Raw genomic sequence first — 167,451 nt, forward strand, 5'->3', positions numbered from 1 at the left:
CTTTTGATTTGATTTATTTATTTTAGAAGTAATGTTTACACGCAGATTGAGTGTGTGTATTTATCCCGAAATTGCTTGAATCGTCTATTTCTTTGCGATCTATCAAACTGCGCTGAATAAGTTTTAATTTCTCGCTGCAGCTATTTTCTTACAATCCTCTGCCCATTCTTACAATATAGCTATACATCTACAGCACGGCATGGCATAAGTTCAAATGATAAGAAAATAAATATTCAGTGGAGGAACGCATATGCAAAAACTGCTTACAGTGATTTCATGGAAATATAATCCCTCAAGCCGCCACCTGAAAATCGTTTATAGTAATGGCCATACGGAACTCTATCATCCTGTACCCGAATTTATTTATGACAACCTGCTCAGACGTGAAGATAAAGCTGCTTTCGTACATAAATATCTTGAATATAATTTACATTTCAATAAAGTCTGTATGGATTAAAACTAATGCGATTCACGATATCCGACCATCAGCAGACCCGCACCGATCGGTACAATGCTGATGATAAAACGCTGATCTTGCTGAATCAGCTGAATAAACTCTTCCACTTCTGCTGCATGTGAAATGACATTATCCACCACAAGCATCCCACATTTTGGCTTGAGTAATCGAGCCAAATGCTTCCAATAGCCTAGATAGGCATCGCGCTCAGCATCCATTAAAATAAAATCAAACTGTTGCTGTGAAGCTTCTAGATATTGCTGCGCATCCCATCACTTGAAAATCAATAAGATGTTCAAAACCCAATGTATTTGCATAGTGTTTCGCTTGAGTGACACGTGCTTTATCTATTTCCAGTGTGGTTATCACTGCTTGGGTATGCTGAGCAGCTTCAGCTAGCCATAAAGTCGAATAGCCTGTGGATGTACCAATTTCCAAAATATCTTTGGCTTGCTGGGCACGAATCAACGTGGATAAAAATCGACCTGATTCTGGTTCTATATTGCGATATCGTTGCAGTCGATCTGTCTGCTTGAGATCATGCATATGAAATTTTTCATATAATTCATGCATGAATTTTTCAAATTCATCTGGATTTAGCATAGCCCCTCCCTGAGCCTTTTAGCTTAAAGCGCCTGAATTAATTTAAAGCGTTCCACTTCACGATCATCGTTGGTGGTAATGGTTTCAGTGAACATTGTTAAAGGGCGCACCCAAATCGAATAATCCCCATAGAGACATTGATAAACCACCAGCTTTTCTTCAGTTTCACTGTGCGTGGCGACATGTAATACCTGATAAAGCTGCCCTTTATAATGCTGATAAATTCCGCGCTGTAATTCCATGATTCAGCCCTCCTGTTATAGATGCCTAATACTAACTGAATTAAGCAAATATCAAGTTAAATTACTTGAAAATTCTTATTCTAACGCCATATAAAAATCTGAAATTAATGATGCATTTTTCAATAAATCAGTAATTCCGATCGATACTATAAAAACAAACTGTTTCACCTATTTTGATTTATGCACTAATATCGCTTTATCAAATAAATATTTATTCCTTTGGAGACGTTAGCCATGTTAGACCAAAATACTTCAGCTCAATTAAAAACACTACTCGAACGTCTGGAAAGCCCGATTGAACTGGTGGCGACTTTAAATGATTCCGACAAATCTGCAAAAATCAAAGAACTGGTTGAGGAAGTGGCTGCATTATCTGATTTAGTCACTGCACGTTTTGATGGCCAGAACCAACGTGTACCAAGTTTCGGTATTGCCAAAGCAGGTGAAGAACCACGGGTCTACTTCGCAGGTCTGCCAATGGGGCATGAATTCACCTCACTGATTCTGGCTTTACTACAAAGCTCTGGTTATGCACCGAAAGTATCTGCTGAAGTTTTAGAGTCGATTAAAGGCTTAGGAATCAAATCTGATTTTGATGTATTTGTATCACTCAGCTGCCATAACTGTCCGGATGTGGTTCAAGCCTTAAACCTGATTGCAATTTACAACCCGGGCACAACAGCCACCATGATTGATGGGGCATTCTTCCAGGATGAAGTGGAAGAACGCAAAATCATGGCAGTTCCAATGGTGTTCCAGGACAACCAGCATATCGGTCAAGGTCGTATGACTTTGGAAGAAATCGTGGCGAAACTGGACACCAACTCTGCAGCAAAAGAGGCTGAAAAGCTCAATGCTAAAGATGCCTTTGATGTACTGGTGATTGGTGGTGGCCCTGCGGGCAATACCTCTGCCATCTATGCTGCACGTAAAGGCATTAAAACAGGTATCGTGGCTGAACGCATGGGTGGTCAGGTCATGGACACCATGGACATCGAAAACTATACATCGATTCAAAAAACTCAAGGTCCCAAGTTTGCTGCTGAAATGGAAGCACATGTACGTGAATACGGTGTCGACATCATGAACCTGCAACGTGTATCCAACATCAAAGGTGCTTCTGAGACTGCAAATGGCTTGGTTGAAGTCACTTTAGAGAATGGTGCCAAACTGGAATCGAAAACGGTCATCCTGTCTACAGGTGCACGCTGGAGAGAAATGAACGTTCCGGGTGAGCAGGAATACAAAACCCGTGGTGTGGCCTACTGCCCACACTGTGATGGTCCATTGTTTAAAGGCAAACGTGTTGCGGTAATCGGTGGGGGTAACTCAGGTGTTGAAGCTGCGATTGATCTTGCAGGGATTGTAGAGCATGTGACTTTGGTCGAATTTGATACTAAACTGCGTGCGGATCAGGTGTTGCAAGACAAATTAACAAGCCTGCCAAACACCACGGTGATTAAAAATGCCTTGTCGACTGAAGTGGTGGGTGACGGTTCACAAGTGACTGCACTGAAATACAAAGACCGTGCTACGGATGAAGAGCATACAGTTGAACTTGCAGGGATCTTCGTGCAGATCGGTTTGTTGCCAAATACGGACTTCCTGAAAGAAACCCCAGTTGAGCTGACCAACCGTGGTGAGATCCTGATTAACGAACGCAACGAAACCAATGTGAAAGGTGTATTTGCAGCAGGTGACTGTACTACTGTTCCGTATAAGCAGATCATCATTGCCACAGGTGAAGGCGCGAAAGCATCACTGTCTGCATTTGATTACATCATCCGTTCAGGTCAGTAATCCTTAACAAAACCCTAATAAAGCCCGCTTGAAGCGGGCTTTATTTTTCAATAACTACCTGTTTAGATTAAGTATATTTTATAAGCACTGCGTCCATTCATCTTCTTGCTAATCTTGTCATAAGCATGTCATTAATTTTGATTCTGTATAGATGGTCTGTAACTGTCGATAATCTCGTATTGCAAGCCTGCGAAAGCTCTCCTATGATAGGGTGATAAATCATCTTTCATGATCGAAGAATAAAAAAGGATAACATCCTGGGAGAAGAACAATGCACTACCAATATCAATGTGCCTGCTGCGAAAAAGTAGTGAAATCTACAGAAAAATCATGTCCAGATTGCGGTTCGCATCATATTCGCAGTCCTTTTGGCTTCTGGATTTTGTGTCTGGTGGCCTGTCTTGCTACAGCGATCGTATTTAAAGTGGTACACGTCTATGTGCAATCACAACAACAAGAAGTTCCCGTACAACACTCTATACTCGATGTTTTACAAGAAGAAAATAAAGGCCTTCGTTAATTTTATTTAGCTCTGATTGAGAGACCTGTTCCGAAAAACAGGTCTTTTTTTATGGTGCTTTAATACCAGTATCGCTATACAGAAAAACCGATTCATAGCTGCCAGATTTGATTTACAATAGCAGATCTTGGAATGGGAGATATGCAATGGTTCAGTTAATTAAAAAAGGTGGATTACGCGAGCGTGCCAACCGTAGCCGCAGCTATCAGGGTTCTGAAAATACCGAAACCAGCTTAAGACCCAATCGCTATCAAACAGCGGTTAAAACACAAGAAAATTTAGTGTCTTCTTCACTTATATCCACCGAATCCACTTTGGATGATCATCCAGTTAATTCATCAAAATAAGCGCGTCATACCATAACCATAACGCAAAGAGTAAAAATAGCCCGCCTGAAACGATATCAATATAACTCCCTGAACGCTGATACAGAGCTTTAATTTTCGGCTGTGAAATCAGCAACATGAGTAAAGCGAAAGTGATAAAAGTCTGCAAGGGAATAATCACCGCGAGTTGTGCTTTCAGATATTCCGAGGCTGACGAACTCAGTGCCAGTGAAAATACGCTGCTAAAATAGATCAGCGTTTTAGGATTAGAGAGGTTGGTCCATAGACCCAACATAAAGTAATTTTTGGGTTGTGCCAGTTCATTGGAATCATCTTCGGGCTGATGTTTATTCCTAAAACTGCGCACACCACCTTTGAGCATTGCCCAGCCCATTTTTGCCAGGAATATTCCACCGAGCAGCATCAAGACCTGCTGGACCCATGGAAACTGCTCGATTAAAACGGTAAATCCGGCCAGTGTCAGTACCACCCACACGACAATACCGGCCGAAATACCTGCAATAATTTTCAGGGCATTTTGGCGTGTGGTAGATGCAGCACTTTTGGCGATCAGTAGAACATCAGGGCCAGGACTTAGTTGAGCAACAAAATGCAGAAGGCAGATGGTAAAAAGCAGAGACATTAAAATAGCGTTAAATTATAAAAAATGATTATAACGTTTGTTCAAACTAATGAGAATATTCCAATAAAAAACCGAATCATCAGATTCGGCTTAAATATAACCTTTTGAACTTTGCAGATGAATATCTTATTTTGGATTGATATCTTTCATTTCAATTTTTTTCGCTTCAGGCTTCACTTCACGCGCTTCACCATCAATGATGGTTGAATCACCACGACCTGCTTGCTGGTTTTGCATATCCTGCATTTGACGCATTATCTCGGCAAAGGGGTTCTGGCCTTGCGCACCCCCCATATCGCCCATCATTTTTTCCATCATGGCCTGCTGACGTTTCATCATCGCCTTCATCATGGCAGCTTTAAATACCTGCTGCACGGCTGGAATCAGCATTAATACCGCCAGTACATCGCTAATTAAGCCAGGAAGAAGCAGGAAAAAGCCTGCTAAAATTTTAGGTAAATTTCCTGTTAATGCAGGATCTGCATTCATCTGCCCCATTTGCATTTGCTGCATCTGTGGCATCACACCGGCCGAATATTTACGGATCAGGTTCATACCAATAAAAAATGCAGCGATAAACCAGAAAAATACGTACCACATGCTCCCGACGAGGTCACCCACGCCAATCCAGACAAATACTTCTAGGATTAAGCCTGCAAGGATAATAAGAAATAATTTCATGAAAATTAATCTAATCTCAGTAAAATAAATAATAGGATGATGTAATCAACTGCTTCATCAGGATCAAGCTTTTTTGATACGCTTATGTAACAATATGGGCATTATTCTATTTTTAAAGTGCAGGCATGTCATTAATTATTGGGATTGACCCCGGTTCTCGTTTAACCGGTTACGGAATTATCGAAAAAGACGGCTCCAAACTGACTTTTGTCGATGCCGGTACGATCCGCACAGAAACCACGGAAATGCCTGAACGTTTAAAACGAATTTTTGCCGGTGTAGAGCGGATTGTAAAATTTTATGGCCCGACAGAAGCCGCAGTAGAACAGGTCTTTATGGCACAAAATCCGGATTCTGCCTTGAAACTGGGTCAGGCCCGTGGTGCTGCTGTTGCCGCGCTGGTCAATCTGGATTTAAAAGTTGCTGAATATACGGCGCGCCAGATCAAGCAGTCTGTAGTGGGTTATGGCGCTGCCGATAAAGAGCAGGTACAGATGATGGTGATGAATATTTTAAAACTCAGCATCAAACCGCAACAGGATGCTGCCGATGCACTGGCGGCTGCCATTTGTCATGCACATGCCTCGGGCAGTATGAGTAAAATGGCGGTACTCAATGCTTTGGGCGGCATGGCACGTGGCCGCAGTCGGGTCAGCAGCCGTCGTCGTTAATGTTTAGCGCCGTATTTTAAAGCCTTGAATACCTAAATCGGATTGCAGAGGCTCCGGAATAATTGCTTGTCCGATTGCACAAGCAGGCCCTTGTCAACTTTGTGCAATGATTTCCTGAAGCGGTGAATCTGCGCCAACAATAACAGCCTCCACTTCGCCACTACTTAAATTTTTCACCTAGCCTTTTAAATCGAGTGCCACAGCCTGCTCAGCAAACCAGTAGCGCTAATCCACACCTCGCACTTGGCCTGAAATTTTCAGCTTGATTGCAGACAGATTAGCCGCCTTCACGATTAACCACCTGATAAATTGCATGTTTCATGTCCTGCGCCTGCAAACCACGTTCGCCGTTTTTGGCCAGTTCATCCCCTGCCAGTGCATGCAGCGTCACAATTTCATGCAAATGAATGGATTGAGCAAATTGTGCCTTTAGACTGGCAATCATCCCGGCCAGCACATCCCCCATGCCGCCTGTTCCCATACCCGCATTCCCGGCAGTGCAAATATACAGCTGTTGTTCCAGAATCAGGCTACCTGAGCCTTTCAGCACCCATTGCCCACCATACTTCTGCCTTAAGGCATGAATCGCTTGAATCCGATCTGTTTCAATGTCCAAGGTTTTACAATCAAGTAAAGTTGCCGCTTCACCCGGATGCGGTGTACTGTAAGTTTTAGAATTTAATTGTTGCGGCTGTTTGGCTAAAAACCACAATGCATCTGCATCTAAAACAATGTCTAAGTCTGAATTTCGAATTAAATCAAACCATGCCTGATATTGCTCTTTTGCCCATTGATCACGTCCCATGCCCATACCAAAACAGACTGCATCGACCTGCTGAATTAAGGCTGTGCGCTGCTCTATGTTGAGAGCATTAATATCACGCAGCATAATATTCGGCGCACGAGACAAAATGGCGGTATGGTGTTTCGCATCACAGACAATGGTGACCTTACCTGCTCCGGCAGCAAATGCCGCTTCTGCTGCCATAATCACTGCTCCGCCCATTTCAGCATGCCCCCCCACCACCAGCACATGACCATAACTGCCTTTATGACCAAAGGCTTCACGTTTCGGTAATTTAATCTGCTGTGAGGAAAGTTTGGCAACTGGTTGCAGTTCGGCATCAACTGGAATGGCAGAAATCAGTTCAACCTTAGCGGCATATTCCTTAGCTTGTCCGGTAAACAGTCCTGCCTTTAAGCCCAAAACCGTATACGTAAAATCCGCTTTAACCGCAATAGGCAAAGGCTGACCGGTATTGGCATGCAGTCCACTCGGTATATCAACCGCGATTTTGAGACCTTTCTGGTCATTGATCAATTGGATGATGGATTGCCAGTTCGCATCCAGCTCACGATTTAAACCAATGCCAAATAAGGCATCGATATAAGCGTCATATTCATGCTTAAACTGAAAATGCGGCCCTACTTTCAATCCAGCATCCAGCGCTTCTTGCCAAGCTTTGGCCAAGTCCACTGATTGACCTTTTTCAGCCGCATAAATATCTACATCGAAACCGGCCTGTTTTAAATATTTTGCAATCAGATAACCATCACCAGCATTATTGCCCTGACCACAACACACCGCTATTTTCTGTATATTTTTTTCTTTAAATAGCACACTCAGACGCTGTGTGACTGACCAAGCCACCTGCTGCATCAAACCATAGGAACTATTTTGCTGCTGAAACCAACGCTGCTCCCATGCTTGAATACTTTGGCTATGATAAACAGGGCTATGGTAAACTTGTTGCTGCATTTTTTATTCCCTGTCTTTGGTTTATGACAACTCCCGATTCTTACGCACAAATTCAAGTCTATCAACAAGATCCAGCCGAGCTAAAAGCCTGGATTAAAGCGCAGGCGCTAGAATTGGGGTTTTCTGATTGTGTCATTGCCAAACCAGATGCTCAAGCAGAATTAGCGCGCTTACAGGAATATCTGGATCGTGGCTATCATGGCGACATGAAATTTCTGGAAGATAATCTGGAAAAACGTGCCAATCCTGCCTTACTTGTCCCCGGCACGCGCAGCATTATCTGCGTGCGTATGGATTATCTGGTCGAGACTCCAAAGCCACGTTACGTTCCGTATGCACCCAATTCCGCGATTATTGCGCGTTATGCCCGTGGCCGGGATTATCACAAGATCATGCGCGGTCGGCTAAAAACCTTGGCGACAAAAATCCGAGAAAAAGTTGGCGATTTTGAATCACGCCCTTTTGCCGATTCTGCACCCATTTTTGAAAAATCACTGGCTGAAAGTGCTGGCATGGGCTGGACAGGTAAACATACCCTGCTGATTCATAAAAAGTCTGGTTCTTTCTTTGTGCTTGGAGAGCTATTTACTTCTCTGGACCTCCCTTTTGATGCGCCTGCCAGTAAACATTGTGGTTCCTGTACGGCCTGTATCGACATCTGTCCAACTCAGGCCATTGTCGAGCCCTATATGCTGGATGCACGGCGATGTATTGCTTACTTAACCATCGAGTATAAAGGCATTATTCCAGAAGATTTGCGCCGCGGAATTGGTAACCGGGTTTTTGGTTGTGACGATTGCCAGCTAATTTGTCCTTGGAACAGTTTTGCCCAAATCACCCCGGTAGAAGATTTTCATCCACGACATGGTCTGGATCAGGTCAGCTTGCTAGATTTATGGCAATGGGATGAAACCACCTTCTTAAGTGCGACCGAAGGCAGTCCAATGCGTCGTACAGGTTATCAAAGCTTCATGCGCAATATCGCAATTGGTCTGGGCAATGCACCTTTTGATGAAAAGATTGTTTACGCTTTACAACATCAACGGGCATTACATGACGAAATTGTGCAGGTGCATATTGATTGGGCGATTCAGGAACAGTTGACCAAAACAGCATAAATTTTCAATTTATTACTTCGGCTCACTCGATCTCTTATAAGGCTTACACAATATTTGATCACTTTATGTCATAAAGAAAGAGATGAAAAAATGACGAGAGGGACTGAAGATGCAAGAGCAAGATAAAAAACAGCAACAGCACGAACAGCTAGATCAGCTTAAACAGCAGAAGCAACAACAGCAGCAGCCCCAACATGGGCCAATCGATTCTCCTAAGAACAATCAGCATGAGCAGGATGAACGAGTGCTGAACAAGCAGCATCGTGACGATCTGCAAAATCAGAATATTCATGGGGGTCATCGTGAATAAAAAATTTCAGGATTAAATATAATGACAAAGTCCACCCCGTGTGGGCTTTGTTGGTTATAGAAGGTCATATTTTGCTAGTGAGGCAGACACACATTTTTATTAAGATGAGGTGAATGATAAATAAGCACAAACAAGGACAGATATATGAACACGAGTAATGCAGTACGCAATGATTGGTCACGTGAAGAAATACAGGCACTGTATCAGCAGCCTTTAATGGATTTATTGTTTCAGGCGCAACAGGTTCATCGTGAGCACTTCACTGCCAATACAGTTCAGGTCAGCACCCTCCTCTCGATCAAAACAGGCAAATGCCCAGAAGACTGCAAATACTGTTCACAATCTGCGCATTATGATTCCAAGCTAGAAGCTGAAAAACGTATCGCGGTCGATAAAGTCATTCAGGAGGCTAAACAGGCACTGGCTTCTGGAAGCTCTCGTTTCTGTATGGGCGCTGCATGGCGTAACCCGCATGAGCGCGATATGCCTTATGTTCTGGAAATGGTGCAGGAAGTTAAAGCACTCGGTCTGGAAACCTGTATGACACTGGGCATGTTGAATGCATCCCAAGCAGAACGTTTGAAAGATGCCGGTCTGGATTATTACAACCACAATCTGGATACTTCTCGTGAATATTATTCACATATCATCAGTACCCGAAGCTTTGATGACCGTCTCGATACTTTGGATTATGTGCGTCAAGCCGGTTTAAAAGTATGTAGTGGCGGTATTGTCGGACTGGGCGAAAGCCGTAATGACCGGATTGGTTTATTATATGAACTTGCCACGCTGGTCATTCACCCTGAATCTGTCCCGATCAATATGCTGGTTCCAATTGAAGGCACACCAATGGCAGATGTAGAAAAACTGGATGTTATTGAATGGATTCGTACCATTGCAGTGGCGCGCCTCTTGATGCCAAAAAGCTACATCCGCCTCTCTGCGGGCCGTGAATCGTTAACCGATTCAGATCAGGCTCTGGCATTTATGGCCGGTGCCAATTCCATTTTCTCGGGTGAAAAACTTTTGACCACCCCAAATACTGCCCAAGGTCGTGACCAAAAGCTATTTGAGAAATTAGGTCTGGTTGCAGAGCAGCCTAAACCAAGTGTACGTGCATTGGCGACCGATGCGATGGCAGGCTAAGCAATATAGGAGTGAATTAAGTCGCTGAAAAGTTATGTGCAGTAATCAGTATGCCATAGCGGGCATTCAGATAATCTCCAACTCTGATTTGATCCATTCCATTGGCATGATGCACCACCAACTCCTGAGTGATTGCATCATAGCTAAAAGACTCATAACTGTCTTGATGCAGACTAAGCCAATGCAGCGTATCTGCCAGATTGCTGTCTACGATATAGGTATCTGCATGAAAATTTTTGCTCATATGCCCGATCATCAGCTTGGAATTTCACTCTAATTTTAACGGAAATTAGCCAAGTATAAGCATAAAAAAAGTGAGCCCTCGCTCACTTTTTTTTGTAAAACATCAGTCCTTATTGATCCCACACTTACGACACTCCCTGTGTTCCCCGATTTCCTGCATTTGCTCGTACTCATAGATATGCAAGCAAAATAATTTTCTTAATAGCTGAAGCATCTTGAAACTCCTGTTTAATCATTTTTTTAATACGCTTCTTAAGATATTCCTTCCTGAAACATCATGATTTCTGACTAAAAAATCATCTCTTATTTATTAGCATAATTTTCTCAGTTGTAAAATGCATTTCATCTACTTTTCATCTTATTTCCTGATATTTTTTGAAGTGCATCACAGTCCATTCATAAATATAAACTTTTTTCCTGAGGTAAAATTCTTCTAGATAAAAAATCCTCAAGAATGGCTCATAAAACTCATCTATTGAAGCCAGACCTCTTTTTTATAAGTTGATGCAAATATTGCCTAATTTTTATTTAAGTGTAATAGTTAAATTATCGTCAATGGTAAAATCATAAGCATTACGACAATACGAAATTAGTTTTTCAAATCGATTGAATATCTGCTCATTTAATTGTTTTTATTGGAAAAATCCTTTCCACTCCGAAGCAGGTATGTCTTTGAATAGACGATAACAAAATACTGGCAATATATGCTTTTCTATCGACTGATACTCTTTCTTATAAGTTTTATCAGTTCATACAGCTTGCTTTGTCTTCATCCATTTAATCAGTAAATTACCAAACAATAGGTTCTCTTTTTGTTGAGCTTCCAATAACTTCTCATTTTTAGTTTTTAAAATGAGTTCACCATTTTAATACTTAATGGCCATTGAACATGCTTCTCTGACTGAGATTACTGGATAAGTCCCAAGCTATGTCCATTTACCAAGTGTATTCTTAAACCGCAACTGCCATGATTTTTACCTGTTACAACGACTTTTAAATACAGACCTGAAATATCGGAAACTCTGTACTCAGATTCTTGTGCTTTTAACGCTGCATATTGGGTATCTGTGAGTAATTTAGATTTAGCCATAAAATTTTGATTTTCCTAGATTAAACTAGGCTCCTGTATCCTGAGTTATATTTTAAATTTATGATACAAACAAGGATACGAATAGGGTGTTTTTATACGAGTACACCTGAGTATTCTTAAGACATTAAAAAACCCTTAACTCTTTTAGAATCAAGGGTTTAAGTATGTATTTTACTATATAAACACATGAATTTGGTGGGCCCAGACAGACTTGAACTGTCGACCAACGGATTATGAGTCCGCTGCTCTAACCAACTGAGCTATAGGCCCTACATGCTGAAAACTTTATTTATCAATAAGTTCAAGCGTCATGAATACTAGCTAAGATTTTTTTGAAAGACAAGTACTTTTATAACCACTTGAACACTTAGGCAGCAATCATCATGACTTAATTCGAAAGAAATTCTAGTTCTTTAATACTTCAGTCTAAAGACATGCAGAAAAATGGGTATATACAGATCAATTTAAGGCAGCCTAGCCTGAAATATTGACGTCAACCTCATAGAATAAAGCATACATTTGATAGATTTGACGTCTCAGTATATTTATAAAGTATCAAAAAATATTTGATAAAATATTAAAAATGATGGAAAAGTATATGAGCTGCAGAATAAAGAAAAATTAGAATTGAGATTTCATTTCTTTTTCTTTACGCAAATCCTGCTTAATTTCGATGAAAGACCATACAATTATAAGCACTAAAATCAATAAAGAGACTACAAAGGCTGTAATGTATGTCATAGTTTTCAATCTCAGAGTAGAAAGAACAACAAAATAGAAAGGATTAATACCCCTTCTCTTCTTCGACAAAAGTCTAATAACTAAATCTTGCTCTGGATAGTCATTTTTTCACCATTTTAAGACTTTTTTTATATCTAATAGTACTTTTTTAATATCAAAATTTTTTATTTATACATTTTAGCTCTTAATATTTCAGTTTAAAAAGATCAAGAAATTATAGATTTCTACATTATTTACACGTTTTATTTGCCAGCCTATTGACTGAATGGCCGAACAAGAAGAAATTATGCAATTCTCCACATATGGCTTTTACTTAATCTGTGCTTATGCTAAATAAATTCATTGGCGAATCTGCATTTAAACTTGCGGGTTGGCAATATCATGTCGAACCAGATGTACTCGAAAACAAACAGGTCATTATTGGCTTTGAACATACTTCAATGATGGATGCGGTGCTGTCGATTGCCCTCTTCCAGATTTATGATCTTAAAGTTCATACCTTGATCAAAAAAGAACTATTTAAAGGACCTTTCAAACCGCTATTAAAAGCTGTCGGTGGTATTCCTGTTGACCGCAAGGCCAATAAAGATATCGTGACCCAGATGGTGGAGCATTTTCAGAATAATGAAAAGTTTAATCTGGTGATTGCACCAGAAGCTACACGTGCCAAGCAAGGTGAAGCACGTAAACCGATCCGTACCGGCTTCTGGCATATTGCCAAAGCTGCCAATGTGCCGATTGTGTTGCTATATGCCAATTCCAGAACCAAACAAGGTGGCATTTTAGGCAAGATTTATCCAACAGATCTGGCTCAAGATCTGGCCTTAATCAAACAGCTCTATAAAGATAAAGTGGATCTGGATATTGTCATTCCGGAATAAGCTCAGTAACAGTGCTCGACATGAACAGATCCTTTGCTGTTCATGTCCTCCTAAAGCATTTGTATAAATTTGAAAAATAAAATCAAAAACTGCACTATAGCATTCCCCTTTTCTATCAATTTAATACAATTTTTTTGTTTTATCCTGAAATCTCAAATCCAGACACTTTTTTTTAAAAAAAAGCTTATGGTAGAATTTCGGCATTCTGATAGGCATACAGCCAATCTACAAGGAGCAAAGTTCGCATGGCGGGTCATTCCAAGTGGGCCAATATTAAGCATCGTAAAGCAAAACAAGATGCGAGTCGTGGTAAGCTTTTTACCAAATATATTCGTGAATTAACCACTGCGGCAAAACTCGGTGGTCCAGATGCAGGTAGCAACCCTCGTCTGCGTGCGGTGGTTGAAAAAGCATTATCTGTAAATATGACACGTGATGTGATCAACCGTGCCATTCAACGTGGTGCGGGTGGCGAAGATAACGACGACCTGAAAGAAGTGACCTATGAAGGTTATGGTGTAGGTGGTGTTGCTGTTCTGGTAGAGACCATGACAGACAACCTGAATCGTACTGTTCCTGATGTTCGCCATTGCTTCTCAAAAACCAATGGTAACTTAGGTACTGCCGGTTCAGTGGCTTATCTGTTTACCAAACGTGGCGAGATCACTTTTGAAGATGTTTCTTTAGAAGATCAAATCATGGAAGTAGCTTTGGAAGCAGGCGCGGAAGATATTGAAATTGCTGAAGATGAAATTCTGGTAATTACCACGCCTGAAAGCTTTGGTGATGTACAGGATGCGCTCACTGCAGCAGGTCTGAAGTCTGACAATGCTGAAGTGGTGATGAGCCCTTCAACCAAAGCTGAAATTACAGATGTTGATCAAGCCAAAATGATTTTGAAAATGATCGATATGTTTGAAGATTTAGATGATGTTCAAAACGTATATACCAACGTAGAGTTTACTGATGAAGTGATGGCGCAATTAGACGCTTAAGCTTGATCAAAACTAAAAACGCACCCTTGGGTGCGTTTTTTATAGTTGTCTACTACTCTCGCCTAGGATCAAACTTTATTGAGTAATCCGCTACAGTTAAAGACATTATATTCTTTAATGACAAAGCTCGAATGCAGTGCAACCACATGCTCAATTTTCCCGATACGCTTGAGTAAAATTTCACTATAATTTTCCATATCTCGCGCCACTACTTCGACAATAAAATCCGCAGACTGGCCGGTGACCAAAAAGGCATTAATCACTTCGGGAATACTTTCCAGTTCTTCCAGAAATTTAGCAAAAGTATCACTATCATGTTTACTTAGCGACACCTGTAACAGTACATGCAGCGTGAAACCTAATTTCTGATAATTAATTTCACGCTTTAAGCCACTGATAATATTGTGATCGATCAAGTGTTTGATCCGGCGATGGACTGAACTCACAGATAAATTTACCCGCTCTGACAGTTCATTCAGATTGACATCCTCATGGGTCAATATTTCTAGAATATGTTTATCGAAACGATCCAGTTCCATTTTTATACTCTTTCTTAATAATCAATAAAAATAGCAAAATATTGCGCTCTCCCTGTTATACAATATTTATTTATTTTTCACAAAGTTTTCATATTCTGAAAATATTTTCCAAATCTTCTGCCATTTTATAAAGTAACTTTCAATCCTGAACCAGATAACCGTTAATCATATAATTCTAAAAAATGACCAATGGTAATTTCTATTAATTATTTATTTTTTAATAGTTTAAGTTTAATTAGTCCAGCAAAATACAAGCCAGACCTTCAAGTACCCGCACAGTTCAGCCACTTATCTTTTACAAGTGTATAGAAATAGATTAAAACAAAGCCGCACTAAAAATAAAAATAAAAATAGCATTTTTCAAAAATATTAAATAAGGAATGCTCATGGCTTCTAAAATTTTAAGTTTGATTAAAACCAAGGTGAGTCCTGTCTTAACGGCTGAAACACAAACTAAAAGCCTGTTAGGTGGCTTATTCGCTGGAACAGCCTCAGGTACGCTTAGCAATCTCATTGGCAGTCTAAACAGCTCTAATTCACAACCTTCCGTGAGCTCATTATTAAACAGCCTTCTCTCTGGACATAGTCTGAACAGCGCAAATCTGAGCAATTTATTAACTCAGTTGTCTGGTTCAAATGCTTCGAAGTTAGATATTCAGAGTCTGATCAGCAGCTTAACCCAATCCAATGGGGGCAGTTTTAATATTGGCCAGATCACCAATTTGTTGAATGGCCTAATGGCGAACAATAGCAGCAATCTGGATATTGGTGCTATTTCCAAACTCGTCGGCGGTCTCATCGGCGGTAATGGCGAGATTGATATTGCTCAAATTGTCCAACTGGTGAGTGGTCTCATCGGTGGTTCAAGCAACATCGACATTGCTGCGATTGCAGATCTGGTCATCAACCTGATCAGTGGTAATGGCGAGATTGATATTGCACAAATCGTTCAGCTGGTTGGTGGTCTGATTGGTGGGTCTGGTGCACTGGGTGATATCGACATCGGCGCGATTGCAGATCTGATCGGCGGTTTAATCGGCGGCAATACAGGCAATGATTTTGATATCGGTGCTATCACAGATTTAATTAGCGGTTTTGTCGGTGAGAATGCAGCGGGGGATTTTGATCTCGATGGCTTTACCGATTTACTCAGCGGCCTGATCGCGAATGGCTCAAATGGCATAGATTTAGGAGGATTATTGGGTAATCTCAATCTAGATAGTGATCTGGATCTGGGTACTCTGATCGAAGGAATTTCCTCTGCTTCAAACGGGTTTGATCTAGGTAGCATTGCCGGAGGCATTGGGCAATTGATTGATAATAGCTCTTCGATTGAATTACCTGATCTAGGTGATCTGGTCCAAGATGTGGGTGCCACAGATTCCAATATTGACTTGTCTGCTATTCTGCCTGACACTCAAGATACGATTCAGAATATTGGCAGTGGTGGTGGTTCATCCAGCTTTGATTTTGGTTCACTTCTCAATAATTTTACTAAAAATATTGATATCGACCAGACTAATCCTTGGGGTTAGTCATCATCTCATTAAAAACGCGCAAATGCGCGTTTTTAATTTTAGGATTTGCCTTGAAGCTTATACACCACGCCAGTCTACCCGTGCATTACGCTCAGTCCGATAAATACGACAAATATATTCACCCAAAGGCAACGCATTTAAATGTTGCTGATAATCACGATATTCTTCGGACAAGGTTTCAAAATTTTCTTTTTCCCACGGCGTCCCCGGAATCGCCAATAATGGAGCAAGCATAGAGCAGACAGCAATATCCGCCAGACCTAAACGATTTCCGACAAAATAATATCCACCTTGACTAACCAGCATCTGATTGAGTTGCTGTACAGTGACATCAATATGCTGTTTGGATTCCGCCACAGTTTCCTCATTCAATGCATAACCCTTGGCGACCATCGCTTTTAATAAAGGTTTAGAAAATTTTTCAAACTGGCGCAAATAGCCCTGCTCACCAATTAAAATATCGAGAGATTCATGATCGGAAGTCAGCGCTTGAGAGAGCATCCAGCGGCGGACATGACGACCCAGCTCCAGAGTAATTTCATTAATTTCTAAGGCTTTATTTCGAAAATGTCCTTCAGCATACAATAAACGATGTTCTGGATAAGTATCATCCAGATAAAGCGCAATCTGGGTTGAATCTGCAATCCATTTGTCCTGATCGCGCAAAATAGGCAGACGATTCTGTCCTGTTTTCAGTCGGGCAAAAGCCCGATGTACGCCGGGAATCAGGTTGTGAGCAACATAGTACAGCTCTTTATGGTCCAGCATCCAACGTGCTTTTTCGCAAAAGTGAGATAAAGGAAACTGGTATAAAGTTCGCATGCATGCTCCATGTTTATCGTTATTGGATCAGGGCGTATAGGCCGCTGTTTTATTCAGATACTTTAGTCACTCAATTTTAGAAAAACAATGTGATTTTTATCCAAAAGTACAATACTGGCTGATTATTCCTCTATATTCGGCGGACTCATAATAAATCCGGGAAAGCTCAGCGGAGCTTTTAAGTTATAAGAAGCATTTGATTGCAATAAACCACAAGTGCATGACCTGACTTTAGCCGTGCTTTCATGTAAAATCGGGGGCAATTTTTATATAACGCTTTTGTGAGTTATTTCATGGGTTTTAATTGCGGTATTGTCGGCTTGCCGAACGTTGGCAAATCTACACTTTTCAATGCTTTAACCAAAGCTGCTATTGCTGCAGAAAACTTCCCGTTCTGTACCATTGAACCAAATACCGGCATCGTGCCTGTTCCTGACCCACGTTTAGACAAATTGACAGCAATTGTTAAACCGCAGCGCGTGATTCCAACGTCTATGGAATTTGTGGACATCGCAGGTCTGGTCGCTGGTGCTTCTAAAGGTGAAGGCTTAGGTAACCAGTTCCTGGCCAACATCCGCGAAACTGATGCAATCGCTCACGTGGTACGTTGTTTTGAAGATGAAAACGTCATTCATGTGAATGGTCGTATTGATCCACTGGATGATATCGCCACGATTAATACAGAACTCGCGCTTGCAGATCTCGACGCGGTGGCGAAAGCGATTACCCGTTTGACTAAATCTGCCAAAGGTGGTGACAAAGAAGCAATTGCTACTAAAGCAGTATTAGAAAAAATCCAGCCTTTACTCGATGAAGGCAAACCGGCTCGCGCAGCGGATCTGGATGATGACGAACGTAAACTGGTACGTGGCTTTGGCTTAATGACGCTTAAACCAACCATGTATATTGCCAACGTTGCTGAAGACGGTTTTGAAAACAACCCGCATTTAGATGCAGTCAGAAAATTAGCCGCTGAAGAAAATGCGATTGTGGTTCCACTTTGCAACCAGATTGAAGCTGAAATTTCATTGCTTGAAGATGAAGACCGTGCTGAATTCCTTGAAGCAATGGGCATGGAAGAACCGGGTTTAAACGTTGTAATTCGTGCAGGTTATTCATTACTGGGCCTACAAACTTACTTCACCGCGGGCGTGCAAGAAGTTCGTGCCTGGACCGTAAAAGTTGGCGCAACTGCACCACAGGCAGCGGGCGTGATTCATACCGACTTTGAAAAAGGCTTTATCCGTGCAGAATGTATCGCTTATGATGATTTCGTGCAGTACAACGGCGAAGCTGGTGCGAAAGAAGCAGGTAAATGGCGTCTAGAAGGTAAAACTTACATCGTTCAGGATGGCGATGTTTTACACTTCCGCTTTAACGTTTAAGTCGTTGCTGTTTGAAAAGCCCCTTTTAGGGGCTTTTTTTATTGCTTTTGAAAAGAGGATTCATACGTATAACAAGCTTTCTGAAAGTGCATAAGATCAACACATATTAACAGTAATGATAACTATTCTCATATATAAATATTAAATTAGAGCGTATCTTAAATCTAATGAAAAATAACCTAACTCCATTCTTCCCAAGGAATCCTGCCAATGAGCTACACCTTGCCTGCACTACCTTATGCTTATGATGCGCTAGAGCCTCATATCGATAGCAAGACTATGGAAATTCATCATAGCAAGCATCATCAAACCTATATCAATAATATCAATGCAGGAATAGCGGGCACAGAATGGGAAGATTTATCGGTCGAAGCCTTAATTAGCAAATTCAATGAAGTGCCCGAGCAACTCAGACAGAACGTGATCAACAATGCTGGTGGACATGCCAATCATTCCCTGTTCTGGACAGTGATGAGTCCAGACTGCGGTGGTCATCCCGAAGCTGAAATTGCCAAGGCAATCGAACATGAATTAGGAGGATTCGAGGCATTTAAAGAAGCGTTTACCCAAGCAGCGCTTAGCCGTTTTGGTAGTGGGTGGGCCTGGTTAAGTATGGCGCCAGATCAAACGCTTATTGTGGAAAGCAGTGCCAATCAGGATTCTCCGCTGATGCATGGCAATATTCCCCTTTTAGGTCTGGATGTCTGGGAACATGCTTATTATTTACAATATCAAAACCGTCGTCCGGAATACATCTCGGCTTTTTTCAATGTCGTGAACTGGCAAGAAGTGAATCGTCGTTATCTGGAAGCATTGAACACGCTTTAGCTTTAAATATTTAAGGAGATCGACCATGTCTACACCTATTCTGATTAAGCGCATAATTGGCAGCACACTCCTGATCTGTGGTGTATTTGTGATTTTATTAGAACATGTGTGGATACCCTCTTTTTAGAGTCTTGCTGTTGTCTCATCCTAAAAAAGCCAGTCTGAATGACTGGCTTTTATGCTTATAACTAAATGGCTAAAGGTTTATTGCATATTAGCAATCGCGGTGCCTTTTTGTTTGGGATCAGTATTTCCCAATTCAGGATTATCAATCGCATTCTGACATTGCAGTTTATCCCGCTCATAATCCGCCTGCTTTTGTTCCAGACTGCTGCCATTGTCGATCACGGTACGCGCCCAGATTTCCAGACTGGTTAAGGCTTTACGACACAGAGCATATTTACCTTCAGTCACCGAATCGGTCATTTTGACATTAATACGCCAGTCTGTGCTCAGCTTACGTGCCGGTTGACGCACCTGGGTTTCCAGCTGATCCACTTCTTTATTATAAACCAGTGGATCGACTTTATTGATCAGTTGCCATGCCGCATTGGCATAGGTGGTCGCATCATTAGTCAGTTTAGGTGCCGGTTTAATTTCTGGCTTATCAGTCGATTGACTGTCATTCCCACACGCTTGTAACAACAATGCAGTGCTCATTAAAGCAGCTGTCAGCATCGTACGTGTCTTGAACATCCACATATCAGGCTCGCCAATTTAAACATTTCGGCACTATGCTATTAAATTCACGTAGAATACACAATCTTCATTTGACCCATCGTTCAACTCTCCTTCAAGGTGTGTCGTGTCTGAACAGAATCAACTCGCTACGCAACCTGCTGGCTTCTGGCAAGGTGCAAAAGATAGCCAAGCGATCATCTTCACTTATTTACCAGTGTCGTTTGCTTTTGGCGTTTCAGCCACTCAGTTTGGCTTTACGGCTTGGGAAGCGCTGTTTCTTTCCTGCTCGATGTATGCAGGTGCCAGCCAGTTCCTTGTGGTCGCACTTTTAGGCAGTGGCACATCTATCTGGATGACGGCATTAACGGTGATTGCCCTAGACATTCGGCATTTGCTCTATGGCCCTGCGCTGCAAAACCTGATTCAAGACCGGCTGAATTTAAAGAAAACTGCGATCTGGTCTTGGGGTCTGACCGATGAGGTTTTTGCTTCCGGCATGATCAAGCTCTCGCAACGGCGTCAGGAATGGTCTGAATCCTGGATGCTGGGTTTAAGCCTGTTTAGCTGGATGTCCTGGGCATTGGGATCTTTTCTCGGTGGTTTATTTGCCGATCAGGTCAGCAATCTGCCGCAATTCTTGCAAGCGGCTCTAGACTTCCTGTTACCTGCGCTGTTCCTGAGTTTCCTATTGGCTGCTTTTGAGAAGAAATATACTTTTGTTGTGACTGTCACCATTCTGGTTTCTGCTGTGGCCTGTTACTTTATTGATCTGTCTGCCGCGATTTTCATTGGTATCAGTTCCGGTATTTTTGCCGGCCTGTTCAAGCACTATATCTTAAAACAGCCAGATCCTGAACATGCAGGAGATCAAGCATGAATCTAGAGATTATTCTGGTCGGCATTGTCGTCGGGATCGCCAATTTCGTCTCACGCTTCGGGCCTTTTTTTGTGATTCAGAAATTTCAGCAAGGCTCACAAAAACGCGGAGCATTGTGGCTAAAAATTGCCTTGGGTTCAATCGGCATTGCGGCAATCAGCTCCATGCTGGTAGTTGCTACCTTACCGCCATTATTAGAAACACCGAATAAAAGTATTGCGATGCTGGTCGGATTTATCGTACTCACTGCGTTGTACTTTAAATTCAAACGCATCGTGATGGCGACCCTGACCGCAGCACTGACCTATGGTCTGGTTTATACCTATGTGCCGATGACGTTTTAAGCTTGAACTGACTGATCAATCAAGATAAAGACCTATGCTTATGGAATAAGCATAGGTCTTTATTATATAAAAATAATTAGCTGATCCCTATCATTTTTCCTGAAAGAAAAAGCTCAAATAAAATCATTTCCGTATTCTTTTATACTTTTTTAATACTCGACCAGTTGTAGATAGAAAAAAGCTATTGCCAAAACAGGATATACCGTCTTCAAATCAGTCTGACAGATCAGTGACATGACAATTACGCCTTACTTACATCCAGAAAAACTTTATAAATAAAACTGTTGGACAATATCACAATTTTGTATGAATCTTGGCTTAACTGCCGGCTCAGTTCTGCTATGCTAAAAGTCCATAAAATCAAGCATGGATGACACACATGAGCGTGACTATTGGTACTCCCCTGCAAGCTTCTGCCTATAAAGTTCTATTATTGGGTTCTGGTGAACTGGGCAAGGAAGTGGTGATTTCACTACAACGTCTTGGGGTCGAAGTTCATGCTGCTGACCGTTATGAGCATGCACCTGCCATGCAAGTCGCGCATTATTCCTATACCTTGAATATGGCCGATGCTGAAGAATTAAAACAATTGATCCATCAAATCCAGCCACATTTAATCGTTCCTGAAATTGAAGCCATTGCCACACAAGTACTGGTTGACGTTGAAGAACAAAATATTGCGACCGTCATTCCTTCGGCTAAAGCGGTCAATCTGACCATGAACCGCGAAGGCATTCGCCGTCTGGCCGCAGAAGAACTGGGGCTGCCAACTTCAGCGTACCGATTTGCTGACAGTTTAGAGTCCTTCCGTGCTGCCTGCGACGATGTCGGCTATCCAAACTTTGTTAAACCAGTGATGTCATCTTCAGGCAAAGGCCAGTCTCGTGTCACCTGCTTTGATGAAGTCGATGCGGCTTGGGAATATGCACAAACTGGAGGTCGGGTCAATCAGGGTACCGTCATTGTAGAATCACAGATTGACTTTGATTTTGAAATTACCTTATTGACTGTTCGTGCAAAAAATCCGGCAACCGGCGAGATCGAAACCTCTTATTGCGATCCGATCGGACATCGTCAGGACTCGGGCGATTATGTCGAAAGCTGGCAACCTCAGCCGATGACTCCAGCAGCGCTAGAGGAATCTAAACGCATTGCCCACAAAGTCACCACAGCACTGGGGGGTTGCGGAATCTTTGGTGTAGAACTCTTTATCAAAGGCGACCAAGTATGGTTTAGTGAGGTTTCTCCTCGTCCACACGATACCGGACTGGTAACACTTGCCTCTCAATTCCAAAGCGAATTTGAATTGCATGCACGTGCGATTTTAGGCCTGCCGGTCAATACCACACGGCATAGTGTGGCTGCCAGCGCGGTGATTTATGCCGGGGTAGATGATCGTAATCTTTCATTTTCTGGCCTGAATCTTGCTTTAGCAGACGGCAATACTGATTTGCGCCTGTTTGGCAAACCTGAAGGCTTCGAACGGCGTCGCATGGGTGTTGCGACTGCACGTGCTGAAAGCATTGAACAGGCACGCGAACTGGCACTTCAGGTCGCAAATCAAGTTAGCATTAATCAAAACTAAGCTGAAATACCAACGGACCACTGTTCATGATCAATACCTTACCTCTGCTGAATTACATTAAAAGTAACCATGACATTAAAGCCATCAATCAATGGCGTAGTGATGTCGAAAATCAGCTACAGGAGAGTTTTGAAAATGGACAGTCGATTCGGGATATTATTCTGGCACGTTCCAATCTGATTGATGAAGCACTGCAATTTCTCTGGAAATATGCCGAACTGGATCAAAGCGATTTGGCCCTGTTTGCTGTTGGAGGTTATGGTCGCCGTGAAATGCTGCCTTATTCTGATGTCGACCTCATGATCCTGTCAGAAGACGAGATTAGTCCAGAGCAGGAACAGCTGATTTCTACCTTCATTTCATTACTCTGGGATGTCGGTAATTTCAAACCGGGGATCAGCGTGCGTACCATCAATGACTGTGTCAGTCAGGCCAGTAGTGATCTCACCGTTGCCACTACGCTAATCGAAGCACGCCTGATTATTGGCAATGAGAACCTGTGCAAATGGCCACGGCGCATCGTGTCACGCACCTGGACCGATAAAACCTTCTTTGATGCCAAAATGGATGAGCAGCATAAACGCTATGCTCAGCACAACAATACCGAAAGCAATCTGGAACCGGATATTAAAAATGCACCGGGCGGTATCCGCGACATCAACCAGATCGGCTGGATTGCCAAACGACATTTCCGCGTCAACCGGATTTATGATCTGGTACATCTGGGTTTTATTTCAGAATTTGAACTCGGTGTGCTCGAAGAAGCTGAAAGTTTTCTTTGGGAGATTCGTCATCATCTGCACCGCCTGACCAAGCGCGATGAAAACCGCTTATTGTTTGATTATCAGCGTGATATTGCGGCTAAATTCGGCTATGTGCGTGATGAGGCGCATCATCCAAATTATCCGATCGAACAGTTCATGAAGCGCTATTATCGCAGCGCACAGCAAGTCTCTACGCTCAATGAAATGCTGCTGGCCTACTTCAATGAATCTGTGATTACCCCACGTTTACCGCAATATGAACGCCAGATTGAGGAAATTAATGAAAATTTCAAACTGGTCGATGGCAAGTTAGCAGTTCAGCATCACAAGATTTTCTCGGAAAATCCAAGCGCGATTCTGGAAATTTTCTACCTGTTGGCCAATCGTCCTGAAATTCAGGGCATTCGTGCGCGTACCTTACGCCTGCTGACCTTGGCAGGAAAACGCATTGATCAGGATTTTCGTGATAATCCGGTGCATCAGGCGCTGTTTATGGCGATTATCCGTTCACCGCATCGACTCTACGATACTATGGTCGCGATGAAGCGTTATGGTGTGCTTGGAAATTACATCCCGGCCTTTGGACAGATTCTGGGACTGATGCAATATGACCTGTTCCATATCTATACGGTCGATGCACATACCTTATTGCTGTTGCGTAATTTAAACCGCTTTAAAGAACCTGAATTTGCCAAGGAATTTCCTGTGGTCAGTTCAGTGTTTCAGCGTCTGACCCGTCGTGACATCGTCTATCTGGCAGCAATTTTCCATGATATTGCTAAAGGTCGTGGCGGTGACCACAGTGAACTCGGTGCCAGCGACGCGATTAAATTCTGCCGTAGCCATGGCTTTACTGAACGCGAAAGTAATCTGGTGGCCTGGCTGATCCAAAATCATCTGGTGATGTCGGTGACTGCCCAGAAAAAAGATATTTCCGATCCGGATGTGGTCAAAGAATTCGCCGAAAAAATGGGTGACATGGAACATCTGGACTATCTGTACACCCTGACAGTCGCCGATATTAACGCCACCAATCCGAAGCTGTGGAATACCTGGCGCGCTTCGCTGATGCGTCAACTGTATACTCAGGCGCGCGATGTGATCCGCTCCGGCCTCGGCCGTCCGGTTGATTACCAAATGCTAATTGAAGATACCAAATTTGCGGCCAGCGAACTTCTGGTTCAAGATTTTTCACTGGATGAAGTAGAAAAAGTCTGGCAGGAACTTGGTGATGACTATTTTCTGAAAGAAACAGCAGATGAAATTGCCTGGCATACTCGTGCCATTTTACAACACGGGGATAATCCTGCGCCTTTGGTGCTGATGCGGGCGCACCGTAAATATGCCCAAGATGCGGTACAGATCTTTATTTATACGCAGGATAAACCGAATCTGTTTGCTACCACGGTGGCTATTCTGGATCGTATGAATCTGGATGTACAAGACGCACGGATTATTACTGCCACCAAAGCTTTTAGTCTGGATACCTATGTGGTGCTGGATCGCTTTGGTACCTTACTCACCGACCCTGAACGGGAAGCCACAGTGATTGAAGCTCTGAAAGATGCCTTGAGTCATTCAGATGAATATCCGGGCCTGATGCAGCGCCGGATTCCACGTCAATTACGTCATTTCGATATTGAAAATACAGTCGATATCAGTATCAATCCTGCCTTGAATCAGAATATGGTTGAAATTGCCACTCTCGATCATCCCGGTTTACTTGCCAAAATCGGTGGTTTATTTATGATGCAAGGGCTGGATATACACTCTGCCAAAATTGCCACACTTGGCGAACGTGCCGAAGATATATTCTTTGTCACCAAAAAAGATGGCAACCCTATGACACCTGGAGAATCTGCCGAATTTGCAGCTGCACTTAAAACTGCGCTGGATGAAGCCTCTCATCAGGTTTGTAGTCAACACTCACATTAAAACGCGGTTACTTATTCATGAACTCTAGCTTGTCTCTACTGCATCCTTATCCGTTTGAAAAGTTAAATCAGCTTTTTGCGGATATCCAGCCTGCAAATATGCCTTTAATTCCCCTGTCGATTGGTGAACCGAAGCATCCTGCACCGGAGTTTGTGAAACAAGCGATTATCGATAACTTCAAACATTTGTCGACATATCCAAACAGTAAAGGCCTGCCTGAGCTACGCGAAAGTATTGCCCAATGGCTGACGCGCCGTTTTAAGCTAAATAGCATCAGTGCAGACAGCAATATCCTGCCTGTTTCCGGTACGCGTGAAGCGATTTTCTCGTTTGTACAGGCTTTGGTGAATCGTGAAGAGGCACCTTACGTGGTGATGCCAAATCCGTTCTACCAGATTTATGAAGGCGCAACACTGCTCGCAGGTGCAAAACCTTATTTCATCAACTGTACTGAAGAAAATAACTACCTTGGTGATTTTGATGCGGTTCCGGCAGAAGTCTGGGAAAAAACGGCATTGCTATTTGTCTGTACCCCGGGCAATCCAACCGGTGCAGTGCTATCCAAAGAACAGTTTAAAAAACTGATTGCGCTGTCGGATCAATACAACTTTGTGATTGCTTCAGATGAATGCTATTCGGAACTGTGGTTTGATCAAGCACCTGTAGGTTTACTGGAAGTTTGTGCTGAAATCGGTCGTGATGACTATAAAAACTGTGTGGTATTTCACTCGCTGTCTAAACGCTCCAATCTGCCGGGCATGCGTTCAGGTTTTGTCGCCGGTGACGCAACTTTGCTAAAACCGTATTTGCAGTATCGTACTTATCACGGTGCAGCGATGCCGGTACAGCACCAACTGGCTTCTATTGCTGCCTGGAACGATGAAGCCCATGTGGAAGACAACCGGGTGCAATACCGCGCCAAATTTGATTTGTTCCAGCAAGAACTCGGTCACCTGCTGCTACTGAAAAAACCGGATGCCGGTTTCTACTACTGGCTCAAAGTCGACAATGATGAAGCCTTTGCCAAAATGCTGATGGAAAAAGCCCATATTAAAGTTCTGCCGGGCCGTTATCTGTCTCGTGATACTGAACAAGGTAATCCGGGTGAAAATCATGTACGTTTAGCTCTGGTTGCTGATCTGGCACAATGTGAACAAGTCATTCAACGTCTAAAAGCGATTCTCTAGACTTAAGTCATAATCAAAAAAACCACTGTAAATACAGTGGTTTTTTATAAAAATGCAATACGATCAATTTTAATCCAGCACTCAAAAATTCTTTCATGTCTCAAAATAAAGTTTAGAGTACTTTTTCGATTTCAACTTCAAGATCTTCAGGCTTGGTCGTCGGTGCAAAACGGTTCAAAACCTTACCATCACGTCCAATCAGAAACTTGGTAAAGTTCCATTTAATCCCATTTCCTAAAATACCTTTGGAATTATTGGTCAAATAACGGAAGATGGCATGCGCTTCAGGGCCTTTAACATCCACTTTGGAAAACATCGGGAAAGATACCCCGTAATTTTTCTGGCAAAACTCACCAATCTGTTCATTGGAACCTGGATCCTGACCGCCAAACTGGTTGCATGGAAATCCTAAGACCTCCAGACCTTGATCTTTATATTTCTCGTAAAGCTTCTCTAATCCTGAGAATTGTGGGGTAAAGCCACATTTACTTGCTGTATTCACGATTAAAAGTACCTTGCCTTCATAATCTGCAAGCTGTTTGCTTTTACCATCTAACAATTCAGCTTCAAACTGATAAATGCTGGTCATGGATAGGTTTCCTCATCATTTTTTTCTTGTGTTTCTAATTCTAAAGAAGCCGAGTTTACACAATAACGTAAGCCCGTCGGTTCTGGACCATCAGGGAAAACATGCCCTAAATGTGCGTCACAATGATGACAAACAATTTCAGTTCTGACCATCCCGTGTGAAGTATCAGGTAATTCTTCTATGACTGAACTGCTCAGGGGACGGTAAAAGCTTGGCCAGCCACAACCACTGTCAAATTTGGTTTCTGAAGTAAATAAAGGTTCACCACAACAGCGACATACGTAAACACCATCTTGTTTGGTATTCCAGTATTTCCCGGTAAATGCGGGTTCGGTTCCCTTTTGGCGTGTAATACGGAACTCTTCAGGTGATAACTCTCTTTGCCATTCTCTGTCTGTTTTATTGAGTTTTCCCATGATTGCGTACCTTTTTATCTTGCTATTTAAAATAGGATAATCCTATATTTACGTGATTCAATTTAAAAATTCTAGTGTTTATTTAACAATTTACAAAAGACCTATAATAGCCAAAAAAGCAAAAAGTAAGCAAATATTCGGAAACAAAGTAAGCAACTTATGTACTAAATGCTTTTTTGTGAGCAAATTTAGTGTTAAGCTTAGTCATATTCTTGCTCAGGATTAAAAAATGTCGCAAAAAAAGAGCGTGATTTTTAAAAATCTGTTACCTGTGATTAAACAGTATCAACAGCTAGGATTTACCCATGAAAGAATTGTTGCTTTACTCAGAGATGAACATCATCTCGATCTGGTAACAACTGAGACATTTAAAAGTTATTTATACCGTTATGCAAAAGTGACCTCCACTCTTTCCGAGAACATCAAAATGCCGAACACTCTCCCAACCCCTCGCGAAATTAAGAAATCGTCTAAGCTCGAGCATGTTTGCTACGACATTCGCGGGCCTGTGTTACGAGCGGCCATCGAGATGGAAGAAGCGGGTCATAAGATTATCAAACTGAATATCGGCAACCCCGCCCCATTCGGTTTTGAAGCACCACAAGAAATCATCAATGATGTGGCTTTAAATCTGCCAAATGCCATTGGCTATACAGATTCTAAAGGGATTTTCCCGGCACGTAAGGCGATCTGCCAGTATTACCAGCAAAAAGGCATTCTGGATATGCACGTCAATGACGTCTATATCGGTAATGGTGTGTCTGAACTGATTGTCATGGCCATGCAGGGTCTATTGGATGATGGCGATGAAATGCTGATTCCAATGCCAGATTATCCACTCTGGACTGCGGCAGTCAATCTGTCTGGCGGTACGGCGATTCATTATAAATGTGATGAAGAAAATCACTGGTATCCAGACATTGTCGATATGGAAAGTAAAATCACGCCAAATACCCGTGGTATTGTGATTATTAATCCAAACAACCCGACCGGTTCGGTTTATCCGCGTCATGTCTTGCAACAGATCGTGGACTTGGCCAAGAAGTATGACCTGATTTTATTTGCTGACGAAATCTATGACAAAATCATCTATGACGGTATCGAGCATGTCGCTGTAGCTGCCTTGGCAGGTGATCAGATTTGTGTATCATTTAACGGTTTATCAAAGGCTTATCGTATTGCTGGCTTCCGTTCTGGCTGGATGGCCATTACCGGCAATAAAACACGTGCAGCAGACTATATCGAAGGTCTGGACATGCTGGCATCTATGCGCCTGTGTGCCAACCATCAGGCGCAATATGCAATTCAGACTGCACTGGGCGGCTATCAGTCCATTAATGACCTGATTCGTCCGGGTGGCCGTTTGTATGAACAGCGTAATATTGCCTGGGAAATGCTGAACGAGATTCCTGGGGTGTCCTGTGTCAAGCCTGAGGGGGCGATGTACTGCTTCCCGAAACTGGATCCGAACGTTTATCCAATTCAGGACGATGAAAAGCTGATGCTGGACTTGTTACGTGCCGAGAAAGTACTTCTGGTTCAAGGTACAGGCTTTAACTGGCCGACACCGGATCATTTTCGTGTGGTGTTCCTGCCGGCTGAAAATGAACTGCGTGAAGCGCTTACCCGTGTTGGCCGTTTCCTGGCCAAGATGCGTTAACTCCTGAAATAGACAACATAAAAAAACCGCATTTCTGAATGCGGTTTTTTTATTTCTCTCCATATTCAAAGTTTCGACTTATAACATTTTAAAAAGTACAAAGACTTCCTGAAGCACAAATTCCTGCACTCAACGGTTTCTTATCAAGTGATTTCTCCTTAATCACGAAGATTCATGTTATTTTTTAACCAAATATAAAACTTTATGAGTACACGGATGTCCTCACACACAATTAAACTCAGCCTGTTTCTCTGCCTTAGTATGTGCTTGGGGATTGGCATTCTTCGTTTCTCTTATACTGCGCTGTTACCCGGCACACGAGAAGCCTTTGGCTGGAGTACAGATTTTGCCGGGCTTTTGGGCAGTGCCAATTTACTGGGTTATTTAATCGGTGCCTATACCGCCATGCGTCTGCCTCAAGACCGCAGTATGAGCAGGTATATTCAAATTTCAGCTTTTGCCGGTATGTTCAGTCTGATGTGCTGTGCATTTTCTGGTTTCTCTGAAGTTTGGTATATCTTTTGGCGCGTGATTTCAGGAATCAGCGGCGGGCTGATGATGATCTTATCGCCGAGTGTAGTTGCGCAGTGCTGTGAGCTTCAGGATCGTCTTAAAATCAACTTTATCGGTTTTAGCGGAATCGGATTAGGTGTATTAATTGCAACCCTGTTTCTGCCTTATCTGGATCAGATTTCCATACAGACTGCCTGGCTGATCTTATGTGGCTTTGCCCTGCTCATTTGTCTATGTTTAAGTGGACTTATCCAAAAATTTAAGCCTTATTTGTCCGTACAAGCACCTTCGACTACCTCCAAGATATCTTTGAATAGCGTCTTTTATAGCTTACTGGCTGTCTACGCGTGTAGCGCCTTTGCCTATATACCGCATTCGCTCTTCTGGATTGATTATTTAAGCCAGCAGTTGGAATTGAGCTTGTTCTGGATTAACTTCAATTGGATTCTTTATGGATTTGGTAGTGCTTTAGGCGCCTTCAGTGCTTATGCACTGGCCAGAAAATTCGGTAATTTTGCTGCCCTGAAAATTCTTTATAGTCTTTATATTGTGGCTATTTTTATTGCGACTCTAGAGGGCCAAGCATTGCTCACGTTGAGCTCTTCCTTTTTGACCGGCATGCTAAACCCTGCTGTGGTCTTCCTGACCTCTTATACCATTTTGCAACTGTATGGGCTGGCGTATAAAAAACTCTGGAGCATTGCCACCTTGTGTTTCGCCTCTGTTCAGCTGATTGGCGGACTCAGTTTTAGTGCGCTGCAATATTTTGGCTTGAGCTATCATCAACAGTTCATATTAGCTGCATTTGTTCTTTTATTAGGAACATTGCAATTATTCTGGTGTACCCGTCCTGCCAGATTCACTCCTGAAACACACTCCCATCCAGTTTCTGCTCAAGGAGAAGGCACTAAATAAGGATATGGATTGGTCGCCCCTTGCCCACTCAGATAAATCCCGTAATGTAGATGTGGCGGAGTATTTTTGGCATTTCCAGTATTGCCGACATAGGCAATCACTTCGCCCGCTTCAACCCAGTCGCCTTCCTGAATATGCTCAGCATAATCATCCAGATGCGCATAGTAATGCTGACTCATATCAGGCCCTGTCACCCAAATAATTTTCCCGCCCAGATTATTGGTGCCAATTTTACGTACAATCCCTTGGGTGGCACTTAAGACAGGTGTGCCACGCTGAGCAAAAATATCTGTCCCTTCATGTTTACGGCCTGCACTGCGCGCGGCACCCCACGTATCATTAATTTGGCGGACTGTAATACCTTCGACCGGAATCTGTAACGGTGCTTCTAATTGAGTCTTTTTCAGTTGCCAATAAAGATAAGGACTTTTCCATCCTGCTGCTTCACCTGAAGGTGGTGGCTGACAGGCGGTCAAGACAAAGCATACAGATAAAATTAAGCTTAAAATCCGAAAAAATTTCACCAATATTATTCGCATTTATTTTAGAAAGATGGTTTTTATCTTAAGCAGAACAGCACAATTTAAAGTCGTAATCTTGTAATTTTTTGAATGATATTTTTATAAAATCAATGATATAACAACGCCCTTATGTAAGGGGGTTGTTATGGAAGGTAGCTAGGAATTACTTACGTTTTTTTGCACGGGAGGGTTTGGCTGGTTGTTGCTGTTGCTGTTGTTGCTCTTCATTCTGAGCGCTGTCCTGCTTGTCCTTTTGTTGGACCTGCTTATGTTTCGCTTTAGATTTGGCCATATTATGTACTCCTTCGGAGAAACGTCTCTATCACTGGAAGTTCCATTGATCACTCTAACGTTTTTGGAAAATATGCCAATCATCGAGCTGTATCCAAATACGTCAATGTAATAATAGGTTGGCTAAGTGATTCAACTCAGAACAAATCCTGTTCTGGCTCACTACAATCTTTACGCAAAGTTGCAGCTTGATACTCATTTTAACTTTTGGGCGTTTATCAATCAGAATTTAAGAAAATTTAATCCCCCTGAGAAACCTGCGATTAATATAGGTTTTAATTAGGAGAATCAGGCTTTAATGAGTTAAGTATATCTGCAATAGTAGGATGATCAAATTCAAAAAAAGCTCGCAGTCTTGCGCTTGACCTCCAGCGCAAGACTGCGTGAATGTTCGCTCTTTGGCTGTTTTTATAGCTAAAATCTTCTTTATGATCAGGTCAGGACTTCTTTCTAGTAGTTCATGTTTAACGCACAATTTAGTTCAAGGTGATTCTAGTCATGTCCATTTTTTCTCTTTGATTAACTTAATAACCTTTTTTTACTTCTGACAGATTCGATATCTATCTGATCCAAGCATTTGAGGGCTTACTACTCTATACTTTTAAACTGTAACATCTACCACAGCCTGTATTGTTGGTGTAATATCAGCACCAATTTCATTCCCTTTGATACATGGGACAATTGGATTATTTGCTAGGTTGAGTGACAGGTCTGCATTAACGGTAATTTGGCACCATCCGCAGGTACTACGATCTTTTGATATTCTATTCTTCATATTTTTCCGAATGCTACTGACAAACCTAAAAATAATTGCCAATTAGGCAATACTTTCAACTGTTCTTAACGCATAATATTCTAATCCAGATTCGTTGTTTTTGAGATTTATACGGGAAATAACCAAATTTCCCTTTAAAATAAGCCTCTACATTTTTTAAGTTTATGTAATTATAGAAGTTATTTACTATGAAAATCGTCATTTTAAACAAACCCTATGACGTCCTCTCCCAATTCCGCCCAGATGAAAAACACCCAACCATGGCTGATTTCATCGACGATAAAGATTTACGTCTTGCTGGTCGTCTGGACATGGACTCAGAAGGTCTGGTTTTTTTAACAGATCACGGTGGTCTGAACCAGTACATCACCAATCCTGCCAATAAAAAGTTTAAAACCTATATGGTGCAGGTTGATGGTGATGTCACCGAAGAAGCACTTGAGCAGCTTCGTAAAGGTGTGGAACTTAAAGATGGCATGACCCTTCCAGCCAAAGCTGAAAAAGTATCTGAACCGGAATGGTTGTGGGAGCGTAATCCTCCTGTACGTTTCCGTGCATCTGTCCCAACGTCTTGGGTTGAGATTTCAATTTGTGAAGGCCGTAACCGTCAGGTTCGTCGTATGACCTCTGCGGTGGGCTTCCCTACACTGCGTTTAATCCGTACTAAAATTGGTGATATTGACCTTGTACGTATGGATATTAAACCGGGTGAAACCAAAGAAATTGAACCTTTACTTTATCCAGATTTCCAGAATGTTCCTGCTGAAGAGCCATACCGTTCACGTTCTTATGTGAAAAAACCGGGTGGTACGGGTGGTAAGCCAATGGTTCGCAAGAACAAAGATGGTTCAGTGAAAAAATCAGGTACCAAACGTATCTGGCAAATGGACGAAAGCGAAAAGCCGAAACGTCGTACCAATGGTACAACTCGTCCAAATACCAAAGCACCTCGTGGTCGCGGACGCGGTCGTGGTTAAAACCCAGTCTGCTCATCAGGTAGGGACAGGCTAAAGATCACGCCAGACGGTGTATTTTCTACAGTTGTCTGCCCCTGATGGAGCTGCATGATCGACTGTACAATGGCAAGGCCCAGACCACCCGTCTGGGCTTTTTCGTGCCGGCTGTCATCGATCTGATAAAAACGCTCAAATAAATGCGGATGGTGCTGCTCTGCAATCCAGACTTCTGGCGTCAACACTGATATTTTAATCCTGTGGTTGAGTCGCTGTGCAGACACAATAATCTCACTCCCAGGCTGACCATAAGTAATGGCATTGCTGATCAGATTGGCGACTGCGCGCTGTAACAATACGGTGCTGGCTGTCAGACTTAAATCTGGCGGAACATCCACTTTTAAATGCATCTGCTTCTCTTCGGCCAGAAAGCTGAAGTACTCAAGCAATTCTTGCAGCATGTCATTTAGATTGAAACGCTGTTTTTCAATCGCATATCCGCCATGTTCTACCCGGGCGATAAACAGCATACTTTCAATCATCTGGCTCAGGCGTTCGTATTCTTCCAAGTTGGAATAGAGCAGATTTTCCAGCTCAGCAGGTTCGCGCGACCGCGATAACAGAATCTGTGTCTGCCCGATTAAATTGTTTAATGGGGTGCGAAGTTCGTGTGAAATATCCTCAGAAAAACGTGCCAGCTGCTGATACGCAGCCTGAATATTAGCGAGCATATCGTTCATGGCCTGACGCAGCTCTTGAACCTCAAGCGTATTACTCTGAACATCGATGTGCTGATTGGGCTGCTGAATATTGACCTGTGCTGTAGCCAGCATCAACTGGCGCATGGACTTGAGAATATAGCGTCCTGCCAGCCAGGCCATCAAGGTCGAGAGCAGTATGCCAAGCAGACTATAGAGCACCAGTTTTGATAAATAGCTTGCCAGTATCCTTTGTCCCTCTGCCAGCTGCTTACCAGCCACCAGTTGATAACTGCGACCATCAAACTGCACCTGTTTAAAAGCCAGTCGTGTCGAAGGCTGTTCAGCCTGATTATTCTGAAACTGTAAGGCAGAGGTATAGTGCAATGCCGGAATATGAATCTGCAAAGGATTGATTTCAATCAAGCGATTATTCTGATGTTGCAGCAGCAGTAGATTATCTTCTTGCCCCAGCATGTTTTCATATAATTTGGGATGCTGAACCAAAAGCTCGAAACTCTGGGCATCTTCAAGAAATATTTCAATTCGGGAAATACGTGCAGCCAGTGCCTGATCCTGCTGAGCCTGAATCATCTGTTGCATATTTTGATAAGACAGTAACGCCACACTCAAAAAAACCACGCAGGACACCAATGCAAACGCAATACTCAAGCGTGTTGCCAGCGGTAATAAGATAGGATTGTTCATGGGTATTCATCAAGTTTATAACCCATACCGCGTACGGTATGAATCAGTTTTGGCGTGTAATGATCATCAATTTTGCTCCGCAGCCTGCGAATGGCCACATCCACCACATTGGTATCGGTATTAAAATTGATATTCCAGACCATGGAGGCAATCTGGCTCCGGGTCATCACCTGCCCCTGATGCTCCATCAACAGTTGCAACAGCGCAAATTCTTTCTGGCTTAATTCGATCTTTTGTTCATTACGATATACTTCATGCTTTAGGCGGTTCAATACCAGACCTGCAACCTGATAGGCCTCCTGCTCCAGTCGCGGCACACGGCGCAACAGACTTTTGATCCGGGCCAGTAACTCAATATAGGAAAAAGGTTTGGTCAGATAATCATCGGCGCCAAGCTCCAGGCCTTTCACCCGATCCAGCACATGATCGCGTGCAGTGAGCATCAATACCGGAATCTGGCTAAAAGTTCGCAAGGTTTTCAGCACCTGCCAGCCGTCCAGATCTGGCAGCATTACATCCAGCAGTACCAGATCAAATGACTGTTGCTGCAAACAGGCCAATGCCAACACGCCATTTTCAGCAATGGCCGTGCTATAACCTGACTCACTCAGTCCTTTTGCCAGATATTCAGCAATCTTGACTTCATCTTCTACAATTAAAATATGCATGTCAGTAGTTTAGCTGTTTTTAGCTATGCCTAGATTACAAATTGGTAATCTGATTGTCATGCTGCACTGGCGTATTTCTTTCTACAATAGCAACAGTATTCAATTGCATGAATGACAAGTATGAAAAATTCAATCGCCAAAACAACCTTAGCCTTGCTCAGCAGCTCATTACTACTCAGCTCACTGGCACATGCAGAATTAAAAACAGCACCAGTCATGTCGCTAGAAGCAGCAAAGCTTATGGCCAGCAATGTCATGTTGGCCTGCCAGAAACAGGCCAAGCCCGCAGCAGTCGTGGTTCTGGATCAGGGTGGTAATCTGCTGGCTAGTCAACGCCATGAATCTGTCGGCATTCACAACCTGATCGCAGCAGAACGCAAGGCCTTTACCGCGTATTCAACGAAAACCAGTACGCTGGATTTTATGCGCAATGCCCAGAACAATCCGGACGCACAGAACCTGAATAGCCTACCTGAACTGCTGTTACTGGGCGGCGGTGTACCTGTTATGTACCAGAATCATATTTTAGGTGCTGTAGGTGTTGCGGGTGCAGGCGGTTCGGAACAAGATCATCAATGCGCCAATAGCGGCATTCAAAGCACTTTAAAACAGCTTTACTCTATTTAAATAAGTCTTATTGGTTTCTTTTATTCAATATTGCTTCATCCATCTACTGAGGAATACAACATGAAAAAAATCCTGCTAGCAACCCTTGCGAGCACCGCAGCCACGCTTTCCTTTGCACAGAATCCACTTAGTGTGCATATTTTGAATCAGGAAACAGGTTTACCTTCTGCAAATATTGCAGTTATTTTGGAAGCACAGCAAGGTGAGAAATGGGTCAAGCTCAATGAAGCTAAAACAGATCAGAATGGCCGTATTAAAGAGCTATATCCAAAAGATACCAATCTGCAAAAGGGTATTTATAAAGTGACCTTTAAAACGGGTGACTGGTTTAAGGCCAATAATCAGCGGACATTCTTCCCTGAAGTACCGGTGGTCTTTATGATTGATGGCGCTTTAGAACATTATCATATTCCACTGTTATTGAGCTCTTATGGTTATTCGACTTATCGCGGTAACTAAGCTCTTTCACTTAAGGCCCATCTTATTGGGCCTTATTCTTTTACTTGTTATTCTTGTGCTGGAATGCTATTCATGACTCATATTAAATGAATTTAAGAAATAAAACGTATCTCAAACAAGGAGCTTTGCAATGGATCAGCAAGTCAACCAGATGTTTAATCAGGATCGATTAATCCAGCATCTTGGTGCACACCTTGTTGCTTATAGTCACAATCACGCAAAAATTTCGCTGAAAGTCACTGAACAACATTTACAGGGTCACCAGACCTGTAACGGCGCAGTGATTTTCGCGCTTGCAGATGCGGCATTTGCCATTGCCTGTAATACAGGTGAACATCCGGCTGTTGGTCAGCATTGTGGAATTCATTACTTAAAACCGGCAGTTCTTGGCAATACATTGACTGCTGTAGCAGAACATAGGGCCAGCAGTGGCCGTAGTGGAATTTACGATATTCAGGTGATAAATCAGCATGATCAAATTGTGGCAGAGTTCCGCGGTACGTCTCGACTGATCATCAGATAATTTTCAAAACTTGATGCAATTAAAAACCGATGCCTAAGCATCGGTTTTTAAAGTTTGAAATTTAATTAAGCTTTCAACCATTGTTCAGCTTTGGCTTGATCTTCAATTTTCAGTTCAACTTCGGTCAGTTCAGAACCACCTGCCTGAACGTCAAAACTCATTAGCTCATCGCGACGGAAAGCATGCATGGTATAAACACCTTCCTGTTTTGCATAACTTTCCATTAACTTCGTCATTGCTTTTAAACCATCAACGGCAATAATCACATCATTGGCAGAAAGGCCAGCTACTACAGCAGTACTATCACGACGCGCCGACTGAACCAGTACACCTTCCGGCTTATCTACCAGTTTTAAACCAAAAGGCAATGACTTGTCATTTTTCAGGTTATAACAGATACCAAACTCAGGCAATAACTGATCCAGTGGCAATTCATCTGTGGTATTAATCAAGTGATTAATCTGCTCTGACCAATCATCACCGGTCAGCTCTTTGCACAATTCAAAGATGGTACGTTCATGTACCTGAATACCATTCTGGGCATTTTCATACAAACGGCGCATCAAGGCATCCAGACTTGAACCACGTAAACGCAAACCTAAGTCTAGGCACAATGCAACCAAACAACCTTTGTTGTAATAGCTGGTGCCGGCATTATTCGAGTTTTCATCCTGACGGTAGAATTTCACCCAGGCATCAAAACTGGATTCAGACACCGACTGAATCGCACGACCCGGATTCTGCAAGTAACGATCAATCTGCGCTTTTAACAAGCTGATATATGATTCTTGATTAATCACGCCACTGCGTAGCAAAATCAAATCATCATAATAAGAAGTGAAGCCTTCAAAGATCCACAGCAAAGACGTATAGCCTTCACGGTTTAAATCATAATTGACAAAATTTTCCGGACGAATAAATTTTACCAGCCAGGAATGGAAGTATTCGTGGCTACATAGGCCGAGGAAACGTTGATAATCTTTGGAAGGTTCTTCAGGTTCATTGGCTTTCGGCAAGTCATCGCGCGGTGAAATCAGGCTGGTCGAGTTTGGATGTTCCAGACCACCATAACTATTTCCGGTTGCCATGGTCATAAAAGTATAGTCAGCAAATGGCGCTGAACCGAACATGGAGATTTCTGTGCTACAGATTTTCTCAATGTCCTGCTGCATACGTGCTGCATTCATCGCATGCTTGCCGGACACCACAAACTCATGCGGAATACCATTCGCTTCAAAACTGAAACGGGTTTGCTCTGCCAGTTCAAACGGTGCATCAATCAATTCAGCATAGTTTTTGGCTTTCAGGGTGAAACGGCCCTTGACCAGACTTTTGGATTGCATGCCGGTTGCCAGTTGGAAATGCTTTAACTCATCTGGCAGGAAGATTTCTAATTCAATCTCTTTATTTTCCTGACCTTCTAGCCCCAAGCATGCACAGGCCGGGTTGACATAGAGACGGTTTTGATCCACATATGCACCACGAACAGACAGGTCGTAGGCATAGACATCATATTCAACCGTAATCAGCTCATGATCGGTATTGAATAAACGCCATTTGTTCTTTTCAAATTTCTGGATTTGCAGTTGACGTCCATCTTCATCATAAGCTTTGACCGCCTCAATGTGTTTGGAAAACTCTCGAATCAAATAACTTCCCGGAATCCAGGTCGGTAATGATAAGATCTGCGTCGGGTCTGCCAGAAAGCGAACAGTCACGTGAATAAGGTGCTGACGATAATCGTCAAATTCGATTTGATAATGCAACATAATGGGCGATATAAAATGAAAATAAATGAGGTATAGCTTAGCTTAGCATTTTTTAAGCCAAGATGGTTTAGCTGTCTTATTTGTCTACATTTACGACTAGCTATCTGTATAAAAAAGGCATAGCATGCCTGAAAATTTAATCGTTCAACGCCCGACGGGTTATTAAGGAACATCCTTGAAATACATCATCTCACTGATTGCGGTATTCAGCTTATTTATTTCTGCATTTTCACATGCTGCCTTACTCAATATTCTGCCTGAAAGCGTTGAAGCTGAAGCCTGGACTATTCTGGATTCACAGTCTGGTCAAGTCATTGCAGAACACAATGCCGATGTGCAACGTGCGCCGGCTTCGCTGACCAAAATGATGGTGGCTTATATTGCCTTAAAGGAAATTGAGGCCGGAAAATTAGATAAAAATGAAGTTTTAACTGCCACATCTGTGGTTAAAAATGTCATGTGGGATGAGTCACAGATGTATCTGAAAGAAGGTGATCTGATTACAGTCGATCAGCTTCTGGCGGGTTTGATTATCATGTCTGCCAATGATGCAGCGTTGACGCTGGCTGAGAAAATCTCGGGGAGTGTTCCCCAGTTTGTAGAGCGGATGAATCAGGAAGCCAAAGCACTGGGCATGCAGCATAGCAATTTCCAGAATCCGGCCGGCATTACCATGCCCGAGCATTATTCGACTGCTGCCGATTTGGCCCGACTCTCTATGGCGGTGGTGAATGAAACCCCGGATTATCTGTATTATTCCAAACAGCCAAGTTTCACTTATAACCAGCATTTCCATCGTGCCACCAACCGTGTACTTCAGGTCGACCCAAGCGTAGATGGTTTAAAAACCGGTTTTACCCGTGCGGCCGGTTATAACCTGGCGCTGACAGCCAATCGTGTTACAGCAGACTTTGAAATGCCGAAGCGCCGTCTGATTGTGGTAGTGCTAGGCACTAAAAGCGCCACAAAGCGCGCTGAGATATCGCATAAACTGATGAATCTGGCTTATACCTATACCCGCAATGAAGTCGCGATCAAAGATCAGCAACTGTTGGCTGAATTACCTGTAATTAAATCCACCTTAAAAATGTTTAAGGTACAAACCAAGCAGCCGCAGATTATTACTACCTCGCTTTATGATCAGAGCTATAGCATTGACCTGAATCAGTTTGATCAGGCCCATCAGCGCGTCATGCTAAATACAGGTGATGGCGCTTTAAAAAGTATCGAGCCACTTCAGGAAACCCAGACCCATATCAATGTTGAAATGAAGGCATCTGAACTCATTGCGCCCTTAGCCAGCATGATGCCTTTGGCCACGATTCAGATTTATCAAAATAATCAGTTAATTCGCACCATTCAAATTGAAGATCATGTCGAAATTGAAGAAGCCAACCCATTGCAGAAGTTCTTTAGCTGGCTGCAAGGTTTATTCAGTTTCTTTTCAGACTCAACACCCGGCGTAAAACTGTATCCTCTAGATCAATAATCCTCTCAATATCAAGTAATTCTTCAAGCTAGAAGCGCTGATGTAGCCTTCTAGCTGATTCATGATCTATCCCAAATGAGGCACCCCGCCCGAAACGCAGCAATTATTACCCGCTCTCACAGAATTGCTACGTTTTGTAATGTGTATAACAATTTTAATCAAGACGCGATTTAGCACATGCCATAGTATATTTTCTCTCTATTTCTCTTATTTTTATTAAAAAAATAAACAGGTTAAGAACGCATGACAGTACATAAAATCGTGATTGTGGGTGGTGGCGCTGGTGGTCTGGAACTGGCGACACAACTGGGTGATAGCCTGGGTAAAAACGGCAAAGCCCAGATTATTTTGATTGATCAAAAACTGACACATCTCTGGAAACCGCTGCTACATGAAGTCGCCGCAGGTACCTTAAATCCACATCAGCAAGAAACCAATTATTTTGCCCATTCTGCCGCGCATCATTATGAATTTGTTTTGGGGACATTCACCAGTCTGGATCGCGAAGCGAAACAGATCATCGTCGAAACAGAATATTTCTCTAAAAAGAGTGAGCCCAAGAAAAATCAGCGCATTGGCTATGACACACTGGTACTGGCTTTAGGTTCAACCTCAAATGACTTTAATACCGAAGGGGTCAAACAGTTCTGTCATTTTCTCGACAGCCGGCAGCAGGCAGATATCTTTCAGCAGGATCTGCTGCACCTGTATTTAAATGCTCAACATGAGACTTCAAGCCGTGAGCTGAATATTGCTATTATTGGTGCCGGTGCGACTGGGGTAGAACTGGCAGCGGAGCTGGTAGAAGCCAAACAGAATTTCTTTCAATATGGCTTAAACAAGGTCGATCCCAACAAAGTCAAAATCACCTTGATTGAAGCCGCGGATCGTATTCTGACTGCACTCTCGCCTAAAGTTGCTGCAAATACCATGAAACAGTTAGAACAGTTCGGTATTGAAGTCTTGACCAGTCATCGAGTGGCCAAGGTCGATGAAGACAAGATTTATTTTGCCGATGGTTCCAGTCTGGATGCTGAAATCAAAGTCTGGGCTGCAGGGATCAAAGCACCGGAAGTCTTGGCACAACTCGACGACATGGAAAAAGACCATATTCATCGGCTCAAAGTTTATGCCACGCTGCAAACCAAATCTGATCCAAGTATTTTTGCATTTGGTGATTGTGCGCATTGCCAGCCTGCGGCAGATCAACCGGTATTAGGGCCGCGTGCTCAAGTGGCCAGCCAGCAAGCCAGCTTTCTGGCCAATGCTTTAAAAGCCCATGTCAATGGAGATAGCTATTTGCCGATGTTTAAATTTTCTGACAAGGGCTCACTGATTTCCTTAAGTCAGAATAAAGCTGTGGGGGAGTTGCTGGGTCAGGTCAATGTGCAAGGCTTTGTCGCCAAAACCATGTATGTCTCTTTATACCGGATTCATCAGGCGACCATTCATGGTTATGTACATGCCGGTATTCTGACTGCAAAAGATTTAGTTACACGAAAAATCTCTCCAAAGCTGAAATTGCATTGAAATTCCAGAATTTGGCCCAATCAATGAAAAAATCGTCAATAAAATTGTCAAATTGCGTTTTTTTGCTAATTTTAGTCTACAAAAATGCAATTTCACTTTATGATGTACCCTTAAAAAATTGAATGGATCAATTCACATGACTGCTATTGCAAATAACCTCGTGGTTTCTTTCCACTACACATTGACTAACGCAGAGGGTGAAACTCTCGACCAATCTCAAGGTGAACCACTTGCCTATTTGCACGGTGCAGGTAACATCATCCCAGGTTTAGAAAACGCGTTAGAAGGCAAAACTGTGGGTGAAAAATTCACTGTTAATGTTCCTGCTGCTGAAGGTTATGGCGAATATAACCCTGACCTCGTACAAGAAGTTCCTGCGCAAATGTTCCAAGGCGTAGACAACATTCAAGCAGGTATGCAGTTCCAAGCTCAAACTGATGACGGCGTGCAAATCGTAACTGTTAAAGCAGTTGAAGGCGACAATGTTGTTGTAGATGCGAACTTCCCGCTTGCTGGTCAAGACCTGACTTTCGAAGTTGAAATTGTATCGATTCGTGAAGCTTCTCAAGAAGAATTAGATCACGGTCATGTACACGGTGCAGGTGGTCACCAGCACTAAGATCTTCTGATCGAGTGTAAAAAAGGCAAAGTGAAAACTTTGCCTTTTTTATTGTCGCCAAAATATTCATTTTAAAATGGGAAATAAAACAGCAGGACCATGGCCCTGCTGTTTCAATCCAATCAAGAGATTCTTTTAGAGAATAATCGCTGGATTATTTGCGTTGATTATAAATCTGCATGGCTGCTGGTAACTGTTGACGCATTTGTCCAATACGCTGGCTGTTCGATGGATGCGTAGACAGGAAGGTTGCGCCATTACTGCCACCAAGTTTGTTCATTTTTTCCCACAAGGTAATCGCTGCATTCGGGTTATAACCTGCGCGTGCCATCAGCATCAAGCCACCCTGGTCAGCACGGCTTTCCAGATTACGCGAGTATGGCAGGCCAATCCCGATCTGACTTCCTAATTGCGCTGCTGCTGCGCCACCCTGGCCCACACCAGCTGCATTCAGACCAATGCCTAAAGCCAGGTCAGTGAGCGCCTGAGCACCAATTTTCTGCTTAGAATGCTCTTCTAAGGCATGTACCATTTCATGACCCATAATTGCTGCAATTTCAGCATCGGTCAGATTCAGCTTATTCACAATACCGGTATAAAATACCACTTTACCACCCGGTGCAACAAAGGCATTAACCTGATCGGACTTGAGCACAGCCAATTGCCACTGGAATGCTGTACCAGTCTGGTTCATTTGGTTCGCAATCGGCTTTAAACGGTTAAATACGGTATTAATACGTTTATAGGTCGCTGAACTGGTGTCCAGTTGACCTTTATTTCTGGCATCAGTGACCATGGCATTATAGCTTTGTGTCGCAGATGCATTTAAGGTCGCAGAATCAGCCCCGGCAATATCCGCAATAGTGGTACAACCCGACAATGTCACGGCTGCCGCAGCCGCCATACCCAATAAAAATTTATTCTTCATTATAATCAACTCTACCTTAGCCCAAGCTTAATTTACATTGTAAAAATTATAAGTGAAAGCATACAGGAGCTAAACGCTTAATTACTCCATCTTCTTATAAATTCTGTAATTTTTAAGCCAAGTACTGTATCGCCAACCAATAAATCAGACAGATAATGTTCAAGCCCAGATAAACCTGGCTTAAGGGTTTTATTTTTTGTTCCAGAATTTCATCTTTACGTTTAAAAAATAAATAGGCGTTTTGCAATAAAATAACAGGCACCAGCACACAGGCAATAATGACACTCAGGCCGACCAGTGCATTATAAATAATCTCAGGATTTTGAGTTTGTGCGCGAATAATCATCATAGCGATGGTGGGTGCCCCGCCCATGGCGAACAACAATGAATAAAACATGGTCGCCGATATATTTTTTTGCATCCTTTCGCTCATTTTTCTTTCTTTATATACGGCTATGTTAAAGCACATTTTGTCACAGCACCGATGCAACTTTAGTCTTGAGCCAAATTTATAGTTTTTGGATATAAAAAACCCATCCGGAGATGGGTTTTATCATTCAAGCTTTAACCAAATGAAGATCAAGCATCGAACGGGTGGCGAAGAACGATAGTTTCTTCACGGTCTGGACCGGTTGAAATGATGTCGATTGGACATTCAATCAGTTGCTCAAGACGTTTTACATAGTTCAATGCAGCTTGTGGCAACTGATCCAGCGATTTTGCACCGAAAGTTGACTCAGACCAGCCTGGCATTGTTTCGTAAATTGGTTTTAAAGTTTCGAATGCAAGCGCATCAGAAGAACCGACACAACCAGAATCTGCAGCTTCATAACCGACACAGATTTTCACTTCTTCTAAACCATCAAGAACATCAAGTTTAGTCAGGCAAATACCAGACAGTGAGTTTACATCTACTGAACGACGTAGAATTTCAGCATCGAACCACCCACAACGACGTTGACGGCCAGTAGACGCACCAAATTCATTACCAATGGTACCAAGGTGTTTACCAACCGCATCACCCACATCGTTTGCAGCGTCATAAACCAATTCCGTTGGGAATGGGCCTGCACCGACACGAGTGGTATAGGCTTTGGTGATACCCAGTACATAATCAAGGTGCAAAGGACCCAGACCTGAACCTGAGCTTACGCCACCAGCAGTGGTGTTTGAAGATGTCACATACGGGTATGTACCATGGTCAACGTCAAGAAGTGAACCTTGCGCGCCTTCAAACATGATGTTGTCACCGTTTTTACGGTAGTTATGCAGTTCAGTTGTTACGTCTACAACCAACGGCGCAACAACCTTACGCCATTCGTCGCAAAGTGCCAGTACGTCTTCTAGCTTAACTGTTTCAACACCATAGTATTGAGTAAGCTGGAAGTTATGGTAATCCAGAAGCTCAGTTAACTGGGCAGTAAGATGTTCACCGCCACGTACCAGATCAGCAACACGAACTGCACGACGCGCCACTTTGTCTTCGTATGCAGGACCGATACCACGACCTGTTGTACCAATCTTCGCATTACCACGTTTTTTCTCACGTGCTTGGTCCAGTGCGATGTGGTTTGGAAGGATCAGTGGACAGTTTGGAGAAATACGTAAACGCTCTTTAACAGGAACGCCTTCTTTTTCAAGAATGTCCATCTCTTTGATGAGCGCTTCAGGAGAAAGAACAACACCGTTACCAATTAAGCACAATACGTTTTCACGTAAAATACCAGATGGAATGAGGTGTAAGACAGTTTTCTTACCACCCACCACCAGAGTGTGACCTGCGTTATGTCCGCCTTGATAACGAACGACCGCTGCCGCTTGATCTGTGAGCAGGTCGACGATTTTACCTTTACCTTCGTCGCCCCATTGGGTACCAAGTACCACAACATTCTTGCCCATAATAGCCTCATTGCATCATGCTGTTAAAGTTGAAAGCCCCGCTCAGTGACATGAACACTGAGCCAAGCAATTTAAATCGTTTTGACTGTCCACTCACCATCTACGTTCACCAGCTGGTGCGTCGCATATGGAATTGAGTTTAAATCATCATTACCGAGTAACTGAATTACACTTAAGCCTTGTGCTCGAATACTCTGAATCGCATTCAGAAGTTCTGCATCGACACCTTTAGGTGCAACTACCACGTGTACAGCGTCAAACTGACCTGCGCTTAACGCATATAAGTCACAAGAGAAACCTGTGGCAGGACGCGCACGACCGAAATGTTCACCAATGCCATCATAACGACCGCCTTGTGCCAGTGCTGCTGCACGATTCGGTGCATAGACTGCATACATCAGACCAGTATGATAATGGTATGAACGCAATTCAACCACATCAATCCCAATACTCAAGTTTGGCCAACGGGCTTGAACCTGATCTTTGGTAATTTGTAAGGCATCAAAAGCTTGCTTGAAGGCTGGATTCGCCAACACTTCAGCACTTAAATTTGCCTGTAATGCGTCCAGATCGCTGGCATAGCGGCCCAGTGCATAAAAGTCCTGACCAAATTTCAGTTCTGCCGTAAATTCTTCCAACTCTGGCAAGGCCTTACGTTGGTATAAATCAGACAGTTTACGTTCAGCAACTTTGTTCAAACCTGCTTGAGCCACCAGACTGCGGAATAAGCCGACATGACCCAAGTCCAGATGGATTCCGTCTGCCAGACCTGTTTCCTGAATCAGACTGATCATTAAATCGACCATTTCTACATCGGCATCGATGCTGTCTGAACCAAACAGTTCGGCGCCTAACTGCAAAGGCGCACGCGAGGTATTAAAACCGCGTGGTTTGGTATGCAGAACGGTACCTGCATAGCAGTAACGCGCCACACCTTCCACTGGATGTACATGTGCATCAATACGCGCCACTTGTGGTGTCATATCGGCACGCACACCAAGCAAACGACCAGAAAGCTGATCGATGACTTTAAAAGTGGCTAAGTCTAAATCTTGATTCGATTCTGAGAGAGAAGAGAGAGATTCGATGTACTCAATGAATGGCGTGTACACCAACTGATAACCTCGAGATGCAAGGAAATCCAGTGATTTACGGCGCAAACTTTCAATGACTTGCGCTTGTTCTGGTAATACATCAGCTACACCATCAGGTAATAACCATGTCTCTGAAATGGGCATGTTGTAAACCTAAATTCTTGTCAGCGCGGAACGAATCCGCATAAAAAAATCGGGAGCACACCCGATTTCTCCTAGTCTAGCACGATAGTTTTGGCTGTGCATCGCAAAATTTTATAATTTTTACTCTCTTATGCAATGAGCCACAATTGCGTCAACTATCAGCGTTTTATCGTGTATGACCGACACGCGCTATAAACAAAAAATCATTTTAGACCAATGGCAATGCGGTGGTACTTTTTACCGTTTGCAATGGAATTTCGGTTTTTACACTTTGGATGCAGGGAATTTGAGTCAAATGATGAATCTGAAATTTACGATAGGCATCCAGATCGGCCACCACAATTCTTAAAAAGAAATCACAATCTCCCGCCATTAACTGGCATTCCACCACTTCCGGCATCTCCTTGATGGCTTCAACAAATTGATCGACCACGGCGGCTTCTTGAGATTTAAGCCAAACCCGTGCAAATACACTCATTGCCAGATTGACTTTTTGCGGATTGAGTAAGGCGACATACTGTTCAATGACCCCATCATCTTCTAGTTGCTTGACTCTTCTTAAACAGGGGGACGGCGACAAGCCAATTAATTGAGCCAGTTCATTATTTTGCAATTTTCCGTTCTTTTGCAGTTCATGCAAAATGCGTTTATCAATTTGATCCATCTTGTTACTTTAGTATTTAAAACTCCTTGAAGCCAATTTAGCGCAATTTAATTCCAAATCAAATTTAAATTGCATGCACTACAACAGCAAATAGCCTGATTATCGCTATAAAATACGGCTCAATATTAAAGTCCTCAGGTCACTGACATGCTTTTGCTCAGACAAAGCACCGCAGCGGTGGTTTTCTCTACCGATTTCAACGAATTTCAACGTGGCATGAAAGATTCTATTCCAATGCTTTTAGGGATTATCCCCTTTGCGCTGGTGTTGGGTGCGACGGCGGTACAGAAGAATTTCAGCTTGCTCGAAGTGCCTTTACTGACAGGTCTGAACTTTGCCGGTGGTTCTGAATTTGCCATTCTGAAGGTCTGGAGCAGTCCGCCAAATTTACTTATGCTGATGTTTATTACCTTTCTGGTAAATAGCCGGCATCTGTTGATGGGCGCCAGTTTGGTACCGTATTTAAAGCATCTTCCGAATCGTAAAGTTTTTCCGGCGCTGTTTTTTATGGTCGATGAAAGCTGGGCACTCGGTCTGGCTGATGCACAGAGGAAACAGGCGCAACTGGGTTATCGTGCTGCGTTTAGCATGCCTTATTATGCTGGTCTGTGTTTTTGCCTGTACTTGATGTGGGTCGGATTTACCACACTCGGCGCCATGCTTGGACCTGTATTAGGCGACATCAAACGTTTTGGTTTCGATATGGCCTTTCCTGCTGTATTTCTGGTGTTACTGAGAACTATGTGGAAAGGTTTTGAGGCTGCCCGGCCATGGCTGGTCAGTTTAGTCTGTGCGGCTTTGGCTTATTTATATTTACCTGCGGGCTGGTATGTGCCGATTGGCGCATTGTCTGGAATTGCTTCGGCATTTTTCCTGATTCAAGAGGATCAAACATGATCCAGATGAGTACCTTGGTGGCCATTATCCTGATTGCTGCGACCACTTATTTAACCCGGATCTTGGGCTATGTCTTATTAAAAAACAAAACACTGACACAGCGCCAGCGAAAAATTCTGGAAGTAGTGCCCGGCTGTGTCCTGATTTCAGTCATCGCACCGTATTTTGTACGCGACAACCCTGCAGATCTGATCGCTTTGGCTTTAACCCTGTTTGCCGCTACGCGTTTTGGCTTGCTCCCCACAGTTGCCATCAGCATGGTGTCTGCAGCCGTCTTAAGAACTTTTCTTGTCTAGCCCTCAAACAGAATCCTTTATATGATTTCTAAAGGGATTCTGTTTATTTCTGTGGGTCTACGACCTTGGTGAGCAGGCTGACCAGCTCTGCATTTTGCAACTCGACCTGCTGCAGTTTGGTTGTGGTCTGATCCAGCACTTCCTGCTGTACATGCATTTTTTTAGCCAAGTCCTGCATGATTTCCAGGGTCTTTTTTAAATTTTCTTCCAGATGCGCGACTTTCTCTTCTACCGGCACGCCCTCCACGACACCTGAACCATCATTCTGATTGAACTGCAGCCAGATTAGAAAAATCACTGCCAATGTGAGCAGTATAATAAATCCCCAAACCAACATCATATGCTTGCTCTTATTTCATTTTATTGGCTTTATCTTAACGAAAAATCATGCAGATGATGCAAATAATTCAAGCACTCACGCTGCTTTTCGATCAATTACGCGCAAATTCTATTAAAACAACGCATATCAAGAATGTTTAAAGCAAAAAAAGCACCGTATATCGGCACTTTTTAGGCTTAGCAAAGTCAAACTTAATGAAAAGATTCACATAAATCCAGCAAGCGGTTGGCATAACCCCATTCATTGTCATACCAGGCAAAGACCTTGGCCTGTTGTCCCACCACTAGGGTTTGGGTCAGGTCAACGATCAAGGAATAAGGAGAATGATTAAAATCACTCGACACCAAAGGTTCATCCGTCACTGACATGATTTCGGCAAAATCCTGTCGCGCCGCCTTAATTAACACTTCATTCAGTTTATGATCGGTAATCGGTGACTGGGAAACAAAGGTCAGGTCAATTGCTGCGACATTAATGGTCGGCACCCGAATTGAATAACCGTCAATCCGATCTTCCATTTTTGGCATAACCCGCTTTAATGCACCCAGCGCACTGGATGTGGTGGGAATAATATTGTGTCCTGCTGCCCGTGCACGACGCAGATCGCGATGCGCCTGATCCAGCACAGATTGATCTGCGGTCACCGCATGGATTTCGGTCATTAACGCACTGCTGATGCCAAAAGCATCATCGAGGATTTTGACCAGCGGTACTAGGGCCTGAGTGGTACAGGACACACTGGAAATGATCTGGTCGGTGGCTTTAACTTCGTGATGATTGATACCATACACAATCGCAGCATCGACAGTATCAAAGGGTGCTGCTCCAATAATCACCCGTTTCGCCCCTGCCTCAATATGCTGGGTCGCAGCTGCACGGGAACGGAACAGCCCGGTACATTCCAGCACTACATCTACTTCAAGTTTTTGCCAGGGAAGCTGCGCCGGGTTGGCTTCACACAAAACCTGAACTTTTAAGCTGGCATCCTGATAGCTGAGATGCAGATAAATATGTTCGGCATCATAGCTGACGTCTACCTGTCCCGGAAAACGGCCATGAGTTGAGTCATATTTAAACAGATGAATTAAGGTTTCAACATCAGCAATATCGTTAATGGCAACGATTTCAAATTTAAAATCTTTCGGATTTTCAAACCAGGCACGCAATACATTACGTCCAATACGCCCAAATCCATTGATTGCCACTCGTTGCATGACTCAACCTTTTATATGCCTATTTTAAAACTCCTCTATGTTAAAGGATTTCTTGCGCAGTACATGAAAAACTTCAGTGAAAATATTGATTTTCGATTATTTTATTTCTGATACATCGCCCAGTATTCAGATCTTTTAAAATTCTGATGCTGTGTAAATAGATGGATATAACCGAATTGTTCTGAATAGAAAATTCATTTTATGAATTCAGCACTAAACCCGAGTCAATAATTCCTTGGCAATTGGTTTTAAAATGATTGGTGCATACCGCTTTTTCCGTTATAATTTGGCGTTTTAAATTTTTAAGCCCCGCATTGCAGCAGAGCTCTCATGTGCTTGTCAGACTGTGGTGTTTTAGCCAAATCGGAAATTATGGAGTGACTTGGTTGTGAGTACTCGTTTTATGACATCAGCTGAAATTCGTGAAGCATTTTTGCGTTACTTTGAATCGCAAGGGCATACACGTGTCGCGTCGAGTTCACTAGTACCCGCCAATGATCCAACTTTACTGTTCACCAATGCGGGTATGAACCAGTTTAAAGATTGCTTCTTAGGTCTAGAAAAACGCGATTATGTCCGTGCCGTATCATCACAAAAATGCGTACGTGCAGGTGGTAAACACAACGACTTGGATAATGTCGGTTATACCGCGCGTCACCATACCTTCTTTGAAATGTTAGGTAACTTCTCGTTTGGTGATTACTTCAAACGTGATGCGATCAAATTTGCCTGGGATTTTTTGACGGGCGATGACTGGCTAGCGCTACCTAAAGATAAGCTTTATGCCACTGTTTATCATACCGATGACGAAGCATTCGACATCTGGAACAAAGAAATCGGCCTAGATGTATCTCGCATTATCCGTATTGGTGACAACAAAGGTGGTCAATACGCATCAGATAACTTCTGGGCGATGGGCGACACCGGTCCTTGCGGTCCATGTTCTGAAATTTTCTTTGACCATGGCGATCACATCTGGGGTGGCCTGCCGGGCACACCTGAAGAAGATGGCGACCGTTTCATTGAAATCTGGAACAACGTTTTCATGCAGTTTAACCGCACGAGTGATGGAGTACTTCATCCGCTTCCAGCGCCTTCTGTAGATACTGGTATGGGCCTTGAGCGTATTTCTGCAGTTTTACAGCATGTCAACTCAAACTACGAAATTGATTTGTTCCAGCACTTACTCAAATCTGCGGCTGAGATTATTGGTCTAGACACTACTGCACTTGAAGCTGAAGCGGCTGAAAAAGGCACACCTGTACAATACCCTGCTTCACTTAAAGTGGTTGCTGACCATGCACGTTCATGTTCATTTTTAATCGCTGATGGTGTTAATCCTTCAAATGAAGGTCGTGGTTATGTACTGCGTCGTATCATCCGCCGTGCAGTGCGTCACGGTAACAAACTGGGTGCGACCGGTTCATTCTTCCATAAAATGTTGCAGCCGCTTATTGAAGTGATGGGCGAAGCATATCCAGAACTTGCAGCACAACAAGCACGTATCGAAGCTCAACTGCTCAAAGAAGAAGAACAATTTGCCAAAACACTTGAGCAAGGTTTGAAATTGCTTGAAGGCGAATTGGCACAGTTAAAAGGCTCTGTGATTCCGGGCGAAGTGGTTTTCAAACTTTACGACACTTACGGTTTCCCGACGGACTTAACTGCGGACATCGCACGTGAACGTGACTTAAGCATTGACGAAGCTGGCTTTGAAGTTGAAATGGCAGCACAGCGTCAACGTGCGCGTGATGCAGGTAAATTCGCGATCGATTACAACAGTGTTGTCAAAGTTGAAGGCGAAACTCAATTTGATGGTTATGATGCAACTGCAGGCGAAGGCCAAATCATCGCAATCTATAAAGATGGCGAGCAAGTAGATGAAGTCGTTGAAGGCGACGAAGCTTTAATCGTACTCAACCAGACCCCTTTCTATGCAGAAAGCGGTGGTCAAATCGGTGATACAGGTATTTTCAAAAACGATACCGGGATTTTCGAAGTTCAGGACACGAAAAAATCTGGTGGTGCATTTGTACACCAAGGCATCGTGACCATGGGTAGCTTAAAAGCAACCCAATCTGTTGAAGCGACTGTGAAAGCAGACATCCGTGCAGCAACTGCGCGCAACCACTCTGCGACTCACTTGTTACATGCTGCGCTGCGTCAAATTCTGGGCTCACATGTACAACAAAAGGGTTCATTGGTCGCATCTGATGTGTTACGTTTTGACTTTGCCAATGATCAACCGGTTAGCTTTGAACAGCTGCAAGAAATTGAACGTCTGGTCAATGCTGAGGTGATTGCTAATACGGCTGTTTCTACTGAACTTCTCGACATCGAATCTGCCAAAGCCAAAGGCGCGATGATGCTGTTCGGCGAAAAATACGGTGACGAAGTACGTGTATTGTCGATGGGTTCAGTGATTGAAGAGAAAAATTTCTCCATCGAGCTTTGCGGTGGTATTCACGTAAAACGTACCGGTGACATCGGTCTGTTCAAGATCACTTCTGAAGGTGGTGTTGCAGCAGGTATACGTCGTATTGAAGCAGTGACAGGCACTAAAGCAGTTGAAGTTGCACAAAAAGCCGATCGTGACATCAATACGATTAACGGTTTGCTCAAAGCGCAAAAAGACCAGACTTTAGAAAAAGTTGAAGCGTTAGTTGATACTGCATCGAGCTTGCAAAAACAGATCGAACAACTGAATCAGAAACTTGCTAGCCTGCAAGCCGGTGAACTTCTAAGCCAAGTTCAAACCATTGCAGGTCGTGCAACCTTGATTACAACCGTTGAAAATATGGATGCGAAAGCACTACGCAACCTGCATGACGGTGTGAAATCAAAATTAGAAAATGCAGTCATTGTGCTTGCAGGTGTAGAGGGTGACAAGGTGAGCTTGATCGCATCTGTAGCAAAAGACTTTACTGCATCTATAAAAGCGGGTGACATCATCAAACATCTGGCAACTGAGCTGGGTGGTAAAGGTGGTGGTAAACCTGACTTGGCACAAGGTGGCGCGCCACTTAACGAGAAGTTTGCTCCGGTGATGGCAGATTTAACTGCCTGGCTGGCAGCAAAATAAAACTTCAATTTTGTGTAACTGACCCTGATAGGACTATCAGGGTCATGGCTTATATGGAACAACTATGGCACTAATCGTTCAAAAATATGGCGGTACCTCTATGGGTACTCCCGAGCGCATTTTAAATGTTGCTCGTCGTGTGAAACGCTGGCATGACCATGGCCACAAGGTGGTTGTGGTTGTATCAGCGATGAGTGGCGAAACCAATCGTCTGCTTGCTCTCGCGAAAGCCATTACCGAAACCCCTGACCCACGTGAACTAGACCAGATGGTCTCTACGGGTGAGCAGGTTACGATTTCTATGTTAGCGATGGCGCTCAACTCTATTGGCGTTGAAGCAAAATCACTGACAGGTCGCCAGGTTGGCATGAAAACCGACAGCTCATTCAATAAGGCACGTATCGAATCAATTGATACTGAAGTCCTGAACTCGAATCTGGATGCTGGCCGTGTACTTGTAGTTGCAGGTTTTCAGGGTTTTGACGAGCATGGCAATACCACCACTTTAGGCCGCGGCGGTTCTGATACTTCAGGTGTCGCGATTGCTGCTGCACTAAAAGCCGATGAATGCCAGATTTATACAGACGTTGATGGCGTGTATACCACTGATCCACGTGTTGCACCCAAAGCCAAGAAAGTTGATCGTATTTCCTTTGAAGAAATGCTTGAAATGGCGTCACTGGGTTCAAAAGTCCTGCAAATTCGTGCAGTTGAATTTGCCGGTAAATATCAAGTACCTTTACGCGTATTATCCAGCTTCGACAATGACAATGATGGCGCATTCGACGAAGAATTTAAGCAAAACGTGGGTACACTTATTACGACTGAATTGGAAGACAATATGGAACAGCCAATTATCTCCGGTATCGCATTTAACCGTGACGAAGCAAAATTAACGATTTTAGGTGTACCTGATGAACCGGGCATCGCCTCTAAAATTTTGTGCCCGATTGGTGATGCCAATGTTGAAGTGGATATGATTATCCAGAACGTTGAAGAAGATGGTACGACTGATTTTACTTTTACAGTCAACCGCAGCGAATTGAACAAGGCCAAAGCCATTCTCGAAGCAACCGCTCAGGAAATTGGTGCACGTGAAGTCGCTACCCGTTCAGATATCGTCAAAGTTTCTATCGTCGGTGTAGGCATGCGTTCACATGCAGGTGTTGCAAGCAAAATGTTTACCGCACTGGCAGCTGAAGGTATTAACATCCTGATGATCTCTACTTCTGAAATCAAAATTTCAGTGATTATTGAAGAAAACTATCTGGAACTTGCAGTTCGTTCACTGCATACCGCCTTCGGTCTAGACCGCGAACAAGGTGAATCAAGCGTACGCGCTTAAGAGGAATGACAAAATATTGTCATTGTTTGACAGTATTCTATAAATCTCTACAAAAATTCAGAGCCACTATAGTTTTTTTTATAGTGGCTCTGTTATATTAAGCCTGAGGATTTTTAAAAAACTGAGATAGATTAAAATCTTTCACCCAGATGACAGAATTTCTATCCAGATTTTATTTTTTAATTTTTGGTTGTGTTTTTGTTTTATATTCAATAGATTGCAGGTTTTGCATTTTGCAAGGAGAGAAACATGCTGATTTTGACTCGACGTGTCGGGGAAACTTTAATGATTGGAGACCAAGTCAGCGTGACTGTGCTTGGTGTAAAAGGTAATCAGGTTCGTATTGGGGTCAATGCTCCGAAAGAAGTCTCTGTGCACCGTGAAGAGATTTACCAGCGTATCCAGCATGAACGTGCAATGCATGAACATCTTCAGCATATCGATCAGGATTTCCAACCTTCGTATGAAGATGAAAACCAAACACAAAATAACTTTAACCGTTAATTTTTGTGTAAATCATAAAGCGGCTTTGAAGCCGCTTTTAATTGATCTATACTTTAATGAATACACATTTCAATATTCAGAACCTTTAAATTAAATAAGAATTAAAGTTCTGCGCCCTGCTGTTCCAGCAATGCTGCAACTACCTTTTTTACCGGCCCAAAACTACGACGGTGCTCATCAATCACCCCATGCAAGGCAATCGCTTCAAAATGTGCTTTGGTTGGATAGCCCTTGTGCTTGGCAAAACCAAATTGTGGATGCTTTAGATCCATCTCAATCATTTGATGATCACGGGTAACTTTGGCCAGAATACTAGCAGCAGAAATTTCTGCATGCAAAGCATCGCCACCAATGATCGCGTCACAGCTCATCGTTAGCCCCTGAGGGACTTTATTGCCATCGACCAGCACATGCTCAGGTTGAATCGCTAAAGCTTCTACAGCACGGCGCATTGCCAGTAAGGATGCCTGCAGAATATTATGCTCATCAATTTCTGCTGCTGACGCCTCAGCAATTGCCCAAGCCAGCGCTTTTTCCTGAATTTCGATAAAAAGTTTTTCACGTTTCTTTTCAGTCAGTTTTTTAGAGTCATTTAAACCTTCAATCGGGTTATTTGGATCTAAAATTACCGCGGCCGCCACCACTGAACCGACCAGCGGTCCACGCCCTGCTTCATCTACACCAGCAATTTTCATGTCATTTCCCATAAAAAATAGGCTGAACCTGTCAGCCTATTTCAATTTAATCTTGGCTTAGTTTACAGCTTCAGCCACACAAGCGTTAATGGTTTTTGCAACCACATTGCCCACGATTGTGGTACGTGCCACCGGATCAATCGCAGCAGTCGCCAAATCAACCGCTGTCACATTTTGCGGTGCTTTTTCGCTGACACAGCCACAAATTTCAGACTGGATATTTTGCTTTTGTGTTGTGGTCATTAGACGTGTTGCCGTTTGCCACGCTGGAATATTATTCAGTTCAGTGGTGCATTTTGCATTGATCGCGATTTTAAGCGCAGTGCCGCCCAGTTGTTGAGTGGTACTTGGCGCATCAGAAGTGCCTGTCGCTGTACACGCTGATAAAACCAGAGTCAGTGGCGCAAGTACAGCCAATAATTTTTTCACAGATATATTCCTTATTCATTCATAGATGAAGACTGTCGCTATTGTGCCGAAATTCACCTGAATAAGAAATCTAAAAATCACTAAGCATGTTTAATCTACAGCCAACCAATTTAATAGATGTTGCATGAAAGCCACCATAGCGTTGCAGATTTGGAATTGCTGAATTGATTCATCCTTTGCTAAGGTTCGGCCTTATTAAAGAGCAACGGAATATCTAGATGAATAAATCACTGTATTACACACGAACAGCGCAATGGCTGCATTGGATCATGGCGGTTATTTTTATTGCGGCCTGGCTCATCGGTTTTTATAGTGGTAATTTTTTAAGTTATGACGTTGATGGCAGCTTTAAGGGTGATGTGATTTCACTGCATAAAAACATTGCAACCACCATTATTTTCCTGCTCGTTGTTCGGATTTTCTGGCGCTATACCCATCCTGCACCGTCACTGCCTGAGAGTATGTCACCGCGGATGAAAACGTTGGCACATGCTGGTCATCTGGCGCTGTATTTCATGCTGATTGCCCTACCTCTTACAGGTTGTTTGTATAGCTGGAGTTTGGGTTATCCAGCACCGGTGCTGTATTTATTTAACCTGCCACCCCTCATTGCCGAAAACTCGGCTGTGACCGCTATTGTTAAGCCCTTGCATATCTGGCTTTCCTGGGCAGTCGGCATTCTACTGGTTGGCCATATTGCCGCAGCCTTTAAACATCATTTTATCGATAAAGATCATGTATTAAAAAGTATGACCCAGCAGGATAAATAATTAGACCATTAATATGGGCTAAATAATGTTCCCAGTCTGTGCTTGCAGGCTGTTTCATTAAATAAATTCCTTGAGACAACTTCTGAGACTGTTTGCAATCGCTTTTTGCGTCAGTTCTTTTTTGGCTGCTTCATCAACTGTGGCTTTTAACAAAGTTTTGGCAGGCACATCTTTTAACGCATGCTCACCTACACATGAACACACATTTTTCTCAAGTTCAACTTTACTGGTGTCCTGCATTAAGTAGGTCGAAACTTTCCAAACTTTGGAATTTTGCAGCTCTTTACTGCATTGATATTCAATCAAAGGTTTTAAAGTACGTTGTGTCAATGTCATATCCGCACTAGAACAGGCAGAAATCAACAATATGCTGAGGAGCAGAATTAAACTTTTCAATTTCATATTGGCCTATAAAAATGATAAAGGCAGAGCGAACTCTGCCTTTTGTAAAAACTTAAATCAAGGCACGGATCTGGTTGATCCATTTCTCTTTTTCAGCCTCTGGAATAAACGACGCTTCAAAGGAGTGCGTTGCCAACTGCTTTAATTCCTCGTTACTCAAGTCTAGCGCTTCAGCAATGGCAATAAAGTTGTCATTCATATAGCCACCAAAATAGGATGGATCATCTGAGTTGACTGTAACATGGACACCCTGCTGCAAGAGACGACGGATATTATGCTGCTGCATATCCTCGACCACACAAAGCTTCAGATTTGACAGCGGGCACACCGTTAAGGGCATTTTTTCGCGAATCAACCGTTGCATTAACTCAGAATCTTCTTCTGAACGCACCCCATGATCAATACGATTAACTTTCAGTAAATCCAGAGCTTCCCAGACATATTCTGCCGGGCCTTCTTCGCCCGCATGTGCTACGACCAAGAACCCTGCTTCACGCGCTTTGGCAAAGACACGTTCAAATTTAGAAGGTGGATGCCCGACTTCACTTGAATCCAGACCAATCGCAATAATCTGGTCTTTATAGGGCAATGCCTGCTCCAGCGTTTCAAAGGCCGCCTCTTCACTTAAATGACGCAGGAAACACATGATCAAATGTGAGCTGATTCCAAGCTTGGCCTTGGCATCATCGCAGGCTTTTTGCAGGCCATTGATGACGGTCGCAAAAGCAATTCCACGGTCGGTATGCGTTTGCGGATCGAAGAACATTTCTGTATGCACCACATTGTCTTCGGCACATTTTTCAAAATAGGCCCAAGCCAGGTCATAAAAGTCCTGTTCATGGATCAGTACATTGGCCCCGGCATAATAAATATCCAGGAAGGACTGAAGATTATGGAAATTATAAGCCTGCTTAACTTCCTCGACAGATTTATACGGGATGGCAATCTGATTACGCTGAGCGATTGCAAACATTAGCTCAGGCTCAAAAGTGCCTTCAATATGAACATGAAGCTCGGCTTTTGGCAAAGCGCGAATCAACTCAAGACGGTTCATCACTTCTCCTCGTGAAACCTTTAAATAATAAAAAAGGGCGCAAACTCAGTTTACACCCTTTCTGAATGTAGAAAAATTAGCCACCAAACAGTGCGAATTTAAGCGTCCATAGAACAGCAATAATCCAGACCATATACGGTACAGTCGCAGCCTTACCAGTCAACAACTTGATCAGTGCATAGCTGATAAAGCCCATCGCAATACCATCCGCAATCGAATAGGTAAATGGCATAAATACGATGGTTAAAAATGCCGGTACTGCCTCAGTAATATCTTCCCAGTCAATATGGACGATACCCTGAATCATCAACACACCAACAAATAACAATGCTGGCGCAGTGGCAAAACTCGGAACTGATTGTGCAAGCGGTGCCAGGAATAAACAGGCAATAAATAGTAATCCAACCACCACGGCGGTTAGACCGGTACGACCACCTGCTGCCACACCCGCAGAAGATTCAATATAAGGCGTAGTTGAAGAAGTACCCAGTGCCGCACCAGCAACAATCGCTGATGAGTCAGCAAATAAGGCTTTCTTCAAACGTGGTAATTTCCCGTCTTTTAACAGACCTGCACGATGCGAAACACCGACCAACGTCCCGGTAGAGTCAAACAGATCGACCAGGAAGAAAACAAAAATCACTCCAATTAAACTGGCAGTAAAGAGGCCTTCAAAATCCATTTGCATGAATGTTGGAGCCAGCGATGGAATATGACCCACTACACCTTGGAATTCGTTATAACCTAGTGCCGTTGCAATGGCAGTCACCACCAGAATACTGATGATAATCGCACCACGGACTTTAAACTGGTGCATTACCACAACCAACAAAAAGCCAAAAAGTGCTAATAATACAGAAGGTTGTTTCAGATCACCCAAGCCCACCAGTGTGGCTGGATTATCCACAATAATTCCGGCATTTTTCAGTGCCACCAATGCCAGGAACAAGCCAATACCACCACCAATCGCGAGCTTGAGCGACATTGGAATTGCATTGACAATGGCTTCACGTATTTTAAACAGGCTAATGGCAATAAAGACCAGACCTGAAACAAAAACTGCACCCAAGGCGGTTTGCCAAGGCACCCCCATTCCCAGACATACAGAATAGGTAAAGAAGGCATTTAAGCCCATGCCTGGCGCCAGCGCAATTGGATAATTCGCAATCAGGCCCATGACTAAACAGCCAATCGCAGCTGCAAGACAGGTTGCTACAAAGACAGCCCCATGATCCATCCCTGTTTCGGACAAGATCATTGGATTGACAATAATGATGTAACACATGGTTAAGAATGTAGTTACACCAGCCAGAACTTCTGTACGGAAACTGGTTTTGTTTTCACTCAGTTTAAACAGACGTTCAAGCATATTTTCTGAAGATGGATTAGGAGTCGTCATGACCTAGCCCCTATTGAGTAAACTTTATGCTTCAAGCACGCCGTCAAATAAATGAAATTTCACAAAAAATTCATTTATTTTGAGGATGTGTTAGCAACGAATATGCCAGTATAGCCATTTGACGGGTTCAAATGTTTGAACAGCTTACAGCCCCAGGGCTATGCTATAAAAACCCCAAAAAATCTAAACAAAAAAGCTGCATAACTTTTATGCAGCTCTATTTAATGATATAAATCAAATGCTTAGAAAGATGAAGTTTGCTTCATCTTTATAGGTGGCAAATTATAACACATTGATTTCTGATTGCTTCTTTGATTTTATACTTTATTTAAAATCAATCTATTTAATTCGAATATTTTTAATATTTTATTATATTTATTATTGAGTTAATTTTATTAATTACGCTAAATTGAAAAAAAGAAAATTGATGCATGTGTTAATGTCGATGCCGATTAGAGTCTAACAATTTGCTGGAGTCACGCGCTTCATTCAAGACATGACGGATTTTTTCGTATTTTCTGATTTCTGCCTGTTTATGCACGCAGAATCCTAATACGCTGACCATTAACACAAAAACAGGAATAGCATGTATTTTCATTTTTATTATTCTGCTTTGTAACACTGTGCAATTATGCTAACAAAAAACCTAATAAACTTGTGACTTACTTTACATTTAACCCGATAGAATGCACTTCTTGAACCGTTTAGCGATATTTTTCTATCGCTTTATTTATTATTACTTAATTAATTTTTCATTCTTTCTCAAAAATCTCTTGCGCTAAATACTCCCCAAAGTTAATAAATTAAATATTTGAATATTAAATACTTATTTGTTTAAATAAAAATTTCTATTGGAAAGAAAAATATATAAATTAATGAAAATCCCCTGATTTAAAATCTATTAACTTGAGCTATTTTATTCAGCCTTTCCCAGAAATATCAGTTTCAATTTTCTGTAAAAAACAACTCGATAAATGAGATTTTACGCATTATTTCAATGAGTTCAGCGATAATTCTAATTTTTTATCTAACTTAAAATTTGCGAAAGACGCTAAAAACCACATTTGTACCGAAGTGCAGCCAATCAACTCCCCCGTGACACTCAATATTTAAAAAACGATTAAAGCTGGATAAATAACATTTCAATACTCATAGCTCCCAATACCGCCTAGAAACCAATTATTCTATGCGGTAGCGGAATAACGTTATTTATGCACTGATTTGTTCATCACGTTTAAATACCAATTCACCTTTAAGTGAACTATCGGCATCAAAATAATAGCCATCGGTATTGAATGCTTTGAGTTCTTCGGCACGTTCAATTCTATTTTCAACAATAAAACGTGCCATCAAACCACGTGCTTTTTTAGCATAGAAACTAATCACTTTATATTTGCCATTTTTCTGATCCAGAAATACTGGCTTGATAATCTCTGCCTGAATTTTGCGCTCGTTCACCGATTTATAATATTCATCAGAAGCAATATTCACCAAGATCTCAGACTGGGCTGCGGCTAAATCTTGATTGATCAGATCAGTGATGTGATGTGCCCAGAAGTCGTATAAGTTATGCCCGCGAGAATTGGCCAATTTGGTTCCCATTTCCAGACGATAGGGCATCATCAGATCCAAGGGACGCAAAAGCCCATATAAACCAGACAACATACGCAAATGCTGTTGTGCAAAGTGCAGATCTTCCTGCTTTAAGCTATAAGCATCCAGACCGGTATAGACATCTCCTTTAAAGGCAAAAATAGCCTGACGTGCATTGGCTAAATTAAAATCTGGTTGCCAGTCCTGGAAACGTGCTATATTTAAATTGGCAATTTTTTCACTGACACTCATCAAACTGGAAATTTCTGTTGCAGAAAGTGTGCGACAAGCTTTGATCAAATCCTGCGAATGTTCTAATAATCTGGCTTGAGTAAATTGATCAGTGGGTAATGGGGTATCGTAATCGAGCGTTTTGGCTGGAGAAATTAAAGCGAGCATGGCAACCTGGTCAAAAAATGATTAATCAAACTATATCAGTCTGCTTATTTTAATTCCAATTCATGTTTTTATTCACCATAATCGTTAAAATGCGCGATTCTCCTGTTAATCATCGGTATTTATATGTCCGAGCAAATTTTCCTTCAAGGACCTGCGGGTCAGATTGAAGTTTTTGTGGATTATCCTCAGGGTGAAGTGAAAGGATTCGCGGTAGTTTGTCACCCCCATCCCTTGCAAGGTGGTACGCCCCAACACAAGGTTCCCGTTCTATTGGCACAAATGTATATGGAACGTGGCTGTGTTGTGTATCGTCCGAGTTTTCGCGGTTCTGGTCAAAGTGAAGGTATACACGACGAGGGCTTCGGTGAGACGGATGATGTATTAGAAATCATTCGGTTTGCTCGCAGTCAGCATATTGGGCTGTCTTTTTATGCGGGCGGTTTTAGTTTTGGTGCGCATGTCATGGCAAAGAGCTATGCAGCCTTACCTGTAGAACTGCAACCCAAACAAACTATTTTATGTGGACTGCCAACTGCAACAGTTGCCGGTATTCGCCATTATGTTACGCCAGCAATTAAAGGTGATATTCTGTTCATTCATGGTGAGGGTGATGAAGTAACCCTGCTGTCGGATATGATTGAATGGGCAAAACCACAACGTCATTTAGTGACCGTATTGCCTGGTGCCAATCATTTCTTTACTGGCTATTTAAAGCAATTGCGGATTGCAATGACCCGCTACTTAGCGCTTGGCTAAATAATAAAACCCGTCAGATGATGGGTTTTTTTATGCTTCTCACAGCAGTTTTTCAGCTAAGTGATAAATCATTGCCCGACATTTAGCTTGTTGTACTATATCAACATCAACAATCTTTCCACCCAAACGTTCAATGACTTTTCGGCTCGCTCAATTTTCTTCGACTACAGGATAAATCAATCGCTGACGATTTAAGTCATCAAGGGCATAACCAACCAGAGCATCAACCGTTTCACAACCATATTTATGACCATGCTGGCTTTCCTTGATCCAAATTCCAAGCTGTGGCACTTCACCCATTAAACGATCTAAACCACAAAGCCCCATAAATTCCAGACTTTCCGCATGGCTGTCAAAAACACATATTCTTCATGAGCTGCCATATTCTCTAGCCATTTTTGCCATCCTGTTGCAAATGCTTGTTCAGATTCTAGCAGCCCCCATGTCATAAAGGGCATCAGACTTGGGATAATCGCGGCATAAGCTTCTCATGCATCTGATGCACGAAAATAGCTGAGTATCAGACACTCACTTTGGCGTTGAGATCAAATTATAGTGGAGTTATGAATTAGTTCTTCCATTCAAACTCGCTAAAGCTTTCCTGCTCTTTGAGCGAGCTTTCTACTGCTTGTGCTAGCTGATTGAGCAGACTTCGTTCGGTAATACGATCGAGCCAATCTTGTTCTTCTTCAGGATATGAGGCAATTTCACAGACCAGATGCCCCTGCTCATCTCTGGTTTCACAACTCACAGATAAGGGCAAAGCATGTTCATCCACGCTCACGGCAACCTGAGCACCACTTTGACTTAAGGTCTGAAAGCCATGTTTACCTAATGTTTCGGCAAGAAAATGCGCTACATATTCCTGGGTTTCCTGACCATCCCGGGGTTGCTGGCTTCGTGTATTGGCCATGAATTTTAATTTTCGCATCGCTACATCCTAATGGCTTTTTTCTTGTATGGGTTTAGCATAAGCAATATAAACAAAACAGCCAAGCAAAAGCTTGGCTGTTTCACATAATTTTAAAAATTATTCTGAAACTTGAATAGGCAAACCTGCAATTGAGGTCAGTTCTGTAAAGGTCGGGAAACTGGTGGCTACCGTTTCCGTACCGATAATCTTGATCTGCTCCGAATTACGTAAACCGGCAATCGAAAAACTCATTGCAATGCGATGATCATGATGTGATTCAATTTCACCACCGGTGAAGATTGGCGACCAGTCACCTGATTTGCCCTTCCCTTCGATAATAATGCCATCTTCAGTTGGGGTACAGTCAATGCCCATGGTTTGCAGGCCATCTGCCATCACCTGAATACGGTCCGATTCTTTTACGCGAAGCTCGGCAGCACCGGTCAAAATCGTCTGACCTTCGGCACAGGCAGCAGCAATAAACAGCGCCGGGAATTCATCAATCGCCAATGGCACCTGATCTTCAGGCATATGAATGCCTTTAAGCGTACGCGTACCACGAATACGGATATCTGCAATCGGTTCACCGCCAGCAATGCGTTCATTTTCAACGGTAATGTCCGCACCCATCTGTTTCAGGATTTCGATCACGCCAGTACGGGTCGGGTTGATACCAACAGCCTCTAAGGTCACATCCGAATTTTCAGTAATCGCAGCGCCGACCATAAAGAAGGCCGCAGAAGAAATATCAGATGGCACCTGGATATTGGTTCCGACCAGCTTTCCGCCACCTTGTAATGAAATACGATTGCCTTCGGTTTTCACCTCATAACCAAATGCACGCAGCATACGCTCAGTATGGTCGCGGGTTGGTTCAGGTTCAGTCACTGCGGTTTCGCCATTTGCCCATAGGCCCGCCAGCAAAATACCTGATTTTACCTGCGCTGATGCCATTGGCAAATCGTACTGAATGCCTTGTAGTTGCTGGTTGCCTGTAATCGAGACAGGCGGAGTTCCACGTTCACCCGTGGTCTGAATCAGTGCACCCATTTCACGTAAAGGCTTGGCAATACGTTCCATTGGGCGTTTAGATAGGGATGCATCACCGGTCATCACTGAATCAAATTTCTGCGCTGCCAGCATACCGGATAGCAAACGCATTGAAGTGCCTGAGTTGCCCATATAAATGGCAGACTGTGGCGCTTTAAGACCATGCATACCGACGCCATGAATGGTGACTTCACCATTTTTAGGGCCTTCGATGCTGACGCCCATATCACGAAAAGCCTGCAAAGTTGCCAGTGCATCTTCACCTTCAAGGAAACCAGTCACATGTGTTGTACCTTCAGCGATGGCACCAAACATGATCGAGCGATGTGACACAGATTTGTCACCTGGCACGGTAAATTTACCTTGAAATGTCTTGGCACCCGGCTGAATGGTAAATTGTTGTGTCACTTTATTTTTCTCCATGAAAGGTTTCTTGGCGAGCATATGGTTGAAATGCTGGCGAGCTGCCTGCGCATGACCCAATAAGCCCATCAATGCTTGGGAATCTTCATCTTCGATCAATTTGCGAATAATCGCGAGCTGCTGTTCAAAGCCATCTACGGCATTCAGAACTGCTTTTTTGTTGGCAAAAAAGATGTCATGCCACATTTGTGGATCACTGGCGGCAATCCGCGAGAAATCGCGGAAGCCACCGGCAGCATAACGAAATATGTCTAAGTTGTCTTCACGTTTGGCCAGCTGTTCAACCAAGTTGAATGCCATGAGATGCGGAAGATGACTGGTATGTGCCAGCACTTCATCGTGCTTGTCCACATCCATGCAAATCACTTCGGCTTTGGCCGCTTGCCACAGTTGAATCAGCTTCTCCACGGCCCAATCGCTACTGCTTGGCAGTGGCGTCAAAATTACCTTGTGATTGGCAAATAGATCGACTTTTCCTGCATGTACACCGGTATGCTCTGCACCTGCAATCGGATGACCCGGCACAAAACCTGCTGGAAGCTGGTCACCAAAGACCGCTTTAGCCGCATCGACCACATTACCTTTGGTACTTCCCACATCAGTAATAATGACATTTTCCGTCAAATACGGCTGAATCAGCTCAAGTACTTTTTGTGTGGCACGTACCGGCAAAGCCAGAACAATCAGATCTGCACCTTTGACTGCATCTACAGGATCGGCATAGCCTGCAGAAATCAGACCAAGTGCCTTGGCATCTTCCAAAGTCTTGGACGAACGTGTCGATGCCACAATGTCATTGGCCAAGTGCTCGGCTTGAATGACACGCGCCAGACTTGAACCAATCAGTCCAAGCCCGATAAATGCAACTTTTTCAAACAATGGCTGCGACATGAATTAAGCTTTTGCCTCTAAACCCAATACTGTAGCAAGCGCGCTTAAGAATTTCGCGTTTTCTGCTTCAGTACCAATCGATACACGAATGTGGCTGGAAATACCGACCGGACGTACAATGACCCCTTGTTTCAGCAAACCGTTAAAGGTTGCTGCGGGGTCTGCCTGTACATCAACCAGAATAAAGTTAGCACGAGAAGGCACATAGTTCAGACCCAAAGCCTTAAAACCTGCTTCAAGTTGCGCCATACCGGCTTTATTTACTTCGCGAGAACGCGCGATAAAGTCTTCATCTTTCAGTGCAGCCACCGCAGCGACCATGGCCAAATGATTGACGTTAAATGGCTGACGAATACGGTTTAAATAATCGGTCACTTCAACCGATGCCAAGGCAAAACCGACACGCAGTGCAGCCAGACCATAGCACTTCGATAAAGTACGGCTGACAATCAGATTTGGATATTGTTGCAGGAATTTCAAGCTGTTGAAGTTTTCCGGGAAATATTCCACATACGCTTCGTCTAGCACCACAATTACATTTGCAGGGACTTTTTGCATGAAAGCTTCAAATTCGGCTTCTTCGAACCAGGTTCCGGTCGGATTGTTCGGATTGGCAATGAAGACAAGTTTGGTATTGTTCTGAATTGCTGCTGCCATAGCTTCAAGGTCATGTGAAAAACCTTTGGCAGGTACTTCAATCGCTTGTGCATTAATGGCTTGAGTGACCAGTGCATAAACTGCAAATGCGTGCTGGCTATATACCACAGAATCGCTTGAAGAAACGAAGGCACGGGCAAACATTTCTAGCAAGTCGTTTGAACCATTGCCAAGCGTAATCTGATCATGATTAAAACCAAACTGAGTTTTAATCTGATCTTTCAGGATAAAGCCACCTCCATCTGGATAACGGCCAATTTCAGCAATTTCCGCAGCGACTGCTTCTTTGACTTTATCTGAACAACCCAGTGGATTTTCATTGGATGCCAGCTTGACGATATCGGTAAGACCCAACTCACGCTCAAGTTCACTGATCGGTTTACCTGGCTGATATGGCTTTAATTTTGAGATGCCTGAATTGGCTGGAACAAACGACATTTTAGACTTCCAATTTTAGGTATAAAACAGTGGTCAGCACCCTCGCCCTGACCACGCATAGCTGACTTAAAGTACAGCGGCAGGATATGAACCAAGCACACGAACTTCTTTCACCAAAGGACGAATTTCTGCAATTGCAGCTTTGACATGTTCCTGTTCAATATGACCTTCAAGATCAATAAAGAACACATAAGCCCATTTTTCCGGAAGTGCTGGACGCGTTTCAATACTGGTCAAGCTGATATTGTGCTTGGCAAATGGCGCCAGAATTTCCAGCAATGCACCAGCACGGTCATGTGCAGAAATCAGTAATGAGGTTTTATCATTGCCACTTTGAGGCACTTTTTCACGGCCAATCACCAAGAAACGTGTGGTATTTTCCGGATTGTCCTCAATATTGCCATGCATAATTTCAAGATTATAAATACTCGATGCAATTTCAGAAGCAATCGCAGCAGAATGCCATTCATTTTGAATACGGCGCGCAGCCTCAGCATTAGAACTTAAAGCCACACGTTCTACACCCGGATAATGCGCGTCTAGCCATTTACGACATTGCGCCAAAGTCTGCTGATGTGCATAAATCTGTTTAATACTGTCTTTACGGGTATTTTCAGAAATCAGAAATTGATGATGAATCGGCAATTCAACTTCGCCAATCACATTCAGGTTCGAGGTTTTAAAACAGTCCAAGGTATGATTGACTACACCTTCAGAGGAATTTTCCACCGGCACCAAACCATAATGGGCACTGCCCGCCTCGACTTCACGGAAGACTTCATCAATTGTCGGTAAAGGTCGAACCACCGCATCATGACCAAAGTGCTTGAGTACCGCAGAATGGGTATAGGTTCCGACTGGCCCTAGAAACGCAATACTTTGCGGAGCTTCAAGCGCAAGACAAGCGGACATAATTTCACGGAACAGACGCGCCATGGTGGTATCCGACAATGGCCCTTCATTACGCTCCATGACATTGCGCAACACCTGTGCTTCACGTTCTGGGCGGTAAAACAGCGGACTTTCTTCTGAAGCAAACTTTGCTTTTGCAACTGCTTCAGCCAAACGTGCCCGGCGGTTAATCAATTGCTGGATTTGCTGATCAACAGAATCGATATCCTCACGAATTTTTGCCAAATCAAGAGAAGTCGTGGTGTTTTGATCGTCGTTGATCATTGTTATGTCGCCCTTCATAAACCTTATCTGTTCAGTATAACAATAGTGAGCTTTAAAATGTTACGCAATATGACATTGCTAGATTAAGTCTTAAAAACAGACAGTTGGTTTTAACCACTCATCGCTTTTAGTCATATCTGGTAACATTTAGTTCAGCATTTTGGCTTGATTTACATTATCAAATTGTAAACTTAGCCTCTCCATCTTAACTGATTTTAATGAATATGAAATATCACTATTTCTTAATCTATATAGCGGTTTTAAGCATAAGAAAATTAAAATAATAGCTTTGTACATGTCTTTTTTGACCTATTAAAATCTGAGATATCTTTCACAATAAAATGCACGCTCCTCAAGCTCATTTCTCTTATTTAATATTGATTTTCCTAGATTTTTTACATGAAATTACTACTCTGTTACAAAGCAGAGACGTTTTTTCAACCTTTAACAGCTAGTCTAATTTAAATCATGAGTTGGGGGGATCAATCATGCCAAAAAGAATAGCAGTACTTATAACAAATAATTTTGAAGACCAAGAATACCTAGAGCCAGTGGCTGCCTTGCTGGCTGCCCATCATAGCGTCTGCAATATCGAACTTAACGCCGGCAAAGTGGTCTATGGGCTGCATGGCTGTTCTGCCGTGACCATCGACCGTGGCATCGAACAAATCAGTATTGATGACTTTGATGCCTTGCTGATTCCAGGGGGCGAATCTGCGGTTTCTCTCTCTACCGATGTTCGGGTGCTACAGTTCATCCATGCCTTCAATCAGGCCAAAAAAGCTATTTTCAGTTTATGTGATGCATCCTTATTACTGTGTGAAGCAGATGTGCTGAAAAATCGGATTATTACCAGTATCCGGGCGCATGCGAGTCGCGTACAGCATGCGGGTGGAACCTATTATGATGTAGAACTGGTGAATGATAATAACCAGTTGATCTCATCGCGCCTGCCCAATGATCTGCCCATTTTTATTCATGAATGTTTGAATGTCTTGAAATCATAAAATTTAAAACAGAGTCACGGCTCTTTGCTATAGCTTGCCTGTAAAAAAAGAGTCCTTAAAAAGGACTCTTTTTTTCATTCATAAATTAACGTCCTAACAGACCACGCGCTACAATTTCTTTCATGATTTCATTGGTACCGCCATAAATCCGTTGAATACGGGCATCGACAAAGAAGCGTGAAATTGGATATTCAGTCATGTAGCCATAACCACCAAAGAGCTGAAGCAGATTGTCAGCAATCTTCATCTGCATATCGGTAGAAAAACTTTTCAATGCCGCTGCAGTTTCGACATCCAGTTTCCCTTGCATATAAAGCTCAAGATTCTGGTTATAAAAAGCTGCGGTCGCCAATTCATCAATTTTCGCTTGTGCCAAAACAAAACGAGTATTCTGGAATTGACCGATGGCCTGACCAAAAGCCTGACGCTCTTTCACATATTGCGTGGTCACATCAATAGAACCACGAATTGCACCCAAGGCTGTTGCTGCGATGGCGGTACGCTCACGCGGTAATTCCTGCATCAAATAAGCAAAACCCTGCCCCGGTTGACCGAGTAACTGGTCTTTCGGCACCTTGACATTGTCAAAGAACAGTTCCGAAGTATCTTGCGCATGCAGGCCAATCTTGTCCAGATTAGTGCCTTTTTTAAAGCCTTCCAGATGCGTGTCGGCCAGTAACAAAGAAACGCCTTTGGCACGCGCTTGCGGATCAGTTTTGACTGCCAGTACCACCAGGTCGGCATGCTGACCATTGGAAATAAAGGTTTTTGAGCCATTTAATACATAGTAATCATCCTGCAAGATGGCACTGGTACGCATGGCTTGCAAGTCTGAGCCGGCACCTGGCTCGGTCATACCAATCGCACCGACCACTTCACCGCTCACCATTTTCGGCAACCAGTGTTTCTTCTGCTCTTCAGTTCCAATATGCAAGATATAGGGTGCAGCAATATCCGAATGACAGGACAACCCTGTAGAAATGGCACTGTATCCGGCACGTGCAGACTCTTCAATCAGCATCAATGAATAATCGGTTGGCACCCCATAGCCGCCATATTCCTCCGGAACATCGACACACAAGAAACCATTTTCACCAAGTGCATTCCAGACTGAACGTGGCATCAGGCCTTCGTGCTCCCATTGTTGATAATACGGTGCGACATGTTCATTCATAAAGCGTTTAAAATTGTCGCGGAATAATTCTAGATCGGCATCGTAGGCAAGCATTCGGTTGTCCTTATACTGTTTATCGTTTTATTTCCTGTTTTACAGACTATCTACTTTCAGCTTTACTGTCATGTACTGGCATCTATCTTTTACTAACTTTGCAGTCAATAAAAAAGGAAGCCGAAGCTTCCTTTTTCTTTCAAACATTAGAATTAATGGGCGTTATTGCCTTCTTGCGCCATTTTTTCATCAATTTCTGATGGATTTGCCAATGCATAGTTCAGCTTGTCCATATCGAGCTGGCCTACCCATTTTGCAACAACCAAAGTCGCCAAAGAGTTACCCACCAGATTGGTCAAGGCACGCGCTTCAGACATGAAACGGTCAATACCGAGAATCAAGGCCAGACCTGCAACAGGAATATTACCCACAGCAGCCAAGGTTGCTGCCATCACAATAAAGCCAGAACCCGTGACACCTGCCGCACCTTTAGATGAAATCAACAGTACCAGAAGAAGGGTAATCTGATGAGACAAATCAAGTTGTGTATTGGTCGCCTGCGCAATAAAGATCGCAGCCATGGTCAAATAGATTGAAGTTCCATCTAGGTTAAATGAATAACCGGTTGGAATCACCAGACCTACCACTGATTTTTCAGCACCAGCAAGTTCCAGTTTTTTCAACATACGTGGCAATACTGATTCTGAAGAAGAAGTACCCAGTACAATCAGCAGTTCTTCACGGATCAGGCGAATCATCTTCATGATACTGAAACCCGCAAAACGCGCAATTGAACCCAGTACGATGAAAATAAACAGTACGCAGGTGATATAGAAACAAATGATCAACTGTGCCAGCTGAGCAAGCGAACCAATACCATATTTACCAATGGTAAAGGCCATCGCACCAAATGCACCGATTGGCGCCAGTTTCATTATCATGTTCACAATATTGAAGAATACATGTGAAATCTGGTCGATGAGTTTCAGGACTGGCTTGCCTTGATCACCCAGCTTATGCAGCGCGAAACCAAAAATGATCGCGAACAACAGAACCTGTAGAATTTCGCCTTCCGCAAATGCGCCTACCACCGTATTTGGAATGATATTCATCAGGAAGTCGATCGTCGACTGTGACTCACCTGTAGCGACATATTTGCTGATGCCCGTGGTATCCAGTGATGCAGGATCAACGTTCATGCCTACACCTGGCTTGACGATGTTAATCACCACCAGACCGATGACCAACGCAATCGTGGAGACGATTTCGAAGTAAAGTAAAGCAACACCACCAGTTTTACCCACTGATTTCATGCTTTCCATACCCGCAATACCGCTGACCACGGTACAGAAAATCACCGGTGCGATGATCATTTTGATCAGGCGGATAAATGCATCACCCAGCGGTTTAAGCTGTTCACCCAAGCCAGGAACATACTGTTCTACACCATTGATAATTTGCGTACCACTCGGCGAGAAATGCCCGACCAGAATACCTGCAATAATAGCCACAATCACCTGAAAATACAGTGACTTATAAATCGGTTTTTTCGCCATAATAAATCTACTTGAACGATATCTGAAAATAAAAAGACCATTTTGAGAAATGCACTGATCTGTTCATCTGCTCTGAAGATGAACTGGATCAAATCTCAATAGGCTCAAGAGAATGTTCAAAATGAAAATCAGCCACGCATTCAATCTGACGCGCAGCATCAGACCAAAGTATTAAATGGGAGAAAGAGATTAAGAAAACTTAAACAAACTCTAAAAATTGTCTGAATTTTACTGAAAAATCCCATTAAATGTGCATAAAGTCTTATGCAATTGCCTGCTTTTTGCTCGCATTGAATTAGACATTAGTCGATAATCAGATTTAAATGCCTGTTTTCCGTATACTGAAAGCTTTGTTAATTTTAGACCCTCCTCATTGACCCCAATATTTGCTGCAAGCTGTATAAGTTATGAATACCAAAAGAAATATTTATAAAGATTTCGAACATCCCTTTGCCCAATATGTACGCATCGTGGGGAAAGGAAAAAATGGCGCCCGCTCCCTCAGCTATGATGAAGCCTATCAAGCCTTTAGCATGATTCTGAAAGATGAAGTGCTCGATGTGCAGCTAGGGGCGTTCTTGATGTTATTGCGGGTCAAAGAAGAGTCTGTAGATGAGTTAGCCGGTTTTGTTCAGGCCACACGCGACCAGCTTGACTTTAAGCAGCTGGATGTCGATCTGGACTGGTCCTCTTATGCAGGCAAGCGCAAGCATTATCCATGGTTTATTCTGGCAGCACTGACGTTGGCCAAGCATGGTTATACTATTGTGATGCATGGTGCCGCTGGTCATACCATGAACCGGGTTTATACCGAACAAGTGTTAACTTGCTTAGGCTATCCAATCTGTCAAAATGATGATGAAGTGGAGCAGCAATTACAGCAACGACATTTTGCCTATATCCCATTAGAGGTGATTTCTCCGATTCTGGCAGATCTGATTGGCCTACGAAATGTAATGGGACTGCGCTCCCCGATTCATACGCTGGCTCGTTTAATTAACCCGTTTAATGCCAAAGCAACGCTGCAAGCAATTTTCCATCCGGCGTATCGGGGTTCGCACCAACAGGCGGCTTTCCGCTTAGGTTATAAAAATAGTGCGGTGATTAAAGGTGAAGGGGGCGAATTTGAGCGTAATCCGGATGCCAAAACTTTGATCTGCGGTATTAAAGATGGCGAACTGTACGAATATGAACTACCGAAACTGACTGACAATCGTAGTCCGGTTGAGGAAGAACTGGATCTGGCCTTATTTAAAGCAGTATGGGATGGTCAGCAAAGCCATGAATATGGCGAGATTGCGGTTACGGAAACCATGGGCATTGCGTTGTATAGCATGGGTGCATGTAAAAGCTATGAAGTTGCGATGCAAAAAGCCAAAGAATTATGGGTGAATCGTCACACCGTTTAAACTTTGAAATGTGTAGAAAAAAAGCATTGTTCCTTCATTGAACAATGCTTTTTTAAATATCTTTCGACTGACTCGACCTCAGTGCTTAGACAAAACGAATTGGCTTGAATTCCGGTTCATTCTTGTGATGATCATCATCACATTCTTCGCCTTCTTCTTTAGTACCGCGATCGATAAAACCGCTGCGCTCATTTTCAGGCAAGTTTTTCATTTCCCAGGCATAGACTGCCTGCATACAAGTCTGGCGTTGTTCCTGAGTTAGGGCTACACCATTTGGCCACTTTCCAATTTCAATTGCTGTTCTTAGGCGTTCAACAATCTCAGGATTGAGTACGGCAAGCATTTGTTCAATATTCATGATTTAATCCTGCTTAAAATAATCAAAGTCCTGATTCCACCCCAGTTTGGTTCGACAGGCATTATAAAAGTCATAGCCCGGTGGATGCAGAAGATTCAGTTTAAAGGGATGCTTGCGAATATGGACGCTATCGCCAACATTCAAAGACACACTGTGTTGTCCATCCGCACTGACCATCGGCAGTACGCGATTTTCACGAATCAGTAATTTAATTTCGCTGTGTCCACCGACCACAATCGGGCGTGAAGACAAGGTATGCGGATGCATCGGCACCAGCGCAATCGCATCCATACTCGGATGGACAATTGGCCCGCCCCCAGAAAGTGCATAAGCCGTAGAGCCGGTCGGCGTCGATACAATCAGGCCATCACTGTGCTGACGATAGACATACTGTCCGTCAATATTCAGTTCAAAATCGATCATATGCACCGATTTTCCTGAATGCAGTACCACATCGTTCAGTGCAATCGCATCGTAAATCACTTCGCCTTTGGAGCGAATTTCGACTTCGAGTAAAAAACGTCGCTCAGTCTGAAAATCACCTTTTAACACCTGATCCAACTTAAAGATGACTTCGGTTGGCTTAATGTCGGTTAAGAATCCCAGACGCCCCCGGTTAACGCCGATCACAGGAGTATTGTACTTGACCAGTGCGCGTGCTGCATGCAAAAGCGAACCATCCCCTCCTACCACAATGACCAGATCAACGACTTCACCAAGTAAAGCACGACTGACAGTTTGGGTATTGTTATATGGAACGAGTTCAGCTGTCGCTGCATCAAAAACAGGATGTAAGCCTAAATTCAGAAGATGATCATGAATAAGACATAAGGTTTCAACCACCGATGATTTATCAGGACGTCCTATTAACCCGATATTTCGAAAGGTTTTATGGGAAATTTGCACCAGTGTCGTCGCTCCGCTACGGATCTTGCATATCATAGCATTAAGCTATACCTGGATGATAATTTATAACAGGATGCTAGCTCGTCGCAAATTATTTGAAATATATTTGAATTAAGGAGAAATTGTGGGCTTTGATTTTAATTTTAAGCGCATTTATTGATTAAATATTGCAAAATGATTAAAAGCTTCGCATGATTAGCACAATTTCACAGGATCTTATAAGTATTTATGAAATCTGAACGTGGCATGGGGTTTTTTGCCTTAATTTTCTCGATTTTAGTCATTTCCATCTTTGTCGTATTTAGTATTTACCTGATTAAATTAGATAATATTGTACGCGAAAAATTTGAAGGTCAACGCTGGGATATTCCGGCGAAAGTTTTCGCACGTCCAATGGAAGTGTACGTCAATGCCCCAGTCAGTCAGCAGGATTTCCAACAAGAATTAAAATTACTCGGTTATAAAAACTCGGATAGTTATGCCAAGTCGGGCAATTTTGTCACTACGGGAAATACTTTATATGTACATACCCGTGGCTTTGATTTTGGTGATCGGGTTGAACCGGAACAAGTTCTGAAAGTGAGTTTTAATGCTAACCAAGTGACTGAGGTCAGCGCCACCAAGCCATCTTCTAGCGGTATTGCCCGACTGGAACCCTTATTGATTGGTGGAATTTATCCACAGCATAACGAAGACCGGGTACTGATCAAACTGAATAAAGTGCCTAAACCATTGATCGAAGCGCTCATCGCAACTGAAGACCGTAAATTCTATGAACACCATGGCGTATCTCCACGCGGTATTGCACGTGCTGTTGTCAGTAATATTACCGGTGGCAAACGTCAGGGTGGCTCGACTTTAACCCAGCAACTGGTGAAAAATTTCTATTTAACGCCTGAGCGTACCTTAAAGCGTAAAGTCAATGAAGCCTTTATGGCCATGCTGGTTGAATTACATTATGACAAGAATGAAATTCTGGAAGCTTATCTAAATGAAGTGAATCTCGGCCAAAATGGTAACTATTCAATTAATGGTTATGGCTTGGCTTCTCAGTTTTATTTTGGTCTGCCACTGCGTGAACTGAATATTTCCCAGCAGGCTTTTTTAGTCGGTCTGGTACAAGGCCCGAGTCTATATAACCCATGGCGTAATCCTGAAAGTGCGAAAAAACGTCGTGATATCGTCCTGAATAATATGCTGGTGATGGGCTATCTAAGCCAAGAACAATATGAAAAAGAAACCGCACGTCCATTGAACGTGATTTCAAAACCAACCTTGGGCCCTGCACGTTTCCCGGACTTCCTGGATATTGTGCGTCGTCAATTACGCACTGACTATCAGGAAACTGACCTGACCAATCAGGGTCTGCGTATTTTCACCACGCTGGATCCTTTGGCTCAAACCCGAATTCAGGACAGTTTTAAGCAGACAGTCGCACGTTTAACCAAATCTAATCCGGGCCGTTTAAAAGACTTGCAGGGTGCAGTTTTGGTATCGCATCCGGAAAATGGTGAACTGGTTGCAGCAGTCGGCTCGACTCAAGACTTTACCGGTTTTAACCGTACAGTAGATGCCAAACGTCAGGTGGGTTCATTATTAAAGCCTGTGATTTACCTGAGTGCACTGGAATCAAATCGTTACCATTGGGCCAGTCCGATTGAAGACAGTGAAATTAGTGTACAAAGTGATGGTAAGACCTGGACGCCGAAAAACTACAGTGGCCGTGGACATGGTGTCGTACCGATGTCACAAGCGCTGTCACAATCCTATAACCTGTCTACTGTACGTTTAGGACAAGAATTTGGTCTGTCTACCTTTATTAATCATCTGAAAAAATTTGGCGTCACTTCCGATATTCCATCCTATCCGTCTATTTATTTAGGTGCGGTGGATATGTCGCCAATGGAGGTGATGAATATTTATGGTAACTTCGCCACAGGTGGCTTTAAATATCCAACCAAGTCAATTCGTTCTGTGGTCGATGCCAATGGACGGATACTCGACCGTTATAGCTTAAGCGTACAACCGACCATTGACCCGGCTTCAGCCTATGCCCTGAATTATGGCCTGCAACAGGTCATGTCGAGTGGTACAGGCCGCGCAGCTTATAACAGTCTGCCGAGTAATCTGAATCTTGCAGGTAAATCAGGCACCACCAATGATAGCCGTGATTCATGGTTTGCCGGTTATTCAGGTAACTATATGACGGTGGTCTGGCTCGGTCTGGATGACAATAAAGTCACTGGCCTAACCGGTTCCTCGGGTGCTCTTCCGGTCTGGATCAATGTCATGAAACAGCTCCGCCAGAAACCTGTCAATCTGCCACAACCCAATGAAATTCAATGGCATTGGCTGGATCGTTATACCGGTCATTTATCTGCCCAAGGTTGTGAAGGTGCCATGTATATTCCGATTTCACGTCATGCCTTGCCAAATCAGGCCACCGCCTGCGGTATCTCCCAATATGTGACTGAACCTTACGATATCGATTCAGAACCTCAGTCATCTGATGCCGAACAGGACGATATCAGTCGTTATATACAAGAAAGTGAAACAGAAATAGAACGAGATCTCGCGAATGAAACCCGTATTATCTCGAGTGGAAGTTATAGCCATTAATTGAGTCTATGTTTATGTTACAAAAAATCATCCCTGGCCTGCTCATCCTCAGTTTGGTGGGCTGCCAAAGCTTTCCTGAGCCAGAGCCAGCTGCTCCAGCCAAACCTGCAACAGAAAAGCCTAAACCACAGACCCCAGACGGCGTCGTGATTACGCCTTATGACCGTCCTGAAATCAAACGCCAGAAAATTGTAATTCCTGAGCAAAAGCCTAAAAACCAGAAATTTGATGATGGCCGTAATCTGCCTGCTTTCAAGCGTCTTATGCAGCAAACCCAGCAGGCCTATGCCAAACAGCAATTTTCTCAAGCTGAAACCGCAGCTGTACAAGCCCAACGCCTAGCACCTCAAGCGCCTGAAACTTACCTGTATTTAGGCATGATTGCGAACCGCAAAAACCAGCCTGCACGTGCAGATGCTTTTGCATTACGTGGTCTGAGCTATGCGCAATCGAATGCGATGAAGAAACAGCTCTGGCAGGTTCGTTTAAAGGCTGCACAACAGCAAAAAGACACCAAAGCAATTCAAAACGCCCAGCAGGCTTTAAAAGGACTTTAGTCTCTGTCTAAATGCTTACTAATGGAAAGCAGCTTACCTAGATATTGCGTATACCGGCAATACCGTAAGCATGCTGGCTCTGTGCATAGCTCAGATCTTCTGTTTTCAGCCCGCCCAAAGCGAAAACCGGAATCTGTACCTGTGCTGCCATCTGTTTAAATTGTTCCCAGCCTAGTGGCGAAGTATCCGGGTGCGTTTGTGTTGCAAGTACAGGACTGAGCAAAGCCGCTTCACAGCCCACCTGCTCAGCCTGCTGTAATGCCGCCAGATCATGACAGGCTGCAATATAACGATAACCTCGCATCAACTGGCCGGGTTGCACAGCCATTAATTGCGATTGTTTCAAGTGAATGCTTCGAATCGTTTGCTGCTGTAATTCATTGAGCTGTGACCAGAGTTCCTGATTAATCATGAGCTTGGAAAGCTGTTCAATCGGAAGCTGTTGTAATTGTATGACCCGTTCAGGTGTGATTTCAACGCGCCAATATAGCATCTGATCTGGATCAAGTTGATGTAAAATCGCCAGATCATCTGCGATCTTGATACGTTGTGGCCATTGCAGCTTTTGCAGCATGGACTGGTTGGCTTTGGGAAAATTCAGACTGCTCAGCTGTTCACGCGCATACCAGCTCCAGGGTGGTTGAATTCCTGACAATTGTGACTCAGACACTGACGCATGAAATATATGTAGGTTGACAATGACATCTTCATATTCATGACAGATAAAATCGAATGCATGCCACTGATCCAGATCAATCCCGACCTCTTCCAGCACTTCACGTCGACAGGCTTCAACCGGTTGCTCACCCGATTCTACTTTTCCACCTGGAAATTCATATTTGTTGCCTTGATGCTGACTGGCTTCTCGCCACCCCACAAGCACTTGATTTTTATGAAATAAGATTGAAATCGCAACATGAATATTGGGTTTAGACATCATTTTACTGCACTCGAAGTTTTACAGATTGTAAGCAAATTGCTCTATTTTATAAATTACAGAATTATTCATTGACAGACCTATTCGATAATGATTATCATTTAAATCAATCCAGAACAGATACCACGGAGTCGATGGAATGAACGCACCTTTTAGCTTGTTTAGCCGTAATAACGATAGCCATCATGCACTACCCATGCTGCACTCAAATAATCTTTTCGCACTTGGGCGTGAAATTAGAATTATGCATGCTGGTGAAGAATACCGTTTACGCCTGACCCGTAATAATCGCCTGATCCTCACAAAATAACGATAACACTCTAATCATAATAAACGTGGGAACCAGCAGTATGAATCAGCGCATACTGCTTTTTTAGCGAACTGAATTAAGATTTGGCAAAACTGAGTATAACTTTCAGTCCACCCAAATCAGAGGCCGCAATCTCAATTTCTGCTGCGTGTAATTGCATAATTTTACGGCAAATCGACAACCCCAAACCCGACCCTGAGGTACGTGTGCCTAAAGCACGATAAAACCGTTCTCCCAGATGTACCAATACTTCCCGTGCTATGCCTGTTCCCGAATTTTCAATCACTAAGCGCAAACGCCCTGCGGCATCAACATCTGTTTTTATCTCAATCCTACCTCGTTCTGGGGTATAGCGAATTGCATTATCCACCAAGTTACGAATGCAGCTAAAAATTAATTCTGCATTTGCCATGATCTGGCCGTCGTCTATGCTCAGCTGCCATTTGATCTGTTTCTCTGCGGCAAAAGGCTGCAAGGCCTGTAATACCTCCTGAACAATCATTTTCAGATTTACGGCCTGTTGCGGCAACTGCTCTGCTTTTTCAGGATCCAGACGTGCCAATAAGAGTAAATTCTCCAGCACTTGCGTACCACGATTGACATCATTTTGAATCAGTTGCAGGGCTTGCGGCAACTGGGCATCATGCTGATATTGACGTTTCAATACCTGCAAACGCATCTGAATGGCAGAAAGCGGCGAGCGTAATTCATGCGATGCATCGGCAGTAAAGCGCTGTTCGGCCAGCAGTGATTTTTCCAGCCGGTTCAGCATGGCATTTAACTGCTGCACAATCGGTTGCAATTCCGTGATTTCAGGATCTGGACTGTTGACCGGACTTAAATCTTCGGCCGACTTGGAACCTATGGCGCGGGAAATATTGTTTAAAGGCCGTAATTGACGTTTCACCCCCACATGCAAAATCAGCCATTGCAATAACCAGAGCAGGAGTAAAATTCCGGCAAAGCTTAAGGTGGTTTGCCATAATTCATTAAAACGTACCGATAAAGGCTGCAGCACTTTGACCTGCAATCCTTCATCTTCCGCAATCAAAATCCGGATAAAACGGCCATTTTCATAGGCGAACTGAAAGCCACTTGGTTCATCTGCCTGTAGGCTGTTGAGCAAGTCATCCTCGATAGAGGTGGTCAAAACATCCTGATTGAGCAACAGCGCATATTGAATATCGAATTGCTCACTGATTTCATCGACCTGATCGCCTTCGGCCTGTCTGACATCCCCAAGTAATAACTCGGCAATCTGTTCCATCAAATCGTCATGCAGCTGAATCGCCTGATAACTGGAAATCCCGAGCAGCAGCAACCATGCCAATACTCCTGCCAGTATGGAGCTGAGCATGGCATTCTTGATCAGGCGGGTTTGCAGGGAGACGGGTGCAGACATATTTATGCCTCAGGTTTATGCATGCGATAACCCAGGCCACGAATGGTTTTAATCATCTGGCTGCCAATTTTTTTACGCAGTTGATAAATAAACACTTCAATGGCATTACTTTCAATTTCATCACCCCAGGCATATAGCGATTCTTCCAGTTGCTCGCGGGTAATGATATGTTCCGGCTGCTGCATCAGTTTATATAAAATCTGAAATTCTTTCGCGGTCAGACCAATTGCCTGACCAGCCTTATTCAGAGCCTTGGCCTGGGTGTCCAGACTTAAATCCTGCCATTTCAGAATATGATTTGGCGTTTTCTGTTTCAGTCTTAACTGCGCACGCACCCGGGCGGAAAGCTCTTCCAGGCTAAAAGGTTTGACCAGATAATCATTGGCACCAAGATCCAGTCCCTCAACCCGATCATCAATACTGTCCCGGGCGGTAATAAAAATTACCGGTGTATCTTTCTGTATGCTGCGCAGGCTTTTTAGAATATCGTCTCCCGTTGCATTGGGAAGTCCACGATCCAGTAACACGCAGTCATAGTGATGTTGTTCGATGGCCAAAATGGCATGATCGCCACGCTCGACCCAGTCAATCACATAGCCGTCCATTTCCAGCCAGGTCTGAATACTTTCTGCCTGAGACTGATCATCTTCTGCCAAAAGAATACGCATGCTGTGCTCCGCTTTGCCAATCTCTCTATCTTGCCCTGAAAAATCTCCAGACTCAAAAAAACCACATGCTTTTTTGTATGATTTGCATGTGGTTTTTTACAACCCTCGAATCCAGAGCAAGCTTCAGATTCAATTCAGCTGTTCATATTAAAATTAGAAACGAAGCTGCTCGACATCAATTTCAACGCGTTTTGCCGGTTTGTAATCAATATCCACTTCACCAATAATGGTCACTGGGGTTTTGGCGGAAATCGGTTTGCCCTGCCAAAGTTCATCATCAATTTCTACGGTGATGCTGCCGGTGCTGTCACGGAACTGATATTTTTCATCACCGACCGCTTTAACCACATAGCCTTTAAGCTGAACATTGCTATCATCTTTCATGCCCAAAGCCTGTTTAACGGTAGTGACTTGAGCAAAAGCGGCCTGATTTACCACGGGCTGATTCACAGTTTCGTTACTCGCTACAGCTGCTGTCGCGATTGAACCCATCAGGGTGGCTGCTAAAACGGTATTCATCATCATTTTCATTACATATACCTCTATGTGTATCTGTGCTTGGTTTCGATAATGCAATTAAAACAGCCGAAGATGAGCTGAATCTTAAGAAACCCTCATTTTCAAAAATTAATTTAAGGGCACCACTCTCAAGACTTCTTCCAGTGTGGTCATTCCTTCCATGACTTTACGTGCGCCGGCAATACGCAATGGTTCTACCCCTTCTTTTTTGGCCTGCTGGCGTAACTGGTTCAAATTGGCATCGGCCCCAATCAACTGCTTGGTTTCCAGACTCAGGGGCATAAATTCATAAATCCCGACACGACCTTTATAACCGGTATGACGGCATTCCTCACAACCTACGGCTTTAAAAACAAATTCCGGACGCGGTAAAGGATAGTCTGCCGCCAGATGCTGCCATTCCTGTTCATTCAGGAAGCTTTCCTGCTTGCAGTGTGGGCAGAGTTTACGCACCAGACGCTGCGCCAATACCCCGAGAATGGTGGCTGCGGTCAGAAAAGGTTGCACGCCCAGATCATGCAAACGGGTCAGACTCGACGGCGCATCATTGGTATGTAGGGTAGATAACACCAGATGCCCGGTGAGTGCCGCCTGGATCGCCATATTGGCCGTATCCTGATCACGAATCTCACCGACCATGATAATGTCCGGATCCTGACGCATCAGCGCGCGCACGCCATCGGCGAAGCCCAGTTCAATACCATTATTGACCTGCATCTGGTTGAAACTCGGTTCCAGCATCTCGATCGGATCTTCAATAGTACAGACGTTGACCTGTTCCGTCGCCAGCTGCTTCAAGGTCGAATACAGTGTTGTGGTTTTACCAGAACCAGTTGGCCCGGTGACCAGAATGATGCCGTGACTGTGACTGGTCAGATTATTCCAGTCATTGAGTAAATGCCCTTCAAAACCGAGTTGCTGAAAACTTCTGACCAGAACTTCCGGATCGAAAATACGCATCACCAGTTTTTCGCCAAATGCGGTCGGCAAGGTCGACAGACGCAATTCGGTTTCCTGTCCTTTCGGCGTTCGGGTTTTCAGACGGCCATCTTGTGGCTTGCGCTTTTCTGCCACATTCATCCGGCCCAGAATCTTGATCCTGGAAATCACCGCTGTCAGCGTATTGGCCGGCATGTTATAAATGGTATGCAACACCCCATCGATTCGAAAGCGAATCTTGCCCGTACCTTTGCGCGGTTCCATATGAATATCACTGGCACCCTGCTCAAAGGCAAATTGCAGCACCCAGTCCACCAGTTTGACAATATGCTGGTCATTGGCATCCGGATTTTGCGAATCACCCAGTTGCAGCAAGGCTTCGACGCCTTTGTTTTCCCGGTCATAGGCCGAGGATTTTTGTGAGCCACTGACTGCACGGCTGACCTGATAATATTCGACAATATATCGTTGTAACTGTTCTGGATTCAGCAGCACCCGTTGGATTTTTTTCGGGGAAATATTCTGTTCGAGATTAGAGACCCATTCAGTCTTATACGGCTGATCGGTCGCGATCAGGACTTTATCGGCCTGAATCTCAACGGCCAGAATATGGTTGCGTAGTGCATATTCCTGTGACATGACATGGGTCAATGCCTGTACGTCCGCTTTTAAAGGATCGATGATATAGAACATTAATCCGGTTTTTTCGGCCAGCCACTGACATAAGCGGTTCAAGGTCAATGTGGTTTGCGGATGGGATTGATCAATAAGATTGAAGTTGGCCAGCCACTGTAAAGGATGCCATTTTAATTGTTCACGTTGACGATGGGTGGTCTGTACCAGCATCCGGTCACGTTCACTGATTTTGCCATCTTTAAACAGTTGGTCTAAACACCAGGCAGTATCAATTTCAAAGTCAAATTTCATTGTTATCAATCCCCAAATCTGCCTTCACTATAACAAGTTTTTGTTATTTTTCGCATTAGCCAGTTAGCAATGTCAGTCACTTTTGCTGAATGGATTTAAAAATACTGGGATGCCTCGACCGTTATTCAATCTTTACTGTATTTCCAGCTTGCCGCGCTCTAGAAGAATCGCCTATATTTCAAACAGCATGTTTTGTTAGGTGGCTGAGGTGAAACTTGGATTTTAGCGCGATACCCCTGAATAGCAGTAGCTCTTTTCAGGAGTTTCTGTCCATCCTGACGGCGGCTTTGGGCTGTGGTTTGTTAATTGGCCTGGAACGAGAGCGTCATAAACAACGTGAACAGCAACCCAGTTTTGCCGGTTTACGCTCTTTTGCCATCTGTGCCTTATTGGGTGCGCTATGCTTCCTGTTCAGTATAAGTATTGGACTTGCTGGTGCGCTAATTGTTGGGGGAATGGTGATTTTTTCAATCCGAAATCAGCCTGAAGATCCTGGAATTACCACAGAACTGGCGTTCATCATGACATATTTCATTGGGGCAATCTGCCTGTGGAACATTCCGCTGGCTGCCGGGCTCGCGGTCATATTGACGATTATTCTGATGGCCAAACATTCCATGCATCATCTTGCCGGGCAATGGATCACTGAAGCAGAATTTAGAGATGGACTGTTATTACTGGCACTGATTCTGATCGGTCTGCCTCTGACACCTGATACGCCTTTATGGGGAGAAGTCCTCAATCCGCACCTGATCTTGAGATTACTGACTTTAATTCTGGTGGTACAGGCACTTGCTCACGTGGCCAAGCGGCTTCTTTCCACTAAAAATGCCCTCATGCTCTCCTCCCTTGCTTCGGGCTTTGTCTCGAGTACCGCGACTATTGCCCATTTGGGTCTACAGGTACGTAAAGGTGAAGTCGATGCCAAATCCAATGCTGGTGCAGCCCTCATGTCCTGTATTTCGACACTGGTATTGCTCTTTATTGTTGTGGGAGGCGTTTCATGGAGCTGGCTTAAAATTCTGCTTGTCCCCTCTTTGGTTGCGATGGTGTTATTGGCGGCCTGTGCATTTCTGCTGTTACGCAAAGCCAGGTCACCGGAACAACCTGAAAAGGAACAAGATAGCCAGATATTTAGCCTTAAAGAGGCCGTCATTATTGCGGTTACGCTGACCCTGATTCAGGCTGGAGTATACGGTCTTGAACTTTGGCTTGGAAATGCTGGCTTGCTGGCCGGGACTTTGCTTGCTTCTTTGTTCGAGATTCATGCAGCTATGGCCAGTGTGGTCATTCAAGGTGATCCGTCCAATACCCGCCTGATTTATGCCCTACTTTTGGGGCTAGGTGCTCATGCTTTAGCCAAATCAGTCAATGCAGCGATAACCGGTGGCTTTAAATTTGCCCTGTACTTTGTTCCAGTACAGATTCTGCATATGGCAGTGTTGATTGGTCTGTTGTGGTGGATGGTTTTTTGATTATTAAGTATATTTAAATATTTAATTTTTATATATTTTGCAAGTTTAATTTTGATGTTTACTGATTATAATCAGTTCGCTTTACTTTTAAAAAACAATTTTATTACTATAATTTTTATAGGGACTTTTTATGAAATTTAAGAATTTATCACTCGCAATTTTTAGTGCATTCATGCTAAGTGCTTGTGGTGGGGGCTCATCTTCGTCTGATTCAAATTTTGGAACTGGAACTGGAACTGGAACTGGAACTGGAACTGGAAATACTACAACAAATGATTCTGAATGGTCTGCCTATTCTCCTTCATATTTTACTGGGTCCGATTATTTATTCGACAAAATCACTTTTACAAGTAAAGGTGATACGCAGTATGTTCGGGTAGACTATTTAAGCAACCGAAAAGATATGGAAAATCTTGATATAAATGAATTGTATATTTTTGGGGATTACTTAACCAATGAAGGTCTGTACGAATTAGAGTTAAATAAAGATCCCGAATTAGGCTACAAAATTGGATCACTTCTAAAAAACTCGATGACTGAGAAAACTTATATTCCATCCTCTAAAATTGGACATACAGGCCTTCAATTAACTGAAAAATATGATTTAGTCGATTTATCCGGTAAACCATTGAGTGAATATATAGATACTTATCTGTATCTAGTCTCTTCCGAACCTAAGCTGAATAATTATGGTGATTTCGGAACCCGTTACCTTTCAAAACTTAAAGGCAAGACATTTCCAAGTGGCTCAAAATGCTTAAGAGGATTAAGTTTATCTTCGAGTAAAGACTTCATTCTGATGTATAAAAATCCCTATGAGACTTCTGATAGTTTCCAAGACATATTCTCTGAGGGATATAAAACTGTAAACTTAGGCGGTTATAAGGCTTTCATCTCGAATTCAATTTACCCAAATGAATATATGAGTGCTCTTGTACAAGTTGATAATAAATATCGCATGGGTGAATACAATAAAGCAGGCACTTATTACTCTTTAAATAAAGAAATCGAACTTGAAACACAAATTTTAAAAGAACTTAAGTCTGATAAAATTACGGATGCAGAGGAAATTTTAGAAAGAGAGTTATATATTCAATCATTACAAAAAGAATGTACTGTTTTCAACTCCACTGCAAGTAAAGAGATTGATAAATACAGTGTAATGTAATTCATCTAGATCAATTTTTTGGGGGAATATTTCCCCCTAAAAATTTTAAACCTCAATGATCTGGACATAGTTCAGATTAACTTTAAACTTCACATCTAAATCCGCAAATTTCATTCCATAAATCCGCCCCTCATCATCCTGATAAGCCGGTCTTGGATCTAAAGACAAAACCTGTTCAAGTTCTTGAACAAGCTGTACAGAAATTTTCCCATTTAACAGTAACTGCTGTTTCTGCTGCTCTGCCTGTTCGGTCCAGATGACGCTCTTACGATCAGGCTCATCCTGCGCATAGGCACTCTGTGCATCAATTATGGCATCTGAATATTGAATATAAGGCTTGATATCTACAATCGGCGTTCCATCCAACAAATCACTTCCATTCAGATAAACCCGTACGTTCTTGCCGACCTTTTTAACTTCTTTAAGTTGCACCACGGAGAGACCTATGGGCGACGGGCGATACATGCTTCGGGTGGCAAATACGCCGATCTTCTGGTTACCGCCTAAACGTGGTGGACGTACCTGAGGACGGAATTTATTGGTATCCTGATGTTTATTTTCATGAAATTGCCAGATCAACCAGAGATGACTAAAGGCCTCAATTCCTTCAAATGCCAACAGGTCATTATAGGGACCGACCATTTCAATATAGCTTTCAACCTGAACCAGATTGGGCTGACGAGGAATGCCAAATTTTTCTTGGTAGGGAGAATGCATATAGCCAATTATCGGCAGTGTGAGTTCATTCATCATCACTTTTTTTGATAAGCTCAATTAAATATATTCAGTTTATAGAGAATGGATTTAGTTTAGAATAGCAAGCTGTTCTAATTTGATAATTTATTGAGACCTTTAATGGCTGCTTTTAACGTCGAAAAGATTACTCACGTCCACCACTGGAATGATACTTTATTCTCTTTTAAAACGACTCGCGACACTGCTTTACGTTTTAAAAACGGTCAGTTTGTAATGATCGGCCTTGAAGTCAATGGCAAGCCCTTAATGCGTGCATATTCAATTGCAAGTGCCAACTACGAAGAAGAGTTAGAGTTTTTCTCAATTAAAGTGCCGGATGGCCCACTGACTTCCATTCTACAAAAAGTAAAAGTCGGCGATGACATCCTGATTTCTAAAAAACCGACAGGTACTTTGGTGCTAGATGACCTGAACCCAGGCAAAAACTTGTATCTTCTGTCTTCAGGCACTGGCCTTGCACCATTCTTAGCGACCATCCGTGATCCTGAAACTTATGAACGTTTTGAAAAAATCATTATCGTGCATGGTACCCGTTTCATTTCTGAACTGGCTTATCAAGATTTGATTTTGAATGAAGTACCAAATCACGAATTCTTCTCTGAACTCGGCGCGAAAGAAAAATTAGTGTACTACCCGACTGTGACGCGTGAAGAATATCCGAACCAAGGTCGCGTTACGACTGCAATTGAAACCGGCGAACTGTTTGAAAAAATTGGTCTGCCACGTTTTAACCCGGAAACGGATCGCGCTATGCTGTGTGGTAGCCCAGCCTTCCTCGACGATGTGGCTGCACTTCTTGACCAACACGGTCTAAAAGAGTCACCTAAAATGGGTGTTCTAGGCGATTACGTGATTGAACGTGCATTTGTGGAAAAATAAAATCTGATTTTAGATGATCAGAATTAAAAAAACCGAAGCTTGAAGCTTCGGTTTTTTGATTTGAATCGGAGTTAAAAAATTAACGATCACGACCTTCCTGATTGGCAGAACCAGAACAGCCTGCGCCACCACCAATGATAAAACCACTCTCTGCCTTACATGAACCGATCATACGGCCATGCGAGTCAAATGTAGTCACTGTCGATGCACAGCCTGTTAATACCAGTGCCAGTGCAATAAGTGCTGATAATTTCATGATATTCCCCTGTATTCTTTATGGCTTTAAATTAATCTGGTTTTGACTTGGCAGTGCTGGCAACAAACCCGTCTTGGCATCCACGCTATTGTAATTCACACCCATCGCATTACCTGAACCACCACAATGGGCACTTGCAGTTGAAAGCAGACCGCGTGTTGCTTTACATGATCCAATCACCTGACCGGTGGCATCATAAGTGATGACCATAGAGCTACAGCCCGTCATCAGCACCATGGCCGCAAGTGAAAGTAGTTTTATGAAGTTCATTGTCCCCCCTCAAAAACAATAAAAATTAAATGGTTAAGTTATATTGCTATTCTATAAATTTCGCGGATGATTCTTTCTAAAATTAGTGGATTTGTAAAGCTTTATTTTTCATCTATTTAAAATATACAGGCCATAAAAAAGCTGCCCGTTAAGCAGCTTTTTTAGGATTAAAACTTAAATATTCAGAATCAGGCTGACTCATGTCCTAATGCCCGTTCTGCCAGTGCCTGCTTCACAATCTGATAACCCGCAGTTAAACCAAGACTCGCCATAATCATCGCCACTATTATATCTGGCCACAGACTGCCTGTACCAAAAACCCCGACTGCTGCCAGAATCACGGCAGCATTGCCAATGGCATCATTTCGGCTACACAGCCAGACTGACCGCATATTGGAATCACCTTCGCGAAAGGCATAGAGAATGACTGCCGTAAATACATTTGCCAGCAATGCCAGTACGCCAATCAAGCCCATGGTCAGTGCCTCTGGCGGAATGCCTTGCAGATAGGCATAAATGACTTTTCCCATGATCACCAGGCCAAATAAGGCCATGGTCATTCCCTTGAGTAAAGCGACTGTTGCGCGCCAGTACAGACTTGCACCGATGACCGCCAAAGAGACGCCATAATTGACGGCATCACCAAAGAAGTCCAAGGCATCTGCCCACAAAGCCGATGAATGTGCATAGGCCCCACCAATCAGTTCTACCACAAATAAAGTCAGGTTCACCACCAAGGCAATCCATAACGCCGTTCTAAACTTACTGTCAGGTTTGGGTGGAGCAGGTTCATGACTACAGCTACAGGCCATGTTGATCTTCCATACTTTCGTGCAAAAAATGAGTTAAAATAATTAGAAACTATGGACTAACTCCAAGGTCAAGCAGGAGCGAGCAATGTCAGTTTATTTAATTTCAGAAATAGCCAAAAAGACTGCTTTAAGCACAGATAGCATTCGCTTTTATGAGAAGAAAGGCTTGATACAGCCGAATTTTCGAGCAAGTAATCGCTATCGTTATTATGGTGAAGAAGCCCTGAAAAGGCTGCTTTTTATCAAACGCTGTCGTGCTTTGGACATGTCCTTAAAAGAGATTGAAGCCCTGATTAAACTCGAACAGAATCCGCAGCAGGAATGTAGTGCAGTGAATCAGCTGATTGACCGGCACTTAGAAGATATATCCAGAAAAATTAAGGAATTACAGTTGTTTCAACAACAACTCAGTACACTTCGTCAAAGTTGCAATATTCCGACCACCATTGATCATTGCCAGATTTTAAAAACACTCGAGCAGACCGAAACTCATTGAATATTGAGCCATTGTTATTGCTATATTTCACTCAAAATAAAACACTCATTTTCACCCAAACAGCCTATTTCCGAGTGATTTACTAGGTTGAATCCAAATTTTAGATGACTAAAATAAAGCCGTACTTTTTATATGTCTTTCGATTTGATCATGAGCATCACAACCGTTACTGAACTTCTATCTCCTGCCGGTTCACTGAAAAATATGCGCTATGCTTTCGCTTATGGTGCAGATGCAGTCTATGCAGGTCAGCCGCGTTATAGTTTGCGCGTTCGTAACAATGAGTTTGATCATGACAATCTGGCGATTGGCATTCAGGAAGCCCATGATCTGGGTAAAAAATTCTATGTCGTGGTCAATATCCAGCCGCATAATTCCAAACTGAAAAATTTTATTCGTGACCTGGAACCGGTGGTCGCGATGCAACCCGATGCCCTGATCATGTCCGATCCGGGTCTGATCATGATGGTGCGCGAGCATTTTCCAGAAATGGATATTCATCTGTCTGTGCAAGCCAATGCAGTGAATTGGGCAACGGTAAAATTCTGGAAAAATATGGGACTCACGCGCGTGATTCTGTCACGTGAATTATCGATTGAAGAAATTGCTGAGATTAAACAGCAAGTACCGGAGATGGAGATTGAGGTTTTCGTACATGGTGCGCTGTGCATGGCTTATTCTGGCCGTTGCATGCTATCTGGCTACATGAACAAGCGTGATGCCAATCAGGGTGCATGTACCAACGCCTGTCGCTGGGAATACAAAGTTCTGGAAGCTCAGGAAGATGAAACTGGTGATGTCATTCCGCTAAAAAATCTTGATTCTGGCTGCTGTTCTCACAATGCGGATGAACAGCACATGCAAGCGCAGCATCAATTTAATGAACCGGTATTATTGCAACGCAACGATGAAGATATGTTTGCTGCCGAAGAAGATGAACACGGCACTTATTTCATGAATTCCAAAGACCTGCGTGCGGTACAGCATGTTGAACGCTTGATCAAGGTTGGGGTGCATTCGCTCAAGATTGAAGGTCGGACCAAATCTTATTTCTATTGTGCCCGTACCGCCCAGATTTATCGTAAAGCGATTGATGATGCGCTTGTCGGAAAATCTTTTGATTCATCTTTAATGACACAACTCGAAGGTCTGGCAAATCGTGGCTATACCGAAGGTTTCTTGCGCCGGCATGTACATAGTGAATATCACAACTATGAAAATGGTTCATCCAGTTTCGATCATCAGCAGTTCTGTGGCGAAGTACTGGAACGCAATGCGGATTACATCAAAATTGATGTGAAAAACCGCTTTGTCGTTGGTGATTCACTGGAGCTGATGACCACTCAAGGCAACATCAGCTTCACTTTAACTGAAATAAAAGATAAAAAAGGTAACCTGATTAAAGATGCCAAAGGCTCAGGTCACATTGTCGAAATTCCGGTTCCGGCAGATGTCGATATGACCTATGCCCTACTGATTCGCAACTTGCCCACATCAACCGCAGATATTTCGGCATCTTCACTGGCTTATCAGGCGAGTTAAACATGGCATTGCTGATTACTGACAAATGCATCAATTGTGATATGTGTTTGCCCGAATGTCCCAATGATGCGATTTATGAGGGCGCAAAAATCTATGAAATTGATATCAATCGCTGTACAGAATGTGTCGGTTTCTATGAGCATCAGACCTGTGTGGATGTCTGTCCAATTGAGTGCATTATTCCACATCCGCAACACCGGGAAACAAAGAACCAATTGATGGAAAAATTTAAAGCTTTGAATTTATTCCAATCTTAAACTGTGAATGCAGTATTGGAACAAATATTGCAATGAGTAAAAATAACCTTGGGGAAGGCTGAATAAGAAGAATCAAAACAAAAACAGTACAGAGGAAAGAAACAGTCAGAAGCATTTGGGGAGGCTTCTGGCTGATCTATAAAGAAGAAAAACAAGGATAAAAACAAAAAAAGGAACTCTGGTGTTAGCGTCCGGAGTTCCTATAAAAAGGTATAACAAAGATAATCGGAATAGAGCATCCAGGTTTTGGGGAACCTGGATGCTATTTTTTTACTGACCTGAACGGATGATGTAATCAAAGGCAGACAGTGATGCTTTAGCACCTTCGCCGGTGGCAATGATGATCTGCTTGTATGGCACTGTGGTACAGTCACCCGCCGCAAATACACCTTTGACATTGGTTTCATTGCGATCATTAATCATAATCTCACCACGGTTGCTCAGTGCAACTGGCGTTTCTTTCAGGAAATCGGTGTTTGGCAACAAGCCGATCTGTACAAAGATACCCGCCAGTTCCACCGTATGCTCTTCATCTGTAGCACGGTCTTTGTATTTCAGCGCCGTCACCTGTGCACCGTCACCGACCACTTCAGTCGACAAGGCATTTTTGATCACTGTGGTGTTCGGCAAGCTGTTCAATTTGTCTTGCAGTACCTGATCGGCACGTAACTTGGTATCAAACTCTACCAGGGTGACATGCTCCACAATACCTGCCAGGTCAATCGCCGCTTCTACACCCGAGTTACCACCACCAATTACTGCAACACGTTTGCCTTTGAATAAAGGACCGTCACAGTGTGGGCAGTAGGCTACACCACGAGTTTTGTATTCCTGCTCACCCGGAACATTCATCTCTCTCCAGCGCGCACCAGTCGACAGGATCACGGTTTTTGATTCAAGTTTGGCACCATTTTCAAGAGTCACTTCAACCAGACCATTGGCTGTTTCATCTGCACCTTTGATGTCAGAGACACGTTGCAGGTTCATGATGTCTACGCCATATTCACGTACATGTGCTTCCATCTCGGCTGCAAACTTCGGACCCTGGGTCTTTTGAACGGAGGTGAAGTTTTCAATGTCCATGGTATCCATGACCTGACCGCCCATGCGCTCAGCCACGATCCCTGTACGGATGCCTTTACGCGCTGCATAGATCGCAGAAGTATTCCCTGCAGGGCCACCACCAATCACCAGTACATCAAAGGCTTCTTTGGCATTGAGCTTTTCCGCATCTTTGGCAGCAGAGTTGGTATCCAGTTTCGCTACGATTTCTTCCAGCGTCATACGGCCTTGACCGATATGTTCATTGTCCTGGAAGACCATCGGTACGGCCATGATTTTGCGTTCTTCCACTTCATCCTGGAAAAATGCCCCATCAATCATGGTGGCTGTCGTACCCGGGTTGTAGATTGCAATCAGGTTTAATGCCTGAACCACATCCGGACAGTTATGACAGCTTAAGGATACGAATACATCAAAGTTTGATTGCACGCCTAGGCCTTTAATCGACTCCAGAACTTCATCTGATACTTTTGGTGCATAACCAGAGGTTTGCAGCAAGGCCAGAATCAGTGAGGTGAACTCGTGACCCATTGGCAGGCCTGCGAAGTAGACGCGTGGTTCTTCACCTGCTTTGGCAATACCGAAGCTTGGGGCACGTTGGTTTTTGCCATCAAAACGTGCAGTGACCAGATCGGATAATGCTGCGATTTCCTCAACCAGTTCTTTGATTTTTGCAGATTTGTCGGAATCGTTTAAGGTTGCAACCAGTTCGATTGGGCCTTCAAGGCGTTCCAAAAGTGTTTTTAATTGAGCTGAAGTATTTTGGTCTAACATTGCTAACGTCTCCAAAGGAGTAAATGTTTATTCGATGAAGCTATAGTAATACATGGATCAAAATAGTTAAAACAGTTTGTTTTTATACTATTGATCGATTTTATAGATTATTAATCTGATTAATAGATGTATCGCCATTTGTACTCAGGTTTAGGCTCTGCCCAATAAATTGCGTAGACTCACTTAAAAAATCATATACAAGTTTCAAGTGAAAATTGCCCCCTATTTAGGGGCAATTCTGATCATTAATGAATCCGTTGCTCGATACGCAAGGATCGGCCTTTGATTGAATTGGCCAGTAAAAATAGAATCAAACTCAGAAATGCCGATAAAATCGCAATACCAATAATCACCAGATTGGTGACCTGACTTAACTGATCTGCCTGTTGTACCTGCGTATTGACACTCTTAGCAACCGGTGTCATGGCTTGACCATAAACCTGTTGTTGCATGGTCCAGATTTGTTCCGGCTTAAAGCCATATTGCTCAAATTTTGCATCCTGTTTTTCAGTTTCCACCAGATTCAAGACATAGGGTCTTGCTGCAGATAAATCTTGAGGTTTATGCAATAGTGCGGTTTGCGCCAGCAAATAAGACTTCACCGGTACAGCAATCTCTGAATCGGCCAGGTATCGGGCAATTTCACTATCATTGATATTGCTCTCGTAATACACCACCCGCTGATAAGCGTCATCCCGATCATTGCTTAGGTCATGTTGCCAATAGGTCAATCCCGACCAGATCAGGATAAAAGCAATTAGCCAGGCCACAAATTTCAATACAAAAGACTGAAAACGCACATAAAAGAAGCGCAGCTTTTTTAATATGCCAATAATAAAAAACGCACCAATAAAAGCAGCAAAAATTTTAATAATCAGCCAGCCAAACCAGCTCAGCAAACTAAAAAAATAATCTGGGCTATCACCAATACTGGCCAAGGTAGCATCTACACTGACCGGCAAATGTAACTGCTGCACTTCAGTACTCAGACCAAAAAAGCCATAGACCAGTTCCTGTTGAAAAAACAGACCAATGATGGACGCAATCAATACTGTAGAACTGGTGATACCCAATAACATCAAATTGCGTTGACGTTTCTTGAGCGCGACCACGCCTTGCTTGATCTCACCAGGAGATACCGCATATTCATCTAGGGGAGGCAATCTTTACTCCTTTTAGATCTTCAACCACAATATTTAGTTGGGCTTTGATCCGCTCGTACTTGATTCAATCACCAAGTGATTCAGATTATCCTGTAAAGCCTTTAAACGCACGGTTGCTTCTGTGCGTTTTTGTACACCTTCTTTCTGAATCTGTATCACATCATTGACTGTTTTAATGAGGGTGTTTTGCACATGTTCAAGCGTTTCGATATCAATTACGGAGCGCTGATTGGCTTTTGCGGTATCGACAGAGTTCTGATGCAATAGATCTGCATTACGGCGCAGCAGTTCATTGGTGGCATCATCAATGGTATTGGCCAGCTGGACACTGTTCTTTTGTTCACTCAGAGAAATGGCCAGACTGATCTGGTTTTTCCATGCCGGTAAAGTAATATTTTTAATCGCATAAAACTTGTCGACCAGCATCAGGTTGTTGGACTGAATAATCCGGATCATCGGCAAGGTTTGCATGGCAGATTGCTGTAAAACCTGCAAATCGCTGACCCGTTTTTCCAGATTATTGGCCAGATGGTTCAGATCATAAATTTTCTGTGTTGTGGTTTGATCTTGTGGCAAAGCGGTTAAAGCGGAGATTTCCTGCTGTAGCTCCTGCTCACGTAAACGGCCGGCAGCAATATGTACCCCGAGCTGTTTATATTCATCCTGTACCCCGTCAAACATTTTATCCAGGGTATCTACACGCGCTTTCAAACCGGACTGCGAGGTTTCAATTTCTTTAACCAGCACATCGAGCTGCTCTTTGGTGGTATTGAAATGTGCATCAAAGTTACCTTTTGCACCTTTGAACTTACTAAGGAGATTGCCAAAAAAACCTGAACTTTTCTTTTGACTTAAAATGCTGCTGGTATTCAGTTGCTGGGCCACCTGCACCACCTGATTCAGTTTCTGCCCTGTCGCATCCAGATCTCTATTTTGGACCAGATTCAGTAATTCATCAGTATAGGTCGAGGTTTTGGTCGCAATATTTTTACCATACTCAGCCACGCTGTTATGACTCATATCCTGCAATTCTTTACGTGCTGCCAGTACTTCCTGAAAGTCAGCAGGTTGCAAGCCCAGTTCTTTCAGATCCATTTGCTGAAATTTTTGTTCGACCAGTTCATTCGAGCTTTCAACAGGTAAATTTACTAAATCAGACTTGGTCATGGTTCACCTTATATTGTTATGTTTTCGAGGGTTTCTCGAGGGATTTTTTTAACGTTTTAATCAGACTTTCACGGCTATTATCAAGTTTTTCCAGATCACTTGTCGAGTGCTTGCTCTGGCTTTGTTGGACATGATATTGCCAGGCCGGAATCAAGACCTGTTGCGCTTCTTTAAAACGGTCCAATAAGCTAAAGGACAGCTGCTGTGAAAGCTGCATCTGGGTAATGGCAATATCATTACTGCTTTGCAAGGTACGCAGTGTATTGATTTTCTTGGAAAGCCGCTCAGAAAAATTATCCAGTGGATGCTGGTTTTTGATGAACAGCGGATATTCTGATAAAAACTCGTCTACCGCGACAATATGCTTGGCCATCTGCTCGCGTAGACCCAAAAGCTGCTGAAAACGGGCCTGAGATTTCTGGATTTCAATCTGTAACTTACGACTTAAGTGATCGGCTTGATCGAGTAAACGGTCCAGTCGCTGATAATATTCAACCTGACTCGAACCATAATCCAGATCGATCCCAAGCCATTTTTGTAGTGCATTAAATTTACGTTTTTTCAGATATTTTTTAGATTCTGCCAAAGCCTGAATCAATTGCTCAATGGTCTGGCTCAGCTGTTGGGTCAAATGCGGATCGACCCCATTTAATAACACCGATTGTGCCTGAATCAGAGAATCCGCATAATGATTCAGTCCATATTGATGGCTCAGTACAGGCACAAGTTCATTACGTTTGATCGCCAGTATTTCTTCACGATCAAAAGACATGTCAGTCAAGGCGGGTAAAGCTTCAAATCGCGACATGACGAAGACTGTATCCTTTTAGAGAGATTAAATAAAAATCTTGAATATCCTCGAATGTAGCAAAAAAACAGACCACGTTGTGTATATTTATCCAGAAATTCGTTACATCACTTTAACTAAATCCATGTTTTATCTTTATTTTAATTATATTTTTTGCAATGAAAGCAAATGTGTTTGATAAATTTTGCTGTACTACTAGCTTAGTCTGATGAAACTCTTGAACATCAATCATAAATCATAGATGAAAAAAGCCATATTACTATGGCTTTTGAGCATGCGTTCAAGACAATATCAGAGATAATCCCCGGTACTCTCTGGCTGATAAAGCACTTTTTCAATAGTCACTTTCATGGTGTGGCCATCTGGTTGTGGCCATTCAATGGTTTGACCTTCGGCTAAGCCCAGAATGGCTGCGCCTATCGGTGCAATCACATTTACCTGACCTTTATCACCTTTAAACTCATGTGGGTAAACCAGTGTGACTTCCACAGGCTCTGGAGACGGTGCAATAGTCAGTAACACACGCGAATGCATGGTGACAATATTACTTGCGATCTCCGCGGGGCCAACTATTTCAGCACGTGCCAGTTCATCTTCCAGACGAATCATGGTTTCGCTCAGCTTGGTCTGATGCTCAAGCATGGTTTCCAGACGATCTAAATCCTGCTGAGATAAAATAATAGTGGTTTTATTCATCCTGATTACCTTTGTTAGATACCTAAATAAAAAATTAATGAATCAACAGCCAACAGGAACACCAAATACAGGTTGTGCCCATATTTGAATGATTCCTATAAATACAATGTTCAGATTTAAAGAAAATGATCTCACTCACAGCGCTTATTGCACCAACACCTGAGCTCGTCTGAAATTTGCATAAAAATTTTCAGGTACTAAGCAGAATGTACAGGGTGGATCTAAAAAGCTGGCAATGAATAAATCAGTTCTTTTAAATATTTAAAAATGAGATTGGTCTATAAAAGACTTTAAGCCAGATTCAGAAAAACGCAATATGATTTTGTTGATGACTCATTTTCTTGTCCTATCAACATCAGCTATTAAATATTAGGCCTGAATCATGGTGCGATATAGATATAGTTTAACTCGAATTGCGCTAAACCAAATCCTGATTTTTTCTCGTCATTTTAACAGCTATAAAAAAAGCTCCCGGTTGGGAGCTCCTTTCCGATTAAAACCGATTATGCATAAACTGGGAATTTAGCACATACAGTTTCAACCTTCGCTTTCACCGCGTTAATGACCGTTTCATCACCTTTCGCATCCAGAATGTCAGCAATCCAGCCTGCAAGGTCACGTACTTCAGCTTCACCGAAACCACGGGTTGTTACTGCAGGTGTGCCGATACGGATACCTGAAGTTACGAACGGAGAACGTGGATCGTTTGGTACAGAGTTTTTGTTCACAGTAATGTGCGCAGCACCTAACCAGGCATCCGCTTCTTTACCTGTGATATCTTGTTTGATTAACGACAACAAGAACAAGTGGTTCTCAGTACCGCCAGACACAATATCATAACCACGAGCGATTAGCACTTCAGCCATGGCTTTTGCATTCACCACAACTTGCTTTTGATATTCTTTGTATTCAGGCGCCATCGCTTCTTTAAAGCAGATCGCTTTCGCTGCAATCGCGTGAACCAAAGGACCACCTTGGTTACCCGGGAATACAGCAGACTGTAATTTTTTCTCGATTTCTTCGTTTGCTTTCGCAAGGATTAAACCAGAACGTGGACCACGAAGTGTTTTGTGAGTCGTTGTCGTTGTTACGTCAGCAATTTGCACTGGGCTTGGGTAAACGCCAGCAGCAACCAGACCTGCAACGTGCGCCATATCAACAAACAGGTAAGCACCCACTTTGTCCGCGATGTCACGGAAACGCTGCCAGTCTACGATTTGGCTGTATGCAGAAAAACCTGCAACGATCATACGTGGCTTGTGTTCCACCGCTAAACGTTCAACTTCTTCATAGTCGATTTCGCCAGTTTCTGGGTTTAAACCATATTGAATCGCGTTATATGTTTTACCAGAGAAGCTTACTTTTGCACCGTGAGTCAAGTGACCACCGTGAGCAAGGCTCATACCCAAAACTGTATCGCCAGGGTTAAGAAGCGCTAAGTAAACCGCTGAGTTTGCTTGTGAACCAGCATGTGGCTGAACGTTAGCATAATCAGCACCAAAGAGTTCTTTAGCACGGTCAATCGCCAATTGTTCGATCACGTCTACGTATTCGCAACCGCCATAGTAGCGTTTACCTGGGTAGCCTTCCGCATATTTGTTAGTGAGTTTTGAACCTTGAGCTTCCATGACTGCTGGTGAGCAGTAGTTTTCAGAAGCGATTAGCTCAATATGAGCTTCTTGACGAGCATCTTCATTCGAGATTGCTTGAGCTAATTCTGGATCAAATTCAGCAATAGAGATATTGGCAAACATTAGCGAGGTCCTATTGATTTAGGGCTTTTAAGCCGTGCTAAGATTGGCGCGTATTGTAGCATGAAGTTTTGCATTTTCGATCATGAACTTTCTGCAGTTTTTTATAAATATTGCTCTAGCCTTTAGAAATCATGACCAATTTAAGTAAAATCAAATTATTGAATTGGCGTTAAAGTTTTTAACTTTTAAAATTTTGAGCATTTTTTATTCCTTCACCATCTAGTCTTGCTTGAAATGTGAAAAGACTGGTTTTCTCGAGCGCTTTGCAAGCATTTTAAAATGAGATTCAAGCTAAGTTCCGCTTACCTTTTTATCCCCTATAAACCTAGAGCAGCGACTTCGTGTTAACCCTTAGAATATTTCAGGTGTACCACTAAATCTTTTCCTGCATGAGAGTTCTGAACCTTAACCTGCAGCAAGATTGGATTTATTGACAGCATTCTTTGCGCTAAAAAGTATATTTTTTAATATTCAGCCTAATCTTTTTCCCAATTTATCGTTAATATGAGTCTGTCTCTTCTTTTATGGTGCTCAACGCATGCAGGCCATTATTCTTGATACCGAAACGCATACTTTAAATGGTCAACCCATTGAAATTGCCTATGCGCCTGTCGCAATTGTAGACCATAAAATCAGTATGGATAAAAGCCGCCTGTTTGATCAGCTCTATTCATGTGACGAACCCATTTCTTTTGCCGCCATGGCGGTGCATCATATTCTGGAATCTGATCTGGAAGGTCAGCCACATTACAGTACCTTTCGCCTGCCAGATGAAACGATTTATATGATTGGTCATAATATTGATTATGACGTTCGTGCTGTCGAAAAATGTGGGGTAGATACCTCGAAAATTAAAGCGATTTGTACACTGGCTTTAGCACGTCGGGTCTGGCCCGATGCAGAAGCACATAATATTTCTGCACTGATTTATATGATTACCAAAGGCAGTGAACGAGCACGTGAAATGATCCGTAAAGCGCATCGTGCCGATATGGATATTATTTTAACTGCCAACATCCTGATGCATATCGTACATCACCTGAAAATTAACAGTATGCAGGAACTGTTCGATGCTTCTGAAGATGCCCGAATTCCACGTACGATTAACTTTGGTAAACATCGTGGTAGCGCAATTGCAGAGCTTCCTGCCGACTATGTGCAATGGCTATTGCGGCAAGATGAACTGGATCCTTATTTGCGCAAGGCTCTCGAAAATACCGCGATTAGCACGCTTTAAAATCCTTAAAACAAGTATCTGTTTTTTAATATATTCTTCATATTATTGTAATTATCCCAGACTATGCTCTAGCTGAATTTAGGGAACAACTCATTCAGCTATGATGCATTTTTATAAAACTCCACGTGGGATCGAGGTGCTACAGAATCGCTCTATCCCCTTGACCGCACGCCAACGCCGCTTATTGGTGCTAATCGGCAGCAAAGATTTTGATCTGTTACATGAGAGATTAAAGCAGCAACTAGCTCCCGCCGAGCTTTTAGAGCAACTTTGTGAAATGGATTTAATTGTTCCGGCTCACACCAGCATAATATCAAACAGTCCACATCAGACCGGCACAGAAGTCGATACCAAAATCAATTTGGCGCATTCCGAGATTTACCGTCCCTTAAATTCACCTCTGCCCGTCCCTTCTGTAACCGAGAACCGCAAAAACCTCCTAGTTCCTATCGAAGAGCTGCAAGAAAACTCATCTATTGAAACAAATCCAGACAATCAACCCCATCTACCCGAACCGCAAGCTTTATCTTTTGAAGACCTCAAATATATGATGATGGAAAGCTTACAAAAATATTGTGGCTTGATGGCCAAACAGCAAATTCAGCATATTTTACAGGTACAGGATGTGCGCAGTTTAAAAATGTGCCAAATACAGTGGATCACCTCACTGCAGGAAAGCCGACTTCCTCCGCAAGAATTGAATTACATTCTAAAACAGATCAATTTTTCTTTGGCACAATTACAGCAAAATCAAGCTCATGAATAAGCATGTCTTAGTCTTTTAAACTCTTAAATGAGTGACTTTAGCAATCAAGCAGATTTAGATTTCAAATATAGACAATTGATTTTACACTATATTTATATTATCTCTAAATTTAAATCCTGAAATATCAGACTTAAGCGGGATAGAAAAAACCTGAAAATCTCGCCATATAGTGATCATTAAAATCCGCTTGGTTGCTATATGCCACATTATTTAGAATTCGATGCGTTTGATAACCCCATGCAACTGAGCAAGGTGGGCAATTGGGTCATTACCTTTTTAAGTCCGGCTGAAGAACTAGAACTTGTGCAACTGGCAATTACCTATGTACTGCCCCGCCAGCTCAGTGACAGTTTACAACCGCGACGTGTAGTGATTCAAAAAAGCTCTATCGAGCACCATTGGCTGATTCAAGCCATTGAATGTTTTGACAGTAATACTCGTCAGGAAATTTCTTTAAGCCCCGAACATATCACCGCTCAGAAAACCTTAAAACAGATTCTGCAAGAATTTGAAAAATATGATGTGAATGTACAACTTAAGCACATCTAATTTCTGGCTCACCTCGGTGGGCTTTTTTATTAATAGGGGATAAATTTTGCTTTTCTGCATTCATTAAAAACTCACCAGGAAGGTGAGTTTTTAATGGCTAAACCTGTAATATCGGATAGATGGACTCAATTTTTTCACCTTTGTATAACGTATTGATCCAGTTATTCTACGACTTTATAAATATTTGAAGACTTTTGACTTTCAAATAACAGTTCAATACTCGGTAAAATAGTTTCGCCATCTACCACGATATGTTCAATTTTTTTTACCAGATCAATTGCATCATGCTGATGTTGCTCTACAAATGAACGTAATAAAGCTTTCGCCTCAATGACCTTGCTAAATTGGTCTTTCACCTTTATATCAATAATCTTTGACATTTCTCTCTCCTTTCTATTTCCTAAGTTTCCATTTTTTATATCACACTTAAATCGCTTATTTAGGGTCAAGATGTTAGCGAATTTGGCAATGTAAACTTTTTTTATAGGAATCAATTAGAAAAGAAATCATCTGGAATCATTAAACAAAGCTTTATAACAGACATTAAAAAAGCTCGCATTGCTGCGAGCTCTGTGTTGGATGGCTAGTGCTAGATTTATTGTTTGGTGATCAACATCAAACTCAACTAACTGTCATTGATCCGTCCAACTTATCGGTAGCGTCTTATTGGTTTTACGACCTACCATGAGTTCAATATAGCAACATTTTTCAGACCTACAAGCCCTCTTTACACTTCTAAAAGAAGACTCATACAAGATTTAAATTGTCATTTTTCAAAACTAAATTATGATATTTCAGGCTTATTAATTTCCAATATTATTATTTTTTAGAAGGAAATATTTTTAGAATAAATATATAATTTCTATAAAATTTTAATTTAAGTTAATTTAGCTCAATATGTGTTCACATCATCCTTTATTAATTTATTCAGTTTTTTAAAATTTATTTTTTTTAAATTATTGAGAATAATAAGCGCTACTCAGAAATTAGCAAACCTCTACAGGAACCGCTGTAATTAGCCGAATTAAAAGTAATTTTCTTATAGATATAATCCATTGTTATTTTGAACATAAAGCACTAATTTTTATTTAAAATGTACTGTATAAACACACTTACAAGCATAACAATTTATAAAATCAAATCAGTTATAAAACAACAGTGTAATAAAGTCACTCATATACAATAAACAAATGTACTCAAACCCGATCTTAAATCGATCAAAAAAAAATCTATATTTTAAAAAAAGGTATATTGCGATGACTCATCCAGATGAAAAAATTAATGAAGAATTTCCAGAAGAGGAATTGGATCCACAAGAAAAACAGGATCGAGAGATGCAGCGCGGTCAGCTGGGCGTAGATAAAGACCCTCAGGTAAAAAGAGACCAAATCCGTCAACAACATCAGGATGAAGAGGAACAGAATCCTTAATATTCATATTATTGAGTCTGCTCCTTTGAGATTAGGATCAAGTGTAATACTGTGCCCGCTTTTTAGAAAATCGGTCAAGCTGCTTTAAGAATCCCTCAAAGTAATCTTTCTGTTTTTCTTCAGTTCGATAACCTGCATATAAAGTACGGCGTAAGCCTTCAGGGGCTACACAATCCAGACGGCGCGAAGTCACCCAGCCCTTCTGTTCATATTCATTTACCACCCAATCTGGCAATGCCGCAATCCCACGACCACTGGCAACAAGCTGAATCAGCATTTGAGTCAAATCGGTCGTCCGAATCTGTTTTGGCAAAATATTCGCAGGAATAAACAAGCGTGACATGATATCCAGACGATGCTTATCTACCGGATAAGTTACTAATGTTTCTTCTGCCAGTTCCTGCACCGTAATCTCTTGGGCACGTACTAAAGGATGTGTATTAGACAACACCAAACGTGATTCATATTCAAATACCGGGAAATATTCCACACCTTTGAGTGCAATCGGATCGGCAGTAATCAGTAAGTCAAACTCGCCCGTTTGTAACAATTCATGCGGATTGGCTTCAAAGCCCGAAGCAAAATCCAAATCAACATCTGGATATTGGATACGATACTGATTCAAAAGTGGCATTAGCCAGTCAAAACAACTATGACACTCTGACGAGAATATAATACGGCCTGTCTGTCCATGCACAATACGTGTGATATCACTTTGCGCTATCTGTACTTGTGGTAGCACATCATCAGCCAGTTTCAACAAACGTAAACCTACATTAGAAAAACTCACAGGGCGACTACGGCGATTGACCACTTCAACCCCGAACCATTGATCGAGTTCGCGCAATTGGTGAGACAAAGCTGAAGGTGTTAAACAGAGATCTCCTGCTGCTGCAACCAGTGATCCATGTTCTCTTAGCGCTGTCAGTGTTTTTAAATGTCGTAGTTCTATCATATGGCTTACCCAAAAAAATACAGAAACCAGCTACTCAAGCTTGGTGAATAGCATAATCTATTTCAGAATAATCACTTCAATATTTTCACGTTTAAATTATTTTAATGAATTTTACTCAACAAATAATCTGTTCAAAAATGGGTTTATTAAAACATTTGAGTTATTTCATCCTCAAGATATTCAAGAGTCGTACTCTGCATTGCAATCAGCTCTCGTATTCAAAATATTCAAAGCCGTTGTGAATTAGCGCATCAACTCAAAATATAGAATCAGAATAAGTAAAAGAAAATGAGCATGTCATTTGTTTGTCTGAAAACTTTTAAGATTATTTTTGAGCAGTATCAAATAAAGTGAAAAGACAGAGTTTGAGATTCGATTTAAGCAATGCAATCTATATGGTGGCACTGAATAAAATGTTTTATGAAAAGCGATCTGATATAAAGATTTAATTTAGAGAGATTTTTATGTTGTAAGAAATAAGAAAATGGTGCGCTCAGCGGGACTCGAACCCACGCCACAGGCTTCGGAGACCTGTACTCTATCCAGTTGAGCTATGAGCGCGCGATGCACATCATAACAAAAAAAATCATAAGGTAAAGCAACTATCTATAACTTCGTCATTTTATGCTTAGACTTTATACAATGTTCCAAAACAGCAACACAGAATTCCATGTGAATCACTTGGCTTATTTTCCAAGATCACTCACAATATCTCAACTTTTCACCATTTGAGATATTCATGACTGATGCACTGATCTTAAGAGATGTGTCAAAGACCTATCGCAATGGCTTTCAGGCATTAAAAGGAATCAACTTAAGTGTACCAGAAGGTGAGTTTTATGCACTTCTGGGGCCAAATGGCGCCGGAAAATCCACCACCATCGGTATTATCAGTTCATTAACAAAAAAAACCGCCGGCACAGTCGAAATTTTCGGTCACAACCTGGATACCCACCCCTCCCAAGCCAAACAGTGTTTAGGTGTGGTTCCTCAGGAATTTAACTTCGCCCAGTTTGAAAAAACTTTCGACATTCTGGTGACGCAAGCCGGCTATTACGGTATTCCTAAAAAAATTGCACAGCAACGGGCTGAACTCTATCTGACCAAGCTGGGCCTATGGGAAAAACGTGCAACGCAGGCGCGTATGCTGTCGGGCGGTATGAAACGTCGCTTGATGATTGCACGTGCCATGATGCATGAACCGAAACTTTTGATTCTGGATGAGCCAACTGCGGGTGTCGACATCGAATTACGTCGTTCAATGTGGGAGTTTTTGAACGAGATGAATGAGCAAGGGACATCCATCATTCTCACCACCCACTATTTAGAAGAAGCCGAAATGCTGTGTCGCCGCATTGCGATTATCGATCGTGGTGTGATTAAAGAAGACACCAGCATGAAGAGCTTCCTAAGTCAGCTGAATGAAGAATCCTTTATTTTTGATCTTGCAGCACCGATTGAACCTTTGCATCTGGAGATTATCGGGGTACGATTTAATTTAATCGACCCGATGACCTTAGAAATTACCATGGACAAGGCACATAGCATGAATGATCTGTTCCAGCTATTGGAATCACAGAATATTCAGGTACGCAGTATGCGTAACAAATCCAATCGTCTGGAAGAGCTTTTTGTCAAAATGGTCGAAAAAAATCTGGATGGAGCTGCGCAATGAACATTAATCAACTCAGCGTAGCTTTATATACCATTGTATATAAAGAAGTCCGCCGTTTTATGCGGATCTGGCCGCAAACCTTGTTACCACCTGCCATCACCATGAGCTTGTATTTCGTGATTTTCGGCAATCTGATCGGTTCGCGGATTGGAGACATGGGCGGCTATAGCTATATGGAGTTCATTGTGCCCGGTCTGATCATGATGGCCGTGATTACCAACAGCTATGCCAACGTCTCTTCCAGTTTTTTCAGTTCAAAATTTCAAAAGAGTATTGAAGAGCTGGTCATGAGTCCGGTACCGATGCATGCCATTCTTTGGGGACATGTGCTGGGCGGTGTGATTCGTGGAGTACTGGTGGCGATTATTGTTAGTGCCGTGAGTTTGTTTTTTGCAGATCTATACATTACCAACTGGTTTGTGACGATTTATACCGTATTGATTACCTCCCTGCTGTTTTCTTTGGGTGGTTTTATCAATGCCGTCTATGCCAAATCTTTTGATGATATTTCGATTATCCCGACCTTTGTTTTAACGCCACTGACTTATTTAGGCGGTGTGTTTTATGCAATTTCTGCCTTAAGTCCATTCTGGCAAAATTTATCTTTGATCAACCCTGTGGTGTATATGGTCAATGCCTTCCGCTATGGCATTTTAGGACATAGCGATGTCAATGTAACTGTTTCACTTGCAGTGGTCACCTTATGTTGCGGCCTGCTCTATGCATTGGCCTATCATTTACTCTCCCGTGGTTCAGGAATGCGTGAATAATGAGTGTAGAACAATCTCTTCTTGGTAAAGACACCAATTACCCGACAGAATATCAGCCGGATGTTCTGTTTCCGATTTCGCGCGCACCTGCTCGTGAACAATACGCGCATGTCGACGCGATTCAGCAAGGCACCGACTGGTGGCATGTTTTTGAAATTTCTTGGTTAAATTCAGCCGGTGTGCCGCAAGTCGCAATTGGACGGATCAGCCTGCCTGCTTCTTCGCCGAATCTGATTGAATCCAAATCACTCAAGCTCTACTTTAATAGTTTGAATTTTGCCAAATTTGAATCTCAAGCTGACTTTATCACCACGGTGGAAAAAGATTTATCTGCTGCGGCTGGCGCAGAGATTACGTTAGATTTATTTCAGGTTGATGACTTGGAAGTTGCCAAACCTGAAGGCATCTGCATTGATGAACTAATTCCGGAACGTCTGGAAAATCATCCTGATGCGAGTCTTTTGGCTCTGGATGCGAACCATACCGAAGAAGTTGAAATCCAGCTGTATTCACATTTATTAAGAAGTAACTGCCCAGTCACTGGACAACCGGATTGGGGTACAGTATTTATACGCTATCAGGGCAAAAAACCTTGTTATAAGAGTATTTTGGCTTATATTATTTCTTATCGTCAGCATAACGGTTTTCACGAACAATGCGTGGAGCAGATGTTTGCCGATCTCTGGCAACAACTGAAACCGGAAAAGCTGATGGTCTACGCAACCTATACACGCCGCGGTGGATTGGATATCAACCCTTGCCGTGTATCGGATTTAACATGGATGCCTCGCCCTATTCGATTAGCGCGACAATAAAAACATTGAGGTTTAACAATGCCATTTTTTGGTTTTATTCCTTCTGCAGAGCTTTTAAATACAATTCAGACTGCACAACAAAATAAAAATTCAAATGAGCCGCTTTACCCACTTCGTGATAAAACCGCATTGATGATTAATGATGAAATTATTGATGCGATTCTCACGGAACTGGTGCGTCGTTTTCCTGCAAGTGATAAGCGCGATACTGCGGAAAAACTGGCGGGCTATATCAAGTCAACTGTGGCGGTATTGCTGAAACAGTTATTGAGCAAAGCGCCGAATGATGTGGTGAAGCAATCTATTGCTTTCTCTGAACGCAGTCTGTTTAAAGACCCTGAAGGACAGATCCGTATTGGTGAGTCGCTGGATGCCAATCTGGTGACCAATTTAAAACATCATTATGCGGAACTAAAAGCCGGTCAGAGTATCGACAAACAAATGTTTAGCAACCTGTATAAGCAGTTTGGTGAAGCGACGGTACGTCACTTTATGGTCGATTTTAATAAAACCTTGGATCTCGGCATGATCAAACGCAAGGCAGCAGATATTGGTGCTTCTGCAGTAATTAAGGCCATCAATATGGCTGCAGATAAAATCATTCTCAATCTGAACAAGGATGAGCTTCGCGCCATGGCTGAATATCATGACACCTTGTTCTATACAGAATAGGTCTGCATAGAATCATCTAAGAGTGATTTTTTGAAATTAGCCTGACTTCGGTCAGGCTTTTTTATGTTCAATGAAATAGCTTGTTACAGATAAGCAGCTCCACAAGGCAAACTGACGCAAAAATAACCAGTCTTTCACTATTTTTGTATATGCATCTAGGTCTCTTAATCATCCGAATGTTATCTTTAATCTGGTTTTTACAGCCTCATGATTGAAAAAATTTCTCAATCTTTTTCATGGCATGATTCAAATAACATTGCCCGCAACTTATCAAAAATTGGAAATCGTACCAAGATGTTGAAATCGAATTTTTATAAAAAATTTAAACAGCTTTCAATCGTATTAACCTCATTCGGTCTCAGCAGTTTCAGTCTGGCCAACGATTTCCAATCTCATCCCTCTTATGCCAGTTTTAAACAGACTGCCATGCAAAATTATGGACTGAGTGCCCAGCAAGTCGATTCAGCCATGAACGGGGCGCGTAACCTGCCCAATATCATCAATATTATGAATCGTCCAGGTGAAAGCAAGCCTTGGTATTCTTATAAAACCAACTTTCTGGCTGAGTCGACCATTCAACGCGGTGTGCGCTTTAAACAGCAATATGCGGAAACGCTGAATCGCGCTGAACAGCAGTTTGGTGTACCACAGTCAATCATTCTCGGGATTTTAGGGGTAGAAACCGGCTTTGGTACCAATAAGGGTTCTTTTGTCACCCGTGATGCGCTGGCCACCTTAGGTTTTGGTTATGAGCGTCGTGCCCAGTATTTTCAAGATGAACTGGCGGCATTAATTGCCTGGTCTTATAAAGATGGCGTTTCAGCTTCTTCTATCGTCGGCTCTTATGCAGGTGCGGTCGGTTATCCACAATTCATGCCAAGTAATATTCCAAAATTCGGTGTGGACTACGATGGTAACGGACATATTGACCTGCGTAATTCAGCAGTAGATGCGATTGGCTCGATTGCCAACTATTTAGCCCAGCATGGCTGGCAGCGTAATCAACCGATTGCTTTTCCGGCCCGTTATAGTGGCTCGAACCCGGATGCGATAATTGCCAAAGATCTGACTCAACCTAGCCCATATGGTGTGTTAAAAACACAAGGGATTAGCCCAATGAATCCTATTGTTCAAATTGACGATCTAGACTTGGTCAATGTAATTCAATTACAAGAAAATTATGGGCATATTTACTATATTACTTATCCAAATTTTCAAGTGATTACTACTTATAATCGCAGCCGAATGTATGCCACTGCATTGTGGTTATTAGGTACAGAAATTACCAGTCGTTAACATGAGAATTTAATACAAATTATTAAAGTCAACATTTTTATGAGTGATTATGAGCAAATATTGATCAATTTTAATATCATGTTACAATATTGATCATATTTTAATCAATCATTGTTTATTTTAAGTTCTTTTTTAAACTATTTTAATTAAACACTAGACAGGATATTGCAGGCATGAATATTATCCATTTCGTTAAATGTAGTTGCATAAGTTAAATATCAGGCGTGTTTACATGGTTTTTCAGTTACTTATGAACAAATCCATGCGATATGCTGTTAGGAGTTGATTCGATGCATTCTTCAATTTTGAAGTATTTTATGGCCATTGCCACGATAGTCACACTGACGCAATCGCAGGCAGATATGGTTCCGTCATCTTCGTTTAATCACGAAAATGACAATTCGCGCCTTGCAACGCGTGTATTAAATAAAGAAGCTCAAAGCTTCAATTCAAATTTCACCAATTTGAACAGCCTTTCAATCACTGAGCGTTCTGGCGATAAAGTTCGCCGTGAAACCATTGCAGCGAAAATTGAAATTCCTGCAGAAGAGCCTTCAGTGATTGAAAAACTGAATACCGTGGCTTCTAATACTGTACGCAAGTTCAGTCAGACAGGTACAGCCTCTTGGTATGGTCGCCAGTTCCACGGCCGTAAAACTGCAAGCGGTGAAACCTTTGACATGAATGCAATGACTGCTGCTCATCGTAGCCTACCATTGAACTGTTATATTCGTGTGACCAATAGAAATAATGGTAAAAGCGTAGTGGTTAAAGTCAATGACCGCGGCCCATTCCATGGTAACCGTGTCGTCGATTTATCTTATGGCGCAGCTAAGAAACTCGGCATTACCAATGCCGGTGTTGGCAATGTCAGTATTGAGCGTGTCGCTGGTCCAAATTCTTAAGATTTAGCTTGCAATACATTTAACCAAAAGCCACAGTAATGTGGCTTTTTTATTAACTTCAAGTTATAGAAAAATGACAATCAATCTATAGTTCCTCTTATCTCCGGCTACCTGTCCATTACAGCTTGAATGTTGCAAATTCGCCAAGTAAAATTCGCGTTCTGGCACGATTAACTTTTGACCAAACCTGGATTCTGCTTTATATTTTCAGGCAAGCACAACGTATTCATGGAATGGAGCGAATAATGAAAACAATATCTGAATGGCTGGATGAATATAGTGACAGTCATCAAAACAAAACCAATAAGCTGATTCACTGGGTCTGCGTACCGACTATCTATTTTTCGATTATTGGCATTATTGCGCACTTTAGTGCTTTACTGACCGCCCTTCTGCTGGCTCTGGCTTTTATTTTCTATGCCCGACTAGATATTGTTTTGGCAGTTGCAATGGCTGCTTTAACATTGATCATGGCCTGGCTAATCTGGATTCTGCCAGTCGGTGCCGGTTTTTATGTTGGCCTATTTGTTTTTGCCTGGATTGGTCAGTTTTATGGCCACAAAGTGGAAGGCAAAAAGCCATCTTTCTTTAAAGACCTTCAATTCCTTCTTATTGGCCCGATTTGGTGCATGGATGCTTATTTAGCTAAAGTAGCACCTTCCTGGAAAAGTCGCCAGATACGAGACATGAAGAGCATTTAGCAGCATTCTTCATTTTTTTCTAATGAGAAGAACCTTCTTGACAGGTTCTTCCTTGATGTTTTAACCGGCCATACACATGTTTTCGGGCACAATCATGATGCATCCAGTGCATCACATCACCCTTCTCGCTATTTATATTCACTATAAAATTCGACAATATCACCTTTTTGAATCGCACCAATGCCGGGTGCCGCACCGATATTATATGTCACCAATACAATTTGATCATTCAAGCATGAACTCTTAATAGCGTGATCCTTTATGATCATCACCTAACGTTGCAATCATTGCTCGATAAGATCGAACCCCAATATCACCCTGATGATGTTGAAAAGCAGTCTGAATTTTATTGAGATCATCTTGAGACATAGCTTTAAAATGAGTATCGGTGTGGCGACTTGGCTGACTTTATGTTGAGGAGCTCCTCTCAAACTGGTTTTGTTAGGTATCAACACAGATATACAGCAATCAATAAGACAATCATCGCCCCAATACCCATGTCGGTTTTATATGCGCTATTAATGATTTTCAATTCTTTAAATTTCGTTGATTTTATCACGCGCACTTTCTAAGCAAACTCGCATTTTCCAAGAAAAACTACCGCTTTCGACTTATTGTATTTTTATGCAGATATAAAAAAAGCCCCACAAAGTGGAGCTTCTTTATAATTCGTTACCGAATTATTGAGCAGCAGCCTGAGCAGCAGCAACTTCTTCTGCGAAACTCATTTCAGCTTTCTTCTCGATACCTTCACCAACTTCGAAACGAACGAATTCAGCTACAGTAGTACCTGTTGCTTTAAGAACGTCAGCAACTTTCTTGTCGTTGTCGATTACGTACATTTGACGCTCAAGAACAACTTCGTTCAAGTATTTCTCAACAGAACCCACAACCATCTTCTCAACGATGTTTGCTGGCTTGCCAGATTCAAGTGCTTTCGCTTCAGCAATTTCTTTCTCTTTCGCGATAAGCTCAGCAGAAACGCCTTCAGCATTTACAGCGACTGGGTTGAACGCAGCAACGTGCATTGCCAAGCCTTTACCAGTTGCTTCATCACCAGTATAAGAAACAACAACACCGATACGAAGACCGTGTTTGTAAACTGCAAGGTTAGCACCTTCAACAATTTTCGCACGACGTACCTGGATGTTTTCACCGATTTTTTGAACAAGAGCGATACGCGCTTCTTCTACAGTTGCACCATCTTCTAGCTTCAATTCAGCGATTTGAGCAGGATCAGTTACGTTTGCAGCAAGCGCAGCAGCCGCAACTTTCGCAGAGAAACCAGCAAAGTTTTCATCTTTCGCAACGAAGTCAGTCTGGCAGTTTACTTCTAAAAGAAGTGCTTTGTTGCCTTCTTGAGCAATCGTGATCGCGCCATCAGCAGCGATGTTACCCGCTTTTTTAGCAGCTTTCGCTTGACCAGATTTACGTAGGTTATCGATCGCTAATTCAACGTCGCCGCCCGCTTCTGTCAAAGCTTTTTTACATTCCATCATTGCAAGACCAGTACGATCGCGCAATTCTTTAACCATGCTTGCTGTAACTGCAGTCATGTTTATCTCCTAAATTCGGTAGAAAATGAATTCTTTTTAGAACAGAAACGGCCCAGAGGAGTTCTCATGGGCCGCCTGCATACATAACGCTTACTTTGCCACCATCACATGTCGCAAAAATGACAAGCTTGCGTCAAACGCATTAAGCCTCAGAAGCTGGAGCTTCTTCTGCTTTAGCTTGTGCATTCGCTTGTGATTGAGCATATTCTTTACCAGCAAGAATCGCATCAGCCATAGCAGAAGCATACAGTGTTACTGCACGGATCGCATCATCGTTACCCGGAATAACGTAATCTACGTTGTCTGGGTTAGAGTTTGTATCAACGATACCGATTACAGGAATACCAAGGTTCTTCGCTTCTTTGATTGCAATTGCTTCGTGATCAACGTCGATTACGAATAATGCGTCAGGTAAACCACCCATGTTTTTCACGCCGCCAAGACCGCGTTCAAGTTTTTCCATCTCACGAGTACGTTCTAAAGCTTCACGTTTAGTTAGCTTAAGGAAAGTACCGTCTTGAGATTGAGTTTGAAGGTCTTTTAGACGGTTGATAGATTGGCGAAGTGTTTTCCAGTTCGTCAACATACCACCTAACCAGCGGTGATCAACATATGGTTGACCAGCACGTTGCGCTTGTTCACGGATGATTGCAGAAGCTGCGCGCTTAGTACCAACAAACAAAACTTTGTTCTTTTTGCTCGCCAAGTTGTTAGCAAAGTTCAAAGCATCATTTAACGCAGGAACAGTGTGCTCAAGGTTGATGATGTGAATTTTGTTACGCGCACCAAAGATGTAATCGCGCATTTTTGGGTTCCAAAAACGTGTTTGGTGACCAAAGTGTGCGCCTGCTTGTAGAAGGTCGCGCATGCCTACGTTGTAATCTGCCATTTTCTTTACCTTAAAGTTTGGGTTAGGCCTCCATATACCCGCATTCTCCACCCAAGGGATTGCTGTCATTTTATCAGTGGTTGCGACAGAGGACATTTTTTAGCGATACAAGGCATGAATAGTGAGATTTAACATTCTAAATAAACTATTCATAACGCAGTAGCGTCAAAAAACGTCCCTGTCCCGAAGGGTTGTAGCTAAAATCCCCTCATACTTCGTTATGAAACTCGATAAGGGAATACCATTACCATCGTTTCATGCCTCGCATGACGAAATTTTAGCTGACAACGCAACTCACATATAAAGTGACAACAATCCCTAGAAGCACCCAGAGTAATGTGTCGATATATGTGCGGATTTTTTGTCCCATCGCACAAAGCCCGTGAAATTTATTCACGAAAAAGCATTTGATAAAATGGGCGGCTATTTATACCATAGTCACACACAAATTTCCAAAAGTTTTTAGAGATCATGAACAACACTTACCAAGCGCCACGTCGACTTATCAAAACCCCTGACGAAATTGAAAAAATGCGTGTGGCAGGGCGACTGGCGGCAGAAGTATTGGATATGATCAAACCGCATATTGTTCCAGGTGTTACTACGCTAGAACTTGATACGATTTGTCATGACTATATTGTTAACCAACAACAAGCCATTCCAGCCTGCTTAGGTTATGGTGCAGCACCAGGTCGGCCTGCTTTCCAGCATGTGATTTGCACTTCTGTGAATCATGTGGTGTGTCACGGCATTCCATCGGATAGCAAAAAATTGAAAAAAGGTGACATTCTGAATATCGATGTCACTGTGATTAAAGATGGCTATCATGGCGATACCAACATGATGTACATCGTCGGTGGTGAAACGTCTATTCTTGCTAACCGTCTATGTAAAGTAGCGCAAGAAGCCATGTACCGGGGTATTGAAACTGTAAAACCAGGGTCAACCATTGGTGATATTGGCCACGTGATTCAAAAATATGTCGAATCTGAACGTTTTGGTGTGGTACGTGAATATTGTGGTCATGGAATTGGCACGACTTTCCATGACGAACCGCAAGTATTGCATTATGGCCAGCCAGATACCGGGATGATTTTAGAAGAAGGCATGACTTTTACCATTGAGCCTATGGTGAATGGTGGCGACTGGAAAACCAAATTACTGGGTGATAAATGGACGGTGGTCACCAAAGACCATTCATTGTCAGCACAGTATGAACATACCCTGCTCGTCACTAAAACAGGGGTTGAAATCTTAACCGCGCGTCCGGATGAAGATCTGTCACGCTTTAATAAATAAGTACCAAGACAACACCACAAAATGGTCACTATAAAGTGGCCATTTTTAGTTTATATTGACTGGCTTATGGAGGTTTACTGGATAACTCAAGCCTTTTAACTGTTGTCCCTTGGCATCGGAGTTCAAGATAAAGCTCTGCAAGTACACCATTTTTTCCTCGAAGTTTTCCAAATTCTTTTGCCCCATGCCTCGCATTTTAAGCTAAGATAATGTGCTTTTTATTTTTTAATCCCTATAAGAAGGAATACTGCCGTGGACGTACGTCTCTCTGATCGTGTAAATGCCATCAAACCGTCCCCAACGCTTGCTGTGACCAACAAAGCTGCTGAATTAAAAGCTGCAGGTCATAATGTTATTGGTTTGGGCGCAGGTGAGCCAGATTTTGATACACCGCAACACATCAAAGATGCAGCAATTGCAGCGATTAACAACGGTTTCACCAAATACACCGCTGTTGACGGTACGCCAGGTCTTAAAAAAGCCATTATTGCTAAATTGAAACGTGACAATAACCTAGACTACGCAGCAAACCAGATTCTGGTTTCTTGTGGTGGTAAACAATCATTCTTTAACCTGTCTTTGGCTTTGTTGAACAAAGGTGATGAAGTTATCATTCCTGCACCTTTCTGGGTCAGCTACCCGGATATGGTGATCATCGCTGAAGGCGTACCTGTGATTGTGAAATGTGGTGAAGAACAGCGTTTCAAAATCACACCTGAACAACTAGAAGCTGCCATCACCGACAAAACACGTTTAGTGGTATTGAACAGTCCCTCTAACCCGACTGGCATGATCTACACCAAAGAAGAACTTCTTGCTTTGGCTGAGGTACTGCGTAAATACCCTGAAGTATTCATCGCGTCTGATGACATGTATGAACCGATTCGTTGGGAAGATGAGTTCTATAACATCGCCACTGTTGCACCAGACCTGTATGACCGTACGATCGTGTTAAACGGTGTGTCTAAAGCCTATGCAATGACTGGCTGGCGTATTGGCTATGCAGCGGGCCCTGCTAAACTGATCGGTGCGATGAAAAAAATCCAGTCACAATCTACTTCTAACCCAACTTCTATTTCACAAGTTGCTGCCGAAGCTGCATTGAATGGTCCTCAAGATGTACTTGAGCCAATGATTGAAGCATTCAAACGTCGTCATGACTTGGTTGTGAAAGGCTTGAATGACATCAATGGTATTTCTTGCTTACCTGCGGATGGCGCATTCTATGCATACGCAAACATCAAGCCGTTGATTCGTGCCAAAGGTCTTAAATCTTGCACAGAATTCTCTGCTTGGTTACTGGAAGAAACTGGCGTTGCCGTTGTTCCTGGCGATGCATTCGGTCTAGGCGGTTTCATGCGTATCTCTTATGCAACTGCGGATGAAGTGTTGGTTGATGCACTTGCGCGTATCAAGAAAGCTGCTGATTCAATCGAAGGCGTTGACGCTGCGATTGCTTCAATCAAAGCTGAAAAAGCGGCACAATAATCAATTCGCTTGATTTAAAAACCCGCGTTGATCGCGGGTTTTTTTATGCCATTCCAAGATGCTTTTGATAACGTATTTTAAGCAGATCAAACAAATGATCGCAGCCAAATTCTTATCCTACATATCGTATTAAAAGTAATTATTTTAAACAAAATAACTTTTAACCCTCCAAGATAACAATTACCTTCGGCAACATCTCATTAAAAAATATGTCACTTGCTATTATTGATGTTTCACTTTTAAATAAAATCGAAACAGCTAAAGAATAATCACAGGAAAAGCAGAATGAATCCAAAAGAAATGAACGGTTTGGCCTTATTACAAGCGATGCGAGATGGGAAAATTCCCGCTCCAAGCATTAGCGAAACCTTGTCGATGCAACCTGCCGTTATCCAAAGCGGATACGTAGAATTTAAAGTCAAAGCCGATCACCGGCATTTAAATCCGCTTGGTGGCGTGCATGGTGGTTTTGCAGCAACTGTTTTAGACACGGTGACAGGCTGTGCGATTCATACTTTACTCGAAGCAGGGGTCGGTTATGGCACGATTGATCTGAATGTTAAAATGTGCCGACCAATTCCTCGAGATCAGCAGCTTAAAGCGACCGGACAATCAATTAACCTCAGTAAAAATCTGGGTATTGCTGAAGGTCGGATTCTGGATGAAGAAGGCCGTTTATATGCCCATGCCACTGCGACCTGTATGATTATTCGCCCTGAATAACCAAGAGAACCTGTGGCCAGCATTCAATCGATGACCTAAGCAATATTGCCCTTCGTCTGTCCGGCTTGAACACAGGCGATCTGTGGTCGGCTTAAGCCCTGAAACTCAAAATAATGCTTGGACACATTGGCCAGCTCTACATCTTGTATTTGCGCTGTCGATGCCTGCCAAGCTTTGGATTGATTGGTACCGGTCAAAAGATTACCTGAAATGGCATAGATATATAATTCTTTGCTTTGCTCTTTCAGATAATCGGCATTTAAAAACACTTCAAAGCTAAATTGACGTTCAGTTTCTACCAACCATTTTTCTGCAAACCATAATTGCAGCAAATCACCTAGATACAAGGATTTTTGCGCCAAGGGCCATAGCTTAATATGAGCATCTGTAACAGGAATATAATACTGTGCTGGATCTGCAATAATCTGCAGATAGTTTTCTTGATAATAAGTGAGTTGAGAGAAAATTTGAAGGATGCTGAGCGTATTCATTCGCTGTCTCCGGTTTAGCCATTTTTGTGCTGGCAAGTAGGTTTAAATCCACACTGTTTGACCATTTGGTCAAACGACTTTATGGTTTTAATCTAGCAAGTGAAATTTATTCTGACAAGTATTTTTCGTAAAATTTATGCAATTGTCTAAATTAAAAACAGACAGGCTGAATTTGTTATAAATATGACAGTTTTTGCTTGACCCCTGTCAAAATCCCTCTATAATCGCTTTCAGATTCTCCAATAGCTCAGTCGGTAGAGCGACGGACTGTTAATCCGCAGGTCCCTGGTTCGAGCCCAGGTTGGAGAGCCAAATACTAAAAAGCCCACTTATAATGAAGTGGGCTTTTTTTCGTTTAATATTTTATAAAAAGAGCCCGAGATGATTCAGGCTCGTTTTTGGCTTAATCCATCACATTAAAAGCCAAGGTATACTTATAACGCTTTAAATCATTCTTTTTTATGTCGAAAGGCTGCTGATAATCAATTTTCATTAAGTACTGGCCTTTTTCCTGCATATTAAAGTTGAGTAACCCTTGCGCATCTGTTGTGAGCGCTTTATAGATTTTTTTATCACGACTAAAATCTGTCGTTTGTGCCAAAATCTCAACGTTTAAATTCGCAACTCCTTTTTTATCATCCAGTACTTTCAATTGAATCGCTTGAGATTTTTTAAATGCATTTGGATGCGTGATAAATTGAACATCAAAGCCAGCATGGATATGCTGAATGACCTGATTCGACGTCACACGCCGTGAGACAAAGGTTTCAATAATATCGATAGTCTGCACAGTTTTCTGTGGCATGTTTTTCTTCAGCGCTTGCTGATCAATCACATTTTGATTGGCGGCTTGATTGGCTTTTGGAACAGCACTTAGAACCATTTTCCATTTTTGAGCAACCTGTGCATACTTTAGGCTATTCCCCTGTTTCTCGCCACGAATCCGATAGGTACCCTCTTGTTTATTTTCCAGACTATAACTACTTAGGGTTTGTGTTTTGGTCCATGCATCATCTGCAAGATAAATCTTTTGGCCTGTAGGCGTATGATAATGAAACTTAAAGTTTTTAATCGCCACTTCCGAGGCAAATGGATTGTCATAAAAGCCAGATACAATCGCAGTGTGATTGTTAAAAGTTTGATAACTTAGTGGGGCAACATAAGGATAGTGTGCAAAGGCTGTACTGCTGATCACTCCAAAGATCAAAAAAGGCATGACTTTTACCAGCTTATTCATTATTTCATCATCGTTATTAAGAAATCTGCTGTATTTTATGGATTAAGTCTGTAGATGTAAATAATTCTCATTTATATATTTGCTCTGGATATAAAAAATCCCCCATGAACGGAGGATTTTTAAATGTTCACTGCAATTAAGCCGCTTGAACCGGAACACCGCTATGGAAACGGAAAGTGTCATCTGGTGTCAGAATCAGCTGCTTTTCAACGTTACGAATATGATCAATCCGGCTTTGAATATCCTCTTGCGGATTTTTCAATTTTGCCGTGGTCGCCACATCCATCGCCAAAGCCAGATAGTCCTCAAAGTGACGAGATTCAGACTTAAGCAAGTAACGGTAATAACGTGCCAACTCATCATCCACACGCGAAGCCAGCGCGTAGAAACGCTCACAAGAGCGTGCTTCCACAAAAGCACCAATCACCAAGACATCAATCAAGGCTTCAGGTTCAAAAGTCCGGATTTCTTTGCGCAAGCCACCGGCATAACGTCCCGCACTTAAGTTCTGCCAGGCCTGTCCACGTGTATTCATCAGTTCAAGCACTTGTTCATAATGCAGCATTTCTTCACGCACTAACTGCGCAAGCTTCACCTGTAAATCGACAAAGTAACTATAGCGAAACATCAGGTTCATGGCCGTGCTGGCTGCTTTTTTCTCACAATTAGCATGATCTTGCATCAAGATTTCAAGATTTTCGACTGCCACATTCAGCCATGCCTTGGGCGTTTCACACCCCAGGAAAGCAATCACCGGCTGCATCAGTTCATCATAATTAATATTTGACATAACGATTCTGATCTTAACGTGCTGACTTAATCACAGCTTTCATTTGCTGAACCGCTTGTGCCAGACCTACAAATACAGCATCTGCAATTAATGAGTGGCCAATATTAAGTTCATGAATTTGTGGAATCGCCGCAATTGGCGTTACATTATCGAGGTTTAAACCATGACCGGCATTCACTACCAGACCTTTCGATGCGGCATATTCAGCGCCTTTAATAATGCGCTCAAGCTCAGTCTGCTGGGCTTCAGGCGTTTCTGCATCGGCATAAGCCCCAGTATGAATCTCGATGGTCGGTGCACCACAAGCAACTGCTGCATCAATTTGGGCAAAGTCGGCATCAATAAACAAAGACACATCACAACCAATCGCCGCCAGTTCTTGCGTAGCTGCTTTGACTGATTCGAAATGGGTCACCACATCCAGACCACCTTCAGTGGTGACTTCCTGACGTTTTTCAGGGACAAAACAGACATGATGCGGTTTAATTTCCTTGGCAAAAGCGACCATCTCATCTGTTACCGCCAGCTCGAGGTTCATACGGGTTTTCAGTGCAGGACGCATACGACGCACATCTTCATCCTGAATGTGACGACGGTCTTCACGCAAGTGCAAGGTAATGCCCTCTGCCCCGGCCTGCTCACAGATCAATGCAGCATTGACTGGGTCTGGGTACGTTGTACCACGTGCTTGTCTTAATGTTGCGACATGGTCAATATTGACACCAAGTAATGCAGCCATAATCTTTTCCTAACTACGTTTGAGATTGAGAGTTTTGAATCCAGAGTTGCCGACTTTTTAATGGCCGATCACCCAATAAGGCCGTGATCACCTGTCGATACAGTTTCGTCAACAATTGTAACTGTTCCGGATTAAAATCCCCACCATTTTCATGATCTAGCATACTTAAAATCTGCTGACCTGACATGGTAGAGCGTAATGCTTTGGCCGATGGCATAAAACCGGCATTGAGCTGAAAATAATAGTGTTGTAACGGATCGATTTGTACCTGATGAGCATCTAGGGAAAAATCCAGACCATAACCGAGTTCTTCCAGCAAGATATGTTCAAATTGCCGCAAAATCTGTTTTAAGTATAAATTGGGATTAGATTGTTCTGATAATTGCTGCAATGCAGTTAATGTCTCTGCATATTTGGCAAAGGTTTGCGGCATTTCCACTTCTAGGGGGCACAAACGCAACAGGACTTCATTCAGATAAAAGCCTGAAAAAAAGGCATCGCCAAAAAAGAAAATCGGCTGATTGACAATTTCCAGTTTGGTAAAGTTTTTGAGTTCTGATTTTCCGGTGGCTTGCAAACTGATGGGCTGATATTGCGGCGGCGGTGTTTGCCGGAGAATGCCATCCATACGACCGTATTCCTGGGTAAATAAATGCACAATATGGCTGCGCTCACGGTACTTACGATGATGAATCAGATAACCATGCAGTACTTCGTTACGCATAAGCGGACACTTTAATCCTTATCTTTTTTTGATTTTTTATCATCGTCGTCATCTCCATCCGGGATGACTGCGCCCACAACAGCCGCAGTGCCTTTGACTGCGACTTTTGTGGTTTTATAAGCCACCTTGACAGGAACCGTGACCACTTTATGGATACAGCCTTGCAAGAATAAAACACATGCAAGCACTGCCAACACTTTCATCATCACGAAATTCCTTAAAGGGGCTTATTAATTTTATAACTTAGATATCGCTATAACCTAAGCTTTTCAATGCACGTTCATCATCAGACCAGCCGCCTTTGACTTTCACCCAAAGGGTCAGCATGATTTTCTGTTCGAACATTTTTTCCATGTCGAGACGTGCATCCATACCGATTTTTTTCAGCTTAACGCCTTTCTCACCAATCACAATGGCTTTTTGGCTTGGACGATCGACAAAAATCGTAGCATCAATATAGGTACAGGCCGGCTTCATACGACCAGTCTTTTCATTCATCACTGGCTGTTCAGTTTTGAATGATTCAATCTGCACGGTTAAATCATATGGCAGTTCTTCACCCAGCTGACGCATGATCTTTTCACGAATAATTTCAGAAGCCAGGAAACGCTCTGAACGGTCAGTTAGTTGATCCAGGGAGTACAATGGCGGCTGGAACGGCAGATACTTGGCAATCGTGTCACGTAAATGCTCAAGATTGGCACCACGAAGTGCAGAAACAGGTACGATTTCCGCAAAGTTCATCAGCTTTTCGCGCTCACGAATCAGTGGTAAAGCTTCGTTCTTGTTCTCAAAAGTATCTAATTTGTTGATCACCAGAATCACCGGCATTTCAGCATTTTTCAGCTTTTCCAGTACCAGATCATCATTCGGCGTCCACTTCTGTGCATCCACCACAAACAAAACCAGATTCACATCACGTAAAGCCGAATGGGCAGCACGGTTCATCATTTTATTGATGGCACGTACTTCCTTTTTATGCATCCCCGGCGTATCCACGAATACCGCCTGAGACTTTTCACGCGAATCAATCCCGACAATTTTATGCCGTGTAGTTTGCGGTTTACGTGAGGTAATTGAGAGTTTCTGACCCAAAATATGGTTCATTAAGGTAGATTTACCCACATTCGGGCGACCTACAATAGCGACAAAACCACTGCGATAATCCGACGGAATTTCGGTGCCTTGTGCGCTAAAAAATTGATTTACCAGGTCGTGACTGTCGCTTTGCGACTCGTGATCAGCATCAATGTGATCGGAATGAGTAGTCATTAAGACTTATGCTCCAAAAGTTTTAAAATATCTGCCGCAACGGCTTGTTCAGCAAAACGTCGGCTGGCGCCTTCACCCTGCATGGTCGGTAATCCCTCAATCTCACATTCCACTTTAAAATGCTGATTAGGGGCATCACCTTGAATATCTACAACCTCGTAAACTGGGAGAGGTTTCTTACGTGCTTGTAGATACTCTTGTAAACGTGATTTAGGGTCTTTAAGCTGATCGGTCGGCTCAATATGATCCAAATACGGTTCATACCATTTTAACACAATCGGCTCTAACACAGTGAGATCAGCGCAATCCACATAGATTGCGCCAATAATGGCTTCTACAGTATCTGCCAGTATAGACTCGCGATGATGACCGCCAGATTTCAATTCACCGGTACTGAGAATTAAACTCTGACTGAGTTTTAAATCATTGGCGATTTTCCCCAATGCTTCCTGTCGAACCAAGGTGGCACGCATACGCGTCAGCCGGCCTTCGTTTTCGCTTGGGTAGGCAGTGAAGAGATAATTCGCAATGATCATCCCTAAAAGAGAATCGCCTAGAAATTCTAGGCGTTCATAGTTTTGTTTATGACTGACTGAACGATGGGTCAGTGCCAGCTTGAGCAGTTCAGCTTGTTTAAACTGATAACCGATCCGTCTGGCAAGACGTTCATCATTGAGTTTTGACTGCGCTTTGATCAAAATTTTTCTCAAACTTCATCACTAAATCGATATTCATTATGAAATTTTTACGAATTTCATAATTCTTGTGTATCTGCAAACCATCGGTATGGATAACTTTGGCAATTTCATCAAACTTCAGATCGCGAATATTATTCATTGATAAACGCTGATCCATCTGCTGACGGAATTTTTCTGGTGTTATATTGGCTGGCGCACTTTTTAACAGCGCCTCAATTTCACCATCGACCATACGATCATCAAAGTAGGGTCCCCACACTGCAATCGCTACTTTGGCTAGAAATGCAAACCCCACGATTGCAAATAAAATCCCAATATACGAAGCACCTTGTTGATGTCTCATTTTTTATTTTCCTGATTGAAACAATTAATCGATTGTCCCGTTGCGACCAAACGATGGCAATTTAAAGCCAGGTTCTTTATGCATCCAGATATAGAATGCACGACCTGTTAAGTTTTCTTCCGGAACAAGCCCCCAGAAACGGCTGTCAGCACTCTGATCGCGATTATCCCCCATCGCAAAGTAATGACCTTCTGGCACCTTTACTTCCCAATATAAACCATTTTCACTTGAATATTTACCATTTTCCACAAAGTTAATATAAGGCGCCTGACGCGCGACATTGACCCCTTCCAGCTCACGCATGATAAAGCTATGCTGACCTAAAGTTTCTTTATGATAAATGGCATTGGGTGTATCCAGACGATCTTTTTCACGGCTAAATTCCACTGGAACTTTCGCTACTTGTTCACCATTGATGCTCAACTGACCATGATCATAGACAATATGATCACCGGGTAAACCAATAATACGCTTGATATAGCTGATGGTCGGTTGTGGTGGATAACGGAATACTGCCACATCGCCACGCTCTGGACTGCCAGTATCAATAATTTTAGTGTTGACCATAGGCAGTTTCACGCCATAGTCAAATTTATTCACCAGAATAAAGTCCCCAGTTTCCAGGGTTGGCACCATTGAATCCGATGGAATATTAAACGGTTCAAACAAGAACGAACGCAGCACCAGTACAATCGTCAGTACTGGCCAAAAGTCATAAGCCCAGGTAATGATAAAATTTTCATTGCCCTTGCCGCGAGTTTGTCTTTGTTTCAGGACAAACTTGTCAAGCAACCACAGTGCGACAAAAAACAGCGTCGCAGGAACAAGAATCAAATTAAAATCAAAATCCATGGGCTTATATCCTTATTCTTCTAGCGTTCGACTTTTAACACAGCGAGGAACGCTTCTTGCGGGATTTCGACACTACCCACCTGCTTCATGCGTTTCTTACCTTCTTTCTGTTTAGACAGAAGTTTTTTCTTACGTGACACGTCACCACCATAACATTTGGCCAATACGTTTTTACGCATGGCTTTTACAGTAGAACGTGCAATGATTTGCGCACCAATTGCCGCCTGAATTGCCACATCAAACATTTGACGCGGAATCAGGTCTTTCATTTTTTCCACCAGCGCAATGCCACGATGACGCGCGTCGTTACGGTGACAGATCATTGCCAGAGCATCGACTTTTTCACCATTGATCAGTACATCTACTTTTACCAATGAAGAACTTTCAAAACGGACAAAGTTATAGTCGAGGGATGCAAAACCACGTGAACAAGACTTCAATTTATCGAAGAAATCCATGACCACTTCTGCCATTGGAATTTCAAAAGTAATCGACACCTGATTGCCGAGGAATTTCATGTCTTTTTGTATGCCACGGCGCTCGATACACAAGGTCATGACATTACCCAGATATTCTTGCGGTACTAAAATATGACATTCGGCAATCGGTTCACGTAAATCTTCTACGGTTGAACCATCCGGCATTTTAGACGGGCTGTCGATATAAATCGTCTGGCCATTTTTCATCACCGCTTCATAAATTACGGTGGGCGCAGAAGAAATCAGATCAAGATCATACTCGCGTTCTAAACGCTCTTGTACAATCTCCATGTGTAGCATGCCCAAGAAGCCACAGCGGAAACCAAAACCGAGTGCATCCGAACTTTCCGGTTCAAAGAACAAGGCCGAGTCATTAATTTGCAGTTTATGTAAAGCTTCACGAAACGGTTCAAAGTCACTGGCATCAATCGGGAATAAACCGGCATAAACCTGCGGTTTTACTTTTTTAAAGCCCGGTAGCGTTGCAACTTCAGGTGTGGTTGCCAAGGTAATGGTATCACCCACCGGCGCACCAAAAATGTCTTTAATACCGGCAATCACGAAGCCGACTTCGCCTGCTTCCAACATACCTGTTTCAGTATGTTTCGGGTTAAAGATCCCCACAGAAGTAATGATGTGCGTTTGACCTGTTGATTTCATCAACATCTTGTCGCCTTTACGCACACGACCCTGCTTTACACGTACCAGAGAAACTACCCCAAGGTAGTTGTCAAACCATGAATCTACAATCAGGGCTTGCAACGGCGCTTCGCGATCACCGACCGGTGCCGGAATCACATTCACCAGGGTTTCTAAAACATTTTCAATGCCCAGACCGGTTTTGGCTGAACATGTCGGTGCTTCTGTCGCTTCAATGCCGATGATTTCTTCAATCTCGTGAATCACACGCTCAGGTTCAGCTTGTGGCAAATCGATCTTGTTCAGTACAGGCAGTACTTCCAGACCTTGCTCAATCGCGGTATAGCAGTTGGCGACAGACTGTGCTTCCACACCTTGTGCGGCATCAACGACTAATAAAGCACCTTCACAGGCTGCGAGCGAGCGCGACACTTCATACGAGAAGTCGACGTGTCCCGGCGTATCAATAAAGTTCAGCTGATAAACTTCACCATTTGGATGGGTATAGTTTAGCGTCACCGAAGTGGCTTTAATGGTAATCCCACGTTCGCGCTCAAGCTCCATAGAATCGAGGACTTGAGCCTGCATTTCACGATCTTGCAAACCGCCACAGGTCTGAATAAAGCGATCTGCGAGGGTCGATTTACCGTGGTCAATATGCGCAATAATCGAGAAGTTACGAATGTTTTTAATATCAACAGATTTTTTAGCTTGCGCCATGGGTTACCTTGAGAAAAAACGCGCTATGTAATTTAAAAATATTACATAACAAAAGCCGAATAGAAATTGCGAAGGATTATAGCAGAATGGTGATCTAGAAAAAGAATTATATTTTTAGCTTTGTCCACTCTGCCAAAATACCTGTCCAGCGATCTCAAGCTCAATCACTGCAATGAAAATTTGAAAATCACACCATGTTTTTGCTAAACCTGATTGAAATATCTAACTCTGTGCCAAAGAAGTGAGCGCTTATTGATCTAGATACACTATTGAAAAATCATAAGGATTGATCTGATCAGAAAGAGGTTGATAGGCTTGGGTAAAGGTAGGCGACATGCGTTTAGGACGCCCAGTGGCCATTTCAATACAGGCCCACTGCGTACTACCTGTAAATAACAGGTTTTGATCCTGTGGTCGATAAAATGCATATTGGCGAAATGAATACAGTGCATTGATATCGTTCAACCAGGTTCGCAAAATAATTTCATCGCCCTCGAAAGCAGCCTTGCGATATTGCACCTGATGCTCAACTGCCACCATGGCATGTTTCAGTTCCACATATTCCTTTAACCCCAATCCCAATTTTTCAATATGGGCTGTGGCGACCTCCTGCATCCACTGTACATAGACCACATTATTGACATGGCCCAAGCCATCGATATGTTCAGCTTGCACCTTTAACGCAAGATCAAAAATAGCTGTCACTTTTCTCTTATCCTTTCCATTATTTTCAACTGAATAGAGTCTACCGAATTTATAGGCTGGGTAAATTGCAAATAATAAAAAACCGCCCATCAAAAGCGGTTTTTTATATTTAAAAATCTGAATAGAATTAGATACGCATTCCGACAATCGCACGCTGCCCTTGGCGCATGAGCGTAACGCGTGCCACATTGCCCTTCTTCAACTTAGAAACTTCTTGTACAAATTGCTCTGCGTTCAATACTGCCTTGTTATTAATATGCGTCACCACATCGTTTGGCATGATACGCGCCTGTGCGGCAATGCCACCTGAACGAACATCCTGAATCATGACCCCGCCTTTGATCTCCAGTCGATCCTTTTCTAGCGAACTTAAATCACGAATAGCCACACCAATTACAGGTCCTTTGCTCGGCTGCGCCTGTGCTCCGGCTTTTGCAGGGGTATCATCCGGTGCGGTACTTAAGGTTGCTGAAATATTACGGCGCTTATCATCACGTAAAACCTCCAGCTGTACCTGTTGCTGAGGTGCAGTACGGTTGAGATAGTTTAATAATTCACTGGTGCGTGAAATCGCAGTGCCGTTATATTTTAAAATCACGTCACTGACACGTAGACCGGCACGTGCGGCGGGTGAATTTGGTGCAACCTGAGTAATTAAGGAGCCTTCAGGCTTAGAAAGGTTGTAAGACTCTGCCAGATTACGGTCGATATCCTGCAAGCTGACCCCCAGATAGGAACGGGTCACTTTACCATTCTTTTTCAGCTGCTCTGCCACTTCCATGGCCACATCAATCGGAATCGAGAAGGAGAGCCCCATATAACCGCCGGTTCCACTGAAGATCCGCGAGTTCACCCCGACTACTTCACCATGCTGGTTAAATAAAGGCCCACCAGAGTTACCCGGGTTGAGGGCCACGTCTGTCTGGATAAAAGGCACTGCTGTTTCACCCATCATGTTGCGCATTTTGGCACTGACGATTCCGGCAGAGGCCGAATAATCAAAACCAAATGGCGAACCAATCGCGAGCACAGGCTCACCGACACGTAAGCGGCCTACATCCCCGGTACGCAATTCTGGAAAATTCGAACCTGTGACCTTAAGTAAAGCTACGTCGGTACGTGCATCACTTCCCACCACAGTGGCATCAATTTCACGGCGATCATTCAGGGTAATGGTGACTTTAGATGCATCCTCAACCACATGATGGTTGGTCAGCAGATAGCCATCTTTACTGATAAAAAATGCACTGCCATAGCCGGTTTTTTCCTGTGGCATGCGCTGCTGAGGGATAATCACCTGATTGCCAAAGAAGCGACGTAGAATTTCCGGAACTTGTTGTTGTAAGAGTTCTTCTTCGCTCATTTTTTTAACGACATTGACACTGACCACGGCAGGACTGACCTGCTCGACCAGATTTGAAAAATCAACCGGTGTGACAGCCTGCAACTGTGCAGCACTCATGGTCAGGGTCGCTGCAAATAATCCTTTTTTTAAGTTTAGAATTTTCATATAAATTATTCACTCAAATTGTTGATAAATTTATGTAAATAGGTTTTATCACAAACATTGTAAAGTTTAAGTAATAATATGTTTCAATGCTTCACGCTGGACAATATCTCATCATTAAAACACTAAGTTAAGGCTTTGATTAATTTTTTTCATTAATAAATGAGCATTTCAACGCTTGCCTTTTGCACAAAAAAGCGCTGTTATTACCAAACTTTTTTTTAAATTAGCTGATGGACATGTCTAATTCATCCCTTACCCATCAATTTGACGTCATTATTGTGGGCAGTGGCGGTGCCGGTTTAAGTTTAGCCTTATCGCTCCCGGACCATTTTAATATTGCAGTTTTAGCGAAATCCACCCTGACAGATGCCAGCACCTTTTATGCGCAAGGCGGTGTTGCTGCAGTACTCGATAAAATGGATTCGATTGAACAGCATATTGATGACACCATGATTGCAGGTGCACAGCTATGTGAAATGGACGCAGTCAAACAGACGGTAGAAGGGGGCAAACCATCAGTTGACTTTCTGCTAAAACACGGTGTGCAATTTACCCTGGATGAACAGGAACAGTTGCATCTCACCCGTGAAGGCGGCCATTCACAGCGCCGGATTATTCATGCCGCAGATGCCACAGGTCGTGCAATTTCGACTACTTTGGTACAACGCGCCCAAGAAAAATCAAATATCACTATTTTTGAAAATTATATTGCGATTGATCTGATCTGTTCACATAAACTTGGCCTAGACGGTGAAAACCGCGCGCTAGGTTTATATGTGCTGGATGAAAAAAATGAAAAAGTACATACTTTTTTAGCGCCCTTTACCGCCCTTGCCTGTGGCGGTGCAATGAAAGCCTATCTTTATACATCAAATCCGGATATTGCCACAGGTGACGGCATTGCCATGGCCTATCGTGCCGGCTGCCGGGTGGCTAACATGGAATTTAACCAGTTCCATCCGACCTGTCTCTATCATCCACAAGCGCGCTCCTTCCTCATCACTGAAGCAATGCGCGGCGAAGGGGCTTATCTGCGTCTGCCCGATGGCGAACGCTTTATGCTGCGTTTTGACGAGCGCGCCGAACTTGCACCACGCGATATTGTCGCACGCGCAATCGACTATGAAATTAAGCGCTTGGGTATTCGGCATGTCTGGCTGGATATTACCCATAAGGATGAAAGCTTTGTTAGAGAACATTTTCCTACGCTTTATGCCCGCCTGCTGGAACTGGGTATTGATATCACCAAAGATATGATTCCAGTGGTACCTGCAGCCCATTACACCTGTGGTGGCGTTGTGGTCGATGAACATAGCCAGACTGATATCGCAGGTCTATATGCAATTGGGGAAACCTCTTATACTGGTCTGCACGGTGCTAACCGAATGGCCAGTAACTCACTTTTAGAATGCTTTGTGTATGGCATGAGTGCAGCCAAGCATATCGAATCTCATTTCAATGCTGACTATACCTTTCCGCCCGTACCCATCTGGGATGACTCACAGGTAACCAATCCGGATGAAGATGTGGTGATTCTGCAAAACTGGGATGAGCTACGTCAGACCATGTGGAACTATGTCGGTATTGTGCGCAGCACCAAACGTCTGGAACGTGCCTTGCATCGTATTGAAATGCTGAAAAAAGAAATCACCGAGTATTACCAAGATTATCAGGTCAGCAAAAACCTGATCGAGCTTCGCAATCTGGTGCTGGTCTCAGAAATGATTGTGCGCTGTGCCATGCAGCGTAAAGAATCTCGTGGCCTGCATTTCACGCTGGACTATCCGGAATTATTGCCTGAATTACGCAAGACCATTCTAAATCCGGTGAATTTTGAAGTAGAAACACCCTTGGTCAATATTTAGATTATTGGGGAGATATGATTTTTAAATCATATCTCCCTGTCTTTTAGCGCTCACCTACTTAATTAAGCTTAGGCTATTTATATCACTGAACTTCTATTCTTCAGGTGTTTAGTGTTGAGGTGGAATGGCATAAGTCGCAGTAACATGCGCCACTGGCTCATCAAGGTCTACTGAATAAATCCAGACTTCCCCGACAATCAGAACTTTACCGACTTTAATAAGCTTGCACTCTCCTCGCAAATCCGTGCCACCTGAAGGTTTACGGAGAAAATTGATATTCAGATTGGTGGTGACAGCCAAACCCACCAGGCCAATTTCGCCCAGAATAGCGACATATAAGGCAAGATCGGCCAAGGTCATCATGGTTGGGCCAGAAACAGTACCACCCGGACGCAACTCTTGTGCGCTAACCTGATACAGCAAAGTTGCGCCGCGTGGAACAACGGCTTCGATCCTACATTTTTCTAGGCTTTGTGGAAATTCTTGTTGTAAAAATTGTTGGATTTCGGTTTTGGTCGTTTTCATCTTATTAAAAAAATCTTCTATATTGCCTTCAATATAGAAGATTTTTCACACATTCACCTAGTGAAAATTAAAATAAACAGGATTTCAATTTAAACCAGATTTCAAATAACTTAAAGCCTGCTCGAATACCTGCTCCGGTGTGCGGGTTGCATCCAGACGTTTGATCCGTTCCGGATAACGCTGCCACAACGTTTCATAGCCGACTCTTACTTTCTCAAAGAAAGTGACTTTCTCTTGTTCAAAGCGATCCAGTGTGCCACGCGCACGTGCCCGGTTCATTCCCAGTTCAATCGGTGCTTCTAACCAGAAGGTGATGTCTGGCATACGTGCCACAAAGTGATCATTTAATAACTGCAGCTTTGTTTCCCTGAGTCCACGACCTGCACATTGATAGGCAAAGCTGGCATCAGTAAAACGGTCACAGAGTACAATTTTTCCGGCTGCTAAGGCTGGCAGAATGACTTGTGCCAAATGCTGGGCACGCGCCGCATACATCAATAGTAATTCGGTATCATGCGCCATCGTTTCTTCATGATTCACAGCCAGAAGTAGTGCACGGATCTGCTCGGCCATCGGCGTACCACCCGGCTCGCGCGTAAGCACCACATCTTTACCTTGCGCCATAAAATCGTCATAGATCGAACGAATGAGTGTGGTTTTACCTACACCTTCTGTGCCTTCAAAGCTAATAAACATACTCATTCCTTATTCTTCGAGCGTAAAATGGTCAGATACTCCTGCACTGCTTTATTGTGATCATTCAGATTGGTCGTAAACGTATGTCCGCCATTGCCCGTGGCGACAAAATAAAGGTTGTCAGAATTATCCGGATGCATGGCTGCTTCAATGGCTTTCTTACTTGGCAGTGCAATTGGCGTTGGCGGCAAACCAGACATGGTATAGGTGTTATACGGCGTCGGCGTACGTAAATCCTTGCGGGTAATATTGCCATTATAGGCATCGCCCATTCCATAAATCACGGTAGGATCGGTCTGTAAACGCATGCCAATTTTTAAACGGCGCACGAACACTCCAGAAACCTGTTCTAGCTCACTATCCACACTGGTTTCTTTTTCAATGATCGACGCCATGATCAGCGCTTCATATTTATTCTGATAGGGCAGATCAGTCACGCGTTTTTCCCAGGCCTGATCCAGTGCCTTCATCTGGCGCTGATACAGATTGGTTAAAATTTTACGGTCAGTTTCACCTTTAGCAAAGAAGTATGTATCCGGTGCAAACAGACCTTCAGGATGTGAAAATGGAATATTGAGCTCTTTAAGGAGTTGTGCCATTGGCAAATGTGACACTTCTTTGGTCACCAGATCATCTTTCTTCAAAGCATCAATCAGCTGTTTGAATGTGGTTCCTTCAATCACCAAAATCCGGTTCATCTGGGCATTTTCAGCATTGGAGATCATATCCAGAACCTGACGAATACTCATGCCTTGGCGCACTTCATATACGCCAGCTTTCATGGTGTCATGAATCAGGATGCGCTGATAAAGCTTGAGAATAATCGGGAAACTGACCTGTTTTTCTTTGGCCAGACGGTCAATAAAACCAGAATAGGTTTCCCCTGACCCAATCGCCAGCAGCTGTTTTTGTCCGTCTACAGGATAGTCTTTCCACAAACTACTTTTTAAGACCAGTACCAAAATCAAGGCAAGTCCAATCAGGACGAAGGCAATTCCTTTGAAAAGTGACGAAAATTTGGCTGTATTGTTCTTTTTGGCTTTAGACTTGGAGGCTGACATATTAAGACATCTGATTTAATCGAAGACGGTTAAAAAGTTCAATACAAGCATCGCCATCCAGGGATCGCTGCTCAAATTGAGTGACAATTTTCATCGGGTTTAGCGCATTACAAAAAAACAGACTCTGAATATGGGCTATTTCCTCCATATCGATGTAACGTTGCTGACAGGCAATTCCCTGATCTTGCATCCGTTGTAGAATTTCTGCACGCATCACCCCAAAGACGCCATTATAACGAAGTTCCGGCGTAATCCATGTATTGTTTATACAAATGAAACAATTACTGCTCACCCCTTCGACAACCCCGCCCTGTACATCTGTCACCAGTGCCTCAGACCAACCGCGCTGATCCGCCTCCTGCTTGAGCAAAACCTGCTCCAGGCGATTCAAGGTTTTTAGTCCGACCAGACCCGGCATGGTCAATCCCAGTGCCTGCTGTAATACCCCACTTTGGATCTGTTCATACTTTAAATCATGTAGGGCTTGAGGATAATAAAATACCCACAGATCCGCCGGATGCTCTGGCAAACTATAGCCCCGCTCGCCGACTCCACGACTCAGCACGATCTTTAATGTTCCATTCAGCTGACTTTCTGATTCACGTAAAAGTTCTAAACTTTCTGCAATCAGAGCTAAATCAGCATGCAAACTTAATTTTTGATTACTGAGCTGCAAACGTGCCAGATGACGATCATATAATTCCACCCGGTCCTGTCGAATCCGGGCCGTGCTAAAACAGCCATCACCATAATGAAAGGCCCGATCGAGTACTTCTATCTCACTGACATGTTTCGCATTTTTCAAACAGAGCATATTTTATTGCCTCTCAAATCAACAATTGAGTACTGAGAGATAAGCTCCATCGATTTATCTCTTTTACTCACATCAAATGCATTTTTAATTATTTTTTATGCAAAATATCTCCAGCTATTCTTGCCTTGTCCAACAAAAGCTAAAAAAATTGAGGCAAAAATGAATATTGGTAAATTAAAAATTGGGGTATTGGCTGCACTGGTTTTGGCCACTGCTTTCAGTGTGTCTGCAAAAGATTTCCTTAACGTGTCTTATGACCCAACCCGCGAATTATATGACAATTTTAATAAGGAATTCAGCGCATACTGGAAAAAAACCACGGGTCAGGACGTGAACTATAAACAGTCGCATGGCGGTTCAGATAAACAGGCCCGTGCTGTGATTGATGGTCTGGATGCAGACGTCGTGACCCTCGCGCTAGCTGCCGACATTGATGAAATTGCAGCGAGAGGTCTGCTGCCTAAAGACTGGCAGAAACAATTCCCGCAAAACTCGACCCCCTATACCTCCACCATCGTCTTTCTGGTCAAAAAAGGCAATCCAAAAGGGATTAAAGATTGGGGCGATCTGGTGAAGCCTGGAGTAGAGATCATTACGCCAAACCCGAAAACTTCTGGCGGTGCACGCTGGAACTATCTGGCGGCATGGGCATGGGCCAAACATCAACCTGGTGGCAATGACAGCAAAGCACAAGATTTCGTGCGTCAAATTTATAAACAGACCAAAGTTCTGGACTCAGGCGCACGTGGAGCCACCACCACTTTTGCTGAGCGCGGGATCGGTGATGTATTACTAGCTTGGGAAAATGAAGCCCATCTCGCTACTCGTGAACAGCCGGGTAAATTTGAAATCATCACGCCAAGTCTGTCAATTTTGGCCGAGCCACCGGTGGCAATTGTAGAAAAAAACGCCAAGAAAGATGGCAATGAAAACCTGGCCAAAGCTTATTTGAATTATCTGTATTCTCCTGCGGGGCAAACTGTGGCTGCGAAGAACTTCTATCGTCCACGTAATAGCGAAGTATTAAAGAAATATAGCAGCGTATTTAAACCTTTAAAGTTAGTCACCATCGACAAAGAATTTGGTGGCTGGACCAAGGTACAAAAAGCACATTTCGATAATGGCGGGATCTTTGATCAAATTGTAAAGGTAAATCATACGAAATAATGAGGCAGTCCAGCATAAACAATGGCCTTTATTGATAAGGCCATTTTCATTTCAATAACTTCAGCTCTGTCTTATCTTTTTTTTTCATATAAAATTCGTTTTTATTTATTTTTTACGCATAAAGAATAGGTTTATTCTGCAGCTATGTTACAAAACGTGTAAGAAATTGAGGTTTCTAATGAGTATTTCAAAAACAATAAAACTTGGGGTTCTGGCTGCTGTGATTTCGGCAACCTCATTAGGTGCTTCAGCACGTGATTTTCTGAATGTTTCCTACGATCCGACACGTGAATTGTATGAAGATGTCAACAAGAGTTTTGGCAAATACTGGGAAAGCCGTACGGGTCAAAAAATTAACTTCAAGCAATCCCATGGTGGTTCTGGTAAACAGGCCCGCTCTGTTATTGATGGCTTGAATGCAGATGTGGTGACTTTGGCCCTCGCAGCCGATATTGATGTGCTTGCAGAAAAAGCCAAATTGTTGCCAGCAGACTGGCAAAAGAAACTGCCACAAAACTCGACACCGTATACCTCAACAATCGTATTTTTGGTGCATAAAGGCAACCCCAAAGGGATTAAAGACTGGGGCGATCTGGTGAAACCGGGTGTCGGTATTATTACCCCGAATCCGAAAACATCAGGTGGCGCGCGCTGGAACTATCTGGCGGCATGGGCATGGGCCAAACATCAGGCCGGTGGCAATGACACGACTGCACAAGAATTTGTTCGCCAAATTTATAAAAACACCAAAGTCCTGGATTCAGGTGCGCGTGGTGCAACCACCACCTTTGCCGAGCGTGGGATCGGTAATGTCTTGCTGGCCTGGGAAAATGAAGCGTACTTAGCGATTCGTGAGCAACCAGGTAAGTTTGAAATTATCACACCAAGTCTGTCTATTCTGGCTGAACCGCCAGTGGCGATTGTAGAAAAAAATGCAGCGAGAAAAGGCAATAAGCATCTGGCTCAAGGTTATTTAAACTTCCTGTACTCGCCACTGGGTCAAGACCTGGCAGGCAAACATTATTATCGTCCACGCAGTGAAGTAGCTTTAAAGAAATATAATCATGTATTCAAACCACTCAAACTGGTAACGATTGATCAGGAATTTGGCGGCTGGGCAAAAGTGCAAAAAGCGCATTTTGAGAATGGCGGTATTTTCGACCAGATTGTGAAGGCAAACAGCGCGAAGTAATTCGCAGCTGATCTGACAGGAGCATCGATATGATACATACGCTTATTGTTCCAGGTGTAGGTGGTAGCGAATACAATCACTGGCAAACATGCTTACAACATCAGCTCAGTCGATGCTCTCGTGTGCAACAAAAAGATTGGAATCATCCCGTTTTGCAGGAATGGATCACTGAATTTGTCAAAGCCCTGCAAGATATTCAAGATGATGTACAGATTGTAGCGCACAGCTTTGGCTGTTTAACCTCGGTCGCAGCACTGGCACAACATCCAGAATTGACTGCTAAAGTTAAAAAGCTGATTCTGGTCGCGCCGGCCAATCCGGCACGTTTTGGGGAAAATGGTTTTGTTCGTAACAGCCAGACCGATTACAGCCATTATTTTCAGCAAGTGCAGATTCAGGTTCCGGCCACGTTATTAATCAGTGAAAATGATCCCTGGTTAAGCTATGCAGACGCCCAGTTTCTGGCCAAAGCCTGGAAACTCAAACCGATTAATCTCGGACAGGTGGGGCATGTCAATGTCGCTTCAGGATTTGGCCCTTTTCCTGAACTTGCCCAGTATTTGATTTCAGAAAAGACTATGCAACATATCAGCAATACTGATGACAGCAAGTATTATTTCAAATTTGCATTTTAGTCGTTGCAAATTATGCTTGTGTCCAATTTCTTTTTTTAATTTTCGCTGGTTAGTTTTAACCAGCTTTCTCTCTTTTGAGGAGTCATCATGTCGCAGCGATCCCGAGTGCTGCCAGGATTTGGTCTTTCTCTAGGCTTTACCCTAGCGTATTTATCATTAATCGTTTTAATCCCGCTGTCTGCTGTTTTTATTAAATCACTGGGCATTGGCTGGGAAGGCTTGTGGGAAATCCTGAGCTCTGAACGTATTCAAAAATCACTACAACTCAGTTTCAGTGCAGCCATTATTGCTGCGCTGGTGAATGTGGTGTTTGGCCTGTTATTGGCCTGGTGTCTGGTACGTTATAGCTTCCCGGGCAAACGTATTGTCGATGCCTTGGTCGATTTGCCTTTTGCCCTGCCAACAGCGGTGGCCGGTATTGCCTTGACCTCTTTATATGCGCCGACTGGCTGGATTGGTCAGTATCTTGAACCGATTGGTATTCAGGTTGCTTATACCCCGATTGGTATTACGCTGGCTCTAATCTTTATTGGTCTGCCTTTTGTGGTTCGTACCGTACAGCCAGTACTCAGTGATTTGGAAACTGAACTGGAAGAAGCTGCATCTGCACTCGGGGCAAATCGCTTGCAAATTGTGACCAAGGTCATTTTCCCGATTTTACTTCCTGCGCTTATCACTGGCTTTGCGTTAGCTTTCGCTCGCGGTGTTGGTGAATATGGTTCGGTGATCTTCATTGCCGGGAATCAGCCTTTTGAAACAGAAATTGCCCCACTGATGATTATTTCCCGTTTAGAAGAATATGATTATGCCGGTGCAACCACAATTGCGGTGGTGATGTTGCTGATTTCATTTGTCCTGCTGTTCCTGATTAACTTACTGCAAGCTTGGGCCAGCCGCCGTACCGGGAGAACTGCACGATGAGTTTGAATACCAACAGCAATGCACTGGCTGAAAAACTGCAATCCCGTGATGCAACCCGTGAGCCAACCTGGGTACGTTATACCCTGATCACTATTGCACTGATTTTTTTCTTGAGCTGCCTGATCCTGCCTTTGATTCTGGTTTTTGTGGAAGCCTTTAAACAGGGAATTGGTGTTTATACACAGGCATTGGTGCATCCAGATACTTTATCTGCGGTCAAACTTACACTTTTGACTGCTGCAATCGCCGTACCGCTGAACGTGGTATTTGGTGTGGCTGCGGCATGGTCAGTGGCGAAGTTTAACTTTCGGGGTAAATCCTTCCTGACCACCTTGATTGATATGCCATTTTCGGTCTCTCCCGTGATTGCCGGTTTAATGCTGGTACTGATTTTCGGTACGCAAGGCTGGATGGGGTCCTGGCTAATGGACAATGACATCAAGATCCTTTATGCAGTGCCTGCCATTGTCCTGGCGACCATCTTTATTACTGTACCTTTCGTGGCTCGTGAGTTAATTCCATTAATGGAAGCACAAGGCACGGAAGAAGAAGAAGCTGCGATTGTGCTCGGTGCATCTGGCTGGCAAACTTTCTGGAAAGTGACCCTGCCAAATATCAAATGGGGTCTGATTTACGGCGTGATTCTGTGTAATGCACGGGCCATGGGTGAGTTTGGTGCAGTATCGGTTGTATCCGGTCATATCCGCGGTGAAACCAATACTTTACCGCTACACGTCGAAATTCTTTATAACGAATATACCTTTAGTGCTGCGTTTGCCGTGTCTTCGCTTCTGGCTCTCCTCGCAATTGTCACCCTGATTTTAAAAACATGGGTGGAACTGCGCCAGGAAAAACAGGACAAACGTAATCAAGATTCTACAGTTTCTTAAGGAATGCCAACATGAGTATTCAAGTACAAAATATTGAAAAACACTTTGGTGCATTCCATGCACTTAAAAATATCTCGCTGGATTTTCCAGATGGTCAACTGGTGGCCCTGCTCGGCCCATCAGGTTGCGGCAAAACCACGCTGCTACGGATTATTGCAGGTCTAGAATCTGCAGATGGCGGTCAGGTCATTCTGGAAGGTCAGGATGCGACCAATGTTCATGTACGTGAACGTGAAGTCGGCTTCGTGTTTCAACATTATGCCCTGTTTCGTCATATGACGGTATTTGACAATATTGCTTTTGGTCTGCGTGTTCGCCCACGTAAAACCCGTCCATCTGAAGCGGAAATTAAAAAACGTGTTACGCGTTTACTTGATTTGGTTCAGCTGGGTTTTCTGGCTGACCGTTACCCTGCTCAGCTTTCAGGTGGCCAGCGTCAGCGTATTGCATTGGCACGTGCCTTAGCCGTTGAACCGCGTGTGCTGTTGCTAGATGAACCTTTCGGTGCACTGGATGCCAAAGTCCGTAAGGAATTACGTCGCTGGTTACGTACCTTGCATGATGAGTTGCACATCACCTCGATCTTTGTGACCCACGATCAGGAAGAAGCGCTGGAAGTGGCCGATCAGATTGTGGTGATGAACAAAGGTAATGTCGAACAGATCGGTTCGCCACGTGAGGTCTATGAAACGCCGGCAACCCCATTTGTGTTTGATTTCTTGGGTCAAGCCAATCGTTTTGAAGGCCAGAACAACGGCGGCATTATTCAGCTCGGGCAAGATCGCATTCACTTTGATGGCGCAAAAAATGCTGCTCAAGGTGAAGTGATTTTATTCGCACGTCCTGATGAGCTGCGCATTCATGCACAGCCACAAGACAATGCCATTCAGGCCACCTTCATACGTGAATTATGGATTGCGGGTAAAGTCGTTGCAGAACTGAATGACCGTCAGGGTAACTTGATTGAAATTTTACTGACACCTGATGAAGCAAGAGCACACCAATTCCGCCCCAATCAAACCGTGTGGTTAAGTGCGGTGAACTTGCATTTATTTGAAAATCAGGTCGCTTAAGACCAAAAGATGGGGCTTCGAAATGCCCCATCCTCTTCTAGGGTAAAGAGAATTATGAATTTCCAACAATTAAGAATTATACGAGAAACGGTTAGACAGAACTTTAATTTAACTGAAGCCTCAGCTGCACTTTATACTTCGCAGTCTGGAGTAAGTAAGCATATTAAAGATCTGGAAGATGAGCTTGGCGTACAGCTGTTTATCCGTAAGGGTAAGCGTCTACTGGGTTTAACCGAGCCGGGTCAGGCACTATTAGGAATTGTAGAACGCATGCTGGTCGATGCCGATAATATTAAGCGTCTGGCTGATGATTTTAATAAAGTTGATGAAGGTACCTTGACCATTGCCACCACGCATACCCAGGCGCGCTATGTGCTACCGCCGATTGTCAGCCAATTTAAAAAAGAATTTCCTAAAGTACATTTGATTCTGCAACAGGCCAGCCCGGTAGAAATCACGGAAATGCTGCTGCAAGGTCAAGCCGATATCGGTATTGCAACCGAAGCACTGACGACTGAAGACAATCTGGCCAGCGTACCTTATTATAACTGGCAACATAGTATTATTACGCCGCAAAATCATCCACTTGCAACTAAAGATCAGATCCGGATCGAAGATCTGGCCCATTACCCGATTATTACCTATCATGGTGGTTTTACCGGTCGCTCCAAGATTGATACCGCCTTTGAAGAAGCCGGCTTTGATGTCGATATCGTCATGTCCGCACTCGATGCCGATGTGATTAAAACCTATGTGGAAATGAATATGGGCGTCGGCATTGTCAACGATGTCGCTTATGACCCGGAGCGTGATTACCGTTTAAAGCAGATTAAAACGGATATTTTTGGCATGAATACCACCTGGATTGCGGTACGTAAAGGACATTTACTACGTGGTTATGGCTACGAGTTTATTTCCCTGTGCTCGCCGGATGCCGATATTAAAGCGCTTAAAAAAGTCGCCTATCCAGACGAATAAAAATATATAAGTTTTCAATCAAAGAGGCCAGAGCGAGCCTCTTTATTATTTTCAAGTGGATAATCTATATAAATATCAAGCATAATCACATTAATAATAAATTGAATTATACCAATATGATCGACAGCAAATTTGCTCTTTTCTGTATGGGCTGCGCTTTTTCTGGGTCAGGTTATAGCGCTGCTTTTGAACAGTCCAATCAAAGTATTCACTCTTTTTTTGAAAAAAATCATTATGCTGAAATTTCATTGGCTTGGGTTCGCCCTGATATTAGCGGTCAGGTACAGTATACCGAGCAGCTGCAACAACTGGGTATTACTGACTTTTCTACGGGCCAACTTGCCAGTACGCAATTTATCTCTAATGTTGCCTTAAAATTACAGCTTCACCCTCAACTATCATGGGGACTGATTTATGATCAGCCTTATCATGTAGATGTGGCTTATAGTTATAATCCTGTTTTTGCAGGTGAAGCGCTTTCTGTTGAAGCCGCGACTATCCAGTTTGATAGCCACAATCTCACATCATTAATCGGCTTCCAACCGGATAATCACTGGAATTTTTATACAGGGCTAAGTTATCAAAGTCTGGAAGGAAGCTTATATTTATCCGGGCAAACCTTTTATATATTTAATGGTTATCGGGCTACATTTGAACAAGATCCCGCTTGGGGCTGGCTTGCAGGATTCAGTTATCAACTACCCGAATATTTTTTTAGAACTGCACTGACTTACCGTTCAGCCATTGCTCACCATCATAAAACTGCTGAATCGATTGTCGTAGGCACCAATCCCTCCCCCTATACCCAGATTCAAACCCCTCAATCCATCCATCTGGATTTTCAAACAGGATTGCCTTATCAAAAGGCCTTTTATGGCACATTACGCTGGTTAAACTGGCAAAATTTTGTCATTCAGCCGCCTAAATTCGGTGCAGTGATTGACTATGCGGCCTTAGAATTTCCAGAATTAAAATCATTCAGGATGATTAATTATCGGGAGGATCAATGGTCTGCCAAAATCGGTCTGGCGCATCAATGGCCCTCCTTTGGCATAAACTCTATCGAGCTTTTATGGGATTCCGGTACAGGAAATCCGGCTTCGACATTAAATCCGAGTGATGGATATTGGGGTATTGGACTAGGTCATCTTTACAAGATTCAAGATACTTGGGATATTGCCACAGGATTCTATTATTTAAAATTTCAAAAACCTGAGATCTCAACATCTGAGTCACTTATGCCTCAGATTGCAGGCTTATCCGCTGTTTCTGATAATAGTGCTTGGATCGTGGGCTTAAAACTGGGTTATCACTTTTAAAGTATTTTTAGAAAATATAAAAAAACGAGCCGAAGCTCGTTTTTTTTATGCAGCTATAGCTTAGAAGCGGAAGCTGACACCCAGTTTCGCTACTGGTAGCCATTCGTATTCATTGTCATTACGAATATTGTCTTCCTCAAAACCAACTTGTTGCGCAAAGTCAGCAGTAACCCCTGGAGTGTTAGGAGTAGCTGATCCGCTTGGAGTTAAGTTAACCGTTGGGTTGCCATTATAATAGGCACCAATCTCTCCAAATACGCCCCAACGATTGGTAATTGCTGGTGAGAAACCAATCCCTACATAAGGTGCGAGATTGTTTTTATATGATAAATCACCATTAATACGCGCCTCTCCATCAGCACGGAATTCAATACCATTTACAGAAAAAGTTTCATCATTACCAACTCGACGATCAATTTCATAATCATTATCAATATATGCGACACCGGCCGCCATATAGAACCAGTTCGCCCAAGGACGAATCTCAGCGTTTAAATAAGTCAGGTTATTGTCCATATCTAGGTCATATTTCGAACCATTGATTGACAAGTCATCAGACCAGGAAATGTCACCACCATTATAACCTAAAGTCACGCCGACATATGGGTTCACGTTCCATGAAAGTGCACCACCATAACCGGTAGTACCGACTTCAGCACGAACAGCTGCGGGTTTAAAGAAAGAAAAAGATGCCACACCTTCATCTGTTACGATTGTTTCATCAGCAGCCATAGCAGAGCCAGCTGCTGCAGCCAAAATGGAAACTGCTAAAATTTTATGTAAAGACTTCATTATTTCTCTCCTCAAAAGAACTTATTTTGATCATTAGTTATTCGTGATGGGTTCAATATAAAGGACTTAAAAAATATTTTTTATTCATGTTTTGCTGATCTTTTGTTATTTTTTGATACAAATTAGTTTTTCTTGTTGATAACCTGGCTTCTTCTAACACTTCTACTACATTTTAAAATAATGAAAAATAACACTTATCACGTTCATTCTTTCAAACTTCCCACACTTTTGGCTATTTTTCATCTATTTTCAATCTGCTCAACTATTTTTAATGCAATATAGTGTAAAATCTAGAAAATTTTTTCTGGAAGGAAGATCATGTCGCAGCTTTCAACAATCATTGAAAAAGCGTTTGAAGATCGTGCGAATTTCACAGCTGCAGATTGCCCTGCTGAAATCAGTCAAGCAATTGAGGACGTAATTGCTGGTCTAGACAATGGTACTTTACGTGTTGCTGAAAAAATCGATGGTGAATGGATTGTTCATCAATGGATTAAGAAAGCGGTATTGTTATCATTTAAATTAAACGACAACAAACCAATGCAAGCTTGTGATCTTCGTTTCTATGACAAAGTAGATACTAAATTCTCAGACTGGACTGAAGAACAATTCAAAGCGGCTGGCGTACGTGTAGTCCCTCCCGCGGTGGCGCGTAAAGGTTCATTCCAGGCCAAAGGCGTGATCTTGATGCCTTCTTATGTCAACATCGGTGCCTATGTAGATGAAGGTACGATGGTGGACACATGGGCAACTGTGGGTTCATGTGCACAGATTGGTAAAAATGTTCACTTGTCTGGTGGTGTTGGTATTGGTGGTGTACTTGAACCACTTCAAGCCAACCCGACGATTATTGAAGATAACTGCTTTATCGGTGCACGTTCTGAAATCGTTGAAGGCGTGATCGTTGAAGAAGGTTCTGTAATTTCAATGGGCGTATTCATTGGTCAATCGACCAAGATTTATGATCGTGCCACTGGTGAAATTCACTATGGTCGCGTACCAGCAGGTTCAGTCGTTGTTGCAGGTAGTCTGCCTTCTAAATGTGGTACTTACAGCCTTTATGCTGCGATTATCGTGAAAAAAGTAGATGCGCAAACTCGTTCCAAAACCAGCCTGAACGATCTATTACGCGAAGACTAATATGTCTTAACTTAGAGGGCACATTGGTGTTCCTCGGAGCTTCAAGCGCTCCCCGTCTCTACGATCAGTCATGATCGTAGGGATTTTTATTTTTATACCCGGTTATTTATTTCTCAGTGGTTAGTTTTGTTATGAATACGCTTCGTTCTTCCGCAATTCCAGTTTCTGATCCGTCTGCGGGTTTACGCATTACGGAGATCTTCTATTCATTACAAGGTGAAGCCAATGCTGCGGGCTTGCCAACGGTTTTTATCCGCTTAACCGGCTGCCCGTTACGCTGTACATACTGTGACACCACCTATTCATTTGAAGGTGGTCAGCGTCAGTCTCTGGATGAAATTATTCAGACCACGCTCGATTTTAAAACACCCTATGTCTGTGTGACCGGTGGTGAACCACTGGCTCAACCGAATGCCCTGCCTTTAATGCAGCGCCTTGCTGATTTAGGTTGTGAGGTTTCGTTAGAGACCAGTGGTGCTTTAGATGTTGCTAAAGTAGACTCGCGCGTTTCCAAAGTTCTAGATTTAAAAACCCCAACTTCAGGTGAAGTTGCACGAAATTTGTTATCCAATCTGGATCATTTAACGCCACATGATCAAATCAAGTTTGTGATCTGCAACCGTGAAGACTATGAATGGTCAAAGCAGCAGCTTGAACAGTATCAGCTTCAAGAGAAAGTCAGTACAGTCTGGTTCTCGCCTGCATTTGCGGTTGAAAAAGGCGCGGTTCGTTTACCGCAACTGGCGCGTGATTTGGCTCAGTGGATTTTAGAAGACCATCTCCCTGTTCGTTTCCAGTTACAGCTGCACAAGTTGTTATGGAATGATGAAACTGGTCGTTAATTTTTTGTAAAGTTACTTTTTTGGAGAATCAGCTTATGCGCCCTCGTGCCATTGTTCTGTTATCTGGCGGATTAGACTCAACTACATGTCTGGCTTGGGCACAGGCACGCTACGAATGTATCGCGATCAGTTTTAAGTATGGTCAGCGTTCAACCACAGAGCTGGATGCAGCCAAAGCACTGACTCAAGCTGCCGGTGTGGAACATCGTGTGATTAATATTGATCTGGGCAATCTGGGTGGCTCAGCCCTTACCGATCATAGCATTGAGGTGCCTGATCATGAACAAGCCGGTATCCCGATTACCTATGTTCCGGCACGTAATACCATCTTCCTGTCTTATGCTTTAGCCGCTGCGGAAGTATTTAAAGCCGAAGCAATTGTGATCGGAATTAATGCGGTTGATTACTCGGGCTATCCGGATTGCCGACCGGAATTTATTGACGCATTTGCCAACATGGCACGCCTTGCGACCAAGGTTGGCGTAGAGGGTCAGGCGCTCAAATTTGAAACACCTTTGTTACATTTATCCAAAGCAAATATTATTCGCTTAGGTATTGAACATGGCGTAGACTACAGTCAAACGGTGTCATGCTATCAAGCAGATGACCAAGGACGTGCCTGTGGCAAATGTGACAGTTGCCGTTTACGTAAACAGGGTTTTGCGGACGCAGGTGTTGAAGACCCGACACGTTATATACCGTAATAACAAGGTAGAGTTTATGAAGAATTTAAAATCAAGCATCGTGCTTTCAGCAATTGTTTCAGCTGCTGCTATGTTCGCAACAACGGCTCAGGCAGCTGATGACAAATTACAACAAGCTTATAAAAGCACCAATGTAAAATCTGCATTGATCAATGTTTGTAAAGATGAAACTGGCAAAGGTAAAAAACTGACCGCTGCTGAAGTCAGTAAATATTGTACTTGCGCTGTTGAAGCAGATGGTAAACTAACCAATGCACAAAAATGGGAAATCCAAAGCACCATTAATCAGAAGAAAAGTCCTGGAACTTTAGCTTTTGTACAGAAGCAGAATAAAGACCTGCAAGCATGTTTTGGTCCACAGTTAACAGGCAAACTGAAAACTTTGACTGAAGAAGCAATGAAATCAGCTCAAGCTGCGCCGAAGAAATAATATCTCATTATTCTTTGATGAAATAAGCCACTATAATGTGGCTTATTTTTTTGAAAAATTTAAATAAAACAGGAGTTAATATGACTGCCATCAGTTTGCTTGACCAGAGTTTCCCTGCAACGACAGCTGAAATCAATTTAACCCAGCTGGATACAGAATGGCTGGTGATTTATTTTTATCCTAAAGATTCTACTCCGGGTTGTACCACTCAAGCCGTCGGATTTTCTTGTTTAAAAGATCAGTTTGATGCTTTAAATACCACCATTATTGGCGTATCTCGTGATTCGGTCAAAGCCCATCAAAACTTTACTGAAAAGCAGAATCTGAGTATTAATCTGATCAGTGATAAAGAAGAAATCCTGTGTAATCACTTTGATGTGATTAAAGAAAAAAACATGTATGGCAAACAAGTCATGGGGATCGAGCGTTCGACTTTTATTTTCCATAACGGCGAACTGGTCAAAGAATATCGTAAAGTCAAAGCCGCAGGTCATGCCGAACAAGTCCTGGAAGATTTAAAAGCTCTGCAAAGTGCTTAATTGACTATTTCCTGCAAGGATAAAAGCTCGAAAAAATCGGGCTTTTTTTGTGATTACTTTGATGTAATACAAGCATTTTATATGTCTTCTATGCTTCAATTTTTAAAGCTAAGCAATAGACATGCAGCAGTCTATTAATCTGAAAAAAGACTGTATTCAAACACCCTTAATTAACTTCACAATGACCCGAGAGATGCAGATTCACTTTCTCCCCTACGCCTGCGATCCCCTTTCTCATGCCGAAATCACTGCGGTTAATCACTGCAAATGCCTGGACTTCGAGCAAGTTGTCATTAGACAGACTCGACTTAAAGGTTGTTTCAAAAATCACCGGTTTGGTCACACCACGCAAAGTCAAATTGCCTAAAACATTGTATTTACCATTGCCCAGGTCTTTAAACTGGATACTTTTAAAACTTACCGTTTTGTATTTTTCAACATAAAAAAGGTCTTCACCCAAAATCATATGTTTCAATAACGGTTTATTAAAACTCAAACTCTCGACATCCATGACCAGATGCGTTGAAGCATTTTGCGGTGCTTTGGCATCAAACTGCATGCTGGATTGCACCTGATTAAACTTGGCTTTGACCACAGTCAGTCCCATTGACTTGATCTCAAAGCCGACATCACTTTTAGGAGTGAGCGTCCATGATTTTGCAAAAGTCTGACTGCTGAAAAATAAACAGATTGCCAGGCCAATCAGTCCAGTTTTTATTGTTGTTTTCAATTTTAAATCCACCTTGTTTAATTTCTTATTGATCGGATTTAGATACACGCTTCAAGCTGAAATTAAATTTTCTTTTCAGTTTTAGAATTTTTGTTTTCGTTATTTTTATACCAGTTAACTGAAGTTTTTGTAAAACCCTTAGTGACTAATGGAAAAAATAATCGTTAGTATTTATTTTTAAGAAATGGCTTAATCGAAGTATACTCATCGAATGGAGACTGTTAATAGTTTGATTTTAAAATTCATCTCCTAAATATGATCATATATTCCAACAAAATCTGAAGTAAAATTTGCTTACACAGCGAGCACTGCAAACTCCATTTTCTATTGTGATTCTCTTTGAAAAATGTTTAAACAGAATGTTTAGAAAAATATCAATTACAGACCTTACTCGCATTCTCTTGTTCAAAATATAAAAATCCTCAATTGAGGATTTTTATATTACCAGTTGAATTAAATGCTTAGAATTAATGACCCTGCGACGATCCACATGGTACAAGCAATGAGAGCATCCAGAACCTTCCAGGCATGGCGATGCTGAAACCAGGGTGTCAATATCTTTGCCCCATAGCCCAAGCTAAAAAAGAAAAACCAGGATGCACACACAGCACCAAGCGCAAACCACCATTTTCCTAGGCTATATTGCGTTGAAATTGAACCAATCAGGATGACGGTTTCTAAATAAACATGCGGGTTTAACCAAGTAAATGCCAGACAGATCATCAACACTTGTAAAAAATGTGCTGTAACTTGATCACTTGGAGCCAAAACTTCTGTTGATTTAAATGCATTGATTGCATGTTGCAGACCATAATAAAACAGGAATCCTGCGCCAATATATTTAGAAAACATAACCGCATTTGGATAATGTTCAATGATGTGAGCAAAACCAAAAACACCTAATAATATCAAAATAGTATCAGACAAGGCACACGTCAAACAGACCAGGAAGATATGCTGCTGTTTTAAACCCTGTTTTAGTACAAAGGCATTCTGCGCCCCGATACTGACAATCAGGCTCATACCTACAGCAAAGCCACTGACCATATAACTGAACATCACATTCCCCTTTTTTGAATACATGAATTATTCAACAAAAAGGAAGCTATTCATTAAAACTAAGTTAATATCAATTTAACTAAATTTTTCTTAGATTGTAGCGATGCTGAATGCGAAACAATGTGATGCTTTTTACGCGGTTGCAAAAACTGGAAGTTTTGATCTGGCGGCAGAACAACTCAATATTACTGCCTCAGCAGTGACCCTTCGTGTTCAGAGTCTGGAAAAACAATTGGGACACTTGCTGCTGGTGAGAGACCGGCCTTGTCGCGTGACTCAATCTGGACAAACTTTATTGCATTATTTACAGCATCAGCGTTTGCTAGAACAGAATTTGATGCAGGATTTGGGCGGACAGGTACAACAGGAAGGTTTTTACTGTCTGAATATTGCCACCAATGCCGATTCACTTGCGACCTGGTTATTGCCGACCTTACAAGCCCAACTGATCCAGCATAAAATTGTGCTGCATTTTCAACTGGATGACCAATCACAAACCCATCATTTACTGGAAGCCGGACTGGTCAATGCCTGTTTGAGCACTGAAGCCAAAGCCATGAAAGGCTGTCTGGCCGAGCGGATTGGACAAATGCACTACCGTCTGGTTGCCACGCCTGAATTTGCCCGGAACTGGTTTCAACAAGGAATACATCGTGATGCCTTACGCCACGCACCGGCGATTCTGTTTAATGAAAAAGACCAGTTGCATACCCAGTATATCCAGCAAGAATTTGGCCTGAGTCCGGCACAATATCCTCACTTTTTTATTCCATCGACGCATGCATTTTTTGATGCCATTGTCATGGGCTTGGGTTATGGCTGGTTGCCGGATTATCAAACCCGGCATTTGCTGGAATCAGGACAATTGATTGAACTTTCCGGTGAAATGCGAATTGAAGTCCCCTTGTATTGGCATCACTGGAAACAGCAGTCTCCTGCTCTGGCGATTCTGGGTGAATGTTTAAAACAGCATGCTCAGACCACCATGAATCAGCCTCTAGCCATCTGATCGAGTCAGGCCAGATTGCTTTTATCCTTCTGGACAAATTTTTGACTGAGTTGCTGATAGGTTTCGGTATGCTGGAATTGCTCTAGAAACTCAATCGTGCCTTGTGGAAATTTATCCCGTTGAATTTCACCGCGATAATAAGCTTCACGCATCGGCGTAGCGGATAAAGCACCTTCTAGGCTTTCCAGTTCGACCATTTCCCATTCCGGGAAAAATTTTAAATAATATGAAGAATCATCTTTAAAATGTCCAATCAGTCCGACTTTGGCATTCGGTTCTATGGCCTGATTTATCAGCGATTTCACCAGTTTTTGCCATTTTTCATCATTATAAACATCAATGACTTCTACAAATTGAATCCGCGCCTGATCTTCCGGACTAAAATTTGCAAGGATCATGGCTTCACGTTCCGAAGCCAGAAATGGATTTTTGATATTGCGTTCATTCTGCGCAGAACCAAGGGCCAAAATCACATTTTGACTGTGTTCCAAAGCAATCTGAATGGTTTGCATATGCGCCAGATGAAAAGGCTGAAAACGGCCAATGAAAACCAGATAATCAAATGTATAGTTCATAACAGATCATTTTTATGACTCATGAGTTGTGCCGCCCCAATAAATATGCGACATAATCAATCTCATAAAATCAAATTAAGTTTTAAAGCAAGGATAGTACGATGACACTGAGCTGTATTCAACAACCTCATGAGCATTTGCATGCGAATTTAGAACATGGCGTACTCACTTTAGCCATCAATCGCCCGGAAGCGAAAAATGCCTTATACAGCGAGCTGTATTTATGGATTGCTCAAGCGCTCGATGAAGCAGATCAGGACAATCAGGTGCGTGTGGTGGTGTTACGCGGTCAGGACACGGACTTTAGCGCGGGCAATGATATGCAGGATTTCATGAAATCTGCTGCGAAAAAAGGTCAGGCCCCTGCGGCTGAAGGCCCGCCCTTTATTTTACTCAAAGCGGCTGCCAAGTTTTCCAAGCCTTTAATTGCAGCGGTACGTGGCGTTGCAATCGGGATTGGGGTAACCATCTTATTGCATTGTGACTTGGTCTATAGTGACAATACTGCCCTGTTCCAGATTCCATTTGTCAGTCTGGGCCTATCGCCTGAAGGCGCTTCAAGCAAATTGCTGATTCAGCAGGCGGGCTATCATAAAGCGGCTGAATTATTGCTGACTGCACAAAAATTCAATAGCGAAAAAGCACTCGGTGCCGGTCTGGTGAATAGTATTGAAGAAGATGCCTATGCGGCTGCACAAAAACAGGCGCAGACTTTAGCAGCATTACCTTTGGCGTCTTTGAAGCAAACCAAAGCCTTGATGAAACATAATCTGGATGAAATTGTGGCCTGCATCGACCATGAAGCAGAAATTTTCATGCAGCGCGTTGGCTCTCCGGAAATGCTGGAAGCCGTACAAGCTTTTATGCAAAAACGTAAACCTGATTTCACACAATTCAACTAATTTTCAAACTTAGGATCTCAATGAGCTGGTTTAGACTGCCTCATTGATTCCTTTACCTGTAAGAATAAAGAATATGTCTACTGAAAATTCATCCATTATTGCCCAGTCTACTGAAACCATTGATAGCGCCAATCCGGATAAAAAACGTTATTATGAACCTGCTCCGCAGGATATTGATGTCGATAATTTCCGTAAAGTGATCGAAAGTCGTCGTTCAGTGCGTAAATTTACCAAAAAACCAATTCCAGAAGATGTACTTGATGCTTGTCTGGATCTGGCGTTGCTGGCTCCCAATTCGTCAAACTTGCAGCCCTGGACATTTTATGTGGTACAAAACCCGGCGAAGAAAAAGCGACTGGTCAAAGCCTGCATGAGCCAACTGGCAGCAAAAACGGCTTCTGAGCTGATTATCTGTGTGGCACGTACCGACCGTATTGATGAAATGGCCAAACGGAATGTCAATGAATTTCCATATCCGGAAGCACCAGCTGCCATCAAAAAATACTATAAATACATTCCATATAACTATAAAACCGGTTATTTAAATGTCTTTGGCAACTTTAAAAAAGTGGCTTTCAAAGTTGCCCGTACATTGGACAAACAAATGCCAGTGTCTGCTTTCAGCCCGGCTGATGCGAAACTGTGGGCGACCAAAACGACGGCGCTCGCTTGTGAAAATCTGGTCTTAGCTTTACGTGCTTATGGTTTTGACAGCTGTATGATGGAAGGTTTTGATGAGCCGATGGTTCGTGAAATTCTGAAATTGAATGATGAACAATATCCAGTCATGGTGATTGGTGCAGGTGAACGCGCCAAAGACGGCGTGTTCTTCCCGCAATACCGTTTTGATCGTGAGTTATTTATCCAGAAAGTTTAACAGTAGCAATAGAAGAATAAATCTTTGATTTGATATTCTTGGCGATATGAATACCACTCTTAGGCAGAGATTCAGAAATGAATTTTCTGCCTAACCTGGGATCTCGGTTAATTTAGACCTACCCTTCTCATCCTTCAAAGTAACATCAACCTATTAAATAAAGATTTAAATCTTCACGCGATATGAGACTGTGCCAGCACCCAAAGTGCTTATGCATCATCAAAATCTAAGAATAATAAGTTCTCAATTTCCGGTCATCCATCCAGTTACAATGAAATCCGACGGGTACACGAACCGGTAAATGAATCGTGGCAATAGGCCCCTTCTGAATATATTGCGCATCTAAAATCACCACTTTCGATGGACTGCCATCCAAGGCGTGTAGATAAGACATCAGCCAGCCATCATTTTCTGTTTGAGCACCTTCTCGGGCGACAAAAACTGCCTCACCTGTAACCCAGTTTGCTCCAAAGGAATAGCTTGCTGTACTGCCGGTTTCCAGATCATGGTACAAGAGTGTATTACTGCTAACATGATAAGGATCATCAAAGCCGGCAAAGGAAATACTATAGACATAGCGATAAGGCCGCCCTGTATAGGCTTCATTGATCCGCGGAAATTCCTGCTTGATATTGGATAATACAGTTCGAGTGACTTTTCCTGTTTGCTGCTCGAAGATCAATCTTTCCAGCCGAATCTCCTGATCTTCTATTGGTCCCTGAATGGAACTGACCAGTGCCTTGGAATGTACCACTGCATCCATCACTACATCACCTGTGTTCAGGTCATAAGCATTGACCGTATGAAAAATAAAACAGGGATCAATCTCATACCAGCGGATGTCTGCCGCACTGCCACCAAAAGGCAGCATACCTATACGAGCCTGATGTTTAGGATTCCATTGATAGGGTAATAGTGAGCCTTTTAAGGCACTACGCATAGAAAAGTTGACATTCAAATCCAGAATCAGCACCTGAGATTGAGTAATGGCACAGTCATGCACCATCGGGCCATGTTTGACTGGAATTTCGACATGATGTTGCAGTTTGCCTTGAGCATCAATATGTAAATAAAAAACCTGATGATGATTCAAGGCATCATAACAAACCGCATGAATATCTCCTGTTTCCGGGTCGATATGCGGATGAGCCGTAAACGGTAAATCCTGATCATTTTCAAAAAGTTGATGCCGTTTTGATTCCAGTTCACGATTTACTTCGATCGGATAAGCCCCCGCTTCGACCAGTGCCCAGATTTCCCGGCAAAGTGGATGATATTGGTATTGACCGCATCCGCGACTCCACGCGTTTTCCCTAAAATCTGGGGTCTATGCAATTTTTTCTGCACACTGGCCGATCCGACATAAGCACTTTTATAGCAATGTGCTTCACCAGCTTTGAGTTTCAGCGCGTGAATCATGCCGTCACCGGTGAACCAGTGATAATTTCGTGGGTTCTTTACCGTGATCGGATTCGGGCCAATCCGCATCAGCGCACCTTCTAGTTCTACAGGAATTTGCCCATCTACCATCAATTGAGTAGCAAAATGCTCCTGTCGTTGTGGCGCAAATATGCCATCCAGATAGGGATTGTCATGAGAATAGGGAATGCGGCTATGCAGGATTCCCGCACCATGTTTGATAGTTTTACTGAGCGTATTCTTGAGGATATTGCCGAGCTGTTTTGACCACTGCATTATTATTTTCCTGTTTTATTTTTATGATGATGACTGATTTTATACTCATAAAAGGAGGTTAATCATTTTAAACAGATAAGCTGATGGTACGCTAAAACACGATGCGCACCATTACTTCTAGCAGCAATAAGGTTGCACGTTTAGACTTTAATATCCAGGAGCTGAATAAACTCAAAAGCAGGCTCTTCATAAGGATGGCTTGCTTTCAGAGCTTTGGCGACCTCGACCGCCTTTTCATCAGCAACCAGCATTTCTACTCGCCACTCTTCAACCTGCTCTAATTCCCCGACTTCACCAATATAAGGATCTGCACCTTGCTGCGCTTTAAACTGCCCTGTTCCCAATACCTGCCAGGCACAGTGGGTATAATCTCCGATGCCGCCTGCACCCGCTTTAAATAAGGCTTCCTTAGTCACTTCAAGATGTTCATCTGGTACATAATAAATGAGTTTTAGCATGTTTCCCTTCAACATTTTCAATGGCTTATTTAAGATCTATTGTCCAGTGCCTGGGTAATAATATTCAATGCAGAATTATGAGGATTCTTGTTAAATGTTGCATAAAGTCCTAATTGTGGCAGGACTTGATCTGTTTGCACGATTTTCACATGCTCATTTAAAAAACGCAGCAGATATTCCGGTACGAAGCTAAAACCCATGCCCATATTGATCAGGTTAATATGTTGCAACACATTGGTAACCCACAGCATTTGGTCATGCTGCAATTGTTCAAAAGACATCAGGTGATTCAACTGCGCATAAAAGACGGGCGAGGCATTTTGCTCACACATAATCAACTGATGATTTTTCAATTCTTGTAACTTCAATGGCCGATCTGTGGGATGTAAATGCTCGGCTGCCACCAGATAAATCTGTTCATTCATTAAATGAATATTGTCAAAATCGGGATGTTGCAGACAATAGCGGGTAAAGCTTAAATCCAACTCGGCATTTTTCAGGCGTTGAATCTGCTCCATACAGGTCAGACTATGCAGATGTATTTTTAAATCAGGAATATTCTGCTTCAGTTTGGCCAGAATATTTGGCATCACTTTCAGTTCTGCAACATTTAAAAAGCCAATATGGATCTGGTTATTTTTCTGCTGCGCCACCTGACGCGCCGCGGCAACTGCCAGTTTGGCACTTTCAAGCGCCTGTTCAGCATGAATCAGAAAAGCTTGCCCTTCATCGGTCAGTTTGATTTGCCGGGATGAGCGGTCAAACAGCATTACACCGACTTCCTGCTCCAGATCCTTAATCTGCTGACTTAAAGAAGGCTGCGCCGTGAACAGCTTATCTGCTGCTTTGGTAAAACTCTGTTCTTGGGCTACTGTTAAAAAAGCACGTAAATGTCGAAGTTCCATAAACTCAGCCGCATATTCTCAGGCATTTTAAGCTGCCAAACGAGAAAGTAGTAAGAATCTCAATAGACCTATAGTTTATATGAATACTCCTATTGTATTGCCTGAATTTCACTACACTGGATTGTAAATATATTCAAATCTTGTTCTTCAGACAGACACATGGAGTCATGTATGACACAGCATTACGATACTGACGTATTGGTGATTGGCACAGGACCTGCAGGATCGACCTTAGGTTTAGCACTGGCAAATTATGGGGTCAAAGTTCAACTCTTCACACAGTTTAACTGGCTGGCCAATAGTCCGCGTGCGCATATTACCAATCAGCGTGCCATGGAAGTATTACGTGATTTAGGCATTGAAGAACAAGTCAAAGAAATTGCGACACCGTGGGAACACATGGGCGAAAGCCTGATTACCACCAGTCTGGTCGGTGAAGAAATTGCCCGTTTAAGCGCTTGGGGCACAGGTGATGAACGTCATGGCGACTATATCAAAGGCAGTCCATGTCCATTGGTGGATTTGATTCAGCCGAAAATGGAAGCCTTACTGGTCAAGAATGCCGGTGAGCGCGGTGCAATCTATAACTTCAATACTGAATATTTATCGCATGTTCAGGATGAAAATGGTGTCACCGCTACTTTCCTGAACCGGATTACCAACACAGAATTTAGTTTAAGAGCCAAATATCTGATTGGTATGGATGGCGCACGCTCAAAAGTGGTTGAGCAACTTGAGCTACCACTCGAAGGTGTGATGGCGCGTGCGGGTACAGTCTATGTGACTTTTAAAGCCGATCTAAGCAAATATGTTCAGCACCGCCCTGCGATTCTGCAATGGATCGTCAATCCTGAAGCCAGCTTTGGTGATCTCGGCATGGGCTTGCTACGTGCCATTACGCCTTGGAATGAATGGATTATGGGCTGGGGCTTTGATATTTCCAAAGGCGAGCCACAAGTGACTGACAAGCAGGTTCGATCGCGTCTGAATACATTTGTTGGCGCTGAAGTGGAAGATGTCGAAATCCAAAAACTGTCCTACTGGTATGTAAACCAGACTTGGGCAACTGAATATTCTAAAGGCCGCGTGTTCTGTGGTGGTGATGCTGTACACCGTCACCCGCCTTCAAGCGGTTTAGGTTCAAATACCTGTATGCAGGATGCGTTTAACCTCGGCTGGAAACTCGCCTATGCAATCAAAGGTTGGGCCGCACCTTTCCTCCTCGATTCATATACCTCTGAACGTGCGCCTGTAGGCAAGCAGATTGTCGCACGTGCCAACCAATCCCGTTTTGACTATAAGCATTTAAAAGAAGTCTTTGGTTTTGACCAAGGCATCACTACGCAAAAACAGATGCTGGAACGTATTTTTGCTGAAGATGAGCAAGGTGCCGAAATTCGTAAAAAGTTATTTGAAGCACTTGAAATTAAGCATTTTGAATTTAATGCCCAAGGTGTTGAACTGAATCAGCGCTATAGCTCAAATGCGGTGATGAGTGAAACTGAGCCCGAGATCTTTGAAAAAGATGAACAGCTTTATCTGCAAGCCACGACTCGTCCAGGTGCCAAAGTTCCACATACCTGGCTAATCAATAGCAAAGGCCAAAAGCAATCCACTTTGGATATTAGCGGTAAAGGCCGTTTTACCTTACTGACAGGTTTATCAGGTAAAGGCTGGAGATTGGCTGCCGAGACTCTAGATTTACCTTATTTAGATGTAATTCAGATTGGTTCACGTGAGTATCGTGATGTCTATGGTACTTGGAATGCCAAGTCTGAAGTTCATGAATCAGGTGCGGTGCTGGTTCGTCCAGATGGTTATGTGGCTTGGCGTTATCAGGACAGTACCAATGCATCTTTTGATTATGAAAATACGTTAAAGGCGGTATTGAAGCAGGTTCAACTCATAATCTAACTATTCCATCAATCATATTTAATTGACCATCGACATGGATGTCACCTGTCAGCCTGTGGGATATAGTCATTCTATCAGTCTGACGAAGGATTTTGGTTACCTTACGGAATATATCCCTCATCCTTCAAAGTAACGAATATTCTTATAAAAAAGTAAGTCTAACAATTTATGAAAAAACCACCTCAACGGTGGTTTTTTAAGTCAGATAATTAAGAGCCTTGAAGTAAATAACTGCCCACAACAAACAATATTTGTAGTCCTACGACAATAGCAAACAACATCCAACCTTTCTGACGCATTGCCGCCTTATCCATTATTCTAAGTGTTTTAGCCATGTCATCACCTCATACTTGAGAATTGATACTGAACTGATCTATTCCATCTTTCTTTTATAGTGCAATAAAGTTGTGCATAAAACATACCATAGCACTTTATATACAATATGAAAGCAAAATCTAAACCAAGTTCAGTGGGAGAAGTTAAATTAAAAAATCAGAATGCTTAAAAAGCAAAAATCCACCCCAAGGTGGATACGAATTAAGTAATTATAGATATTTTTAAATTATTTTTCCATAAAGTATAATTAAGTTAATATTTTTAAATGTTATTTATTGAAAATTAAGAAAATTAATGATTAGTAATTTTCTGATATTTCCACATGAGAAGTGACTTTGCTGTAAGCCTGAATTATTCATTACATAAGTTCTCATTTGGAAGTGTGATACTTTTACCATCCATCGCTTTACTAAAATCTAAATACGCCTTAAAGCGCTGTTTTGTGTTTGTGGTGACTGCAATGACATGCTGAACGACATTGGATGGTTTGTACAAAGTATCTTGAGAAAAACGCTCGTAAATGCAGCCTATCGCGCGCGATTTTTCAAATGCAATTTTTCGTAGCGGGTATTGCTGAGAAGTATCGAGTAATAAGCTCTCTTGCAGAACCATAGCCAATTGTTTTACCGCCTGTCTTTGTTCCATATTTATAAAATTCTTTTCAATATAGAGATCAATATCATCACGAATTCCGTTTTGATTCACATCAGGGCCTTCGATATCGCGATCACGATTGAGTTTCGGCAAATAACCACTTTGTTTTATTTCATCTAAATGCTTGATATTAGCTCGCCACATGTATGTATCACACCCCGCCAATGTGAATAGTGAAATAAGTAAAATGCACCTTGAGAATCTGATAAATATTCTTGGCATGAGTACCTCTTTATTTTATATGCATCATCATTGTCAAAAAGCTCAACATCTATCCTGAATCTCAATATATTTTCATGATTTAGTAGATCTGTAGTGTTTACGATATTTCATATAAAAGATCGCAACAGCGATCAAATGCAAAGCTAAACACAAGATGATTTTTAAATGTGGACTATACAGCTCATCCGACATTTTTTCGAAGAGAGTCAAATAAACCAGACTATAGGAAACGAGTCCTAAAATGGTTATTGCCGTTATTTCTATTTTTAAATATGCACCATCTGCAAAGTTATAATCTGCACTAAAACACAATAATGCAAAGATAAAATATGTAAATATTTTCATGATTTAAACTGGTTACTTATTTGAATTATTTAAACGATGTTAACTCCGAAACATACATAAAAAAAGGGCTGCTGACGCAACCCTTTTTTAATCTAAAACCGATTAACCAATGAACTTACGTGCATTACGGAACATACGTAACCAAGCACCATCTTGATCCCAGTCTTCTGGTTTCCAAGAATGCTGAATCGCACGGAAGTTACGTTCAGGGTGCGGCATCATAATTGTTGCACGACCGTCTTGAGAGGTTACACCGGTAATACCTTCCGGTGAGCCGTTCGGGTTCAATGGATAATGTTGTGTTGCATTCCCCAAGCTATCTACATAACGCAGAACCACCTGATTCGATGCGTTGAGCGCAGCAAAGTTTTCCGCAGTTGCAACCGCACGACCTTCACCATGTGCTACAGCGATCGGCAGAATCGAACCTTCCATGCCCTGAAGCAATACAGAGTTTGATTTTTCCACACGAACATTCACCGCACGTGCTTCAAACACTTCAGAAGTATTGCGGTGGAAACGTGGCCAAGCATCAGCACCCGGAATCAGCGGAGCCAACTGAGACAACATTTGACAGCCGTTACAGATACCCAGCGAGAAGGTTTCCTGACGGTTAAAGAATTTCTCAAACTGGTCACGCAGTTTAGTATTGAACAATACTGATTTTGCCCAGCCGCCACCAGCGCCCATCACGTCACCGTAAGAGAAGCCACCACAAGTCACTAAGCCTTCAAAATCATCCAGGCTGATACGACCTGCCAGCAAGTCACTCATATGTACGTCAACGGTATTGAAGCCGACTTTATCAAATGCTGCTGCCATTTCGATATGACCATTGACACCCTGCTCACGCAGAATCGCCATGTTCGGACGACGTGAATTAATGTACGGCGCTTCAATCGCTTCATTCAAATCAAATGTCGGTTTCGCAATGATACCTGCATGAGATTTGTCAGTGATAAGAGCAAATTCCTGATCCGCAGTTTGTACGTTGTCACGTAGGCGCTGGATTTGGTGGGATACTTCCGTCCAAGCCACTTGCAGATCAGCACGTTCAAGTACTAAACCGTTTACAGATAACTGATCCGTGTTATTTACCGTACCCACCACCTGAATGGCATCTTTCAGGGTAGATGCTGCAACTTCAGCTTGTAGCGCTTCCCAGTCTGCTTTGGCAATTTGAAGCACTGCACCAATTTCTTCTGCAAACAGGCTTGCAGTTGACTGATCTTCTAAAGCCACACCCAGACGTGATGCGAACATCATTTCTGCAACAGTTGCGACTAAGCCACCATCACCGATGTCATGATATGCCTTGATCAGACCACGATTGTTCCAGTCTTGAACCAATGCGAAAAATGCTTTGAAGTCATCGAAGCTGTCGACATCAGGCGTCACAGAACCGATTGCTTTATACACCTGCGCCAGAATCGAACCACCTAGACGGAACTGACCTTTCGATAAGTCAATACGAACCAGTACCGACTCTTCATTTTTCAATTCAGGAGTCAATGTTTTACGAACATCGGTCACTGGTGCAAATGCAGTAATCACGCCTGACATTGGAGAAGTCACTGATTTGTCTTCGCCTTCATCATTCCAGGTGGTACGCATTGACAATGAGTCTTTACCGACTGGAATTGCGATACCCAGTGCTGGACACATTTCCATACCGATGGCTTTTACACCTTCGAATAGCGCTTGATCTTCGCCCGGTTGACCGGCAGCAGCCATCCAGTTTGCAGACAATTTAATGTCGCTGATTTTTTCAATCTTCGCAGACATGATGTTCGAGATTGATTCAGCCACTGATAAACGTGCCGATGCAGCAGGATTGAGCAATGCGACTGGTGGACGTTCACCCATCGCCATCGCTTCACCGGTGTAGCCTACTAGGCTTGTCGTTGTTACCGCAGCATCCGCCACCGGAACCTGCCAGCGACCGACCATTTGATCACGTGCCACCATACCAGTAATCGAACGGTCACCAATACTGATCAGGAATGATTTAGAAGCCACTGTCGGGTTTTTCAAAACGCGATAAATCGCATCTTTCAGATCTGTGACTTTAGCCGCGTCGAAATCATCGCCTTTGCGTTCAATCGTTTCATATGAACGGCTCATACGCGGTGTACCACCAAGCATCACCTGCATTGGCATATCCACTGGCTTGTTGCCAAATAACGGATCTTCAACGGTTAAGTGACGCGCTTCAGTTGCTTCACCGAGTACCGCAAACGGACAACGTTCACGCGCACAGATCGATTCAAATAATTCTAAAGAAGATGGACGAATCGCCAGTACATAACGCTCTTGCGCTTCATTTGACCAGATCTCCATAGGCGACATGCCCCGCTCAAGCGATGGAATCTTACGCAGATCCAGCACCGCACCGAGTTCATGGTCATTCACCAGTTCAGGCATGGCATTCGATACACCACCTGCACCGACATCATGTACAGACACAATCGGGTTCTGGTCTTCCATGCGCCAGCAAGTATCAATCACTTCCTGACAACGGCGTTCCATTTCCGGGTTTTCACGTTGTACCGAAGCGAAATCCAGGTTTTCGCCGAGTTTACCGCTGTCTACAGAAGATGCTGCACCACCGCCGAGACCGATCAGCATGGCAGGGCCACCGAGCACGATCAATAAATCACCGGGCAAGATTGGATCTTTTTCAACGTGATCTGGACGGATGTTGCCATAACCACCGGCAATCATGATTGGCTTATGGAAACCTTTAACATCGCCATTGATGTTTTGTTCAAAGGTACGGAAGTAACCATTTAAGGCAGGACGACCAAATTCGTTGTTAAACGCAGCGCCACCCAATGGGCCTTCAATCATGATTTGTAGCGGCGATGCCATACGCGATGGCTTGCCATAGTTTTCTTCCCAAGGCTGTTCAAAGCCCGGAATGTTCAGGTTAGATACTGTAAAGCCGGTTAAACCTGCTTTAGGCTTACCACCACGACCGGTCGCACCTTCATCACGGATTTCACCGCCCGAACCTGTCGCAGCACCGGCAAATGGTGCAATCGCTGTCGGATGGTTGTGAGTTTCCACTTTCATCAAGATATGCGCGGCTTGACTCTTATATTTATAAACCTGCTGGCCATTGTCTTCTTTGGTTGGATAAAAACGCTGGGTATCCGAACCGACAATCACCGAAGCATTGTCTTTATAAGCCGACAATACATCTGTAGGTGATTCTTTATAAGTATTCTTGATCATCTGGAACAATGACAATGGCTGAACTTCACCATCAATCGTCCATTCAGAACCGAAGATTTTATGACGGCAATGCTCAGAGTTTGCCTGTGCAAACATCATCAGTTCGATGTCATTTGGATTACGACCCAGCTTGATAAACGCTTCAGTCAGGTAATCAATTTCTTCCATCGACAATGCAAAACCAAATTCGTTGTTGGCCTTAACCAGTGCCTCTTTACCTTCACCTAGAATATCAATCGAGTTCAGTGGTTTTGGTGCTGTTTCAACAAACAGTACCGCAGCCTCTTCAATCGCATTGAATACGCTTTCAGTCATACGGTCATGCAAAATCTGTTGAACTTCATTTGATACGTGTTTTAGACCCTTCAACGTAAATAAAACGCCGCGCTCAAGACGATGCACCGGCGTATTACAGTTTTTGAAAATGTCTGTAGCTTTAGAAGACCAAGGCGAGATGGTGCCGACACGCGGTGTCACTAAAATTTGGATTTCATCACTTGCAGCCTGGTGCAATTCAAAAGATTGCCCATCGTTGAGAAGCTGTAAAGCTGATTGCTGTTGTTGCTCGCTGAGCGCTTGGTCAAAGAGGTAGACCCATTGACTTTCAATTGATTGAACAGAACTAATTGACGTCAAACGCGATAATAGTTGAGTTTTCTTAAAAGAAGAATGTGCGGGTGCACCGGCAACGATAAACATGCTGATTTTGGCTCCACGGGATGGTCTGAACAACCATGCCACAATGTGACTTGAGAGAGCGCATATTCTACTGTGAAATAAGGAAATCGGCTAGATGGCAAATACGAAAACTACGGCTGAAATATTCTGTATTTTTAAAATATTGTGTTTATTTTCAGGCAGGAAAATTGAATGTAGTCGCGTAGATTAACACAATTTGTTAAAGAAAAATCAAAACCGATTAACAATAATTTCACTTAAGAAAATTGTATTATTTTTCAACAGCAAGACCACTTAAAATGCGTACAGAACTTATTCTTGAGCCGTTATAAAAAACTTATTAAGGATAGACTAAAGCTTCTCGGGATAGACTGAAACAGTCGAGTTCATTTTTTAGCTCATCTCTCTGTCGGCGAGTTGCACTACTGAAATAATTTTATATCCAGCTATCCCCATTCCGGGCTCCATTGCAGGATTTAAGACTCTGCCCCGCTGTTCTCCCTTTTCGAGCCTGTCTGTATGAGCAAACTATATCGCCTGCTTCAATCGACTTCCAGTAATATCCGGTAGCCCAGATTATTCCGATCACTCATCTTAATATATGAACTCTATTCAAAGATACCTAAATCTCACATATAAGACACCACCATAGTTTCTAATAAAGAGTGAGAATTAAAATCAATAGATCTACTTTAGTAAATGGATTTCCAGGATATTAAGTCTGTTTTCACCGATATATTAACCAAAAATATTGATTCAAATATTTCTTAAATTCTTCGCTAAAAAGAGCGAAATTACATGCTAATCAATTGAAAATATAAAGCTTAAATTCAAACTGATTCTCGGCCTCTATTCTTATGCAAAAATTCAGAATATATAAGCATCATCAGACATGAATTAATGAAAGTTTTTTAGGCTATTATGAAAAAAATCACTACTCATAATGAAGAAAATAAGAAATATTAAAATTTTGTTACTTTTTCATTTTCTGACTGACATCCATCTTTATTCTAATAAAAAACCATGCAATAAATACCTGTAATTCCTATAAAAATATATAACCAACAGATCTACATTTTATAAGATGTTGAAATCAAAAATAGCCTTATATCAGCAAAGAATCTACATAATTAATGACTTCATCAGTAAATTTGATGATTTTATGTTAACCTCTACGCCAATTGCTGAGGAAATGTCCACATTCAGGACGCATGAATCATCCTCTTTTCTGCTGCAGATATGAATATCCAATTGATATTCAGACGCTGGTTTTTTTATTTTCTGTAGCTTCACTGCTCTGTCTAATCTAGAGCCTTAATCTGTTGCCAATGATTTAATTTTCAAAAACAAAAGGTGACCCGCTTAAGGAGTATGTATGTTTCAATTCACTAGTACAGCAACTGTACTATTGATGGTGCTTTTCTATGGCATCACCTTTCTATTGTCGTTACGCATTAAGCAAAAAAATGAAAATGTCGATGGATATATGGTCTCGAATGGCTCCATCGGATTTGGAATGTCTGCGGCCAGTATGACCGCCACCTGGATCTGGGCCGCTTCATTTTATGCAGCGGCTTCGTCCGGATATAAATACGGTGTTTCCGGTGCCTTACACTATGGTTTGTGGGGTGCACTGATGATTTTATTTATCTACCCATTCGGCAAACGTTTCCGCGACCTGGCACCCAATGCACACACTTTGGCAGAAATCATGCATGCACGGCATGGTAACCAGAGCCAGATGATTCTGGCAGGCTCCAACATTGTCGGGAGCGTGATCAGTCTGATGGTAAACTTTACCGCAGCAGGTGCGCTGGTTGAAATTCTGTCTCCCCTCAGCTTTATCCATGGGGTCTTGATTACCGGAATTGGCGTCCTGTCCTATACTTTATGGTCAGGTTTCCGCTCCTCGGTATTTACCGATTTTGGTCAGCTGGTCGCCATGATTGTGGCGGCAGTGATCATTATTCCGACGCTATTTTTCACCCTGGGCGGCCCTTCACTGTTCCAGACCGGCATGCATAATCTGCAACCGGAACAACTGGATTTCTTTTCGAAAACCGCATTTTTAGAACAGGGTGCGCCATTTTTTGTGGCAGTACTGGCTTATGCAATTGGTAACCAGACCATCGCCCAACGCCTGTTTGCAGTGCGTAAAGACTTGATCAAACCCAGCTTCATTACTGCAACCATCGGTTATGCCGCGATTGTCGTCGGTTTGGGAATGCTCGGATTATTGGCACTATTTGCCGGGATTCAGCCGATTGATGGCAACCTGAACAACCTGATTCCACAAATGGCAGCAACGTATCTGTCTCCATTTATGGTGGCCTTACTCTTTGTCATGGTGATTGGCGCGCTTTCGTCAACGGCGGATTCGGATTTATCTGCCCTGTCTGCCATCGTAATGACCGATATTTATGGCAAACAGATTGCTAAAAATCGTCCTGATCCGAAGAAAATGCTGTTTATTGGCCGGATGACCATGATTGTAGCCACCATGCTCGGTATTTTAATTGCCACGCTTAAATTCGACATTCTAGCGATGCTGATTTTCGTCGGTGCACTCTGGGGTGCCATCGTATTCCCGGTGATTGCCAGCCTGTACTGGGACAAGGTCAATGCCCGTGCCTTTAACTGGTCTGTCGGTATCGCATTTTTAAGCTTTCTGGTGGTTCGATTTGAATGGCTGCCAATTCAGGGTCTGATCGCACTCAGTTTTGAGCTTATGGCCACCATCGGTATTGGTGTGGTACTGGGTCTGATGAGCTTTGGCTTCTTTGGCAAGAAAGTCGGCCTGGTGGTCGGTATTCTGGCCAGTATCGGCTTCCTTCCATGGACCATCGGCTTCCTGCGTGATTATGGCACGCTATTGAGTTCCCTGACCGCCTACGGCAGCAGCGCCATTGTCTGTACAGTACTGACTTTAATGAATAGCAAAGAACGATTTGATTTTAAACAAATCAATAAGATGGTGATTGAATTTCACCAGGTATCTGAGAAAAGTAAATAAGGAGATTTCAGATGAGTAGTCAATTTATGACCCTATATGTACTTTTTTGGCCATTGGTGGCGACGATGATTTTGTTCGTCATTTGCATGGGGGTCTATAAAGACATCCAGGAAGCCAAGATCAGTGGTGAAGATTTGCTTTAGTCCACTTCTATCATGAGATAAAAACAGGTCAATATGACCTGTTTTTTTATAGCGATTGTTCAGCTGAAATTTCCACAGGGTTTTGTTTGTTCCGACAATTCATGTCGCAGCACTCTAGTGCTGTTGCTACTTTTTTGGCATGATGCACTTAGCAAAGAATTGAATAATGATAAATGACTCAAATGCGTTGGTTAGAGCTGCTTTCGACAGTTCGGATTGGTAGTAAAAAGCAAAGTACTGAACTGGCACGTAGCCCGTTCCACAAAGATTATGACCGTATTATTTTTTCACAAAGTTTCCGCCAGCTGAACCGTAAAACTCAGGTTCACCCTTTAACCCAGCACGATGGTATTCATACACGACTCACACATTCACTTGAAGTGTCCTGTATTGGGCGTTCACTCGGGATGCTGGCCGCAGAGAAAATAAAAGATCAGTTACCGCCCTGGATTTCCCCGGCCGATGTCGGTGCCATTATTCAGGCTGCCTGTCTGGCACATGATATTGGTAATCCCCCTTTTGGCCATGCCGGTGAATATGCCATTCGAGAATGGTTCGACGATGCATCGCATACCGATTTTTTAAAAGATCTCAGTCCTGAACAAGAAGCCGATGTACGTCAGTTTGAAGGCAATGCCCAAGGTCTACGCCTGTTGACCAAAATCGATTACCATCCCAATGATGGCGGCATGCGTTTGACTTATGCCACGTTAGGGGCTTATTTAAAATATCCGTGGCTGTCAAAAACCATGGCATCTCAAGTCGATTTACCTGCCAGCAATCGGGCCAAGTTTGGCTGCTATCAGGCCGAGAAAGAGATTTTAAAGCAGATTGCAGAACAACTCGGACTGATTCAGTTAGCTGAATATCATTACTGCCGTCATCCACTGACCTATCTGCTCGAAGCGGCTGATGATATCTGTTATGCCCTGATTGACCTTGAAGATGGTATTAGCCTGAATATGCTCAGTTATGACGAAGTTGAGCCGGTCTTTTTAAATCTGCTCGGTGATTATGGTATTCCTTCTGAAATCGCCATGAGCAATACCACCTGGCAGCAAAAAATTGCCGCCTTGCGTGGTCGGGTCATGAAACGTCTGGTCGATGAAGTGACAACGGCTTTTGCCCGTCATCATGACCAGATTTTATCGGGTCAGTTACAAGGTACTTTATTGCAATATTGTACTGCGGACATTGAAATCGGGATTAATCGCGCCAAAGAACTGGCACGGGATAAAATTTTTGAGCATCCGCAAAAAGCAGGACTGGAAATTATCGCGCATCAATGTTTGCAAAATATTCTGGATGCCTTTATTCCCTTAACAACGCCGCATAAAAACCTGAGTTTTAAAGAACAGCGCTTGATGTCGATTCTGCAACGTTCAGGGGCGAATTTTAGCGCCAGCCATTATGACAATATCATGCAGGTGCTGGATATTGTTTCGAAATTTTCTGATCATCAGGCTTATAACCTGTCGCAGGAATTACAAGGCAATAAAGCCGGATTGTTATAAAATATTCTGCTGTATGGGAGGATGATTGCAATAAAATCATCTATTTTACAGCGGCAGATTTTGCCTTTCCGGAAAATGCTGACTACTATGCAGCAAAACTGAATTTAGTGATGATAAAAGATGATTGGATGTCTGATTGGTGAAGTACTGGCTTTAGAAGCACCGACCGTACTGTTAAATGTAAATGGCGTCGGTTATGAAATTGATACGCCGCTGACGACTTTCTGCCAGCTGCAAAAAGGACAACAAGTCACACTCTGGACCCATCTGGCCGTGCGTGAAGATGCACAGTTGCTGTATGGCTTTATCAATGCGCAGGAAAAAACCATTTTCCGCACCCTGTTAAAAGTCAACGGCGTGGGTCCCAAAATGGCCTTGGGTATTCTTTCGACTTTAAGTGTGGAAATGCTGATTCATACCGTTGAAAATGAAGATGTGAATACCTTGGTCAAAGTTCCCGGTGTCGGTAAAAAAACCGCTGAACGTTTAATGATTGAATTACGTGACCGCTTTAAAGCCATGGCTTCAGGTGCTGCGCCAAGCAATTCAACTACACCACAGATTCAGTTTATGGGCAATTCAGCCGTGGCTGAAGCAGAAGCTGCATTACAGTCTTTGGGTTATAAACCTGCTGAAGCACAAAAACTGATTAATGCGGTTAAAGCAGATTACACTGAAGCCAGCGACATTATCCGCGCTGCATTAAAGTCGATGAATCGTTAATACTGATTTAAATATTCGCTGCAAAATGAAGATGAGAAGGCAGCATGGATGCTGCCGCAGAAATATGGCATAGGATGTGCCATTATTTTTGCAAAGGGTTTTGTTACTTTTGCCCTGTCAAAAGTAAGAGCATGCCTGCACAATGGCATACGAATTGTTAAAGCATTTTGAGGCTATGACTTTATTCACCTCAAATAAACCATAGAGATTAACTCAAAAGATATGCAAGACCGTCTCATCAGTGGTTCTGAAAAACCAGAAGATCATTTTGATCGTGCCATCCGTCCAACCTCACTCGATGACTATATTGGTCAGCCGGTGGTTCGAGAGCAAATGGAAATCTTTATTGGTGCCGCCCGTGGCCGTGAAGAAGCGCTGGATCATACATTGATTTTTGGCCCGCCCGGCCTGGGTAAAACCACGCTGGCGAATATTATTGCCCGCGAAATGGGCGGTAATCTTAAGTCGACTTCAGGTCCGGTGCTAGAACGTGCCGGTGATTTGGCCGCCATGCTGACCAATCTGGAAGAAGGTGATGTCCTGTTCATTGATGAGATCCATCGTCTTTCACCCGTGATTGAAGAAATTCTCTATCCAGCGATGGAAGACTACCAGCTCGACATCATGATTGGCGAAGGGCCTGCTGCACGATCAATCAAACTGGATTTGCCACCCTTTACCCTGGTTGCAGCAACCACACGTGCAGGTCTGCTTACCTCTCCTTTGCGTGACCGTTTCGGCATCGTACAGCGTTTAGAATTTTATTCAGTTGAAGATTTGACCCACATTGTCAAACGTTCAGCCAATTTGATGGATGTACCCATGACTGGTGATGGCGCAAAAGAAATTGCCCGTCGTTCACGAGGCACACCACGTATTGCCAACCGCTTATTGCGTCGTGTACGTGACTATGCTCAGGTCAAAGGCACTGGTGAAATTAATCAGGATATGGCACAACGTGCTTTGGACATGCTCAAAGTCGATAAAGATGGTTTAGATACTTTAGACCGCCGTTATCTATCGATGTTATTAGAACGTTTTGATGGTGGCCCTGCTGGTGTTGAAGCGTTGGCTGCTGCCATGGCAGAAGATTCTGGTACGCTGGAAGATGTGATTGAACCATATTTGATTCAGCAAGGTTATGTCATGCGTACTGCACGTGGCCGTATTGCCACCAATATGGCGTATTTACAGTTTGGGTTGACACCACCTGAGCCAAAAGAAAAGTGATTCAAAAAGCAGCTTAGGCTGCTTTTTTATTGAATATAGATTTCAAATTTTGAATAAGAGAATCTACTACAATGTTTAGAGCTTTGAAACTATCAGCAATACCTTCTTTATCAATTACCGCGGTAATACACATGATTTGTAGCTGAGTGAGATAACGCTCAAATTCGTCCCATTCAGATACTAATTCATGATCTTCCTCTACTAACATTTTTAAATGAGTA

Annotated in this window: 167 protein-coding genes, 3 tRNA genes and 4 pseudogenes; 83 read left to right on the plus strand and 91 right to left on the minus strand. The window is 42.8% G+C overall.

The features are described from left to right. The first annotated feature begins 250 nt into the window (after nucleotides 1-250). Nucleotides 251-457, plus strand: coding sequence for a KTSC domain-containing protein (locus KT990_RS03025; protein WP_100329913.1), 207 nt, complete (start codon nucleotides 251-253; stop codon nucleotides 455-457). Between the two features lie 2 nt (nucleotides 458-459). Here the strand turns inward: KT990_RS03025 and KT990_RS03030 are convergent. Beyond that, nucleotides 460-1,060 (minus strand): annotated as a pseudogene (locus KT990_RS03030) (O-methyltransferase). Between the two features lie 23 nt (nucleotides 1,061-1,083). After that, nucleotides 1,084-1,302, minus strand: a complete 219-nt coding sequence (locus KT990_RS03035; protein ID WP_005097373.1) for a DUF1653 domain-containing protein — start codon at nucleotides 1,300-1,302, stop codon at nucleotides 1,084-1,086. 234 nt (nucleotides 1,303-1,536) lie between these two features. Between KT990_RS03035 and ahpF (KT990_RS03040) the strand changes: the two genes are divergently transcribed. From ahpF (KT990_RS03040) to KT990_RS03050, 3 genes are all read left to right on the plus strand, one after another. Next, a complete protein-coding gene (ahpF, locus tag KT990_RS03040) occupies nucleotides 1,537-3,102 on the plus strand; it encodes an alkyl hydroperoxide reductase subunit F (protein ID WP_218209147.1) in 1,566 nt (521 codons plus the stop codon). Between the two features lie 271 nt (nucleotides 3,103-3,373). After that, nucleotides 3,374-3,622: a hypothetical protein gene (locus KT990_RS03045; protein ID WP_218209148.1), complete on the plus strand. Its 249-nt coding sequence runs from the start codon at nucleotides 3,374-3,376 to the stop codon at nucleotides 3,620-3,622. A 146-nt stretch (nucleotides 3,623-3,768) separates the two neighbouring features. Continuing rightward, the gene (locus KT990_RS03050; protein WP_005097377.1) at nucleotides 3,769-3,969 is read left to right on the plus strand and encodes a hypothetical protein; all 201 of its coding nucleotides are present in this window, start codon (nucleotides 3,769-3,771) and stop codon (nucleotides 3,967-3,969) included. On the opposite strand, the gene KT990_RS03055 is transcribed toward KT990_RS03050, so the two are convergent. Together KT990_RS03055 and KT990_RS03060 are read right to left on the minus strand one after the other, a co-directional pair. Then, nucleotides 3,953-4,591, minus strand: a complete 639-nt coding sequence (locus tag KT990_RS03055) for a LysE family transporter (protein WP_005097378.1) — start codon at nucleotides 4,589-4,591, stop codon at nucleotides 3,953-3,955. The two genes, KT990_RS03050 and KT990_RS03055, sit on opposite strands and share 17 nt — an antisense overlap. Before the next feature lie 126 nt (nucleotides 4,592-4,717). Continuing rightward, on the minus strand, nucleotides 4,718-5,272 hold the full coding sequence (locus KT990_RS03060; protein WP_218209149.1) for an FxsA family protein: 555 nt from the start codon (nucleotides 5,270-5,272) through the stop codon (nucleotides 4,718-4,720). A gap of 125 nt (nucleotides 5,273-5,397) precedes the next feature. Here KT990_RS03060 and ruvC point away from each other — a divergent pair, with 125 nt between their 5' ends. Continuing rightward, nucleotides 5,398-5,943, plus strand: coding sequence for a crossover junction endodeoxyribonuclease RuvC (gene ruvC, locus KT990_RS03065; RefSeq protein WP_004278925.1), 546 nt, complete (start codon nucleotides 5,398-5,400; stop codon nucleotides 5,941-5,943). A 277-nt stretch (nucleotides 5,944-6,220) separates the two neighbouring features. Here the strand turns inward: ruvC and KT990_RS03070 are convergent, their stop codons facing one another. Next, the gene (locus KT990_RS03070) at nucleotides 6,221-7,702 is read right to left on the minus strand and encodes an NAD(P)H-hydrate dehydratase (protein ID WP_180072296.1); all 1,482 of its coding nucleotides are present in this window, start codon (nucleotides 7,700-7,702) and stop codon (nucleotides 6,221-6,223) included. A gap of 23 nt (nucleotides 7,703-7,725) precedes the next feature. Between KT990_RS03070 and queG the strand changes: the two genes are divergently transcribed. From queG to bioB, 3 genes are all read left to right on the plus strand, one after another. Beyond that, complete coding sequence (gene queG / locus KT990_RS03075) at nucleotides 7,726-8,820, plus strand: tRNA epoxyqueuosine(34) reductase QueG (RefSeq protein WP_005097382.1); 1,095 nt, start codon at nucleotides 7,726-7,728, stop codon at nucleotides 8,818-8,820. 109 nt (nucleotides 8,821-8,929) lie between these two features. Continuing rightward, nucleotides 8,930-9,130 (plus strand): hypothetical protein, encoded by a 201-nt coding sequence (locus KT990_RS03080; RefSeq protein WP_005097383.1) that lies wholly within the window; start codon nucleotides 8,930-8,932, stop codon nucleotides 9,128-9,130. A 144-nt stretch (nucleotides 9,131-9,274) separates the two neighbouring features. After that, nucleotides 9,275-10,276, plus strand: coding sequence for a biotin synthase BioB (gene bioB / locus KT990_RS03085; protein ID WP_100329905.1), 1,002 nt, complete (start codon nucleotides 9,275-9,277; stop codon nucleotides 10,274-10,276). 16 nt (nucleotides 10,277-10,292) lie between these two features. On the opposite strand, the gene KT990_RS03090 is transcribed toward bioB, so the two are convergent. The 3 genes from KT990_RS03090 to KT990_RS03100 form a co-directional block, all read right to left on the minus strand. Further along, entirely contained in the window at nucleotides 10,293-10,520 is a 228-nt protein-coding gene (locus KT990_RS03090; protein ID WP_074383544.1) for a hypothetical protein, read from the minus strand. A 906-nt stretch (nucleotides 10,521-11,426) separates the two neighbouring features. Further along, a complete protein-coding gene (locus KT990_RS03095; protein WP_218209150.1) occupies nucleotides 11,427-11,609 on the minus strand; it encodes an Arm DNA-binding domain-containing protein in 183 nt (60 codons plus the stop codon). Between the two features lie 193 nt (nucleotides 11,610-11,802). Beyond that, nucleotides 11,803-11,879 (minus strand) — tRNA-Ile (locus KT990_RS03100). A gap of 797 nt (nucleotides 11,880-12,676) precedes the next feature. On the opposite strand from KT990_RS03100, the gene KT990_RS03105 reads away from it, so the two are divergent. Continuing rightward, nucleotides 12,677-13,231: a 1-acyl-sn-glycerol-3-phosphate acyltransferase gene (locus tag KT990_RS03105; RefSeq protein WP_159516036.1), complete on the plus strand. Its 555-nt coding sequence runs from the start codon at nucleotides 12,677-12,679 to the stop codon at nucleotides 13,229-13,231. Nucleotides 13,232-13,476: 245 nt separating this feature from the next. Then, nucleotides 13,477-14,226, plus strand: a complete 750-nt coding sequence (locus tag KT990_RS03110; protein WP_005097391.1) for a YebC/PmpR family DNA-binding transcriptional regulator — start codon at nucleotides 13,477-13,479, stop codon at nucleotides 14,224-14,226. 68 nt (nucleotides 14,227-14,294) lie between these two features. On the opposite strand, the gene KT990_RS03115 is transcribed toward KT990_RS03110, so the two are convergent. Continuing rightward, nucleotides 14,295-14,765 carry an Lrp/AsnC family transcriptional regulator gene (locus KT990_RS03115; protein WP_005097392.1) on the minus strand — a complete coding sequence of 157 codons (471 nt, stop codon included), beginning with the start codon at nucleotides 14,763-14,765 and terminating at the stop codon, nucleotides 14,295-14,297. 386 nt (nucleotides 14,766-15,151) lie between these two features. On the opposite strand from KT990_RS03115, the gene KT990_RS03120 reads away from it, so the two are divergent. Next, nucleotides 15,152-16,300: a hypothetical protein gene (locus tag KT990_RS03120; protein WP_218209151.1), complete on the plus strand. Its 1,149-nt coding sequence runs from the start codon at nucleotides 15,152-15,154 to the stop codon at nucleotides 16,298-16,300. 60 nt (nucleotides 16,301-16,360) lie between these two features. Here the strand turns inward: KT990_RS03120 and KT990_RS03125 are convergent, their stop codons facing one another. Next, complete coding sequence (locus KT990_RS03125) at nucleotides 16,361-17,125, minus strand: glutathione S-transferase family protein (RefSeq protein ID WP_005097394.1); 765 nt, start codon at nucleotides 17,123-17,125, stop codon at nucleotides 16,361-16,363. Between the two features lie 293 nt (nucleotides 17,126-17,418). On the opposite strand from KT990_RS03125, the gene ychF reads away from it, so the two are divergent. Then, nucleotides 17,419-18,510 carry a redox-regulated ATPase YchF gene (ychF, locus tag KT990_RS03130; protein WP_005097395.1) on the plus strand — a complete coding sequence of 364 codons (1,092 nt, stop codon included), beginning with the start codon at nucleotides 17,419-17,421 and terminating at the stop codon, nucleotides 18,508-18,510. 210 nt (nucleotides 18,511-18,720) lie between these two features. Then, complete coding sequence (locus KT990_RS03135; RefSeq protein WP_218209152.1) at nucleotides 18,721-19,338, plus strand: superoxide dismutase; 618 nt, start codon at nucleotides 18,721-18,723, stop codon at nucleotides 19,336-19,338. 204 nt (nucleotides 19,339-19,542) lie between these two features. Here the strand turns inward: KT990_RS03135 and KT990_RS03140 are convergent, their stop codons facing one another. After that, nucleotides 19,543-20,040, minus strand: coding sequence for a hypothetical protein (locus KT990_RS03140; RefSeq protein ID WP_005170291.1), 498 nt, complete (start codon nucleotides 20,038-20,040; stop codon nucleotides 19,543-19,545). A gap of 103 nt (nucleotides 20,041-20,143) precedes the next feature. Here KT990_RS03140 and KT990_RS03145 point away from each other — a divergent pair, with 103 nt between their 5' ends. The 5 genes from KT990_RS03145 (at nucleotide 20,144) to dapC (ending at nucleotide 26,711) form a co-directional block, all read left to right on the plus strand. Continuing rightward, on the plus strand, nucleotides 20,144-20,896 hold the full coding sequence (locus tag KT990_RS03145) for an AzlC family ABC transporter permease (protein ID WP_218209153.1): 753 nt from the start codon (nucleotides 20,144-20,146) through the stop codon (nucleotides 20,894-20,896). Beyond that, nucleotides 20,893-21,240: an L-valine transporter subunit YgaH gene (gene ygaH, locus KT990_RS03150; RefSeq protein ID WP_005097402.1), complete on the plus strand. Its 348-nt coding sequence runs from the start codon at nucleotides 20,893-20,895 to the stop codon at nucleotides 21,238-21,240. The genes KT990_RS03145 and ygaH overlap by 4 nt, the downstream gene beginning before the upstream one ends. 370 nt (nucleotides 21,241-21,610) lie before the next feature. Continuing rightward, entirely contained in the window at nucleotides 21,611-22,825 is a 1,215-nt protein-coding gene (purT, locus tag KT990_RS03155; RefSeq protein WP_218209154.1) for a formate-dependent phosphoribosylglycinamide formyltransferase, read from the plus strand. Nucleotides 22,826-22,851: 26 nt separating this feature from the next. Then, the gene (gene glnD, locus KT990_RS03160; protein ID WP_218209155.1) at nucleotides 22,852-25,524 is read left to right on the plus strand and encodes a [protein-PII] uridylyltransferase; all 2,673 of its coding nucleotides are present in this window, start codon (nucleotides 22,852-22,854) and stop codon (nucleotides 25,522-25,524) included. A gap of 17 nt (nucleotides 25,525-25,541) precedes the next feature. Further along, nucleotides 25,542-26,711 carry a succinyldiaminopimelate transaminase gene (gene dapC / locus KT990_RS03165; protein WP_218209156.1) on the plus strand — a complete coding sequence of 390 codons (1,170 nt, stop codon included), beginning with the start codon at nucleotides 25,542-25,544 and terminating at the stop codon, nucleotides 26,709-26,711. A 112-nt stretch (nucleotides 26,712-26,823) separates the two neighbouring features. Here the strand turns inward: dapC and KT990_RS03170 are convergent, their stop codons facing one another. Further along, nucleotides 26,824-27,300, minus strand: a complete 477-nt coding sequence (locus KT990_RS03170; protein WP_005170286.1) for a glutathione peroxidase — start codon at nucleotides 27,298-27,300, stop codon at nucleotides 26,824-26,826. Next, on the minus strand, nucleotides 27,297-27,716 hold the full coding sequence (gene msrB / locus KT990_RS03175) for a peptide-methionine (R)-S-oxide reductase MsrB (RefSeq protein ID WP_005097408.1): 420 nt from the start codon (nucleotides 27,714-27,716) through the stop codon (nucleotides 27,297-27,299). The genes KT990_RS03170 and msrB overlap by 4 nt, the downstream gene beginning before the upstream one ends. A 229-nt stretch (nucleotides 27,717-27,945) precedes the next feature. Between msrB and KT990_RS03180 the strand changes: the two genes are divergently transcribed. Beyond that, a complete protein-coding gene (locus tag KT990_RS03180) occupies nucleotides 27,946-29,376 on the plus strand; it encodes a pyridoxal phosphate-dependent aminotransferase (RefSeq protein WP_218209157.1) in 1,431 nt (476 codons plus the stop codon). A 216-nt stretch (nucleotides 29,377-29,592) separates the two neighbouring features. Continuing rightward, entirely contained in the window at nucleotides 29,593-30,804 is a 1,212-nt protein-coding gene (locus tag KT990_RS03185; protein WP_005170284.1) for a YbfB/YjiJ family MFS transporter, read from the plus strand. Here the strand turns inward: KT990_RS03185 and KT990_RS03190 are convergent. The 3 genes and pseudogenes from KT990_RS03190 to KT990_RS03195 all read right to left on the minus strand — a co-directional run. After that, nucleotides 30,783-31,343: a M23 family metallopeptidase gene (locus KT990_RS03190; protein ID WP_218209158.1), complete on the minus strand. Its 561-nt coding sequence runs from the start codon at nucleotides 31,341-31,343 to the stop codon at nucleotides 30,783-30,785. The genes KT990_RS03185 and KT990_RS03190 overlap by 22 nt on opposite strands. Nucleotides 31,344-31,488: 145 nt before the next feature. Next, a complete protein-coding gene (locus tag KT990_RS13565) occupies nucleotides 31,489-31,617 on the minus strand; it encodes a hypothetical protein (protein ID WP_005170281.1) in 129 nt (42 codons plus the stop codon). Nucleotides 31,618-32,220: 603 nt separating this feature from the next. Next, nucleotides 32,221-32,384 (minus strand): annotated as a pseudogene (locus KT990_RS03195) (NADP-dependent isocitrate dehydrogenase); the annotation flags it as partial. 195 nt (nucleotides 32,385-32,579) lie between these two features. On the opposite strand from KT990_RS03195, the gene KT990_RS03200 reads away from it, so the two are divergent. Beyond that, nucleotides 32,580-33,368 carry an rRNA large subunit pseudouridine synthase E gene (locus KT990_RS03200; RefSeq protein WP_180038733.1) on the plus strand — a complete coding sequence of 263 codons (789 nt, stop codon included), beginning with the start codon at nucleotides 32,580-32,582 and terminating at the stop codon, nucleotides 33,366-33,368. Here KT990_RS03200 and KT990_RS03205 read toward each other — a convergent pair. Beyond that, nucleotides 33,365-34,750 (minus strand): heavy metal sensor histidine kinase, encoded by a 1,386-nt coding sequence (locus KT990_RS03205; protein WP_100357729.1) that lies wholly within the window; start codon nucleotides 34,748-34,750, stop codon nucleotides 33,365-33,367. The genes KT990_RS03200 and KT990_RS03205 overlap by 4 nt on opposite strands. After that, nucleotides 34,747-35,418 (minus strand): heavy metal response regulator transcription factor, encoded by a 672-nt coding sequence (locus KT990_RS03210; protein ID WP_005097421.1) that lies wholly within the window; start codon nucleotides 35,416-35,418, stop codon nucleotides 34,747-34,749. The genes KT990_RS03205 and KT990_RS03210 overlap by 4 nt, the downstream gene beginning before the upstream one ends. Nucleotides 35,419-35,538: 120 nt before the next feature. Here KT990_RS03210 and KT990_RS03215 point away from each other — a divergent pair, with 120 nt between their 5' ends. The 3 genes from KT990_RS03215 (at nucleotide 35,539) to paaI (ending at nucleotide 37,027) form a co-directional block, all read left to right on the plus strand. Further along, nucleotides 35,539-36,045, plus strand: coding sequence for a GlcG/HbpS family heme-binding protein (locus tag KT990_RS03215; protein WP_005170271.1), 507 nt, complete (start codon nucleotides 35,539-35,541; stop codon nucleotides 36,043-36,045). 60 nt (nucleotides 36,046-36,105) lie between these two features. Then, on the plus strand, nucleotides 36,106-36,504 hold the full coding sequence (uraH, locus tag KT990_RS03220) for a hydroxyisourate hydrolase (RefSeq protein ID WP_005170270.1): 399 nt from the start codon (nucleotides 36,106-36,108) through the stop codon (nucleotides 36,502-36,504). A gap of 130 nt (nucleotides 36,505-36,634) precedes the next feature. After that, entirely contained in the window at nucleotides 36,635-37,027 is a 393-nt protein-coding gene (gene paaI, locus KT990_RS03225; RefSeq protein WP_218209159.1) for a hydroxyphenylacetyl-CoA thioesterase PaaI, read from the plus strand. A 65-nt stretch (nucleotides 37,028-37,092) separates the two neighbouring features. Here the strand turns inward: paaI and KT990_RS03230 are convergent, their stop codons facing one another. Next, on the minus strand, nucleotides 37,093-38,796 hold the full coding sequence (locus tag KT990_RS03230; RefSeq protein ID WP_180075039.1) for a M61 family metallopeptidase: 1,704 nt from the start codon (nucleotides 38,794-38,796) through the stop codon (nucleotides 37,093-37,095). A 175-nt stretch (nucleotides 38,797-38,971) separates the two neighbouring features. Here KT990_RS03230 and KT990_RS03235 point away from each other — a divergent pair, with 175 nt between their 5' ends. The 3 genes from KT990_RS03235 (at nucleotide 38,972) to slyD (ending at nucleotide 42,434) form a co-directional block, all read left to right on the plus strand. Continuing rightward, nucleotides 38,972-40,285, plus strand: coding sequence for a D-alanyl-D-alanine carboxypeptidase PBP6B (locus KT990_RS03235; RefSeq protein ID WP_005170266.1), 1,314 nt, complete (start codon nucleotides 38,972-38,974; stop codon nucleotides 40,283-40,285). A gap of 243 nt (nucleotides 40,286-40,528) precedes the next feature. Then, the gene (locus tag KT990_RS03240; RefSeq protein WP_218209160.1) at nucleotides 40,529-41,815 is read left to right on the plus strand and encodes an NAD(P)/FAD-dependent oxidoreductase; all 1,287 of its coding nucleotides are present in this window, start codon (nucleotides 40,529-40,531) and stop codon (nucleotides 41,813-41,815) included. 136 nt (nucleotides 41,816-41,951) lie between these two features. After that, complete coding sequence (gene slyD / locus KT990_RS03245; protein WP_005097432.1) at nucleotides 41,952-42,434, plus strand: peptidylprolyl isomerase; 483 nt, start codon at nucleotides 41,952-41,954, stop codon at nucleotides 42,432-42,434. Nucleotides 42,435-42,588: 154 nt separating this feature from the next. On the opposite strand, the gene KT990_RS03250 is transcribed toward slyD, so the two are convergent. The 5 genes from KT990_RS03250 to KT990_RS03270 form a co-directional block, all read right to left on the minus strand. Continuing rightward, nucleotides 42,589-43,362 (minus strand): M48 family metallopeptidase, encoded by a 774-nt coding sequence (locus KT990_RS03250; protein WP_005097433.1) that lies wholly within the window; start codon nucleotides 43,360-43,362, stop codon nucleotides 42,589-42,591. Between the two features lie 112 nt (nucleotides 43,363-43,474). Then, nucleotides 43,475-43,783, minus strand: a complete 309-nt coding sequence (locus KT990_RS03255) for a hypothetical protein (protein WP_074383295.1) — start codon at nucleotides 43,781-43,783, stop codon at nucleotides 43,475-43,477. A gap of 158 nt (nucleotides 43,784-43,941) precedes the next feature. Next, nucleotides 43,942-45,261: an adenylosuccinate synthase gene (locus KT990_RS03260; RefSeq protein ID WP_218209161.1), complete on the minus strand. Its 1,320-nt coding sequence runs from the start codon at nucleotides 45,259-45,261 to the stop codon at nucleotides 43,942-43,944. A 71-nt stretch (nucleotides 45,262-45,332) separates the two neighbouring features. After that, nucleotides 45,333-46,499, minus strand: a complete 1,167-nt coding sequence (locus tag KT990_RS03265; protein WP_005170256.1) for an ATP phosphoribosyltransferase regulatory subunit — start codon at nucleotides 46,497-46,499, stop codon at nucleotides 45,333-45,335. A 208-nt stretch (nucleotides 46,500-46,707) separates the two neighbouring features. Further along, on the minus strand, nucleotides 46,708-47,163 hold the full coding sequence (locus KT990_RS03270; RefSeq protein WP_004645552.1) for an Lrp/AsnC family transcriptional regulator: 456 nt from the start codon (nucleotides 47,161-47,163) through the stop codon (nucleotides 46,708-46,710). Nucleotides 47,164-47,310: 147 nt separating this feature from the next. Here KT990_RS03270 and KT990_RS03275 point away from each other — a divergent pair, with 147 nt between their 5' ends. Next, nucleotides 47,311-48,060 (plus strand): AzlC family ABC transporter permease, encoded by a 750-nt coding sequence (locus tag KT990_RS03275; RefSeq protein WP_218209162.1) that lies wholly within the window; start codon nucleotides 47,311-47,313, stop codon nucleotides 48,058-48,060. Further along, nucleotides 48,057-48,356 carry an AzlD family protein gene (locus KT990_RS03280; protein WP_218209163.1) on the plus strand — a complete coding sequence of 100 codons (300 nt, stop codon included), beginning with the start codon at nucleotides 48,057-48,059 and terminating at the stop codon, nucleotides 48,354-48,356. Before KT990_RS03275 ends, KT990_RS03280 begins: the two co-directional genes overlap by 4 nt. 43 nt (nucleotides 48,357-48,399) lie before the next feature. Here KT990_RS03280 and KT990_RS03285 read toward each other — a convergent pair whose 3' ends face one another. Continuing rightward, a complete protein-coding gene (locus KT990_RS03285) occupies nucleotides 48,400-48,696 on the minus strand; it encodes a hypothetical protein (RefSeq protein WP_005170248.1) in 297 nt (98 codons plus the stop codon). Nucleotides 48,697-48,887: 191 nt separating this feature from the next. After that, on the minus strand, nucleotides 48,888-49,910 hold the full coding sequence (gene gap, locus KT990_RS03290; protein WP_005097441.1) for a type I glyceraldehyde-3-phosphate dehydrogenase: 1,023 nt from the start codon (nucleotides 49,908-49,910) through the stop codon (nucleotides 48,888-48,890). 388 nt (nucleotides 49,911-50,298) lie between these two features. On the opposite strand from gap, the gene alaS reads away from it, so the two are divergent. From alaS to csrA, 3 genes are all read left to right on the plus strand, one after another. Then, entirely contained in the window at nucleotides 50,299-52,992 is a 2,694-nt protein-coding gene (gene alaS / locus KT990_RS03295; RefSeq protein ID WP_218209164.1) for an alanine--tRNA ligase, read from the plus strand. 64 nt (nucleotides 52,993-53,056) lie between these two features. Then, complete coding sequence (locus KT990_RS03300) at nucleotides 53,057-54,337, plus strand: aspartate kinase (RefSeq protein WP_005097443.1); 1,281 nt, start codon at nucleotides 53,057-53,059, stop codon at nucleotides 54,335-54,337. A gap of 249 nt (nucleotides 54,338-54,586) precedes the next feature. Continuing rightward, nucleotides 54,587-54,841: a carbon storage regulator CsrA gene (csrA, locus tag KT990_RS03305; protein ID WP_005097444.1), complete on the plus strand. Its 255-nt coding sequence runs from the start codon at nucleotides 54,587-54,589 to the stop codon at nucleotides 54,839-54,841. Between the two features lie 101 nt (nucleotides 54,842-54,942). Here csrA and rnhB read toward each other — a convergent pair whose 3' ends face one another. Next, nucleotides 54,943-55,536: a ribonuclease HII gene (gene rnhB, locus KT990_RS03310; RefSeq protein ID WP_005170243.1), complete on the minus strand. Its 594-nt coding sequence runs from the start codon at nucleotides 55,534-55,536 to the stop codon at nucleotides 54,943-54,945. Nucleotides 55,537-55,593: 57 nt separating this feature from the next. Beyond that, nucleotides 55,594-55,965, minus strand: a complete 372-nt coding sequence (locus KT990_RS03315; RefSeq protein WP_159138601.1) for a hypothetical protein — start codon at nucleotides 55,963-55,965, stop codon at nucleotides 55,594-55,596. A 218-nt stretch (nucleotides 55,966-56,183) separates the two neighbouring features. On the opposite strand from KT990_RS03315, the gene KT990_RS03320 reads away from it, so the two are divergent. After that, nucleotides 56,184-56,735, plus strand: a complete 552-nt coding sequence (locus KT990_RS03320) for a cytochrome b (protein ID WP_180075044.1) — start codon at nucleotides 56,184-56,186, stop codon at nucleotides 56,733-56,735. A 57-nt stretch (nucleotides 56,736-56,792) separates the two neighbouring features. Here KT990_RS03320 and KT990_RS03325 read toward each other — a convergent pair whose 3' ends face one another. The 4 genes from KT990_RS03325 to yaaA form a co-directional block, all read right to left on the minus strand. Beyond that, nucleotides 56,793-57,137 (minus strand): hypothetical protein, encoded by a 345-nt coding sequence (locus tag KT990_RS03325; RefSeq protein ID WP_074383303.1) that lies wholly within the window; start codon nucleotides 57,135-57,137, stop codon nucleotides 56,793-56,795. Nucleotides 57,138-57,189: 52 nt separating this feature from the next. Continuing rightward, nucleotides 57,190-58,191, minus strand: coding sequence for an adenosine deaminase (locus KT990_RS03330; RefSeq protein ID WP_100329011.1), 1,002 nt, complete (start codon nucleotides 58,189-58,191; stop codon nucleotides 57,190-57,192). Between the two features lie 76 nt (nucleotides 58,192-58,267). After that, entirely contained in the window at nucleotides 58,268-59,590 is a 1,323-nt protein-coding gene (locus KT990_RS03335) for an NCS2 family permease (protein ID WP_005097450.1), read from the minus strand. A gap of 1,209 nt (nucleotides 59,591-60,799) precedes the next feature. Next, complete coding sequence (yaaA, locus tag KT990_RS03340) at nucleotides 60,800-61,582, minus strand: peroxide stress protein YaaA (protein WP_218209165.1); 783 nt, start codon at nucleotides 61,580-61,582, stop codon at nucleotides 60,800-60,802. A gap of 123 nt (nucleotides 61,583-61,705) precedes the next feature. On the opposite strand from yaaA, the gene KT990_RS03345 reads away from it, so the two are divergent. Beyond that, on the plus strand, nucleotides 61,706-62,338 hold the full coding sequence (locus KT990_RS03345) for an alpha/beta hydrolase (protein ID WP_005097454.1): 633 nt from the start codon (nucleotides 61,706-61,708) through the stop codon (nucleotides 62,336-62,338). Nucleotides 62,339-62,488: 150 nt separating this feature from the next. Here the strand turns inward: KT990_RS03345 and KT990_RS13465 are convergent, their stop codons facing one another. From KT990_RS13465 to pheA, 5 genes are all read right to left on the minus strand, one after another. Continuing rightward, entirely contained in the window at nucleotides 62,489-62,665 is a 177-nt protein-coding gene (locus tag KT990_RS13465; protein WP_005097455.1) for a GNAT family N-acetyltransferase, read from the minus strand. 241 nt (nucleotides 62,666-62,906) lie between these two features. Next, nucleotides 62,907-63,269, minus strand: coding sequence for a hypothetical protein (locus KT990_RS03355; protein ID WP_180082992.1), 363 nt, complete (start codon nucleotides 63,267-63,269; stop codon nucleotides 62,907-62,909). A 99-nt stretch (nucleotides 63,270-63,368) separates the two neighbouring features. After that, nucleotides 63,369-65,615 carry a bifunctional prephenate dehydrogenase/3-phosphoshikimate 1-carboxyvinyltransferase gene (locus tag KT990_RS03360; protein ID WP_218209166.1) on the minus strand — a complete coding sequence of 749 codons (2,247 nt, stop codon included), beginning with the start codon at nucleotides 65,613-65,615 and terminating at the stop codon, nucleotides 63,369-63,371. 3 nt (nucleotides 65,616-65,618) lie between these two features. After that, nucleotides 65,619-66,710: a histidinol-phosphate transaminase gene (gene hisC, locus KT990_RS03365; RefSeq protein ID WP_100329014.1), complete on the minus strand. Its 1,092-nt coding sequence runs from the start codon at nucleotides 66,708-66,710 to the stop codon at nucleotides 65,619-65,621. A gap of 66 nt (nucleotides 66,711-66,776) precedes the next feature. Further along, nucleotides 66,777-67,886 carry a prephenate dehydratase gene (pheA, locus tag KT990_RS03370; RefSeq protein WP_005097461.1) on the minus strand — a complete coding sequence of 370 codons (1,110 nt, stop codon included), beginning with the start codon at nucleotides 67,884-67,886 and terminating at the stop codon, nucleotides 66,777-66,779. A gap of 488 nt (nucleotides 67,887-68,374) precedes the next feature. On the opposite strand from pheA, the gene KT990_RS03375 reads away from it, so the two are divergent. Further along, nucleotides 68,375-68,893 (plus strand): DJ-1/PfpI family protein, encoded by a 519-nt coding sequence (locus tag KT990_RS03375; protein WP_005097462.1) that lies wholly within the window; start codon nucleotides 68,375-68,377, stop codon nucleotides 68,891-68,893. An 85-nt stretch (nucleotides 68,894-68,978) separates the two neighbouring features. Here KT990_RS03375 and KT990_RS03380 read toward each other — a convergent pair whose 3' ends face one another. Next, nucleotides 68,979-70,121, minus strand: coding sequence for an acyl-CoA dehydrogenase family protein (locus KT990_RS03380; protein ID WP_180001318.1), 1,143 nt, complete (start codon nucleotides 70,119-70,121; stop codon nucleotides 68,979-68,981). A 152-nt stretch (nucleotides 70,122-70,273) separates the two neighbouring features. Next, on the minus strand, nucleotides 70,274-71,617 hold the full coding sequence (locus KT990_RS03385; protein ID WP_005097464.1) for a dicarboxylate/amino acid:cation symporter: 1,344 nt from the start codon (nucleotides 71,615-71,617) through the stop codon (nucleotides 70,274-70,276). 407 nt (nucleotides 71,618-72,024) lie between these two features. On the opposite strand from KT990_RS03385, the gene KT990_RS03390 reads away from it, so the two are divergent. Next, nucleotides 72,025-73,026 carry a glycosyl transferase family protein gene (locus KT990_RS03390; RefSeq protein ID WP_074383310.1) on the plus strand — a complete coding sequence of 334 codons (1,002 nt, stop codon included), beginning with the start codon at nucleotides 72,025-72,027 and terminating at the stop codon, nucleotides 73,024-73,026. An 85-nt stretch (nucleotides 73,027-73,111) separates the two neighbouring features. Here the strand turns inward: KT990_RS03390 and KT990_RS03395 are convergent, their stop codons facing one another. Then, nucleotides 73,112-73,384 carry a YeaC family protein gene (locus tag KT990_RS03395; RefSeq protein WP_005097466.1) on the minus strand — a complete coding sequence of 91 codons (273 nt, stop codon included), beginning with the start codon at nucleotides 73,382-73,384 and terminating at the stop codon, nucleotides 73,112-73,114. A 3-nt stretch (nucleotides 73,385-73,387) separates the two neighbouring features. Beyond that, nucleotides 73,388-74,326 (minus strand): NAD(+) kinase, encoded by a 939-nt coding sequence (locus KT990_RS03400; protein ID WP_005097467.1) that lies wholly within the window; start codon nucleotides 74,324-74,326, stop codon nucleotides 73,388-73,390. 192 nt (nucleotides 74,327-74,518) lie between these two features. On the opposite strand from KT990_RS03400, the gene mrcB reads away from it, so the two are divergent. Next, nucleotides 74,519-76,909: a penicillin-binding protein 1B gene (gene mrcB / locus KT990_RS03405; protein WP_100355683.1), complete on the plus strand. Its 2,391-nt coding sequence runs from the start codon at nucleotides 74,519-74,521 to the stop codon at nucleotides 76,907-76,909. Between the two features lie 14 nt (nucleotides 76,910-76,923). Then, the gene (locus tag KT990_RS03410; RefSeq protein ID WP_218209167.1) at nucleotides 76,924-77,466 is read left to right on the plus strand and encodes a tetratricopeptide repeat protein; all 543 of its coding nucleotides are present in this window, start codon (nucleotides 76,924-76,926) and stop codon (nucleotides 77,464-77,466) included. Between the two features lie 37 nt (nucleotides 77,467-77,503). Here KT990_RS03410 and KT990_RS03415 read toward each other — a convergent pair whose 3' ends face one another. Beyond that, nucleotides 77,504-78,403, minus strand: a complete 900-nt coding sequence (locus tag KT990_RS03415) for an NUDIX domain-containing protein (protein WP_180049250.1) — start codon at nucleotides 78,401-78,403, stop codon at nucleotides 77,504-77,506. Nucleotides 78,404-78,542: 139 nt separating this feature from the next. On the opposite strand from KT990_RS03415, the gene hemP reads away from it, so the two are divergent. Continuing rightward, nucleotides 78,543-78,713 carry a hemin uptake protein HemP gene (gene hemP, locus KT990_RS03420; RefSeq protein WP_005170213.1) on the plus strand — a complete coding sequence of 57 codons (171 nt, stop codon included), beginning with the start codon at nucleotides 78,543-78,545 and terminating at the stop codon, nucleotides 78,711-78,713. Between the two features lie 76 nt (nucleotides 78,714-78,789). Here hemP and KT990_RS03425 read toward each other — a convergent pair whose 3' ends face one another. The 4 genes from KT990_RS03425 to KT990_RS03440 all read right to left on the minus strand — a co-directional run bounded on the left by KT990_RS03425 (nucleotide 78,790) and on the right by KT990_RS03440 (nucleotide 83,168). Continuing rightward, on the minus strand, nucleotides 78,790-80,115 hold the full coding sequence (locus KT990_RS03425) for a sensor histidine kinase (protein ID WP_218209168.1): 1,326 nt from the start codon (nucleotides 80,113-80,115) through the stop codon (nucleotides 78,790-78,792). 2 nt (nucleotides 80,116-80,117) lie between these two features. Then, a complete protein-coding gene (locus tag KT990_RS03430; protein WP_005170211.1) occupies nucleotides 80,118-80,783 on the minus strand; it encodes a response regulator transcription factor in 666 nt (221 codons plus the stop codon). Between the two features lie 153 nt (nucleotides 80,784-80,936). Further along, the gene (locus KT990_RS03435) at nucleotides 80,937-81,314 is read right to left on the minus strand and encodes a NirD/YgiW/YdeI family stress tolerance protein (protein WP_005097478.1); all 378 of its coding nucleotides are present in this window, start codon (nucleotides 81,312-81,314) and stop codon (nucleotides 80,937-80,939) included. Between the two features lie 96 nt (nucleotides 81,315-81,410). Next, nucleotides 81,411-83,168 carry a GspE/PulE family protein gene (locus KT990_RS03440; protein ID WP_100329022.1) on the minus strand — a complete coding sequence of 586 codons (1,758 nt, stop codon included), beginning with the start codon at nucleotides 83,166-83,168 and terminating at the stop codon, nucleotides 81,411-81,413. 215 nt (nucleotides 83,169-83,383) lie between these two features. Here KT990_RS03440 and KT990_RS03445 point away from each other — a divergent pair, with 215 nt between their 5' ends. Further along, nucleotides 83,384-84,643: an MgtC/SapB family protein gene (locus KT990_RS03445; RefSeq protein WP_218209169.1), complete on the plus strand. Its 1,260-nt coding sequence runs from the start codon at nucleotides 83,384-83,386 to the stop codon at nucleotides 84,641-84,643. A 130-nt stretch (nucleotides 84,644-84,773) separates the two neighbouring features. Next, nucleotides 84,774-85,811: a hypothetical protein gene (locus tag KT990_RS03450; protein WP_218209170.1), complete on the plus strand. Its 1,038-nt coding sequence runs from the start codon at nucleotides 84,774-84,776 to the stop codon at nucleotides 85,809-85,811. Nucleotides 85,812-85,856: 45 nt separating this feature from the next. On the opposite strand, the gene tsaA is transcribed toward KT990_RS03450, so the two are convergent. After that, entirely contained in the window at nucleotides 85,857-86,561 is a 705-nt protein-coding gene (tsaA, locus tag KT990_RS03455; protein ID WP_218209171.1) for a tRNA (N6-threonylcarbamoyladenosine(37)-N6)-methyltransferase TrmO, read from the minus strand. Between the two features lie 105 nt (nucleotides 86,562-86,666). Between tsaA and KT990_RS03460 the strand changes: the two genes are divergently transcribed. After that, nucleotides 86,667-87,446 (plus strand): ferredoxin--NADP reductase, encoded by a 780-nt coding sequence (locus KT990_RS03460; RefSeq protein ID WP_005097483.1) that lies wholly within the window; start codon nucleotides 86,667-86,669, stop codon nucleotides 87,444-87,446. A 79-nt stretch (nucleotides 87,447-87,525) separates the two neighbouring features. Here KT990_RS03460 and KT990_RS03465 read toward each other — a convergent pair whose 3' ends face one another. From KT990_RS03465 to KT990_RS03475, 3 genes are all read right to left on the minus strand, one after another. Beyond that, entirely contained in the window at nucleotides 87,526-87,702 is a 177-nt protein-coding gene (locus KT990_RS03465; protein ID WP_005097486.1) for a hypothetical protein, read from the minus strand. Between the two features lie 18 nt (nucleotides 87,703-87,720). Further along, the gene (locus tag KT990_RS03470) at nucleotides 87,721-87,972 is read right to left on the minus strand and encodes a hypothetical protein (RefSeq protein WP_005097487.1); all 252 of its coding nucleotides are present in this window, start codon (nucleotides 87,970-87,972) and stop codon (nucleotides 87,721-87,723) included. A 188-nt stretch (nucleotides 87,973-88,160) separates the two neighbouring features. Then, on the minus strand, nucleotides 88,161-88,784 hold the full coding sequence (locus KT990_RS03475) for a cation transporter (protein ID WP_100329024.1): 624 nt from the start codon (nucleotides 88,782-88,784) through the stop codon (nucleotides 88,161-88,163). An 85-nt stretch (nucleotides 88,785-88,869) separates the two neighbouring features. Between KT990_RS03475 and KT990_RS03480 the strand changes: the two genes are divergently transcribed. The 3 genes from KT990_RS03480 to KT990_RS03490 all read left to right on the plus strand — a co-directional run bounded on the left by KT990_RS03480 (nucleotide 88,870) and on the right by KT990_RS03490 (nucleotide 91,079). Continuing rightward, nucleotides 88,870-89,280 (plus strand): Cd(II)/Pb(II)-responsive transcriptional regulator, encoded by a 411-nt coding sequence (locus tag KT990_RS03480; protein ID WP_218209172.1) that lies wholly within the window; start codon nucleotides 88,870-88,872, stop codon nucleotides 89,278-89,280. 150 nt (nucleotides 89,281-89,430) lie between these two features. Next, nucleotides 89,431-90,822, plus strand: coding sequence for a tRNA 5-hydroxyuridine modification protein YegQ (gene yegQ / locus KT990_RS03485; protein WP_416378412.1), 1,392 nt, complete (start codon nucleotides 89,431-89,433; stop codon nucleotides 90,820-90,822). A 2-nt stretch (nucleotides 90,823-90,824) separates the two neighbouring features. Next, nucleotides 90,825-91,079: a YfhL family 4Fe-4S dicluster ferredoxin gene (locus KT990_RS03490; protein WP_218209174.1), complete on the plus strand. Its 255-nt coding sequence runs from the start codon at nucleotides 90,825-90,827 to the stop codon at nucleotides 91,077-91,079. 270 nt (nucleotides 91,080-91,349) lie between these two features. On the opposite strand, the gene ahpF (KT990_RS03495) is transcribed toward KT990_RS03490, so the two are convergent. The 6 genes from ahpF (KT990_RS03495) to glyA form a co-directional block, all read right to left on the minus strand. Next, entirely contained in the window at nucleotides 91,350-92,915 is a 1,566-nt protein-coding gene (gene ahpF / locus KT990_RS03495) for an alkyl hydroperoxide reductase subunit F (protein WP_218209175.1), read from the minus strand. Nucleotides 92,916-93,160: 245 nt separating this feature from the next. After that, the gene (locus KT990_RS03500) at nucleotides 93,161-94,078 is read right to left on the minus strand and encodes a hypothetical protein (RefSeq protein WP_218209176.1); all 918 of its coding nucleotides are present in this window, start codon (nucleotides 94,076-94,078) and stop codon (nucleotides 93,161-93,163) included. A 33-nt stretch (nucleotides 94,079-94,111) separates the two neighbouring features. Further along, on the minus strand, nucleotides 94,112-95,245 hold the full coding sequence (locus KT990_RS03505) for a toxic anion resistance protein (RefSeq protein WP_074383320.1): 1,134 nt from the start codon (nucleotides 95,243-95,245) through the stop codon (nucleotides 94,112-94,114). Between the two features lie 16 nt (nucleotides 95,246-95,261). After that, complete coding sequence (locus tag KT990_RS03510) at nucleotides 95,262-96,053, minus strand: tellurium resistance protein (RefSeq protein WP_218209177.1); 792 nt, start codon at nucleotides 96,051-96,053, stop codon at nucleotides 95,262-95,264. Nucleotides 96,054-96,344: 291 nt separating this feature from the next. Next, the gene (gene rnk / locus KT990_RS03515; protein WP_005097501.1) at nucleotides 96,345-96,749 is read right to left on the minus strand and encodes a nucleoside diphosphate kinase regulator; all 405 of its coding nucleotides are present in this window, start codon (nucleotides 96,747-96,749) and stop codon (nucleotides 96,345-96,347) included. A gap of 503 nt (nucleotides 96,750-97,252) precedes the next feature. Beyond that, on the minus strand, nucleotides 97,253-98,503 hold the full coding sequence (glyA, locus tag KT990_RS03520) for a serine hydroxymethyltransferase (RefSeq protein ID WP_005097502.1): 1,251 nt from the start codon (nucleotides 98,501-98,503) through the stop codon (nucleotides 97,253-97,255). A gap of 538 nt (nucleotides 98,504-99,041) precedes the next feature. Between glyA and KT990_RS03525 the strand changes: the two genes are divergently transcribed. From KT990_RS03525 to KT990_RS03535, 3 genes are all read left to right on the plus strand, one after another. Next, the gene (locus tag KT990_RS03525; RefSeq protein WP_005097503.1) at nucleotides 99,042-99,740 is read left to right on the plus strand and encodes a DNA polymerase III subunit epsilon; all 699 of its coding nucleotides are present in this window, start codon (nucleotides 99,042-99,044) and stop codon (nucleotides 99,738-99,740) included. A 100-nt stretch (nucleotides 99,741-99,840) separates the two neighbouring features. After that, nucleotides 99,841-100,506: a hypothetical protein gene (locus tag KT990_RS03530; protein WP_218209178.1), complete on the plus strand. Its 666-nt coding sequence runs from the start codon at nucleotides 99,841-99,843 to the stop codon at nucleotides 100,504-100,506. A gap of 198 nt (nucleotides 100,507-100,704) precedes the next feature. Beyond that, nucleotides 100,705-101,055, plus strand: coding sequence for a hypothetical protein (locus KT990_RS03535; protein ID WP_005170170.1), 351 nt, complete (start codon nucleotides 100,705-100,707; stop codon nucleotides 101,053-101,055). Between the two features lie 161 nt (nucleotides 101,056-101,216). Here the strand turns inward: KT990_RS03535 and KT990_RS03540 are convergent, their stop codons facing one another. Further along, nucleotides 101,217-101,435 (minus strand): hypothetical protein, encoded by a 219-nt coding sequence (locus tag KT990_RS03540; RefSeq protein ID WP_005170167.1) that lies wholly within the window; start codon nucleotides 101,433-101,435, stop codon nucleotides 101,217-101,219. Nucleotides 101,436-102,311: 876 nt separating this feature from the next. On the opposite strand from KT990_RS03540, the gene KT990_RS03545 reads away from it, so the two are divergent. Beyond that, nucleotides 102,312-102,485, plus strand: coding sequence for a hypothetical protein (locus tag KT990_RS03545; RefSeq protein ID WP_005097508.1), 174 nt, complete (start codon nucleotides 102,312-102,314; stop codon nucleotides 102,483-102,485). 37 nt (nucleotides 102,486-102,522) lie between these two features. Here KT990_RS03545 and KT990_RS03550 read toward each other — a convergent pair whose 3' ends face one another. Both KT990_RS03550 and KT990_RS03555 read right to left on the minus strand, forming a co-directional pair. Further along, nucleotides 102,523-103,440, minus strand: coding sequence for a LysR family transcriptional regulator (locus KT990_RS03550; protein WP_005097509.1), 918 nt, complete (start codon nucleotides 103,438-103,440; stop codon nucleotides 102,523-102,525). Between the two features lie 485 nt (nucleotides 103,441-103,925). Beyond that, nucleotides 103,926-104,001: transfer RNA gene (locus KT990_RS03555), tRNA-Arg, on the minus strand. A gap of 178 nt (nucleotides 104,002-104,179) precedes the next feature. Between KT990_RS03555 and KT990_RS03560 the strand changes: the two genes are divergently transcribed. The 7 genes from KT990_RS03560 to KT990_RS03590 all read left to right on the plus strand — a co-directional run bounded on the left by KT990_RS03560 (nucleotide 104,180) and on the right by KT990_RS03590 (nucleotide 110,274). Then, entirely contained in the window at nucleotides 104,180-105,115 is a 936-nt protein-coding gene (locus KT990_RS03560; protein ID WP_005097523.1) for an ABC transporter ATP-binding protein, read from the plus strand. Then, on the plus strand, nucleotides 105,112-105,885 hold the full coding sequence (locus KT990_RS03565; RefSeq protein WP_005097525.1) for an ABC transporter permease: 774 nt from the start codon (nucleotides 105,112-105,114) through the stop codon (nucleotides 105,883-105,885). The genes KT990_RS03560 and KT990_RS03565 overlap by 4 nt, the downstream gene beginning before the upstream one ends. After that, on the plus strand, nucleotides 105,885-106,700 hold the full coding sequence (gene queF / locus KT990_RS03570) for an NADPH-dependent 7-cyano-7-deazaguanine reductase QueF (RefSeq protein ID WP_005097527.1): 816 nt from the start codon (nucleotides 105,885-105,887) through the stop codon (nucleotides 106,698-106,700). The genes KT990_RS03565 and queF overlap by 1 nt, the downstream gene beginning before the upstream one ends. 18 nt (nucleotides 106,701-106,718) lie before the next feature. Further along, on the plus strand, nucleotides 106,719-107,372 hold the full coding sequence (locus KT990_RS03575; protein ID WP_005097528.1) for a hypothetical protein: 654 nt from the start codon (nucleotides 106,719-106,721) through the stop codon (nucleotides 107,370-107,372). A 294-nt stretch (nucleotides 107,373-107,666) separates the two neighbouring features. Then, nucleotides 107,667-108,668, plus strand: a complete 1,002-nt coding sequence (mltB, locus tag KT990_RS03580) for a lytic murein transglycosylase B (RefSeq protein ID WP_218209179.1) — start codon at nucleotides 107,667-107,669, stop codon at nucleotides 108,666-108,668. A 290-nt stretch (nucleotides 108,669-108,958) separates the two neighbouring features. Then, nucleotides 108,959-109,573 (plus strand): septal ring lytic transglycosylase RlpA family protein, encoded by a 615-nt coding sequence (locus KT990_RS03585; protein ID WP_005097531.1) that lies wholly within the window; start codon nucleotides 108,959-108,961, stop codon nucleotides 109,571-109,573. Nucleotides 109,574-109,818: 245 nt separating this feature from the next. Next, a complete protein-coding gene (locus KT990_RS03590) occupies nucleotides 109,819-110,274 on the plus strand; it encodes a DUF962 domain-containing protein (RefSeq protein ID WP_005097532.1) in 456 nt (151 codons plus the stop codon). A 19-nt stretch (nucleotides 110,275-110,293) separates the two neighbouring features. Here KT990_RS03590 and KT990_RS13650 read toward each other — a convergent pair whose 3' ends face one another. The 4 genes from KT990_RS13650 to rpsB form a co-directional block, all read right to left on the minus strand. Then, the gene (locus KT990_RS13650) at nucleotides 110,294-110,452 is read right to left on the minus strand and encodes a DUF3465 domain-containing protein (RefSeq protein ID WP_416378413.1); all 159 of its coding nucleotides are present in this window, start codon (nucleotides 110,450-110,452) and stop codon (nucleotides 110,294-110,296) included. Beyond that, the gene (locus tag KT990_RS13575; protein ID WP_267459820.1) at nucleotides 110,403-110,507 is read right to left on the minus strand and encodes a DUF3465 domain-containing protein; all 105 of its coding nucleotides are present in this window, start codon (nucleotides 110,505-110,507) and stop codon (nucleotides 110,403-110,405) included. The genes KT990_RS13650 and KT990_RS13575 overlap by 50 nt, the downstream gene beginning before the upstream one ends. Before the next feature lie 447 nt (nucleotides 110,508-110,954). Continuing rightward, nucleotides 110,955-111,830 carry a translation elongation factor Ts gene (tsf, locus tag KT990_RS03600; protein WP_005097533.1) on the minus strand — a complete coding sequence of 292 codons (876 nt, stop codon included), beginning with the start codon at nucleotides 111,828-111,830 and terminating at the stop codon, nucleotides 110,955-110,957. A 142-nt stretch (nucleotides 111,831-111,972) separates the two neighbouring features. Then, complete coding sequence (gene rpsB, locus KT990_RS03605) at nucleotides 111,973-112,719, minus strand: 30S ribosomal protein S2 (RefSeq protein ID WP_005097534.1); 747 nt, start codon at nucleotides 112,717-112,719, stop codon at nucleotides 111,973-111,975. 471 nt (nucleotides 112,720-113,190) lie between these two features. Here rpsB and map point away from each other — a divergent pair, with 471 nt between their 5' ends. The 3 genes from map to KT990_RS03620 all read left to right on the plus strand — a co-directional run bounded on the left by map (nucleotide 113,191) and on the right by KT990_RS03620 (nucleotide 116,229). Further along, complete coding sequence (gene map / locus KT990_RS03610; RefSeq protein ID WP_005097535.1) at nucleotides 113,191-114,018, plus strand: type I methionyl aminopeptidase; 828 nt, start codon at nucleotides 113,191-113,193, stop codon at nucleotides 114,016-114,018. A gap of 252 nt (nucleotides 114,019-114,270) precedes the next feature. Beyond that, on the plus strand, nucleotides 114,271-115,506 hold the full coding sequence (locus KT990_RS03615; protein WP_100329034.1) for a pyridoxal phosphate-dependent aminotransferase: 1,236 nt from the start codon (nucleotides 114,271-114,273) through the stop codon (nucleotides 115,504-115,506). Nucleotides 115,507-115,791: 285 nt separating this feature from the next. Next, nucleotides 115,792-116,229, plus strand: coding sequence for a PaaI family thioesterase (locus KT990_RS03620; protein WP_100534824.1), 438 nt, complete (start codon nucleotides 115,792-115,794; stop codon nucleotides 116,227-116,229). A 35-nt stretch (nucleotides 116,230-116,264) separates the two neighbouring features. Here KT990_RS03620 and KT990_RS03625 read toward each other — a convergent pair whose 3' ends face one another. After that, nucleotides 116,265-116,720 carry a hypothetical protein gene (locus KT990_RS03625; RefSeq protein ID WP_218209180.1) on the minus strand — a complete coding sequence of 152 codons (456 nt, stop codon included), beginning with the start codon at nucleotides 116,718-116,720 and terminating at the stop codon, nucleotides 116,265-116,267. Nucleotides 116,721-116,956: 236 nt separating this feature from the next. Between KT990_RS03625 and KT990_RS03630 the strand changes: the two genes are divergently transcribed. Beyond that, nucleotides 116,957-117,032, plus strand: a tRNA-Asn gene (locus tag KT990_RS03630). A gap of 91 nt (nucleotides 117,033-117,123) precedes the next feature. Here the strand turns inward: KT990_RS03630 and KT990_RS03635 are convergent. The 12 genes from KT990_RS03635 to KT990_RS03690 all read right to left on the minus strand — a co-directional run bounded on the left by KT990_RS03635 (nucleotide 117,124) and on the right by KT990_RS03690 (nucleotide 127,428). After that, the gene (locus KT990_RS03635; protein ID WP_218209181.1) at nucleotides 117,124-117,957 is read right to left on the minus strand and encodes a DUF4198 domain-containing protein; all 834 of its coding nucleotides are present in this window, start codon (nucleotides 117,955-117,957) and stop codon (nucleotides 117,124-117,126) included. A 136-nt stretch (nucleotides 117,958-118,093) separates the two neighbouring features. Next, complete coding sequence (locus KT990_RS03640) at nucleotides 118,094-118,747, minus strand: tRNA-(ms[2]io[6]A)-hydroxylase (protein WP_218209182.1); 654 nt, start codon at nucleotides 118,745-118,747, stop codon at nucleotides 118,094-118,096. Between the two features lie 13 nt (nucleotides 118,748-118,760). Then, a complete protein-coding gene (pdxJ, locus tag KT990_RS03645; protein ID WP_159516068.1) occupies nucleotides 118,761-119,486 on the minus strand; it encodes a pyridoxine 5'-phosphate synthase in 726 nt (241 codons plus the stop codon). A 13-nt stretch (nucleotides 119,487-119,499) separates the two neighbouring features. Beyond that, the gene (recO, locus tag KT990_RS03650) at nucleotides 119,500-120,210 is read right to left on the minus strand and encodes a DNA repair protein RecO (protein WP_074383331.1); all 711 of its coding nucleotides are present in this window, start codon (nucleotides 120,208-120,210) and stop codon (nucleotides 119,500-119,502) included. A gap of 11 nt (nucleotides 120,211-120,221) precedes the next feature. Beyond that, entirely contained in the window at nucleotides 120,222-120,416 is a 195-nt protein-coding gene (locus KT990_RS03655) for an NF038104 family lipoprotein (protein WP_005097547.1), read from the minus strand. Between the two features lie 37 nt (nucleotides 120,417-120,453). Further along, complete coding sequence (gene era, locus KT990_RS03660; RefSeq protein WP_005097549.1) at nucleotides 120,454-121,482, minus strand: GTPase Era; 1,029 nt, start codon at nucleotides 121,480-121,482, stop codon at nucleotides 120,454-120,456. Beyond that, complete coding sequence (gene rnc, locus KT990_RS03665; RefSeq protein ID WP_005097550.1) at nucleotides 121,482-122,180, minus strand: ribonuclease III; 699 nt, start codon at nucleotides 122,178-122,180, stop codon at nucleotides 121,482-121,484. Before rnc ends, era begins: the two co-directional genes overlap by 1 nt. Next, nucleotides 122,152-122,523 (minus strand): DUF4845 domain-containing protein, encoded by a 372-nt coding sequence (locus tag KT990_RS03670; protein ID WP_005170117.1) that lies wholly within the window; start codon nucleotides 122,521-122,523, stop codon nucleotides 122,152-122,154. The genes rnc and KT990_RS03670 overlap by 29 nt, the downstream gene beginning before the upstream one ends. Before the next feature lie 24 nt (nucleotides 122,524-122,547). Beyond that, nucleotides 122,548-123,375: a signal peptidase I gene (gene lepB / locus KT990_RS03675; protein ID WP_218209183.1), complete on the minus strand. Its 828-nt coding sequence runs from the start codon at nucleotides 123,373-123,375 to the stop codon at nucleotides 122,548-122,550. 20 nt (nucleotides 123,376-123,395) lie between these two features. Next, nucleotides 123,396-125,213 carry a translation elongation factor 4 gene (gene lepA / locus KT990_RS03680; RefSeq protein ID WP_005097556.1) on the minus strand — a complete coding sequence of 606 codons (1,818 nt, stop codon included), beginning with the start codon at nucleotides 125,211-125,213 and terminating at the stop codon, nucleotides 123,396-123,398. Between the two features lie 249 nt (nucleotides 125,214-125,462). Then, nucleotides 125,463-125,918 (minus strand): acyl-CoA thioesterase, encoded by a 456-nt coding sequence (locus tag KT990_RS03685; RefSeq protein ID WP_100355707.1) that lies wholly within the window; start codon nucleotides 125,916-125,918, stop codon nucleotides 125,463-125,465. 127 nt (nucleotides 125,919-126,045) lie between these two features. After that, the gene (locus KT990_RS03690; protein ID WP_218209184.1) at nucleotides 126,046-127,428 is read right to left on the minus strand and encodes a Do family serine endopeptidase; all 1,383 of its coding nucleotides are present in this window, start codon (nucleotides 127,426-127,428) and stop codon (nucleotides 126,046-126,048) included. Nucleotides 127,429-127,664: 236 nt separating this feature from the next. Here KT990_RS03690 and nadB point away from each other — a divergent pair, with 236 nt between their 5' ends. After that, nucleotides 127,665-129,293, plus strand: a complete 1,629-nt coding sequence (gene nadB, locus KT990_RS03695; protein WP_218209185.1) for an L-aspartate oxidase — start codon at nucleotides 127,665-127,667, stop codon at nucleotides 129,291-129,293. 108 nt (nucleotides 129,294-129,401) lie between these two features. Here nadB and KT990_RS03700 read toward each other — a convergent pair whose 3' ends face one another. From KT990_RS03700 to pabC, 4 genes are all read right to left on the minus strand, one after another. Further along, the gene (locus KT990_RS03700) at nucleotides 129,402-129,818 is read right to left on the minus strand and encodes a PaaI family thioesterase (protein ID WP_005097561.1); all 417 of its coding nucleotides are present in this window, start codon (nucleotides 129,816-129,818) and stop codon (nucleotides 129,402-129,404) included. 84 nt (nucleotides 129,819-129,902) lie between these two features. Next, the gene (tmk, locus tag KT990_RS03705) at nucleotides 129,903-130,514 is read right to left on the minus strand and encodes a dTMP kinase (RefSeq protein WP_218209186.1); all 612 of its coding nucleotides are present in this window, start codon (nucleotides 130,512-130,514) and stop codon (nucleotides 129,903-129,905) included. 2 nt (nucleotides 130,515-130,516) lie between these two features. Beyond that, nucleotides 130,517-131,575, minus strand: coding sequence for an endolytic transglycosylase MltG (gene mltG / locus KT990_RS03710; protein WP_180049282.1), 1,059 nt, complete (start codon nucleotides 131,573-131,575; stop codon nucleotides 130,517-130,519). A 1-nt stretch (nucleotide 131,576) separates the two neighbouring features. Beyond that, nucleotides 131,577-132,389 carry an aminodeoxychorismate lyase gene (gene pabC, locus KT990_RS03715; RefSeq protein WP_005097565.1) on the minus strand — a complete coding sequence of 271 codons (813 nt, stop codon included), beginning with the start codon at nucleotides 132,387-132,389 and terminating at the stop codon, nucleotides 131,577-131,579. Between the two features lie 159 nt (nucleotides 132,390-132,548). Between pabC and KT990_RS03720 the strand changes: the two genes are divergently transcribed. The 8 genes from KT990_RS03720 (at nucleotide 132,549) to KT990_RS03755 (ending at nucleotide 140,564) form a co-directional block, all read left to right on the plus strand. Further along, nucleotides 132,549-133,556 carry a sulfate ABC transporter substrate-binding protein gene (locus KT990_RS03720; protein ID WP_218209187.1) on the plus strand — a complete coding sequence of 336 codons (1,008 nt, stop codon included), beginning with the start codon at nucleotides 132,549-132,551 and terminating at the stop codon, nucleotides 133,554-133,556. 178 nt (nucleotides 133,557-133,734) lie between these two features. Next, nucleotides 133,735-134,748, plus strand: a complete 1,014-nt coding sequence (locus tag KT990_RS03725) for a sulfate ABC transporter substrate-binding protein (RefSeq protein ID WP_218209188.1) — start codon at nucleotides 133,735-133,737, stop codon at nucleotides 134,746-134,748. A gap of 29 nt (nucleotides 134,749-134,777) precedes the next feature. Then, the gene (locus KT990_RS03730; RefSeq protein WP_005097569.1) at nucleotides 134,778-135,383 is read left to right on the plus strand and encodes an RBBP9/YdeN family alpha/beta hydrolase; all 606 of its coding nucleotides are present in this window, start codon (nucleotides 134,778-134,780) and stop codon (nucleotides 135,381-135,383) included. 87 nt (nucleotides 135,384-135,470) lie between these two features. Next, complete coding sequence (cysT, locus tag KT990_RS03735; RefSeq protein ID WP_005097570.1) at nucleotides 135,471-136,304, plus strand: sulfate ABC transporter permease subunit CysT; 834 nt, start codon at nucleotides 135,471-135,473, stop codon at nucleotides 136,302-136,304. Beyond that, a complete protein-coding gene (cysW, locus tag KT990_RS03740) occupies nucleotides 136,301-137,194 on the plus strand; it encodes a sulfate ABC transporter permease subunit CysW (RefSeq protein ID WP_005097571.1) in 894 nt (297 codons plus the stop codon). The genes cysT and cysW overlap by 4 nt, the downstream gene beginning before the upstream one ends. 11 nt (nucleotides 137,195-137,205) lie before the next feature. Beyond that, nucleotides 137,206-138,267, plus strand: a complete 1,062-nt coding sequence (locus tag KT990_RS03745; protein ID WP_005097572.1) for a sulfate/molybdate ABC transporter ATP-binding protein — start codon at nucleotides 137,206-137,208, stop codon at nucleotides 138,265-138,267. A 54-nt stretch (nucleotides 138,268-138,321) separates the two neighbouring features. Continuing rightward, nucleotides 138,322-139,245 (plus strand): CysB family HTH-type transcriptional regulator, encoded by a 924-nt coding sequence (locus KT990_RS03750; protein WP_005097573.1) that lies wholly within the window; start codon nucleotides 138,322-138,324, stop codon nucleotides 139,243-139,245. A 116-nt stretch (nucleotides 139,246-139,361) separates the two neighbouring features. After that, complete coding sequence (locus KT990_RS03755) at nucleotides 139,362-140,564, plus strand: outer membrane protein transport protein (protein WP_218209189.1); 1,203 nt, start codon at nucleotides 139,362-139,364, stop codon at nucleotides 140,562-140,564. A gap of 60 nt (nucleotides 140,565-140,624) precedes the next feature. Here KT990_RS03755 and carO read toward each other — a convergent pair whose 3' ends face one another. Further along, nucleotides 140,625-141,356: an ornithine uptake porin CarO gene (carO, locus tag KT990_RS03760; protein WP_218209190.1), complete on the minus strand. Its 732-nt coding sequence runs from the start codon at nucleotides 141,354-141,356 to the stop codon at nucleotides 140,625-140,627. A gap of 318 nt (nucleotides 141,357-141,674) precedes the next feature. On the opposite strand from carO, the gene dapD reads away from it, so the two are divergent. From dapD to KT990_RS03785, 5 genes are all read left to right on the plus strand, one after another. Next, on the plus strand, nucleotides 141,675-142,496 hold the full coding sequence (gene dapD, locus KT990_RS03765) for a 2,3,4,5-tetrahydropyridine-2,6-dicarboxylate N-succinyltransferase (RefSeq protein ID WP_218209191.1): 822 nt from the start codon (nucleotides 141,675-141,677) through the stop codon (nucleotides 142,494-142,496). A 131-nt stretch (nucleotides 142,497-142,627) separates the two neighbouring features. After that, nucleotides 142,628-143,338: a 7-carboxy-7-deazaguanine synthase QueE gene (gene queE / locus KT990_RS03770; protein ID WP_100355703.1), complete on the plus strand. Its 711-nt coding sequence runs from the start codon at nucleotides 142,628-142,630 to the stop codon at nucleotides 143,336-143,338. Between the two features lie 35 nt (nucleotides 143,339-143,373). Beyond that, complete coding sequence (gene queC, locus KT990_RS03775; protein WP_005170088.1) at nucleotides 143,374-144,042, plus strand: 7-cyano-7-deazaguanine synthase QueC; 669 nt, start codon at nucleotides 143,374-143,376, stop codon at nucleotides 144,040-144,042. Nucleotides 144,043-144,058: 16 nt separating this feature from the next. Then, on the plus strand, nucleotides 144,059-144,472 hold the full coding sequence (locus KT990_RS03780; protein ID WP_005170085.1) for a hypothetical protein: 414 nt from the start codon (nucleotides 144,059-144,061) through the stop codon (nucleotides 144,470-144,472). Between the two features lie 80 nt (nucleotides 144,473-144,552). Further along, on the plus strand, nucleotides 144,553-145,011 hold the full coding sequence (locus KT990_RS03785) for a peroxiredoxin (RefSeq protein ID WP_005170083.1): 459 nt from the start codon (nucleotides 144,553-144,555) through the stop codon (nucleotides 145,009-145,011). Between the two features lie 166 nt (nucleotides 145,012-145,177). Here KT990_RS03785 and KT990_RS03790 read toward each other — a convergent pair whose 3' ends face one another. Together KT990_RS03790 and KT990_RS03795 are read right to left on the minus strand one after the other, a co-directional pair. Continuing rightward, nucleotides 145,178-145,741: a YceI family protein gene (locus KT990_RS03790; RefSeq protein WP_051064995.1), complete on the minus strand. Its 564-nt coding sequence runs from the start codon at nucleotides 145,739-145,741 to the stop codon at nucleotides 145,178-145,180. A 453-nt stretch (nucleotides 145,742-146,194) separates the two neighbouring features. Then, nucleotides 146,195-146,800, minus strand: coding sequence for a LysE/ArgO family amino acid transporter (locus tag KT990_RS03795; protein WP_005097584.1), 606 nt, complete (start codon nucleotides 146,798-146,800; stop codon nucleotides 146,195-146,197). Nucleotides 146,801-146,903: 103 nt separating this feature from the next. Between KT990_RS03795 and KT990_RS03800 the strand changes: the two genes are divergently transcribed. Next, entirely contained in the window at nucleotides 146,904-147,809 is a 906-nt protein-coding gene (locus KT990_RS03800; protein WP_100329049.1) for a LysR family transcriptional regulator ArgP, read from the plus strand. A 5-nt stretch (nucleotides 147,810-147,814) separates the two neighbouring features. On the opposite strand, the gene KT990_RS03805 is transcribed toward KT990_RS03800, so the two are convergent. Continuing rightward, nucleotides 147,815-148,384: a nicotinate-nicotinamide nucleotide adenylyltransferase gene (locus KT990_RS03805; RefSeq protein ID WP_005097586.1), complete on the minus strand. Its 570-nt coding sequence runs from the start codon at nucleotides 148,382-148,384 to the stop codon at nucleotides 147,815-147,817. 101 nt (nucleotides 148,385-148,485) lie between these two features. On the opposite strand from KT990_RS03805, the gene KT990_RS03810 reads away from it, so the two are divergent. Continuing rightward, a complete protein-coding gene (locus KT990_RS03810) occupies nucleotides 148,486-149,286 on the plus strand; it encodes an enoyl-CoA hydratase-related protein (RefSeq protein ID WP_005097587.1) in 801 nt (266 codons plus the stop codon). A gap of 73 nt (nucleotides 149,287-149,359) precedes the next feature. Then, nucleotides 149,360-150,163, plus strand: coding sequence for a nitroreductase family protein (locus KT990_RS03815; protein ID WP_218209192.1), 804 nt, complete (start codon nucleotides 149,360-149,362; stop codon nucleotides 150,161-150,163). A 226-nt stretch (nucleotides 150,164-150,389) separates the two neighbouring features. Here KT990_RS03815 and KT990_RS03820 read toward each other — a convergent pair. The 3 genes and pseudogenes from KT990_RS03820 to KT990_RS03830 all read right to left on the minus strand — a co-directional run bounded on the left by KT990_RS03820 (nucleotide 150,390) and on the right by KT990_RS03830 (nucleotide 153,221). Beyond that, nucleotides 150,390-151,858 (minus strand): annotated as a pseudogene (locus tag KT990_RS03820) (carotenoid oxygenase family protein). Nucleotides 151,859-151,998: 140 nt separating this feature from the next. Beyond that, the gene (locus tag KT990_RS03825) at nucleotides 151,999-152,316 is read right to left on the minus strand and encodes a hypothetical protein (protein ID WP_005097590.1); all 318 of its coding nucleotides are present in this window, start codon (nucleotides 152,314-152,316) and stop codon (nucleotides 151,999-152,001) included. Nucleotides 152,317-152,345: 29 nt separating this feature from the next. After that, complete coding sequence (locus KT990_RS03830) at nucleotides 152,346-153,221, minus strand: LysR substrate-binding domain-containing protein (protein WP_180000995.1); 876 nt, start codon at nucleotides 153,219-153,221, stop codon at nucleotides 152,346-152,348. 171 nt (nucleotides 153,222-153,392) lie between these two features. Between KT990_RS03830 and KT990_RS03835 the strand changes: the two genes are divergently transcribed. Beyond that, nucleotides 153,393-155,135 (plus strand): FAD-dependent monooxygenase, encoded by a 1,743-nt coding sequence (locus KT990_RS03835; protein WP_218209193.1) that lies wholly within the window; start codon nucleotides 153,393-153,395, stop codon nucleotides 155,133-155,135. Nucleotides 155,136-155,344: 209 nt separating this feature from the next. Here the strand turns inward: KT990_RS03835 and KT990_RS13585 are convergent, their stop codons facing one another. The 3 genes from KT990_RS13585 to purL form a co-directional block, all read right to left on the minus strand. Continuing rightward, nucleotides 155,345-155,470, minus strand: a complete 126-nt coding sequence (locus KT990_RS13585) for a KGW motif small protein (protein ID WP_252146096.1) — start codon at nucleotides 155,468-155,470, stop codon at nucleotides 155,345-155,347. A 352-nt stretch (nucleotides 155,471-155,822) separates the two neighbouring features. Continuing rightward, nucleotides 155,823-156,269 (minus strand): hypothetical protein, encoded by a 447-nt coding sequence (locus tag KT990_RS03840; RefSeq protein WP_180050069.1) that lies wholly within the window; start codon nucleotides 156,267-156,269, stop codon nucleotides 155,823-155,825. A gap of 525 nt (nucleotides 156,270-156,794) precedes the next feature. Further along, nucleotides 156,795-160,628, minus strand: coding sequence for a phosphoribosylformylglycinamidine synthase (purL, locus tag KT990_RS03845; protein WP_218209194.1), 3,834 nt, complete (start codon nucleotides 160,626-160,628; stop codon nucleotides 156,795-156,797). A 1,354-nt stretch (nucleotides 160,629-161,982) separates the two neighbouring features. On the opposite strand from purL, the gene KT990_RS03850 reads away from it, so the two are divergent. The 5 genes from KT990_RS03850 to ruvB all read left to right on the plus strand — a co-directional run bounded on the left by KT990_RS03850 (nucleotide 161,983) and on the right by ruvB (nucleotide 167,230). After that, on the plus strand, nucleotides 161,983-163,620 hold the full coding sequence (locus KT990_RS03850; RefSeq protein ID WP_005170049.1) for a sodium:solute symporter family transporter: 1,638 nt from the start codon (nucleotides 161,983-161,985) through the stop codon (nucleotides 163,618-163,620). Nucleotides 163,621-163,631: 11 nt separating this feature from the next. After that, nucleotides 163,632-163,763, plus strand: a complete 132-nt coding sequence (locus KT990_RS03855; RefSeq protein WP_005097597.1) for a putative transporter small subunit — start codon at nucleotides 163,632-163,634, stop codon at nucleotides 163,761-163,763. A gap of 173 nt (nucleotides 163,764-163,936) precedes the next feature. Further along, nucleotides 163,937-165,277 carry a deoxyguanosinetriphosphate triphosphohydrolase gene (locus KT990_RS03860; protein ID WP_005097598.1) on the plus strand — a complete coding sequence of 447 codons (1,341 nt, stop codon included), beginning with the start codon at nucleotides 163,937-163,939 and terminating at the stop codon, nucleotides 165,275-165,277. Nucleotides 165,278-165,397: 120 nt separating this feature from the next. Then, complete coding sequence (ruvA, locus tag KT990_RS03865; protein ID WP_159138210.1) at nucleotides 165,398-166,000, plus strand: Holliday junction branch migration protein RuvA; 603 nt, start codon at nucleotides 165,398-165,400, stop codon at nucleotides 165,998-166,000. 222 nt (nucleotides 166,001-166,222) lie between these two features. Next, nucleotides 166,223-167,230: a Holliday junction branch migration DNA helicase RuvB gene (gene ruvB / locus KT990_RS03870; protein ID WP_005097600.1), complete on the plus strand. Its 1,008-nt coding sequence runs from the start codon at nucleotides 166,223-166,225 to the stop codon at nucleotides 167,228-167,230. Between the two features lie 13 nt (nucleotides 167,231-167,243). On the opposite strand, the pseudogene KT990_RS03875 reads toward ruvB, so the two are convergent. Further along, nucleotides 167,244-167,451, minus strand: a pseudogene (locus tag KT990_RS03875) (hypothetical protein); the annotation flags it as partial.

It is taken from the genome of Acinetobacter sp. F9 (assembly GCF_019195275.1).
In the GTDB taxonomy this organism is placed as follows: domain Bacteria; phylum Pseudomonadota; class Gammaproteobacteria; order Pseudomonadales; family Moraxellaceae; genus Acinetobacter; species Acinetobacter pseudolwoffii.

What these genes read in the sequence shown, in the direction of transcription:
- KT990_RS03025 (WP_100329913.1), top strand. Translation starts at nt 251, where the DNA reads ATGCAAAAACTGCTTACAGTGATTTCATGGAAATATAATCCCTCAAGC.
- KT990_RS03035 (WP_005097373.1), bottom strand. Translation starts at nt 1,302, where the DNA reads ATGGAATTACAGCGCGGAATTTATCAGCATTATAAAGGGCAGCTTTAT.
- ahpF (WP_218209147.1), top strand. Translation starts at nt 1,537, where the DNA reads ATGTTAGACCAAAATACTTCAGCTCAATTAAAAACACTACTCGAACGT.
- KT990_RS03045 (WP_218209148.1), top strand. Translation starts at nt 3,374, where the DNA reads ATGCACTACCAATATCAATGTGCCTGCTGCGAAAAAGTAGTGAAATCT.
- KT990_RS03050 (WP_005097377.1), top strand. Translation starts at nt 3,769, where the DNA reads ATGGTTCAGTTAATTAAAAAAGGTGGATTACGCGAGCGTGCCAACCGT.
- KT990_RS03055 (WP_005097378.1), bottom strand. Translation starts at nt 4,591, where the DNA reads ATGTCTCTGCTTTTTACCATCTGCCTTCTGCATTTTGTTGCTCAACTA.
- KT990_RS03060 (WP_218209149.1), bottom strand. Translation starts at nt 5,272, where the DNA reads ATGAAATTATTTCTTATTATCCTTGCAGGCTTAATCCTAGAAGTATTT.
- ruvC (WP_004278925.1), top strand. Translation starts at nt 5,398, where the DNA reads ATGTCATTAATTATTGGGATTGACCCCGGTTCTCGTTTAACCGGTTAC.
- KT990_RS03070 (WP_180072296.1), bottom strand. Translation starts at nt 7,702, where the DNA reads ATGCAGCAACAAGTTTACCATAGCCCTGTTTATCATAGCCAAAGTATT.
- queG (WP_005097382.1), top strand. Translation starts at nt 7,726, where the DNA reads ATGACAACTCCCGATTCTTACGCACAAATTCAAGTCTATCAACAAGAT.
- KT990_RS03080 (WP_005097383.1), top strand. Translation starts at nt 8,930, where the DNA reads ATGCAAGAGCAAGATAAAAAACAGCAACAGCACGAACAGCTAGATCAG.
- bioB (WP_100329905.1), top strand. Translation starts at nt 9,275, where the DNA reads ATGAACACGAGTAATGCAGTACGCAATGATTGGTCACGTGAAGAAATA.
- KT990_RS03090 (WP_074383544.1), bottom strand. Translation starts at nt 10,520, where the DNA reads ATGAGCAAAAATTTTCATGCAGATACCTATATCGTAGACAGCAATCTG.
- KT990_RS03095 (WP_218209150.1), bottom strand. Translation starts at nt 11,609, where the DNA reads ATGGCTAAATCTAAATTACTCACAGATACCCAATATGCAGCGTTAAAA.
- KT990_RS03105 (WP_159516036.1), top strand. Translation starts at nt 12,677, where the DNA reads ATGCTAAATAAATTCATTGGCGAATCTGCATTTAAACTTGCGGGTTGG.
- KT990_RS03110 (WP_005097391.1), top strand. Translation starts at nt 13,477, where the DNA reads ATGGCGGGTCATTCCAAGTGGGCCAATATTAAGCATCGTAAAGCAAAA.
- KT990_RS03115 (WP_005097392.1), bottom strand. Translation starts at nt 14,765, where the DNA reads ATGGAACTGGATCGTTTCGATAAACATATTCTAGAAATATTGACCCAT.
- KT990_RS03120 (WP_218209151.1), top strand. Translation starts at nt 15,152, where the DNA reads ATGGCTTCTAAAATTTTAAGTTTGATTAAAACCAAGGTGAGTCCTGTC.
- KT990_RS03125 (WP_005097394.1), bottom strand. Translation starts at nt 17,125, where the DNA reads ATGCGAACTTTATACCAGTTTCCTTTATCTCACTTTTGCGAAAAAGCA.
- ychF (WP_005097395.1), top strand. Translation starts at nt 17,419, where the DNA reads ATGGGTTTTAATTGCGGTATTGTCGGCTTGCCGAACGTTGGCAAATCT.
- KT990_RS03135 (WP_218209152.1), top strand. Translation starts at nt 18,721, where the DNA reads ATGAGCTACACCTTGCCTGCACTACCTTATGCTTATGATGCGCTAGAG.
- KT990_RS03140 (WP_005170291.1), bottom strand. Translation starts at nt 20,040, where the DNA reads ATGTGGATGTTCAAGACACGTACGATGCTGACAGCTGCTTTAATGAGC.
- ygaH (WP_005097402.1), top strand. Translation starts at nt 20,893, where the DNA reads ATGAATCTAGAGATTATTCTGGTCGGCATTGTCGTCGGGATCGCCAAT.
- purT (WP_218209154.1), top strand. Translation starts at nt 21,611, where the DNA reads ATGACACACATGAGCGTGACTATTGGTACTCCCCTGCAAGCTTCTGCC.
- glnD (WP_218209155.1), top strand. Translation starts at nt 22,852, where the DNA reads ATGATCAATACCTTACCTCTGCTGAATTACATTAAAAGTAACCATGAC.
- dapC (WP_218209156.1), top strand. Translation starts at nt 25,542, where the DNA reads ATGAACTCTAGCTTGTCTCTACTGCATCCTTATCCGTTTGAAAAGTTA.
- KT990_RS03170 (WP_005170286.1), bottom strand. Translation starts at nt 27,300, where the DNA reads ATGACCAGCATTTATCAGTTTGAAGCTGAATTGTTAGATGGTAAAAGC.
- msrB (WP_005097408.1), bottom strand. Translation starts at nt 27,716, where the DNA reads ATGGGAAAACTCAATAAAACAGACAGAGAATGGCAAAGAGAGTTATCA.
- KT990_RS03180 (WP_218209157.1), top strand. Translation starts at nt 27,946, where the DNA reads ATGTCGCAAAAAAAGAGCGTGATTTTTAAAAATCTGTTACCTGTGATT.
- KT990_RS03185 (WP_005170284.1), top strand. Translation starts at nt 29,593, where the DNA reads ATGTCCTCACACACAATTAAACTCAGCCTGTTTCTCTGCCTTAGTATG.
- KT990_RS03190 (WP_218209158.1), bottom strand. Translation starts at nt 31,343, where the DNA reads ATGCGAATAATATTGGTGAAATTTTTTCGGATTTTAAGCTTAATTTTA.
- KT990_RS13565 (WP_005170281.1), bottom strand. Translation starts at nt 31,617, where the DNA reads ATGGCCAAATCTAAAGCGAAACATAAGCAGGTCCAACAAAAGGACAAG.
- KT990_RS03200 (WP_180038733.1), top strand. Translation starts at nt 32,580, where the DNA reads ATGAAAATCGTCATTTTAAACAAACCCTATGACGTCCTCTCCCAATTC.
- KT990_RS03205 (WP_100357729.1), bottom strand. Translation starts at nt 34,750, where the DNA reads ATGAACAATCCTATCTTATTACCGCTGGCAACACGCTTGAGTATTGCG.
- KT990_RS03210 (WP_005097421.1), bottom strand. Translation starts at nt 35,418, where the DNA reads ATGCATATTTTAATTGTAGAAGATGAAGTCAAGATTGCTGAATATCTG.
- KT990_RS03215 (WP_005170271.1), top strand. Translation starts at nt 35,539, where the DNA reads ATGAAAAATTCAATCGCCAAAACAACCTTAGCCTTGCTCAGCAGCTCA.
- uraH (WP_005170270.1), top strand. Translation starts at nt 36,106, where the DNA reads ATGAAAAAAATCCTGCTAGCAACCCTTGCGAGCACCGCAGCCACGCTT.
- paaI (WP_218209159.1), top strand. Translation starts at nt 36,635, where the DNA reads ATGGATCAGCAAGTCAACCAGATGTTTAATCAGGATCGATTAATCCAG.
- KT990_RS03230 (WP_180075039.1), bottom strand. Translation starts at nt 38,796, where the DNA reads ATGTTGCATTATCAAATCGAATTTGACGATTATCGTCAGCACCTTATT.
- KT990_RS03240 (WP_218209160.1), top strand. Translation starts at nt 40,529, where the DNA reads ATGACAGTACATAAAATCGTGATTGTGGGTGGTGGCGCTGGTGGTCTG.
- slyD (WP_005097432.1), top strand. Translation starts at nt 41,952, where the DNA reads ATGACTGCTATTGCAAATAACCTCGTGGTTTCTTTCCACTACACATTG.
- KT990_RS03250 (WP_005097433.1), bottom strand. Translation starts at nt 43,362, where the DNA reads ATGAAGAATAAATTTTTATTGGGTATGGCGGCTGCGGCAGCCGTGACA.
- KT990_RS03255 (WP_074383295.1), bottom strand. Translation starts at nt 43,783, where the DNA reads ATGCAAAAAAATATATCGGCGACCATGTTTTATTCATTGTTGTTCGCC.
- KT990_RS03260 (WP_218209161.1), bottom strand. Translation starts at nt 45,261, where the DNA reads ATGGGCAAGAATGTTGTGGTACTTGGTACCCAATGGGGCGACGAAGGT.
- KT990_RS03265 (WP_005170256.1), bottom strand. Translation starts at nt 46,499, where the DNA reads ATGCCCATTTCAGAGACATGGTTATTACCTGATGGTGTAGCTGATGTA.
- KT990_RS03270 (WP_004645552.1), bottom strand. Translation starts at nt 47,163, where the DNA reads ATGGATCAAATTGATAAACGCATTTTGCATGAACTGCAAAAGAACGGA.
- KT990_RS03275 (WP_218209162.1), top strand. Translation starts at nt 47,311, where the DNA reads ATGCTTTTGCTCAGACAAAGCACCGCAGCGGTGGTTTTCTCTACCGAT.
- KT990_RS03280 (WP_218209163.1), top strand. Translation starts at nt 48,057, where the DNA reads ATGATCCAGATGAGTACCTTGGTGGCCATTATCCTGATTGCTGCGACC.
- KT990_RS03285 (WP_005170248.1), bottom strand. Translation starts at nt 48,696, where the DNA reads ATGATGTTGGTTTGGGGATTTATTATACTGCTCACATTGGCAGTGATT.
- gap (WP_005097441.1), bottom strand. Translation starts at nt 49,910, where the DNA reads ATGCAACGAGTGGCAATCAATGGATTTGGGCGTATTGGACGTAATGTA.
- KT990_RS03300 (WP_005097443.1), top strand. Translation starts at nt 53,057, where the DNA reads ATGGCACTAATCGTTCAAAAATATGGCGGTACCTCTATGGGTACTCCC.
- csrA (WP_005097444.1), top strand. Translation starts at nt 54,587, where the DNA reads ATGCTGATTTTGACTCGACGTGTCGGGGAAACTTTAATGATTGGAGAC.
- rnhB (WP_005170243.1), bottom strand. Translation starts at nt 55,536, where the DNA reads ATGAAAATTGCTGGTGTAGATGAAGCAGGGCGTGGACCGCTGGTCGGT.
- KT990_RS03320 (WP_180075044.1), top strand. Translation starts at nt 56,184, where the DNA reads ATGAATAAATCACTGTATTACACACGAACAGCGCAATGGCTGCATTGG.
- KT990_RS03325 (WP_074383303.1), bottom strand. Translation starts at nt 57,137, where the DNA reads ATGAAATTGAAAAGTTTAATTCTGCTCCTCAGCATATTGTTGATTTCT.
- KT990_RS03330 (WP_100329011.1), bottom strand. Translation starts at nt 58,191, where the DNA reads ATGAACCGTCTTGAGTTGATTCGCGCTTTGCCAAAAGCCGAGCTTCAT.
- KT990_RS03335 (WP_005097450.1), bottom strand. Translation starts at nt 59,590, where the DNA reads ATGACGACTCCTAATCCATCTTCAGAAAATATGCTTGAACGTCTGTTT.
- yaaA (WP_218209165.1), bottom strand. Translation starts at nt 61,582, where the DNA reads ATGCTCGCTTTAATTTCTCCAGCCAAAACGCTCGATTACGATACCCCA.
- KT990_RS03345 (WP_005097454.1), top strand. Translation starts at nt 61,706, where the DNA reads ATGTCCGAGCAAATTTTCCTTCAAGGACCTGCGGGTCAGATTGAAGTT.
- KT990_RS13465 (WP_005097455.1), bottom strand. Translation starts at nt 62,665, where the DNA reads ATGGGGCTTTGTGGTTTAGATCGTTTAATGGGTGAAGTGCCACAGCTT.
- KT990_RS03355 (WP_180082992.1), bottom strand. Translation starts at nt 63,269, where the DNA reads ATGCGAAAATTAAAATTCATGGCCAATACACGAAGCCAGCAACCCCGG.
- KT990_RS03360 (WP_218209166.1), bottom strand. Translation starts at nt 65,615, where the DNA reads ATGTCGCAGCCATTGTTTGAAAAAGTTGCATTTATCGGGCTTGGACTG.
- hisC (WP_100329014.1), bottom strand. Translation starts at nt 66,710, where the DNA reads ATGTCGTTTGTTCCAGCCAATTCAGGCATCTCAAAATTAAAGCCATAT.
- pheA (WP_005097461.1), bottom strand. Translation starts at nt 67,886, where the DNA reads ATGATCAACGACGATCAAAACACCACGACTTCTCTTGATTTGGCAAAA.
- KT990_RS03375 (WP_005097462.1), top strand. Translation starts at nt 68,375, where the DNA reads ATGCCAAAAAGAATAGCAGTACTTATAACAAATAATTTTGAAGACCAA.
- KT990_RS03380 (WP_180001318.1), bottom strand. Translation starts at nt 70,121, where the DNA reads ATGCTTGCCTACGATGCCGATCTAGAATTATTCCGCGACAATTTTAAA.
- KT990_RS03385 (WP_005097464.1), bottom strand. Translation starts at nt 71,617, where the DNA reads ATGGCGAAAAAACCGATTTATAAGTCACTGTATTTTCAGGTGATTGTG.
- KT990_RS03390 (WP_074383310.1), top strand. Translation starts at nt 72,025, where the DNA reads ATGAATACCAAAAGAAATATTTATAAAGATTTCGAACATCCCTTTGCC.
- KT990_RS03395 (WP_005097466.1), bottom strand. Translation starts at nt 73,384, where the DNA reads ATGAATATTGAACAAATGCTTGCCGTACTCAATCCTGAGATTGTTGAA.
- KT990_RS03400 (WP_005097467.1), bottom strand. Translation starts at nt 74,326, where the DNA reads ATGATATGCAAGATCCGTAGCGGAGCGACGACACTGGTGCAAATTTCC.
- mrcB (WP_100355683.1), top strand. Translation starts at nt 74,519, where the DNA reads ATGAAATCTGAACGTGGCATGGGGTTTTTTGCCTTAATTTTCTCGATT.
- KT990_RS03410 (WP_218209167.1), top strand. Translation starts at nt 76,924, where the DNA reads ATGTTACAAAAAATCATCCCTGGCCTGCTCATCCTCAGTTTGGTGGGC.
- KT990_RS03415 (WP_180049250.1), bottom strand. Translation starts at nt 78,403, where the DNA reads ATGTCTAAACCCAATATTCATGTTGCGATTTCAATCTTATTTCATAAA.
- hemP (WP_005170213.1), top strand. Translation starts at nt 78,543, where the DNA reads ATGAACGCACCTTTTAGCTTGTTTAGCCGTAATAACGATAGCCATCAT.
- KT990_RS03425 (WP_218209168.1), bottom strand. Translation starts at nt 80,115, where the DNA reads ATGTCTGCACCCGTCTCCCTGCAAACCCGCCTGATCAAGAATGCCATG.
- KT990_RS03430 (WP_005170211.1), bottom strand. Translation starts at nt 80,783, where the DNA reads ATGCGTATTCTTTTGGCAGAAGATGATCAGTCTCAGGCAGAAAGTATT.
- KT990_RS03435 (WP_005097478.1), bottom strand. Translation starts at nt 81,314, where the DNA reads ATGAAAATGATGATGAATACCGTTTTAGCAGCCACCCTGATGGGTTCA.
- KT990_RS03440 (WP_100329022.1), bottom strand. Translation starts at nt 83,168, where the DNA reads ATGAAATTTGACTTTGAAATTGATACTGCCTGGTGTTTAGACCAACTG.
- KT990_RS03450 (WP_218209170.1), top strand. Translation starts at nt 84,774, where the DNA reads ATGAAATTTAAGAATTTATCACTCGCAATTTTTAGTGCATTCATGCTA.
- tsaA (WP_218209171.1), bottom strand. Translation starts at nt 86,561, where the DNA reads ATGAATGAACTCACACTGCCGATAATTGGCTATATGCATTCTCCCTAC.
- KT990_RS03460 (WP_005097483.1), top strand. Translation starts at nt 86,667, where the DNA reads ATGGCTGCTTTTAACGTCGAAAAGATTACTCACGTCCACCACTGGAAT.
- KT990_RS03465 (WP_005097486.1), bottom strand. Translation starts at nt 87,702, where the DNA reads ATGAAATTATCAGCACTTATTGCACTGGCACTGGTATTAACAGGCTGT.
- KT990_RS03470 (WP_005097487.1), bottom strand. Translation starts at nt 87,972, where the DNA reads ATGAACTTCATAAAACTACTTTCACTTGCGGCCATGGTGCTGATGACG.
- KT990_RS03475 (WP_100329024.1), bottom strand. Translation starts at nt 88,784, where the DNA reads ATGGCCTGTAGCTGTAGTCATGAACCTGCTCCACCCAAACCTGACAGT.
- KT990_RS03480 (WP_218209172.1), top strand. Translation starts at nt 88,870, where the DNA reads ATGTCAGTTTATTTAATTTCAGAAATAGCCAAAAAGACTGCTTTAAGC.
- yegQ (WP_416378412.1), top strand. Translation starts at nt 89,431, where the DNA reads ATGAGCATCACAACCGTTACTGAACTTCTATCTCCTGCCGGTTCACTG.
- KT990_RS03490 (WP_218209174.1), top strand. Translation starts at nt 90,825, where the DNA reads ATGGCATTGCTGATTACTGACAAATGCATCAATTGTGATATGTGTTTG.
- ahpF (WP_218209175.1), bottom strand. Translation starts at nt 92,915, where the DNA reads ATGTTAGACCAAAATACTTCAGCTCAATTAAAAACACTTTTGGAACGC.
- KT990_RS03505 (WP_074383320.1), bottom strand. Translation starts at nt 95,245, where the DNA reads ATGACCAAGTCTGATTTAGTAAATTTACCTGTTGAAAGCTCGAATGAA.
- KT990_RS03510 (WP_218209177.1), bottom strand. Translation starts at nt 96,053, where the DNA reads ATGTCGCGATTTGAAGCTTTACCCGCCTTGACTGACATGTCTTTTGAT.
- rnk (WP_005097501.1), bottom strand. Translation starts at nt 96,749, where the DNA reads ATGAATAAAACCACTATTATTTTATCTCAGCAGGATTTAGATCGTCTG.
- glyA (WP_005097502.1), bottom strand. Translation starts at nt 98,503, where the DNA reads ATGTTTGCCAATATCTCTATTGCTGAATTTGATCCAGAATTAGCTCAA.
- KT990_RS03525 (WP_005097503.1), top strand. Translation starts at nt 99,042, where the DNA reads ATGCAGGCCATTATTCTTGATACCGAAACGCATACTTTAAATGGTCAA.
- KT990_RS03530 (WP_218209178.1), top strand. Translation starts at nt 99,841, where the DNA reads ATGATGCATTTTTATAAAACTCCACGTGGGATCGAGGTGCTACAGAAT.
- KT990_RS03535 (WP_005170170.1), top strand. Translation starts at nt 100,705, where the DNA reads ATGCCACATTATTTAGAATTCGATGCGTTTGATAACCCCATGCAACTG.
- KT990_RS03540 (WP_005170167.1), bottom strand. Translation starts at nt 101,435, where the DNA reads ATGTCAAAGATTATTGATATAAAGGTGAAAGACCAATTTAGCAAGGTC.
- KT990_RS03545 (WP_005097508.1), top strand. Translation starts at nt 102,312, where the DNA reads ATGACTCATCCAGATGAAAAAATTAATGAAGAATTTCCAGAAGAGGAA.
- KT990_RS03550 (WP_005097509.1), bottom strand. Translation starts at nt 103,440, where the DNA reads ATGATAGAACTACGACATTTAAAAACACTGACAGCGCTAAGAGAACAT.
- KT990_RS03560 (WP_005097523.1), top strand. Translation starts at nt 104,180, where the DNA reads ATGACTGATGCACTGATCTTAAGAGATGTGTCAAAGACCTATCGCAAT.
- KT990_RS03565 (WP_005097525.1), top strand. Translation starts at nt 105,112, where the DNA reads ATGAACATTAATCAACTCAGCGTAGCTTTATATACCATTGTATATAAA.
- queF (WP_005097527.1), top strand. Translation starts at nt 105,885, where the DNA reads ATGAGTGTAGAACAATCTCTTCTTGGTAAAGACACCAATTACCCGACA.
- KT990_RS03575 (WP_005097528.1), top strand. Translation starts at nt 106,719, where the DNA reads ATGCCATTTTTTGGTTTTATTCCTTCTGCAGAGCTTTTAAATACAATT.
- mltB (WP_218209179.1), top strand. Translation starts at nt 107,667, where the DNA reads ATGTTGAAATCGAATTTTTATAAAAAATTTAAACAGCTTTCAATCGTA.
- KT990_RS03585 (WP_005097531.1), top strand. Translation starts at nt 108,959, where the DNA reads ATGCATTCTTCAATTTTGAAGTATTTTATGGCCATTGCCACGATAGTC.
- KT990_RS03590 (WP_005097532.1), top strand. Translation starts at nt 109,819, where the DNA reads ATGAAAACAATATCTGAATGGCTGGATGAATATAGTGACAGTCATCAA.
- tsf (WP_005097533.1), bottom strand. Translation starts at nt 111,830, where the DNA reads ATGACTGCAGTTACAGCAAGCATGGTTAAAGAATTGCGCGATCGTACT.
- rpsB (WP_005097534.1), bottom strand. Translation starts at nt 112,719, where the DNA reads ATGGCAGATTACAACGTAGGCATGCGCGACCTTCTACAAGCAGGCGCA.
- map (WP_005097535.1), top strand. Translation starts at nt 113,191, where the DNA reads ATGAACAACACTTACCAAGCGCCACGTCGACTTATCAAAACCCCTGAC.
- KT990_RS03620 (WP_100534824.1), top strand. Translation starts at nt 115,792, where the DNA reads ATGAATCCAAAAGAAATGAACGGTTTGGCCTTATTACAAGCGATGCGA.
- KT990_RS03625 (WP_218209180.1), bottom strand. Translation starts at nt 116,720, where the DNA reads ATGAATACGCTCAGCATCCTTCAAATTTTCTCTCAACTCACTTATTAT.
- KT990_RS03635 (WP_218209181.1), bottom strand. Translation starts at nt 117,957, where the DNA reads ATGAATAAGCTGGTAAAAGTCATGCCTTTTTTGATCTTTGGAGTGATC.
- KT990_RS03640 (WP_218209182.1), bottom strand. Translation starts at nt 118,747, where the DNA reads ATGTCAAATATTAATTATGATGAACTGATGCAGCCGGTGATTGCTTTC.
- pdxJ (WP_159516068.1), bottom strand. Translation starts at nt 119,486, where the DNA reads ATGGCTGCATTACTTGGTGTCAATATTGACCATGTCGCAACATTAAGA.
- recO (WP_074383331.1), bottom strand. Translation starts at nt 120,210, where the DNA reads ATGCGTAACGAAGTACTGCATGGTTATCTGATTCATCATCGTAAGTAC.
- KT990_RS03655 (WP_005097547.1), bottom strand. Translation starts at nt 120,416, where the DNA reads ATGATGAAAGTGTTGGCAGTGCTTGCATGTGTTTTATTCTTGCAAGGC.
- era (WP_005097549.1), bottom strand. Translation starts at nt 121,482, where the DNA reads ATGACTACTCATTCCGATCACATTGATGCTGATCACGAGTCGCAAAGC.
- KT990_RS03670 (WP_005170117.1), bottom strand. Translation starts at nt 122,523, where the DNA reads ATGAGACATCAACAAGGTGCTTCGTATATTGGGATTTTATTTGCAATC.
- lepB (WP_218209183.1), bottom strand. Translation starts at nt 123,375, where the DNA reads ATGGATTTTGATTTTAATTTGATTCTTGTTCCTGCGACGCTGTTTTTT.
- lepA (WP_005097556.1), bottom strand. Translation starts at nt 125,213, where the DNA reads ATGGCGCAAGCTAAAAAATCTGTTGATATTAAAAACATTCGTAACTTC.
- KT990_RS03690 (WP_218209184.1), bottom strand. Translation starts at nt 127,428, where the DNA reads ATGAAAATTCTAAACTTAAAAAAAGGATTATTTGCAGCGACCCTGACC.
- nadB (WP_218209185.1), top strand. Translation starts at nt 127,665, where the DNA reads ATGTCTAATTCATCCCTTACCCATCAATTTGACGTCATTATTGTGGGC.
- KT990_RS03700 (WP_005097561.1), bottom strand. Translation starts at nt 129,818, where the DNA reads ATGAAAACGACCAAAACCGAAATCCAACAATTTTTACAACAAGAATTT.
- tmk (WP_218209186.1), bottom strand. Translation starts at nt 130,514, where the DNA reads ATGTTTATTAGCTTTGAAGGCACAGAAGGTGTAGGTAAAACCACACTC.
- mltG (WP_180049282.1), bottom strand. Translation starts at nt 131,575, where the DNA reads ATGTCAGCCTCCAAGTCTAAAGCCAAAAAGAACAATACAGCCAAATTT.
- pabC (WP_005097565.1), bottom strand. Translation starts at nt 132,389, where the DNA reads ATGCTCTGTTTGAAAAATGCGAAACATGTCAGTGAGATAGAAGTACTC.
- KT990_RS03720 (WP_218209187.1), top strand. Translation starts at nt 132,549, where the DNA reads ATGAATATTGGTAAATTAAAAATTGGGGTATTGGCTGCACTGGTTTTG.
- KT990_RS03725 (WP_218209188.1), top strand. Translation starts at nt 133,735, where the DNA reads ATGAGTATTTCAAAAACAATAAAACTTGGGGTTCTGGCTGCTGTGATT.
- KT990_RS03730 (WP_005097569.1), top strand. Translation starts at nt 134,778, where the DNA reads ATGATACATACGCTTATTGTTCCAGGTGTAGGTGGTAGCGAATACAAT.
- cysT (WP_005097570.1), top strand. Translation starts at nt 135,471, where the DNA reads ATGTCGCAGCGATCCCGAGTGCTGCCAGGATTTGGTCTTTCTCTAGGC.
- cysW (WP_005097571.1), top strand. Translation starts at nt 136,301, where the DNA reads ATGAGTTTGAATACCAACAGCAATGCACTGGCTGAAAAACTGCAATCC.
- KT990_RS03745 (WP_005097572.1), top strand. Translation starts at nt 137,206, where the DNA reads ATGAGTATTCAAGTACAAAATATTGAAAAACACTTTGGTGCATTCCAT.
- KT990_RS03750 (WP_005097573.1), top strand. Translation starts at nt 138,322, where the DNA reads ATGAATTTCCAACAATTAAGAATTATACGAGAAACGGTTAGACAGAAC.
- KT990_RS03755 (WP_218209189.1), top strand. Translation starts at nt 139,362, where the DNA reads ATGATCGACAGCAAATTTGCTCTTTTCTGTATGGGCTGCGCTTTTTCT.
- carO (WP_218209190.1), bottom strand. Translation starts at nt 141,356, where the DNA reads ATGAAGTCTTTACATAAAATTTTAGCAGTTTCCATTTTGGCTGCAGCA.
- dapD (WP_218209191.1), top strand. Translation starts at nt 141,675, where the DNA reads ATGTCGCAGCTTTCAACAATCATTGAAAAAGCGTTTGAAGATCGTGCG.
- queE (WP_100355703.1), top strand. Translation starts at nt 142,628, where the DNA reads ATGAATACGCTTCGTTCTTCCGCAATTCCAGTTTCTGATCCGTCTGCG.
- queC (WP_005170088.1), top strand. Translation starts at nt 143,374, where the DNA reads ATGCGCCCTCGTGCCATTGTTCTGTTATCTGGCGGATTAGACTCAACT.
- KT990_RS03780 (WP_005170085.1), top strand. Translation starts at nt 144,059, where the DNA reads ATGAAGAATTTAAAATCAAGCATCGTGCTTTCAGCAATTGTTTCAGCT.
- KT990_RS03785 (WP_005170083.1), top strand. Translation starts at nt 144,553, where the DNA reads ATGACTGCCATCAGTTTGCTTGACCAGAGTTTCCCTGCAACGACAGCT.
- KT990_RS03795 (WP_005097584.1), bottom strand. Translation starts at nt 146,800, where the DNA reads ATGTTCAGTTATATGGTCAGTGGCTTTGCTGTAGGTATGAGCCTGATT.
- KT990_RS03800 (WP_100329049.1), top strand. Translation starts at nt 146,904, where the DNA reads ATGCTGAATGCGAAACAATGTGATGCTTTTTACGCGGTTGCAAAAACT.
- KT990_RS03805 (WP_005097586.1), bottom strand. Translation starts at nt 148,384, where the DNA reads ATGAACTATACATTTGATTATCTGGTTTTCATTGGCCGTTTTCAGCCT.
- KT990_RS03810 (WP_005097587.1), top strand. Translation starts at nt 148,486, where the DNA reads ATGACACTGAGCTGTATTCAACAACCTCATGAGCATTTGCATGCGAAT.
- KT990_RS03815 (WP_218209192.1), top strand. Translation starts at nt 149,360, where the DNA reads ATGTCTACTGAAAATTCATCCATTATTGCCCAGTCTACTGAAACCATT.
- KT990_RS03825 (WP_005097590.1), bottom strand. Translation starts at nt 152,316, where the DNA reads ATGCTAAAACTCATTTATTATGTACCAGATGAACATCTTGAAGTGACT.
- KT990_RS03830 (WP_180000995.1), bottom strand. Translation starts at nt 153,221, where the DNA reads ATGGAACTTCGACATTTACGTGCTTTTTTAACAGTAGCCCAAGAACAG.
- KT990_RS03835 (WP_218209193.1), top strand. Translation starts at nt 153,393, where the DNA reads ATGACACAGCATTACGATACTGACGTATTGGTGATTGGCACAGGACCT.
- KT990_RS13585 (WP_252146096.1), bottom strand. Translation starts at nt 155,470, where the DNA reads ATGGCTAAAACACTTAGAATAATGGATAAGGCGGCAATGCGTCAGAAA.
- KT990_RS03840 (WP_180050069.1), bottom strand. Translation starts at nt 156,269, where the DNA reads ATGTGGCGAGCTAATATCAAGCATTTAGATGAAATAAAACAAAGTGGT.
- purL (WP_218209194.1), bottom strand. Translation starts at nt 160,628, where the DNA reads ATGTTTATCGTTGCCGGTGCACCCGCACATTCTTCTTTTAAGAAAACT.
- KT990_RS03850 (WP_005170049.1), top strand. Translation starts at nt 161,983, where the DNA reads ATGTTTCAATTCACTAGTACAGCAACTGTACTATTGATGGTGCTTTTC.
- KT990_RS03855 (WP_005097597.1), top strand. Translation starts at nt 163,632, where the DNA reads ATGAGTAGTCAATTTATGACCCTATATGTACTTTTTTGGCCATTGGTG.
- KT990_RS03860 (WP_005097598.1), top strand. Translation starts at nt 163,937, where the DNA reads ATGACTCAAATGCGTTGGTTAGAGCTGCTTTCGACAGTTCGGATTGGT.
- ruvA (WP_159138210.1), top strand. Translation starts at nt 165,398, where the DNA reads ATGATTGGATGTCTGATTGGTGAAGTACTGGCTTTAGAAGCACCGACC.
- ruvB (WP_005097600.1), top strand. Translation starts at nt 166,223, where the DNA reads ATGCAAGACCGTCTCATCAGTGGTTCTGAAAAACCAGAAGATCATTTT.